This is a genomic window from Streptomyces sp. NPDC030991, from assembly GCF_055571235.1.
The window spans coordinates 1-222,437 of sequence record NZ_JBVIFR010000013.1 but is presented as its reverse complement, the minus strand read 5'-3'; the positions used below and the strand labels follow the sequence as shown (position 1 = coordinate 222,437).

General features: G+C 72.4%; 204 protein-coding genes, 3 pseudogenes and 1 riboswitch (1 of these 208 running past the window's edge). Of the genes and pseudogenes, 95 read left to right on the top strand and 112 right to left on the bottom strand.

What is annotated here, in order from left to right:
• Positions 1-1,096 carry the 5' portion of a sugar ABC transporter ATP-binding protein gene (locus tag ACZ45E_RS24845; RefSeq protein WP_468224120.1) on the bottom strand. Its footprint begins 416 nt before the window's first position, so 1,096 of the gene's 1,512 nt are visible here — the first part of the coding sequence; the start codon lies at positions 1,094-1,096; the stop codon falls past the left edge of the window.
• Positions 1,097-1,461: 365 nt separating this feature from the next.
• On the opposite strand from ACZ45E_RS24845, the gene rhaI reads away from it, so the two are divergent.
• From rhaI to ACZ45E_RS24810, 7 genes are all read left to right on the top strand, one after another.
• Positions 1,462-2,628 carry an L-rhamnose isomerase gene (gene rhaI, locus ACZ45E_RS24840; protein WP_468224118.1) on the top strand — a complete coding sequence of 389 codons (1,167 nt, stop codon included), beginning with the start codon at positions 1,462-1,464 and terminating at the stop codon, positions 2,626-2,628.
• Between the two features lie 52 nt (positions 2,629-2,680).
• A complete protein-coding gene (locus ACZ45E_RS24835; RefSeq protein ID WP_468224115.1) occupies positions 2,681-4,726 on the top strand; it encodes a bifunctional aldolase/short-chain dehydrogenase in 2,046 nt (681 codons plus the stop codon).
• A 196-nt stretch (positions 4,727-4,922) separates the two neighbouring features.
• Complete coding sequence (locus ACZ45E_RS24830) at positions 4,923-6,368, top strand: rhamnulokinase (RefSeq protein ID WP_468224112.1); 1,446 nt, start codon at positions 4,923-4,925, stop codon at positions 6,366-6,368.
• 73 nt (positions 6,369-6,441) lie between these two features.
• Entirely contained in the window at positions 6,442-7,215 is a 774-nt protein-coding gene (locus ACZ45E_RS24825; protein WP_468224109.1) for a (Fe-S)-binding protein, read from the top strand.
• Entirely contained in the window at positions 7,212-8,690 is a 1,479-nt protein-coding gene (locus ACZ45E_RS24820) for a LutB/LldF family L-lactate oxidation iron-sulfur protein (RefSeq protein ID WP_468224106.1), read from the top strand. Before ACZ45E_RS24825 ends, ACZ45E_RS24820 begins: the two co-directional genes overlap by 4 nt.
• Positions 8,687-9,343, top strand: a complete 657-nt coding sequence (locus ACZ45E_RS24815) for a LutC/YkgG family protein (protein WP_468224103.1) — start codon at positions 8,687-8,689, stop codon at positions 9,341-9,343. Before ACZ45E_RS24820 ends, ACZ45E_RS24815 begins: the two co-directional genes overlap by 4 nt.
• A gap of 22 nt (positions 9,344-9,365) precedes the next feature.
• Positions 9,366-10,529: an ABC transporter ATP-binding protein gene (locus ACZ45E_RS24810; RefSeq protein ID WP_468224100.1), complete on the top strand. Its 1,164-nt coding sequence runs from the start codon at positions 9,366-9,368 to the stop codon at positions 10,527-10,529.
• Positions 10,530-10,582: 53 nt separating this feature from the next.
• On the opposite strand, the gene ACZ45E_RS24805 is transcribed toward ACZ45E_RS24810, so the two are convergent.
• The 4 genes from ACZ45E_RS24805 to ACZ45E_RS24790 form a co-directional block, all read right to left on the bottom strand.
• A complete protein-coding gene (locus ACZ45E_RS24805; RefSeq protein ID WP_468224097.1) occupies positions 10,583-11,749 on the bottom strand; it encodes an NAD(P)/FAD-dependent oxidoreductase in 1,167 nt (388 codons plus the stop codon).
• Between the two features lie 80 nt (positions 11,750-11,829).
• Complete coding sequence (locus tag ACZ45E_RS24800) at positions 11,830-12,780, bottom strand: ABC transporter substrate-binding protein (protein ID WP_468224096.1); 951 nt, start codon at positions 12,778-12,780, stop codon at positions 11,830-11,832.
• On the bottom strand, positions 12,777-13,451 hold the full coding sequence (locus ACZ45E_RS24795; protein WP_468224093.1) for an ABC transporter permease: 675 nt from the start codon (positions 13,449-13,451) through the stop codon (positions 12,777-12,779). Before ACZ45E_RS24795 ends, ACZ45E_RS24800 begins: the two co-directional genes overlap by 4 nt.
• Positions 13,448-14,152: an ABC transporter permease gene (locus tag ACZ45E_RS24790; protein ID WP_468224090.1), complete on the bottom strand. Its 705-nt coding sequence runs from the start codon at positions 14,150-14,152 to the stop codon at positions 13,448-13,450. The genes ACZ45E_RS24795 and ACZ45E_RS24790 overlap by 4 nt, the downstream gene beginning before the upstream one ends.
• Before the next feature lie 117 nt (positions 14,153-14,269).
• On the opposite strand from ACZ45E_RS24790, the gene ACZ45E_RS24785 reads away from it, so the two are divergent.
• Positions 14,270-15,235 carry a pirin family protein gene (locus tag ACZ45E_RS24785; protein WP_468224089.1) on the top strand — a complete coding sequence of 322 codons (966 nt, stop codon included), beginning with the start codon at positions 14,270-14,272 and terminating at the stop codon, positions 15,233-15,235.
• A 341-nt stretch (positions 15,236-15,576) separates the two neighbouring features.
• The gene (locus tag ACZ45E_RS24780; protein ID WP_468224086.1) at positions 15,577-16,419 is read left to right on the top strand and encodes an SGNH/GDSL hydrolase family protein; all 843 of its coding nucleotides are present in this window, start codon (positions 15,577-15,579) and stop codon (positions 16,417-16,419) included.
• 133 nt (positions 16,420-16,552) lie between these two features.
• On the opposite strand, the gene ACZ45E_RS24775 is transcribed toward ACZ45E_RS24780, so the two are convergent.
• Entirely contained in the window at positions 16,553-18,214 is a 1,662-nt protein-coding gene (locus ACZ45E_RS24775) for an alpha-L-fucosidase (protein WP_468224083.1), read from the bottom strand.
• Positions 18,215-18,402: 188 nt separating this feature from the next.
• Positions 18,403-19,566, bottom strand: a complete 1,164-nt coding sequence (locus tag ACZ45E_RS24770) for a lectin (protein ID WP_468224080.1) — start codon at positions 19,564-19,566, stop codon at positions 18,403-18,405.
• Between the two features lie 788 nt (positions 19,567-20,354).
• Here ACZ45E_RS24770 and ACZ45E_RS24765 point away from each other — a divergent pair.
• A complete protein-coding gene (locus tag ACZ45E_RS24765; RefSeq protein WP_468224295.1) occupies positions 20,355-21,779 on the top strand; it encodes a glycoside hydrolase family 76 protein in 1,425 nt (474 codons plus the stop codon).
• A 69-nt stretch (positions 21,780-21,848) separates the two neighbouring features.
• On the opposite strand, the gene ACZ45E_RS24760 is transcribed toward ACZ45E_RS24765, so the two are convergent.
• The 3 genes from ACZ45E_RS24760 to ACZ45E_RS24750 all read right to left on the bottom strand — a co-directional run bounded on the left by ACZ45E_RS24760 (position 21,849) and on the right by ACZ45E_RS24750 (position 25,296).
• Positions 21,849-22,511 carry a histidine phosphatase family protein gene (locus ACZ45E_RS24760; protein ID WP_468224078.1) on the bottom strand — a complete coding sequence of 221 codons (663 nt, stop codon included), beginning with the start codon at positions 22,509-22,511 and terminating at the stop codon, positions 21,849-21,851.
• 65 nt (positions 22,512-22,576) lie between these two features.
• Entirely contained in the window at positions 22,577-23,695 is a 1,119-nt protein-coding gene (locus ACZ45E_RS24755) for a cobalamin B12-binding domain-containing protein (RefSeq protein ID WP_468224075.1), read from the bottom strand.
• 5 nt (positions 23,696-23,700) lie between these two features.
• Positions 23,701-25,296: a PP2C family protein-serine/threonine phosphatase gene (locus ACZ45E_RS24750; RefSeq protein WP_468224072.1), complete on the bottom strand. Its 1,596-nt coding sequence runs from the start codon at positions 25,294-25,296 to the stop codon at positions 23,701-23,703.
• 328 nt (positions 25,297-25,624) lie between these two features.
• On the opposite strand from ACZ45E_RS24750, the gene ACZ45E_RS24745 reads away from it, so the two are divergent.
• Positions 25,625-26,149, top strand: a complete 525-nt coding sequence (locus tag ACZ45E_RS24745) for a DUF6069 family protein (RefSeq protein WP_468224069.1) — start codon at positions 25,625-25,627, stop codon at positions 26,147-26,149.
• An 87-nt stretch (positions 26,150-26,236) separates the two neighbouring features.
• Here the strand turns inward: ACZ45E_RS24745 and ACZ45E_RS24740 are convergent, their stop codons facing one another.
• The 7 genes from ACZ45E_RS24740 to ACZ45E_RS24710 form a co-directional block, all read right to left on the bottom strand.
• Positions 26,237-30,121, bottom strand: a complete 3,885-nt coding sequence (locus tag ACZ45E_RS24740) for a glycoside hydrolase family 2 TIM barrel-domain containing protein (RefSeq protein WP_468224067.1) — start codon at positions 30,119-30,121, stop codon at positions 26,237-26,239.
• A 147-nt stretch (positions 30,122-30,268) separates the two neighbouring features.
• A complete protein-coding gene (locus tag ACZ45E_RS24735; RefSeq protein ID WP_468224066.1) occupies positions 30,269-30,922 on the bottom strand; it encodes a DUF6226 family protein in 654 nt (217 codons plus the stop codon).
• A 65-nt stretch (positions 30,923-30,987) separates the two neighbouring features.
• Positions 30,988-31,803, bottom strand: a complete 816-nt coding sequence (locus ACZ45E_RS24730) for a glycosyltransferase family 2 protein (RefSeq protein WP_468224064.1) — start codon at positions 31,801-31,803, stop codon at positions 30,988-30,990.
• The gene (locus ACZ45E_RS24725) at positions 31,788-32,801 is read right to left on the bottom strand and encodes a glycosyltransferase (RefSeq protein ID WP_468224062.1); all 1,014 of its coding nucleotides are present in this window, start codon (positions 32,799-32,801) and stop codon (positions 31,788-31,790) included. Before ACZ45E_RS24725 ends, ACZ45E_RS24730 begins: the two co-directional genes overlap by 16 nt.
• Positions 32,798-33,865, bottom strand: coding sequence for a glycosyltransferase family 4 protein (locus tag ACZ45E_RS24720; protein WP_468224060.1), 1,068 nt, complete (start codon positions 33,863-33,865; stop codon positions 32,798-32,800). Before ACZ45E_RS24720 ends, ACZ45E_RS24725 begins: the two co-directional genes overlap by 4 nt.
• Positions 33,862-34,956: a glycosyltransferase family protein gene (locus tag ACZ45E_RS24715; RefSeq protein WP_468224059.1), complete on the bottom strand. Its 1,095-nt coding sequence runs from the start codon at positions 34,954-34,956 to the stop codon at positions 33,862-33,864. Before ACZ45E_RS24715 ends, ACZ45E_RS24720 begins: the two co-directional genes overlap by 4 nt.
• 91 nt (positions 34,957-35,047) lie before the next feature.
• Positions 35,048-35,926, bottom strand: a complete 879-nt coding sequence (locus ACZ45E_RS24710) for a shikimate dehydrogenase (RefSeq protein ID WP_468224057.1) — start codon at positions 35,924-35,926, stop codon at positions 35,048-35,050.
• 382 nt (positions 35,927-36,308) lie between these two features.
• Between ACZ45E_RS24710 and ACZ45E_RS24705 the strand changes: the two genes are divergently transcribed.
• Positions 36,309-37,076 carry an IclR family transcriptional regulator gene (locus ACZ45E_RS24705; protein WP_468224054.1) on the top strand — a complete coding sequence of 256 codons (768 nt, stop codon included), beginning with the start codon at positions 36,309-36,311 and terminating at the stop codon, positions 37,074-37,076.
• 85 nt (positions 37,077-37,161) lie between these two features.
• Here ACZ45E_RS24705 and ACZ45E_RS24700 read toward each other — a convergent pair whose 3' ends face one another.
• The gene (locus ACZ45E_RS24700) at positions 37,162-37,851 is read right to left on the bottom strand and encodes a TetR/AcrR family transcriptional regulator (RefSeq protein WP_468224051.1); all 690 of its coding nucleotides are present in this window, start codon (positions 37,849-37,851) and stop codon (positions 37,162-37,164) included.
• A 101-nt stretch (positions 37,852-37,952) separates the two neighbouring features.
• Here ACZ45E_RS24700 and ACZ45E_RS24695 point away from each other — a divergent pair, with 101 nt between their 5' ends.
• Positions 37,953-38,516, top strand: coding sequence for an NAD(P)H-dependent oxidoreductase (locus ACZ45E_RS24695; RefSeq protein ID WP_468224049.1), 564 nt, complete (start codon positions 37,953-37,955; stop codon positions 38,514-38,516).
• 69 nt (positions 38,517-38,585) lie between these two features.
• Here the strand turns inward: ACZ45E_RS24695 and ACZ45E_RS24690 are convergent, their stop codons facing one another.
• From ACZ45E_RS24690 to ACZ45E_RS24635, 12 genes are all read right to left on the bottom strand, one after another.
• Positions 38,586-39,671 carry an LLM class flavin-dependent oxidoreductase gene (locus tag ACZ45E_RS24690; RefSeq protein WP_468224047.1) on the bottom strand — a complete coding sequence of 362 codons (1,086 nt, stop codon included), beginning with the start codon at positions 39,669-39,671 and terminating at the stop codon, positions 38,586-38,588.
• Positions 39,668-40,429 carry an ABC transporter ATP-binding protein gene (locus ACZ45E_RS24685; RefSeq protein WP_468224045.1) on the bottom strand — a complete coding sequence of 254 codons (762 nt, stop codon included), beginning with the start codon at positions 40,427-40,429 and terminating at the stop codon, positions 39,668-39,670. Before ACZ45E_RS24685 ends, ACZ45E_RS24690 begins: the two co-directional genes overlap by 4 nt.
• Positions 40,405-41,265 carry an ABC transporter permease gene (locus ACZ45E_RS24680; RefSeq protein ID WP_468224042.1) on the bottom strand — a complete coding sequence of 287 codons (861 nt, stop codon included), beginning with the start codon at positions 41,263-41,265 and terminating at the stop codon, positions 40,405-40,407. The genes ACZ45E_RS24685 and ACZ45E_RS24680 overlap by 25 nt, the downstream gene beginning before the upstream one ends.
• Positions 41,262-42,335: an ABC transporter substrate-binding protein gene (locus ACZ45E_RS24675; protein WP_468224040.1), complete on the bottom strand. Its 1,074-nt coding sequence runs from the start codon at positions 42,333-42,335 to the stop codon at positions 41,262-41,264. Before ACZ45E_RS24675 ends, ACZ45E_RS24680 begins: the two co-directional genes overlap by 4 nt.
• Positions 42,336-42,448: 113 nt before the next feature.
• On the bottom strand, positions 42,449-43,414 hold the full coding sequence (locus ACZ45E_RS24670; RefSeq protein WP_468224038.1) for a TauD/TfdA dioxygenase family protein: 966 nt from the start codon (positions 43,412-43,414) through the stop codon (positions 42,449-42,451).
• A gap of 252 nt (positions 43,415-43,666) precedes the next feature.
• On the bottom strand, positions 43,667-43,786 hold the full coding sequence (locus ACZ45E_RS24665; protein ID WP_468224036.1) for a putative leader peptide: 120 nt from the start codon (positions 43,784-43,786) through the stop codon (positions 43,667-43,669).
• A gap of 148 nt (positions 43,787-43,934) precedes the next feature.
• Positions 43,935-45,308 carry an NtaA/DmoA family FMN-dependent monooxygenase gene (locus tag ACZ45E_RS24660; RefSeq protein WP_468224033.1) on the bottom strand — a complete coding sequence of 458 codons (1,374 nt, stop codon included), beginning with the start codon at positions 45,306-45,308 and terminating at the stop codon, positions 43,935-43,937.
• Between the two features lie 21 nt (positions 45,309-45,329).
• Positions 45,330-46,544: an LLM class flavin-dependent oxidoreductase gene (locus ACZ45E_RS24655; protein WP_468224032.1), complete on the bottom strand. Its 1,215-nt coding sequence runs from the start codon at positions 46,542-46,544 to the stop codon at positions 45,330-45,332.
• 112 nt (positions 46,545-46,656) lie between these two features.
• Complete coding sequence (locus ACZ45E_RS24650; RefSeq protein ID WP_468224029.1) at positions 46,657-46,767, bottom strand: putative leader peptide; 111 nt, start codon at positions 46,765-46,767, stop codon at positions 46,657-46,659.
• A 159-nt stretch (positions 46,768-46,926) separates the two neighbouring features.
• A complete protein-coding gene (locus ACZ45E_RS24645) occupies positions 46,927-47,586 on the bottom strand; it encodes a YceI family protein (protein ID WP_468224028.1) in 660 nt (219 codons plus the stop codon).
• A gap of 156 nt (positions 47,587-47,742) precedes the next feature.
• Positions 47,743-48,924: an amidohydrolase family protein gene (locus tag ACZ45E_RS24640; RefSeq protein WP_468224026.1), complete on the bottom strand. Its 1,182-nt coding sequence runs from the start codon at positions 48,922-48,924 to the stop codon at positions 47,743-47,745.
• Between the two features lie 113 nt (positions 48,925-49,037).
• The gene (locus tag ACZ45E_RS24635) at positions 49,038-50,855 is read right to left on the bottom strand and encodes a flavin-containing monooxygenase (protein WP_468224023.1); all 1,818 of its coding nucleotides are present in this window, start codon (positions 50,853-50,855) and stop codon (positions 49,038-49,040) included.
• A 208-nt stretch (positions 50,856-51,063) separates the two neighbouring features.
• Between ACZ45E_RS24635 and ACZ45E_RS24630 the strand changes: the two genes are divergently transcribed.
• Positions 51,064-52,119, top strand: coding sequence for an SDR family NAD(P)-dependent oxidoreductase (locus tag ACZ45E_RS24630; RefSeq protein WP_468224021.1), 1,056 nt, complete (start codon positions 51,064-51,066; stop codon positions 52,117-52,119).
• A 112-nt stretch (positions 52,120-52,231) separates the two neighbouring features.
• Positions 52,232-53,272, top strand: a complete 1,041-nt coding sequence (locus ACZ45E_RS24625; RefSeq protein WP_468224018.1) for an SMP-30/gluconolactonase/LRE family protein — start codon at positions 52,232-52,234, stop codon at positions 53,270-53,272.
• 3 nt (positions 53,273-53,275) lie between these two features.
• Here the strand turns inward: ACZ45E_RS24625 and ACZ45E_RS24620 are convergent, their stop codons facing one another.
• Positions 53,276-53,896 carry a TetR family transcriptional regulator gene (locus ACZ45E_RS24620; RefSeq protein ID WP_468224016.1) on the bottom strand — a complete coding sequence of 207 codons (621 nt, stop codon included), beginning with the start codon at positions 53,894-53,896 and terminating at the stop codon, positions 53,276-53,278.
• Between the two features lie 155 nt (positions 53,897-54,051).
• Entirely contained in the window at positions 54,052-54,660 is a 609-nt protein-coding gene (locus tag ACZ45E_RS24615; RefSeq protein WP_468224014.1) for an acyl-CoA-like ligand-binding transcription factor, read from the bottom strand.
• Between the two features lie 81 nt (positions 54,661-54,741).
• Between ACZ45E_RS24615 and ACZ45E_RS24610 the strand changes: the two genes are divergently transcribed.
• A complete protein-coding gene (locus ACZ45E_RS24610) occupies positions 54,742-55,695 on the top strand; it encodes an oxidoreductase (RefSeq protein ID WP_468224012.1) in 954 nt (317 codons plus the stop codon).
• 19 nt (positions 55,696-55,714) lie between these two features.
• Here ACZ45E_RS24610 and ACZ45E_RS24605 read toward each other — a convergent pair whose 3' ends face one another.
• The gene (locus ACZ45E_RS24605) at positions 55,715-56,428 is read right to left on the bottom strand and encodes a class I SAM-dependent methyltransferase (protein WP_468224009.1); all 714 of its coding nucleotides are present in this window, start codon (positions 56,426-56,428) and stop codon (positions 55,715-55,717) included.
• 353 nt (positions 56,429-56,781) lie between these two features.
• Between ACZ45E_RS24605 and rho the strand changes: the two genes are divergently transcribed.
• From rho to ACZ45E_RS24570, 7 genes are all read left to right on the top strand, one after another.
• Positions 56,782-57,990 carry a transcription termination factor Rho gene (gene rho, locus ACZ45E_RS24600; RefSeq protein ID WP_468224008.1) on the top strand — a complete coding sequence of 403 codons (1,209 nt, stop codon included), beginning with the start codon at positions 56,782-56,784 and terminating at the stop codon, positions 57,988-57,990.
• Positions 57,991-58,019: 29 nt separating this feature from the next.
• Entirely contained in the window at positions 58,020-58,511 is a 492-nt protein-coding gene (locus ACZ45E_RS24595; RefSeq protein ID WP_468224005.1) for a GNAT family N-acetyltransferase, read from the top strand.
• A gap of 172 nt (positions 58,512-58,683) precedes the next feature.
• Positions 58,684-59,109: an inorganic diphosphatase gene (locus ACZ45E_RS24590; protein WP_468224292.1), complete on the top strand. Its 426-nt coding sequence runs from the start codon at positions 58,684-58,686 to the stop codon at positions 59,107-59,109.
• A 28-nt stretch (positions 59,110-59,137) separates the two neighbouring features.
• Positions 59,138-59,357: riboswitch (cobalamin riboswitch) on the top strand.
• A 32-nt stretch (positions 59,358-59,389) separates the two neighbouring features.
• The gene (gene nicT, locus ACZ45E_RS24585) at positions 59,390-60,511 is read left to right on the top strand and encodes a Nickel transporter NicT (RefSeq protein WP_468224003.1); all 1,122 of its coding nucleotides are present in this window, start codon (positions 59,390-59,392) and stop codon (positions 60,509-60,511) included.
• Between the two features lie 76 nt (positions 60,512-60,587).
• Positions 60,588-61,778, top strand: coding sequence for a CaiB/BaiF CoA transferase family protein (locus ACZ45E_RS24580; protein ID WP_468224000.1), 1,191 nt, complete (start codon positions 60,588-60,590; stop codon positions 61,776-61,778).
• A gap of 264 nt (positions 61,779-62,042) precedes the next feature.
• On the top strand, positions 62,043-63,251 hold the full coding sequence (locus tag ACZ45E_RS24575; RefSeq protein ID WP_468223999.1) for a hypothetical protein: 1,209 nt from the start codon (positions 62,043-62,045) through the stop codon (positions 63,249-63,251).
• A gap of 235 nt (positions 63,252-63,486) precedes the next feature.
• Complete coding sequence (locus ACZ45E_RS24570) at positions 63,487-64,206, top strand: dienelactone hydrolase family protein (protein WP_468223996.1); 720 nt, start codon at positions 63,487-63,489, stop codon at positions 64,204-64,206.
• A 55-nt stretch (positions 64,207-64,261) separates the two neighbouring features.
• Here the strand turns inward: ACZ45E_RS24570 and ACZ45E_RS24565 are convergent, their stop codons facing one another.
• The 8 genes from ACZ45E_RS24565 to ACZ45E_RS24530 form a co-directional block, all read right to left on the bottom strand.
• Positions 64,262-66,223, bottom strand: coding sequence for a M13 family metallopeptidase (locus ACZ45E_RS24565; RefSeq protein WP_468223994.1), 1,962 nt, complete (start codon positions 66,221-66,223; stop codon positions 64,262-64,264).
• A gap of 108 nt (positions 66,224-66,331) precedes the next feature.
• Positions 66,332-68,554, bottom strand: a complete 2,223-nt coding sequence (locus ACZ45E_RS24560; protein WP_468223992.1) for an NADP-dependent isocitrate dehydrogenase — start codon at positions 68,552-68,554, stop codon at positions 66,332-66,334.
• A 149-nt stretch (positions 68,555-68,703) separates the two neighbouring features.
• Positions 68,704-70,020, bottom strand: a complete 1,317-nt coding sequence (gene melA, locus ACZ45E_RS24555; RefSeq protein WP_468223989.1) for an alpha-galactosidase — start codon at positions 70,018-70,020, stop codon at positions 68,704-68,706.
• A gap of 63 nt (positions 70,021-70,083) precedes the next feature.
• Complete coding sequence (locus tag ACZ45E_RS24550) at positions 70,084-71,040, bottom strand: carbohydrate kinase family protein (RefSeq protein WP_468223986.1); 957 nt, start codon at positions 71,038-71,040, stop codon at positions 70,084-70,086.
• A 101-nt stretch (positions 71,041-71,141) separates the two neighbouring features.
• On the bottom strand, positions 71,142-71,999 hold the full coding sequence (locus ACZ45E_RS24545; RefSeq protein WP_468223983.1) for a carbohydrate ABC transporter permease: 858 nt from the start codon (positions 71,997-71,999) through the stop codon (positions 71,142-71,144).
• Complete coding sequence (locus ACZ45E_RS24540; RefSeq protein ID WP_468223980.1) at positions 71,996-73,039, bottom strand: carbohydrate ABC transporter permease; 1,044 nt, start codon at positions 73,037-73,039, stop codon at positions 71,996-71,998. Before ACZ45E_RS24540 ends, ACZ45E_RS24545 begins: the two co-directional genes overlap by 4 nt.
• Before the next feature lie 113 nt (positions 73,040-73,152).
• Entirely contained in the window at positions 73,153-74,481 is a 1,329-nt protein-coding gene (locus tag ACZ45E_RS24535; RefSeq protein ID WP_468223978.1) for an ABC transporter substrate-binding protein, read from the bottom strand.
• 129 nt (positions 74,482-74,610) lie between these two features.
• A complete protein-coding gene (locus tag ACZ45E_RS24530) occupies positions 74,611-75,426 on the bottom strand; it encodes an endo alpha-1,4 polygalactosaminidase (protein ID WP_468223977.1) in 816 nt (271 codons plus the stop codon).
• A gap of 343 nt (positions 75,427-75,769) precedes the next feature.
• Between ACZ45E_RS24530 and ACZ45E_RS24525 the strand changes: the two genes are divergently transcribed.
• Positions 75,770-77,158 (top strand): MFS transporter, encoded by a 1,389-nt coding sequence (locus tag ACZ45E_RS24525; protein WP_468223974.1) that lies wholly within the window; start codon positions 75,770-75,772, stop codon positions 77,156-77,158.
• A 53-nt stretch (positions 77,159-77,211) separates the two neighbouring features.
• On the opposite strand, the gene ACZ45E_RS24520 is transcribed toward ACZ45E_RS24525, so the two are convergent.
• The 6 genes from ACZ45E_RS24520 to ACZ45E_RS24495 all read right to left on the bottom strand — a co-directional run bounded on the left by ACZ45E_RS24520 (position 77,212) and on the right by ACZ45E_RS24495 (position 83,755).
• Positions 77,212-79,149, bottom strand: a complete 1,938-nt coding sequence (locus tag ACZ45E_RS24520) for a helix-turn-helix domain-containing protein (RefSeq protein WP_468223972.1) — start codon at positions 79,147-79,149, stop codon at positions 77,212-77,214.
• A gap of 21 nt (positions 79,150-79,170) precedes the next feature.
• Positions 79,171-79,959, bottom strand: a complete 789-nt coding sequence (locus ACZ45E_RS24515; RefSeq protein ID WP_468223969.1) for a 3-hydroxybutyrate dehydrogenase — start codon at positions 79,957-79,959, stop codon at positions 79,171-79,173.
• Positions 79,960-80,014: 55 nt separating this feature from the next.
• A complete protein-coding gene (locus ACZ45E_RS24510; protein ID WP_468223966.1) occupies positions 80,015-80,494 on the bottom strand; it encodes an NUDIX hydrolase in 480 nt (159 codons plus the stop codon).
• Between the two features lie 39 nt (positions 80,495-80,533).
• Positions 80,534-82,144, bottom strand: coding sequence for an apolipoprotein N-acyltransferase (gene lnt, locus ACZ45E_RS24505; RefSeq protein WP_468223964.1), 1,611 nt, complete (start codon positions 82,142-82,144; stop codon positions 80,534-80,536).
• A gap of 203 nt (positions 82,145-82,347) precedes the next feature.
• A complete protein-coding gene (locus tag ACZ45E_RS24500) occupies positions 82,348-82,908 on the bottom strand; it encodes a hypothetical protein (protein ID WP_468223962.1) in 561 nt (186 codons plus the stop codon).
• 76 nt (positions 82,909-82,984) lie between these two features.
• Entirely contained in the window at positions 82,985-83,755 is a 771-nt protein-coding gene (locus ACZ45E_RS24495; protein WP_468224290.1) for a glutamate racemase, read from the bottom strand.
• A 73-nt stretch (positions 83,756-83,828) separates the two neighbouring features.
• Between ACZ45E_RS24495 and ACZ45E_RS24490 the strand changes: the two genes are divergently transcribed.
• Complete coding sequence (locus ACZ45E_RS24490) at positions 83,829-85,004, top strand: glycosyltransferase (protein WP_468223959.1); 1,176 nt, start codon at positions 83,829-83,831, stop codon at positions 85,002-85,004.
• 18 nt (positions 85,005-85,022) lie between these two features.
• On the opposite strand, the gene ACZ45E_RS24485 is transcribed toward ACZ45E_RS24490, so the two are convergent.
• The gene (locus tag ACZ45E_RS24485; RefSeq protein ID WP_468224289.1) at positions 85,023-86,246 is read right to left on the bottom strand and encodes a TerD family protein; all 1,224 of its coding nucleotides are present in this window, start codon (positions 86,244-86,246) and stop codon (positions 85,023-85,025) included.
• A gap of 265 nt (positions 86,247-86,511) precedes the next feature.
• On the opposite strand from ACZ45E_RS24485, the gene ACZ45E_RS24480 reads away from it, so the two are divergent.
• The 4 genes from ACZ45E_RS24480 to ACZ45E_RS24465 all read left to right on the top strand — a co-directional run bounded on the left by ACZ45E_RS24480 (position 86,512) and on the right by ACZ45E_RS24465 (position 91,115).
• Positions 86,512-86,922, top strand: a complete 411-nt coding sequence (locus tag ACZ45E_RS24480; RefSeq protein WP_468223956.1) for a DUF6643 family protein — start codon at positions 86,512-86,514, stop codon at positions 86,920-86,922.
• Between the two features lie 59 nt (positions 86,923-86,981).
• A complete protein-coding gene (locus ACZ45E_RS24475; RefSeq protein WP_468223954.1) occupies positions 86,982-87,803 on the top strand; it encodes an MOSC domain-containing protein in 822 nt (273 codons plus the stop codon).
• A gap of 170 nt (positions 87,804-87,973) precedes the next feature.
• On the top strand, positions 87,974-88,579 hold the full coding sequence (locus ACZ45E_RS24470; RefSeq protein ID WP_468223952.1) for an Rv1733c family protein: 606 nt from the start codon (positions 87,974-87,976) through the stop codon (positions 88,577-88,579).
• 127 nt (positions 88,580-88,706) lie between these two features.
• Entirely contained in the window at positions 88,707-91,115 is a 2,409-nt protein-coding gene (locus ACZ45E_RS24465) for a right-handed parallel beta-helix repeat-containing protein (RefSeq protein WP_468223949.1), read from the top strand.
• Here ACZ45E_RS24465 and ACZ45E_RS24460 read toward each other — a convergent pair.
• Positions 91,085-93,439 carry a hypothetical protein gene (locus tag ACZ45E_RS24460; protein WP_468223947.1) on the bottom strand — a complete coding sequence of 785 codons (2,355 nt, stop codon included), beginning with the start codon at positions 93,437-93,439 and terminating at the stop codon, positions 91,085-91,087. The two genes, ACZ45E_RS24465 and ACZ45E_RS24460, sit on opposite strands and share 31 nt — an antisense overlap.
• Positions 93,440-93,647: 208 nt before the next feature.
• On the opposite strand from ACZ45E_RS24460, the gene ACZ45E_RS24455 reads away from it, so the two are divergent.
• Positions 93,648-94,475 (top strand): DeoR/GlpR family DNA-binding transcription regulator, encoded by an 828-nt coding sequence (locus ACZ45E_RS24455; protein WP_468223944.1) that lies wholly within the window; start codon positions 93,648-93,650, stop codon positions 94,473-94,475.
• Between the two features lie 89 nt (positions 94,476-94,564).
• Positions 94,565-95,044, top strand: coding sequence for an SRPBCC family protein (locus tag ACZ45E_RS24450; RefSeq protein WP_468223943.1), 480 nt, complete (start codon positions 94,565-94,567; stop codon positions 95,042-95,044).
• Between the two features lie 55 nt (positions 95,045-95,099).
• On the opposite strand, the gene cds1 is transcribed toward ACZ45E_RS24450, so the two are convergent.
• Positions 95,100-96,242 (bottom strand): L-cysteine desulfhydrase Cds1, encoded by a 1,143-nt coding sequence (gene cds1 / locus ACZ45E_RS24445; RefSeq protein ID WP_468224286.1) that lies wholly within the window; start codon positions 96,240-96,242, stop codon positions 95,100-95,102.
• A gap of 326 nt (positions 96,243-96,568) precedes the next feature.
• Here cds1 and ACZ45E_RS24440 point away from each other — a divergent pair, with 326 nt between their 5' ends.
• Both ACZ45E_RS24440 and ACZ45E_RS24435 read left to right on the top strand, forming a co-directional pair.
• A complete protein-coding gene (locus ACZ45E_RS24440; protein WP_468223941.1) occupies positions 96,569-96,883 on the top strand; it encodes a hypothetical protein in 315 nt (104 codons plus the stop codon).
• Positions 96,884-97,088: 205 nt separating this feature from the next.
• Positions 97,089-97,601, top strand: a complete 513-nt coding sequence (locus tag ACZ45E_RS24435) for an ATP-binding protein (protein ID WP_468223938.1) — start codon at positions 97,089-97,091, stop codon at positions 97,599-97,601.
• 73 nt (positions 97,602-97,674) lie between these two features.
• On the opposite strand, the pseudogene ACZ45E_RS24430 reads toward ACZ45E_RS24435, so the two are convergent.
• Positions 97,675-97,870 (bottom strand): annotated as a pseudogene (locus ACZ45E_RS24430) (ATP-binding cassette domain-containing protein); the annotation flags it as partial.
• Positions 97,867-98,151, bottom strand: coding sequence for an SHOCT domain-containing protein (locus tag ACZ45E_RS24425; protein WP_468224284.1), 285 nt, complete (start codon positions 98,149-98,151; stop codon positions 97,867-97,869). The gene ACZ45E_RS24425 and the pseudogene ACZ45E_RS24430, both read right to left, overlap by 4 nt.
• Before the next feature lie 194 nt (positions 98,152-98,345).
• Between ACZ45E_RS24425 and ACZ45E_RS24420 the strand changes: the two genes are divergently transcribed.
• From ACZ45E_RS24420 to ACZ45E_RS24400, 5 genes are all read left to right on the top strand, one after another.
• A complete protein-coding gene (locus ACZ45E_RS24420; RefSeq protein ID WP_468223936.1) occupies positions 98,346-98,942 on the top strand; it encodes a TetR/AcrR family transcriptional regulator in 597 nt (198 codons plus the stop codon).
• A gap of 10 nt (positions 98,943-98,952) precedes the next feature.
• Positions 98,953-99,354 (top strand): (R)-mandelonitrile lyase, encoded by a 402-nt coding sequence (locus ACZ45E_RS24415; RefSeq protein WP_468223933.1) that lies wholly within the window; start codon positions 98,953-98,955, stop codon positions 99,352-99,354.
• A gap of 14 nt (positions 99,355-99,368) precedes the next feature.
• Positions 99,369-99,953, top strand: a complete 585-nt coding sequence (locus ACZ45E_RS24410; protein ID WP_468223930.1) for a DUF4865 family protein — start codon at positions 99,369-99,371, stop codon at positions 99,951-99,953.
• Complete coding sequence (locus tag ACZ45E_RS24405) at positions 99,947-100,861, top strand: phosphotriesterase family protein (protein ID WP_468223928.1); 915 nt, start codon at positions 99,947-99,949, stop codon at positions 100,859-100,861. The genes ACZ45E_RS24410 and ACZ45E_RS24405 overlap by 7 nt, the downstream gene beginning before the upstream one ends.
• Positions 100,862-100,966: 105 nt before the next feature.
• Positions 100,967-101,227 (top strand): hypothetical protein, encoded by a 261-nt coding sequence (locus ACZ45E_RS24400; RefSeq protein WP_468223925.1) that lies wholly within the window; start codon positions 100,967-100,969, stop codon positions 101,225-101,227.
• 11 nt (positions 101,228-101,238) lie between these two features.
• On the opposite strand, the gene ACZ45E_RS24395 is transcribed toward ACZ45E_RS24400, so the two are convergent.
• From ACZ45E_RS24395 to ACZ45E_RS24380, 4 genes and pseudogenes are all read right to left on the bottom strand, one after another.
• Positions 101,239-102,495 carry an ROK family protein gene (locus tag ACZ45E_RS24395; protein ID WP_468223923.1) on the bottom strand — a complete coding sequence of 419 codons (1,257 nt, stop codon included), beginning with the start codon at positions 102,493-102,495 and terminating at the stop codon, positions 101,239-101,241.
• A gap of 81 nt (positions 102,496-102,576) precedes the next feature.
• Positions 102,577-103,160: pseudogene (locus ACZ45E_RS24390) on the bottom strand (alpha-ketoglutarate-dependent dioxygenase AlkB).
• 23 nt (positions 103,161-103,183) lie between these two features.
• Entirely contained in the window at positions 103,184-104,044 is an 861-nt protein-coding gene (locus ACZ45E_RS24385; protein ID WP_468223920.1) for a class II fructose-bisphosphate aldolase, read from the bottom strand.
• A 95-nt stretch (positions 104,045-104,139) separates the two neighbouring features.
• Complete coding sequence (locus ACZ45E_RS24380; RefSeq protein WP_468223917.1) at positions 104,140-105,024, bottom strand: SIS domain-containing protein; 885 nt, start codon at positions 105,022-105,024, stop codon at positions 104,140-104,142.
• Positions 105,025-105,177: 153 nt separating this feature from the next.
• Between ACZ45E_RS24380 and ACZ45E_RS24375 the strand changes: the two genes are divergently transcribed.
• From ACZ45E_RS24375 to ACZ45E_RS24365, 3 genes are all read left to right on the top strand, one after another.
• Complete coding sequence (locus ACZ45E_RS24375; RefSeq protein WP_468223915.1) at positions 105,178-105,957, top strand: DeoR/GlpR family DNA-binding transcription regulator; 780 nt, start codon at positions 105,178-105,180, stop codon at positions 105,955-105,957.
• Positions 105,958-106,032: 75 nt separating this feature from the next.
• A complete protein-coding gene (locus ACZ45E_RS24370) occupies positions 106,033-107,247 on the top strand; it encodes an MFS transporter (protein ID WP_468223912.1) in 1,215 nt (404 codons plus the stop codon).
• A 64-nt stretch (positions 107,248-107,311) separates the two neighbouring features.
• On the top strand, positions 107,312-108,049 hold the full coding sequence (locus tag ACZ45E_RS24365; protein WP_468223909.1) for a maleylpyruvate isomerase family mycothiol-dependent enzyme: 738 nt from the start codon (positions 107,312-107,314) through the stop codon (positions 108,047-108,049).
• A 30-nt stretch (positions 108,050-108,079) separates the two neighbouring features.
• On the opposite strand, the gene ACZ45E_RS24360 is transcribed toward ACZ45E_RS24365, so the two are convergent.
• Positions 108,080-108,490 (bottom strand): MarR family winged helix-turn-helix transcriptional regulator, encoded by a 411-nt coding sequence (locus ACZ45E_RS24360; RefSeq protein WP_468223907.1) that lies wholly within the window; start codon positions 108,488-108,490, stop codon positions 108,080-108,082.
• Positions 108,491-108,576: 86 nt separating this feature from the next.
• Here ACZ45E_RS24360 and ACZ45E_RS24355 point away from each other — a divergent pair, with 86 nt between their 5' ends.
• Positions 108,577-110,079, top strand: a complete 1,503-nt coding sequence (locus tag ACZ45E_RS24355; protein WP_468223905.1) for an MFS transporter — start codon at positions 108,577-108,579, stop codon at positions 110,077-110,079.
• Positions 110,080-110,083: 4 nt separating this feature from the next.
• On the opposite strand, the gene ACZ45E_RS24350 is transcribed toward ACZ45E_RS24355, so the two are convergent.
• The 3 genes from ACZ45E_RS24350 to ACZ45E_RS24340 form a co-directional block, all read right to left on the bottom strand.
• Positions 110,084-110,749: a response regulator gene (locus ACZ45E_RS24350; RefSeq protein ID WP_468223903.1), complete on the bottom strand. Its 666-nt coding sequence runs from the start codon at positions 110,747-110,749 to the stop codon at positions 110,084-110,086.
• Positions 110,746-112,023, bottom strand: coding sequence for a sensor histidine kinase (locus ACZ45E_RS24345; RefSeq protein WP_468223901.1), 1,278 nt, complete (start codon positions 112,021-112,023; stop codon positions 110,746-110,748). Before ACZ45E_RS24345 ends, ACZ45E_RS24350 begins: the two co-directional genes overlap by 4 nt.
• A gap of 280 nt (positions 112,024-112,303) precedes the next feature.
• Entirely contained in the window at positions 112,304-113,527 is a 1,224-nt protein-coding gene (locus tag ACZ45E_RS24340) for a geranylgeranyl reductase family protein (RefSeq protein WP_468223899.1), read from the bottom strand.
• A 133-nt stretch (positions 113,528-113,660) separates the two neighbouring features.
• Here ACZ45E_RS24340 and ACZ45E_RS24335 point away from each other — a divergent pair, with 133 nt between their 5' ends.
• Both ACZ45E_RS24335 and ACZ45E_RS24330 read left to right on the top strand, forming a co-directional pair.
• Positions 113,661-115,022: a M20/M25/M40 family metallo-hydrolase gene (locus ACZ45E_RS24335; RefSeq protein ID WP_468223897.1), complete on the top strand. Its 1,362-nt coding sequence runs from the start codon at positions 113,661-113,663 to the stop codon at positions 115,020-115,022.
• 74 nt (positions 115,023-115,096) lie between these two features.
• Positions 115,097-115,834, top strand: a complete 738-nt coding sequence (locus tag ACZ45E_RS24330; protein WP_468223895.1) for an MBL fold metallo-hydrolase — start codon at positions 115,097-115,099, stop codon at positions 115,832-115,834.
• Between the two features lie 64 nt (positions 115,835-115,898).
• On the opposite strand, the gene ACZ45E_RS24325 is transcribed toward ACZ45E_RS24330, so the two are convergent.
• Complete coding sequence (locus ACZ45E_RS24325) at positions 115,899-116,894, bottom strand: NUDIX hydrolase (protein ID WP_468223892.1); 996 nt, start codon at positions 116,892-116,894, stop codon at positions 115,899-115,901.
• Between the two features lie 171 nt (positions 116,895-117,065).
• Between ACZ45E_RS24325 and ACZ45E_RS24320 the strand changes: the two genes are divergently transcribed.
• Positions 117,066-117,242: a hypothetical protein gene (locus ACZ45E_RS24320; protein WP_468223890.1), complete on the top strand. Its 177-nt coding sequence runs from the start codon at positions 117,066-117,068 to the stop codon at positions 117,240-117,242.
• Positions 117,243-117,290: 48 nt separating this feature from the next.
• Here ACZ45E_RS24320 and ACZ45E_RS24315 read toward each other — a convergent pair whose 3' ends face one another.
• The gene (locus ACZ45E_RS24315; protein ID WP_468223888.1) at positions 117,291-117,722 is read right to left on the bottom strand and encodes an NUDIX hydrolase; all 432 of its coding nucleotides are present in this window, start codon (positions 117,720-117,722) and stop codon (positions 117,291-117,293) included.
• Between the two features lie 530 nt (positions 117,723-118,252).
• On the opposite strand from ACZ45E_RS24315, the gene ACZ45E_RS24310 reads away from it, so the two are divergent.
• Together ACZ45E_RS24310 and ACZ45E_RS24305 are read left to right on the top strand one after the other, a co-directional pair.
• Positions 118,253-118,678, top strand: a complete 426-nt coding sequence (locus tag ACZ45E_RS24310) for an STAS domain-containing protein (protein WP_468223885.1) — start codon at positions 118,253-118,255, stop codon at positions 118,676-118,678.
• A gap of 77 nt (positions 118,679-118,755) precedes the next feature.
• Entirely contained in the window at positions 118,756-118,941 is a 186-nt protein-coding gene (locus ACZ45E_RS24305; RefSeq protein ID WP_468223882.1) for a CsbD family protein, read from the top strand.
• Between the two features lie 418 nt (positions 118,942-119,359).
• On the opposite strand, the gene ACZ45E_RS24300 is transcribed toward ACZ45E_RS24305, so the two are convergent.
• Positions 119,360-120,322 (bottom strand): ROK family protein, encoded by a 963-nt coding sequence (locus ACZ45E_RS24300; protein ID WP_468223879.1) that lies wholly within the window; start codon positions 120,320-120,322, stop codon positions 119,360-119,362.
• A 218-nt stretch (positions 120,323-120,540) separates the two neighbouring features.
• On the opposite strand from ACZ45E_RS24300, the gene ACZ45E_RS24295 reads away from it, so the two are divergent.
• On the top strand, positions 120,541-121,578 hold the full coding sequence (locus ACZ45E_RS24295) for a LacI family DNA-binding transcriptional regulator (protein ID WP_468223876.1): 1,038 nt from the start codon (positions 120,541-120,543) through the stop codon (positions 121,576-121,578).
• A gap of 63 nt (positions 121,579-121,641) precedes the next feature.
• Here the strand turns inward: ACZ45E_RS24295 and ACZ45E_RS24290 are convergent, their stop codons facing one another.
• From ACZ45E_RS24290 to ACZ45E_RS24270, 5 genes are all read right to left on the bottom strand, one after another.
• Positions 121,642-122,940 carry a DUF6986 family protein gene (locus ACZ45E_RS24290; protein ID WP_468223874.1) on the bottom strand — a complete coding sequence of 433 codons (1,299 nt, stop codon included), beginning with the start codon at positions 122,938-122,940 and terminating at the stop codon, positions 121,642-121,644.
• Between the two features lie 171 nt (positions 122,941-123,111).
• Positions 123,112-124,074: an electron transfer flavoprotein subunit alpha/FixB family protein gene (locus ACZ45E_RS24285; RefSeq protein ID WP_468223871.1), complete on the bottom strand. Its 963-nt coding sequence runs from the start codon at positions 124,072-124,074 to the stop codon at positions 123,112-123,114.
• A gap of 61 nt (positions 124,075-124,135) precedes the next feature.
• The gene (locus tag ACZ45E_RS24280) at positions 124,136-124,924 is read right to left on the bottom strand and encodes an electron transfer flavoprotein subunit beta/FixA family protein (protein WP_468223869.1); all 789 of its coding nucleotides are present in this window, start codon (positions 124,922-124,924) and stop codon (positions 124,136-124,138) included.
• 239 nt (positions 124,925-125,163) lie between these two features.
• A complete protein-coding gene (locus tag ACZ45E_RS24275; protein WP_468223867.1) occupies positions 125,164-125,670 on the bottom strand; it encodes a flavin reductase family protein in 507 nt (168 codons plus the stop codon).
• A 223-nt stretch (positions 125,671-125,893) separates the two neighbouring features.
• Entirely contained in the window at positions 125,894-126,214 is a 321-nt protein-coding gene (locus tag ACZ45E_RS24270; protein WP_468223864.1) for a thioredoxin family protein, read from the bottom strand.
• A 238-nt stretch (positions 126,215-126,452) separates the two neighbouring features.
• Here ACZ45E_RS24270 and ACZ45E_RS24265 point away from each other — a divergent pair, with 238 nt between their 5' ends.
• A complete protein-coding gene (locus ACZ45E_RS24265) occupies positions 126,453-127,181 on the top strand; it encodes a lysophospholipid acyltransferase family protein (RefSeq protein WP_468223862.1) in 729 nt (242 codons plus the stop codon).
• Here the strand turns inward: ACZ45E_RS24265 and ACZ45E_RS24260 are convergent.
• From ACZ45E_RS24260 to ACZ45E_RS24235, 6 genes are all read right to left on the bottom strand, one after another.
• Positions 127,178-127,873, bottom strand: coding sequence for a B3/B4 domain-containing protein (locus ACZ45E_RS24260; protein WP_468223859.1), 696 nt, complete (start codon positions 127,871-127,873; stop codon positions 127,178-127,180). The genes ACZ45E_RS24265 and ACZ45E_RS24260 overlap by 4 nt on opposite strands.
• Positions 127,874-127,881: 8 nt before the next feature.
• Positions 127,882-128,481, bottom strand: a complete 600-nt coding sequence (locus ACZ45E_RS24255; protein WP_468223857.1) for a transglutaminase-like domain-containing protein — start codon at positions 128,479-128,481, stop codon at positions 127,882-127,884.
• Between the two features lie 86 nt (positions 128,482-128,567).
• Positions 128,568-129,638, bottom strand: coding sequence for a threonine aldolase family protein (locus ACZ45E_RS24250; protein ID WP_468223856.1), 1,071 nt, complete (start codon positions 129,636-129,638; stop codon positions 128,568-128,570).
• Positions 129,635-130,426, bottom strand: a complete 792-nt coding sequence (locus ACZ45E_RS24245; RefSeq protein WP_468223853.1) for an SDR family NAD(P)-dependent oxidoreductase — start codon at positions 130,424-130,426, stop codon at positions 129,635-129,637. The genes ACZ45E_RS24250 and ACZ45E_RS24245 overlap by 4 nt, the downstream gene beginning before the upstream one ends.
• Complete coding sequence (locus ACZ45E_RS24240; RefSeq protein WP_468223850.1) at positions 130,423-131,871, bottom strand: DUF6421 family protein; 1,449 nt, start codon at positions 131,869-131,871, stop codon at positions 130,423-130,425. Before ACZ45E_RS24240 ends, ACZ45E_RS24245 begins: the two co-directional genes overlap by 4 nt.
• A gap of 81 nt (positions 131,872-131,952) precedes the next feature.
• The gene (locus ACZ45E_RS24235; protein WP_468223848.1) at positions 131,953-132,978 is read right to left on the bottom strand and encodes an alpha/beta hydrolase; all 1,026 of its coding nucleotides are present in this window, start codon (positions 132,976-132,978) and stop codon (positions 131,953-131,955) included.
• A 192-nt stretch (positions 132,979-133,170) separates the two neighbouring features.
• Between ACZ45E_RS24235 and ACZ45E_RS24230 the strand changes: the two genes are divergently transcribed.
• A complete protein-coding gene (locus ACZ45E_RS24230) occupies positions 133,171-133,716 on the top strand; it encodes a heme-binding beta-barrel domain-containing protein (RefSeq protein ID WP_468223845.1) in 546 nt (181 codons plus the stop codon).
• Positions 133,717-133,874: 158 nt separating this feature from the next.
• The gene (locus ACZ45E_RS24225) at positions 133,875-134,558 is read left to right on the top strand and encodes a glycerophosphodiester phosphodiesterase (protein WP_468223842.1); all 684 of its coding nucleotides are present in this window, start codon (positions 133,875-133,877) and stop codon (positions 134,556-134,558) included.
• 3 nt (positions 134,559-134,561) lie between these two features.
• Here ACZ45E_RS24225 and ACZ45E_RS24220 read toward each other — a convergent pair whose 3' ends face one another.
• Positions 134,562-135,113 carry a GNAT family N-acetyltransferase gene (locus ACZ45E_RS24220; protein WP_468223839.1) on the bottom strand — a complete coding sequence of 184 codons (552 nt, stop codon included), beginning with the start codon at positions 135,111-135,113 and terminating at the stop codon, positions 134,562-134,564.
• A gap of 79 nt (positions 135,114-135,192) precedes the next feature.
• Here ACZ45E_RS24220 and ACZ45E_RS24215 point away from each other — a divergent pair, with 79 nt between their 5' ends.
• Complete coding sequence (locus ACZ45E_RS24215; protein ID WP_468223837.1) at positions 135,193-135,585, top strand: VOC family protein; 393 nt, start codon at positions 135,193-135,195, stop codon at positions 135,583-135,585.
• Between the two features lie 128 nt (positions 135,586-135,713).
• Entirely contained in the window at positions 135,714-137,126 is a 1,413-nt protein-coding gene (locus ACZ45E_RS24210; protein ID WP_468223835.1) for an NAD(P)/FAD-dependent oxidoreductase, read from the top strand.
• Positions 137,127-137,140: 14 nt separating this feature from the next.
• On the opposite strand, the gene ACZ45E_RS24205 is transcribed toward ACZ45E_RS24210, so the two are convergent.
• Both ACZ45E_RS24205 and ACZ45E_RS24200 read right to left on the bottom strand, forming a co-directional pair.
• Complete coding sequence (locus ACZ45E_RS24205; protein WP_468223832.1) at positions 137,141-137,680, bottom strand: MarR family winged helix-turn-helix transcriptional regulator; 540 nt, start codon at positions 137,678-137,680, stop codon at positions 137,141-137,143.
• 40 nt (positions 137,681-137,720) lie between these two features.
• On the bottom strand, positions 137,721-139,436 hold the full coding sequence (locus ACZ45E_RS24200; protein WP_468223830.1) for an FUSC family protein: 1,716 nt from the start codon (positions 139,434-139,436) through the stop codon (positions 137,721-137,723).
• A gap of 154 nt (positions 139,437-139,590) precedes the next feature.
• Between ACZ45E_RS24200 and ACZ45E_RS24195 the strand changes: the two genes are divergently transcribed.
• The 7 genes from ACZ45E_RS24195 to ACZ45E_RS24165 all read left to right on the top strand — a co-directional run bounded on the left by ACZ45E_RS24195 (position 139,591) and on the right by ACZ45E_RS24165 (position 143,628).
• Positions 139,591-140,151, top strand: coding sequence for a DUF5134 domain-containing protein (locus ACZ45E_RS24195; protein ID WP_468223828.1), 561 nt, complete (start codon positions 139,591-139,593; stop codon positions 140,149-140,151).
• Between the two features lie 118 nt (positions 140,152-140,269).
• On the top strand, positions 140,270-141,205 hold the full coding sequence (locus ACZ45E_RS24190) for a M56 family metallopeptidase (protein ID WP_468223827.1): 936 nt from the start codon (positions 140,270-140,272) through the stop codon (positions 141,203-141,205).
• Positions 141,206-141,239: 34 nt separating this feature from the next.
• On the top strand, positions 141,240-141,911 hold the full coding sequence (locus tag ACZ45E_RS24185) for a phosphatase PAP2 family protein (protein ID WP_468223825.1): 672 nt from the start codon (positions 141,240-141,242) through the stop codon (positions 141,909-141,911).
• Positions 141,912-141,944: 33 nt separating this feature from the next.
• Complete coding sequence (locus ACZ45E_RS24180; protein ID WP_468223822.1) at positions 141,945-142,649, top strand: HAD family hydrolase; 705 nt, start codon at positions 141,945-141,947, stop codon at positions 142,647-142,649.
• A gap of 39 nt (positions 142,650-142,688) precedes the next feature.
• Positions 142,689-142,838, top strand: coding sequence for a hypothetical protein (locus tag ACZ45E_RS24175; RefSeq protein ID WP_468223819.1), 150 nt, complete (start codon positions 142,689-142,691; stop codon positions 142,836-142,838).
• A 167-nt stretch (positions 142,839-143,005) separates the two neighbouring features.
• On the top strand, positions 143,006-143,368 hold the full coding sequence (locus tag ACZ45E_RS24170; RefSeq protein ID WP_468223818.1) for a hypothetical protein: 363 nt from the start codon (positions 143,006-143,008) through the stop codon (positions 143,366-143,368).
• A 74-nt stretch (positions 143,369-143,442) separates the two neighbouring features.
• Positions 143,443-143,628 carry a hypothetical protein gene (locus ACZ45E_RS24165; protein WP_468223816.1) on the top strand — a complete coding sequence of 62 codons (186 nt, stop codon included), beginning with the start codon at positions 143,443-143,445 and terminating at the stop codon, positions 143,626-143,628.
• A 54-nt stretch (positions 143,629-143,682) separates the two neighbouring features.
• Here ACZ45E_RS24165 and ACZ45E_RS24160 read toward each other — a convergent pair whose 3' ends face one another.
• Positions 143,683-144,876, bottom strand: a complete 1,194-nt coding sequence (locus tag ACZ45E_RS24160; protein ID WP_468223813.1) for a pentapeptide repeat-containing protein — start codon at positions 144,874-144,876, stop codon at positions 143,683-143,685.
• 322 nt (positions 144,877-145,198) lie between these two features.
• Here ACZ45E_RS24160 and ACZ45E_RS24155 point away from each other — a divergent pair, with 322 nt between their 5' ends.
• Positions 145,199-145,717: a hypothetical protein gene (locus ACZ45E_RS24155; RefSeq protein ID WP_468223812.1), complete on the top strand. Its 519-nt coding sequence runs from the start codon at positions 145,199-145,201 to the stop codon at positions 145,715-145,717.
• 382 nt (positions 145,718-146,099) lie between these two features.
• Positions 146,100-146,834, top strand: coding sequence for a TetR/AcrR family transcriptional regulator (locus tag ACZ45E_RS24150; protein ID WP_468223809.1), 735 nt, complete (start codon positions 146,100-146,102; stop codon positions 146,832-146,834).
• On the opposite strand, the gene ACZ45E_RS24145 is transcribed toward ACZ45E_RS24150, so the two are convergent.
• Complete coding sequence (locus ACZ45E_RS24145) at positions 146,822-148,357, bottom strand: LVIVD repeat-containing protein (RefSeq protein ID WP_468223807.1); 1,536 nt, start codon at positions 148,355-148,357, stop codon at positions 146,822-146,824. The genes ACZ45E_RS24150 and ACZ45E_RS24145 overlap by 13 nt on opposite strands.
• A 44-nt stretch (positions 148,358-148,401) precedes the next feature.
• Here ACZ45E_RS24145 and ACZ45E_RS24140 point away from each other — a divergent pair, with 44 nt between their 5' ends.
• From ACZ45E_RS24140 to ACZ45E_RS24130, 3 genes are all read left to right on the top strand, one after another.
• Positions 148,402-149,070, top strand: coding sequence for a DUF305 domain-containing protein (locus ACZ45E_RS24140; RefSeq protein ID WP_468223804.1), 669 nt, complete (start codon positions 148,402-148,404; stop codon positions 149,068-149,070).
• A 121-nt stretch (positions 149,071-149,191) separates the two neighbouring features.
• Positions 149,192-150,541: a ferredoxin--NADP reductase domain-containing protein gene (locus ACZ45E_RS24135; RefSeq protein ID WP_468223801.1), complete on the top strand. Its 1,350-nt coding sequence runs from the start codon at positions 149,192-149,194 to the stop codon at positions 150,539-150,541.
• Positions 150,542-150,649: 108 nt separating this feature from the next.
• Entirely contained in the window at positions 150,650-152,047 is a 1,398-nt protein-coding gene (locus ACZ45E_RS24130; protein ID WP_468223798.1) for a nucleobase:cation symporter-2 family protein, read from the top strand.
• Here ACZ45E_RS24130 and ACZ45E_RS24125 read toward each other — a convergent pair.
• Positions 151,955-152,341: an ArsR/SmtB family transcription factor gene (locus ACZ45E_RS24125; RefSeq protein ID WP_468223795.1), complete on the bottom strand. Its 387-nt coding sequence runs from the start codon at positions 152,339-152,341 to the stop codon at positions 151,955-151,957. The two genes, ACZ45E_RS24130 and ACZ45E_RS24125, sit on opposite strands and share 93 nt — an antisense overlap.
• Before the next feature lie 99 nt (positions 152,342-152,440).
• Between ACZ45E_RS24125 and ACZ45E_RS24120 the strand changes: the two genes are divergently transcribed.
• The gene (locus ACZ45E_RS24120; RefSeq protein ID WP_468223792.1) at positions 152,441-153,517 is read left to right on the top strand and encodes an NADH:flavin oxidoreductase/NADH oxidase; all 1,077 of its coding nucleotides are present in this window, start codon (positions 152,441-152,443) and stop codon (positions 153,515-153,517) included.
• Positions 153,518-153,862: 345 nt separating this feature from the next.
• On the opposite strand, the gene ACZ45E_RS24115 is transcribed toward ACZ45E_RS24120, so the two are convergent.
• Together ACZ45E_RS24115 and ACZ45E_RS24110 are read right to left on the bottom strand one after the other, a co-directional pair.
• Positions 153,863-154,141 (bottom strand): DUF7848 domain-containing protein, encoded by a 279-nt coding sequence (locus ACZ45E_RS24115; protein WP_468223791.1) that lies wholly within the window; start codon positions 154,139-154,141, stop codon positions 153,863-153,865.
• Positions 154,138-154,371, bottom strand: coding sequence for a hypothetical protein (locus ACZ45E_RS24110; protein ID WP_468223789.1), 234 nt, complete (start codon positions 154,369-154,371; stop codon positions 154,138-154,140). Before ACZ45E_RS24110 ends, ACZ45E_RS24115 begins: the two co-directional genes overlap by 4 nt.
• A gap of 145 nt (positions 154,372-154,516) precedes the next feature.
• Between ACZ45E_RS24110 and ACZ45E_RS24105 the strand changes: the two genes are divergently transcribed.
• Together ACZ45E_RS24105 and ACZ45E_RS24100 are read left to right on the top strand one after the other, a co-directional pair.
• Positions 154,517-155,257 carry an XRE family transcriptional regulator gene (locus ACZ45E_RS24105; RefSeq protein WP_468223786.1) on the top strand — a complete coding sequence of 247 codons (741 nt, stop codon included), beginning with the start codon at positions 154,517-154,519 and terminating at the stop codon, positions 155,255-155,257.
• Complete coding sequence (locus ACZ45E_RS24100) at positions 155,257-155,727, top strand: NUDIX domain-containing protein (protein ID WP_468223784.1); 471 nt, start codon at positions 155,257-155,259, stop codon at positions 155,725-155,727. Before ACZ45E_RS24105 ends, ACZ45E_RS24100 begins: the two co-directional genes overlap by 1 nt.
• Positions 155,728-155,847: 120 nt before the next feature.
• Here ACZ45E_RS24100 and ACZ45E_RS24095 read toward each other — a convergent pair whose 3' ends face one another.
• Together ACZ45E_RS24095 and ACZ45E_RS24090 are read right to left on the bottom strand one after the other, a co-directional pair.
• Entirely contained in the window at positions 155,848-156,270 is a 423-nt protein-coding gene (locus ACZ45E_RS24095; RefSeq protein WP_468223782.1) for a hypothetical protein, read from the bottom strand.
• 84 nt (positions 156,271-156,354) lie between these two features.
• Positions 156,355-156,519 carry a DUF6233 domain-containing protein gene (locus tag ACZ45E_RS24090; protein WP_468224281.1) on the bottom strand — a complete coding sequence of 55 codons (165 nt, stop codon included), beginning with the start codon at positions 156,517-156,519 and terminating at the stop codon, positions 156,355-156,357.
• Between the two features lie 232 nt (positions 156,520-156,751).
• On the opposite strand from ACZ45E_RS24090, the pseudogene ACZ45E_RS24085 reads away from it, so the two are divergent.
• Positions 156,752-157,198: pseudogene (locus ACZ45E_RS24085) on the top strand (oxidoreductase); the annotation flags it as partial.
• A gap of 52 nt (positions 157,199-157,250) precedes the next feature.
• Here the strand turns inward: ACZ45E_RS24085 and ACZ45E_RS24080 are convergent.
• From ACZ45E_RS24080 to vdcB, 3 genes are read right to left on the bottom strand one after another with little or no spacing between them, the layout of a single operon-like run.
• Positions 157,251-157,502: a non-oxidative hydroxyarylic acid decarboxylases subunit D gene (locus ACZ45E_RS24080; RefSeq protein WP_468223779.1), complete on the bottom strand. Its 252-nt coding sequence runs from the start codon at positions 157,500-157,502 to the stop codon at positions 157,251-157,253.
• Between the two features lie 31 nt (positions 157,503-157,533).
• On the bottom strand, positions 157,534-158,961 hold the full coding sequence (gene vdcC, locus ACZ45E_RS24075; RefSeq protein ID WP_468223777.1) for a non-oxidative vanillic acid decarboxylases subunit C: 1,428 nt from the start codon (positions 158,959-158,961) through the stop codon (positions 157,534-157,536).
• A 29-nt stretch (positions 158,962-158,990) separates the two neighbouring features.
• Positions 158,991-159,584: a non-oxidative vanillic acid decarboxylases subunit B gene (vdcB, locus tag ACZ45E_RS24070; protein ID WP_468223775.1), complete on the bottom strand. Its 594-nt coding sequence runs from the start codon at positions 159,582-159,584 to the stop codon at positions 158,991-158,993.
• 83 nt (positions 159,585-159,667) lie between these two features.
• Here vdcB and ACZ45E_RS24065 point away from each other — a divergent pair, with 83 nt between their 5' ends.
• Positions 159,668-160,570 (top strand): helix-turn-helix transcriptional regulator, encoded by a 903-nt coding sequence (locus ACZ45E_RS24065; protein ID WP_468223774.1) that lies wholly within the window; start codon positions 159,668-159,670, stop codon positions 160,568-160,570.
• Positions 160,571-160,579: 9 nt separating this feature from the next.
• Here the strand turns inward: ACZ45E_RS24065 and ACZ45E_RS24060 are convergent, their stop codons facing one another.
• Both ACZ45E_RS24060 and ACZ45E_RS24055 read right to left on the bottom strand, forming a co-directional pair.
• Positions 160,580-162,145, bottom strand: a complete 1,566-nt coding sequence (locus tag ACZ45E_RS24060; protein ID WP_468223771.1) for a M81 family metallopeptidase — start codon at positions 162,143-162,145, stop codon at positions 160,580-160,582.
• Positions 162,142-163,347 (bottom strand): ROK family protein, encoded by a 1,206-nt coding sequence (locus ACZ45E_RS24055; protein WP_468223768.1) that lies wholly within the window; start codon positions 163,345-163,347, stop codon positions 162,142-162,144. Before ACZ45E_RS24055 ends, ACZ45E_RS24060 begins: the two co-directional genes overlap by 4 nt.
• A 260-nt stretch (positions 163,348-163,607) precedes the next feature.
• On the opposite strand from ACZ45E_RS24055, the gene ACZ45E_RS24050 reads away from it, so the two are divergent.
• The 5 genes from ACZ45E_RS24050 (at position 163,608) to ACZ45E_RS24030 (ending at position 170,561) form a co-directional block, all read left to right on the top strand.
• The gene (locus ACZ45E_RS24050; protein WP_468223766.1) at positions 163,608-165,467 is read left to right on the top strand and encodes a peptide ABC transporter substrate-binding protein; all 1,860 of its coding nucleotides are present in this window, start codon (positions 163,608-163,610) and stop codon (positions 165,465-165,467) included.
• Positions 165,464-166,414: an ABC transporter permease gene (locus ACZ45E_RS24045; protein WP_468223764.1), complete on the top strand. Its 951-nt coding sequence runs from the start codon at positions 165,464-165,466 to the stop codon at positions 166,412-166,414. The genes ACZ45E_RS24050 and ACZ45E_RS24045 overlap by 4 nt, the downstream gene beginning before the upstream one ends.
• On the top strand, positions 166,411-167,331 hold the full coding sequence (locus tag ACZ45E_RS24040) for an ABC transporter permease (protein WP_468223761.1): 921 nt from the start codon (positions 166,411-166,413) through the stop codon (positions 167,329-167,331). Before ACZ45E_RS24045 ends, ACZ45E_RS24040 begins: the two co-directional genes overlap by 4 nt.
• A gap of 13 nt (positions 167,332-167,344) precedes the next feature.
• Entirely contained in the window at positions 167,345-169,381 is a 2,037-nt protein-coding gene (locus ACZ45E_RS24035) for an ABC transporter ATP-binding protein (RefSeq protein ID WP_468223759.1), read from the top strand.
• A gap of 91 nt (positions 169,382-169,472) precedes the next feature.
• The gene (locus ACZ45E_RS24030; protein ID WP_468223756.1) at positions 169,473-170,561 is read left to right on the top strand and encodes a WD40/YVTN/BNR-like repeat-containing protein; all 1,089 of its coding nucleotides are present in this window, start codon (positions 169,473-169,475) and stop codon (positions 170,559-170,561) included.
• Positions 170,562-170,581: 20 nt separating this feature from the next.
• On the opposite strand, the gene ACZ45E_RS24025 is transcribed toward ACZ45E_RS24030, so the two are convergent.
• The gene (locus tag ACZ45E_RS24025; protein ID WP_468223755.1) at positions 170,582-171,259 is read right to left on the bottom strand and encodes a uracil-DNA glycosylase; all 678 of its coding nucleotides are present in this window, start codon (positions 171,257-171,259) and stop codon (positions 170,582-170,584) included.
• Between the two features lie 151 nt (positions 171,260-171,410).
• On the opposite strand from ACZ45E_RS24025, the gene ACZ45E_RS24020 reads away from it, so the two are divergent.
• Together ACZ45E_RS24020 and ACZ45E_RS24015 are read left to right on the top strand one after the other, a co-directional pair.
• Positions 171,411-172,412, top strand: coding sequence for an N-acetylglucosamine kinase (locus ACZ45E_RS24020; protein WP_468223752.1), 1,002 nt, complete (start codon positions 171,411-171,413; stop codon positions 172,410-172,412).
• Positions 172,413-172,540: 128 nt separating this feature from the next.
• Complete coding sequence (locus ACZ45E_RS24015) at positions 172,541-173,476, top strand: sirohydrochlorin chelatase (RefSeq protein ID WP_468223751.1); 936 nt, start codon at positions 172,541-172,543, stop codon at positions 173,474-173,476.
• 278 nt (positions 173,477-173,754) lie between these two features.
• On the opposite strand, the gene ACZ45E_RS24010 is transcribed toward ACZ45E_RS24015, so the two are convergent.
• From ACZ45E_RS24010 to ACZ45E_RS24000, 3 genes are all read right to left on the bottom strand, one after another.
• On the bottom strand, positions 173,755-175,140 hold the full coding sequence (locus ACZ45E_RS24010; RefSeq protein ID WP_468223748.1) for a lactonase family protein: 1,386 nt from the start codon (positions 175,138-175,140) through the stop codon (positions 173,755-173,757).
• 159 nt (positions 175,141-175,299) lie between these two features.
• Entirely contained in the window at positions 175,300-176,799 is a 1,500-nt protein-coding gene (locus ACZ45E_RS24005) for an FUSC family protein (RefSeq protein WP_468223747.1), read from the bottom strand.
• A 509-nt stretch (positions 176,800-177,308) separates the two neighbouring features.
• Positions 177,309-178,175, bottom strand: a complete 867-nt coding sequence (locus ACZ45E_RS24000; RefSeq protein WP_468223744.1) for an NmrA family NAD(P)-binding protein — start codon at positions 178,173-178,175, stop codon at positions 177,309-177,311.
• Positions 178,176-178,301: 126 nt separating this feature from the next.
• On the opposite strand from ACZ45E_RS24000, the gene ACZ45E_RS23995 reads away from it, so the two are divergent.
• Both ACZ45E_RS23995 and ACZ45E_RS23990 read left to right on the top strand, forming a co-directional pair.
• Positions 178,302-179,009 carry a TetR/AcrR family transcriptional regulator gene (locus tag ACZ45E_RS23995; RefSeq protein ID WP_468223742.1) on the top strand — a complete coding sequence of 236 codons (708 nt, stop codon included), beginning with the start codon at positions 178,302-178,304 and terminating at the stop codon, positions 179,007-179,009.
• A 120-nt stretch (positions 179,010-179,129) separates the two neighbouring features.
• Positions 179,130-180,428: an SGNH/GDSL hydrolase family protein gene (locus ACZ45E_RS23990; protein ID WP_468223740.1), complete on the top strand. Its 1,299-nt coding sequence runs from the start codon at positions 179,130-179,132 to the stop codon at positions 180,426-180,428.
• A 60-nt stretch (positions 180,429-180,488) separates the two neighbouring features.
• On the opposite strand, the gene pulA is transcribed toward ACZ45E_RS23990, so the two are convergent.
• A complete protein-coding gene (pulA, locus tag ACZ45E_RS23985) occupies positions 180,489-185,804 on the bottom strand; it encodes a pullulanase-type alpha-1,6-glucosidase (protein WP_468223737.1) in 5,316 nt (1,771 codons plus the stop codon).
• Positions 185,805-186,067: 263 nt separating this feature from the next.
• On the opposite strand from pulA, the gene ACZ45E_RS23980 reads away from it, so the two are divergent.
• On the top strand, positions 186,068-188,140 hold the full coding sequence (locus ACZ45E_RS23980) for a carbohydrate-binding module family 20 domain-containing protein (RefSeq protein WP_468223736.1): 2,073 nt from the start codon (positions 186,068-186,070) through the stop codon (positions 188,138-188,140).
• Between the two features lie 52 nt (positions 188,141-188,192).
• Here ACZ45E_RS23980 and ACZ45E_RS23975 read toward each other — a convergent pair whose 3' ends face one another.
• The 4 genes from ACZ45E_RS23975 to ACZ45E_RS23960 all read right to left on the bottom strand — a co-directional run bounded on the left by ACZ45E_RS23975 (position 188,193) and on the right by ACZ45E_RS23960 (position 193,219).
• Complete coding sequence (locus tag ACZ45E_RS23975; protein WP_468223734.1) at positions 188,193-189,872, bottom strand: glycoside hydrolase family 13 protein; 1,680 nt, start codon at positions 189,870-189,872, stop codon at positions 188,193-188,195.
• A 53-nt stretch (positions 189,873-189,925) separates the two neighbouring features.
• Positions 189,926-190,846, bottom strand: coding sequence for a sugar ABC transporter permease (locus ACZ45E_RS23970; RefSeq protein ID WP_468223732.1), 921 nt, complete (start codon positions 190,844-190,846; stop codon positions 189,926-189,928).
• Positions 190,847-190,865: 19 nt separating this feature from the next.
• The gene (locus ACZ45E_RS23965) at positions 190,866-191,858 is read right to left on the bottom strand and encodes a carbohydrate ABC transporter permease (RefSeq protein WP_468223730.1); all 993 of its coding nucleotides are present in this window, start codon (positions 191,856-191,858) and stop codon (positions 190,866-190,868) included.
• 86 nt (positions 191,859-191,944) lie between these two features.
• Positions 191,945-193,219: an extracellular solute-binding protein gene (locus ACZ45E_RS23960; protein ID WP_468223728.1), complete on the bottom strand. Its 1,275-nt coding sequence runs from the start codon at positions 193,217-193,219 to the stop codon at positions 191,945-191,947.
• A 379-nt stretch (positions 193,220-193,598) separates the two neighbouring features.
• Here ACZ45E_RS23960 and ACZ45E_RS23955 point away from each other — a divergent pair, with 379 nt between their 5' ends.
• The 6 genes from ACZ45E_RS23955 to ACZ45E_RS23930 all read left to right on the top strand — a co-directional run bounded on the left by ACZ45E_RS23955 (position 193,599) and on the right by ACZ45E_RS23930 (position 200,479).
• Positions 193,599-194,633, top strand: a complete 1,035-nt coding sequence (locus ACZ45E_RS23955) for a LacI family DNA-binding transcriptional regulator (protein WP_468224278.1) — start codon at positions 193,599-193,601, stop codon at positions 194,631-194,633.
• 532 nt (positions 194,634-195,165) lie between these two features.
• Positions 195,166-196,353 carry a hypothetical protein gene (locus tag ACZ45E_RS23950; RefSeq protein ID WP_468223725.1) on the top strand — a complete coding sequence of 396 codons (1,188 nt, stop codon included), beginning with the start codon at positions 195,166-195,168 and terminating at the stop codon, positions 196,351-196,353.
• On the top strand, positions 196,350-198,557 hold the full coding sequence (locus tag ACZ45E_RS23945) for a tetratricopeptide repeat protein (RefSeq protein ID WP_468223723.1): 2,208 nt from the start codon (positions 196,350-196,352) through the stop codon (positions 198,555-198,557). Before ACZ45E_RS23950 ends, ACZ45E_RS23945 begins: the two co-directional genes overlap by 4 nt.
• The gene (locus tag ACZ45E_RS23940) at positions 198,554-199,087 is read left to right on the top strand and encodes a flavin reductase family protein (RefSeq protein WP_468223721.1); all 534 of its coding nucleotides are present in this window, start codon (positions 198,554-198,556) and stop codon (positions 199,085-199,087) included. The genes ACZ45E_RS23945 and ACZ45E_RS23940 overlap by 4 nt, the downstream gene beginning before the upstream one ends.
• Before the next feature lie 147 nt (positions 199,088-199,234).
• Positions 199,235-199,717, top strand: a complete 483-nt coding sequence (locus ACZ45E_RS23935; protein WP_468223718.1) for an Lrp/AsnC family transcriptional regulator — start codon at positions 199,235-199,237, stop codon at positions 199,715-199,717.
• A gap of 42 nt (positions 199,718-199,759) precedes the next feature.
• Positions 199,760-200,479 carry an HAD family hydrolase gene (locus tag ACZ45E_RS23930; protein ID WP_468223717.1) on the top strand — a complete coding sequence of 240 codons (720 nt, stop codon included), beginning with the start codon at positions 199,760-199,762 and terminating at the stop codon, positions 200,477-200,479.
• On the opposite strand, the gene ACZ45E_RS23925 is transcribed toward ACZ45E_RS23930, so the two are convergent.
• The gene (locus tag ACZ45E_RS23925) at positions 200,427-201,122 is read right to left on the bottom strand and encodes a TetR/AcrR family transcriptional regulator (RefSeq protein ID WP_468223714.1); all 696 of its coding nucleotides are present in this window, start codon (positions 201,120-201,122) and stop codon (positions 200,427-200,429) included. The genes ACZ45E_RS23930 and ACZ45E_RS23925 overlap by 53 nt on opposite strands.
• A gap of 39 nt (positions 201,123-201,161) precedes the next feature.
• On the opposite strand from ACZ45E_RS23925, the gene ACZ45E_RS23920 reads away from it, so the two are divergent.
• Both ACZ45E_RS23920 and ACZ45E_RS23915 read left to right on the top strand, forming a co-directional pair.
• Positions 201,162-204,329: a carboxyl transferase domain-containing protein gene (locus tag ACZ45E_RS23920; RefSeq protein WP_468223712.1), complete on the top strand. Its 3,168-nt coding sequence runs from the start codon at positions 201,162-201,164 to the stop codon at positions 204,327-204,329.
• Positions 204,330-204,359: 30 nt separating this feature from the next.
• Positions 204,360-205,361 carry a Ppx/GppA family phosphatase gene (locus ACZ45E_RS23915; protein ID WP_468223709.1) on the top strand — a complete coding sequence of 334 codons (1,002 nt, stop codon included), beginning with the start codon at positions 204,360-204,362 and terminating at the stop codon, positions 205,359-205,361.
• 12 nt (positions 205,362-205,373) lie between these two features.
• Here the strand turns inward: ACZ45E_RS23915 and ACZ45E_RS23910 are convergent, their stop codons facing one another.
• From ACZ45E_RS23910 to ACZ45E_RS23900, 3 genes are all read right to left on the bottom strand, one after another.
• Positions 205,374-206,435 carry an LLM class flavin-dependent oxidoreductase gene (locus ACZ45E_RS23910; RefSeq protein WP_468223707.1) on the bottom strand — a complete coding sequence of 354 codons (1,062 nt, stop codon included), beginning with the start codon at positions 206,433-206,435 and terminating at the stop codon, positions 205,374-205,376.
• Entirely contained in the window at positions 206,435-206,953 is a 519-nt protein-coding gene (locus tag ACZ45E_RS23905; protein WP_468224275.1) for an SRPBCC family protein, read from the bottom strand. Before ACZ45E_RS23905 ends, ACZ45E_RS23910 begins: the two co-directional genes overlap by 1 nt.
• 129 nt (positions 206,954-207,082) lie before the next feature.
• On the bottom strand, positions 207,083-207,580 hold the full coding sequence (locus tag ACZ45E_RS23900) for a winged helix-turn-helix transcriptional regulator (RefSeq protein WP_468223705.1): 498 nt from the start codon (positions 207,578-207,580) through the stop codon (positions 207,083-207,085).
• A 168-nt stretch (positions 207,581-207,748) separates the two neighbouring features.
• Here ACZ45E_RS23900 and ACZ45E_RS23895 point away from each other — a divergent pair, with 168 nt between their 5' ends.
• Both ACZ45E_RS23895 and ACZ45E_RS23890 read left to right on the top strand, forming a co-directional pair.
• Positions 207,749-208,606: an AAA family ATPase gene (locus tag ACZ45E_RS23895; RefSeq protein WP_468224273.1), complete on the top strand. Its 858-nt coding sequence runs from the start codon at positions 207,749-207,751 to the stop codon at positions 208,604-208,606.
• The gene (locus tag ACZ45E_RS23890; protein ID WP_468223703.1) at positions 208,603-209,955 is read left to right on the top strand and encodes a vWA domain-containing protein; all 1,353 of its coding nucleotides are present in this window, start codon (positions 208,603-208,605) and stop codon (positions 209,953-209,955) included. The genes ACZ45E_RS23895 and ACZ45E_RS23890 overlap by 4 nt, the downstream gene beginning before the upstream one ends.
• A gap of 46 nt (positions 209,956-210,001) precedes the next feature.
• Here the strand turns inward: ACZ45E_RS23890 and ACZ45E_RS23885 are convergent, their stop codons facing one another.
• A complete protein-coding gene (locus ACZ45E_RS23885; RefSeq protein WP_468223702.1) occupies positions 210,002-211,258 on the bottom strand; it encodes an amidohydrolase in 1,257 nt (418 codons plus the stop codon).
• A 243-nt stretch (positions 211,259-211,501) separates the two neighbouring features.
• On the opposite strand from ACZ45E_RS23885, the gene ACZ45E_RS23880 reads away from it, so the two are divergent.
• Positions 211,502-212,005: a response regulator gene (locus tag ACZ45E_RS23880; protein WP_468223699.1), complete on the top strand. Its 504-nt coding sequence runs from the start codon at positions 211,502-211,504 to the stop codon at positions 212,003-212,005.
• 181 nt (positions 212,006-212,186) lie between these two features.
• On the opposite strand, the gene ACZ45E_RS23875 is transcribed toward ACZ45E_RS23880, so the two are convergent.
• The 4 genes from ACZ45E_RS23875 to ACZ45E_RS23860 are packed head-to-tail and all read right to left on the bottom strand — an operon-like array spanning position 212,187 to position 216,967.
• A complete protein-coding gene (locus ACZ45E_RS23875) occupies positions 212,187-213,308 on the bottom strand; it encodes an XdhC family protein (RefSeq protein ID WP_468223697.1) in 1,122 nt (373 codons plus the stop codon).
• Positions 213,301-215,427 carry a xanthine dehydrogenase family protein molybdopterin-binding subunit gene (locus ACZ45E_RS23870; protein ID WP_468223695.1) on the bottom strand — a complete coding sequence of 709 codons (2,127 nt, stop codon included), beginning with the start codon at positions 215,425-215,427 and terminating at the stop codon, positions 213,301-213,303. The genes ACZ45E_RS23875 and ACZ45E_RS23870 overlap by 8 nt, the downstream gene beginning before the upstream one ends.
• Positions 215,424-216,416, bottom strand: a complete 993-nt coding sequence (locus ACZ45E_RS23865; RefSeq protein WP_468223692.1) for an FAD binding domain-containing protein — start codon at positions 216,414-216,416, stop codon at positions 215,424-215,426. The genes ACZ45E_RS23870 and ACZ45E_RS23865 overlap by 4 nt, the downstream gene beginning before the upstream one ends.
• Positions 216,413-216,967 carry a (2Fe-2S)-binding protein gene (locus ACZ45E_RS23860; RefSeq protein ID WP_468223691.1) on the bottom strand — a complete coding sequence of 185 codons (555 nt, stop codon included), beginning with the start codon at positions 216,965-216,967 and terminating at the stop codon, positions 216,413-216,415. Before ACZ45E_RS23860 ends, ACZ45E_RS23865 begins: the two co-directional genes overlap by 4 nt.
• A gap of 225 nt (positions 216,968-217,192) precedes the next feature.
• Between ACZ45E_RS23860 and ACZ45E_RS23855 the strand changes: the two genes are divergently transcribed.
• Entirely contained in the window at positions 217,193-217,786 is a 594-nt protein-coding gene (locus ACZ45E_RS23855) for a TetR/AcrR family transcriptional regulator (protein WP_468223688.1), read from the top strand.
• An 11-nt stretch (positions 217,787-217,797) separates the two neighbouring features.
• Here ACZ45E_RS23855 and ACZ45E_RS23850 read toward each other — a convergent pair whose 3' ends face one another.
• Positions 217,798-218,595 (bottom strand): LysR family substrate-binding domain-containing protein, encoded by a 798-nt coding sequence (locus ACZ45E_RS23850; protein WP_468223687.1) that lies wholly within the window; start codon positions 218,593-218,595, stop codon positions 217,798-217,800.
• A 58-nt stretch (positions 218,596-218,653) separates the two neighbouring features.
• Between ACZ45E_RS23850 and ACZ45E_RS23845 the strand changes: the two genes are divergently transcribed.
• Positions 218,654-219,061: a DUF5997 family protein gene (locus tag ACZ45E_RS23845; protein ID WP_468223685.1), complete on the top strand. Its 408-nt coding sequence runs from the start codon at positions 218,654-218,656 to the stop codon at positions 219,059-219,061.
• Here ACZ45E_RS23845 and ACZ45E_RS23840 read toward each other — a convergent pair.
• The 3 genes from ACZ45E_RS23840 to ACZ45E_RS23830 are packed head-to-tail and all read right to left on the bottom strand — an operon-like array spanning position 219,006 to position 221,025.
• Positions 219,006-220,277 (bottom strand): MFS transporter, encoded by a 1,272-nt coding sequence (locus ACZ45E_RS23840; RefSeq protein ID WP_468223682.1) that lies wholly within the window; start codon positions 220,275-220,277, stop codon positions 219,006-219,008. The two genes, ACZ45E_RS23845 and ACZ45E_RS23840, sit on opposite strands and share 56 nt — an antisense overlap.
• Positions 220,274-220,459 (bottom strand): hypothetical protein, encoded by a 186-nt coding sequence (locus ACZ45E_RS23835; protein ID WP_468223680.1) that lies wholly within the window; start codon positions 220,457-220,459, stop codon positions 220,274-220,276. Before ACZ45E_RS23835 ends, ACZ45E_RS23840 begins: the two co-directional genes overlap by 4 nt.
• Entirely contained in the window at positions 220,456-221,025 is a 570-nt protein-coding gene (locus ACZ45E_RS23830; protein WP_468223679.1) for a helix-turn-helix domain-containing protein, read from the bottom strand. The genes ACZ45E_RS23835 and ACZ45E_RS23830 overlap by 4 nt, the downstream gene beginning before the upstream one ends.
• Between ACZ45E_RS23830 and ACZ45E_RS23825 the strand changes: the two genes are divergently transcribed.
• Entirely contained in the window at positions 221,024-221,545 is a 522-nt protein-coding gene (locus ACZ45E_RS23825) for a GNAT family N-acetyltransferase (protein WP_468223677.1), read from the top strand. The two genes, ACZ45E_RS23830 and ACZ45E_RS23825, sit on opposite strands and share 2 nt — an antisense overlap.
• Before the next feature lie 75 nt (positions 221,546-221,620).
• On the opposite strand, the gene ACZ45E_RS23820 is transcribed toward ACZ45E_RS23825, so the two are convergent.
• Complete coding sequence (locus ACZ45E_RS23820) at positions 221,621-221,875, bottom strand: ANTAR domain-containing protein (protein ID WP_468224271.1); 255 nt, start codon at positions 221,873-221,875, stop codon at positions 221,621-221,623.
• Between the two features lie 246 nt (positions 221,876-222,121).
• Here ACZ45E_RS23820 and ACZ45E_RS23815 point away from each other — a divergent pair, with 246 nt between their 5' ends.
• Positions 222,122-222,346, top strand: a complete 225-nt coding sequence (locus ACZ45E_RS23815) for a hypothetical protein (RefSeq protein ID WP_468223674.1) — start codon at positions 222,122-222,124, stop codon at positions 222,344-222,346.
• The last annotated feature ends 91 nt before the right edge of the window (positions 222,347-222,437 follow it).

The following is a 222,437-nucleotide window of genomic DNA, read 5'->3' as shown; positions in this document are numbered from 1 at the left end:
AGGCGAAGCCGGTCAGGCCGATGTTGCGCTCGATGGACATGTCCATCACCAGGCCCTGGGCGCGGCGGTCCTCGGGGACGAGCGCGAGGCCCGCGTGCATCGCGAGGCTCGGGGCGCCCGGCTTGAGCTTCTGACCGAGCACCTCGACGTCGCCGCCGTCGAAGCGGTCGACGCCGAAGACGGCGCGGGCCACCTCGCTGCGGCCGGCCCCGACGAGTCCGGCGAGGCCGACGATCTCGCCGCGCCGCACCTCGAAGGAGACGTCGGTGAAGACGCCCTCGCGGGTCAGCCGGCGGACGCTGAGCGCCACTTCGCCGATCTCGGTGTCCTGCTTGGGGTAGAGCTCGTCGAGGTCGCGGCCGACCATGCGGCGCACGAGGTCGTCCTCGGTCAGTCCGTCGAGGGGTTCGCTGGCCACCCAGCCGCCGTCGCGCAGTGTGGTGACACGCTGGCAGAGTCCGAAGATCTCCTCCAGGCGGTGCGAGATGAACAGCACCGCGGCGCCCTGCTCGCGCAGCGTCCTGACGACGCCGAAGAGGCGCGCGACCTCGCTGCCGGTGAGCGCGGCGGTCGGCTCGTCCATGATCAGGACGCGGGCGTCGAAGGAGAGGGCCTTGGCGATCTCGACGAGCTGCTGGTCGGCGATGGACAGGCCACGCGCGGGCTGGTCCGGGTCGAGCGCGACGCCGAGCCGGGCGAAGAGTTCGGCGGTGGCCCGCTTGACGGCGCGGTGGTCGACGCGGCCGAGCGAGCGGCGCGGCTGGCGGCCCATGAAGATGTTCTCGGCGATCGACAGGTCGGGGAAGAGCGTGGGCTCCTGGTAGATGACGGCGACGCCGGCGTCCCGGGCGTCGGCGGGGCCGTGGAACTCCACCGGCCGGCCGTCGAGCAGGACCGTGCCGGTGTCGGGCCTGTGCACCCCGGCGAGGGCCTTGATCAGGGTCGACTTGCCCGCGCCGTTCTCGCCGGCGAGGGCGTGCGCCTCTCCGGCGTACAGGCGCAGGCTGACGCCGCGCAGGGCGCGCACCGCGCCGAAGGACTTGCTCACCCCCTCCAGCGCGAGTACCGGAGTGGTCTCCGGTTCAGGATGCGTCATTGCATGTCTCCGTGAGTGTGCAGGGGTGGGCCTGGCCGTGCCGAGCGCACGGGAGTGGCTGAGAGCGCCGGGTGGATCACCGGCGGTGAAATGTTTCAGTGAAGTTGCCCGGAAGCTAGCTCCGTCTCTCCTGGGAGGTCAAGAGGCAGGGGTGGAGCCGATTCACCGGGCTGCGGCGGATTGCCCCTTTCACCCACCCTTCCTCCGCCGTGAACTGCGAGGAAAGGACGAGGAAAACCGGACCGGAACCGGCAACAGCACGATTGCGTAACGCACTTGACCTCGCGCCGGACCCCTTGACGCCCCGATGGGCCCGGGTTAACTTCCCCAGCGAAGTGAATCGATTCACGCACTCAGAGGTGAACATGCCCGACATCGCTGCCGTGAAGGCCGCACTCGCCAACCAGCGGATCGAGACGCCGTCCTGGGGCTATGGCAACTCCGGCACCCGGTTCAAGGTGTTCGCCCAGGCCGGCGTGCCGCGCACGCCCCGGGAGAAGCTCGACGACGCGGCGAAGGTGCACGAGTTCACCGGCATCGCGCCCAAGGTGGCGCTGCACATCCCGTGGGACACCGTCGACGACTACGCCGCCCTCGCCGCCTACGCCAAAGAGCGCGGTGTCGAGCTCGGCACCGTCAACTCCAACACCTTCCAGGACGACGACTACAAGCTCGGCAGCGTCTGTCATCCGGATCCGAAGGTGCGCCGCAAGGCCGTCGGCCACCTGCTGGAGTGCGTCGACATCATGGACGCGACCGGGTCCAAGGACCTGAAGCTGTGGCTCGCCGACGGCACCAACTACCCCGGCCAGGACGACATCGTGGCCCGCCAGGACCGCCTCGCGGAGTCCCTCGCCGCCGTCTACGAGCGGCTCGGCGACGACCAGCGCCTCCTCCTGGAGTACAAGCTGTTCGAGCCCGCCTTCTACACGACGGACGTACCGGACTGGGGCACCTCGTACCTGCAGTGCCTGAAGCTGGGCGAGCGCGCCCAGGTCGTCGTGGACACCGGGCACCACGCGCCGGGCACCAACATCGAGTTCATCGTGGCGCTGCTGCTGCGCGAGGGGAAGCTCGGCGGCTTCGACTTCAACTCCCGCTTCTACGCGGACGACGACCTGATGGTGGGCTCCGCCGACCCCTTCCAGCTCTTCCGCATCCTGCACGAGGTCGCCAAGAACAAGGGCTTCGAGGCGGAGACGAACGTGGCCTTCATGCTCGACCAGTGCCACAACATCGAGGCGAAGATCCCGGCCGTCATCCGCTCCGTGATGAACGTGCAGGAGGCCACCGCCAAGGCCCTTCTGGTCGACCGCGACGCCCTGGCCGCGGCGCAGCGCGAGGGCGACGTCCTCACCGCCAACGCCGCCCTCATGGACGCCTACAACACGGACGTACGCCCGCTGCTGCGCGAACTGCGCGAGGAGCAGGGCCTGGGCCCCGACCCCGTCGCCGCCTACCACGCCAGCGGGTGGCAGGAGCGGATCGTGGCCGAGCGCGTGGGCGGCGAGCAGGCCGGCTGGGGGGCGTGACCGCACCCGTCCACCGCCTCGCCCGCTCACCGAACTCGTAAAGGAACTCGACATGGCCTCCGCCACCCCTCCCGAAGTCGCCGCGCTCCTGGAGCGCTCGAACCGCCTCGGCGCCGACCCCCGCAACACCAACTACGCAGGCGGCAACACCTCCGCCAAGGGCACCGCCACCGACCCGGTGACCGGCACGGACGTCGAGCTGATGTGGGTCAAGGGCTCCGGTGGCGACCTGGGCACCCTCACCGCCGCCGGGCTCGCCGCGCTGCGCCTGGACCGCCTGCGGGCGCTGACCGGCGTGTACCCGGGGGTGGAGCGCGAGGACGAGATGGTCGCCGCGTTCGACTACTGCCTGCACGGCAAGGGCGGCGCCGCGCCGTCCATCGACACCGCCATGCACGGCCTGGTGGACGCCGCCCACGTCGACCACCTCCACCCCGACTCCGGTATCGCCCTGGCCTGCGCCGCCGACGGCGAGAAGCTGACCGCCGAGTGCTTCGGCGACAAGGTGGCGTGGGTGCCGTGGCGGCGGCCCGGCTTCCAGCTCGGCCTGGACATCGCCGCCCTCAAGGCCGCCCACCCCGAGGCGATCGGCTGCGTCCTGGGCGGGCACGGCATCACCGCGTGGGGCGACACCGCCGAGGAGTGCGAGGCGAACTCGCTGTTCATCATCCGCACCGCGGAGACGTTCCTCGCCGAGCGCGGCAAGGCCGAACCGTTCGGTCCCGCCATCGAGGGCTACGCCGCCCTGGACGCGGCCGAGCGCCGGACCCGGGCCGCCGAACTCGCCCCCTTCGTGCGTGGGCTCGCCTCCGTCGACCGCCCCCAGGTCGGGCACTTCGACGACTCCGGGACCGTCCTCGACTTCCTGGCGAGCGCCGAGCATCCGCGTCTCGCCGCACTCGGCACGTCCTGCCCCGACCACTTCCTGCGCACCAAGGTGCGCCCGCTCGTCCTCGACCTGCCGCCGACCGCCGAACTCGACGCCGTCGTGGCCCGGTTGAAGGAACTGCACACCGAGTACCGCGAGGAGTACGCCGCCTATTACGCGCGCCACGCCACGCCCGACTCCCCCGCGATGCGCGGCGCGGACCCGGCGATCGTGCTCGTCCCCGGCGTCGGCATGTTCAGCTTCGGCAAGGACAAGCAGACGGCGCGGGTTGCGGGCGAGTTCTACCTCAACGCGATCAACGTGATGCGGGGCGCAGAGGCGGTCTCCACGTACGCGCCCATCGAGGAGTCCGAGAAGTTCCGCATCGAGTACTGGTCCCTCGAAGAGGCCAAGCTCCAGCGGATGCCGAAACCCAAGGCGCTGGCCACCCGGGTGGCCCTGGTGACGGGCGCGGGCAGCGGCATCGGCAAGGCCATCGCGCACCGGCTCGCCGCCGAGGGCGCGTGCGTCGTCGTCGCCGACCTCAACGCCGAGGGCGCCGCCGCGGTCGCCGAGGAACTGGGCGGTCCGGACAGGGCCGTCGCGGTCGAGGTGGACGTCACATCGGAGGAGCAGATCACCGAGGCGTTCAGGGCCGCGGTGCTCGCCTTCGGCGGCGTCGACCTGGTCGTCAACAACGCCGGCATCTCCATCTCCAAGCCGCTCCTGGAGACGACGGCCAGGGACTGGGACCTCCAGCACGCCATCATGGCCCGCGGCTCCTTCCTCGTCTCCCGCGAGGCGGCCCGCGTCATGCGGCAGCAGGACATGGGCGGCGACATCGTCTACATCGCCTCCAAGAACGCCGTCTTCGCCGGCCCGAACAATGTCGCCTACTCGGCCACCAAGGCCGACCAGGCGCATCAAGTGCGGCTGCTGGCAGCCGAGTTGGGTGCGGACGGCATCCGCGTCAACGGCGTCAACCCGGACGGTGTCGTACGCGGCTCCGGCATCTTCGCGGGCGGCTGGGGCGCACAGCGCGCGGCGACGTACGGCATCGAGGAGGAGAAGCTCGGCGAGTTCTACGCACAGCGGACCCTGCTCAAGCGCGAGGTGCTCCCCGAGCACGTGGCGAACGCGGTGTTCGCCCTGACCGGCGGCGAGCTGACCCACACGACGGGCCTGCACGTGCCGGTGGACGCGGGGGTGGCGGCGGCGTTCCTGCGGTGACCGGGGCGGGGCGGGACCTGCGTTCCCGCCCCCTCGCGCCGCCCACCCGGGCCGCGCGAGGGCCGCGCCCGTCCGAACGCGGCTCTCATCACCGCGCCCCGGGCCACCGGGGGGCGCGGGGAACTGCGCGAGCAAGCACGGCGCTCCCGCACCCGCGATCGATCCATCAACCGCAAACGGCGCGAAGGCGAACCCCATGTCCACCATCCCCTACGCCGCGATAGACCTGGGCGCCTCCAGCGGCCGGGTCATCACGGCCCAGGTCACCTCGACGAGCCTGACCCTCAGCGAAGCCCACCGCTTCCCCAACAGGCCCGTGCACGCCGGAGGCCACCTCCACTGGGACATCCTCGCCCTCTACGCGGGCATCCTGGACGGACTGCGCAAGGCGGGCCAGGTCCGCTCCGTCGGCATCGACAGCTGGGCCGTCGACCACGGCCTCCTCGACGCGGACGGCACCCTCCTCGGCAACCCGTTCCACTACCGCGACACCCGCACGGACCACATCGCGGAGAAGGTCTGGGCGAGCGTCCCCCCGGAGCAGCTGTACGCCGCGACGGGCCTCCAGTACGCCCCCTTCAACACCCTGTACCAGCTCGCCGCGGCCCGCGACACAGCCCAATTCCGGTCCGCACGGCGCCTGTTGCTCATCCCGGATCTGCTCACGTACTGGCTCACGGGTCAGCAGGGCACCGAGCTGACGAACGCCTCCACCACCCAGCTCATCGACCCGCGCACGGGCGACTGGGCCCGCGACGTCGCGGCCCGCACCGGCATCGACCTGGACCTCTTCGCCCCGCTCCGCCGCCCCGGCGACCGGGCCGGCGAGCTGCTCCCCCGCGTCCTGGACGAGACCGGCCTCACCGGGCCCGTCCCGGTGACGACCGTGGCCTCGCACGACACCGCCTCCGCCGTCGCCGCGGTACCGGCCACCGGCGGCGAGAACTTCGCGTACATCTGCACCGGCACCTGGTCCCTCGCGGGGCTCGAACTCGACGCGCCCGTCCTCACCGAGGAGAGCCGCGCCGCGAACTTCACCAATGAGCTCGGCGTCGACGGCACGATCCGCTACCTCCGCAACATCATGGGCCTGTGGCTGCTCCAGGAGTGCCAACGCGCCTGGGGCGAACCGGACTTGGCCGAGCTCCTGGACGCCGCCGCGCGGGCGACGGGGCTTCGCTCGGTCGTCGACGCGGGCGACCCGGCGTTCCTCGCCCCGGGCTCCATGCCGGAGCGCATCGCCGCCGCCTGCCGCGCCACCGGGCAGCCCGAACCCCGCACCCGCGCCGAACTCACCCGCTGCATCCTCGACTCGCTCGCCCTCGCCCACCGCAGGGCCGTCGCGGAGGCGGCGCGGCTGGCCGACCGGCCGGTCGACGTCGTGCACGTCGTCGGCGGCGGCGCCCGCAACGCCCTGCTCTGCCAATTGACAGCGGACGCCTGCGGGCTGCCGGTGGTGGCGGGCCCGGCGGAAGCCGCCGCGCTCGGCAACGTCCTCGTCCAGGCACGCGCCGACGGCGTCATCGGCGACCGGGCGGCGGTGCGCCGCCTCGTCGCCGGCACCCAGCCGCTGACGCGGTACGAGCCGCGCGGCGACGGCGCCGCGTGGGCGGCGGCAGAGGCCCGTGTCGCCGCCCCGTGACCCGGCACCGCCGACGACGTACCCTGCACCCGTCCGATGTCCGACCCGAACCTCTGTACCCGAAGGGGCCACGATGCGTGTCGCGCTCTTCCTCACCTGTGTCAACGACACGCTCTACCCGGACACCGGAAGGGCCGTGGTGAAACTCCTGACCAGACTGGGCGTGGAGGTGGACTTCCCGGCCGCCCAGACCTGCTGCGGGCAGGCCCACTACAACACGGGCTACCGGCACGAGGCCGAGCCGCTCGCCCGCCACTTCTCCGATGTCTTCGGCCCCGGCCTCGACTCGGGGGCGTACGACGCGGTCATCACTCCGTCCGGTTCGTGCGCGGCGATGGTGCGTGAGTTGTACCCACGGATGGGTGAGCGGGCCCGCGCGGAGGGCCGCGGCGACGGCCTCGCGACGACGCTCGCGCCCGTGGTCCCGAAGACGTACGAGCTGACCGAGTTCCTGGTCGACGTGTTGCGGGTGACCGACGTCGGCGCGTACTACCCGCACAAGGTGACGTACCACCCGACCTGCCACGGCCTGCGCTCGCTCGGCCTCGGCGACCGGCCCACCCAACTGCTCCGCGCGGTCAAGGGACTTGAGCTCCTTGAGCTGCCGGGCGCGCAGGAGTGCTGCGGCTTCGGCGGCACGTTCGCCGTGAAGAACTCCGATGTCTCGGCAGCCATGGGCGCCGACAAGGTCCGCAACGCCGAGTCGACCGGCGCGGACGTGCTGTGCGCCGCCGACAACTCGTGCCTCATGCACATCGGCGGCACGATGAGCCGGCTGCACACGGCGCTGCGGCCGGTCCACATCGCGGAGATCCTGGCGAGCACCGAAGAGGAGCCCCTGTCATGAGCGGCACGTATCTCGGCATGCCCGCCTTCCCGAAGGCCGCGCACGACGCCGTACGGAACACCACCCTGCGCGCCAACCTGAAGCACGCCACCCACACCATCCGCGACAAGCGGGCCCGCGCCGTCGCCGAGCTCGACGACTGGGGGGACCTGCGCGAGGCGGGCAAACAGATCAAGGACCACACGCTCCGCCATCTCGACCACTACCTGGTCGAGTTGGAGGAGTCCGTGACGGCCGCGGGGGGCACCGTCCACTGGGCCGCCGACGCCGAGGAGGCCAACCGGATCGTGACCCGGCTCGTGCGGGAGACGGGCGAGTCGGAGGTCGTCAAGGTCAAGTCGATGGCCACGCAGGAGATCGGTCTCAACGAAGCCCTCGAAGAGGCCGGGATCGCCGCGTACGAGACCGATCTCGCCGAGCTCATCGTGCAGCTCGGCAAGGACCGCCCCTCCCACATCCTCGTCCCGGCGATCCACCGCAACCGCGGCGAGATCCGTGCCATCTTCGAGAAGGAGATGGGCAGTTGGGGCCGTCCGGCTCCGGAGGGACTCACCGACACCCCCGCCGCACTCGCGGAGGCGGCCCGGCTGCACCTGCGCGAGAAGTTCCTGCGCGCCAAGGTCGGCGTCTCCGGCGCGAACTTCATGGTCGCCGAGACCGGCACCCTCGTCGTCGTCGAGTCCGAGGGCAACGGGCGGATGTGTCTGACGCTGCCCGAGACGCTGATCTCGGTCGTCGGCATCGAGAAGCTCGTGCCGACCTGGCGCGACCTGGAGGTCTTCCTCCAGACGCTGCCGCGCTCCTCCACGGCCGAGCGCATGAACCCGTACACGTCGACCTGGACCGGCACGACCGACTCCGACGGCCCGCGCGCCTTCCACCTGGTCCTGCTCGACAACGGCCGCACCGACACCCTCGCCGACGAGGTGGGCCGCCAGGCGCTGCGCTGCATCCGCTGCTCGGCGTGTCTGAACGTCTGCCCGGTCTACGAGCGGGCGGGCGGCCACGCCTACGGTTCGGTCTATCCCGGCCCGATCGGCGCCATCCTCAGCCCCCAGCTGCGGGGCACGGCGAGTGAGATCGACGCCTCGCTCCCCTACGCCTCCTCGCTCTGCGGTGCCTGTTACGAGGTGTGTCCGGTCGCCATCGACATCCCCGAGGTGCTGGTGCACCTGCGGGAGCGGGTCGTCCAGGGCGGCGAGGTGACCCGGCACGGCGCGAAGGTGACGCTGCGCCCCGCGAAGGGGCACGCGGCGGAACGGGCCGCGATGCGCGCCGCCCGTTGGGCGTTCACCCACCCGGGCGTGCTCGGCACCGGCCAGCGCCTCGCCTCCCGGACCCGCCGCTTCCATCCGCGGACGGTGCCGGGGCCCGGCCGCGCGTGGACGGAGACCCGGGACCTGCCGAAGGTGCCGGCGGAGCCGTTCCGCGACTGGTGGCAGCGGACCAACGGTGGAAAGGACGGGCAGAAGTGAGCAGCAGGGACGTGATCCTGGGCCGGGTGCGTCGGGCCCTCGGGGACCCGGCCGGGCCCCCGCCCACGTACGAGACGTACGAGAGGGAAGTGGCCCGGGGCTATCGGCGTGAGCACGGCTCCCGCACGACCGGGCAGACGGTCGAGCTGCTCGCCGAGAACCTGGCCGACTACCGGGCACGCGTGCACCGCGCCACGCGCGCCGAACTGAGCCGGACGCTCGCACGGCTGCTGGCCGAACGCGGCTCGCGGACGGTGCTCGTGCCCCCCAAGCTCCCGGCCCACTGGCTGTCCGAGGCCGGTCCGACCCGCGTCCACGACCGGGCGGCGGACACGCCCGCCGAACTCGACGCCGTCGACAGCGTCGTCACCGCCTGCGCGGTCGCGGTCGCCGAGACCGGCACGATCGTCCTCGACGGCTCGCCCGACCAGGGCCGTCGTCGTATCACCCTCGTGCCCGACCACCACATCTGCGTGGTCCGCGTCCCGGACCAGGTCGTCGCCTCGGTCCCGGCGGCGCTCGAACGGCTCGACCCCGCCCGTCCGCTCACCTGGATCTCGGGGCCGTCCGCGACCAGCGACATCGAACTCGACCGGGTCGAGGGGGTCCACGGGCCGCGCACCCTTGAGGTGATTCTGGTGAGCGAGGAGTAACGGGTGCGGTTAGCGTGAGCTCATGATCCGGTTCGATCAGGTCACCAAGCGGTACGCGGACGGCACGATGGCGGTCGACGGTCTCTCCTTCGAGGTCGCCGAGGGCGAACTGGTCACGCTCGTCGGCCCGTCCGGCTGCGGCAAGACCACGACGATGATGATGGTCAACCGGCTCATCGAGCCGACATCGGGCCGTATTTACGTCGACGGCGAGGACATCGCCACGGTCGACCCCGTCCGGCTGCGCCGCCGTATCGGCTACGTCATCCAGCAGGTCGGCCTCTTCCCGCACCGCACGGTCCTCGACAACACGGCGATCGTGCCCGCGCTGATCGGCTGGAAGAAGGCGAAGGCGCGGGCCCGCGCCGCGGAGCTGCTCGATCTGGTGGGCCTGGACCCGAAGACGTTCGGCGACCGCTATCCGCAGCAGCTCTCGGGCGGTCAGCGCCAGCGCGTCGGCGTGGCCCGGGCGCTGGCCGCGGACCCGCCGGTGCTGCTGATGGACGAGCCGTTCGGGGCCGTCGACCCGGTGGTGCGCGAGCAGTTGCAGGACGAGTTCCTGCGGATGCAGGCGGCGGTCCGCAAGACCGTGCTGCTGGTCACGCACGACATCGAGGAGGCGGTACGGCTCGGCGACCGGATCGCGGTGTACGGGCAGGGCCGCATCGAGCAGTACGACACGCCGGGCGCGGTCCTCGGCACGCCGGCGACGCCGTACGTCGCCGAGTTCGTCGGCGCGGACCGCGGCCTCAAGCGGCTGTCGGTGACCGAGATCGAGCCGGCCGATCTGGAACAGCCCTCGGTGGCCCGCCTCGACGAGTCCGCCGCGCAGGCCGCGGCCCGGATGCGGGGCGAGGCGGCGCGCTGGGCCGTGGTCCTGGACGCGGGGGGCGATCTGCACGGCTGGGTCGGCGTCGACGAGGCCACGCTGGCCGGACCGGACGGGCGGGTCGCCGATCTGGCGCACCGGATGAACGCGTGGGTGCCGGTCGGCGCCCCGCTCAAGCAGGCGTTCGGCGTGATGCTCCAGCACGACGCGGGGTGGGTGGCGGTCCTCGACGGCGCACGCTTCCTCGGCGTCCTCACCCCCGCCAAACTGCACGAGGCGCTGCGCCGCTCGGTCGACGCGGACGCGCAGGGGGTCGGTCGCGGCGAGGTGGAGTTCGACTCGGTGGCCGACGCCTGAGCACTCCTCCCCCGCGCTTGAGCCTCAGAGCCCAGGAGCCTCAGAGTCTCACCCTAAGGTTCACGTCGAGGCTGCGGCCGCCGACGGTCCATCGCACGCAGGTTCTCGTCCTGTACGTCGCCGGGGACGGCCCGGTCCGGCCGGTACGCGGCGAGTTCCGTGGCGGGCCGTCCGGTGGTGATCTCCCGCGCGGCGAGCCGGCCGAGGACCGGGGCGAGGGTGACCGCGCTGTGCGAGACGAGGTGGTACAGGCCGGGCGCCCCGGCCGCCGCGCCCACGAGGGGCAGCCCGTCGAAGGGCACCGGCCGTACGCCGATCCGGGCGTCCTCGATGCGGGTCCGCACCAGCCCCGGCAGGACGGCTCCGGCGCGTCGGTGCAGTTCCTGCGGGCCCCCGTCGACCACGTCGGCCCCGTCGAGCCGCGCGTCGACCTCCCAGGACAGGGCCAGCACGCCACCGCCCGGCGTGGGGCGCAGGTCGATACCCGGGGCGGCGACGATCGCGGTGAGCGGGGCCCCGGGCAGCGGATCGCTCTCGGTGACCAGGCCGGGGACCTGCCGCAGGGGCAGCCGTACCCCGGCGAAGGAGGCGATCCGGTCGGCCCGGGGGCCGGCGCAGTTCACGACCACGTCGGCGTTCCAGGAGCGGGGCCCCGCCATGACACCCGTGATGCGGTCGTCGGCCCGGGTCAGGCCGGTGACAGCGGTCTCGTAGTGCGTCTCGGCGCCGTGCCGCCGGGCCGCGTCGAGCAGGGTGTGCACGAAGTGCGGCGCGTCGAACCAGGCCGCGCTCTCGTACACCACGACCTCGTCGGCGGCGCAGGCGGCGGGGTCCACGGCCGGCGCCAGTTCGCGCAGCACGGACGGCGGGGCGAGGCGGCAGTCGTGGCCCCAGCCTCTGGCGCGCCGGGCCCGTTCGCGCAGCGCCCGCTGTTCCGCGTCGCCGTCGGCCCACTGCACGAGCGGCGCGGGGTGCCGCCAGGCCGGTCCGTCGAGCGCCTCGCACAACAGCCGGTGCTCCTCGGCGCCCTGACGGTTCAGGCGGTAGTACGCGTACGGGGTCTTCAGATGGGTCACGTCCGCGGAGAAGGTGGCCCCGGAGGTGCCGCCCGCGGGCCGCGCCTCCTCCTCCACGACGACGACCCGGACGCCTTCGCGGGCGAGGTGGTAGCTGACGCAGGCGCCGAGCACGCCCGCGCCGACGACGACGGCTGTGTCCATGGCGGTCCTGTTCGGCGGGTCCGGGAGAGGCGTTCCGCGTTCCCGCGATCCTGCCCCCGCACACCCGGGCGCGAGGCCCGCTAGTCCAGGAGTCCCTTGTCCTTCAGGTAGGTCCGGGTGACGTCCTCGGGCAGCCGTCGCCAGCTGTCGACCTGCTGGTTCATGGCGGCCAGGTCCTTGGTGGTCAGGACGGAGTTGAGGGCGCCGAGCGCTTCGGCGACCTTCTCGCTGCCGGCGCGCGACCGGTTGACGACGGGCACGATGTAGTCGGCGTTCTGCAGATGCTTGTCGTCGGTGAGCAGCACCAGGCCGAAGTCGGACAGCGTCGCGTCGGTGCTCGTGGTCAGCACCATCTGGGCCTGCCCGTTCTGTACGGCCTTCTTGGACTGGGTGGTGCCGACGCCCTTCGGGTCGACCCCGGTGACGTCGATCCCGTAGACCTTCTTCAACCCTGGTGCGCAGTAGGGGCGCTGGACGCATTCGTCGCCGGCCGCGAGCCGTACCCCGAGCCCGGCGGCGCCGAGGTCGCTGAGGGTGCTCAGCCGATGCCTGGTGGCGTACGAGCCGGTCACGGCGAAGGCGTTCTGGTCGACGGCCTTGCCGGGGTCGAGGATCGTCAGGCCGCGCGGCCGGGCGAGCGAGCGCAGGGCTTTCATGGTGGCGTCGAGGTCGGGTGAGCCGACGGGCGCCGCGTCGGCGCCGTTCGTCTTGGCGTTGAGCCAGTCGGCGAAGGTGGCCGCGTACTCCGGGACGACATCGATCTGGCCCGATTCCAGGGCGGGTTCGTACAGTTCGCGGTTGGCGACGGACAGGATCTCGGTCCGGTACCCGGCGTCCTTCAGCAGCAGCGCGTACATGGTGGCGAGCAGGTCGCTCTCGGTGAACCCGGCCGATCCGATGACCAGGTCCTTGCTGTCGCCGGGCAGCGCGGTCACCTCGCCCTGTGTCTCCAGGGAGGGCCCGGTGGCGCAGCCGGCGACGAGCAGTACGAGCCCGAGCACCGCCCCGAGCCGGCGTCGCGCCGCGCTCACCCCGCCCTCCCGCGTGCCCAGGCCGGCGCGAGCCGCTCGGCGATCTCGAACAGCGCCTCGACGACGAGCGCGAACACGGCGACGAGGACGGCGCCGGCGACGACCTGGGGGGTGCTGGCGAGGTTGAACCCGGCGGTGATGATGCGCCCGAGCCCGCCGCCGCCCGCCAGTGCCGCGATGGTGGCGGTGGCGACGAGTTGCACGGCGGCGATCCGCACCCCGTTGAAGATCATCGGCAGTGCGAGCGGGGCCTCCACCCGCAGCAGCATCTGCCGCCCGGTCATGCCCATCCCCCGCGCGGCCCGGACGACTTCCGGGTCGACGCCGCGCATGCCCACGTACGCGTTGGTGAGCAGCGGCGGCACGGCGAACAGGACGAGGGCGACGACGGTGGGCCCTTCGCCGTACTGTCCGAGCGGTGTGAGGAGCAGCAGGACGAGGACGGCGAAGGTGGGCACGGCCCGGCCCACGTTGGAGATGTTCACGGCGAGCGCCCCGCCCTTGCCCAGATGGCCGAGGACCAGGGCGGTGGGCAGGGCGATCAGGCAGCTGATGACGAGGCAGACGAGCGTGAGCACCAGGTGCTGGGTGAGGCGGTGCCAGATGCCGTCGTCGCCGGACCAGTGCGTGGCGTCGGCGAGCCACTCCCAGGCGTCGGTGAGGGTCTTCACGCGCGGCTCGCTCTCGTCCAGGGGGTGAGGAGCCGGCCCACGCCGAGCAGCACCAGGTCGGCGGCGACGGCGATGACGACGCAGAGCACGGAGGCGGTCAGCACCTGCGCCTTGAAGTACGTGTTCATCCCGGCGTAGATCAGGTTCCCGAGGCCCCCGTGGCCGACGATGGCGCCGACGGTCACCAGGGACACGGCCGACACCGTCGCGATGCGCAGGCCGGCCATGGCGGCGGGCAGGGCGAGGGGCAGTTCGACGGTGAGCAGCATCCGGATCGGCCCGTAGCCCATGCCCCGGGCGGCCTGCCGGGTCTCTTCGGGCACGGCCCGCAGCCCGGCGAGGATGTTCCGCACGAGCAGGGTCAGCGAGTACAGCACGAGACCGGCGACGACGAGCGTGGCGGAGAGCCCGTAGGCGGGCAGCAGCAGCGAGAACATGGCCAGGGACGGAATCGTGTAGAGCACGGTGGTCAGGGCGAGCACGGGGCCGGCGGCCCACCCCCACCGGCGGGCGACGACGGCCAGCGGCACGGCGATGACGACGGCGATCGCCACAGCGACGAGGGTGATCTGCAGATGCTGGGCGACGGCGTCGAGAAGGATGTGCCGACGCGTGCTCAGGTACGCGCCGCAGATCCAGTCGTTGCGGGCGAGGCAGTCGTCCGGCGGCGAGAGGGCGGGCGCGGCGGTCACGAGGGGCACGGGTCCATTCCAGTGGCCACGGCGAGTCGCGGCGCGCTGGGGTGACCCGTACGGGCGGTGGGGTGACTTCCCGCCGCGGCCCTGACGGGCCACGGTGGCGGGGTTAGGTTGTCCGGCATGAGCAATCTTGATCGCGCGCCGGTCCCCTCCGTGTGCGGCGGGCGCGGGTTCGTCGTCGCGGAACCGGTCCGTGAACTCCTCAGCCCGCGCCACGTCCGGCTCGGCGCCTCCACGGAGGTGCGCAGACTGCTGCCGAACCTGGGCCGCCGGATGGTCGGTGCCTGGGCGTTCGTCGACCACTACGGACCCGACGACATCGCGGACGAGCCGGGCATGCAGGTGCCGCCGCACCCGCACATGGGTCTGCAGACGGTGAGCTGGCTGCACGAAGGCGAGGTCCTGCACCGCGACTCGACCGGCAGCCATCAGTCGATCCGCCCCCGCGAACTGGGCCTGATGACGTCCGGTCGTGCGATCTCCCACTCCGAGGAGAGCCCGAGGTCCCACGCCCGCTTCCTGCACGGCGCCCAGCTCTGGGTGGCGCTCCCGGACGCCCACCGCCACACGGACCCGCTCTTCGAGCACCACGCCGAACTGCCCCGGGTGACGGCCCCCGGCCTGACCGCCACGGTCGTCCTGGGCACGCTGGACGGGGCGACGTCCCCCGGCACCACGTACACCCCGATCGTCGGCGCGGACCTGGCCCTGGCCCGCGGCGCCGACGTCCGCGTCCCTCTGGACCCCGACTTCGAGTACGCGGTCCTGTCGATGTCCGGCGCCGCCGAGGTCGACGGCGTGCCGCTGCTTCCCGACTCGATGCTCTACCTCGGCTGCGGCCGCACCGAACTCCCTCTGCGGGCGGAGTCGGACGCGGGCCTGATGCTCCTGGGCGGCGAGCCGTTCGAGGAGGAGCTGGTGATGTGGTGGAACTTCGTCGGGCGGTCGCAGGACGACATCCGCCAGGCCCGGGAGGACTGGATGACGGGGACGCGGTTCGGCGAGGTGAAGGGGTACGACGGTGCCCCGCTGCCCGCGCCCGAGCTTCCGCCCGTGCCGCTGAAGCCGCGGGGCCGGGTGCGGTGACCGCGCATGTCCGGCGCCACCGCTCCGGGCAGCGGCTCCTCCGGCACAGCCGGGCGGCCGACGAGGTGCGGCGAATGACGGCCGCGTGTTGCCCGGCGGTTCAAAAACCGCTGTCAACCATGTTGACCCCTGGGCGCCGAGGCCCCACATTTCCTATCGGTAGTACCAATCAGTAACTCCGTCTCCGGTCCTGCCCCCGCGCCGGTATGCACCGGCTTCCGCCCCCTCGCTGTCCGCTCGAGCCGCCTCATTCTCATGGAACCCGGCCGTGTCGCCGCGGCCGGGCCCCTCCTCCACACTCTGCTGAGAAGAGAGAGCACATGCCCACTGTTCACACTGTCATGACCGCATCAACATTGGCGGGGTTGCTGACCGTCGGATTCACCGGGCCCGCCGCCCACGCCGCGCCGTCGGTGGAGTACGTCGCGCTCGGCGACAGCTACAGCGCCGGCTCGGGGGTGCTGCCCATCGACACCAGCAACCTGCTGTGCCTGCGGTCCACGGCGAACTACCCGCACGTCCTCGCCTCCCGGACCGGCGCCCACCTCAAGGACGTGACCTGCGGAGCGGCCCAGACCAAGGACTTCACCGCGTCCCAGTACCCGGGGGTGGCGCCGCAGCTGGACGCGTTGAGCGCCGGCACCGATCTGGTGACGTTCACGATGGGGGGCAACGACAACAACACGTTCATCAACGCCCTGACGGCCTGCGGCACCGCCGGCATCCTGAGCGGCGGCAAGGGCAGCCCCTGCAAGGACAAGAACGGCAGCAGCTTCGAGGACCAGATCGAGGCGAACACCTACCCCGCGCTCAAGAAGGCCCTGCAGAACATCCGGGCCAAGTCCCCGGACGCCCGTGTCGCCGCCCTGGGCTACCCCTGGATCACGCCGCCCACCGCCGACGCGTCCTGCTTCGTGAAGCTGCCGATCGCCGCAGGCGACGTCCCCTATCTCCGCTCCATCCAGGCACGCCTCAACTCCGCCATCCAGCGCGCGGCCCAGGAGACCGGTGCCACCTACGTGGACTTCTCCGAGGCGTCCGAGGGGCACGACGCGTGCAAGCCGGCCGGCACCCGATGGATCGAGCCGCTGCTGTTCGGCCAGAACATCGTGCCCGTCCACCCCAACGCGCTGGGAGAGCGCCGCATGGCCGAGCGCACGATGAGCGTCCTCGGTCTCGGCTGACGCCGACCTGCGTCGACGGCCCGGGCAGTCCGGATCACCTTCGGCCGGGCTACCCCTGACAGGTGCGGCGGCGCCCCTGCCTTCCGCCGCGCCCGTCCGGCCGGCCGGCCGGCCGCGCTCCTGTTCGCCCGGCTCAGTCGCCCGCCCGGTGGAGCGTGGTCCGTCCCAGTCGGGGCTCCGCGCGGGAGGCGAGGACCTTGACGCGTACGCGCCTCGCGGTGACGGGCGCGGCGAGCGGCAGGGTCCGCTGGTACCCGATGGTCGTACCGGCGGCGATCCGCTGCCAGGCGCCGCCGATCTCGGCCTCCACGGCGAACTTCTCCACCCGCTGCCCGTGTTCGATGTCCTCGCGCACCGCGACCCGGTCGAAGGTCGTCGTCCCGTCGGCGTTCCTCGCGACCGGCCGGCCGTACACCTTCCGCACCCGCCGCCCGAACGCGGTCAGCTCGGCGACGTCCGCCGCGTCGATCGTCCCCGCCTTCGACGGCGGCACGTTGAGCAGCAGCGTCGTGTTGCGCCCGACGCTCTTCTCGTACAGGTCGAAGAGCTGGGCCGCCGTCTTCGGCCGCTGACCGGGGTGGTGGAACCAGCCGGGCCGGTTGGAGACGTCCGCCTCCGCGGGGAACCAGGACAGATGGGTCACACCGGCCTCGGTGAGCCGGGCCCGGGACCCGATGTCGGCGGCGGTCGGACCGTGCGGCAGCAACCATTCGCCGTGGTACGTCCACGGGTCGGCGGTCGTCGGCACCACACTCCACTCGGTCTCGCGGCCGACCCCGCTCTCGTTGCCGACCCAGCGCACACCGGTCGGGCCACCGAAGACCACGGTGTCCGGCGACAGCGCCTTGATCACCCGGAACCACTCGTCGAAGCGGTACTCCTGGGTGATCCCGGCGTCGGACCACGGGTTGGCGCCGTCCAGCCAGAACTCGTCCAGCGGCCCGTACTCGGTGAACAGCTCGTAGACCAGGTTCAGGTAGTAGGCGTCGTAGTCGTTGACCCGCACGGTGAACGTCGGCAGCTTCCCCGAGCGCACATCGTTGGCCCGGTCGTCGCCCTCCACGAGCGTGGGGATGGTGTGCTTCCTGACCGCGCTGCCGTTGCCGAACCGGCCGAGGCCGCCGGGGGAACGGTCACCGTCGGCGAGCGCGGTCAGCTCCACCGAGGTCAGCGTCCCGCCCTCGGCCTGCTTCTTCCGCAGCGACTCGATCCACGTGGCGTGCCAGGCGTGCGGCAGCTCGGAGCCGTCGGAGGGTGAGAGATAGATCCCTACGCGTAGCTTGTGGGCGCGCGCCGCATCCACGTACCTGCGCACGATGTTCGGCTGCCCCGGGCTCTTGAGGACCGAGTGCGGCGTGTAGCGGCTGGGGAAGAGCGTGAACCCGTCGTGGTGCTTGGCGGTGATCATCGCCAGCTCGGCGCCCATCGCCCTGTACGTGCGGATCCACTGGTCGGCGTCGACCTCGGACGGCGCGAACGTCGCCGCGTCCTCGGCGCCCGACCCCCACTCACGGTCGGTGAAGGTGTTCATCCCGAAGTGTGTGAACGCCGTGATCTCCCTCCGCTGCCACCCCGTCTGGCCCTTCCTGGGGACGACGTTCGCGGCCTTCGCGACGATCTGCGCCGGGGTGTCGTCCGCGGCGACCGGGATGATCGAGGCGGGACGGACGCGCATGCGTCCGGCGGCCGGTGCTGCCGTGGGCCCGGTGGTGGTGGCGTACGCGCCCGTGCTGCCGAGGGCGGCGATCACGGGGACGGCCCCCAGGGCGCCGAGGATCTGGCGGCGAGACGTCATTGTTCCCTCCTACGGGCACATTGCTCGGATCTCTTCGCTGAGCTCCGGGGAATCATGACCCAGGAACAGGCGATTGGACAGAGCTGCGGCCGTAGAGATCCTATGTATGCCCGTGATCGCCTGCGTGCCGTTCGCCGCGGTCGTGGGCGTGGGCGTGGGCGTCAGGACACTCGCACCTCAGCAGAGGCTCAGGCGGTGACCGGAAGAGTGGTCCACCGTTGGTTCGGGCCGCCGGTGCAGTCCCAGAGCACCACTTGGGTGCCGTCGGCCGTGGAGGAGGCCGGGTCGTCCAGGCAGCGGCCGGAGACGGGGTTGCGGTACCCGCCGTTGTACGCCTGCCAGACCTGGTTGGCGCCGCCGTTGCACTCCCAGACCTGGACCTTCGTGCCATTGGCCGTCCCCCGGCCCGCGGCGTCCAGGCACGCGCCGAGCACGCGCAGGGTGCCGTCCGAGCGCGCCGACCAGAGCTGCGCGCCGGTGCCGTTGCAGGACCAGATCTGGGCCGCCGTCCCGTTGGCGGAGCTGCCACCGTCGACGTCCAGGCACTTCCCGTCGATCCCGGATCGCACCGCGCCGCCGACCGCGACGGGCGGCGCGATCCAGCCCGCCGCGTCGGCGGCCCGCACGCCCGCGTCGAAGGCGTCGGCCATCTTGCTGAAGCCGTTGTCGTTCGGGTGGAGCGCGTCGGAGAGGTCGGCGGCCGTCAGGGCGCCCATGTCGACGAGCCGCACATGCTTGCCCCCGTCCGCCCTCGACCGGACGAGCTGCGCCAGCTTCTGGTTGAACTCCGGCCGGTACGCCTCCTCGGTCGCGCTGGTCGAGACGATCACGGTGCCGGCCAGGACGGTCGCGTCGGGCGCGGCCCGCAGGATCTGGTCGATCAGCGCGCCCATCCGGTCGGGCGCTGTCGGTACCTGATAGTTGCCGTTCAGGTCGTTGGTGCCGATCTCCAGCGTGACGACGTTGGGGCGGTACCGGGCCAGTACGGAGTCGGCGATGGAGGCGATCTGGTCGATGCGCCAGCCGGAGTGCCCCTCGTTGTCCGGATCGGACATGGGACCGTTGCGGCCGGACCCGACGAAGTCCGACGCGCGCCCCTGGGCGGCCAGCTTGTTCCACAAAAAGCCCCGATAGCTGTTGCCCGAGGCGCTTCCGACGCCCCAAGTGATCGAGTTCCCCAGCGGCATCAGACGCAGGGCGGCCGGGGCGGTGGCGGACGAGGGGCGGGCGGCGCTCGCGGCGGCGGGCGGGCCGGCGGTCGTGGCCGTGGCCGTGGCCGTCGCCGGCAGGGCGACGACGGCGGCCAGCGCGGTCAGCACCGACGCGACCAGGGCGGATCTGAGTCTCTTCATGATCGGTTCCTCACTGCTGGGGGACAGTGGCGCGGGGTGAGCAGACCGATGGCCGACGGGCGACATCGTTGTCGGCACGCAGGCGGATGGGGCTTGGACGCACGAACTGGGGCGGCACGGAACTCCCGCGTCGCGGGCGGCGTGCGGGGAGGCCAGGGCGGTGACGCGCGGTCGAGAGGGGAGCGCTCCCAGGAAGTTAGCCAGCTCCCCACCCGGCGTCAATGGGCCGCACAAGAGTCCCCAGAATCCCACAACTATCAGCCAACTCCGCTGCTGACGGCCCGAGTTGCGCACTCGCGGTGCGGCCGGGGGACGCCACGGACGTGTCACCCCCGGCCGACGAGCCGGTCACCAGGAGGACTTCGTCAAGCACCCCGCCCCTCGTCCCCGTCCCCGTCACCGTCACCGTCGACGGGAGCACCCACCTGGCGCCCAGCACCTCAGAAAGGCGACGAGCGCGGCCTCCTCCGCCCCGAGAGCTGAAGCGGCGCGGAGGCGGTGCCACGGGCCTCGGCGGACGGAACGGCGCGGCCCGCCGAGCCAGGACGAACAGGAAAGGCCGGGAGGGGCAGGGAGGGTTCAGCCCACCAGGAAGGGCCCAGCCAATACGCCGCTCCCGGCCTCAGCCCCCGGCCCCCGTCCGCCGAGGCCGCCCGATGCCGTCCGATGCGTTGACGTGGTCATGCAGCATCGCTACGTTCGGAGAGCGCTCTCCTTGAGCCGGCAGGGCACACCCCCCACCGAGATCAGACGCCTCAGGAGCCTCCCCCATGAAGCCGAAGAGCTGTATGCCAGCCGCCCTCCTCGCCGCCCTGACAACGTTGTCCACCTTCGTCGTCGGCGGAACGCCCGCGGTCGCCGCGCCGGCGGCCGTGTGCAACAAGTACTGCGACGCGCGCGATCCGGCGCTTGCTCCTCAGGACCGTGTCCCGGTCACCGCCACGGTCTCCTCGCGGACCGTCGCGCTGCACATCGACGACGCCGACGCGATGGGATGGGCCTCCATCGAGCACGGCGGCTCCGGTGACCAGGTGTGGCTCGACCGGTCCATGGACGGGGGCCGGACCTGGAGTTCGGGGAGTCGTCTGGGCGACACGGCGGTGCCTTCCGGCAGCACGGGATGGCGCAGCCAGATGTACAACGTCGACGAGTGGAACACCCGGGGTGTCGGAGCCCTGCGGGCCTGCGGGCAGCCGGTCGGCGGTGCCATCGCCTGCACGCCCTGGGCGCGGACCACCTGGAACGCGGGCAGTCGGAGCACCGCGGCGGCCACCGCGCTGATGATGTCGTACGACAGGAGCAGCAAGCTCTTCGGCGGCAACGGCTGGTGGACCGCCGCCAACGCCCTGACGGCGGTCATCGACAACAGCCGGATCAGCGGGATGGGCAGCTACACGTACACGATCGCCGAGATCTACGACAAGAACATCAACGCGCAGGGCGGGCAGTTCCGCAACGAGTACCTGGACGACACCGGGTGGTGGGGTCTGGCCTGGGTCGCCGCGTACGACCTGACCGGCGACCGCCGCTATCTCGACACCGCGCGGGCCGACGCGGACCATATGCAGGCCAACTGGAACAGCACCTGCGGCGGCGGCGTCCGGTGGAGCACGAACGGGAACTACAAGAACGCCATCACCAACGAACTCTTCCTGCAGCTCACTTCGGCCCTGCACAACCGCCTTCCCGGGGACACCGTCTACCTGGAGCGGGCGCGGAGTGAATGGAACTGGTTCCGGCAGAGCGGCATGATCAACGGCGACCGCCTGATCAACGACGGTCTCACCGACGGCTGCGCCAACAACGTGCAGCCCACCTGGACTTACAATCAGGGCGTCATTCTCGGCGCGTTGACCGAGTTCCACCGGGCCACCGGCGACGCCGCCCTCCTGAGCACCGCACGCGGTCTGGCGGACGCGTCCACCGTCCGGCTCCAGAGCGACGGCGTCCTGCGCGAACCCGGCGAGGGCGACACCTGCACGGGGGACGGCCCGAGTTTCAAGGGCGCCTACGTGCGCGGCCTCGGCGTCCTCAACCGCCGACTGTCCGACCACCCCTATGCCCCCGCGCTCACCCGTTGGGCGAACAGCGCCTACGACCACGATCGCAACCCGCTCGACCAGTACGGCCCGCACTGGAGCGGCGGCAACGGAACCACCGACTACGGCTGCCAGCAGAGCGCGCTCGACCTCCTCAACGCCGCCACCGGCTGACCGGGCGACCAGCTCGGCGGGCCGCAGGGGAGAGCGCGCCCGCCCGACGCCCCTGGGAAGCTGATCCGTTCAGCGCGTCGGAGCGGGCTCGCCTGCGGGGCCGCCGTCCTCGGGGGAGTCTCCCTCCGGGCCCATCGGGTGGCCCGCCCACAGCAGCGCCTGCCAGCCCTCGGCGGGTGAGCCCGTCAGGACGACGACGCCGGTGTTGTCCAGCGGGTGGCTCGACGCGTACGCCACGTCCACGTTGGCCGCCCGCGCGGCCACCCAGGTCCGGATGGCGGCGCCGTGGCTGACCATGGCCACGGTCCGCGCTCCCGTCGCGGCGGCCTCCGCGACGACCGAGTCGAAGCGGCCGAGCGCCTCCACGCCGTTCTCGCCGCCCGGCATGCGGCGCTCCACGTCGCCCCCGGACCAGGCGAAGGCGGTGTCGAGGTAGAGCGCGGCGGCCTCGGCGTCACCGCGCATCTCCAGGTCCCCGGCGACCAGCTCCCGGATGCCGTCCCGGACCTGGGCCTCAAGACCGGTCGCGGCGGCCAGCGGTGCGGCGGTCAGCTGGGTGCGCAGCAGCGTCGAGACGTACAGGGCGTCGATCCTCTCGCCCGCCAGCGCCCGGGGCAGCGCGGCCGCCTGGTCCTGGCCCAGCGGTGTCAGGCCCGGTCCTGGCGCCTGCGTGTCCAACAGGTGCTTGAGGTTGGACGGGGTCTGGCCGTGACGGATGAGCAGCAGGCGCATTCGGGGGGTACCTCCTCGGGACAGAACACGTCCTTCCACTGTCCCACCTGCCCGTACCTCCTCGGTCAGGTGGGTTGTGGCGGGCCGGGAGGAGTGCGCAGGAAGTGGCGGGCGCGGTGGAGGACACCGACCACGCGGGGGAAGTCCTTGAGCTGGTCCAGCAGCGATTCCAGGGCGGGGAGCAGGCACCGGGGCGGCACGCCGCGGGCTGCCAGGATGTCGGCGGTCCAGGTGAGGAACCGGGTGAAGAGGCCGGGGTCGTCGACGTAGAGGGCGGTGGCGAGGTGGCTGACGATGTGGTCGATGTCCTCGGCGGTGCGCTCCGCCTGGTAGGCGCTGTAGTGGCGCATCTGCGGAAAGTCCGCCTCGACGTCGACGAGGGTCTGCTTCACCAGGCGCGGCCTCGTCCGTCGGACCAGGGTGTACTCCTGGTCGTTCAGGTGCGGCAGGTCCAGGTCGGGCAGGCGGGCTACGCGCGGACCGGGTCGTGTCAGGCCCCGGTCGAGGAGGGCGGCCGCGCCCGGTGCGTCCTTCGCCCACTGGGCCCGCATCAGCCGGGCGTAGAGGCCCTGTGGACCGAACGCGGCGCCTCCGGCCAGTACCGGGACGCCGGCGCTCCGGCAGGCGCTGATCGCGAGGTGGGCGCCGGGCAGAAGAGTCGGGATCGACGAGGACAGCAGCACCGCGTGGGTGTGGACGCGGCGCAGGTGCGCGACCAGGTGTTCGGTGGGGACCTGCGCCCCGAGGTAGTCGACGCGCCAGCCGCGCAGGCGCAGGACCTCGCTGACCAGACGCGCGGGCAGAGCGTGCCATTCGCCGTCGACGCACGCCACCAGGATCCGCTCCCTCACCGTGTCGGCGGGAGCGGGCACGGTGGCGTCGGCGACGGCCGCGACGCACCGTTCGCTGATCGCCGTGGCGGCGTGCTCCTGCGCGACCGTGATGTCGTCGGCCGCCCAGGCCAGGCCCAGCCGTTCCTGGACCGGTGCGATCAGTTCCAGCAGGACCCGTTCCGCCGCGCCCCGCGTCCGCGCGGCGGCCGCGCCGGGTGTCTGCCGGGCCGCTGCCGCGTCGAGCACGCGGCGCACGAGGGCGACGGCGCGGATCTCGTCGCAGTCGATGAGTGCCTGCCACAGGTGCTCACGGGGGTCGTCGAAGGAGTACGCGTCCTCGCCACCGGTCATGTGGTTCACCTTCTCCGGGTCTCTGCTCGTTCAAAGACAGGCTCTGAGGGTTGTCGGGGGTCGTGCCGGGGCGCGCCGATCCCGAGGACGGCCATGTCGTCGCTGCGGCCCTCGCCCAGCCACTGGCCCGCGATCATCTGCACCCGTTCGGTGACCACCTCGGCCGGCATTCCGGCGCACTGGGCGAGCACGGTGCGCAGCCTGTCCTCGCCGAACATCGCGCTGCCCAGCGGCCCGCCGCGCGCTTCGGTGATCCCGTCGGAGTACAGCAGGCAGGTCTCCGTGGGCCGCAGGGTGACCTCGGTGGTGGTGAACTCCGGTTCCGCGAGCGCGCCGAGCAGCGTGCCGGATGCCGGGACCTCTTCGACCCGGCCGGTGGTGCGCACGATCAGGGGGGCGGGGTGGCCCGCGCTGGTGATCCGCAGCCGTGCCTCCGCGCCCTGACGCCTCGCGGTGACGAGGACCAGGGTGGCGAAGGGGGTCCGGTCCGCGGACAGCAGTGCCGTGTTGAGGAGGGTCAGCAGGTGGCCGTGGTCGGCGGCGAACGGCAGCAGTGCCCGCAGGGCCGTGCGGATCGTGCCGGTGACGACGGCGGCCTCCAGCCCTTTGCCGCACACGTCGCCCAGGACCGCGACGGTCTCGGCGTCCGGTGTCTGCGCGGGGTGGAGATCGTAGAAGTCGCCGCCGATGCGGTCGCCGGGTGCCGAGGCGCGGTAGCGGCCGGAGAAGTCGATGCCGTGCACCCGGCCCAGGGGTGGTGGCAGCAGTTCCCGGATCAGCACCTCGGTGACGTGCGCCTGGCGGGCGTGGGCCCGGGCGAGCGAGAGCGCGGCGCCCGCGCGTGCGGCGAAGAGCTCGGCGAAGGCCCGGTCGGCGGGGGTGAACGCGGCCGGGCGGCGGCGCAGCAGGATCAGGCACCCGGCCGACGCGCCGTGCCCCGGCAGCGGTACCACCAGGAGGGAGCCGATCCTGGTGGTGCCGTCCGCGCGCCCGCCGGGCATCGCCCAGCCCGGAAGCCGCTGCGGATCGGTCCATTCGGCGGCGGCGGTGGCCCCGGGCAGCCCCGCCAGCGCCTCGGCCACGCCCGGCACCTGGCCGGGGTCGAGGACGATCCGCTCCTGGGTCACCGGTTCGCCGCCGGTGCACCGGGTCACCGAGTAGGCGCGCCCGTCGTCCGCGGCGACCAGGACCGCCGCGTCGGCCAGGTGGCGTGCGGCCCGCTCCACGACCATCGCCTGGCACTGCTCGACGTCGAGGGCCGTCGGTAGTCCGCCCGACAGCTCCTCCAGCAGCGCGGCGCTCGTCCGCTCGTGCGTCAACTCCCCCGGGCCGCCGCCCGGTTCGCTGTCGTCCACCAGCCACCAGGACATCGCATCGTCCGTCGCCGGCCCGGCCAGCGCCCGCACCCGCCGTCCGCCGATCCGCCCGGCCGCCCACACCGGCGCCTCCTCCCCCGCACCGCCGCCGGCCCGTCGCCGGTGCGCCTCGGCCAGCCAGGAGGGCGCGGCGTCGCCGAACGCCGCACCGACCCGGACAGCCGTCAGCAACGACGCGGCCGGCTCGCTGTAGGACAGCACGGTGCCGCCCGTGTCCACCGTCACCACCGCGATCCGGGCGTCACGGAGCCGCGCTGCCAGACCTGCGCCACAAGAGTTCGTCGACTCCGGTAAGGAGACCATCGATCCGGGATCCGCGGTCACGGATCCCCCACCATCCCATCTACTCGAAGGCAGGCAGCACCACACTGACCGACGGCATATGACTTCTCGGCGAACTTCTCCATACCGCCGACAGACGCCACCGGCATGGTGCAGAATCCGCCGCTCACCCTGTCGGCGGAGCGCGAGGCGCGCTCAAGATCCTCACCGGGTACGGATGGCGGGCACGTCCGCTGTCATCCGCCCCCCGTTCTGTGAGGAGTGTCCGCACGTGGAGAACCCCGACGGACCGTACGGCCGCCCTGTCCCTCCGCACCACGACCCGTCGTACGCCGCGCCGACGTACTACTCCTCCGATCCCGTGCGGCCCGCGCCGAGCCCGCGGGCCGACGCCGGCCGGCTGTGGGCGGGCGGGGCCGTGACGGCGCTGGTCGCGGCCCTGACCGCCGCCGTCGCGCTGCTCTTCGTACGCGGTGTCCTCGGCATCCCCGTCTTCGCGCCGGAGGGCGACGGCGCCATGGGCAACGCCACCACGGGGGTACTCGCCGTCGGCGCGGCCGTCGCGGCCCTCATGGCGACGGCGCTGCTGCATCTTCTGATCCTGCTGACGCCGCAGCCGGGGCGCTTCTTCAGCTGGATCGTCGCCCTGGCCACGGCGGTCATGGTGCTGCTCCCGTTCACCACCGGCGCGGACCTGTGGCCGAAGATCGCGACGGCCGTGGTGTACCTCGTGATCGGCGCGACCATCGGCTCGCTGCTCTCCGCGGTGGGACGCAGCGCCTACCGCCGGGGCTGACCGGACGCGGGCGGTCGACGCGACGGTGGAGTGAGCCGCTCCGGTACGCGGCCCACTCCACCGGGTTCCTTCTGCGGAGGTGCGCGGCTACCGCACCGCTGTGGGCCGCCGCGTCAGCCGCCCCGCCTCCTCCACGTCGGTGATCAGCCGCAGCCGGTACGTGTACGCGTAGTCCCGGTCGGCGAGCAGTTTGTACGCGTCGTGCGTGTGCGCGCCCCAGCTGTTGTCGCCGCCGACGCCCATCTGCCGGTGGTTGACGCGCAGGACGACCTCGTCGCGCGGGGTGAGCTGGTAGTCGTGGCGGGCGCCGACGGAGAGGTCCTCCGGGGTGAAGTGCGAGGCGTTGACCTCCAGGAGCTCGTCACCCCACACGAGCAGGCCCCGCCCGCGCCGGTCGGTGAGCGCCGCCCAGCGCACGTCGGTCTTGTTGCCGTTCTCCTGCGGCCGGATGTAGGGGGTCCACTGGTCGGGCACGGTGGATGACCAACGCCCCACGTCCGTACCGTCGTTGCGGTCCCAGTGGTTCTCCTCGGGGCCGCGGCCGTAGTAGTGCAGCCGCGCGAGGGACGCGGGGAGGTGCAGGAGCGTGCCGACCTCGGGGAGGTAGGGAAGGGTCGAGGCGCCCGGGTGGAGAGTGTTGTCGACCTTGATCTCGCCGTTGCCGAAGACGGTGTACGTCGTGCTGTACGCCGACTCGGTGGTGGTCGGCAGCGTGCCCTTGACGGTGATCTCGACGGCGCGGCCGGCCAGTTCGCGCACCGTCACGCCCGTCACCCTGCGCCGCGCGCCCGCGTCCCGCCAGGTCTGGTTGCGGGTGTGCTGGCCGTTGCCGCGGTCGTTGTCGGTCGGGGCGCGCCAGAAGTTGGGGACCGCGCCCGAGAGGAGCAGCTTCGTGCCGCCCGCCTGGAACGTCGTGATGAGCCCGGTCGACTTGTCGACGGTGACCTCGAACCCCTTCCCGGTGACGCTGACGCCGGAGTCGCCGTCCTCGTACGAGAGCGCCGGGACGTCCGCGAGCGGTACGGGGACGACCTCGGGGCTGCCCGCGTCCAGGGGCAGTTGCACGCGCGCCACCTCGTAGCCCTCGTCCGCCCAGGGAGTGCGCTCCCTGGGCGTGAAGGAGAGCTGGAGGAAGTACTCGGCGCCGGGCGCGGGGTGGTCCGGCAGCTTCACCGGCAGGGTGATGTCCTTGCTGCTCAGCGGTGCGATGTCGAGCTGGGCGCGGGTGAGGCTGCCGCGCCGTTCGACCTGTCCGTCGACGGCCAGCTCCCATGTCCCGTGCCAGGCGCGGAGGTTGGTGAAGAGGTTCTCGTTGGTGAGGGTGATCTCGCCGGGGGCGCCGCCGCTCTTGCGTGTCGCGCCGATGGCCTGGTAGATCCGCTTGACCTCGGCCGCCTTTCCGGTGTGGCCGCGGTCGGGCAGGACGATGCCGTCGCCGCTGAAGGCGCCGTCGTTGGGGTTGTCGCCCCAGTCGCCGCCGTACGCGGGGAAGGTCTTGGCCCGGGCCTTCTTCGCCTCGTGTCCTGCCGTGCGCGCGTCGAACCAGAAGCGCACGCCGTCGCCGTCCGGGCCGCGGCCGCCGTCGGTCAGTTCATCGGCGGTCAGTGCGCGTGCGTAGACGCCGGCCCGCCGGATCGTGCCGCTGAACTCCCGTGTGGAGTTGTCGACTTCACCGCCGAGCGACAGCGATGCGGTGTTGCCGGACGGCTTGCGGGTGGTCGCCTTCGTCGCCTTCACCGCGCCGTCCACGTACAGGGTCAGCGTCCCGGCGTCCGCGTCGAAGACACCCGCGACGTGGTGCTCGCGGCCCGTCCAGCCGTCGTCCGGGGTGGCCCAGGACGCCGTGCTCCACTGGCCGTCGGAGTGGATGAAGAACTCCAGGGTCTTCCCGGACTGCTTGAGCGCGTACTGGGTGTCGCCCTTCGCCAGGATCGGCTGGTCGTAGCCGCGGTAGCGCGGGGTCACCCACGCCTCCAGGGTGAGCGAGCCCCGCAGGTCGAGCCGGTCGTCGCGGGCGAAGACGGTCGCCCCAGAGACACCCTTGTCGCGGCTGAACGTGCCCGAGGGGTTGATGACCTCGCCCTTCAGCGCCGCGGGGCCGGTCTCGGTCAGCAACTCCCTCCTCGGTGTGGGCCAGTCCAGCGCCTGGTCGACGAAGTCCCAGATCCAGCCGCCCTGCAGGACGTCGTGGCGGCGGACGACGTCCCAGTACTCCTTGAAGTTGCCGGTCGAGTTCCCCATCGAGTGGGCGTACTCCACCATCACGTACGGGCGGGTGTCGGTGGTGTCCTTCGCGCGGGCCTCGACTCTGCTCGGCGACTCGTACATCTTCGAGCGGATGTCGCTCACACCCGGCCGGTCGTCGCCCTCGTAGTGGATGACGCGGGTCGGGTCGTAGGCGTGGATCCAGTCGTACATGGCGCTGAAGGCGGAGCCGCCGCCGGCCTCGTTGCCGAGCGACCAGATGACGACGCAGGCGTGGTTCTTGTCGCGGTGGACCATGTTCTGCGCGCGGGCCACGCACACCGTGGTCCAGTCGGCGCGGCTGCCGGGATAGGAGCCGTTGATGCCGTGGGTCTCCAGGTTGGTCTCGTCGACGAGGTAGAGGCCGTACTCGTCGGCGAGTTCGAGCCAGAGCGGGTTGTTGGGGTAGTGCGAGGTGCGTACGGAGTTGATGTTCAGCTGCTTGATGATGCGGATGTCCTGGACCATGTCGGCGCGGCTGAGGGCCGAGCCGCGCTCCGGGTGCATCTCGTGGCGGTTGGTGCCGCGCAGGGAGACGGGCTGTCCGTTGATCCGCATGAGTCCGTCCTCGAGGGCGAACTCGCGCAGGCCGACGCGGTGCGAGAGCGTCTCGACGACCTTGCCCGCGGGGTCGCGGAGCCGGAGGACGGCGGTGTAGAGGTAGGGGTCCTCGGCGGACCAGAGGCGCGGCGCGGGGACGGACCTGGCGGCCTCGACCCTCACCTCGGATCCGGTGAGCGCGGCGGACCGTGTCAGCGGCCGGGCCCAGACGGCGTGGCCGGCGGCGTCGTAGAGCTGTGTCTCGACGGTGTACGTCGATCCGTCGGCGTCGCCCGCGTAGTCCCGCACGCTTGCCGTGACCGACAGCCGGGCCGAGGTGTGGCCGTCGCCGAGCGGCGTCTCTATCTTGAAGTCCCGCAGGTGGACCGTGGGCGTCGAGAAGAGATAGACGGAGCGGAAGATGCCGCTCAGGCGGATCATGTCCTGGTCCTGGAGCCAGTCGCCGTCCGAGTAGCGGTAGACCTCGACGGCTATCTGGTTGGTGCCGTCCTTCAGGTACGGGGTGATGTCGTACTCGGCGGGGGTGTACGAGTCCTCGTGGTATCCGGCCAACTGCCCGTTGACCCAGACGTAGTGGGCCGCCTTGACGCCCTCGAAGTGCAGGAAGGTCCGCCGCCCGGCCCAGCCCCTCGGCACGGTGAAGGTCCGCCGGTACTGGCCGACGGGGTTGTACCGGGTCGGCGCGGCGGGCGGCTGTGCCTCCTCGCCGTGCCCGTTCGGCCCCCACCAGGGGTAGGTGATGTTGACGTAGATCGGGACGTCGTGACCGTGCAGCTGCCAGGCCGACGGGACCGGGGTGGTCTCCCAGCCGGAGTCGTCGAGATCGGTGCGGTAGAAGTCGTCGAGCTTGTCGGCGGGCCGCTCCACGTAGGCGAACTTCCAGTCGCCGTCGAGGCTCTGCCGGTACGGGGACGCGGTGCGGTCGGCGGCGAGGGCCTGGCGCACGCTTCCGTACGGCATGAGGGTGGTGTGGGCGGGCTCGGTGCCGAGCCGGAAGAGGTCGATGTGCCCGTTCCACTCGTCACCGTCGGCGGCGACGCCCTTCGCGGTGGCGCCGAGGGCCCGGGCGGCGGGGAGCGCGGTGGGCAGCGCGAGCGCGCCGAGCACGGCCGCGCCCGCTTCCAGGAGGCGACGACGGCTTACGTACACGCGGTGCGGGTGCGGCATGACTGTGCCCTTCGTCAAGTGCAGGGATGTGCAACCGGTGAGGCCAGGAACGCCTGTTGAGTCGCGCCCACCCTAGAAAGAGAACACAACCGAGACAATATCGACGTCAGTTTCTGTTGCTTCCTGAGTGCTGCCGGATCCGGCGCCTCACCCCCAGGGCCGCCCGGCCACGACCTCGTACGGCGACCGGCCCGCCCGCGCCGCGGCGACCGCTTCCTCGATCGGCGCCCGCTCGTCGTCCCAGTTGCTCGCCGACCAGCTGTCCCCCGTGGCGACGATCTCCCGGCCCCGCCCCGCGCCGATGTGCACGAACGCGCCGGTGACCACGGCGCCGACGAGCTCGTCGACCACCTCGATCAGGTGCTCGGAGCCGTCGTCGCACGCGTCGCAGCCGCAGTCCGGCAGCGTCCCCAGCGATGTGGCGGGCTCCCCCGCGCCCACCAGGAGAACCGTCCGGGGCGCCCCCTCGATGGCGGCGAACCCGAACACCAGCGGTGCCGCGCCCGCGCGCACGGGGCGGAGCAGGACCGCGCTCCCTAGGGCCGTTTCGGTGGGCCTTCGCCACAGCGCCGCCGGGTCGACGGCCGGCTCCGGCGCCTCGGCGAGACCGAGCCCGCGCAGCGCCCGCGACCATGCCTCCGCGCGGGCGGCGAGGATGCGGTACTTCTCCGGCCGCGAGCACCGCGAGTACTCCTCGTCGCGTACGTCGCCGTCGGGGTGCGGGTCGGGCCAGGGCGGGGTGTCCGCACCGGTGACGGCGAACGCCTCGTCTACTGCCTCGCGGAGCGCGCTGTGATCCATGCCGGGGACTTTACGCACTTCACGGCGGGTCTCCCGAGTGCTTTACGGGCGGCCGGGTGCCGCGCTCAGGCCCGGTGCCAGACGTCCGAGCCGCCGTCGTACACCGCCAGGCCCCGTGCTTCGAACGCGCGCAGCCAGCCGTCCATCGGCCAGGTGCCCCAACGCCGTTTGAAGAGCGCCCCATTGCGGAGGATGTCGTCGAGGTGCTGGACCGGCGGGTGCCGCGTCGGGTGGTACTGGTGGTAGGCGGGGGCGCCGCCGACCCACCACAGATCGATCCCGCGGTCCGCCGCCGCGAGGGCGAAGTCGGTGTCCTCGCCCCCGTATCCGGTGTAGTCCTCGCAGAAGCCCCCGACCTCGTGCCAGGTGCGGGCGGTGAGGGCGAAGGACAGGGACCAGAAGAGGCGCGGGTCTCCCCCGCGCCGTACCTCGCCCGGCGCCGGGGCCGGGCGCGCGGGGTGCGCGGGCGCGAGGTCAGCCAGGGTGCCGAGCCGGTAGCCGGTGGCGGGCGGGGGCGGCAGGTAGGCGACGGTGCCGCACAGCAGCGCGCCGTCCTCGGCCGCGCGGGCGTAACCGTCGAGGAGCGTGGGGCCCGGTACGCAGTCCACGTCGAGGAAGACCAGGAGGTCCGCGCCGTCCGCGAGGGCGTGTGCGGCGCCTTCGTTGCGGGCGGCGGCCAGGGGCAGACGCCCCTCGGACAGCGGCACGGTGAGCACGCGCGCCCGGGGCTCGCGCCCGGCGACGAGCGGGGCGATGCCGGGGTCCGCCATGGCGACGACCACGTACTGGTCGGGGCCGCGCCCACCGGCGGCGAGACCGTCCTGCTGGAGCAGCAGGTGCTGGTGCCGGCCGGCCGCGAGGGTGATCACCGCGGTACGCACACGGCCTGCCCGGGTGCGTCGGCGGCCAGTTCGGTCAGCAGGCCCGCGGCGCGCGCGGCCCCGTCGCCGAAGGACCACCGGTCCCAGCGGTCCGGCCGGGCGGCCGTCTCCGCCAGGAGCGCGGGCCACTCCTGTGCGGCGGGCCAGGACGCGCGTACGGTCGCCAGGCCGGCCGCGCGCAACGCCCGCGCGGTGGCGTGCTGTTCACCGTGCGGCCGGTCCTGCGGGACGACCAGGGCGGGGGCCCCGGCGGCGGCGCACTCCGCGATCGCGTTCTGTCCGGCGTGGGTGACCACGACGCGGGCGCGGCAGAGCACGGGCCAGGGGTCGTCGTGCCAGGCACCCTCGTGGCCGCCCAGGACGGTCCAGGTCCAGCCGGGGGTGGCCCGTTCCGCCGCGCGCAGGTCGGCGGCGGTGAGCCCCGTGCCGCCCGCGCCGGACAGCACGGCCACCTCACCGGCCCCTGCGCCGCCGTGGGGCCGCGCGCGGGGGCGGCCGTCGTAGCGCGAGATGCTCCCGGTGTGCAGGGTCTTGTCGTACCAGGGGGCGGGCCAGCCGGGTTCCGGCAGGGAGTGCGGCCAGGGGGCGACGAGCGCGTCCGCGAGGTCGTAGCCGAGCCGGTGGGCGGCGTCGGACCGGTCGCCGCGCATGGCCATCACCACGACCGGGACGCCCATGAGCCGCGCCAGGACCGTGGCCTCCACCGACACGTCGGTCACGAACAGGGACGGCCGGTGCCGCCTGATCCACGCGGCGATGACCGCCATGCGTTCGCGGTGTCCCGGGTGGTGCCGCGGCACCCAGTGCAGCCGGCCGCGGGCCGTGGGGTCGACGGGCTCGTCCGTGCTGTCCGCCGGCAGGGCGACCCACGGTCCCGTCCACGTCCGCGGCCTGGGCAGGGACGACAGGAGGGTGACCGGCCCGTCCACGTGCCCGGCGACGCACTGGGCACGGTGCAGGTGACCGCGGCCCTGGTGGTGCACGTAGTAGCCGATCACCCGGACACCTCTTCGTAGAGGGCGGTGTAGGCGTCGGCCGTGCGGTCGAGCGCGCAGAACTGCTCCGCCCGCGCGCGGGCGTCCCCCCGGTCGAGTTTCATGACGCGCGGGATGAGTTCGGCGAGGGCCTGGACGTCATCCGGGGGCGCGAGCAGCCCGCAGTCGGGGGTGAGGATCTCGGCGAGGGCGCCCCGGTCGAAGCCGCAGACCGGGGTGGAGCAGGCCAGCGCCTCGGCGACGACCAGCCCGTACGGTTCGTCCCAGCTGGGCGTGACGAGGGCCGCCGCCGAGGTCTGCAGCAGTCGCACGAGGCTCTCGCGGTCGATGTGGCCGACGTACTCCGCGCCGTCCCCGAGCAGCGGCGCCACCTGTTCCTCGAAGTAGCGCCGGTCCGCGATCGGCCCGGCGAGCCGCAGCGGGACCCCGGCCGCGCGGGCGGCCCGGATCGCCAGGTGGGGACCCTTCTCGGGGACCATACGGCCCGACCAGACCAGGTCGCTGCCGCCGGGGCCCGGCCGCCAGAACCCGGTGTCGACCCCGTTGCGCACGACGTGCGCGGAGGGGATCAGAGGCTGCCAGGCGGACGCGGTGAACCGGCTGACGGCGGTGAAGGCCACCGGGACCGCGTCATGGGTCTGGACGGCGGACTCCAGCCAGGGGGTGGGCGGGGTGTGCAGGGTGGTGATCAGCGGGACGCGCAGGGCCGACGCCATCGCGACGGGGAGGTAGTGCAGGCTGTTGTTGTGCACGACGTCGAACCGTCGCTCGCCGTCCCGGGCCAGGTCCAGCATGAGCGCCAGGTAGGCGTGGTGCTCCTCCATCCACGCGGCGCCGGGCATGCTGGTGTCCGACCGGGCGGCGGCGCTCAGCACGACTTCGCGCACGGGCAGTTCACGGGCTCCCAGAGCCGGGTCGGAGCCGGGTGCCGCGAACAGTTCCACGTGGTGGCCGCGTCTGATGAGGGCGTGCGCCAGCCACCAGGTGTGGGCTTCGAGGCCGCCTGCGAAGGGTTCGCTGATCGGATGGCGCGCCGACGCGATGAGGGCCACGCGCAGGGTGCTCACCGCAGCACGTCCTCGTAGAGCGCGCGGTGGGCGGCCGCGATCTCCGCGCGTTCCCGTGCCCGTTGCTCCGCGCTCGCCTTCGGCGCCGGTCTCTCCGCGAACGCGGTGAGCACCGCCTTGCGGAGCGACTCCTCGTCCAGGCCGCCTCCCTGGGTGTGCCCGTAGGTGTGGCAGGGGCGCTGCTGGGCGTAGAAGCCGCAGTCCGGGGCGGCGACCGCGGTGCCGAGGTCGTGGCACGCCTCCAGCCAGCCCGAGTGGGTGCCGAAGACGTACGGCAGCACGGACAGGTCCAGGGACTCGAGGTACTCCCAGAGCCGGGCGTCGTCGAAGTAGTCGTGCACGGTGAGCGTGAGGCGGCCCTGTCCGGCGAGTTCACGCAGGGCGGCCATCAGCCGCGGGGCGTGCGCCGGGGAGCCGGGTTCGGCCACGTCGCGGTGGATGTTGACCTGGAGTTGCGCGTCCGGGAGTTCGGCGACCGTCTCGGCGAGCACGCGGACGACGGGGAGTACGGACATGTTGGCCCGCAGGCTCTTGGCGTGCACGCCCACCCGGAAGCCCTCGTGGGGTGGCCGGGGGCGGGCGGAGCGCGACAGTTCGACCACGTGGGGGTGGGGCAGGACCGTCGCCGTACGGTTCCAGCGGCGGTGCAGGACGTGGGCCGCGCCGGGGGTGAGCGTGAGCAGCCGGTCCGCGGCCGGGACGAGCACGTCGAGGGCGGCGTCGTGGACGGCGGGGTCCGGCTGGTGCGGGTTGCGCAGGTCGTGCACCGTGTAGACCAGCGGTCTGTCGTGCCGGCGCAGGGTGTCCACGAGCGCGGTCAGCTCGTCGGGGCTCTGCGCGTCGAACCCGAAGTGCAGGTGGAAGACGTCGAATTCCCGGTGGTTGGCGGTGACCCACTCCGGGTCGAGCATCACCGGCGGCCACCAGCGCTGCGAGGTGCTGGGGGCGCCGTTGGGACGCGGGTCGGGCAGCCGGGTGACGCCGTCGGGCTCCGGCGCGGAGCAGTGCCGTACATACACATGGCCCGCCGGTACCGAGGCGACCCGGATCTTCCGGGAGGGCGGTCCGGGCAGCGGCGGGTGTGCGCTCACGACAACTCCCAGCTCCTGGGCGCGGGTGGTACTGCCCCAGTCTGTGAGGTGCCGCGGAATCGTGCACTCCGGAAGGCTGCCGGTGGCGGCCTCAGGAGTGGGCGCTCACCTCCGCGGTGAGCTCCGCGAAGTCGGCCAGCATGTGGGAGACGCGCGGCTCCAGGCCGGTGACGAGGCGGAAGGTCTCCGCCGCCTGGTGGACGAGCATCCCCCCGCCGTGCAGGACGGGGCAGCCCAGAGCGCCGGCGGCGTGCAGGAGCGGGGAGCACAGCGGGTGGTAGGTGAGGTCGGCCACCCAGAGGCCGGGGTGCAGGGCCGCCTCCGGCAGCGGCAGCCGGGGATCGGGGTGGGCGCCGACGGGCGAGGCGTTGACCAGACCGTCGGCCACCGCGGTGAGGGCCGCGGCCTCCGACAGGGTGCGGGCCCGCGCCCGGTCGGGTCCGGCGGTCTCGTTGAGGAGTTTCGCCAGGTCGTGGGCGCGCTGGTGGAGCGGGTCGGCGATGGTCAGCCGCTCGACGCCGAGGTCGAGGAGTGCGTGGGCGACGGCCGCCCCGGCGCTCCCCGCCCCCAGTTGCACCACGTCGCCCAGGGGCGCGCCGGGCAGGCCGCGCGCGAAGGCGGCCGCGAAGCCCGCGAGGTCCGTGTTGTGGCCCACGGCCCTCCCGTCGGGCGTGAGGACCACGGTGTTGACGGCGCCGACCCGCACCGCCGACGCGGCCGGCTCGTCGAGGTGCGCGAACACGAGCCGCTGGTAGGGGTGGGTGATGTGCAGGCCGTCGAAGCCGAGCAGCCGGGCGGAGCGGAGCAGCCGGCCGACCGCGTCCGGCGCGTGCTGCGGCAGGTCCGCGTCGAGCAGTCGGTAGAGGCACCGCGCCCCGTGCCGACGGGCTTCCCGTTCGTGGAGCGCGGGGCCGAGGGAGTGCCCTGTGCCCGTTCCGACGAGCGCCAGGAGGTACGAGTTCTGGGTCACTGCGACTCCACACGGGCAGAAGGAAGGGCGACAGCGGCAATGTACGGACCAGTCCGTTATCTCTACCAGGGTGCGGAGGGGGCGGGAAGCCTTCGGCGCGGACTTCGCCCGGAGTTCCTCGCGGGCATCTGCTGTCGGCCGCCCGAGAGCGCGCCGCGAGGCGGTGGCGCACCTCGTCGAGCACACCTCGTCGAGCACGGGGAACAGGGCGTGGATCGCGTCGAGTTGCCGATGCCGGCCCCGGTGGTGGCGGGCGCGCGGCTGACGGAGCGCCGGAGGTGCAGAACCTCGATTTCCCGGCGGAGCGGTGCTGGTGGATGCTGTCGCAGCAGTGCCGTGCCCGCCGGGCGCGGCCGTCGGGCGAATTCACCGAGGAGAGAGCATGGACCTGGAACAAGGTCAGGGCGGAGTACGCAGCGTGCGCCGCGCTCTGGACATCCTGTCGCTGCTGACCGAGGACCGGCCCACCGTTCCGCTACGGGACATGGTCGAGGCCACCGGCCTGCCGAAGACCACCGTGGTGCGCCTGGTGCAGACGCTCGAACAGTACGGCCTGCTGTGGGCCACCCCCGGCGGTTACACGGCGGGGCCCGGCCTGTGGCGCTGGGCCCATCTGGCGCACACCAGCTGGGAGTTGCCGGCCGACACCCAGAAGCTGCTGCGCGAGCTGTCCGACCGGCGCGGCGAGACGGCCAACCTCATGATCCGGCGCGACATCCACCGTGTCTGTGTCGCCCAGCAGGAGAGCCCGCAACCGCTGCGGCACGTGGTGCGGGTCGGCGACGAACTGCCCCTGTGGGCGGGCGCGTCGTCGAAGGTGCTGCTCATCGGCGCCACCGACGGCCTGCTCCAACGTATCGCCGCCGCATCGCCGCACGGTGTGGCGCACGCCCAGCAGTTGCGGCTGTGGGCGGACGAGGCCACCGAGCACGGCTTCGCGGCCAGCCAGGGCGAGCGCGACATCGGCCTGACCGCCGTGGCCGTACCCATCCGCTCCCAGTCGGGCGTGGTGGTCGCCTCGCTCTCCCTCAGCGGCCCCAGCGCACGGATCCCCGCCCCGGCGATCGAGGAGTTCGCGCGGGACCTGCTGGAGGTCGCCGCGCGGATCGCCGCGCAGGGCTTCGCCCACCCGCTGGGGCCGCGCGCCTGACTGATCGGCGCCGCTCGCGGCGCCGATGAGGAGACGTACGGGCGGCCGGACGCGGACGCGCTCGCGCCCAGGCGCCCCGGGCGGCTCAGCGGGTCGGGCCGGTCCCGGTGACCCGGGCGACCAGGTCGAACCAGCCCGCCTCCAGCCGCTCCAGCGGCATGGAGCACCGCTTCGTCAGGTAGTGGATCAAGGCCGGGTCGAGGTAGCCCATCAGCGCCTGTGCCTGGAGCACGCAGTCGGCCTCCGGCACGAGCTCCCGCAGGAGGATCGTGACGTGGGTGACGAGCACGCGGTGCGAGGGGTGCGCGAGCCGCCGCTCCGGTTCCGGCTGGGCGGCCAGGTGCAGCTCCAGCTGCTCGGCCGACCGGCGCAGGACCGCGACCCCGAACGCGCGCAGCCGCTCGTCGGGCGGCGCGCCGGGCCCCAGCGGCGCAGGACCGCCGATCAGGTCGGCCTGCAACTGCTTCGTGGTGTGGTCAAGCAATGCGGTCAGCAGCCCGGCGCGGTCGCCGAAGCGGCGGAAGACGGTCCCCTTACCCACGGAGGCGGCGGCGGCCACGTCCTCCATGGTCACTCCCCCGGGGCCGTGCTCGGCGACCAGCCGTCCGGCGGCCTCCAGGAGCCGGGCGCGGTTGCGTGCGGCGTCCGCCCTGAGGCCGCTTCCGGCGTCGTCGTCCGGGGCGGAGCCGATCGTGAGCAGCCGCGGCTCGCCGACGGGGCCGGGCGAGGTCGGGAGGTGCGGCGGGCTGCTGGACATGAACACAGCGTAAAGCATCCCCGGCGGAACTGGACCGCGGTCCGCTTGGGGTGATAGACAGTTAAACGGACCCCGGTCCGGATCGTAAGAGAGCGATGACTCAGCACCCTGGAGCCCCCATGTCTGTCCGTATCCTTGCCCTCGTCGGCAGCCTGCGCGCCGGTTCGCACAACCGCCAGCTCGCCGAGGCGGCCGTCAAGCTGGCCCCGGAGGGCGCCGAGGTCGAGCTGTTCGAGGGCCTCGCCGACATCCCCTTCTACAACGAGGACATCGACGTGGAGGGCAGCGTCCCGGCCTCCGCGGAGAAGCTCCGCGCCGCCGTGCAGAGCGCCGACGCCTTCCTGTTCTTCACCCCCGAGTACAACGGCACCATCCCGGCCGTCCTGAAGAACGCCATCGACTGGCTCTCCCGCCCGTACGGCGCCGGTTCCTTCGCCGGGAAGCCCGTCGTCGTGGCCGGCACCGCCTTCGGCCAGTACGGCGGCGTGTGGGCGCAGGACGAGGTCCGCAAGTCCGTGGGCATCGCGGGCGGCAAGGTGCTGGAGGACGTGAAGCTCTCCATTCCCGGCTCCCTGACCCGCTTCGCCCAGACCCACCCCGCCGACGACACCGAGGTCGCCGCGCAGCTCACCGAGATCGTCTCGCGCCTGCACGGCCACGCGGGCGAGACCGTCGCCGCCTGACCTGCGCCGTATCCGGCCGCGCTGAGCGGCCCGGGCCCAGCAGGCCCGGGCCGCTCCGCGCGTCGCGCGTCAGTTCGCGGTGTCCGCACCGAACTCCCGCAGCCTCGGCAGCAGTTGGTCCCCGACGCGGCCCGTCTCCTCCCGGTACGGGGTGTCGCTCAGCACGAAGTGCGTGACGCCCAGCTTGCGGTAGCTCCGCAGCGCCGCGGCCACGTCGTCCGGCGAGCCGACGAGCCAGGTGGTCGCCGCTCCCCCGCCGCCGAACCTGCCGGGCGTGGTGTACAGGCAGGTGTCGAGCACTTCGCCGCGCTCCACGAGGTCGAGGAGGCGGCGCTGCCCCACCGCCGTCCTGCGGTTCCCCGCCCAGGCCGGCCCGCCGTCGTCCGCCGCCATCCTGGCGACCTTCTCCTCCGCCGCGCGCCACGCCTCCTCGGTGGTGTCGCGCACCACCGTGGTGATGCGGAGCCCGAACTCCAGCGGCTTGTGGCGACGGCCCACCTCGGCGCTCAACCGCCGCAGCCGGTCGACGCGTTCGGCGATGCCGTCGAGCGGCTCGCCCCAGAAGAGCTGCACGTCCGCCTCGGCCGCCGACACCCGTTCCGCGGCCGGTGACGCGCCGCCGAAGTAGAGCGTCGGATGGCTCCGCTCCTCGGTGACGAACGGGCGCGGCGCCACCGTCGAGCCGGTGACGCGGAAGTGGTCGCCCTCGAACGTGACCTGCTCCTCGGTCCACAGCCGCCGCACCAGATGCAGGAACTCCTGGGTACGGGCGTAGCGCAGGGCCGGGTCGACGTTGGTGTCGCCGTACGCGGCCGGGTTGTCCAGGCCGCTGACGATGTTGACCAGGACCCGGCCGCGGCTGAGCTGGTCGAGGGTGGCGGCCGCGCCCGCGAAGTGCGCGGGCTGCCAGTATCCGGGGCGCACCGCGATCAGCGGCTTGAACGTGGTGGTGCGCGCGGCCAGCGCCGTGGCGACGGTGAAGGTGTCCGGGCGGCCCCAGCCGGTGCCGAGCAGGGCGCCGCCCCAGCCGTGGGCCTCCGCCGTCAGCGCCAGCTCGGTGGAGTACTCGATCGAGCCCCATCCGGCGGTCGTGTCGTCGCCGCGGTGGCCCGGTTCGACGGTGTTGGGGATGTACCAGAGGAATTCCTGGCTCATCGGATCTCCTCCGGGTCGAGTTCCACGCCGAGGCGGGTGAGCAGGCGATCGCGCAGCCGCGCGTAGGCGGGGGTGCCGGGGCGGCGCCGTGCGGGGAGCTCCACCGGGACGGAGAACGTGATCCGCCCGGCTTCCAGGACGGCCACCCGGTCGGCCAGGGCGATGGCCTCGTCGACGTCGTGGGTGACGAGCAGGACGGCGGGGCGGTGGCGCTCGCACAGCTGCCGCAGCAGGGTGTGCATCCGGATCCGGGTGAGGGCGTCGAGCGCGCCGAACGGCTCGTCCGCGAGGAGGAGCCGGGGTTCGCGGACGAGGGAGCGGGCGAGCGAGACGCGCTGCTGTTCGCCGCCGGACAGCTCGACGGGCCAGGCCCGTTCGCGGCCTGCGAGGCCGACCTCGGCGAGCGCGGTGCGGCCGCGGTCGACGGCGTCCGGTCCGCCCAGGCCGAGGACGACGTTGTCCAGGACCCGCTTCCACGGCAGCAGCCGCGCGTCCTGGAAGACCACCGACACGTCGTCGGGCGCGGCCAGTCCACCGCTGCCGGGAACGTCGTGGTCCAGGCGGGCGAGCGCCCGCAGCAGGGTGCTCTTGCCGGAGCCGCTGCGGCCCAGGAGGGCCACGAACTCACCCGGGGCGATGCTCAGTTCGAGCCCGTCGAGGACGTCGCGGCCACCGAGGGTGCGGACCAGGTTCTCGATGCGGACCGTCGTACGGTCCGCCGTCTCGGTCGCGGTCAGCCCGCCAGCGTGCGTCGCCATGACAGGGTCCTCCTCTCCACGAGTCGTACCAGGGCGTCGGAGACGAGGCCGAGAAGTCCGTACACGACGAGGCCGACGATGATGACGTCGGTCTGGCCGTAGGTCCGCGCGAGCTCCATCATGTAGCCGATGCCGCTGGTCGCGTTGACCTGCTCGACGACGACCAGCGCCAGCCAGGCGGCGGTCACGCCGAAGCGCAGCCCCAGCAGGAACCCGGGCAGCGCCCCCGGCAGGACGACGTGGCGGACGAACTGGAGCCGGCTCAGCCGTACCGTCTCGGCGAGCTCGGCGTAGCGGTTGTCGATGGTGCGCAGCCCGTTATGGGTGTGGATGTAGATCGGGACGAAGACGCCGAGCGCGATCGTGATGACCTTCATCGTCTCGCCGATGCCGAACCAGAGGACGAGGAGCGGGATCAGCGCGAGCGACGGGATCGCCCTCTTGATCTGCACCGGTCCGTCGACGATCCCCTCGCCCAGCCGGCTCAGGCCGGCGACGAGGGCCAGCAGCAGCCCCGCGGCGGTGCCGAACACCAGCCCCAGCAGGGCGCGTTGGGCGGAGGTCGCGAAGTTGGACTGCAGCCTGCCGTCGGCGATGAGGTCGCCCGCGGTGTCGGCGATGGTCCAGGGCGCGGGCAGGCTGCGTGCGTCGATGAGTCCGGCGCCGGAGCCGGCCGCCCACACCGCGAGCAGCAGCAACGGGCCGAGCGCCCAGCCGTAGGGGACGGGGCGGCCCGGTCCCAGCTTCCTACGCCTTCGCGCGCGGGGGCCGGGGCGGGCGGACTCGCCGGTCGACGTCGCGGTCGCCGCCCGCTGTCCGAGAGCCGTGCTGCTCATGGCGTCTTCCTCTCACCGGCGACGGCGGCGGCGGCGACGCGCTCGTACCGGCGGTCGAAGAGGGTCGCCGCGTCGAACGTCTTGTGGTTCTGCTCCTTCGCCAGCAGGTCGACGGTCTGCTGCTGGCGCTTGATGGCGTCGGTCCAGTCGGCGGGGAAGACCGGATGGCCGGACCTCTTCACCAGGTAGGCGCCGTCCTCGGGGCTGAGCCCCTGGTCCTTGACGTAATATCCGTCGATCCATTGCCGCGGGTGTGCGTCGACCCAGAGCTGTGCCCGTGCCCAGAAGGTGATGAGTTCCCGGACGGCGGCGGATTTCTGGGCGTTGCCGACGGATTCGGTGAGGGCCCACAGGTGTCCCGGATCGTCCCGGAGCCCGTGCTTGACGGTCGTGCCGCCGTCCCTGCCGTACTTCGTCAGATAGCGCTTGACGTTGACGTCGGCGATGGGCGCGGCATCGACCTGGCGGTTGCCGAGAGCGGTGGGGTAGACGTCGCCGGTGCTGGCCAGTTCGACGAGGTGGACGTCCTTCTGGCTGAGGTGCGCCTTCTTCAGGATCCGCAGGACGAGCGCCCCCTGCGCCTGTCCCGGGCTGTAGGCGATCTTCTTGCCGCGCAGGTCCGCGAGGGTCTTGATGTGCGCGCCCGGTGCGATCCCCAGCTCGTAGATCGGGTCCGCGATCGGGTCCTCGCGGAACTTGGCCGCCACGAGTTTGGTGTCCAGGCCGGTCCAGTGCGCGTTGATCGACGGGATGTCGGCGGCCGAGCAGATGTCCAGCGCATGGGCGCGAAATGCCTCGGAGCATTGCGGACCGCCGCTGATGTTGGCCCACTCCACCTTGAACGGCACTTTGTCGATCTGGCCGGACAGCTCCAGAGCGACCTTGAGGTCGGGCGCTCCGACGGTGAGGGAGGTGTCGGCGGAGACTTCGGCCGGGATCTTCTTCGCAGCGACGTTCGCACTGGTCGCCGTGGGCTGCGCGTTGCTCACGCACGAGCTCAGCAGAAAGGACGCGGCGACGGCGGCCAGTGCGCCGGCGCGCAGCGATGGGTGGGCGGTACGAGGCTTCATTCGGGCCTTCACGGAAGAGGGGCGCACCCGCGCGCGGCCGGTGACGGCCGGGCGGCACGCGAAGGGGACGGAGCGGTCGGGCGCCGCGCGGCGCGGCGCCCGTGACGCGACGGTCAGGCGCTGACCACCACCCGGTGGTCGGCCGTGAACGGCTTGCCGGAGATCCGCTCGGACCGCCGTCCGTCCGGCCCGACCGGCACGTCCCCGATCAGCGTGACCCGGTGCAGGGTGCGCTCCACCTGGAGGTGGTCGAGGTCGTTCGGGGCGAGGTGGGCGGTGGCGCGGTTGTCCCAGAACGCCACGCTGCCCGGCTCCCAGCGGAACCGCACCGTGTACTCGGGCCGGGTGACCTGCTCGTACAGCAGGTTCAGCAGGGCGCGGCTCTCGCGCGGGGTCACGTCGAGGATGTGGCTGACGAAGCCGGGGGTCACGAAGAGCGCGCGCTCGCCGGTCTCCGGGTGGACGCGGACCACGGGGTGGTGGGCGACCAGCAGGTTGTCGTTGACCCGGCGGGCGTAACCGCTGTCACCCGTCGGCGCCTCGTCGCCGCCGTAGCGGTGCTCGGCGCGCAGCCCGTCGACGAAGGCGCGCACCGGTGCCGACAGTCCTTCGTACGCGGCGACGGTGTTGGTCCAGGTGGTGTCGCCGCCGTGCTCGGGGACCGTCTCCGCGCGCAGGATCGAGGCCGCGGGCGGGTTGACGGCGGGTGTCACGTCGGTGTGCCAGCCGCCGAAGTAGCTGTACTTGCGCCTGCTCCGCTGAGACTGGAGGCCGTCCTTGTAGCGCTGCTCGAACCGCTTGGGGTCGATGGTGAAGATCTCCGGGAACCCCTCGGGCGGGGCCTCGTCGTGCGGGTGGGCGTAGGTCAGCTCGCCGAACTGGCGGGCGAAGGCGATCTGTCCGGCGTGGTCGAGCCGTTGCGCGCGGAAGAAGACCACTTTCCAGCGCAGCAGGGCGTCCCGGACGGTCCGCACCTCCTCGGGCGTCTGCGGGCGGGAGAGGTCGGCGCCGATGATGTCGGCGCCGATGTGCCCGGCGACGGGCCGGACGGTGAGGGTGCTGGTGACGGGTGCGGACATGTGTGGTCTCCGGGTGTCATGGCAGGGGCGGCGCCGGAAAGGCGCAGGTGTGTGTGCGGACACATGTGTGTACGGGGTGCGGGCGCGCGGCGCCCGGCGACGGTGTGGGCCCGCGTCAGGAGCGGCCCGGGCCGACGGACCGGCCGGGTGGACGGGCGTGCCGCCGGGCCGACAGGCCGGCCCGGGTGGACGACTCGGCCCGGGCGTCCGGCGGGGCCGGGGCGGGCGGAGCGGACGGGCGGGCCCGAGGCGTCAGGCGCGACAGATGGCCGTGGCGACGCGGCGCAGGTCGATGTGGATGCGCGCGGCCAGATGTGCGTCACGGAGCGGAGCGAGGGTCGCGGGCGCGGCGACCGGCCGGCGGACCTGCATGGCGACTCCCCTCGCTCCGCGGCGGACCACTCCGCCGTCACTCCGTACGTTGCCTTGCCAACGATGATCGGGGCCATGGGCGCCCACCGTCAACAGCCTTGTGTTGCCGCCCTGTTGCAACCTTGTGCAGCCGGGTCTCGCGGGATCGTCACGACGGCGCCGGCTCGTCGTGGGCGTCGTCGGGGTGGGCGAGGCCGAGGTGGTGGCGCAGGGTGGGGCCCTCGTACTCGGTGCGGAAGACGCCTCGCTCCTGGAGCAGCGGGACGACCTGGTCGGCGAAGGCGTCGAGGCCGCCGGGGGTGATGTGCGGGACGAGGATGAAGCCGTCGCTGGCGTCGGCCTGGACGAGTGTGTCGATGGCGTCGGCGACCGTGGCCGGGGAGCCGACGAAGTTCTGCCGGTTGCCGGTGTGGATGACCAGGTCGCGGATGGACCAGTTGTTGGCGGCGGCGAGTTCGCGCCACTCGCGGGCGGTGGCCAGCGGGTCGCGGTACATCCGGACCTGGGCCCGGCCCTCGGCGATGTGGCGGTCGCTGACGTCCGGGTCGACGTCCGGGAGCGGCCCGTCCGGGTCGTATGCGGTCAGGTCGCGGTTCCAGACGAACTCGAGGTGTTTGATCGCGGTGGCTCCGCTGACCTGCCGGCGGCGCACGTCGCGGGCGAGCTCCTCGGCCTCGGCGTCGGTGTCGCCGAGCACGAAGGTCGCGGCGGGCAGGATCTTGAGCTGGTCGGGGGTGCGGCCGTAGGCGGCCAGTCGGCGTTTGACGTCCGCGTAGAAGACCTGGCCCTCCTCCAGGGTGGCGTACCGGCTGAAGATCGCGTCGGCGCTCGACGCGGCGAACTCGCGGCCCTCCTCGGAGTCTCCGGCCTGGAAGATCACGGGGCGGCCCTGCGGGGACCTCGGGACGTTGAACTGGCCGTGGATGTCGAAGTGCCGGCCGCTGTGGACGAAGGAGCCCGCCTTCGCGTCGCTCAGGAACGTGCCGGTGGCGGGGTCGGCGAGGATCTCGTCGCCGCGCCAGGAGTCGAAGAGTTCACCGGCCGTCGCCAGGAACTCCTTCGCCCTCGAATAACGCTCGTCCTGGGGCAGGAACCCGCCACGGCGGAAGTTCTCACCGGTGAAGGCGTCCCAGGAGGTGACGACGTTCCAGGCGGCGCGGCCGCCGGAGAGGTGGTCGAGACTGGCGAACTGACGGGCCACCTCGTAGGGCTCGTTGAAGGTGGAGTTGATGGTGCCGGTCAGTCCGAGGTGCTCGGTGACGGCGGCGAGCGCGGCCAGCACGGTGAAGGTGTCGGGACGGCCGACGACGTCCAAGTCGTATATCTTGCCGCCCTGTTCGCGAAGGCGCAGCCCTTCGGCGAGGAAGAGGAAGTCGAACTTGGCGCGTTCGGCGGTCCGCGCGAAGTGCGCGAACGAGCTGAACTCGATGTGGCTGCCGGCCTGCGGATCGCTCCACACGGTGGTGTTGTTGACGCCGGGGAAGTGGGCGGCCAGATGGATCTGCTTCAGGGGCTTGCTCATGTCGTACGTTCTCCGTCCGGCTCAGGCGGTCGCGGTGGCTGCGTAGCGGTTGGCGGGGCGGGCGAGCCCGAGGAGACCGCGCAGGGTGTCGGCCTCGTAGGCGCGACGGAAGGCGCCCCGGCGCTGGAGTTCGGGGACGAGGCCGCGGGTGATCGCCGGCAGGTCGTGGCCGAGCACGGCGGGCCGCAGCCGGAACCCGGTCAGCCCGCCCGCCTGCAACTCCTGGAGCAGGTCGGCGAGTTGGGAGGGCGAACCGGCGAAGACGCGCGCGTCGCTGGTGTACGGCGTTCCGGCGAGGCCGTCGAGCCGCTCGCGGCGTGCGTGCGCGGCGGCCGGGTCCTCGTCGAGCAGGACGACGAGGTCGCCGAAGACGTGCAGGGGCTCACCGGCGCGGCCCGCGATCTGCTGTTCGGCGCGGATCTCGTCGACGATCGCGCGGGCCTCGTCGGCGTCGTGCGGGGTGACGTAGCCGATGTCGCCCTGCCGGGCCACCAGCCGGTACGGGATGCTCTGGTGGGCGAGGGCGCTGACGACGGGCTGGCCCTGGGGTGGCCGGGGCGTGATCGAGGGGCCCTTGACGCTGAAGTGAGGCCCCTCGAAGTCGATGTAGTGCAGCTTGTCGCGGTCGACGAAGCGGCCGGTCGCCTCGTCCCGGATCTCCGCCCCGTCCTCCCAGCTGTCCCACAGACGGCGGACGACCTCCACGTAGTCGGCGGCCTCGTCGAAGAGGCCGGCCGCCAACTCCCATTCCTTGGGCAGCTGCCGGGGGTCGATGCGCGGGATCGTGCGGCGGCCGAAGTGGGCGGCCTCGTTCGGGCGGGCGGAGATCTGGACCCGCAGCCCGGCCCGTCCGGCGCTGACGTAGTCGAGGGTCGCGATGGCCTTGGAGAGGTGGAACGGCTCCGTGTGCGTGACCACCGCGGTCGGCACCAGGCCGATGTGCCGGGTGAGCGGCGCGATGCGGGCGGCGAGCAGGACGGCGTCGAGGCGGCCACGGACCTGGTCGGCGCGGCCGTCGAGCTCGAAGGGCTGGGAGGACTGCAGGCCGAGCCCGTCCTCGAAGGTGACGAAGTCGAGCAGCCCGCGCTCGGCCTCGCCGACCAGATCCGCCCAGTACGCGGCGGTGAACAGGTCGCGCGGCCGGGCCACCGGCTCGCGCCAGGAGGCCGGGTGCCAGCCGGTGCCGTCGAGGGCGACGGCGAGGTGCAGCGCGGGAGTAGTGGGGCGTGAGGACACAGCTGTGCCTTCCTGAGAGTCCGTACGAGACCGCGGCCCGGCGTGGAGCGAGCGCGGGACGCGGCGGCGAGAGCGCCATGGGACGAGGGGCCGGGACCCGCGGCGGGGTCGCTCAGGGGCGACAGAGCGCGGCGGCCACGCGTCGCAGGTCGATGTAGGGCCGGGAGTGGAGCCGGACACGGCGGCGGGGGTTCAGGGCGCGGGGGCACAGCGCGCGTCGCATGCCCCACCTCCGTCCGTCGTACCGGGACAATGACCATGTCTAGCAGGCGGATGAACGATAAATCGTTGCAGACGCATGAAATTCGTGGCGGCGGCGCTCATGGCGGCGCCCTCCGCCGACCGGTGGTCAGGGAGGGCGCCTGGCCGTGTCCTCGCGGTGCTACGAAAGCGGTGTGGCGCGGATCGCGGAGATGTCGAACTGGAGCCGGACCTTCTCGCTCACCATGGTGCCGCCCGCTTCGAGGCGCTGGTTGTAGACCAGGCCCCAGTCGGTGCGGTCGATGGTGGTGGTGCCGTCGAAGCCGGCCCGCTCGAAGCCGAACGGGTCCAGGACCGAGCCCAGGTAGTCGAGTTGCAGCTCGACGGGGCGGGTGACGCCGCGGATGGTCAGGTCGCCCGCCATGCGGAAGGTCTCGCCGCCCTCGTGGACCGTGGCGGTGCTGCGGAACACCATCTCCGGGTGGCGCTGCGCGTCGAAGAAGTCCTTGCCGACGAGGTGCGCGTCGCGCTGTTCCACCCCGGTGTCGACGCTGGCGACCCTGATGACGATCTCGGCCCTCGATTCGGCGGGCCGGGCGCCGTCGAAGTAGAGCGTGCTGTCGTAGTCGCCGAAGGCGCCGCGCACCGTCGTGACCATCGCGTGCCGTACGGAGAATCCGACGCGGCTGTGCGGCCGGTCGATGGTCCACTCGCCGGTCAGCGCGCGCAGCGCCGGGTCGAGCGCGACACCGGCGGCCGCGGCCGCCGGGAAGGGCGTACCGGGACCGGTAACGGGCGTCGGTTCGAGGGTCGCGGTCGGGCGACGGCTGAAGATACCCATGATGTCGTCGTCTCCTTCGAGTCTGATCACTCCGTGCTATCACGAGGTCCCGTAGCGAGATGGGGCCCTCGTCCGGGTTCCATGGAGCGGCCTGCAAAGAAGCACAGGATCAGCACGAATGTGAATGCACGACGGGTGGCCGGGCATCACGCACGGTCACGCGGGCATCAGATGCCTGCCCGCCGCGACCACGGTCGCGACGGAGCCGAGCGCACCGAGGTCGGTGAGCGGGTCCCCGTCGACCGCGAGCAGGTCCGCGCTGTAGCCGGGGGTGAGTTGGCCCGTTTCTTCGCCGACTCCCAGCGCGCGTGCGGCCTCCGTGGTGGCCATCGCGAGGACGCGGTCGTTGGGCAGGCCCAGGTGCGTGTAGAAGGCGAGGCTCGACGCCAGACCGTCGAAGCCCGCGCGCTGCACCCCCGCGTCGGTGCCCGCGATCAGCCGGGCCCCCGCCCGGGCCATCCGCCGTACGGCGTCGAACATGGCTTCGGCGCGTTCGGCGCCGAAGACCTGCGGCAGCATCCGCCAGTGCGGGCTGACCGCAGGGCACACGTGGATGCCCCGCTCGACGATCCGGGCGAGCACGTCCTCGCGGAGGTCGGTCCCGGTGGCCGTCAGCCAGGTGCAGTGCTCGATCGTGTCGACACCGGCGCCGACGGCGGCGGTGATGCCGTCGGTGCCGTGCGCGTGGGCGGCGACCGGCAGTCCGGCGCGGTGTGCCTCGTCGACGATCGCCGTCAGCTCGCCTTCGCCGAACTGGGTCTCCCAGCTGCGGGCGCCGCCCTCGGTGAGGCCGCCGCCGGTCTCCATCACCTTGATGACCCGGGCGCCCGCGTCGATGTTGCGCCGCACGAGCAGGCGCGCCTCCTCGGCGCCCGTGACCTCGCCGCCGAGGAACCAGCAGTGCCCGCCGGGCGGGGTCAGGGGCGTCCCCGCGGAGACGATCCGCGGGCCGGGTGTCTCCCCCGCGGCGACGGACGCGGCGAGGCGCAGGGCGAGTCCGCCGCGGTCACCGAGGTCGCGGACGGTGGTGACGCCGGCGTCGAGCAGTTGCCGGGCGCGGGCCTTCATCGCCGTGAACAGCGCCTCGTCGTCCTGCTGTCGCAGCGTGGCGACCGGGTCGGGGCCGCCGTCGAAACAGAGGTGCACGTGCGCGTCGAGAAGACCGGGCAGCAGGGTTCCGGCGGGGAAGGCGAGCCGGGGTTCGTCGGGCCGCGTGAGGCGCTGGACCTCCTCGCGCGGCCCGACACAGGCGATGACCCCCTCGCGGACGAGCACCGCCCCGTCGGGGAGCGGGTGTCGGTCGGGCCCGGCCAGGACGTGAGCGGCGGTCAGGAGCATCGGGGCTCTCTTTCGCTGGTGCGGCGGGCTGTCTCCCAAGGCGCCCGGCCGGGGTCCCGGGCCGGGCGGTCATGACGGAACGTACCGCCCGCACACGTGGCCCGTCGGCAGACCTACCGGACCGAGGGGGAGGTCTTGGCCCGAAGCACCTCGTCGAGGTTCTCCTCGCGCCAGCGGCGCAGCAGTTCGTGGAAGGCGACGGCGCCGTGCGGGTAGGCGAGGGGGCCGTTCGGGCGGCCGCGGCCCTCGGCGTTGTAGTAGCCGGGGGTGCATTCGGCGTGGAACCAGGCGTGGTCCGGGGCGCCTTGGGCGCAGACGCCGAGCCAGGCGTCCTCGGCCTCGGGCGTCGGCTCCAGGAGGGCGTTCCTCTCCCGCGCGGCGGCGATCAGGGCGGCCGCGTGCACGGCCTGCTCGTCCAGGATGTGCGTGAAGTTGACGCTGCTGGCGTTCTGCAGCGAGCCCATCTGGATCAGGTTCGGGAAGCCGTGGCTGGTGAAGCCGTGCAGGGAGCGCGGGCCCCGCCGCGCCCGTACGTCCAGGAGCCGCACGCCACCGCGGCCGGTCACGGGCAGCTTCCCCGAGGTGACGCCGGAGACGCCCACGGAGAACCCGGTGGCGAAGATCAGGCAGTCGACCTCGTACTCCACGGCGGCCACCACGACGCCGCGCTCCGTCATGCGCTCGATGCCGTGGGCGGAGGCGGTGTCCACGAGGGTGACGTTCTCCCGGTTGAACACGGGCAGGTAGAGGTCGGAGAAGGTGGGCCGCTTGCACGCGTAGCGGTACCAGGGCTGGAGGGCCGCGGCCGTGTCGGGGTCGGTGACCTCGGCGGCCACGCGCTCCCTGATCCGGTTCATGGTGGCGTGGTCGGCGGCCTCGTAGGCCTCCTCGAAGTCCGGTTCGCCGTCGCGGCGGAAGCTGGGCAGCAGCTTCTCCAGCAGGGCGGCCGACTCCGTCCAGCCGTCGGTGACGAGGTCCTCACCGGCCTCCTCCCCGGAGACGATCCGCAGGAAGTTCTCGCGGCGCTCGGCCGCCCAGCCCGGGCGTTCCGCCCCGACCTCCCGCGGTGTCATGCGCCGCTGACCCCGTACGTCCACGGCGGACGGGGTGCGCTGGAAGACGTACAGCCGCTCGGCGGCCGCGGCCAGTTCGGGGATGACCTGCACGCCGGTGGCGCCGGTGCCGACGACACCGACCCGCTTGCCCGCGAGGCCCGTCAGACCGCCCTCCGGGGTGCCGCCGGTGTACCCGTAGTCCCAGCGCGAGGTGTGGAAGGTGTGGCCCTTGAACTCCTCGATCCCGGGGATGCCGGGCAGCTTGGGCTCCGTCAGCGTGCCGGTGGCGGTGATGACGTGGGTGGCGCGGAACGCGTCGCCGCGGTCGGTGCCGACCAGCCACTGCTCGGCCGTCTCGTCCCAGGTCAGCGAGGTGACGGCGGTGGAGAACAGGGCGTCCTCGTACAGGCCCGCCTGCTCGGCGATGCGCACGGCGTGGCGGCGGATCTCCTCGCCGGGGGCGTACTTCCACTCCGGTACGTACCCGGTCTCGTCGAGCATCGGCAGGTAGATGTGCGACTCGATGTCGCAGTGGATGCCCGGATACCGGTTCCAGTACCAGGTGCCGCCGAAGTCACTGCCCTTGTCGACGACGCGCACCCGGTCCACGCCCTGCCCGCGCAGACGCGCGCCCGCCAGGATCCCGCCGAAGCCGCCCCCGACGACGGCGACGTCCACCGTGTCGCACAGCGGCTCGCGCTCCGCCTCGCCGTCGGCGTACGGGTCCGCGGCGAAGTAGCCGAACTCGGCGGTGGTGGACCGGTACTGGCGCGTGCCCTCGGGTCGCACGCGGCGCTCCCGCTCCGTGCGGTAGCGCTCGCGCAGCGCGGCCGTCTCCTGCGGGGTGGGCGGGTTGTCGCACGGCGGCAGGGTCATCGGGCGGGTTCCTCTCGTGGGGGGCCGGCACAGGCGCCGTACGGGGTGTGGGGCGGTGCCCGGTCCGGGCGTCCCGCACGGTCCAGGTACCGTAACCCAACAACCGGACACCGTTGTCCGGTAGTGGCGGGATCGCTCTCCCGGCGGCCCCGCGCACCCCCGCGCGCCGACGGACCGCGTCGGCACGACAGGACACGAAAGGCCCGCGATGTCGGATGTCACCCCTGCCTCCCCGCTGCGCGACTGGCTGGCGGAGCCCGCCGCAGGACAGATCCTGCGCGCCGTGCTGGCCGCCCGGGGCCAGAGCGAGGAGGCCCTCTCCCCCGCTCTCGGGCTGCCGTTGGAGCAGCTCGTGCGGATGTCGGGCGACGCGTTCCCGCCCGAGCTCGTGGCGGCCCTGGTGACCGCCGCCGAGACCGGCCTTGTCCCGGAGAACCTGCCCACGGCTCCCCCTGTGGCCGCCTCGGCGCGGGAACCGGGAGCCGGCATCGAGATCGGCGCTCCCGAACCGTGGACCGAGCGCGGCACGCCGGGCCGTTTCGACGGCCGGACCGTCGTTGTCACCGGCGCCGCCTCCGGCATCGGCCGGGCCGTCGCCGCCCGGATCGTGCGCGAAGGCGGCCGGGTGATCGCCGTCGACATCTCCGAGGGCGTCACGGCCCTCGCGGCCGACCTGGGCGAGGCCGTCGTCCCGGTCACCGCGGACATCACCGCCCCCGCGTCGGCGACGGCCGTCCTGACCGCGGCGGGCGGCCGCGTCGACGGCCTGGCGAACGTCGCGGGCGTGATGGACGACGACGCCGCCGTCCACGAGGTCGACGACGAGATCTGGCACCGTGTCATGCGCGTCAACGTCGACGGTCCCATGCGCCTGATGCGCGCCGTGCTGCCCGGCATGCTCGCCGCGGGCGGCGGCCGGATCGTCAACGTCGTCTCCGAGGCCGCCCTGCGCGGCTCGGCGGCCGGCGCCGCCTACACCGCCTCCAAGCACGCGCTCGTCGGCCTGACGAAGTCGTCGGCCTACCAGTACGCGGGCACGGGTGTACGCGTCAACGCCGTCGCCCCGGGCGCGGTCGCCACCGGCATACCGGTGCCCGCCCCCGCGCCGTACGGCTCGTCCCGTACCGCGAAGATGCGCGTCGCGATCCCGAGCCTGGCGACGGCCGAGGAACTGGCGGCCTCGATCACCTTCCTGCTCAGCGAGGACTCGGTGAACATCAATGGCGCGATCCTGCCGTCCGACGGCGGCTGGTCGGCCGCCTGAGCGCCGGCGGGCGTCCCCAGAACAGAACCCTGGCCCCCGGACCCGAACCCGTCTCCTGCACGCCGCCCGACGTCCGGTCCTCCCGGACGAACTGGAAGGAGCACTCCCGCGTATGACCACGAACCGCGCGCCCCGCACCCCGGCGGGTCTCGCCGCCGTAGGTGTTATGGCTGTTCTGGCACTGACCGCATGCGGCACCGAGTCCGCCGGCGCCCCGGCGAGCGGGCCTGCCACGGCCGGCGAGGGCAGAAGCATCCGCGCCACCCAGGTCGCCCACGTGAGCGACGTGCACGAGGCCACCGGCATGACCCTGCTGGAGGGCCCGGTCCTGGACGGGCACGGCGACCTGTCCCTCGTGGACGTCACCGCCCCGCCCGGCGAGCCCAAGGTCATCTCCGTCGACGTGGCCACCGGCAGGCACCGAGGCGTCTACACCGACAGGACCGGCGCCTACACCTCCGCGCAGATCAGCCCGTACGACGGCCGCATGTACCTGACCGACTTCGCCACGGGTTCCCTGGTCAGCATCGCGCGGGACGGCTCCGACCCGCGTACGTTCTTCTCCGGCGAGGTCGAAGGGGCGCGGATGACGCCGGACGACATCGCCTTCGACGACGACGGCAATCTGTACATCAGCGACGCGCACGGCACGGAGCCGGACGAGACCGACGGCCGGATCGTGCGCGTCGACCGCGGCGGGAAGAAGGCCACCGTCCTGGCCGACGGGCTCGCCCAGCCCAACGGCATCATGTTCGACCCCGCGCTGCGCGGCCTGTGGATCAGCGAGCTCGCCGAGGACACCATCTCCTACCTGCTGCTGGACGCCGGCCGGACCAAGGTGACCTCCCGGCACGAGGCGATCCACGTCGACGGTGGGCTGGCGCAGACCGACTCCCTCGCGGTGGACGCCGACGGCAACCTCTACCAGGCGCTGCATGGCCGGCCGGCCATGGCCGTCTACAGCAAGTACGGGGCGCGCCTGGCCACCGTCGAGGTGCCGGCCAGGGACGCCGACGGCCTGACGTCGGCCACCAATGTCGCGATCGCGCCGCGCCGCACGGCGGCGTACATGACCGTCAGCGGCCCCAATGGCGGGTACGTCTACGGGTTCACCGCCCTGGGCAAGGGCATCCGCCAGTCCAACGGCGGCTGACCCTTATCCGTCGACGGCCGCTGTCAGCGGCCGCAACGACCCCACCTCGACGCCGAGCAGCCGCCAGGCCCGCCGGGCGATGTGCTCCCGCTCCGCCGGGGTGGGGCCGGTCACGGCCCCGGAGACCATCGAGACGGCCAGCATCAGGTCGTCGGCCCCGAGCGGGTGACCGGGCGGCCTGCATCGGCCCAGGACGCTGTGGACGCGGCCGGCCAGGGCCCGGGCCTCCGCGCCGTCACCGCGCACCCGCAGCAGGTCGACGAAGGCCGTCGAACGCGTCATGTGCCACGTGACCACACCGAGAACGCTGCCGAGGCTCGCGCCGGGTTCGGCGGCGGCCGCCTCGATCTCCTGGACGTTCTCGTCCAGGACGGCGGAGGCCAGCGCGACCCGGTCGGCGAAGTGCCGGTAGAGACTGCCCTGCCCCACCCCCGCGCGGCGTGCGACGGCGGACAGCGGGGCGTCGAGACCCTGTTCGGCGAAGACCTCGCGGGCGGCGGCGATGAGGGCGGACCTGTTGCGGGCCGCGACCCGGCGCCCCTGGTTGGCCGGGCGGCCGCCCCCCGCGGCGTGCGCGCCGGGTTCGGCGGGCCGGGTTCGCTGGGGTTCGGCGGGGTTCGTCACCGGAGCAGCGTAGTACGGGTACCCGGCGACCCGGAGAAGCGGCTCGGGCGAGCGGCTCGGGCTCGGCCGGGCCTCCGGGTGGCGGGTGGCGGGTAGCGGCTCTCCGGGACCGACGGGCGTATCGCGCGGGCCGATGTCCCGCTCCCGCGCGAGTGCTACGCGGGCACGTCCAGGGGCCGGTCGAGGAGGGCGAACGCCCGGTCGAGGAGGGCGACCGGGTCCTGGGCCGCGTCGCTCGCGCTCCAGCGCTGCAGCACGACGTGGAAGGCGTTGAGCGCCGTGCCCGTGGCCAGGCGCGGGTAGAGGTCGGTCTCCGGGTCGAGGCCGAGGCGGGCCGCCAGTTCCTCGGCGAGGTCGTCGCGCCACTGGGCCTGACGCTCCAGGAAACGGGCGTGCAGGGCCGGGGTGCGCAGGATCAACTGGACCACACGCAGCGCTCGTTCGGAGTCGGCGGCGCAGGTGGTGACCGGCACCCGTACCGCGTGCAGCAGGGCGTCGGCCGGCGATTCGCCCGCGGGCCGCCCGGCGAGGGCGGCGCGCATGTCCGCGCCCATGTCGGCCAGGAACTGGACGACGACGTCCTCCTTGGACGCGAAGTAGCGGAAGAAGGTCCGCTTGGAGACTCCGGCGGCCGCGACGATCTCGTCGACGGTGACCGTGTCGAAGCCCTTGAGCGCGAGCAGCTGCAGAGCCGCCTCGGTCAGTTCGTCCGAGACGAGCTGCCGCTTGCGCTGGGCCAGGCTCAGCTGAGGTCGCGTAGTCACCCCCACACCCTACACCCCATGCCCTTGATGACACCTGGACGCATCTTGACACCGAGTGCCATCGAAGTCAGGCTGTGCCGCATGGATGAGCAGCTCACACATCAGCAGCGGCCCTGGAACGCCGACCGGATCCCGGACCAGTCGCGGCGCGTGGTCGTCGTGACGGGCGCGGGCAGCGGTCTCGGCCTCGCGAGCGCCCGAACTCTCGCCCGCCGGGGCGCGCGCGTGGTCCTGGCCGTACGCGACCCGGACAAGGGGCGCGCGGCCGCCGCGACGATCACCGCCGCGCAGCCGGACGCGCGGGTCGAGGTGCGCCGGCTCGACCTGGCCGACCTCGATTCGGTCGGCGCCTTCGCGGACGGGCTGCGCGCCGACCTCCCGCACGTCGACGTCCTGGTCAACAACGCCGGGGTGATGGCGCCGCCCCGCACCCTCAGCGCGCAGGGCCACGAGCTTCAGTTCGCGACGAACCACCTCGGGCACTTCGCGCTCACCGGGCTGCTGCTCGACCTGCTGGCGCAGGCCCCAGACCCCCGCGTGGTGACGGTGAGCTCGCTCGAACACCGCAAGGGCAGCGTCGACTTCGACGACCTGAGCGGTGAACGCCGCTATGCGCCGATGGAGTTCTACCGGCGGTCGAAGCTGGCCAACGCGCTCTTCGGGCTCGAACTGCACCGGCGGCTGGCCGCGGCCGGCTCCCCGCTGCGCAGTGTGCTCGCGCATCCCGGCTACAGCGCGACCGGTCTCCAGACGAACGGCACCGTCCGGGTGCCCCGCCTTCTCTTCGGCCATCTCGCGCGACCGCTGGCCCAGTCCGCGGACCGCGGCGCGCTGCCACAGCTGTACGCGGCGACCGAACCCGGCGTGCGGGGCGGGGAGTTCATCGGTCCTGACGGCCGCGGCGAGCTGCGCGGCGCGCCGACCCGGGTCGAGCCGGCGCCGGGCGCCCTCGACCACGCGGTGGCGCGGCGACTGTGGGAGGTGTCGCAGGAGCTGACCCAGGTGCGTTTTCCGCTGCCGGACCTCGCGCGCTGAGTTCCCGCGGGCCGGAGCGCTACGAGAGCCGGGTGGCCACGACGAGCCGGCAGCGCGGGCTGCCGTCGGGCCGCTCGCCCACCTCGGGCAGCGCGTGCAGCGTGACCTCGAACCCGGCCCGCTCCAACTCCCGCCGTACGTCGGCCAGTCGGAACGGCCGGTAGTACATGACGAAGGGGGGCCGCCAGACGGCGTTGCGCACGCGCATCACGCCGTCGAAGCCGAGCATCGCCCAGTAGCCGCGCGATCTCGGCGACGGGGGCGCCGGCAGCGGGAACGCGAACTGCCCGCCGGGGCGCAGCACGCGGCGCACCTGTCCGAACAGGTCCACATACTGCCCCGGCAGGAAGTGGCCGAACGCGCCGAAGCTCACCACCAGATCGAAGACGGGCCCGAAAGGCAGCGCGAGGGCGTCCCCGCGCACGTACGAGGCGCCCGGTCCGTCCCGGCGCGCGACGTCCAGCATGCCCGCGCTGAAGTCGACGCCGACGGTCCGGCCCGCGCACACCTGCCGCAGCACGCCGAGCCCCGCCCCGGTCCCGCAGCACAGGTCGAGCCCCGTCTCGTACGGGCCGAGTTCGCGCAGCGCCCGCGCGACCGGGTCGAGCAGGAGGCCGGGCGTGCGGAACGGCGTGCGGTCGAACTTCGGCGCGAGCAGGTCGTAGCCGCGCTCGACCGACGACAGCGCCTGGACGGCCAGTTCGCGGAGGGTGGGGCCCTGGGGTGTGAACATCGCGGATCAGCATAGGTCGGCGGGCCGCCGAAATCCGCCCTTGCCGCGCACCCGGGATCCGGTGGTACTGTCTGAGTGGCACTTGTGTACGCCCCTTCCGAGGCGCCGGTGTCGATTCCCTTCCTTCCGCACGTGAGCCCGCATCCCATCCGGTGCGTCGCAGTGTGCGTCATCCCTGGTCAGCGGGTTTCCGGCGGGTTCCGTCCCGCTCCGCGCTGCCAGTTTCCCTCCCGGCCACGGGCTGTTCGACCCGTCTCCACGGGGCGTGATGTTCCGCCCCGTCCTTCCGCCGGATCCCCACCCCCCTTTCTTCCCGCGAACCCACAGCGTCCGCGAAAGGACCGTGATCGACCATGACCAGCACCACTCTCGAAAAGCCCCGCACCACCGCGGAGAGGTCCGCCGCCGCTCCGGCGACACCCGGCGCCGCCCCGAGGACCGGCGGCGCAGCCGCGCCCAAGGTCCCCGTCCCGGCGGCCGGCGTCCTCGACATCGGCGCGAACGGGGCGGGCTCCCTGCGCGCCGGCGACCTTGCGCCGACCTCGCGCGACGTCCAGGTCTCCAGCGCCCTGATCCGCCGGCACGGCCTGCGCAAGGGCGACTTGGTGGCGGGAACCTGCGCCGGGCCCCACACGCTCACCCACATCGACACCGTCGGCGGGGTCGCCGTCGGCGCGGCGCGCGGCCGGCCCCGTTTCGCCGAACTCACCCCGCTCCACCCCGCCGCACGGCTGCGTCTGGAGAGCCCGGTGAGCGGCCTCGGGGGCCGTGTCGTCGACCTGTTCGCCCCGGTCGGCAAGGGCCAGCGCGGCCTGATCGTCGCCCCGCCGAAGACCGGCAAGACCGTGCTGCTGCAACAGATCGCCGCCGCCGTCGCCGTGAACCACCCCGAGGCCCATCTGATGGTGCTGCTCATCGACGAACGCCCCGAGGAGGTCACCGACATGCGGCGCTCCGTGCGCGGCGAGGTGTACGCCTCGACGTTCGACCAGCCCGCCAAGGCACACATCGCGCTCGCCGATCTCGCCGTCGAACGCGCCAAGCGCCTCGTCGAGCAGGGCCGCGACGTGGTGATCCTGCTCGACTCGCTCACCCGGCTGTGCCGCGCCCACAACAACGCCGCGGCAGGGGGCGGCCGGACCCTGTCCGGCGGCGTCGACGCCGCCGCCCTCCTCGGCCCGAAGCGCCTGTTCGGCGCGGCCCGCAACACGGAGGAGGCCGGCTCCCTGACGATCCTCGCCACCGCCCTCGTCGACACGGGCTCCCGCGCCGACGACTACTTCTTCGAGGAGCTCAAGGGCACCGGCAACATGGAGCTGCGCCTGGACCGCCTGCTCGCCGCCCGCCGCGTCCACCCGGCCGTCGACATCACCCCGTCCGGCACGCGGCGCGAGGAACTCCTGCTGTCCGCCGCCGAGTCGGCGGGCGTACGCGGTCTGCGCCGGGCCTTCCAGAACAGGGACGGCCAGTCCTCCTACGAGACACTGCTCGACACCCTGCGCCGCACCCCCGACAACGCGGCGTTCCTGCGCCAGGTCCACTCGACGCTCCCCACGAGCTGACGCCGCCCCGGATACGTGATACTCGCAGTATGACTCCGAGTGTTACGCGCCCCGGCGACGGTCCCGCCGTCACCCTGCGCCGGGCCACCGCGCGCGACGCCAAGCGCCTGACCCGGCTCGTGCGCGGCTCCCGCGCCTACGAGGGCCCCTACGCCGCGATGGTCGCGGGCTACCGCGTGGGGCCCGACTACATCGAGGCGCACCGGGTCTTCGTCGCGGCCGGCCGGGCCGACGACCGCGTGCTCGGCTTCTACTCCCTGGTCCTCGCCCCGCCGGAGCTGGACCTGATGTTCGTCGCGAACGACGCGCAGGGTCTGGGCATCGGGCGCCTGCTCGTCGCGCACATGCGCGAGGAGGCCGCCCGCGCGGGCCTCGACCACGTGCGCGTCGTCTCGCATCCGCCCGCCGAGGGCTTCTACCGCGGCATGGGCGCCCTGCGCACCGGCACCGCCGCCGCGTACCCGCCGGCCGTCGCCTGGGACCGCCCCGAACTCGTCTTCCCCATCTCCCCCACGCGCTGAGTAGCTCCGCCACGGTCACGGGGGTTCCGCCCGCGCCGCGCACGGCGCACACTCGGTGCATTCGAGCGGGCGGCAATGCGGCAAGGAGGCCACATTGGGCGGCAGCGAGACGCGCGGCGACGCGTTCGACGTGATCGTGGAGATCCCGCAGGGCTCCCGGAACAAGTACGAGATGGATCACGAGCTCGGGCGGATCCGGCTCGACCGGATGCTGTTCACCTCGACCCAGTACCCCGCGGACTACGGCTACGTCGACGGCACGCTCGGCGGCGACGGCGACCCGCTGGACGCGCTCGTGCTCACCGCCGACGCGACGTTCCCGGGCTGCACCATCGAGTGCCGGGCCATCGGCATGTTCGTGATGAGCGACGAGAAGGGCCCGGACGAGAAGGTCCTCTGCGTCCCCGCCCACGATCCGCGCCACGCCTCGATCCAGGACATCGAGGACATCCCCGAGTTCGACCGCCTGGAGATCACCCACTTCTTCGAGGTCTACAAGGACCTGGAGCCCGGCAAGTCGGTGGAGGGCTCCCACTGGGAGGGCCGGGACAAGGCCTACGAGGAGATCGAGCGGGCGCGCGGGCGCCGGCAACGGTAGCCGCCCGCGGCGCCCGGGGAGGCGTCGTCTATGGTGGGCGGGCCGTGGTGCTCGGGAAGACCGGTGACGGCCCGCAAGGGTCAAGTCCGGAGCGGCCCTCGCCACTGTGATCGGGTTCTCCGCCGCCCTCGGGCCGGCGGGGACCACGCCGCTCCACCGGGCCACTGGCTGTCGCGAGGCAGCTGGGAAGGCAGGAGCGGCGGGGCACGCCCGTAAGCCAGGAGACCGGCCGCGGCATCTCACGAAGTGATTCCACGAGGTGCTGGAGCGTGATCAAGGCATGACCCTGCCCGGGAACTCCCCTGCGCGGCCCACCGGCCCGCACCCCGAGCCCACCTTCCGCTGGCGCCGTGAGGACACCGTGCGCACAGCGGGTCTCATCACGGTGATCGCGGCGCTGCACGTCGTCGCGTTCGGCGTACTGTTCCTCCTCGTCGTCCCCCGGCACTACGAGGTCGGCGACAAGGCCTTCGGCATCGGCCTGGGCGTCACCGCGTACACGCTCGGCATGCGGCACGCCTTCGACGCCGACCACATCGCCGCGATCGACAACACCACCCGCAAACTGATGGCGGACGGCAAGCGCCCCGTCTCCGTGGGCTTCTGGTTCGCGCTCGGCCACTCCAGCGTGGTCGTCGCGATGGCCGCGCTGGTCGCGGGCGGCGCGGCCCTCGCCGGCATCCTCCTGAACGACGAGTCCCGCACCCACCAGATCCTCGGCGTCGTCGGCACCACTGTCTCGGGTACGTTCCTGTACCTCATCGCCGCCCTCAACCTCGTGGCCCTGCTGGGCATCCTGAAGGTCTTCCGGGCGATGCGCGAAGGCACGTACAGCGAACGGGAGCTCGAACAGCACCTGGACTCCCGGGGGTTCATGAACCGGATCCTCGGCCGCTTCACCCGGTCGATCACCCGGCCGGGGCAGATGTACCCGCTCGGCTTCCTCTTCGGCCTGGGCTTCGACACGGCGACCGAGGTGACCCTGATGGTGATGGCCGGCAGCGGCGCGGCGGCGGGTCTGCCCTGGTACGCGATCCTGTGCCTGCCGCTGCTGTTCGCCGCGGGCATGAGCCTGTTCGACACGCTCGACGGGACGTTCATGAACTTCGCGTACCAGTGGGCGTTCTCGAACCCGGTGCGCAAGGTGTTCTACAACCTCACCATCACCGGTCTCTCCATCGCGGTGGCGTTCTTCATCGGCACCATCGAGCTCGTCGGCGTCCTGCACGAGAAGCTCTCGCTGACCGACGCGGTGACCGGCTGGATAGCGGGCCTGGACCTGGACAACGTCGGCTATGTCATCGTCGGCCTGTTCGTGCTCGTGTGGGCGGCGGCGATCGCCTACTGGCGGCTCGCGCGGGTCGAACAGCGCTGGTCGGCGCGGGTCGCCGAGGGCGGTTGACCCTCCGCCGCGGGGCGTTGCGACGGCAGGACGGCACGATGGCACGACGAGACGGACCGAGCACGGAGGAACCCGTATGAGCACCGCCCCCCTGCCCCTCGCGGGCGTCACCGTCGTCAGCCTGGAACAGGCGGTGGCCGCGCCGTTCGCCACGCGCCAGCTGGCCGACCTGGGGGCGCGGGTGATCAAGGTCGAGCGGCCCGGCGACGGTGACTTCGCGCGCCGCTACGACGAGACCGTGCACGGCCAGTCCAGCCACTTCGTGTGGCTGAACCGCTCGAAGGAGTCGGTGACGCTCGACGTCAAGACGGACGGCGGGCGCGCGGCCCTGGAGCGGCTGCTCGCCGGGGCGGACGTCTTCGTGCAGAATCTGGCGCCCGGCGCAGCGGCCCGACTCGGCCTGACCGCACCGGAGTTGGCGGAGCGTCACCCGTCGTTGATCGTCTGTGACATCTCCGGTTACGGCAGCGACGGGCCGTGGTCCCACCGCAAGGCGTACGACCTGCTGGTGCAGTGCGAGACGGGTGTCGTGTCGGTGACGGGCGCGCCCGACGCGCCCGCCAAGGTCGGCATCGCGATCGCCGACATCGCGGCCGGCATGTACGCGTTCTCGGGCATCCTCACCGCCCTGTACGAGCGCCGGGACACGGGCGTCGCGCGCGCGGTGGAGGTGTCGCTGTTCGAGGCGCTCGCGGAGTGGATGGGTTACCCCGCGTACTACACCGCGTACTCGGGCCGCCAGCCGGAGCGGGTCGGCGCCGCGCACGCGACGATCGCGCCCTACGGTCCCTACGCGGCGGCGGACGGCGGCACGGTCCTGCTGGCCGTCCAGAACGAACGGGAGTGGGCCTCCTTCTGCGCCGGTTTCCTCGGCGACGCCGGGCTGGCCGAGGACCGGCGCTTCCACCGCAACTCGGCCCGGGTCGCGCACCGCGCCGAACTCGACGCGATCGTCACGGCGCGCTTCGCCGAACTCGACGCGGGGGAAGCGGTCGCCCTGCTGGAACAGGCCAAGGTCGCGAACGCCCGCCTCAACACCGTCACCGACTTCCTGGACCACCCGGTCCTGACCGGCCGCGACCGGTGGCGCGACGTCAGCACCCCGGGCGGCCCCGTCCGGGCGCTCGTCCCGCCGGCGACCCTGCGCGGCGTCCGCCCCCGGATGGACCCCGTCCCGGCGGTCGGGGAACACACGGAGGCGGTGCTGGAGGAGTTCGGCTACGACGCGACGGCGATCCGGGAACTGCGGGCGGCGGGGGCGTTCTGAGGGGCGCGAATGGGGCCGTTCGGCCCCTCACAAGGGTCACTCGGCCCGCTCCCGGCGAAGGCCCTCACTGAGATGCTGCTGCGCAGAGCCTCCCGTGCCCTCGCTCTCCCGCCGCGGCGCATGGTCGAGGCACCCGGGCCCGCCGCCCGCACGAGGGGGAGCTGCGGACGGCGGGCCCGGTGACGGGGCCACGCTCGGGGGCGGTGGAGGAGCGGTAGGGTGTCGCGTCAGCCGTCACGCGCCCGATCGCCCAGGAGTACGTACGTGTCCGTAGCCATCGACCCGTCCGAGGCAGCCGTCCCGTCCGGTGAGGACGCCGGGGACACGCCCGACAACTTCTGGCAGCCACCGGCCGCGGAGAGCGGGACCGAAGCCGCGGCCACGGCCGGGGCGGCGGAGAGCGGGACCGAGGCCCCGACCGATGTCGACGGCCCGGACGCCGGGGCCGCGGAGGACGACGGCGATGCGTCCCGGGAGGTACCGGAGTCCATCCTCCGCGACGCCCAGGAGTTCGGCGTCTACGCCCGCACCGGCGGCTGGACCTTCGCCCTGAAGGTGGCCCGCAGTGTGCGCCCCGGCGGTCAGCCCGCCGGCGAGACGGAGAAGGTCTCGGCGCGCAGGTTCGCCGAGCTCGCGGGCTGCTCGGCCGAGCGTGTCATGCGCTTCTACAAGGCGTGGGACAAGGCGGCCGACGACGGCGTGGTCCCCCAGTTCGAGGCTCTCGCGCCGGGCACCGACGTCGACCTGCCCGACGCCGACGTCTGGCTGTCGTACTACGTCTCCCGTTCCAGTGCCGGCTCGGTGCGCGGCCAGGCGATCACCGAGGCCGCCGAGGCCGAGGGCATCCGCCCGACCAAGGCCCTGGAGGTCGCGGAGAACCCGACGGCGCTGCGGGCGGCGATCCTCGCCGACCCGGGCACCGCGGAGGCGGCCCGCAAGGCGCTGATGGACCGCCTCGGCGAGGACCCGGCGCTCCGCTCGGGCCTGGCCCGAGACATCGTGCGCGCCGACGATCTGAAGAAGGCCGTCGCCGAGGAGTCCAAGACCGGCGACCGTCTCGAGTACGTACGCAAGATCGCCGAGGAGGGGCAGGTCAAGACACCTGCCGGGCAGAAGATCGAGGCACCGCAGCAGCTGCGCGAGGAGGCCGAGCGCCACCTCTCCCTGATCGACGAGCTCGACGAGGACGAGGAGGCGGGCGAGTGGGCCCGCGAGGCGTACGACTCCGTGCGCACGCTCGTCGCGGAGGCCGTCGAGGCGGACCCGGAGCTGCGGGTGCAGGAGCGGCGGGCGAAGTTCTACAGCAGTCTGCAGAAGGCCACGAAGGCGTTCGAGGAACTGACGTTCGACGACGTCCAGGAGATCGACGACATCTACGAGGACGACATGGTGCGCCGCCTCGAAGAGCTCCAGCAGGCGATCTCGGCCTGCCTCACGGCCCTCCAGACGGTCCAGGTCCAGCCGAAGGACTGACGCGACGCCCCGCCCGGCGGTTTCCCGGCGCCCGGTGCCTCCCCTCGTGGGGGCACCGGCGCCGTGTTGTGCGCGGGTGTCGCGTCCGTCACGTCCCACGTACCGCACAGGTGACCGCCGCCGCACTCCGGCCCGGGGCCGCCGTCCGCAGGGAGACGGCGGCCCCCTCGCATGTCCGGGCGCGAGCAGTGGCATCGTGGGACACGATCATCGAGCTCGGCTCAGGAGGCACTTCGTGGTGGACACCCCCGACACCCCCCGCTCAACCGGCCGTCCGGCCCATCAGAACGTGACGTTCGACAGCAACGGCACGCCCGCCCACGGCTATCTGGCGCTGCCGCCCTCGGGCAGCGGCCCCGGCGTCATCGTCATCCAGGAGTGGTGGGGTCTGACCGACCACATCGCCGATGTGACCGACCGTCTCGCCGCCGAGGGCTTCGTCGCGCTCGCGCCCGACCTGTACGGCGGAAACGTGGCGCACGATTCCGGCGAGGCGTTCCGCATGATGCAGGACCTGCCGGTGGACCGCGGCGTCGAACTGCTCTCCGGCGCGGTCGACCACCTGCTGTCGCTGCCGGAGGTCACCTCGGACTCCGTCGGCGCGGTCGGCTTCTGCATGGGCGGCGGCTTCGTCCTCTACCTGGCCGCCCAGGACCCCCGGGTCGGCGCGGCCGTCCCGTTCTACGGCGTCATCCAGGGCGAGCTGCCCGACTTCTCGCGGCTGAAGGCCCAGATCCTCGGCCACTACGGCGAGCGGGACGAGGCGATCCCGGTCGCCACCCTCGCGGGCCTGAGCAAGGCCATCGCGGAACAGGCGGGCGTCGAGGCGGACTTCCGCGTCTACCCGGCGGACCACGCCTTCTTCAACGACGGCCGCCCGGAGGTGTACGACCCGGAGTCATCGGCGAAGGCCTGGTCGGCGACGCTGGAGTTCTTGCGGACAACAGTCGAGTAGCCCCGAAACGGCGGGGCCGGACGGCGTCGACCGTCCGGCCCCGCCCCACATCAACTCACCAGATCCGCACCCGGTCGGCGGGGTCGAGCCACAGCCCGTCCCCCGCCTTCGTGGCGAACGCCTCGTGGAACTCGTCGAGGTTGCGCACGATGTTCGCGCGGAACTCCGGCGGCGAGTGCGGGTCGATCGTCAGGTACTGCTGCTCCTGCTCCTTGCGCCGCTTGGTGCGCCAGCAGTAGGACCAGTTCATGAACAGCCGCTGGGAGCCGGTGAGTTCGCCCTCGGTGGGCACCGGGGCGCCGTCCAGCGAGATCAGGTACGCGGTGTGGCCGATGGTCAGGCCGCCGAGGTCGCCGATGTTCTCGCCGACCGTGAGGGAGCCGTTGACCAGCTCGCCGGGCAGGTTGCGCGGCGAGAAGCCGTCGTACTGCTTGATGAGCGCCTTCGACTTGGCCTCGAAGGCGGCCTTGTCCTCGGCGGTCCACCAGTCGTTGAGGTTTCCCAGACCGTCGTACTGGGCGCCCTGGTCGTCGAAGCCGTGGCCGATCTCGTGGCCGATGACGGCGCCGATCCCGCCGTAGTTCTCCGCGGCGTCCGCGTCCGGCGAGAAGAACGGCTTCTGCAGGATGCCGGCCGGGAAGCAGATCTCGTTGGTGCCCGGGTTGTAGTACGCGTTGACGGTCTGCGGCAGCATGAACCACTCGTCGCGGTCGACCGGCGCGCCGATCTTGGCCATCTGCCGGTCGTGTTCGAAGGCGTCGGCGGCGCGCGCGTTGGCCAGCAGGTCGTCGCCGGTCACGGGCAGCGCCGAGTAGTCGCGGAAGGTGTCCGGGTAGCCGATCTTCGGGCGGAACGTGGCGAGCTTCTCGTACGCCCGCAGCTTCGTCTCCTCGGTCATCCAGTCCAGGGCGGCGATGGACTGCCGGTAGGCCGCCAGCAGGTTCGCGACCAGCTCGTCCATGAGCGCCTTGGACCTCGGCGGGAAGTGCCGGGCCACGTACTCCTTGCCGACGGCCTCGCCCATGGCGCCCTCGACGAACGCGACGGCGCGCTTCCAGCGGGCCCGCAGCTCGGGGGTGCCGTTGAGGGTGCGCCCGTAGAACTCGAAGTTGTTGCGCACGAACGCCGACGACAGGTACGGGGCGCTGCCGCGGACCACGCGCACCACCAGCCAGTCGCGCCACTGCTCGACGGGCGTCTCGGCCAGGACCGTGGACAGGTGCGCCAGATAGGACGGCTGGCGGACGCAGGACCGAGCCAGGGTCTCCTCGCCGCCGCCGAGGCCGGTGACGTAACCGTGCCAGTCGAACTCCGGTGCCAGCGCGGTGAGTTCGTCGAACGTCGTGAGGTTGTACGTCTTCTGCACGTCCCGTGTCGCGGCCCGCTCCCAGTGCCCTTCGGCGAGCCGGGTCTCCAGGGCGAGGACGGTGCGCGCGGCCTCGGCCGGGGCGGTGTGCTCGGCGAGCGTGAGCAGCTCGGTGAGGTACGCCTCGTACTTCTCGCGGGTCTCGGCGAACTTCTCACCGCGGTAGTACGACTCGTCGGGCAGGCCGAGACCGCCCTGGAGGATGTTGTAGAGGTAGCGGTCGGAGTCGCGGTCGTCGGAGTCGATGTACGAGCCGAACAGACCGGAGCCGCCGGTGCGCTCGAAGCGGCCGAGGAACGCCGCGAGCTGCCGCACGTCGCCGATGCCGGCCACCTCGTCGAGCAGCGGCCGCACCGGGTCCAGGCCCCGCGCCTCGACGGCGTCCTCGTCCATGAACGACGCGTAGAGGTCGGCGATCTTGCGGGCCTCGTCCGGGTCGAGGCCGGTGGTGCCGCCCGCCGCGATCTCCTGAATGATCTCCTTGACCTGCTGCTCGGCGACGTCGACGAGCTGCACGAAGGGGCCCCAGCTGGAGCGGTCGTCGGGGATCGGCTCGGTCGCCAGCCACCGGCCGTTCACATGGCCGAAGAGGTCGTCCTGCGGTCGGATCGCCGGGTCCATGCCCGGGCGTGCGTCATCCAGAGTGCTCATCGACGCAGCCTACCCAGGTCAGAGGGTGAGAAGCGCCCCGGATACGACACCGCCCCGGGCGGCGGGGAGCCGGCCGGGGCGGTGCTGTCGGTCCAGTGGATCAGCGGTTCACCGGGTGAGCGTGGCGAGGGCCTCGTTCAGCGTCTGCGACGGGCGCATGACGGCGGCGGCCTTCGCCGGGTCGGGCCGGAAGTAGCCACCGATGTCGGCCGGGCTGCCCTGGACGGCGAGCAGCTCGTCGAGGATCTTCTGCTCGTTCGCGGCGAGCGTCTCGGCGAACGCGGCGAAGGCCTTGCCGAGCTCCGCGTCGTCGGTCTGCTTGGCCAGCTCCTGGGCCCAGTACAGGGCGAGGAAGAAGTGGCTGCCGCGGTTGTCGATGCCGCCGACGCGCCGGGTCGGCGACTTGTCCTCGTTGAGGAAGGTGCCGGTGGCGCGGTCGAGGGTCTCGCCGAGGACCTTCGCGTGGGCGTTGCCCGTGGTGGTGGCGAGGTGCTCGAAGGAGACGGCCAGGGCGAGGAACTCACCGAGGGAGTCCCAGCGCAGGTAGTTCTCCTTGACCAGCTGCTGGACGTGCTTGGGGGCGGAGCCGCCGGCGCCCGTCTCGAAGAGGCCGCCGCCGTTCATCAGCGGGACGACCGAGAGCATCTTGGCGCTGGTGCCCAGCTCCAGGATGGGGAAGAGGTCGGTCAGGTAGTCGCGCAGCACGTTGCCGGTGACCGAGATGGTGTTCAGGCCCTGGCGGATGCGCTCGACGGAGAGCTTGGTGGCGTCCTCCGGGGAGAGGATCCGGATGTCCAGGCCCTCGGTGTCGAACTCCGCCAGGTACTGCTCGACCTTCTTGATCAGCTGGGCGTCGTGGGCGCGGCCCTCGTCCAGCCAGAACACGGCCGGGTCGCCGGTGGCGCGGGCGCGCGTGACGGCGAGCTTGACCCAGTCCTTGATCGGGGCGTCCTTGGTCTGGCAGGCGCGGAAGATGTCGCCCTCGGAGACGGCCTGCTCCAGGACGACGTCGCCGGCCTTGTTCACCAGGCGGACGGTGCCGGTGGTGGGGATCTCGAAGGTCTTGTCGTGGGAGCCGTACTCCTCGGCCTTCTGCGCCATGAGGCCGACGTTCGGCACGGAGCCCATGGTCGACGGGTCGAAGGCGCCGTTGGCGCGGCAGTCGTCGATGACGACCTGGTAGACGCCCGCGTAGGAGGAGTCCGGGATCACGGCGAGGGTGTCGGCCTCGCCGCCGTTCTTGTCCCACATGTGGCCGGAGGTGCGGATCATGGCCGGCATGGAGGCGTCGATGATGACGTCGGACGGCACGTGCAGGTTGGTGATGCCGCGGTCGGAGTCGACCATGGCCAGCTCCGGGCCCGCGGCCAGCTCGGCCTCGAAGGACGCCTTGATGTCGGCGCCGTTGGCCAGGGACTCCAGGCCCTTGTAGATGCCGCCCAGACCGTCGTTCGGGGTGAGACCGGCGGCAGCCAGGTCGGCGCCGAAGCGGGCGAAGGTCTCGGGGAAGAAGGCGCGCACGACGTGGCCGAAGATGATCGGGTCGGAGACCTTCATCATGGTGGCCTTCAGGTGCGCGGAGAAGAGGACGCCCTCTTCCTTGGCGCGAGCGACCTGAGCGGTCAGGAACTCGCGCAGCGCGGCGACCCGCAGCACGGAGGCGTCGACGACCTCACCGGCGAGGACCGGTACGGACTCGCGCAGCACGGTGGTGGTGCCGTTGTCGGCGACGAGCTCGATGCGCAGGGCGTCGGCCTCGGCGATGACGGCGGACTTCTCGGTCGAGCGGAAGTCGTTGACGCCCATGGTGGCGACGTTCGTCTTCGAGTCGGCGGACCAGGCGCCCATGCGGTGCGGGTGGGCCTTGGCGTAGTTCTTGACCGAGGCGGGGGCGCGGCGGTCGGAGTTGCCCTCACGCAGGACCGGGTTCACGGCGGAACCCTTGATCTTGTCGTAGCGGGCGCCGATCTCGCGCTCCTCGTCGGTCTTCGGCTCGTCCGGGTACGCGGGCAGCGCGTAGCCCTGCTCCTGCAGCTCGGCGATGGCCGCCTTCAGCTGCGGGATGGACGCCGAGATGTTCGGCAGCTTGATGATGTTGGCCTGCGGCGTCTTCGCCAGCTCACCGAGTTCCGCGAGGGCGTCGGGGATGCGCTGGCCCTCCTCCAGGTACTCCGGGAACACGGCGAGGATGCGGCCGGCCAGGGAGATGTCACGGGTCTCGACGCGCACACCGGCGGTGGACGCGTAGGCCTCGATCACCGGAAGGAAGGAGTACGTCGCGAGGGCCGGGGCCTCGTCAGTGTGCGTGTAAATAATGGTCGAGTCAGTCACCGGGGGCTCCGCTCCACGTCTTCCATCGTCGTCTTCAGTCTTGCGCATATTGCTCGACATCAAGATATCTCGTGTCCGGCCGGTCCTCGAAAGGGCCCCGCCCCCGGGATCGCGCCGAGGCCCTGGCCGGCGGCGACCGGCGGGCCGGGTCAGAGCAGGCCGGTGGCCCGCAGTGACGGCTGGAGCAGCTCGCCGTGGGCCAGCACCATGGCGTCGCACAGCTCCCAGATGCGTTCCACCGGCAGTGCGGCCGCGGTCGCCGGATCGACCATGGCGGCCTGCCGGATCGACCGCGGGTCGTCCTCGACGGCGGCCCTGACCACCAGGTCGTTCATGCTCAGATAGCCGCGGTTGAGCGCCGCGCACTGGGCGGGCAGCGCGCCGATCCTGGTCGGCTGCACGCCCGCCGCGTCGACCAGGCAGGGGACTTCGACGGTGCCGGTGGCCGGGAGGTTGTCGATCAGGCCGTGGTTGGGGACGTTGCCGTAGACGGTGCGCGGGGTGCCCGTGGTGATGCTGTGGATGATCTGGGGCGCGTACTCCATCGTGCCCTCGACGTCGAGCGGGGTCCCGGCGGCGAGCGCGTCGCGGGTCTTCTCGTACTGGGCGACGTTCTCGTCGACGATCCCGAGGTACGCGCCGACGGGCAGCCGCAGCCGCTCGATCTCGCTGTCGTGGTGGAGGTACCAGGGCACGTACTCGGCGGAGTGCTCGCTCGTCTCGGTCGGGTAGTAGCCGAGGCGCCGGTACATGTCGACGCGGACCCGGCGCCGCAGCTGCGGGTCGGAGGCGATCGCTGCGTCGAGCCGGGGGTAGAGGTCCTCACCGTCGTGCTCGAACCGCAGCAGCCACGCCTGGTGGTTGACCCCGGCGGCACGGTAGGTGACCTCTTCGTACGCCACGTCCAGCAGGTCGCAGAGGTCGCGCAGGGTCCAGTGGACGGAGTGGCACAGGCCCACGACGCGGGTCAGTCCGGTGGCGGCGGTGAGGTACTGGACGTTCATCGCCATGGGGTTGGTGTAGTTGAGCAGCCACGCGTCCGGGCACAGCTCCGCGATGTCCGCGCCCAGCGCCTTGAGCAGGGGGAAGGTGCGCAGCGCGCGGAAGATGCCGCCGACGCCGAGGGTGTCGCCGATGGTCTGGCGCACGCCGTGGCGGGCGGGTACGTCGAAGTCGGTACGGGTCGACTCCCCCATGCCGACCTGGACGATGTTGATGACGAAGTCGGCGCCGGCCAGCGCCTCCCGGCGGTCCAGGTGCGCGGTGACGCCGACGGAGGGGGTGGCCCCGGCGCGGTCGGCGAGGTGCCGGGCCGCGCCGACGGCGGTCTCCAACCGCTCCGGATCGATGTCGTGCAGGGCGATGTGCAGGTCACGGAGGTCGGGGAAGGCGAAGAGGTCCGTCAGGAGCCCCTGGGTGAAGACGACGCTTCCGGCGCCGATGAAGGCGATCTTCGTGCGGGTCATGAGAGGTTCTTTCCGTCGCGGGAGCTGCTTGCGGTGCTGTCGTGGAGCCTGCTGCGGGGGCTGTCAGGCGTCGGGGAGCGCGGCGAGCGCCTCGTCCCAGGTGGGCTGGGCGGGGGTGCCGCCGTACGCCCCGGTGGACAACGCCCCGCAGACCGAGCCGAGTTCGAGCGCGTCGGCGGTGGAGCGGCCGGCCAGCACGGCGGCGACGAACCCCGCGTCGAAGCTGTCCCCCGCGCCCACCGTGTCCAGCGGCTCGGCCGGGACGCCTTTGGTTCGCCGCGCTGTCCGGCCGTCGTGCAGGAGGGCGCCGTCCGCCCCGTCCTTCACGGCCACCAGCGGGCCGTGCAGGGCGAGGTGACGGGCCGCCGCGTCCAGGGGCGCGTCCTCGGGCAGGCCGGCCAGCGCGCGGGCCTCCCGGGCGTTGGGCAGCAGGAAGTCGGTCACGGCGAGGGCCGCCGCGAGTCCGCCGGGGCCGGTGGCGCCCCACGTCCCGGCCGGGTCGTCGTTGGTGTCCAGCGAGGTGGTGGCGCCCAGCTCACGCGCCGTGCGAAAGAGCGCGGGCAGCGCCTCGGCGAGCTTCGGCAGCAGGAAGTACGAGGCAGCGTGCACATGGCGGCTGTCACCGAGCAGCGATCCGGGCACGTCGTCGGGGCCCGTGGCGGCGAGAGCGCCGGGCGCGGTGAGGATCGTACGGTCGCCGTCGCCGCGGGTCACCACGACCGTCAGCGGGGTCGACAGGGCGCGGTCGACCTTCATGGCGCCGGTGTCGACGCCACGGGCGGCGAGCGCGGCGGTGACGAAGCGCCCCGCCTCGTCGTCCCCGACCCGGCCGGCGAAGGCCACCTTCAGGCCGAGGCGTGCGGCGCCGCACGCCATGATCGCGGCGGAGCCGCCCAGGGTCAGCAGACCGGTGTCGACGAGTTGTTCGCGCTGCCCGAAGGCGAGCGGCGCGTCGAGCGGTCCGAGGACGACGTCGGGGTTGGCGTCCCCGATGACCAGCAGGTCGAAGGTGTGCGGCATCCGGTTTCCCTGGGATCGAGGTCGCGAGCGAGGTACGGAGAAGGAAGAAGAGGGGGTGGAGAGGTGTGCGGGGTGGTCCGGTCTCATCGCCTGCTCGTCCCTTATCCCTTGAGCCCCGAGGAGGTGATGGACTGGACGAACGACTTCTGTGCGAGCAGGAAGGCGAGCAGCACCGGCAGCACGGTGATCACGTTGCCCGCCATGACCGCCGACCACTTCGTGTGGTGCAGTCCCTGGAAGGTCGTCAGGCCGAGTTGCAGGGTGTACTGCGTGTCGTGGTTGATGGCGATCAGCGGCCAGGTCAGGTCGTTCCAGGTGGTCAGGAAGGTCAGTACCGCCACCGTGCTCAGCGCGGGCCGCGACATCGGCAGCACGATGAGGAAGAGCACACGCAGCCGGGAACAGCCGTCCATCCAGGCGGCCTCCTCCAGCTCCCGGGGCAGCGACAGGAAGAACTGGCGCAGCAGGAAGACCGCGAACGGGGTGACCAGTGACGGCACGATGAGCGCGCCCAGGGTGTCGATCAGCCCGAGCCGCTTCATGACGAGGAAGGTCGGGACCATCGTGAGCTGGAACGGGATCGCCATCGTCGCCAGCATCAGCCCCATCAGCAGCCGGGACCCGGCGAACCGCATCCGGGCGAACGCGTAGCCGCCGAGGGAGCCGAGGACCAGGTTGGAGACGACCGCGACGGCCGAGACGATCAGCGAGTTGGCGAACCAGCGGGGGAACATCGCGTTGCCGAGGACGTACCGGTAACCGCCGAGGTCGATCCCGGAGGGCCACAGGGCGGGCGGGAAACGGTTGATCTCCGCGTCGGTCATCACGGAGCTGAGCAGCAGCCAGATCAGCGGGGTCGCGAAGACCAGCGCGAGCGGGGCGAGCAGCAGGTGCCAGGGGCTGAAGGGCAGCCGTGCCCGGCCTCCGGGTCGTGCGGCGGGCGGGGTGGTGACCGTCATGTGCCGGCTCCTTCCAGGGGCGCCCGGCCTGCCGAACGGCCCCGCGCCAGCCGCATCCCCACGGTGATCACGCCCAGCGCCAGTGCGAGGACGTAGGCCGCCGCCGCGCCGTAGCCGGCCGTGAAGTTCTTGAACGCCTGTTCCCAGATGAAGTAGACGATCACGGTGGTGGAGCCGAGCGGCCCGCCCTTGGTCGTCACGTACACCAGGTCGAAGACCTGAAGGGCGTTGATGGTCTGCCACACCAGCAGGAACACGGTGACCGGCGTCAGCGCGGGCAGTGTGACGTGCCGCAGCAGGTGCCGGCGTCCCGCGCCGTCCAGGCGTGCCGCCTCGATCAGGGACGGCTCCACGTCCTGGAGGGCGGCGAGGAAGACGACGATGCAGAAGCCGGTGCCGCTCCAGACCGAGATCGCCACCAGCACGAGAAGGGCCTGTCCCGGGTCGGAGAGGAAGCCCTGCGGGGAGACGCCGAGGTGGTGCAGTACGGAGTTGGCGACGCCGAACTCGGGGTCGAGGATGAAGGAGAACAGCACTCCCTGGGCCGCGGCCGAGATGACGAACGGCACGAAGAACAGGGTCCGGTAGAGCCCCACGCACCGGATGCGCCGGTTCAGCGCGAGGCCGAGGGCAAGCCCGAGACCGAGGGAGAGCGGCACGTACAGCGCCGTGTAGAGCAGGGTGTTCTCCACGGCCTCGCCGAAGTGCGGGTCCTGGCGGAGCGCCCGGTAGTTGTCGAGGCCGACCCAGCGGCTGGGGGTGACCAGATCGTCCGCCTGGAAGGAGAGCAGGAGGGACCAGCAGACGGGGACGACACTCAGCCCGAGGATGATCAGAACGGCGGGCGAGACGTAGGCCCAGGCGGTCGCGGTCTCGCCGCGGCGCAGCGGTGACCGGCCCGCCTTGCGGGGCCGGGTCCCGTCGCCGGGCCGGCCGGGGTCCTTCCCGCGGGCACGGCGGGCGCCGCCCTCGCGGGTGGGGCCGGGGCCAGGGCCGGGGTCGGGGTCGGGAAGCGTGAGCGGGGCGGGCAGTCGCGGCATGGCGGTCTCCTGTGCGCGGTGTACGCGGTGTGCGCGATGTGCGCGATGTGCGCGATGCGCGGTGTACGCGGTCCGCGCGGGGCTGTGGCTGTGGCTGGGCTGTCCGGACCCGGTCACCGGGGGACGAGGAGCGCGGCGTCGGCCTCCCGCGCGCACCGGCGCAGTGCCTCGTCGGGGCTGCTCCGGCCGAGGAGCACGGCGGAGATCGCCTGGCCGAGCGCCTGCGAGATCTGCGGATAGGCGGGGTGCACCGGGCGTACCCGGGCGGTCTCCAGCGCCCGGGTGAACACCGAGAGCCCCTCGGTCTCCGCGTCCCGCCGCCGCCAGGCCGGCAGCGCCGCGGTCGGCCGGCTCAGCGGCAGACTGCCCGCCTCGACGTCCCAGCGCACGTCCTGGGCGGGCCGCGTCAGCCACGTCACGAAGGTACGCGCGGCCCGCACTCTGGCCGGGCCGTTGTCGAACACGGTCCAGGTGTCGGGTCCCGAAATGGTCATGGGGCGACGGCTGTAGCTGGGCAGCGGGACGACGTGGTGGTCGATCCTCGCGTTCTCGATGTCGGGGAGCTGCCACGGCCCGGTGACGACCATGCCCATCCGTCCGGCGAGGAAGACCTGGTACATCTGCTCGCTGCCGGACCTCGGATCGATGTACACGCTCCGCGCACGCGCGAGCGTCTCCACCGTCTCCAGCGCCCGTACGCCCTCCTTCGCGAAGCCGATCGACCTGCCGTCGGGCGCGATGACCTCACCGCCCAGGTCCCACACCATCGGCCACAGCCGCCACACCGTGTCCTCGTCGCCCACTCCCGGCCAGCCGGTGCCGAAGACGGAGCGCCGCCGGTCGGTGAGGCGGGCGGCGGTGTCGGTGAACTCCCGCCAGGTCCAGCCGGGTTCGGGCAGGGGCAGGCTGGCGTCGCGGAAGAGCTTCTTGTTGCAGACGACGGCGAGCGAGTCCATCAGGGCGGGGATCGCCCGGACCCGGCCGTTGAGGGTGACGGCCTCGCGCGCCGGCTTCCAGAAGCCGTTCCACACGCCGGCGTCCGAGCGGAGCGTCTCGGTCAGGTCGACCACCGACGGGCTGCGCGCGACGCTGGCGAGGTCCGAGCCGAAGACGTACACGACGTCGGGGAAGGAGCCGGAGGCGAGCGCCGCGGTGATCTTCTGGAGCATCGCGTCGGAGAGGACACCGCCGCCCGCGTCGACGCGGATCCGGGGGTGGGTCCGGTTGAACTCCCGGACCAGCGCCTCGATCGCGGTCCGGGCGGTGTCGGTCTGGCCGTGCCACAGTTCGACCGTGACCCGGCCGTCGGGGCCGACGCCGTCCGACGCGTCCGCGCCGCAACCGGACAGTGCGGCCGACGCGGTGGCGCCGAGCGCGAGGCCGGTGCCCCGGCGCAGGACGCCGCGGCGGGACGGGTGGGACGGGCGCGGGTTCGCGGCCATGTGCACCTCCACGGAGGCGTGCGGAGCACGCCGTGCCGTATCGCCGGGGGCCTGGTTCGTCTCAGGCCGGAACGCCCTGTGCACCAGGGAGCGGGGCGCGCGGGCGCGCCGGACGGGGAGGGTGGCGCGTCAGCAGGTCCGGCGCAGATAGCCGCTGCTGCCGGCCGGAGAGACGTCCATGTCCCGGCGGACGATGGACAGTTCGTCCTTCCAGCCGTCGCAGGCGGTCTTGAGGCCCTTGGCGCTGTACTCGATGACGATCACGTCGGAGCCGAAGTGGTCGGTGTAGGAGTCGCACTCGTTCCACTCCCCGCACTCCTCCGCGATGGCGAAGTCGAGCCCGGTGGCGGTGCGGTACCCGGCGAGGTCGGAGGTGTTCTTCTGGGCGATCGCCAGGCCCTCGGCGTGCGCGTGGGCGGAGAGTTCGGTGATGTACGCCATGGCCGCGGAGGCGCCGAACCTGCCCTGGCTGCGCGAGTAGCTGTCGTAGTTGTCGGGCTCGACCGCCTGGAATCCCTTGGCCGCGCAGCCGTCGATCCAGCCGTTCACCTTGGCCGCGATGCGGGTGCGCTTGGCGGCCGTGCCCACGTCGAGGATGGCCTCGTTCCACTCCTCGTCGATGATGACGTCGCCCGCGGAGTCCCGCAGCAGGAGGTCCGCGTCCCACTCGTCCAGTTCGTCGGGCTGCACCTGGAAGGCGTTGACGTAACAGATGTTGTACAGGCCGGGGGCGGGTGAGGCCCCGCGGTCGCGGCTGACCACGGAGACTCCGGCGGGCGGGGTGTAGGCGCCGCCGATCTGGTAGTCGAACCCCGCGTGCGCCGGGGGGAGGGTCACGGCGGCGGCCGCGGGGGACGCGGTGAGGAGGGGGGCCGAGATCAGCGTCGCCGTGAGGGCCACGCCCGCGGCGCGGATCCGGCGGGTGCGGGAACGATTGCTGCTCACTGTCGAGCTCCAGTTGGGTGGCGGGTACGTCCCCGCCTCGGGCCCTGGAGTGACCCTGGCGACTGTGTCCGGGCTCGCGGGGCCGTGGGGGCCCTGGCGCTTACCGGCTAGGCGTACCTCTGACGCCGCGAGACCTGCTTCGCGTGCTCGGCCCCGGCGTTTCGAGGAGTAAATCGATCAGTCCTCTCCCTGTCAACAGAGCGGAACGCACGAGCCGTTCGGCGCCCGACCCGCCACAGTCGATGTGCAAAGTGTGGTGCCCCACCACATACGCCACTGACCTGCGTCTTCCTACCTTGTGGCAGCACGCAGACGTTTCCCTCCCCGCCTGGAAGTGGTGCACATGGCCTCCGCAGCAACCGCTCCGCCGACACCGGCCAGCCTCAAGCGCGTCGTCGCCGCGTCCCTCATCGGCACCACCATCGAGTGGTACGACTTCTTCCTGTACGGCTCCGCCGCCGCCCTGGTGTTCAACAAGCTGTTCTTCCCCGGCTCCGATCCGCTGGTCGGCACCCTGCTCTCCTTCCTGACCTACGCCGTCGGGTTCGCGGCCAGGCCGCTGGGGGCGCTCGTCTTCGGGCACTACGGCGACCGCCTCGGGCGCAAGAAGCTCCTGGTGCTCAGCCTGCTCATGATGGGCGGTGCCACCTTCGCGATCGGCCTGCTCCCCACCTACGCCACCATCGGCGCGGCGGCGCCCGTCCTGCTGACCGTGCTGCGTCTGGTCCAGGGCTTCGCGCTCGGCGGCGAGTGGGGCGGGGCGGTGCTGCTGGTCTCCGAGCACGGGGACGCCGCGCGCCGCGGCTTCTGGGCGTCGTGGCCGCAGACCGGGGCGCCCGCGGGTCAGCTCCTGGCGACCGGCGTGCTCTCGGCCCTCACCGCCCTGATCTCGGACGCGCAGTTCACCTCGTGGGGCTGGCGCATCCCGTTCCTGCTCTCCGGGGTGCTGGTCATGGTCGGCCTGTGGATTCGTCTCTCTGTCGATGAATCGCCGGTCTTCAAGAAGGCGCTGGCCCGGGCCGAGGCCCGCAAGGCGGAGCCGGGCGGGGCGGCCGAGAAGATGCCGCTCGTCGCGGTCCTGCGCCACCACTGGCGCGACGTCCTCGTCGCGATCGGTGCCCGCATGGCCGAGAACATCAGCTACTACGTGATCACGGCGTTCATCCTGGTGTACGCCACCACGTCGGCCGGCGTCTCCAAGCAGACCGCGCTGAACGCCGTACTCGTCGCGTCCGCCGTGCACTTCGCCGCCATCCCCCTCTGGGGCGCCCTGTCGGACCGGATCGGCCGGCGCCCGGTGTACCTGCTGGGCGCGGCGGGCATCGGGCTGTGGATGTTCCCGTTCTTCTCCCTCGTCGACACCGCGAGCTTCGGCAACCTGCTCCTCGCCGTCACCGTCGGCCTGGTGCTGCACGGCGCCATGTACGCCCCGCAGGCCGCCTTCTTCTCCGAGATGTTCGCGACGCGGATGCGCTACTCGGGCGCCTCCATCGGCGCCCAGTTCGCCTCGGTCGCGGCGGGCGCGCCCGCGCCGCTCATCGCGACGGCGCTGCTCGCGGAGTACGACAGCTCGGCGCCGATCGCGCTGTACGTGATCGCCGCCGCGCTCCTGACGCTGCTCGCCGTCGGCGTCGCGAAGGAGACCCGCCACCGCGACCTCGACGCCGTCGGGACGCGGGACGGCACGGGCGGGGCGGCTGCCGAGCCGCGCGCGGGGGCCCACAGCGTCTGACGCTCCCGCCCCGGAGCCGCGCCGCCCTCGTACGCGCCTCACGGCGGGCGGGGTCAGCGCGGGTCCGGGGCGGCCAGCCGGTGCAGCCGCAGGGCCAGTTGGATCTCCAGCGACCGCGCGGGCTCCTGCCAGTCGGGTCCGAGCAGCCGCCCGATCCGCTCCAGCCGCTGGGCGACGGTGTTCACGTGGACGTGCAGCGCGTCCTTGGTGCGGGCCGGGCTCGTGCCGCACGCGAAGTAGGCGTCGAGCGTCCGCACCAGATCGGTTCCCCTGCGCTCGTCGTACCTGACGACCTCGCCGATGGTCCGGGCGACGAACCCGCCGATGTCCCGGCTGTCGGCGAGCAGCAGCCCCAGGAAGCCGAAGTCCTCCGCGGCCGCGCCCTCACCCGCCCTGCCGAGCAGGCGCAGCGCGTCCAGACAGCGCCGGGCCTCTGCGTGGGCGGCGGCGGCGGTGTCGGCCCGGGCGAGGAGGTCCGTGACGGGGGCGGAGGCGCCCACGGTGACCGTCTCGTGGACCGCCGTGCGGAGCCGCTCGGCCACGTGCGCCGCGACGCCGGAGGCCGTGGCGCCTGCGCACAGCGGCAGCAGCAGGACCGTGCCGCCGTCGCGTGCGGCGGCCAGTCCGTGCCGGGTCGCCGCGAGATGGCCGGCCGCCGACCACAGGCGGCGGCGCGCGGCGGCCTCCTGCTCCGCGCCCGCGTCGGCCGTCTCCAGGCGGGCCGCGAGCACGACGTGGGTGGCGCCCAGATCGGCGTGGAGCCGCGCGGCCCTTTCCCGCAGCAGCCGCGGATCGCGGGCGCGGGCGTCGAGCAGGTCGTCCAACAGCTCGCCCCTGACCCGCTGTTCGGCCTCGGACGCGGAGCGCCTGGCCAGCAGCAGCAAGGAGGTGACCATGGCGGCGCGCTCCAGGGTGCGCTGGTCGACGGGGTCGAGACCCGGGTGACCACGCAGCACCAGAGCGCCCAGGAGCTCCCCGCCCGCGGCCACTGCCGCGACCCAGTCCTCCCCGCGGCGCACCGCGTGCCCCTCGGTGCGGGAGACCTCCACGGCCTCGCCGGGGGCGGCGTCCGCGTCGGTGAACTGCACGGTGCTGTCCAGTACTTGGGAGACGGCGGCGGCCACGTCGTGCACGCCGCCGCCGCGCAGGACCAGTTCGGCGAGCCGGTCGTGCACGTCGGAGGCGCGTTCGATGACGCCGCTGCGGTCGCGGATGATCTCGTTGGCCCGCTCCAGCTCGCCGAGCGCTTCCCGGGTCTCCGTGAGCAGGTTGGTGGTGTCGATGGCCGCGGCGGCGAGCGCCGCGAACGAGCCGAGCAGCGCGATCTGTTCACGTTCGAAGACCCGGGCGCGCCGGTCCGCGGCGAACAGCACGCCGATCACGTGCGGCCCCAGGCTGAGCGGCACCCCGAGGATGGCGACGAGGCCCTCGTCCTGGACGCCGGCGTCGATGGTGCGGGTGTGCTGGAAGCGCACGTCCTGCCCGTAGTCCGCGGTGACGTACGGGCGGGCGGTCTGCGCGACGAGGCCGCCGAGCCCCTCCCCCATCCCGAGGCGCAGCTGCTGGAAGCGGGCCGCGACGGAGCCCTCGGTCACCCGCATGCGGGTGTCGCCGCGGGCCGGGTCGTTGAGCGTCAGATACGCCACGTCGGTGCCGAGCAGTGATCGGGCGCGCTGGACGATGGCTTGCAGGACCGCGTCCAGGTCGCGCAGTCCGGCCAGGTCGTGGGCGGTCTCGAACAACGCGGACAGTTCGGCCTCGCGCCGCCGTCTGCCCTCCATCTCCTCCCGCACGCCGAGCGCGAGGCGTTTGGCGCCTTCCAGCTCCGCTATCCGCGTGGGCGTCGCGCCCTCGGCGCGGGCGAGGAGCACCGGCTGTTCGTAGGCGTCGGCGGAGGCGCCCCTGGCGAGCAGCTCCAGGAACGGGGCCTCGGCGTCGGCGGTGGTCACTGGCGCCGGGGCGGCTGCCGGGTGCGGTGGGTGCTGCTCCATGGCCAACAGGATCACCCGCGTTCAGTGAGCGGTCCAGCCGCCGTCGAGGGAGAGCGAGGTACCGGTCATGAACGCGGCCTGCGGCGTGCACAGATAGGCCACCGCCTCGGCGACCTCGTCCGGTTCGATGAGCCGTTTCAGCGCGCTGTCCCGCAGCAGCACCTCGCTCAGCACGCGTTCCGCGGAGAGTCCGTGCGCGGCGGCCTGGTCCGCGATCTGCCGCTCGACGAGCGGCGTACGCACGTAGCCCGGGCTGACGCAGTTCGAGGTGACGCCGTGCGGGGCGCCTTCCAGTGCGGCCGTCTTCGACAGCCCTTCGAGGCCGTGCTTCGCCGCGACGTACGCGGACTTGAACGCGGAGGCGCGCAGCCCGTGCACCGACGACACGTTCACGATGCGGCCCCAGCCCTGCTCGTACATGTGCGGCAGCGCGCCGCGGATCAGCCGGAACGGGGCCTCCAGCATCACCGTCAGGACGGTGTGGAAGACGTCGGGCGGGAACTCCTCGATGGGGCGCACCAGTTGGATCCCCGCGTTGTTCACGAGGACGTCGGCGCCGGCGGCCGCGGCCTCGGCGGCATCGAGGTCGGTGAGATCCAGGACGCAGGGTTCGACGCCCTCGCTCAGCCCGGCCAGCGCGTCGAGGCCCTCCCGGTCCCGGTCCACCGCTCTCACCTTGGCGCCCGCGGCGGCGAGCCGCAGGGCGCAGGCCCGGCCGATGCCGCCGGCGGCGCCGGTGACGAGTGCGGTGCGTCCGCCGAGGTCGAGCGGTGCGGCGGGGGGTGCGGCGAGAGGGGTGCGCGGGGTCATGCTCCGCACCCTAGGCAGCGCGCCGACGCCGCCCGATGTGGCCGGCACCCATACTTCAGTGGTCTCTCGTGGTCTCGAACCATGTCGGTCCTTCGGACTGCGCCTGCTTGATGCGCAGCAGCGCGTCCTCACCGAGCGGCGGCAGCGCGTCCAGCGCGAACCAGGCGACCTCCAGGGACTCCTCGTCGTTCACGCGCGCCTCCCCGCCGGTGGCCCGGCAGCGGAAGGTGATGTTCATGAACTGGCACTCGTCGCCGTTGGGATAGGTGATCTGCTCCGACGCCTGCACGAGGACGACACGTTCGGCGACGCACTCGACGCCGGTCTCCTCCTGCACCTCGCGCGTCGCGACGTCCGCGGGCTGTTCACCCGGCTCGGCGATCCCGGCGGGCAGCGCCCACTTGCCGGTGTCGCTGCGGCGCCCGAGGAGCAGCTGCCCCGCGTCGTCGAGGACGACGGCGGTGACGCCCGGCAGATAGAGCAGCTGGTGGCCGGCGCTGGCCCGGATCCTGCGGATGAACTCTGGAGTTGCCATACCCACGACCCTAACCGCGCGGTCTCACGGTCCGACAACTCAGCCGTTCGTGCGCCGCCCCCGCCGGGAGCGCGCGACGGCCCACGCCAGGCCGCCGACGCCGACCGCCACGAGGAGCGCCTCGGGCCAGGCGCCCGCGCGGGTGGCGAGCGTCCGGGAGGTGCGCCTGGGGACGTCGGCGATCAGGGTGTCGGCCTCGAACATGCCGGTGTGCTGAGCGACGGACCCGTCGGGCCTGATCACCGCGCTGATCCCGCTCGTGACCGGGACCATCACGGCCCGGCCGTGCTCGACGGCGCGTACCCGGTCCATGGCGAGCTGCTGGTAGGTCATCTGGCTGCGCTCGAACGTGGCGTTGTTGCTCGGTACGGAGAGGATCTGTGCGCCCGCGCGGACCTGATCGCGGACCACGTCGTCGAACGCCGCCTCGTAACAGGTCACGTTGCCGATCTTCGTGCCCGCCATGTCGAAGGTGACGGCCTTCTTGCCGGGCACGAACTCGCCGGCGCGGTCGACGTCCTTGCTGAAGATGCGGAAGAAGCTGCGGTACGGCATGTACTCGCCGAACGGTTGCAGGTGCCGCTTGTCGTAGGTCGCGCCCGGGCCCGTCGCGGGGTCCCAGAGGATCAGCCGGTTGCGCGCCGAGCCGTCCTCCGCGGTGACGACGGCGCCCACCGAGATCGGCGCGCCGACGGCCCGGGCGGCCCGGGTGATCTCGTCGTAGGCGTCCTGATTGACGTACGGGTCGATGTCGGAGGAGTTCTCCGGCCACAGGACGAGGTCGGGCCGCTTCGCCTCACCCGACTTGATCTTCGCCGCCAGCTTCATCGTCTCGCGTACGTGGTAGTCGAGCACGGCCCGGCGCTGGGCGTTGAAGTCGAGGCCCATGCGCGGCACGTTGCCCTGGATGAGCGCCACGCGCGCGGTGCCGTCCTGCGCGGCGTTCGACATGAACGGCATGACCGCGGCGCCGGCGACCACGGGCGCGACGGTGAGCACGGCCGCGGCGGCGACGGTGCGGTCGCGCAGCACGCGTGCACCCCCGCCGCCGGAGCGGCGGAGCGCGATGAGGCGCAGGGCGAGCGCGGCGAGGCCGAAGCCGCACAGCACCACGGCGAAGCCGAGCAGCGGTGTGCCGCCGAGCGAGGCGAGCGGCAGGAACACGCCGCTGGGCTGCCCGAAGGCGACCTTGCCCCAGGGGAAGCCACCGAACGGGAACCGGGCGCGCAGCGCCTCGTCCGCTGTCCAGACACCGGCCGCCCACAGCGGCCACAGCGGAAGCCGCGAGACGTACGCGATCCCGAGGCCGGCCAGCGACAGGATCAGCGCCTCGGCGACGGCGAGCGCGAGCCACGGCAGGGGCCCGACATCGACGCCGGTCCACGAGAGCAGCGGCACCAGGTAGGCCAGGCCGAACACGAGCCCGAGGCCGAATCCCGCCCGCATCCGCCGCCCGTGCACGGCGACCCCGAGGAGCCCGAACGACAGCGGCGCCAGCCACGGCAGCTCGCGCGGCGGAAAGCTCGCGTACAGCAGCAGTCCGGCGACCACCGCCAGGCCGACGGGCACGAGCCGTCGCAGGTGGGAGGGGAGAGCGGGCTGCGCGGCGGGCTCGTCCGAGGGGGCGACGGGAGGTGCGGTGGCGGTCACCCGGGGAGTGTACGGCGGGTCACTGTCCACGGGACATGCCGGTCGGGGGGCGACGGTGGGAGCGACGGGGTGGTCCGCGGTGACCGGGCCCGCACGGTCCGTCGGCGTGGACGCGGCGGGCCTCGGCGTCCCGGGCGGCTGTGCCGGGTGGTCCCTGATCATGGCGACCGCGCGAGGGCGCCGCGGACAGAACGAGCGAGGGGTCAGAGAAGGGGGCCGGCGGCCTTCTTGATGCGGTCACGGATGTGCCGCACGGCGCTCTCCGCGTCGTCCACGGTCACCGTGAACTTGCGGCCGTCGCCGAGGCTGAGCACCAGGCCCTCACCGCGGCGTACGACGACCGCCGTGCCGATCTCGGGGCGCCAGCGGTAGCCCCAGCCGCCCCACTGCCGGGGGGTGACGCTCGGCGCGAAGTCCGCGTCGACGACGTGGGCCAGGGGGATGCGGCGGCGCGGCAGGCCGACATGGCCGCAGCGCACCTCCAGATGGTCCTTGTCGACCTTCACCGCGACGTGGAGGAACGCGAGGGTGCCGAACAGGATCAGCAGCCCCGCTGCGATGAGGCCGACCACGGACATGGCCAGCGCGGCGATCCCCGTCGCCCAGGAGCTGACCACGGCCAGCTCGATGCCGAGGGCCAGGCAGGCGAAGCCGCCCAGGGCCAGCAGCCACTGCACGCGATTGCGTGCGCGACCGGTCCAGACATCGCTCGCGTGGGCGGAAGTGCGTCGCCCGGGGTGCTCTTCGGCGGCGTGTTCCCTCATGCACACGAGCCTACTCATGTTCCGCGGTGAAGGCACCGGGTCGCGGAGCGTAACCGCTCCCGATCACCGCCCCCGCTCAGCCGACATGGCTGACGGCCTGCAAGGAACGGCCTTCCGCGTACGTGAGCGCGGCCTGCGGGAGCGCCTCCGTGCGGCCGCTGAGGATCACCGTGAGTCCGCCCCGGGCGTCGGGCCGGGCCGGGGGCCGCTCGCCGATGCGGCGCAGCGCCTGCGCGGCGACGGCGCCCGCGCTGCCGTGGAGCACGAGCGGGGCGGCGCCGGGCCGCTGCACGGCGGCGCGGATACGCTCCGCGACCAGCTCGTAGTGGGTGCAGCCGAGGACGACGGCCTTGACGTCACGCGGGGTGAGGGCGGCGGCAGCGGCGATGGCCCGGTCGATACCGTCCTCGTCGGCCCACTGCACCGCGTCGGCGAGGCCAGGGCAGGGCACCTCGGCGACCTCGACGCCGCCCGCGAAGTCGCGGATCAGCCCGCGCTGGTACGGGCTGCCCGTGGTGGCGGGGGTGGCCCAGATGGCGATGGGGCCGCCTCCCGCCGCGGCCGGCTTGATCGCGGGGACGGTGCCGATGACGGGGATCGCCGGTTCGAGCCGGGCGCGCACGGCCGACAGGGCGTGCACGGAGGCGGTGTTGCAGGCGATGATCAGCGCGTCCGGCCGGTGCGCGGCGGCGGCCTCGCAGGCGGCGAGGGCACGCCGCTCGATGTCCTCGGAGGCGCGCGGACCCCACGGCATGCTGTCGGGGTCGGAGGAGAGCACGAGATCGGCGTCCGGTCGCAGGTTCCGTACCGCGACGGCGGCCGCGAGCAGTCCGATTCCCGAGTCCATCAGCGCGATCTTCACCCGGAAACCATAGACGATCGGCCCGACAAGGCCGTGCCGGTGGGGCAGACTGCGACGGATGGACGTCGTTGTGTGGATCACCGCGGTCTCGCTGGGCGCATGGCTGTGGCTACTGCTCTGCCAGGGGTTCTTCTGGCGCACGGACCTGCGGCTCCCGCCGCGCACGGACCCCGTCGACTGGCCGGACGTGTGCGTCGTCGTACCGGCCAGGGACGAGGCGGCGGTGCTGCCGGACAGCCTGCCGTCGCTGCTCGCGCAGGACTATCCCGGCCGCGCGGAGATCTTCCTCGTGGACGACGGCAGTTCGGACGGTACCGGCGAGGTGGCCCGGGCTCTGGCGCGGCGCCACGGCGGGCTGCCGCTGACGGTCACCTTCCCCGGCGAACCGCCGGCGGGCTGGACGGGGAAGTTGTGGGCGGTGCGGCACGGCATCGGCCTGGCACGCGCGCGTGAGCCTGAGTTCCTGCTGCTGACCGACGCGGACATCGCCCACGAGCCGGGGAGTCTGCGGGCCTTGGTCGCCTCCGCGCGGACGGGCGGCTTCGACCTGGTCTCGCAGATGGCGCGGCTGCGGGTGGCGAGCGGGTGGGAGCGGCTCGTCGTGCCCGCGTTCGTCTACTTCTTCGCGCAGCTCTATCCGTTCCGGCGCATCGCCGACAAGGGTTCGCGCACGGCCGCGGCGGCGGGCGGCTGTGTGCTGCTGCGCACGGCGGCGGCGGAGCGGGCGCGGATCCCGGACGCCATCCGACAGGCGGTGATCGACGACGTGTCGCTCGCGCGGGCCGTGAAGCGCTCGGGGGGCCACATCTGGCTGGGCCTCGCCGAGCACGTCGACAGTGTGCGGCCCTATCCGCGGCTGGCGGATCTGTGGCGGATGGTGTCGCGCAGCGCGTACGCGCAGTTGCGGCACAACCCGCTGGTGCTGCTCGGCACGGTCCTGGGCCTCGCGCTGGTCTATCTGGTGCCGCCCGTCGCCCTCTGCGCGGGGCTGGCCGCGCGCAGCGTGCCGACCGCGCTGCTCGGCGCGCTCGCGTGGGCCGTGATGACGGCGACGTACGGTCCGATGCTGCGCTACTACCGCCAGCCCCTGTGGCAGGCCCCGCTGCTGCCGTTCACCGCCTTCATGTACCTCCTCATGACGGTGGATTCCGCTGTGCAGCACTACAGGGGCCGGGGCGCGGCATGGAAGGGGCGGACGTACGCCCGTCCCGACGCCGCCCCGGAGCAGTCATGAACTCGCCGCCACGGGTGGCTACTTGCGGCCCGGGGTCCAGTCCATGCCCCACCCGTAGGCCTGGTCCACGGTGCGCTGCGGGCTGACGCCCCGCGCGGGGACGAGGTAACGGGCCTCGCGCCGGACGGTCAGGTCGCCGCCCTCCTGGGTGAGGAGGGCGAGCGCGCACACCGTGGAGGGCACCGTGCACTCGTCCAGGGAGAAGTCGATGGGCGCGCCGTTCGACGGTTGCAGGGTCACGGTCGCGTGCAGGTCGGCGAAGCTGCGCGCACCCTCGTAGATCGTCACGAAGAGGAGGATGCGGCGAAAGGCGTCCTTGTGGTCGAGGTTGATGCTGAGGTTCTCGCCGGTGGCGACGGTTCCGCTGCGATCGTCGCCGTCGAGGTGGATGTACGGGGGCTGGTGCAGCGCCCCGAAGGCGTTGCCCAGGGCCTGCACGACGCCTTTGCGTCCGTCGGCGAGTTCGAAGAGGGCGCACAGGTCGAGGTCGAGGTCGCGGTGGGTCGCGGTCGCCCGGCCGCGCTTGCTCCCCCAGCCGCTGAACTGTTTGCGGCTCTCCCAGTTGAGGTTGACGCGCACCGCGCCGGACGTGCCGCCCTGTTTGGCGAGGGACACGGTGGGCGCCGACTTGGTGAGCGTGACCTTGGTGAGGCGTACGGGCTCGGGCGCGGGCGGCGCCGTCGTGGGCGCCGGGGCCGCGGGGGCGGCCGGTGTCGCGCGCTGCGGCTCGTCCACGCTGATCCCGTAGTCGGTGGCGAGCCCTTCGAGGCCGCTGTCGTAGCCCTGGCCGATGGCGCGGAACTTCCAGACGCCCTGGCGCCGGTACAGCTCGCCCAGTACGAAGGCGGTCTCCACGGTCGCGTCGGCGCTGTCGAAGCGGGCGAGTTCGGTGCCCGCGGCGGCGTCGACGACGCGGATGTACAGGCCCCGCACCTGGCCGAAGGTGCCGCCGTCCGTGGACGCGGCGAGGACCACCCGCTCGATGTCCGCCTCCACGCGCGCGAGGTCGACGGAGAGAGTGTCCGTGACGGCATCGGCCGTACTGCTCTTGCCGTCGTGCCGCACCGCTCCGGAGGCGTGCGCGGGCTGGTTGTAGAACACGAAGTCCGCGTCGGAGCGCACCTTTCCGGAGACCAGGAGGAGCGCCGAGGCGTCGGCGTCGGGCACGCCGGGGCCGGAACGCCATCCCAATTCGACGCGCACCGCGGGAGCCGGCACCGCGACATTCGAACCTTTGGCCATTGTCATGTCCGCCCCCAAAGCTTGTCCCGGGATTCCCGGTCAACCTATTCCCCGGCCGGCGAAAGACCCCAGAGCCGCGCTCGAAGATCGTCCGCAACCCTCGGTAACCCGGCAGGAACTCGGCATTTACACGATCTCGACGCCCCACGACGACCGTTTTTGACAAGTTCGCTCACATTGAGGACGTGCCGTCACTGCCAACACGCAAAAGAACCCTCTTATCGGTCTACCCCAACGACCACATCGTGGGCTTAACTTATGTGCCATGACCTCCCCCCGCTCCACCTATGGCGGCGGTTACTACTCCGCGCCGTCCTTCCCGGACACTCCGATCTACGACTCCCTCGTCGCAGAACGGGGCACTCCCCAGATCGCCCCGATCCGGGTTCCCTCCGCGTACGACACCGGCAGCCAGCTGCCCGCCCTGCCCGCACTCCCCTCCGCGCCGTCGCAGCAGTACGGCTACCAGGGTCAGCAGCACGCCCCGATGCAGGCGGCCCCGACCGCGTACATCCCGCAGCAGGCCGCCGCACCGCGCGGCTACCCGGCGCCACAGGCCCAGCCGCAGCGTCCGGCCCCCGGTACCGGCTACGAGGCGATGCGCCCGGCCGCGCCCCGGCCCGCCCCGGCGCCGTACGAGGATCCGTACAACCGCCAGCAGTACCGCGGTTACTGAGCGGCGGATCCGCGCCGCCCGCACAGGGGGCTGTCAGTGCCTGCTGGCAGGATGGCCTCATGTCGCAACCTGTGCTGAGTTCGATCCACGTTCACCCACTGAAGGCGGTTCGGGGGCACGCACCGCGTGAGGCGGTCGTGGAACCGTGGGGGATCGCGGGCGACCGCCGTTGGGTGCTGGTCGACTCCGCACAGAAGATCGTCACGCAGCGCCAGTACCCGCGTCTGGCGTTGGCCGCCGCCGAGCAGGTGCCCGGCGGCGTCCGGCTGTCCGCGCCCGGCATGGACCCGCTCCGCGTCGAGGTGCCCGAGCCCGTCACCACGACCACGATCACGGTCTGGAAGGACAAGGTCGAGGCGGTCCTCGCCGCCCCCGCGGCCCACGCCTGGTGGAGCGCCTGTCTCGACGCGGACATACGCATGCTGCACCTCGACGACCCGGCGACCAGGCGCCCGCTCGTCCCCGAGTACGCCGTGCCCGGCGAGACGGTCAGCTTCGCCGACGCCTTTCCGCTGCTCGTGACGACTCTCTCCTCCCTCGACGCGCTGAACTCCCTGATCGCACAGGGCGACCACGCCGACGAGGGCCCCCTGCCGATGAACCGTTTCCGGCCGAATGTGGTCGTCTCCGGGACCTCCCCCTGGGCGGAGGACGACTGGTCGCGCATCGCCATCGGCGAGGTCCCCTTCCGCGTCACCAAGAAGTGCGGCCGCTGCGTGGTCACGACCACCGACCAGGAGACCGCGGAGCGTGGCAAGGAGCCGCTGCGCACGCTCGCCCGCCACCGCCGCTTCGGTGACCAGCTGTGTTTCGGCACGAACCTGGTGCCGGAGGCGCGCGGCACCGTGCGCGTGGGAGATCCGGTCACGGTGCTCGAATAACCGTCACCCGGTCGGGGAACCCGACGGCGCGGCAAGCTCGTTGGAGGACAATGGCAGTGTCGAAGTCATCGGCACTCGGGTCGAGCGGGGTGAGGTCGCTCTCTCCTGGCCCCGCCCGTGTGCGGACGCTGCCGTCCGGGTCGGGACGGGAGCGGAAGGGGGTGCAGCCCGTGCGAGCGATCACCGGGCTCTGGCGCTGGCGCCGCAATCCACTGCGCCGCGGGACGGACCTGGCGGAGGCCTGGGTCGCGCTGATCGCGCTGGTCCTCGTCGTGGTGGCCGCGCCGCTCGTCGGTGTCGCCGCGGGGTCCCTGTCCCGCGACGCCCTGTACCGCTCCGTCCAGGAGCAGCGCGACCGGCGGCACGAGGTCACGGCGACGGTCGTCAGGAAGGTGGCACAGCCGCCTCTCGACCCCGACCCGGAGACCTCCACCGCGCGGGACGCGCACAGCCGGGTCGTGGCGACCTGGACGGCGCCGGACGGCTCGGCCCACCGTGACCGGGTCGTCGCCGCGCTCACGTCCCCGCGCGCGGGCGACCGGTTCCCGCTGTGGACCGACGCCCAGGGCCATGTCGTGGGTCGCCCGCTCGACCGGGCGACCGCCACCACGCACGCGGTGCTCGCGGGGGTCGGCGCGGCCGTCGCCCTGACCGGCCTGGTGGAAGGCGCCCGGCGCCTCGTCGTCTGGCGCATGGTCCGTGGCCGGTACGCGCGCTGGGACCGCGCCTGGGACATCGCCGGTCCCGACTGGGGCAGGACGGGCACCGGCAGTTGAGAGGGTTGCGGCTGCGGTCAACCCCCGTGCTCCGCGCACGCTACGGTGGACCCACCTTTCGCAGGACACGCGCCGGGCAGGGCGCGGGGACGACGCGCGTACGACGAGGTGGGGGCAGATCAGCGCCATGGCACAGGGCACGGTCCAGGTGACGCACACCGGTACATCGCGGTGGCGGCGCCGCACGGGTGAGTACGCGTCGCTGGCCGCCGCCCTGGAGGCCGCCGCCGACGGAGACGTCCTGACCGTCGCCCCCGGCACGTACAGAGAGAACCTGGTGGTGCAGCGCGCGGTGACGCTGCGCGGCCCCGAGGGCTCCCCCGGCTCGGTGCGCATCGCGCCGGCCGACGGAGTACCGCTGACCGTGCGCGCCTCGGCGACGGTGCAGGACCTGCACATCGAGGGGCAGGACGCCGCGGCGCCCGCGCTGCTGGTCGAGGAAGGCGCCCCGGAGCTCGTCGACATACGCGTCGTCACCCGGTCCGCGTCGGGGATCGAGGTGCGCGGCGGCGCCCGGCCGACGGTCCGGCGCTGCACCGTCGACAATCCCGCGGGCATCGGGATCGCCGTACTGGACGGTGGAGGCGGCGTGTTCGAGGAGTGCGAGGTCGTCGCCGCGGGGCAGGCCGGGGTCGCCGTACGCGGTGGCGCGCACCCCCGTCTGGAGCGCTGCCGGGTGCACCACACCTCCGGTTCGGGCCTGTCGGCGACCGGCGAGCACAGCGGCCTTGAGGCCGTGGGCTGCGAGATCTACGAGGTCAAGGGCTCGGGCGTGCAGATCACCGGTCGGGCCGCGGCCCACCTCACCGACTGCGACGTGCACCGTACGACGGCGGACGGCGTCACGCTCGACACGGACGCGGTGCTCACGCTCGCGGACTGCCGCATCCACGACATCCCGGAGAACGCGATCGACCTGCGCTCCCGCTCCGTGCTCACCCTCACACGGTCCACGGTGCGGCAGTTCGGGCGCAACGGTCTGTCGGTGTGGGACCCGGGCACGCGCGTGGACGCCAACCAGTGCGAGATCTTCGACAGTACGGGCGACTACCCGGCGGTGTGGGTGAGCGACGGCGCGACCGCCGTACTCGACGCGTGCCGGGTCCACGACGTGCCGGACGCGCTGTTCGTGCTCGACCGCGGCTCGCGCGTCGACGTCGTCGACAGCGACCTGAGCCAGGTGCGCAACACCGCCGTGTCGGTGAGCGACGGGGCCACCGCGCAGCTGGACGACTGCCGTATCCGCGAGGCCGCGACCGGGGCCTGGTTCCGTGACCACGGCAGCGGCGGCACGCTCGCCAACTGCACGGTGGACGCGGTCCAGACCGGTGTCATCGTCACCAAGGGCGCCGATCCCACGATCGAGCGCTGCACGGTCACCTCGCCCGCGGAGGCGGGGTTCTACGTCTCCGCGGGCGGCCGGGGCAGCCTCACCGGCTGCCGCGTCACGGACAGCGGCGGCTACGGCTTCCATGTGATCGACGGCTGCCGCACGACCCTGAAGAAGTGCCGTACGGAACGGTGTGCGCGCGGAGGGTACGAGTTCGCCGAGGACGGCCCGCTCGTGGAGGAGTGCACCAGCGACGAGAGCGGCGGCGGCCGCTCCGGCTCCGCGGCGGCCGCTCCGGAGCCGGCCGCCCGGACCGCCACCCAGACGATCGGGCTGCTCGGCACCGTGCCGGACCAGCGGCCCACCGCGCCCGCGAGCGCGCCCCCGAAGCCCTCGCGCCCCTCCACGGACGTGCTGGGCGAACTCGACGCCCTGGTGGGCCTGGAGAGCGTCAAGCGGGAGGTGCGGGCGCTCACCGACATGATCGAGGTGGGGCGCAGGCGGCAGCAGGCCGGCCTCAAGGCGGCGTCCGTGCGGCGGCACCTGGTGTTCACCGGCTCCCCCGGTACCGGCAAGACGACCGTGGCGCGGCTGTACGGCGAGATCCTGGCCGGGCTGGGCGTCCTGGAGCAGGGGCATCTCGTCGAGGTGTCCCGCGTCGACCTGGTCGGCGAGCACATCGGGTCGACCGCGATCCGCACCCAGGAGGCCTTCCAGCGGGCGCACGGCGGTGTGCTGTTCATCGACGAGGCGTACGCGCTCTCCCCCGAGGACTCCGGGCGCGACTTCGGCCGTGAGGCGATCGACACCCTGGTGAAGCTCATGGAGGACCAGCGGGACTCCGTCGTCGTCATCGTCGCGGGGTACACCGCGGAGATGGAGCGGTTCCTGTCGGTCAACCCCGGTGTGGCGTCCCGCTTCTCACGGACCATCACCTTCTCCGACTACGTCCCCGACGAGCTGCTGCGCATCGTGGAGCAGCAGGCCGAGGAGCACGAGTACCGGCTCGCCGCCGGGACGCCGGAAGCGCTGCTCAAGTACTTCACGGCGCTCCCGAAGGGCCCGGTGTTCGGCAACGGGCGCACCGCGCGGCAGACGTTCGAGTCGATGGTGGAGCGGCACGCGGGGCGGGTCGCCCAGGTCGACGAGCCCAGTACCGACGAGCTCACGCTCCTCTACCCGGACGATCTGCCCGAGCTGCCCTGAGGCGTTTCCTCGGGCCGCGGCCGCGGAACGCCCGGCTTGAGGCGGGCCAGCAGGCGCTCCCGTTCCCGGGCGAAGACCGGGTCGGCCTGGTAGTCGCCGTGGCCCAGGATCGGTGCGGGCAGCGGGTGTTGCTCGGTGCGGCCGTAGGCGAGCGGGTCGAGCAGCGCGGGGTGGTCGACCTGGGGGCCGCACTCGCCGGGCAGGCCGATCGGGCCGCCGATGGGGTCGGTCCTGCGGTGCAGATTGCGCCAGCAGTCGACCTGCCGGTGCAGGGACGCCAGAGCGGCGGGTCCGAAGTGCGCCGGGAACCAGCGCCCGTAGAGGCGCTCCAGTGGTGATCCGTAGGTGAGCAGTCCGACGCGCTTGCGCACGGCAGGGTGCAGTTGCCAGGCGGCCGCGGCGGCGAGGACGCTGCCCTGGGAGTGGCCGGAGAGGATCAGCCGGCCGCCCGTCGCGCGCGTCCAGGTGGCCATGCGCCAGGTCAGGTCGGGGACGGCGCGCTCGGCGTAGCAGGGGGGCGCGAAGGGGTGCGCGGCACGCGGCCAGAAGGTGCCCACGTCCCAGAGGATGCCGATGGTCCGGCGGGCGGAGGGGTCCTTGTAGGCGCGCCGCCCCCAGGTGACGAACAGGAGGAAGCCGACGCCGATCAGCCAGGATCCGAGGGCCTGAGCGGTGTCCGCCGCGCCCTGGACGACGGAGTACGATCCCTCGGCCGCCGTCCCCGGCACCTCTTCGGTCGACCAGGCGCCGACCACGGCGAGGACGCCGAGGAGCAGCGTCACCGCGGAGACGACGCCGAGCATGAGGGGGGCCTGGTCGGTGAGGGCGGCCCGCGCGCGGGTGCCCGCGATGCGGTCCGTGCGGGCCGCGTCGGACGGCTCGGCGCGTTCGTCGGGCCGGCCGTCGAGGTGGTAGTCCAGCGGGACGCGGGCCCTCTCGCGCTTCTTGGCGCGCGCGGTGCGCACGGCGAGAGCGGCGCACAGGACGGCGAGGACGATCAGCAGCGGCGGGATCACGGACGCCTGCCAGGAGAGCAGGACCGGCGGCCCTTTGATGAGGCCGCTGGTGCCGTCGAGCCAGTCGGCGACGCGCTGCGCGATGCCGCCGGTCATGACGCCGCCGAGCGCGCAGGCGAGCATCGCGGTGGCCGGGCCGCCGAGGCCGCGCAGGGCGGTACGGCGGTCGGGGGCCCGGCCGTAGATCACCTTCGCGACGACGGCCAGGGCCACCACCAGGGCGCCCTCGGTCAGAACGATGGCGCCGAAGGTCGCGTCGCCGGGCAGCCGCCCGGACGAGTGCCAGCCGGGGCGGGACCAGCCCGCGTACACCATGCTCAGGGCGAGCAGGGCGAGCGACCCGTACGGCAGTGCGCGGACGAGCGCGCGGTCCAGGGTGATGTCCAGCGTGTTCTCGCTGCGGCCGCGGTGGGCGACGACGCCGATGACGAGGAGCCCCCCGGCGAGCAGGGCGCCGACGAGGGCCCATCCGAGGGCGTCGAGGAGCGGGGGGCCGCCGGGCCCGCGGTCGTGGCGGGCCGCGGACGTGCCGACGGCCGCGGCGACGGTGAGCAGCCCCGCCGCGCTGTGCGCCGCGCGCAGCCGGGCGACGAGGCGGCGCCCGTACCAGAAGCCGGGCCTGCCGAGGGCGGTGCTCGTCTCCCCGTCGTCGGGCTCGGGCTCGTGGGGCAGCGGGAGCTGGGACTCGTACGCGCTCCATGTGCGGTGCGAGAGGTACCAGAGCAGGGCGGTCAGCGCGGTGGGCGCGAGCGCGGCGAGTGCGAGGCGGCGGCCGGGCTGGCTCCACCAGCCGCCGGCGCCGTGCGCGTCCACGGAGAGGAAGCCGAGCCAGGCCCGCCGACTCCCGCACGCCGCCGTGCCCGCGCACTGCCAGGCCGTCAGGTCGAGCGCGACCTCGCACGCCGCGGCGACGAAGAGCACGGTGAGGGTGAGTCCCGTCAGGCGGACGAGCAGGCCGTAGAGGCGCACGACGCCGGATCTGCGGCGGGCGTCGGGGCGCATCCAGTGGGCGAGGTTGACGACCATGAAGGGCAGCAGCAGGAGCCACAGGGCCCGTGATCCGTTGCCCGAGGTGAGGTTGCACCACACGTACGCCTCGGGCACGGGCTTGCCGCGGTACTCCTCCGCCCTGCTCTCCGCGTCGACGTCCTCGGCCCGGCGGAAGACCGCGGCCGTCTCGTCGCCCGACACCCGCACCGTGCGCGGGTCGTCGAGCATCTCGTGGGGTGTGGTGCCCCCGACTCCGTGGACGAGCAGTTCCAGGGCGGTCTCGTCCGCCGTCGACGTCTCGTGGTGCTCGCGCGTCATGGTGTGTCCCCCGTTCCTGACCGCCCCCAGGATCCCGGCTCGGGACGCTCGCGCGCATCCCCCGTCACGGAATCTCCCCGATCGTTGCGGCACCGATGTGCTGGTCGTACGCGCGGGCGGTGGTCCGGCCGTCGGTGGCGCGTGCGAGGATGACGCGGCAGAGCAGACCGTGTGGCAGGCGGGATTGGGCGAAGGGATCCGACGGGACGTGAGCGAGAATCAGAACCTCCTCGCAGAGCAGCGCCGCGCCCTCATCCTCGACGAGGTCCGCCGCCGCGGTGGCGTCCGGGTCAATGAGCTGACCAGGAAGCTCGGCGTCTCCGACATGACGGTCCGCCGTGATCTCGACGCGCTGGCCCGCCAGGGCGTCCTGGAGAAGGTGCACGGCGGCGCCGTGCCGGTCGTCGAGGCGAGTACACACGAGCCGGGCTTCGAGGCGAAATCGGGCCTGGAGCTGACCGCCAAGGAGGACATCGCGCGCGCCGCCGCGACGCTGGCCGCGCCCGGCAGCGCCCTGGCCCTGTCCGGGGGGACGACGACGTACGCGCTGGCGCAGCAGTTGCTCGACGTGCCGGACCTGACGGTGGTCACCAACTCGGTGCGGGTGGCCGATGTGTTCCACGCGGCGCAGCGCAGTTCCGGCACCCGGCCGGGCGCGGCGACCGTGGTGTTGACCGGCGGGGTGCGCACGCCGTCCGACTCGTTGGTGGGGCCGGTCGCCGATCAGGCCATCGCGGCGCTCCACTTCGACGTGCTCTTTCTCGGGGTGCACGGGATAAGCGCGGAGGCGGGCCTGTCCACGCCGAACCTGGCGGAGGCGGAGACGAACCGGCGGCTCGTGCAGTCCGCGCGGCGTGTGGTGGTCGTGGCCGACCACACCAAGTGGGGGACGGTGGGCCTGAGTTCGTTCGCCTCCCTCGACCAGGTGGACACGCTGGTGACCGACGCGGGGCTGCCGGTCGAGGCGCGCGCCGAGGTCTGTGAGCATGTGCGGCTCGTCGTCGCCGGTGAGCCGGATTCCGGTACAGACATCTGACAGGGCGCTGGTTAGGGTGACCGCGTCCGGTCAACCAGTCTGTTCCGCTCGCCCGTCGGGGCGTCCTGTTTCTTGGGGGCTGAACGTTCATGGCACGCCACCTCCGGCCCGTCGGTCCGGACTTCGCCGAGACCGCTCCGCTGCGGCTCGTGTTCGCCCGCGAGGTATCGGCCTCGCCCGCGGCGGTCTACCGGGCGCTGGCCGAGGATGTCGCCGGGTGGCCCCAGTGGTTCTCGGCGGTGACGCTGGCGCGGCCGCTGGACGGCGGGGCGCGGCGGGAGGTCCGGCTCAGGGGCGGGACGCGGTTCCTGGAGACGGTCGTCGCCGCCGAGCCGGACGCGGTGTACGCGTACCGGGTCGACGAGACCAACGCGCCGGGGATGCGGGCCCTGTTGGAGGAGTGGCGGATCACGGCCGTGCCCGGTGGGGCCCGGGTGCAGTGGACCTTCGCGGCGGACGGTGCCGCGCCGCTGAGGTGGGGCCTGAAGGCGGGCCGGGCCGGGCTCGGGCGGGCGTTCCGGGACGCGGTGAGGGCGCTGGAGCGCCGTCTTGCCGCCGCCCCCGCGTGAGGGCGTCCTCACCCACCCCGTATACGTCCGGAGCCGGCGGGCCCGCGGCCTCGCGTCAGCCGGGCCACTTCCCCGTGGCCAGCAGCAGGTCGATCGTCCGCGCGTAGGGACGGATGTCCAGGCCCTGCCGCTCCAGCCACTCGTCCGAGTAGTACTTGTCGAGGTACCGGTCGCCCGGGTCGCACAGCAGCGTGACCACGCTGCCCTTGCGGCCGGTCGCCACCATCTCCGCGACGATCTTGAGCGCGCTCCACAGCCCGGTGCCCGTCGAGCCGCCCGCCTTGCGGCCGATCGACCGCTCCAGGGCGCGGACCGCCGCGACGCTCGCCGCGTCGGGCACCTTCATCATCCGGTCGATGGCGCCCGGCACGAAGCTCGGCTCCATGCGGGGGCGGCCGATGCCCTCGATGCGGGAGCCGCAGTCGCTGGTCGCGTCGGGGTTCTCCGTCGTCCAGCCCTCGAAGAAGCACGAGTTCTCGGGGTCGGCGACGCAGACGCGGGTGTCGTGCTGCATGTAGTGCACGTAGCGGGCGAGGGTCGCCGAGGTGCCGCCGGTGCCGGCCGTCGCGACGATCCAGGCTGGGCAGGGATAGCGCTCCAGCTCCATCTGCCGGTAGATCGACTCCGCGATGTTGTTGTTGCCGCGCCAGTCCGTCGCCCGCTCCGCGTACGTGAACTGGTCCATGTAGTGGCCGCCGGTGCGGGCGGCGAGGGCCGCGGCCTCCTCGTACATCGTTCTGGAGTCGTCGACGAAGTGACATCGGCCGCCGTGGAACTCGATCAGTCGACACTTCTCGGCGCTCGTCGTACGCGGCATCACCGCGATGAAGGGCACCCCGATCAGCTTCGCGAAGTACGCCTCCGAGACCGCTGTCGAACCGCTCGACGCCTCGATGACGGGGCGCTCCGGCCGGATCCAGCCGTTGCACAGCCCGTAGAGGAAGAGCGAGCGGGCGAGCCGGTGCTTGAGGCTGCCGGTGGGGTGGGTCGACTCGTCCTTCAGATACAGGTCGATGCCCCAGTGCTCGGGGAGCGGGAAGCGCAGCAGGTGCGTGTCGGCCGAGCGGTTGCTGTCGGCCTGCACCTTGCGGACGGCCTCTTTGAGCCACGTCCGGTATGCGGAGTCCGTGTGGTCGACGTCGAGCGTCGGCATCGGCTCGCCGGGCGTTCCCTCGTCCCGTGGACGGCCCTGCTGCATCATGCTCACCGCGCGGCTCCTTCGCGTCGTTCCGCGCGTCGGGCCGGGCGGAACTCCGTGCGAAGGGGTGCCGAGCGAACCGGTGCGGACCCGGTCGGAGATGACCGGACACCTCGATCATAGACACCTTCCACACCCTTCTCACCTGCATAAACATGTCTTTGAGGGGCTCAAAGGCGCGCCTGGTGGAGGTGGGGAGCGCCTGTGCGCGGGGCGCGCATTCCAGCTGCTCCCGCCGTGTCCGCCGCGTCCAGCCGGGCACTGGTGCTCCTGGCCAGGTGCGTGCAGACTGCACCGCACGGACGCACTCAAGGGGGCGAAAGGGCATGGCGGAGCCGGAGTTCACGGCGACGGGCGTGCGGATCGGGCGGCGGCTGCGCTCGCTGACGCGGGCCGGACAGATCCGGATCAGGGGCGGCAGGCTCGAACTGCTCACGAGTTACGGCAGCGAGATCGACAGCGCGCCTCTGCGTGAAGTCCGCGCGGGCAAGCCCTGGTTCGGCTCCGACGACCAGGCCACGGCGGAGGTGGAGGGCAGGCGGTATCTGCTGCGGCTCGGCGGCCAGAGCGCGGAGGCCGGACCGCCGGCGGCCCGCAGGTTCATCGAGGCCGTCCGCAGCGCCGCGGCGCGCACCACCTGACCGCTCCCGGCACTGTCCGTGATCGGCGCGGTTGCAGCACCGCACCCCCTGGGCCACGCTGGACACACATCACTACTCAGGGTTTACCGGCGATAACGCTGCGAACCAGCCCGCCGGACACGTAGCGGGCGGTCCTGCCACAGCGTGATCGTTCCGCTCGATCCGTTCTCGTCTTCTTCCGGACCTATTTCGGGGAGTCGCAGCCGTGATCAGCCAGCCGAGCAGGCATTGCACGGTGGAGCTCCAAGCCCTGCCGTCGCGGATCGGACAGGTCCGCAGAATCGTATCGGCGCAGTTGCGCCACTGGCATCTCGATCCGTTGGTGGAACTCGCGGAGCTCGGTGTCACCGAGTTGCTGACGAACGTCCACCGGCACGCCGAACCGGACAAGAGGTGCACCGTGGAGATCGAGCTGCTCGAGGAGCGGCTCACCCTTTCGGTGCACGACCACGATCCACGACTTCCCGTGGTGCGTGACATGGACTCGCTCGCGACCTGTGGGCGCGGTCTCGCGATGGTCGCCGCGGTCAGCGAGAGCTGGGGCGTGCGGCCGTACGGCGAGGACGGCAAGGTCGTCTGGTTCACCCTGCCCGCCCCCTCCCCCGCGGCGGCCCCGCCCTCACCCCCGGTCCACGGACCGACAGCCGCCCTGTCTCCCGACGCGCCCGAGCGGTACGTGTCGGAGCATGCTCCCGCCCGGTCGGCCGTCGCAGGCTGACCGGGCGGTGATGACCTGGGGCAGCGCTCCGCGCGTCACTCGGTGGCGATCGCCCGGAGCACGGGGCGAGGCCGAGCGTGTCGAGCCCGGCCGCGCAGTGCGTAGCGTGGACTTGCCGGAGCCGGAGGGGCCCATGAGCGCGGTGAACCGTCCCGCGCGGAAGTCGACGCTCACGCCGTCGAGGGCGCGGACGGCGGTGTCGCCGGCCCGTAGACCTTGACGGCGTTCTCGAAACGCGCCGCGGTCCGGGTGAGCGTCGAGGTGGTCATGCCGCACCGCCCTCGACGTGCCCGAACTCCTCGTTCAGGACGCTCAGCCGGCGCCAGTACTCGTCCTCGTCGATCTCCCCTGCCGCGAAGCGGCGGCCGAGCACGGCGATCGGCGCGTGCTCGTCGCCGCGCGGCCCGGGCCGCCAGGGCCCCCGTCGGCCGCGCCCGGCGGTGCGGCGCAGCAGGGTGACGACGCCGAGCACGGCGGCCGCCCAGATCAGTGGGAAGAGAAGGATCCACGGGCCGGGGCCGTCGGCGCCGAAGTGCGCGAGGGTCTGCATCTGACTCATCTCCCGGAAGGGTTCTGCGTGCGGTGGGTGATGAGTCGAGCGTCGCGCCGGGAGGGGGTCGCAGTCGTCGTACGGCCAGCGGCACCCGGCGTACCACCGTGGGAGTACGCGGCGGGGCGCGGGTCTGCTTCCACCCTCGCTCCTGCCGCACTTCTGCCGGACTCTTGCCGACTGTAACTACTGGTATGTACGGTGACGCCATGAGCACTCAGGAGCGACTGATCGAGACCACCCGTGAGCTCCTGTGGGAGCGCGGCTACGTCGGGACCAGCCCGAAGGCGATCCTGCGGCGCGCGGACGTCGGCCAGGGCAGCATGTACCACCACTTCACCGGCAAGCAGGATCTCGCACTGGCCGCGATCCGGCGCACCGGTGAGGAGATGCGCGCCACGGTCGACCGGCTGCTCGGCGCCGGGGAGTCGGCGTACGAGCGGGTCGAGGCGTACCTGCTGCGAGAGCGTGACGTCATGCGCGGCTGCCCCGTCGGGCGGCTCACGATGGACCCGGACGTGATCGCCAGCGAGGAGCTGCGCGCCCCCGTCGACGAGACCATCGCCCACGTGAAGGCCCGGCTCGCCGAGGTGCTCCAGGACGGCGTCGACCGGGGCGAGTTCGGGGCGCACCTGGTGCCGCGCGACATCGCGGCGACGATCGTGGCGACCGTGCAGGGCGGTTACGTCCTGGCGCGGGCCTCGGGCGACACCGACGCCTTCGACGCGGGCGTACGCGGCCTGCTCGCACTCCTCGCCCCGTCCGCCGCCCGCACCCCTTCGACCGACTGAGGACAGCACCGTGCACATCACGCGTACCCGCCCCGACACCCGGCAGGGACCGGCCGAGCACTTCACCGGCACGGTCTGGCTCGACGAGGTCGCGGCGCCCGAACCCCCGTCCCGGCTGCGGATGTTCAACGTCCACTTCGCCCCCGGCGCCCACACCGCCTGGCACACCCATCCGCACGGCCAGGTCCTGCACGTCCTTGAGGGCGAGGGGCGGGTGCAGCGGGAGGGTGGTGCCGTGGAGGTGATCCGGGCGGGCGACACCGTCTGGATCGAGCCGGACGAGTGGCACTGGCACGGCGCGGGGCCGCGCACCTTCATGACGCATCTGGCGGCCGTCGAGGCGGCGGCCGACGGAACCACCGCCCACTGGGGCGCGCACGTCGGCGACGACGCGGCCCGCCCGGCGCTCTGAGGAGGGGCGCGACCATGCACGCGATGCAGTACGAGATCACGCTCCCGGCCGACTACGACATGGGGATCGTCCGCGAGCGGGTGGCGACACGGCACGGGGCCACCGACACGTTCGAGGGGCTCGGCGTCAAGGCGTACCTGATGCGGGAGAGGGGCGTCGGCGGTTCACCGGTGAACGCGTACGCGCCGCTGTACCTGTGGCGTACCCCGCAGGGCATGAACGCGTTTCTGTGGGGCCCGGGGTTCCAGGGTCTCGCGGCCGACTTCGGGCGGCCCGTGGTCCAGCACTGGACGGGAGTGGCGTACGAGGAGGGCCGTCCCGGCGGAGGCCCTGCGCGGTCAGCGGTGCGACGGCGTACACCGGTCGAGGCGGGCGCCGATCTCCCGGAGCTGATCGCCCGGTCCGTGGCCGAGGTGGATCAACTCGCCGCGACGGGCGGGGCGTTGCTGGCAGCGGCGGCCGTGGACCCGCGCACCTGGGAGCTGTTGACCTTCTCCCTGTGGGACCACGACTCCCCCGGGGCGCCCGGCGACCTCTACCAGGTGCTGCACCTGTCGCAGCCCGAGCGTGACCTGCTGTCGCGCGGGAGGCAGTGGTGAGCGGGTTCGTCCGCACGGTCCAAGGCGATGTGTCTCCGGGGGAGTTGGGCGTGGTCGACGCCCACGATCACCTCTTCTTCCGCAGCCCCTTGCTGCCCGGGCAGGAGCTGGACGACGCGGACCTGGCCCGGCGGGAGCTGACGGCGTACGCGGCTGCCGGCGGTGGCACTGTCGTGCAGTGGACGCCGTACGGGCTCGGACGGCGGGCCGGGGAGCTGCCCGCACTGGCGGCGGCGACGGGTGTGCGCGTCGTGGCCGCGACGGGGATGCATCAAGCGGCCCACTACGCACCGGAGTTGCTCGCCTCCCGCGCGGACGACCTCGCCGAGGTGTTCGTGCGCGAGCTCACCGAAGGCATCGCGGGCAGCGGCGTACGGGCCGGGCTGATCAAGGTGGCCGGCGGGTTCCACGCGCTGGACGCGCACGCGCGGTGGACGATGCGGGCCGCCGCCGAGGCCCACCACGCGACCGGGGCGCCGATCGCCGTCCACCACGAGCTGGGTACGGGCGCACTCGACGTACTGGACCTGCTGTGCGGGGAGTTGGCGGTGCCGGCGCGGCGCGTGATCCTCGGCCACCTCAACCGTTCGCCCGACCTCGTGACCCAGCGGGAGGCCGCGCGGTCGGGGGCGTATCTCGCCTTCGACGGCCCCTCGCGGGCCAACCACGCCACGGACTGGCGCATGCCGGACGCGATGGCGGCGCTCGCCGAGGCCGGGCACGCGGACCGGCTGCTGCTCGGCGGCGACACCACGACGGCCGGGGCCCGGTCGGTGAGCGGCGGCCCCGGGATGCCGTATCTGCTGCGCCGGGTGCGGCCGCGGCTCGTGGCGGCGCTGGGCGAGGAGACGGTGGAGCGGGTGCTGGTGGGCAACCCCGCGGAGGCGTTCGCGGTGGAGTGGGCGTGAGGCGCCGGGGCGGCCCCGGAAGGCGGCCCCGGGCCCCCGCGGGTGCGGCACGCCTCTGGTATTGCACCGAGCGATGGCCTCGTCGGCGTCACCCTGAACCCGGCGATGGCGGTCCGGGTGCAGCGCAGGGCGAACGCGGGCGCGCTCGTGAACTCCGTGCACACCTCGTTCATCACGCTCGGCATCGTCCTGGCGACCTCGGTGGGCGGCGTCGCCATCGACGCGTACGGGCTGCGGGCGCCGCTCTGGCTCGGGCTGACGCTCGCCGCCCTCGGGATCGCCTCCCTGGTACCGGATCTGATGGAGCGCCGGAAGAGGACCGTCGCGGTGGCCGGGGAGCCCGAACGGGTCGCCGTCCAGGTTTGACGGCGCACAGGTCAGAGGTGCGCGAGCGCGCCCAGGGGGTCGTCGAGCACCGGCTGCCAGGCCAGCTCGGCGGCCCCGACCAGGCTGTTGTGGTCGAGCGTGCACGCCAGGATGGGCACGCCGCCGCTGCGCCCCCACAGGCTGCGGTCGGCCACCACCGCGCGCAGCCGCTCCGGGGCGGCGTCCAGCAGCGTGCGGTGCAGCCCGCCGAGGATGATCCGGTCCGGGTTGAGGATGTTGACCAGCCCGGCGAGGCCGAGGCCCAGGCGGTCGACGAGCGTCTCGACGGCCCTGCGCACCCCGAGGTCGTCCGGTGCCTCGCGCAGCAGCCCGTGGGCCTGCTCGAGGAGCGAGCCGTCGGAGTCCGGGGTGCGGCCCGCGGCGGTGAGGAAGGCCAGCGGGTCGGCCTCCACGTCCAGACAGCCGCGGCTGCCGCAGTGGCAGGGGCGGCCCTCGGGGTTGACCGTGAGGTGCCCGACCTCCAGCGCCAGCCCCGAACTGCCCGTGTGCAGACGGCCGTCGAGGACCAGGGCGCCGCCGACGCCGCGGTGGCCGGTGGCGACGCACAGCAGGTCGCGGGCGCCGCGTCCGGCGCCGTGCCGGTGCTCGGCGAGCGCGGCGAGGTTCACGTCGTTCGCGGCGAACGCCGGGACGCCCAGGACGGCCTCGCGCACGCAGTCGGCGAAGATCTGCCGTACCGGGGACCCGGCGGGCCACGCCAGGTGCAGCGGGTTGAGGGCGGTGCCCTCGGGCTCGGCGACGGCGGACGGCACGGCGAGCCCCGCGCCGACGCAGCGGAGCCCGGTGGACTCCAGGAGCCGGACGCCCGCCTCCACGACGGAGCGCAGCACGTCCGCCGGGTCGGGGTCGATGATCTCGCAGCCGGGGGTCGTGGCGACGATGCGGCCGCCGAGTCCGACGAGCGCCGCGCGGTACCCGTCGGCGTGCACCTGCGCGGCGAGGGCCACCGGCCCGTCCTCGGCGACCGAGAGGCGGTGCGAGGGGCGGCCCTGCGAGCCGGCCGCGGCGCTCGGCCGGGCGTCGATCCGGATGAGGCCGAGCGCTTCGAGTTCGGCCGCCACCGCACCCGCCGTGGCGCGGGTCACACCGAGTTCGGCGGTGAGGACGGCGCGGGTCGGCGCCCGCCCGGTGTGGACGAGTTCGAGCGCGGGACCCAGCGCGCTGCGCCCCCGCTCCAGGCGTGGTGGCCGCGCGGGCCCGCCGCCCGCCGTGTGCTCCCCGTCCCCGGAGGCCGCCCTGCCGCCCATCAGCAACTCCTCGCCCTGATCACGGTCAGGAATGGTAGCCGGTGAACGCGGGCCGCCCGGTCGGCGAAGACCCCCGGCTCCTCACAGGCCGCTGACGCGCAGGGTGACGTCGAGCCGTCCTGTCAGCCCCAGTTCCGGCGGGGCGGTCCCGGGCAGGGTGCGGGTCTCGGTGTTCCCGATGGGGAGTGCGTGCCGGGAGTCGGGGCGCGGACGGGGGTTCAAAGGCAGGCTCTCAGCGACACGACGGGCGCGGCCGACTTCTCGTCGCGGTCTTTGTGCGGGCCCATGCGGGCGTCGCCGTCGCAGTAGGTGACCAGCGCGATGCCGTACGTCTCCGGTGGAGCCCCGTCGCCGTACGCGGCGCGCACCGCGCGCCGGCCGAGGGCGGCCGGCTCCGGCGGCATCGCCTTCACCGGCTACCCGTCGCCGTCGACGGCGGTGCGCGCGTATCCGTACGGGTACCAGTGCAGGCCGAGCCCGAACTGGCGCACCGTCCGGCCGCCGCCGGGCAGCCGCACCTCGCGCACCCCGGCCGGCGGCCTCGCCCACGTCCGGCACGCCTCGACGAGCGCGCGCTGCTGCGCCGGGTCGAGCCAGTCCGGGACGTGGACGGCGCCGGGGGCGATCTCCTCGGGTTCGCGGGCGAAAAGGCCGGGTCCGGTCATGCCCCCCTCCTGCGCCCCGCGGCTCAGCCCCGCAGCACTGTGATCAGTTCGCCGACGGTCCGGGACATGGCCTCGCGCCCGACCGTCAAATACTTGCGGGAGTCGACGGCGTCGGGGTGCGCCGCGAGGAACTCCCGGATGGCGGCGGTCATCGCGATGTTCAGCGCCGTGCCGACGTTGACCTTGGCGATGCCGCCCCGCACGGCCGCCGCCAGCTCGTCGTCGGGCACCCCGGAGGAGCCGTGGAGCACGAGCGGTACGCCGAATTCGCGCAGGCCCTCGGCGAGCCGCTTGAGGAGGTCGTGGTCGAGGGTGGCGGTGCGGGTGGTCATGGCGTGCGAGGAGCCGACCGCGACGGCGAGGGCGTCCACCCCGGCATCGGTCACGAACGCGCGGGCCTCGCCCGGGTCCGTACGGGCGCCCGGCGCGTGCGCGTCGAGCGGCGCGGCCCCGTCCTTGCCGCCGACCTCGCCCAACTCGGCCTCCACCCAGAGGCCGTTGGCGTGCCCCCAGTCGGCGGCGGCGCGGGTGGCGGCGAGGTTCTCGTCGTAGGAGAGGCGCGCGGCGTCGTACATCACCGAGCTGAATCCGGCGTCGACGGCCTGCCGCAGCAGGTCGTCGCTCTGTACGTGGTCGAGGTGGAGGGCGACGTCGACGCGGGCCTGTTCGGCGATCGCCGCAGCGGCGCGGGCCAGCGGCAGGAGCCGGCCGTAGCGGTAGCGGACCGCGTTCTCGGAGATCTGCAGGATGACGGGCGCGTCCACGGCCTCGGCGCCGGCCACGACGGCCTCGACGTGTTCGAGCGTGATGACGTTGAAGGCGGCGACGGCACCGCGCCGGGCCGCGGCGGCACCGACGAGCGTCCCTGTTGCTGCGAGGGGCACTGCCCCTCCTTTCGAATGGCAGGGCGGAGCGGTCAGAGTCCGTCTTCGAACCCCCATCGTCCGCGGGGAGCGGGCGGGAGTCCGAGGACAGGCGCTCAGCCGGCGGTCAGGATCACCGAGCGCGTGAGGTGGCGGGGCTGGTCGGGGTCGAGGCCCTGGCGCGCGGCGACGGCGACGGCCAGTCGCTGGGCGCGGACGAGCTCGGCCAGCGGGTCGAGACGGCCCTCGACCCAGTGGGCGCCGGTCGCGGCGACCTGCTCGGCCAGGCCCTCGGGCGCCTCGCCGAACATCCACGTGGCGGTGCCGGCGGTGGTGACGCTGATGGGGCCGTGGCGGTACTCCATCGCCGGGTACGCCTCGGTCCACGACAGGGACGCCTCACGCATCTTCAGCGCGGCCTCGTTGGCCAGGCCGACGGTCCAGCCGCGGCCGAGGAAGGTGAACTGGCCGCATTCGGCGAGCCCTTCGGGCAGCGGCTCGCCGAGTGCGGTGCGCGCGTCGGCGACGGCCTGCTCGGTGTGGAGTCCGAGGTGGGCGCGGAGGAGGGTGAGCGCGGTGGTGGCGAAGCGGGTCTGCACCACGGACCGCTCGTCGGCGAAGTCGAGGACGACGAGGTCGTCGGCGGCCGTCCTGATGGGCGTGTCCGGGTCACCGGTGATCGCGGTCGTGCGGACCTTGCCCTTGAGGGCGGCCAGCAGTTCGAGTACCTCGGTGGTGGTGCCGGACCGGGTCAGTGCCACCACCCGGTCGTAGGCCCGCCCGGCCGGGAACTCCGACGCCGCGAACGCGTCCGTCTCGCCCTGCCCGGCCCCCTCCCGCAGCGCGGCCGCGGCCTGCGCCATGAACCAGGAGGTGCCGCAGCCGACGATCGCGACCCGCTCCCCCGGCGCCGGCAGCGCCGCCTCGTGCGCGGGGGCCAGTCCGGCGGCCCGCGTCCAGCACTCCGGCTGGCTGTTCAGCTCGTTCTCGACATGGCTCATGCCGTACCCACTCCCGGTCTGCCGTGCGCACGCAGACGCGCCGCGCGATGCTTGTTCGTGCAAGATATAGCTAGCTTTCAATCACTATCAAGCAATCGCGCGCAAACAGCTAGGGTCGGTCCGACTCAGCCGATCGACAATTGGAGGCCGCGGATGTCCCGCGACGCCCGCTGGAAGTCCCTCCTTGAGCTGCTCGTCGAGCGCGGCCGCCTCGACGTGGAGGAGGCGGCGGGCGAACTGGGCGTCTCCGCCGCGACGATCCGCCGCGACTTCGACCAGCTCGCGGAGCAGCAGATGCTGGTGCGCACCCGCGGCGGCGCCGTCGTGCACGGCGTCAGCTACGAACTCCCGCTGCGCTACAAGACCGCGCTCGGCGCCGCCGAGAAACAGCGCATCGCCAAGGCCGTCGCCGAACTCCTCACCCCCGGCGAGGCGGTGGGGCTCACCGGCGGCACGACGACCACGGAGGTCGCACGGGCGCTCGCCGTCCGCCCCGATCTCGCCTCGGGCACCCCGGCCCTGACCATCGTCACGAACGCCCTCAACATCGCCAACGAGCTGGCGGTGCGCCCTCAGTTCAAGATCGTGCTGACCGGCGGCGTCGCCCGTCCGCAGTCCTACGAGTTGATCGGGCCGCTCGCCGACGGCGTACTGGGCCAGGTCACGCTGGACACGGCGGTGCTCGGCGTCGTGGGCCTCGACGTCACGCACGGCGCCTCCGCGCACGACGAGGCGGAGGCGGCGATCAACCGGCTGCTGTGCGAACGGGCGGAGCGCGTCGTCGTCGCCGCGGACTCCAGCAAGCTGGGCCACCGGGCATTCGCGCGGATCTGCGACCTGGCGCAGGTGGACATCCTCGTCACGGACACCGCCGCCGACCAGGAGATGCTCGGCCGGTTCGAGGAGGCGGGGATCCAGGTCGTCGCGGTCTGAACGCCCCGCGGCGCAGCGGTTTCCGCCCGGCGAACCCCCTTGTCCCGGGCGGAGGGCGGCCCGTACCCTGACTTTGTGCCGCGATTGAACAAACTCGGGACCGTCAGCGCCGACGGACCGCCCCTCCCGCCCCCCTCCCTGACCCGACTGCGTACCGCCCTCACCGTCTTCTTCGCCCTCGACGGATTCGTCTTCGCGGGCTGGGTGGTACGCATCCCCGCGATCAAGGAGCAGACGGGGGCGTCGGCGAGCGCGCTCGGACTGGCGCTCCTCGGGGTGTCGGCGGGTGCCGTCATCACGATGATGCTGACGGGCCGGCTGTGCCGCCGGTTCGGCAGCCACACGGTGACGGTGGTCTGCGGGGTGCTGCTCCCGCTCACCGTCGCCCTGCCCCCGCTGACCCACTCGCCGCTCGCCCTCGGCCTCGTCCTGCTGGTCTTCGGGGCGGCGTACGGCGGGATCAACGTGGCGATGAACAGCGCCGCCGTCGATCTCGTCGCCGCGCTCGGCCGGCCGGTCATGCCGAGCTTCCACGCCGCGTTCAGCCTCGGCGGCATGGTCGGTTCGGGCCTGGGCGGCCTGGTCGCGGGGCACCTCTCCCCCACCCGGCATCTGCTGGCGATCACCGTGATCGGACTCGTGGTCACCGCGGCGACGGCCCCGACCCTGCTGCGCCGGACCCCGCCGCGCCCCGCGGCACCCGTCCGCGACGACGCGCCGCGCCACCTCGGCCGCGGGACCCGCGGCCTGGTCCTGGTCCTCGGGCTCATCGCCCTGTGCACGGCCTACGGGGAAGGGGCGCTCGCGGACTGGAGCGCGCTCCACCTGGAGCAGGACCTGCACGCCCACCCGGGCGTCGCGGCAGCCAGTTACTCCTGCTTCGCGCTGGCCATGACCATCGGCCGGCTCTCCGGCACGGCGCTGCTCGAACGGCTCGGCAGGACACGGACCGTGGTGTACGGCGGGGCGACCGGCGCGGCCGGGATGCTGCTCGGCTCGCTCGCGCCCTCGGTGTGGCTGACCCTGCTCGGCTTCGCCGTCACCGGGCTCGGCCTCGCGAACATCTTCCCCGTCGCGGTGGAGCGGGCCGGGGCGCTCGCGGGCCCGACCGGCGTCGCCGCGGCGTCGACCCTCGGCTACGGCGGCATGCTGCTGGGGCCGCCCGCGATCGGTTTCATGGCGGACTGGTTCTCACTGCCGACGGCCCTGACGAGCGTGGCGCTGCTGGCGGCGGTGGCGGCCACCATCGGCTTCACGACCCGCGGCACCGGCAAGCCTGCCACGCCCTGAATCCCGGCACCCGAATCCGCGAAACACGTACCGCCGGGCGCACTTCACCCAGCACACTCACCGCATGGAGATTGCCGAACACCTTCACGTTCTGGACACCGAGGGCCGCCGGCTCGCGGCGGCCGCCGAACTGGCGGGCGTCGACGCCAAAGTGCCGACCTGTCCCGGCTGGCAGATCCGCGACCTGCTGCGGCACACGGGCATGGTGCACCGCTGGGCCGCGGCGTTCGTCGCCGAGGAGCACCAGGCGTTCCACCCCGACGGGGGCTTGCCCGACCTCGACGAGGAGCCGCTGCTCGACTGGTTCCGGCAGGGGCACACGTATCTCGTCGAGACGCTGACGCAGGCGCCGCCCGACGTGCGGTGCTGGGCGTTCCTGCCGGCACCGTCGCCGCTCGCCTTCTGGGCGCGGCGGCAGGCGCACGAGACGACGGTGCACCGGGTCGACGCCCAGTCGGCGCTGACGACGGCGCCGGACCCGATCTCCGAGGACGTCGCGGTCGACGGGATCGAGGAGCTGCTGCTCGGACTGCACGCCCGGCAGAAGAGCCAGGTGCGGTCCGAGAGCCCCAGGGTGCTGCGGGTCCGCGCGACGGACGCGGACGCGCTGTGGACGGTCCGCATCTCCCAGGAGCCGCCGTCGGCCGAGCGGGGCGCGACGGGCGAGGCGGACTGCGAGCTGGCGGGGCCCGCCGCCCGCCTCTACCTCTCGCTGTGGAACCGGCTGCCGTTCCCGTCCCTGACGGGCGACGCGTCGGTGGCCGCGCTGTGGCGGGAGCGCTCCGCGATCACCTGGGGCTGAGCCACCGCCCCGGCCGCGAGCCGCGGGCCGTCAGACGCCGGGTTCCAGCATCCGGCTGAGGACGGCCCGCTGCAACGGCCGTACCTCGCCGTGCAGTTCGCGGCCCTTCGGGGTGAGGCAGACCCGCACCCCGCGCCGGTCCTCGCTGCACATGCCGCGCTCCACGAGTCCGTCCTTCTCCAGACGTCCGACGAGACGGGACAGGGCGCTCTGGCTCAGATGGACCTGCGCGGCGATCTCCTGCACCCGGAACCCGTCCGTGCCGTCCTCGGCAGCGCCCTCGGCGAGCACGTCGAGGACCTCGAAGTCGCTCGCGCCCAGGCCGTGTCGATGCAGCTCACGGTCGAGCTCGCACATCGTGCGCGCGTGCACCGCGAGGATGTCCCGCCATTGATCCACGAGGCCCGACGCGGCCCTCGCTCCCGACTTTCCTGCCGCCATGAGCGCACCGTAGCAGAGAAAACCTCTTTGTTGCATCAGCATTAAATGCACTTGCACTCAATGCATGTGCATGTACCGTGCTCCGCATGACTTCTCCGCTCACCACCGCTCCGTCCTCCTCCGAGGCGTCCCAGGAGCGCTGGTCCCCCCGCCTGTGGGGGACCCTCCTCGTGCTCTGCGCCGCGATGTTCCTCGACGCGCTCGACGTGTCGATGGTCGGCGTGGCCCTGCCCTCGATCGGCTCGGAACTGGATCTGTCGACCTCGACGCTGCAATGGGTCGTCAGCGGCTACATCCTCGGCTACGGCGGCCTGTTGCTGCTCGGCGGCCGCGCGGCCGACCTGCTGGGGCGGCGCCGCGTCTTCCTCGTCGCGCTCGGCGTCTTCGCGGTGGCCTCGCTGCTCGGCGGGCTCGTCGACTCGGGGCCGCTGCTCATCGCGAGCCGCTTCATCAAGGGCCTCAGCGCCGCGTTCACCGCGCCCGCCGGACTGTCGATCATCACGACGACGTTCGCCGAGGGCCCGGTCCGCAACCGCGCCCTGGCCATCTACACCACCTGCGCCGCCACCGGCTTCTCCATGGGGCTCGTCCTCTCCGGCCTGCTGACGGAGGCGAGCTGGCGCCTGACCATGCTGCTGCCCGCGCCGATCGCCGTCATCGCGCTGCTGCTCGGCCTCAAGCTGATCCCGCACAGCGCGAAGGAGGAGAACCACCGCGGCTATGACATCCCCGGCGCCGTCACCGGCACGCTCTCCATGCTGCTGCTGGTCTTCACCGTCGTGCAGGCGCCGGAGGCCGGCTGGGCCTCGCCCCGCACCCTGCTCTCCTTCCTCGCCGTCGCCGTGCTGCTCACCGTCTTCGTCCGCATCGAGCGACGCTCGCCCGGACCGTTGATCCGGCTCGGGGTACTGCGCTCCGGCTCACAGATCCGCGCCCAGATCGGCGCGATGACCTTCTTCGGCAGCTACGTCAGCTTCCAGTTCCTGGCGACCCTGTATCTCCAGACGCTGCTCGGCTGGTCGGCGCTGAGCATGGCCCTCGCGTTCCTGCCCGCCGGCGCCCTCGTGGCCCTCTCCTCCACCAAGGTCGGCTCCCTCGTGGACCGCTTCGGCACGCCCCGGGTCATCGCGGTGGGCTTCGCGCTCATGGTGCTCGGCTACGCCCTGTTCCTGCGCATCGACCTCGACCCGGTCTACGCGGTCGTCATCCTGCCGACCATGCTCCTGGTCGGCGCCGCCTGCGCCCTGGTCTTCCCGTCCCTCAACATCCAGGCCACGAACGGCGTCCACGACGACGAGCAGGGCATGGTCTCCGGCCTGCTCAACACCTCCGTACAGGTCGGCGGCGCGATCTTCCTCGCCGTGGTGACGGCCGTGATCACCGCCGATGCCCCCGAGGGCGCCTCGCCGCAGGCGGTCCTGGACAGCTTCCGGCCCGGTCTGATGGTGGTCACCGCGGTCGCCCTGGTGGGTCTGCTGGTGACGCTGACCGGTCTGCGCACGCGGCGCACGCGGGACTCCGTCGTCGTCGTGAAGACCGTGCGCCAGGAGGCGGCGGCCGCTGAGGAGCGGCTCGCGCTCCGCGACTGACGGGTCAGCCCAGCCAGCCGGGGCGCACCAGCCCCGACTCGTAGGCGAGGACGACGAGTTGGGCGCGGTCCCGGGCGCCCAGCTTGATCATCGTCCGGCTCACGTGGGTCTTGGCGGTGAGCGGGCTGACGACCAGGCGGCGGGCGATCTCCTCGTTGGAGAGGCCGATGCCGACGAGCGCCATCACCTCCCGTTCCCGCTCGGTCAGTCCGGACAGCGACGCGGCGGCCGCGGGCTCCTTGGAACGGGCCGCGAACTCGCCGATCAGCCGCCGGGTGACCCCCGGCGAGAGCAGCGCGTCACCGTGCACCACGGCCCGCACGGCGCGCAGCAGCTCCTCCGGCTCGGTGTCCTTGACGAGGAAGCCGGAGGCGCCGGACCTGATCGCCTCGAAGACGTACTCGTCGAGCTCGAAGGTGGTCAGCACGACCACCTTCACCGCCGCCAGGGCCGGGTCCTCACCGATCCGCCGGGTCGCGGCGAGCCCGTCGAGGAGCGGCATCCGGATGTCCATGAGGACGACGTCGGGCCGCAGTTCGCGCACCATGCGCACCGCTTCCGCGCCGTCGGCCGCCTCGCCCGTGACCTCGATGTCGTCCTGCGCGTCGAGCAGCGCCCTGAATCCGGCGCGGACGAGCGACTGGTCGTCGGCGAGCAGTACGCGGATCAACGGGGGGCCTCCGATGGCGAGGTCGGTGAGGGCGGGGGCGCGGCGGTGAGCGGAAGTTCGGCGACGACCCGGAATCCGCCGCCGGGGCGCGGGCCCGCCTCGATCGTGCCACCGAGGGCGGCGGCACGCTCGCGCATCCCGGCGAGTCCGTTGCCGCTGCCGCCGGCCTCGGCGTGGCTCGCGGGCCCGTCGTCGTCGACGGTGAGCGTCAACAGCCCCTGCGCGTCATGCACATGGACCCGCGCACGACGCGACTCGGAGTGCCGTACGACATTGGTGAGCGCCTCCTGCACGATCCGGAACGCGGCGAGGTCGGTGCCCGGCGGCAGCGTCGGCCGCTGCCCGTCCGCGCGGACGTCGACGGCGAGTCCGGCTCCCGCCGCCTGCTCGACGAGCTCCGGCAGCCGGTCGAGCCCGGGGGCGGGGGCCCGCGGCGCGTGCCCGGGCGCCCTGAGCGTGTCGAGGACCTGCCGCACCTCCCCGAGCGCCTCCTTGCTGGCGTCCTTGATGGTGGTCAGCGCGGTCCGCGCCTGCTCGGGGTCCGAGTCGAGCAGGGCGAGCCCGACGCCCGCCTGCACGTTGATCACGGAGATGGAGTGGGCGAGCACGTCGTGCAGTTCGCGGGCGATGCGCAGCCGCTCCTCGTCGGCCCGCCGCCGCGCGGCCTGCTCCCGCTCGGCGCGCGTCCGCTCCCACTGCTCGCGCCGCACCCGGGCGAGCTCGGCGACGGCCACGACGGCCAGCACCCATGCGGCGACGACCCCCTCCGCACCCCAGGAGCCGGGCCCGTCCGTGGACGGCGGCAGCTCCGCGTACAGCCAGTGCGCCACCAATAGATGGCCGAGCCAGAACAGCCCGACGGCACACCATGCCGCGCGCCGGTGCCCCGTGACGATCGCCGCGAAGCATCCCAGCGCCACCACGAGGAACACGGGGCCGTAGGGATAGCCGCCGCCGAGGTAGACCGCCGCACAGGCGGCCGCACCGAAGGCGACCGGTACCGGATACCGGTGCCGCCACAGCAACAGCAGGCAGCCGGCGAGCAGCAGCAGCCGCCCGTACGCGTCCAGGTCGGCGCGGCCGCTCTGCTGGCGCGCGGCGAAGTCCGAACCGAGCAGGACGAACAAGGTGACCACCGCCGTGGAGCGCCAGGGCAGCCGCCCGTCGTCGTCCGGGCCCCACCAGGCGCGCCCCCGCCCCGGCCCCTGCCGCAACCAGGGCGGTCCGCTCCACGCCCGCTCTGGGGCGCCGTCGCGCACCCGCTGCTCGTCCATGCCGCCACGCTAAGCCGCGCGGGCCGCGCGGGGCGTCAGCCGGACGAGGTGATCACCCGTACTCCCCGGGGAGTACGGTCCGCTCCCGCACCCGTAGGGAGTGCGTGCCGCGCGTCGGGGCGCGGACGGGGGTTCAACGACAGGCTCTGCGCCCCCTCACCTCACCAGCCCGACCCCGTGGGCGAGCCCCGCCGCGGCGTGGGCGAAGACGGCGGCACGGTCGCTGCGCCGCGTCGCTCCCGACCACCCCGTCTTCAGGCTCAGCCTCGAGAACTGACCGCTAGCGGTCCATCCGCGACAGCGCCCGCCCCGCCAGCGGATGCGTCCGCACCAGCTCGCCGAGGGACGACGATCCCCGGGTGATCCTCGCGAACGCGTTCCACGCGGGGCGGAAGCCGGTCAGCGCCGCGTGCAGCAGCCCCGGCTTGCGCTCGAAGACGGTCAGCATCCGCTTGCCGACGGCCATCTCGACGCCGAGCCCGGCCTTGATGGCGAACGCGTAGTTCAGTGCCTGGCGGCGGGCGTCCACCGCGTCGTGCGCCTCGGAGACCCGCACCGCCCACTCCCCCGCGAGCCGCCCGGAGCGCAGCGCGAACGAGATGCCCTCGCGGGTCCACGGTTCGAGCAGCCCCGCCGCGTCACCGCAGACCAGGACCCGGCCGCGGGAGAGCGGCGAGTCCTCGGCGCGGCAGCGCGTCAGATGGCCGGAGGAGACCGCGGGTTCGAACCCGGCGAGCCCGAGCCGCCCGATGAAGTCCTCCAAGTACCGCTTGGTGGCGGCGCCCTCACCGCGGGCGGAGATCACACCGACGGTCAGGGTGTCGTCCTTCGGGAAGACCCATCCGTAGCTGCCGGGCATCGGGCCCCAGTCGATGAGGACGCGGCCGCGCCAGTCGTCGGCGACCGACTGCGGGACGGGGATCTCCGCCTCCAGGCCGAGGTCGACCTGGTCGAGCTTGACCCCGACATGCGCTCCTATCCGGCCCGCGCTGCCGTCCGCGCCGACCACGGCCCGCGCCAGCACCGTCTCGCCGCCCTGGAGGACCACGGCGACCGTACGCCGGTCGGGTACCGCCGAGCCGTGCTGCTCGACGCGCGAGACCGTGACGCCCGTACGCAGTTCGGCGCCCGCCTTCTGCGCGTGCTCGACGAGCTGCGCGTCGAACTCGGGCCGGTTGATGAGCCCGAACAGCATGCTCCGGGAGCGCCGGGTGCGCGTGTACTTGCCGTTCAGCGAGAACGTCACCGCGTTGATGCGGTCCTTCAGCGGCAGCTCGAACCCGGGCGGCAGGGAGTCCCTCGACGGGCCGATGATGCCGCCGCCGCACGTCTTGTAGCGCGGCAGTTCCGCTTTCTCCAGGAGCAGGACCCTGCGCCCGGCGACCGCGGCCGCGTACGCGGCGGACGCCCCCGCGGGGCCGCCGCCCACGACGACGACGTCCCACACCTCCATGGTCCGCTCGTCGCCCATGTCGTTGCCGTCCGTCGAGTTCTCGCTGCTCACGATGGTCTACTGCTCCCGATCCAGCTGCCTGCCGCACGTTTCTCAGGCATCCTACGGCGGGCCGCCCCGTGACCCGCTGTGGGAGGATCATCGGCGCACCCCGCACACCACCGCACCCACGAGGAGCGTGCCCATGTCGCCGCATCCGATCGCCGAGACCGTCGCCTCCCTGCTGCCTCGGGCCAAGGCCGAGCTGGCCGAACTGGTGGCCTTCAAATCGGTGGCGGACTTCGCTCAGTACCCGAAGAGCGAGAGCGAGGGCGCGGCGAACTGGGTCGCGGGCGCGCTGCGCGCCGAAGGCTTCCAGGACGTGGCGCTGCTCGACACCCCGGACGGCACGCAGTCCGTCTACGGTTTCCTGCCGGGCCCCGCGGGCGCGCCGACGGTGCTGCTGTACGCGCACTACGACGTGCAGCCGCCGCTGGACGAGGAGGCGTGGGTGACGCCCCCGTTCGAGCTGACCGAGCGCGAGGACGGCCGCTGGTACGGCCGCGGCAGCGCCGACTGCAAGGGCGGTGTACTGCTGCACCTGCTGGCCGTCCGCGCGCTGCGGGCGAACGGCGGGGTCCCGGTCAACGTCAAGGTGATCGTCGAGGGTTCGGAGGAACAGGGCACCGGCGGCCTGGAGCGCTACGCCGAGCAGCATCCCGAGCTGCTCCGCGCCGACACGATCGTCATCGGCGACGCGGGCAACTTCCGCGTCGGCCTGCCCACCGCGACGGCCACCCTGCGCGGCATGACCCTGGTCCGCGTCCAGGTCGACACCCTTGAGGGCAATCTGCACTCGGGCCAGTTCGGCGGTGCGGCGCCCGACGCGCTGGCCGCCCTGGTGCGCGTACTGGACTCGCTGCGCGCCGAGGACGGCTCCACGACCGTCGACGGCCTGGAGCCGGCCGCGTCCTGGGACGGGCTGCAGTACGAGGAGGACGCGTTCCGCAAGGACGCGAAGGTGCTCGACGGGGTCGAGCTGATCGGTTCGGGGACGGTCGCCGACCGCATCTGGGCGCGGCCCGCCGTCACCGTGCTCGGCATCGACTGCCCGCCGGTGGTGGGTGCGACGCCGTCGGTGCAGGCCGGCGCCCGTGCGCTGATCAGCCTGCGCGTGCCGCCGGGCACGGACGCCGCCGAGGCGACGAAGCTCCTGACGGCGCACATCGAGGCCCACACCCCGTGGGGCGCCCGGGTGCGGGTCGAACAGGTCGGCCAGGGCCAGCCGTTCCGGGCGAACACCGCGAGCCCCGCGTACGCCGCGCTGGCGGACGCGATGGCGGAGGCGTACGACGGCCAGGACATGCAGTACGCGGGCCAGGGCGGCTCGATCCCGCTCTGCAACACGCTCGCCTCGCTCTACCCGGAGGCGGAGATCCTCCTCATCGGACTGAGCGAGCCGGAGGCGCAGATCCACGCGGTCAACGAGAGCGTCTCGCCGAAGGAGCTGGAGCGCCTGTCGGTGGCGGAGGCCCGCTTCCTGCAGAAGTACGCCGCCGCCAACTGACCAGCGGCCTCCGCCTCCTCTGCCGAGAGCCGAGGAGTACGCGGTCGTGTCCGTCGGCTTCGTACCGTCGCACCATGACGGCCTACGAACTGACGGACACGATCGACCTCACGCCGCGCCTGCGCCTCCTGCGCTTCCCCGTGGGGCAGGCCTACCTCTGGCGCGACGGCCCGGAGCTGACCCTGATCGACGCGGGCGCGGCGGGCGCCGCGCGGCCGATCGCCGACGCCGTACGCGAGTGGGGGCACGCCCCCGAGGACGTACGGCGGATCGTGCTCACGCACTTCCACGAGGATCACGCGGGCGGCGCCGGGGAGTTCGCGCGGCTGAGCGGGGCCGAGGTGTACGCGCATCGGCTCGACGCCCCGTTCGTGCGCGGCGAGGCGCCCGGGCCGGAGCCGGCCGTGGAGGACTGGGAGCGCCCGATCCACGCGCGGGCACTGGCCCAGCTGCCGCCCCGCCCCACACACCCCGTACTCCCCTCCTTCGTACGGGAGTTGGTGGACGGGGACGTGCTGGACATCGGGGGCGGGGCCCGGGTGGTGGGCGCTCCGGGCCATACCGACGGCTCGATCGCGCTGGAACTCCCCCTGCACGGCGTCCTGTTCACCGGCGACGCGGTGGCCGCCTCCCCCGCGGACGGACAGGTGATGCTCGGTGTCTTCAACCTGCACCGCGAGCAGGCTCTCGCCTCCTTCCGGCGGCTGGCCGCACTCGACAGCGACGTGGCGTGCTTCGGGCACGGGGACCCGGTGGTGGGCGGAGCGGCCGCGGTGTTGCGGACGGCGGTGGCGGCCTACGAACCCGGCTGACCCCAGCGGCAGTTCGAGGAGCCGGGTGCGGGGGCGGGGCGCGGCGACGCGAGCCGGGCACCGGTCAGCCGACGGGGATCCCGGCCTCCAGGTAGTGCACGCGGCCGCGTTCGCGAGCGCGGAGCGCCCAGCGCAACCGCTCGAAGCGGATAGGTGGCAGCAGGCCGGCCGCCTCGCTCTCGTCCACGAACCGCCAGCCCCTCAACTCCGGCCCGGGGAGCAGGACGTGGCGCGCGGCGTCACGTGTCAGGCGGCCGCCGTCGAAGAGCAGCCGCAGTCCGCCGTAGCGAGGCGGCACGGGCGGCTCCCAGTCGACGACCAACAGCCGTGGCACATCGGCGAGTTCGATACCGGTCTCCTCGGCGACCTCACGCATCCCGGCGCGGGCGGGCGCCTCGCCCCGCTCCACGACGCCGCCGGGGAACTCCCAGCCCGGCTTGTACGTGGGGTCGACGAGCAGCACGCGCCCCTCGTCGTCGAAGAGCAGCACGCCCGCGGCGACCGTCTCGGCGGTCGGCTCGGGGGTCTGCACGATGTCGCACTGCCCGGCGTCCCCGGCGCGCAGCGCGGCGGCGATCCGCACAGCGGTGTCGTACGGGGACAGCGCGCCGTTGTCGACGAGGTAGGCGTCGGCCGTCAGCCAGCCCCCGAGGGCGGCGCGGTACGGCTCGATGTCGGCGGGGGCCTCACCGCTGGGGTCACGCTCACGCAGGATCGTTTCCCCTGGAGCAAGGACCACATGGCACACAGGGATACGCCGGGCGGCGAGAGCACCGAAGATCTCATCCCGGTACTCCTGGCGCAACAACGCCATCGGCACCACCAGCACCCCGCCCAGTTCGGCGAGGAGAGCGGCCGCGGTGTCCACGACGAGCCGCCGCCAGATCGGCAGATCCTGGCGGTCGCTCACCTCCGCGAGCCGCTTGGGCGGCAGCAGCCGCTCCAGCTCGTCGTCGATCACGTCAGGGTCGAAGAGCGTGCAGTTCGGGATCAGATCGCTCAGTTCCCGTGCGGCAGCGGTCTTTCCCGCACGGGACGCACCGTTGACCCAGACGATCACGGTTCCCCCTCATCCATCGGCCTCCTGAGGCTTGCCCGCAACACCCCGCCCTGGAAACCAGCCGCAGTTGAGGGGCGGTTCGCCGGGCGCGAGGGGCGGAGAACACCCCGCGGACCCCCGCGGTTCACCCGCCGGAAGCACATTGTCAGTACCACCCGCTAGTCTCTTCACATGATCCCCACCGAGAGCCGTGCTTCCGTGCAGTCTGCCGACGAGCTGAACGAGCAGATCCGCGGCCTCATGGCGCGCACCGGGGGCCGGTTGAGCGAATCGCAGCGCCGGGAGTACGAGGTGCTGGTCGTGGAGTGGGCGGCCGCGGTGCGCGGAGAGATCGTGAAGGCGGCCTGACCCGCACGACGGCGCGGGACCTGCGGCACCGTCCGCTCCCATGACCCGTCAGACCCCTGCCGCCAGTCGCCGCAGCCCGTCCACCGCCGCCGGGGACAAGGCCGCTTCGTCGAGGCCGGCGAGCGGCACCCACTCCACCGCTTCCGTCGTCCCCTCCACCTCCACGACCTCGGGCGAGTCGCCCTTGAGCTCGACGACGTAGAACAGCGCGACCAAGTGCCAGTGCACACCGCCTCGTTGGACCGTGTACGCACGGCTGTCGACGAGCCGGGCCTCGACGAGTTCCAGGCCCGTCTCCTCACGGAGCTCCCGCTCCAGTGCCTGGACCGGCTGCTCGCCGTGGTCGATGCCGCCACCGGGCAGATGCCACAGGCCCGGCTCGAAGACGGGCGAGCTGTCCGCGAGCCGCCCCAGCAGGACGCGGCCCTCGCGCGATGCCAGTGCGTACGCGGAGACACGCGTCCGCGGCGTGACGTCCATCCTGCTCCCCTCCCCTGGGCGGCCACCCGAAGTGACCATGGCGGAGGCACTCTACGGGGCTCCCGCCCGCCGTCCAGGAGATCGCACGGCGGGCGGAAGCCCCGGAGCCGGGCCCGGAAGGCCGGGGCGCCCACCGCTGCCCGGCGGCGGGCCACCGGCCCATGTCCGGCCTCCCGGTGTTCCCGCTACGCAGTCAAGCGCAGCGGCGCGGGCGGCAGAAGCGTGTGCGAGGCCGCCGTCGCGGTACGCCGTTCACACCGGGTGTGCGGCGCGCACACGGCCCGTCGGCCGCCGCACGACCTTCTTTGTCGGCAGGCGGTTTACAAGTCAAGCACTTCACTCTCAATTCACCACATCAAGTGACGTGAGGCTGTCGGGAATCGTTACGCCACACCCTGGGAAGGAAAGTGCCGCTAGCGTGGCCGACCAGGCGCCCCAGTCCCCGGTGACCTCCCGATTCGTTCGCACGAAACATGTGGCAGCGCGCGCGGCTCCCCAGGAGCCGGACAAGTGCTCGGCCGGGGGGACCGATGCGACAGGGCAACAAACAGGACCATGCTCCCGATGACTTCGGTGGCTTCGACGACATCGTCGACGCGAGCGGCTCCGAGGGCTATGTGCACCCACCCGTGGTGCGCACCCTCGGCGACTGCGCCGTGATCGAACTCAGCGGCGAGATCGACCTTCTCGCCTTCCAGCGGATGGCTCCGCTGCTCGACACCGTGGCAGCGGGCCCCTACCGCGTCGTGGCGATAGACCTGACCGGCACCACCTTCTTCGACTGCTCCGGGCTCTCCCTCCTGGTGCGCGCCCACCGCAGAGCCGTCGGCCACGGCGGGCGGGTCACCGTGGTCTGCCGCCACCGGCTGACACTCCGCCTCATCGAGCTCTCGGACCTGACGGAGACACTGACGCCGGTGGGGACGCTGAGGGAAGCGCTTCGCCCGTCACCCTGAGCAACCTTTCGGGATGCGCTCGCCCCGAACCGCTCCTAGCGTGACAGGCGTCGTTACTCACCAACCGAGGAGCCGTCATGGGCGAGAGCGCGATGGACAAGGCCAAGGGCAAGGCCAAGGAGATGGCCGGCAAGGCCACCGGCAACGAGCGCATGAAGTCGGAGGGCAAGGTCGACCAGGCGAAGGGCGACGCCCGCAAGACCGCCGACAAGGCTCGTGGCAAGGCCGAGGGCGTGCGTGACTCGCTGACCGACGACAAGTAGTCCGTCGCCCGCGGTTCGTCACACCCAGCAACAGCTGCTGTACGTGCCCCCTCGCGACCGAGGGGGCACAAGCATGTCCGGGGGCACCGGTGCCGTCCGGCGCAGAGTCGTCGGAGCGACGGCCGCAGTCGTGCCGTCGCCCTGTTCAACGAGACAGGTTCGGCCCAGCCCATCGCGGCCACGGCGAAGGCAGACCTAGCCGCACTCACCCAACTCCGGTGCCCCGCACGCCCTTTCGGCCGACGTGACGGGGGATCAGGCGGTGCTGCTCGTCATCACCGACGGCGGCGACGGCATCGACCCCGGCCACGCGGACCGGGGTGAGGCGCAGTTGAACTGCCAAGCCGGGCTCCGGCCGAGGGCGGGCGAGACCCGCCCCGTACGCCCTCGTTCGGGCCGGACAGCGGCTGAGGAACCGTCAGACGGCTTGCGGATGCGCCTCGTCGAGGGCGGAGCCGAGCCGCAGGGCCGCGGCCGCCGCGCCCACGAGCCCCGCGTCGGTACCCGTCGACGCCGGGGCCACGGTGAGGCGCCGCACGAAGGAGAGCGTCGCGTAGTCGCGCAGCGCGCGGCGCAGCGGGGCGAAGAGGACGTCGCCGGCCTTGGCCACTCCCCCGCCGATCACCGCGATGTCGATCTCGACGAGCGTCGCGGTCGCCGCGATACCGGCCGCCAGGGCCTGCGCCGCCCGCTCGAAGGAGGCGACGGCCGCCCGGTCACCGGCGTGTGCGGCGCGGGCCACGGCGGCGGCGGACGCGTCACCGTCGGCCCCCGGGCGCCAGCCGTCGGCGAGGGCGCGGCGGGCGATGTTGGGCCCGCTGGCGATGCGCTCGACGCAGCCGCGCGCGCCGCACGGGCACGGGTCGCCGTCGAGGTCGACGCTGATGTGGCCGATGTGCCCGGCGTTTCCGGTGGGGCCGGGGTGGAGCTGCCCGCCCAGGATCAGGCCGCCGCCGACGCCGGTGGACACCACCATGCACAGCGCGTTGTCATGGCCGCGGGCCGCGCCCTGCCAGTGCTCGGCCGCCGTCATCGCCACGCCGTCGCCGACCAGCTCGACCGGCAGGCCGCCCGCGAGCTCCCGCACGCGCGAGACCAGCGGGAAGTCACGCCACCCGGGCACGTTGACCGGGCTGACCGTCCCCGCCGGCCGGTCCACCGGGCCCGCGCTGCCGATCCCGACGGCCCGGGTCCTCGGCCACAGCTCGGACACCGTCAGCTCGGCGAGGACCGCGTCCACCGCGCCCATCACCGTCTCACCGTCCTCCTGCGCGGGGGTCGGCCGCTGGGCCCGCGCCAGAATGCGGCCCCGGTCGTCCACCAGGGCGCCGGCGATCTTGGTGCCGCCGATGTCGAGCGCGGCGACGAGGTCCATGTGCATGAGTGTCAGATCCCCTGGGAAAAGGCAGGTCGGAGAAGCGAAGTCTAGGAAGTGATACGGAGCGGTGGACAGTCTCCCCCGAGCCTGACAACGTTGTCCAGGCCCTATGCTCGACGCCACACGCCCGTGCAGGATGATGAGCCCTGACGCATCGGGCCCGTCACCTCCCCCGGGTGGCCGGCTCTCCCGGCAGCGACGACAGGACAGGACAGCGCATAGTGGACCGTACCGCCCGCCGCACCGAGAACCGCTACGGCAATCGCCCGACCATGAAGGACGTCGCCGCGCGCGCCGGGGTGGGCCTGAAGACGGTCTCCCGGGTCGTCAACGGCGAGCCGGGCGTCACCCCGGACACGGAGCGCCGCGTACAGGAGGCGATCACCGCGCTCGGCTTCCGGCGCAACGACAGCGCGCGGGTCCTGCGCAAGGGACGTACGGCCAGCATCGGTCTCGTCCTGGAGGATCTGGCCGACCCGTTCTACGGTCCGCTCAGCCGCGCCGTGGAGGAGGTCGCCCGCGCGCACGGAGCGCTGCTCATCAACGGTTCAAGCGCCGAGGATCCCGACCGCGAGCAGGAGTTGGTGCTCGCACTCTGCGCGCGCCGCGTGGACGGCCTCGTCGTGATCCCGGCCGGTGACGACCACCGGTACCTGGAGCCGGAGATCGCGGCCGGGGTCGCGACCGTGTTCGTGGACCGGCCCGCCGGGCGGATCGACGCGGACGTGGTCCTCTCCGACAGCTTCGGCGGCGCGCGGGACGGCGTCGCGCATCTGGTCGCGGGCGGCCACCGGCGCGTCGGCTTCATCGGCGACCAGCCGCGCATCCACACCGCCGCCGAGCGCCTGCGCGGCTACCGGGCAGCGATGGAGGACGCCGGGATAGACGTCGACGAGCGGTGGATGTCGCTGGGCGTCACCGACCCCGAGCGGGTGCGGCGCGCCGCGGAGGAGATGCTGCGGGGGCCCGAGCCCGTCACGGCGATCTTCGCGGGCAACAACCGTGTGACGGTGACCGTGGTCCGGGTCCTGGCCGAGCTGGAGCGCAGCGTCGCCCTGGTCGGCTTCGACGACATCGAGCTGGGCGATCTGCTCCGGCCCGGGGTCACCGTGGTGGCGCAGGACGCGGCGCAGCTGGGCCGGACCGCGGCCGAGCGGCTGTTCCGGCAGCTCGACGGGGCGACGCTGCTGCCGGAGCGCATCGAGCTGCCGACGCGGTTGATCAAGCGCGGTTCGGGCGAGCTGCCGCCGGCGGGCTGACGGCACTGCCCCGATGCCGCGGGGCGCCGCCCCTTGGGGACGGACGCCCGCGGCGGCCTGCTTCTACTTGGCCGTCACCGTCAGGTCGCCGCGGCGCGGCCCCGCGTAGCCCTCCAGGTCGGCCCGGGTGAGGCCGCTGAGCCGGGCCACCTCGGCGACGTCGAGCGCGCCGCAGTCCAGGCCGCGCAGCAGGTACCCGGCGAGGGCCTTGGCGGTGGCGGGCTCGTCGGCGATGTCGCCGGTGGACTGGCTGGCGTAGGCGGACAGGCGCGCGGCGGCCTGCTCGAAACCCTCGCGGTAGAAGGCGAAGACGGCCGCGTAGCGCGTCGGGATGTGGCCGGGGTGCATGTCCCAGCCCTGGTAGTAGGCGCGGGCGAGGGCGCGGCGCGTGAGGCCGTAGTGCAGGCGCCAGGCGTCGTGGACCTTGGCGGTGGGGCCGACGGGCAGCACGTTGGTGGAACCGTCGGAGACGCGCACCCCCGTGCCGGCGGCGGCGACCTGCATGACGGCCTTCGCGTGGTCGGCGGCCGGGTGGTCGCTCGCCTGGTACGCGGCGGAGACACCGAGGCAGGCGCTGTAGTCGAACGTGCCGTAGTGCAGGCCCGTCGCGCGCCCCTCGGCGGCGCCGATCATGCGGGCGACGGCGGCGGTGCCGTCGGCGGCGAGGATGGACTGGCTGGTCTCGATCTGGATCTCGAAACCGAGCCGTCCCGCGTCGAGCCCGTGGCTCTTCTCGAACGCCTCCAGGAGCCGGACCATCGCCGTGACCTGCTCCGGGTACGTCACCTTCGGCAGCGTGAGGACGAGCCCGTCGGGCAGCCCGCCGTGCTCCATGAGGCCGGTGAGGAAGATGTCGAGGGTGCGGATGCCGCGGTCGCGGACCGGGGCCTCCATGCACTTCATGCGGATGCCCATGTACGGGGCCGCGGTGCGATTCGCGTACGCCTCGGAGATGACGCGCGCGGCGCGGGCGGCCGTCTCGTCCTCGTCGGCGTCGGAGGCGGGCCGGTAGCCGTCCTCGAAGTCGACGCGCAGGTCCTCGACGGGCTCGCGCTCCAGCTTCGCCCGTACGCGGCTGTACACAGGCTCGGCCAGGTCGTCGCCGAGTCCGAGCACCGCGGCGAACGAGGCGGCGTCCGGGGCGTGCTCGTCGAGCTGCGCGAGGGCCTGACCGCCCCAGGAGCGGAGGGTGCCCGCGTCGAAGGCGTCGCCGGGGACGTAGACGGTGTGGACCGGCTGGCGGGTACCCGGGTCTCCGGGGTATCGGCGGCCCAGCTCCGCGTCGACCGGGGCGAGCGAGGCGCTGATGGCCTCACTGACCGCGCCCGCGAGGCTCGTCGACACCTTCTCCTGCTGACCCATCCCTGCACCCTCCATACGCTCGATGTTTCCGCTGCACGGAATCAACAATCCGTATAGCGAAGTTAACCGGCGGGGTGATCCGCGTCAATGGCCCCCTGGCATGGTCCCGGTACGCGGACGGGGCCGCGCGGCGATGAACGCCACGCGGCCCCGTCGAGCGGGCGGAACCGGTCAGCCCTTGCGGGTCTTGACCTCTTCGGTGAGCTGGGGGACGACGTCGAAGAGGTCGCCGACGACGCCGTAGTCGACCAGGTCGAAGATCGGGGCCTCGGCGTCCTTGTTGACGGCCACGATCGTCTTCGAGGTCTGCATGCCGGCGCGGTGCTGGATCGCGCCGGAGATGCCGTTGGCGATGTACAGCTGCGGCGAGACGGCCTTGCCGGTCTGGCCGACCTGGTTGGAGTGCGGGTACCAGCCGGCGTCCACCGCGGCGCGCGAGGCACCGACGGCCGCACCGAGCGAGTCGGCGAGCGCCTCGATGATGGAGAAGTTGTCCGCGCCGTTGACGCCACGGCCACCGGAGACCACGATCGCGGCCTCGGTCAGGTCGGGGCGGCCGGTCGACTCGCGCGGGGTGCGCGAAGTGACCTTGGTGCCGGTGGCCTGCTCCGAGAAGGAGACGGTGAGCGCCTCGACCGCACCGGCGGCCGGGGCCGCCTCGACGGCGGTGGAGTTGGGCTTGACCGTGATGACCGGGGTGCCCTGCGAGATGCGGGACTTGGTGGTGAAGGAGGCGGCGAACACCGACTGGGTCGCGACCGGACCCTCGTCACCGGCCTCCAGGTCGACGGCGTCGGTGATGACACCGGACTTGATGCGCAGCGCCAGACGCGCGGCGATCTCCTTGCCCTCCGCGGAGGAGGGGATCAGGACGGCGGCCGGGGAGACGGCCTCGACGGCGGCCTGCAGGGCCTCCACCTTCGGTACGACGAGGTAGTCGGCGTACTCGGCGGCCTCGTGCGTGAGGACCTTGACGGCGCCGTGCTCGGCGAGCGCGGCGGCGGTGTCGCCCGCGCCGTTGCCGAGCGCGACGGCGACCGGCTCGCCGATGCGGCGGGCCAGGGTCAGCAGCTCGAGGGTGGGCTTGCGGACGGCGCCGTCCACGTGGTCGACGTAGACCAGAACTTCAGCCATGGGACTTCAATCTCCTGCAATCACAAAGAAGGTGGGGTGAACTTGCCGGAACGGCCGAGGCTCAGATGAACTTCTGGCCCGCGAGGAACTCGGCGAGCTGCTTGCCGCCCTCACCCTCGTCCTTCACGATCGTGCCCGCGGTGCGCGCCGGCCGCTCGGCGGCCGACTCGACCTTGGTCCAGGCACCCTCCAGGCCGACCTCCTCGGCCTCGATGTCGAGGTCGGAGAGGTCCCAGGACTCCACCGGCTTCTTCTTCGCCGCCATGATGCCCTTGAACGAGGGGTAACGCGCCTCACCGGACTGGTCGGTGACCGACACGACGGCCGGCAGCGCGGCCTCCAGCTGCTCGGACGCGGTGTCGCCGTCACGGCGGCCCTTGACGGTGCCGCCCTCGACCGAGACCTCGGACAGGAGCGTCACCTGCGGCACGCCCAGGCGGTCGGCGAGGAGCGCCGGGACGATGCCCATGGTGCCGTCGGTGGACGCCATGCCGGAGACGACAAGGTCAAAACCGGCCTTCTCGATCGCCTTGGCCAGCACCAGGGAGGTGCCGAGGGCGTCGGTGCCGTGCAGGTCGTCGTCCTCGACGTGGATCGCCTTGTCCGCGCCCATCGACAACGCCTTGCGCAGCGCGTCCTTCGCGTCCTCCGGACCCACCGTCAAAACGGTGATCTCCACGTCGTCGTCGGAGTTCTCCGAGATCTGCAGCGCCTGCTCCACCGCGTACTCGTCCAGCTCCGACAGCAGCCCGTCCACGTCATCGCGGTCGACGGTCAGGTCATCAGCGAAGTGCCGGTCGCCGGTGGCGTCGGGCACGTACTTCACGGTGACAACGATCCTCAAGCTCACGCCGGCTCTCCTACTGCAATCGTCTTTTACTGGGCGGCTTTGCTGCTGCGGCTGACAGCGCCTTCTAGCAGGCAGCATAGGCGCCCGTTGCGGACTCCTCCGGTCGGGGCGGCCCGCGCTCCGAACGAAATATTACTCGTCAGTACATCCAGTTCATGCCCACTGAGCAAGCGCTTTGAACTGTGACCTTGCCAACGCTGAGTAATCGCGCGGAGCAGGAACTTCCCCGGCGGGTGCCCTCAGTCACGCAGCCCGTTGAAACGGCCCTGGTGGTAGAGGAGCGGCCGGCCCGCGCCCGCCGGGTCCCCGCAGACCGCCTCCGCGAGCACGATCCGGTGGTCCCCCGCGGGTACCCGCGCGATGACCTTGCAGACCAGCCAGGCCAGCACGCCGTCCAGGACGGGAACGCCCTCGGGGCCCTCGAACCACCGGGTGGGGGCACCGAAGCGGTCGGCGCCGCTCCTGGCGAACGTGGCGGCGAGATCCGCCTGGTGCTCACCGAGTATGTGGACGCCGATGTGGTCGGCCTCGGCGACGGTGGGCCAGCTGGAGGCGCCCAGGCCGATCCCGAAGGAGATCACCGGGGGTTCGGCGGAGACCGAGGTGAGGGAGGTGGCGGTGAAGCCCACGGGCGCGGCGCCGGCCGCCGTGATCACCGCGACACCGGCGGCGTGCTGCCGGAAGACGGAGCGGAGCAGGTCGGGGGTGGCGGGCCGGGCAGTGCGCAGGTCGGGCGTGGCCGTCATGGAGTTGTCCTTCTGCCGGAGGGTTCGAGCGGGGTCCGTGGCTGCGTCAGGAGACGGGACAGCGCGCGCTCGAACAGCGGGCCAGGTCCACATGGACCCGCTGGAAAAGAAGGAGTTCCGAAGGCATACGGCCAGCCTGACGATACGTGGCGCGTGCAGTCAAGCGCGTTCCGTCATCTGGGAGATCCCTCACGAGTCTCCCTCCACCGAAGACGCCGCGGCGTCAGACCGCTTCACCGAGCGCGGCGATGACATCCGCCTTGCGCGGCTGTCCGGCGGCGCGGCGCACCTCGCGGCCGTCGGCGGCCAGGACGAGCACGGTCGGTGTCCGCTCGACGCCGCTGCGCCGGACGAGATCGAGCCGGGCCTCGGCGTCGATCTCGATGTGGGAGACGCCGGGGACCATGGCGGCGACCTCCGCGAGGACCCGCCGGGTGGCACGACAGGGAGCGCAGAACGCGCTGGAGAACTGCACGAGCGTGGCCCGCTCCCCCAGCTCCGCACCCAACTGTTCGGCATCGAACGTCACTTGTCCCACGGTCATCCTGCGCCTCCTCGGTCCGCCGCTTCCACTGCAGCGCCGGAACGTCCCGGCGCATTCCCGCTCACGTGACGAGGATCTCGCGCACGGCCGGAACCAGGACTGGTCACTCGGCCGTTCTTGGGGCACGATCTGCGCAAGCCGGAAAACCTACGGCTGCGTAACTTACCGCCGGGAGCCACCTCCTCCGGAATCCTCCGGAAGAAACTCCCCTCGGCACTCAGAAGGGTCCACCCCCTCCATGGCAGAGCTCGTCTACCGTCCGGTCATCAGCGCCGCGAAAACGATGTTCAAGGCGCTCGACCTGAAGATCGACTGCAAGGGCTCGGAGAACATTCCGCGTTCGGGCGGAGCCGTCCTGGTCAGCAACCACATCAGCTACCTGGACTTCATCTTCGACGGCCTCGCAGCCCTGCCCCAGAAGCGGCTGGTCCGCTTCATGGCGAAGGAATCGGTCTTCCGGCACAAGATCTCCGGCCCGCTGATGCGCAGCATGAAACACATCCCGGTGGACCGTACGCAGGGTGAGCACGCCTACGAGCACGCCCTCAGGTCGCTGCGTTCGGGCGAGATCATCGGCGTCTTCCCGGAGGCGACGATCTCCGAGTCCTTCACGCTGAAGAGTTTCAAGACAGGCGCCGTGCGCCTCGCGCAGGAGGCCGGGGTGCCGCTGATCCCCATGGCGCTGTGGGGCACCCAGCGCGTGTGGACCAAGGGCCGCCCGCGCAACTTCAAGCGGCAGCACATCCCGGTCACGATCCGGGTGGGCGAGGCCATGGAGGCGCCGCGCGACCAGTACGCCGGAGCGATCACGCGCCGGCTCCGGGACCGCGTGCAGGAGCTCCTCGAAGCGGCGCAGCGCGCCTATCCCGTACGCCCCAAGGGGCCGGACGACACGTGGTGGATGCCCGCGCACCTCGGCGGGACGGCCCCGACCCCCGAAGAGGTCAAGGCCGCCGAGGCCAACTAGCTATATGAACCCGCCGGGTGGACGGTGAGCCGCGCGCCGGGGCTGAACTTCTGCAGGAGTTCGGCCAGTTCGGCGCCGGCCGCCTCCAGGCCCGCGTGCCCGCCCATGCCCTCCAGCAGGAACAGGGCGTCGACGGAGGTGTCGGTGAGCCGGGTGCGGGTGCCCTGGCGCCAGTTCCAGCGGCGGCAGGTGACGCCCTCGTCGTCGCACCAGACGACCTCGCCCGCGTCCGGGTGTTCGACCACCTGCTCACCGGCGGCGACGGTCACGAAGTCCTCCGCGCCGGTGGCCCGGACGAGACGCATGCCGCCCTTGATGTGGCCGAGGTCCTCGCCGCCGACCGGGATCAGATGGGCGACGCTGACGGCGTTGTAGACGTCCACGAGCGTGTTGATCCGCGGCAGGCCGCCGTCGGCGAGGGCCCTCTTGGCGAGCGCCTCCGCGGAGTTGCGCGTGCGGTTGGGCTTGGCGCCAAAGGCCGTGTACGCCGCGCGCCAGGCCACCATGTGCGGGTCCTCGTGCGGGGCGCGCCCGTCGAGGCGCGCGGCCAGGCGGCGCGCGGCGTCGTCGAGGAGGGCCGACGTCTCCTGCGTGCTGGGCGTGTTGAGGAGTCCGTACGCCTCGACGGCGATGTGGTGGAAGTCAGGGGCGATCGCCCGGACGTCGTCGGAGACGGTGAGCTGGAGGGGCATGGTGTGCCTTACGGGTCGAGCGAGTCGGGGAGGTGCTCCCAGAGGTACGGGCGGTCCGGGGCGCTGCGCATGACGTCGAGCACCCTCGGATGCGGTACATCAAAGAGTACTGGATAGTCCACCTCATTGGACTCCACGTCGGGTATCCACGCCAGCCGCTCCCCGTCGAGCGAGAACTGCGCGTCGACACCCGGCTTGTTGCCACGCACGTCCTGCCGGTGCCAGGAACCGTGGAAACGTACGGCGAGCAGGCCGTGCAGGCACCAGCCCGTGCCCGCGTCATGCGTGAGCCGCTGGTAGCAGAGGGCCGTCGGGATGTCCTCGGCGCGCAGGAGTGCGGTCAGCGCGTGCGCCTTGGCGTGGCAGACCCCGGTGCGCCGGTCCAGGACGTCGGACGCCCGCCAGGTGACGCGCGGGTCCCCGGTGTCCGCCGAGTGCGGGATGGTGTCCCGGACGAACTCATAGGCGGCGCGGGCGTACGCGTAGGAGTCGGCGGCGTCCTTCGCGAGGCGGGACGCCGTCTCCCGGACCAGCGGATGGTCATGGTCGATGACGCCGTCCGCGGCCAGATAGGCCGACAGGTCGGGGTTCTGCTGGATCAGTCGCATGGCACGCGAGCATAGAAACGCGACCGGCCGCCGTCAATACATTTGCAGCCGATCGCATACCTATGCAGGCTCTGGCAGCCGGGCGACTACCGCGCCATCTCCTCCTTGAGCGCCGCGACGAACCCGTCGACGTCCTCCTCGCGGGTGTCGAAGGCGCACATCCACCGGACGTCCCCGGCGTTCTCGTCCCAGAAGTAGAACCGGTAGCGCTTCATCAGGCGCTCGGAGACATCGTGAGGGAGGCGGGCGAAGACGCCGTTGGCCTGCACGGGATGGAGGATCTCCACGCCGCCGACGGCGCGGACGCCCTCGGCGAGGCGCTGGGCCATCTCGTTGGCGTGGCGGGCGTTGCGCAGCCACAGGTCCTTGGCGAGCAGCGCCTCCAGCTGCACCGAGACGAACCGCATCTTCGAGGCGAGCTGCATGGAGAGCTTGCGCAGATGCTTCATGTGGCGGACGGCGTCGTGGTCGAGGACGACGACGGCCTCGCCGAACAGGGCGCCGTTCTTGGTGCCGCCGAGCGAGAGGATGTCGACCCCGGCCGCGTTCGTGAACGTACGCATCGGGACGTCGAGGGAGGCGGCCGCGTTGGCTATCCGCGAGCCGTCGAGGTGCACCCGCATGCCGCGCTCGTGCGCGTGGTCGCAGATCGCGCGGATCTCGTCGGGCGTGTAGAGCGTGCCCAGCTCGGTGGATTGCGTGATCGAGACGACCTGCGGCATCGCGCGGTGCTCGTCGTCCCAGCCGTACGCCTGCCGGTCGATGAGATCGGGGGTGAGCTTCCCGTCGGGGGTGGGAACGGTGAGCAGCTTCAGGCCGCCCATGCGCTCGGGGGCGCCGCCCTCGTCGACGTGGATGTGGGCGGACTCGGCGCAGATCACCGCGCCCCAGCGGTCGGTGACCGCCTGGAGCGCGACGACGTTGGCGCCCGTGCCGTTGAAGACCGGGAACGCCTCGGCGGCCGGGCCGAAATGGCTGCGGATGATCTGCTGGAGGTGGTCCGTGTAGTCGTCCTCGCCGTACGCGACCTGGTGCCCGCCGTTGGCCACGGCCAGCGCGGCCATGATCTCCGGGTGGGCGCCCGCGTAGTTGTCGCTGGCGAAACCCCGGATCGTGGGGTCGTGATGCCTGCGGGCATCGGTCCTGGGAGGATTCACGGCTTCTCTGTCAGCCACAGACGGGTCCCGTTCACTTCTGCGGCGGGCCTGCTCCAGACGCCGACGATGGCCTCGGCCAGCTCCTTGACGTCGGTGAAGCCCGCGAACTTCGCGTTGGGGCGTTCGGCGCGCATCGCGTCGTGCACCAGTGCCTTCACCACCAGGATCGCAGCCGCCTGCCGGGGTCCTGCGTCGCCCCCCGCCTTGCGGAAGGCGTCCCCGAGGGCGAGCGTCCACGCTTCGGCCGCGGCCTTGGAGGCGGCGTACGCGGCGTTGCCCGCCGTCGGCTTGCTCGCTCCCGCGGCGCTGATCAGCAGGTAGCGGCCGCGGTCGGAGCGGCCGAGCGGCTCCTGGAAGGCGAGCGAGGTGTGCTGCACCGTGCGGATCAGGAGCTTCTCCAGCAGGTCCCAGTCGGCGAGGTCGGTCTCGGCGAAGCTCGCGCCGCCGCGCCAGCCGCCCACGAGGTGGACCACGCCGTCGACCCGGCCGAAGTCCTTCTCGATGCGGGCGGCCCACGCGCGGGTGGCGTCGAGGTCGAGCAGGTCGACGGTGTCGCCGATGACCGTAGCGCCGCCGTGCGCGTAGCGCGCCTCGTCGACGGCCGCGGCGAGGCGCTCGGGGTCCGCGTCGGCGCCGACGACCGTGGCGCCCGCCTCGGCGAGCCGCTTCAGGGCGGCACGGCCGGCGGGCCCGGCGGCTCCGGCGACCGCGATCACGGCACCGTCCAGCGGGTTCGTGGTGGCATCGGTGTCGGTCATGGCAGTCGCCTCCTGTACGCGGTCGCTCATGCGGCGACCTTTCCCCGAGCGCTCGACTCCGCTCCAGCAGGGGAGTCCCCTATGGCGCCCGCCGCCGTGATGCCCTTGGTCGAGGCGATCACGTGCTTCAGCTTCTTGGACAGCGCCTCATAGAACATGCTGAGCGGAAACTCGTCCGGAAGCACGTCGTCCACGAGCTTGCGCGGCGGCAGGCTCACGTCCAGGGCGTCGGGGCCCTTGGCCCAGCGGGAGCCGGGGTGCGGGGCGAGGTAGGTCGACACGAGGTCGTACGCGGCGAACCAGTGCACCAGCTTCGGGCGGTCGATGCCGTCGCGGTACAGCGCCTCGATCTCGCCGCACAGCTGGTTCGTCACCTCGGGGGCGCGCTGCCAGTCGATGTGCAGCTTGTTGTCCGTCCAGCGCACGACGTCGTGCTTGTGCAGGTAGGCGAAGAGCAGCTGGCCGCCGAGACCGTCGTAGTTGCGTACGCGCTCGCCGGTGACGGGGAAGCGGAACATCCGGTCGAACAGCACGGCGTACTGGACGTCGCGACCCTGCGGGACGCCGTCGGCCTCCAGCTTCACGGCCTCCTTGAAGGCGGTGAGGTCGCAGCGCAGCTCCTCCAGGCCGTACATCCAGAACGGCTGGCGCTGCTTGATCATGAACGGGTCGAACGGCAGGTCGCCGTGGCTGTGCGTGCGGTCGTGGACCATGTCCCACAGTACGAACGCCTGCTGGCAGCGGTCCTGGTCGCCGACCATCTCGGCGATGTCCGCGGGCAGCTCGACGCCGAGGATGTCCACGGCCGCCTCGGTGACACGGCGGAACCGGGCCGCCTCGCGGTCGCAGAAGATGCCGCCCCAGGAGAAGCGCTCGGGGGCCTCGCGCACGGCGATCGTCTCGGGGAAGAGCACCGCCGAGTTCGTGTCGTAGCCCGAGGTGAAGTCCTCGAAGGTGATGCCGCAGAAGAGGGGGTTGTCGTAGCGCGTGGCCTCCAGCTCGGCCAGCCACTCGGGCCAGACCATGCGCAGCACGACGGCTTCCAGATTGCGGTCCGGGTTCCCGTTCTGCGTGTACATCGGGAAGAGCACCAGGTGCTGGAGGCCGTCCTGGCGCAGGGCCGCGGGCTGGAAGGCGAGCAGCGAGTCCAGGAAGTCCGGCACCCGGTAGCCGTCGTCGGCCCAGCGCCGCAGGTCGCGCAGGAGTGCCTGGTGGTAGGCGGCGTCGTGCGGCAGCAGCGGGGCGAGCTGCTCCACGGCGGCCATGACGCGGTCCAGGGCGAGATCGGCGGTGGCCCGCGCGGGGGCGCCCTCGGCGTCGAAGTCGATCGACCCGTCCTTCTGCTGCCAGGTCCTGATCTCCTCCACGCCGTCCTTGAGCACGGGCCACGCCGGGTGGTCCACCACCCTGTCGCCGACCGTCCGGGCCGGAGGAATGGTCCCCTCCATGCCCTCCTGCACAAGAATTTCCGTCATATCCCATCCTCCACGGGAGAACCTCGCGTCCGAACACCCTAGGCATGCAAGGTTCCCCAGTACAAGGGGATTCTCGGGAAATTATCCTGCGCAACCCCCCGCACCACCGCTATTTTTCCTGTCTGGCGCACTTGAAACGATGACCTCTGCCACATCGGCCCGGGCCCGCCGGGCGTCGCCGAGGAGTTCGGGGAAGCCGAAGAACCCGTGGAACATGCCCGGGAAATGGCTCTCGGTGACCGGGACACCGGCGCCGCGCAGGGCGCTCGCGTACGCGCGTCCCTCGTCGCACAGCGGGTCGCAGCCCGCCGTGACGACGTGCGCGGGCGGGAGCCCGGTGAGGTCCTCGGCGAGCAGCGGCGAGACCTGGGGGTGGGCGGGGTCGCCGTCGGGTCCCAGGTACTGGTCGCGGAACCAGCGGGAGTGCGCGGCGGTCAGGAAGTACCCGGCCGCGTTCGCCTCGAAGGAACCGGCCTTCTGCCGGGCGTCGGTCGCCGGGTAGACGAGGATCTGCCGGGCGATGCCCGGGCCGTCCCCGTCGCGGGCGAGGTGCGTGACGACGGCGGCGAGGTTCCCGCCGGCGCTGTCGCCCGCGACCGTCAACGCGCCCGCGTCGGCGCCGAGTTCGCGGGCATGGTCCGCGACCCAGCACACAGCGGCGTACGCGTCCTCGACGGCGGCAGGGAACGGTGACTCAGGAGCGAGCCGGTAGTCGACGGAGACCACGACCGCCCCGGCGTCGCGGCACAGACCGCGCGCGATGCCGTCGTGCGTGTCGAGACCGCAGATGGCCCAGCCGCCACCGTGGAAGAACACGACGACGGGCCGGGGCGCCGCCGGGTCCCCCGCGCCCGCCGGTTCCGGCTGGTAGATCCGTACGGGGATCGGGGGCGCCCCGGGCGGCCCCGGTATCTCCCGGTCCTCGACGGCCCCGACGACAGGCGCGGGGAACGGCGCGGCGGGAGCGGCCGCGAGGATCCGGCGGGCCTCGGCGGCGTCGGTGACGCTGCCGCCGAGATCGGGGAAGAAGGCGGCCATCGCGTCGACGAGGGGGCGGGCCTCGGGGTCGAGACGGTCGACGGCGCCGGACGTTTCGTCGGTGGACATGGGCGACTCCCTCGTTGGGTGGGCGCACGCGCGCGGGTGCTGCGGAGAGTGCACCTGAAGCGACGAACAGGGAAGAGCCGCACGCCGGGGAACCGCCGGGCACGGCGGCCGGCCCGGCGGCCCGGGAGAGCGGGCCCGGTCGAGCCCCTAGGCTGTGCCCTCCACCCCGTCCCCTGTCCGAGGAGCCCGCTCGTGTCCGAGCCCGTACCGGAGTACCCCTACCGCGACAGCGACCTGCCGGACGGAGCGCCCGCGCCGCACGAGCTGCTCGCGCCCGTGCTCGGGCTGCTGGGGCGCTGGCACGGCCGCGGGCGAGGTGGGTACCCCACGATCGACGGGGAGTTCGCCTACGCGCAGGAGGTCACCTTCCAGCACGACGGGCGTCCCTTCCTGCGGTACGAGGCCCGGGCCTGGCTGCTCGGCGCCGATGACGCGCCGCTGCGCCCGGCGGCGCGGGAGAGCGGCTGGTGGCGGCTGCGGCCGGACGGCGGCGTGGAGGCGTTGATCACCCAGCCCACCGGTATCGCGGAGATCGCGGTCGGTCGCGCCGCCGACGGCACGATCGACCTCACGACCGACGGTGTGGCGCTCACGCCGACGGCGAAGAAGGTCGAGGCGACCCGCCGCCGCTACACCCTCACCGACGCCGACACCCTGGCGTTCGAGCACGATCTCGCCGCGGTCGGACAGCCGTTGCAGCACCACTTGTCGGCGCGCCTGCGACGCGCGACCGCGTAGCCGCGCGCGTCAACTCCCCGCGGGCCCACGCCCGCCGGGAGGGGCGCCTCGCGCCGGAGCGGCCCCATCGCCGGGCCGGGCCGTTAGTCTCGGGAGCCTGTCGCGTGCGAGCCCCGTGCGCCGGCAGCCGAGCCGCCGTCGACGGAAGCGAGACCACCTTGAACTTCCTCACCATCGGGCATCGCGGAGCCATGGGTGTCGAGCCCGAGAACACCCTGCGTTCCTTCGTCGCCGCCGAGCGGGCGGGCCTCGATCTCATCGAACTCGATCTGCATCTGAGCAAGGACGGCGCCCTGGTCGTCATGCACGACGCCGACGTGGACCGCACCACGGACGGCAAGGGCCCGATCGCCGAGAAGACGCTCGCCGAGCTGCGCACGCTGGACGCGGGCCGCGGCGAGCGGGTGCCGGTCTTCGAGGAGGTCCTGGACACGGTGAGCGCCCCGCTCCAGGCGGAGATCAAGGACACGGCGGCGGCCCGGGCGCTCGCCGAGGTGCTGCTGCGCCGCGATCTGGTGCACCGGGTCGAGGTGATCTCGTTCCACGACGAGGCTGTGGCGGAGATCGCCCGGCTCGTGCCGGGGGTACGCACCGCGCTCGTCGCCAGCCGCTACGGCACGGACGTCGTCGAGCGGGCCCTGGCCGTCGGCGCCACGACCCTCGTCCTCAACATCCGGCGGCTGACGCAGGAGATCGTGGAGCACGCCCGCAAGGCCGACCTGCGGATCATCGGCTGGGTCGTGAATACCCAGGACGACCTGAGGCTCGTACGGGCGCTCGGCCTGGACGGGGCGACCACCGACTACCCGGAGATCAAACGGACCGGCCGCTTCACCGCGTAGGGCTCACACCAGCGGCTTGACCAGCAGTTCGAACTCCAGGTCCGCCCGCTGCGGGACGCCGAAGCGCTCGTCGCCGTACGGGAAGGGGCTCATCTTTCCCGTACGGCGGTAGCCGCGGCGCTCGTACCAGGCGATGAGCTCCTCCCGCACGGAGATCACGGTCATGTGCATCTCACGCGCGCCCCACGTCTCGCGCGCGGTGCGCTCCGCCTCGGTGATGATCACCTTGCCGAGGCCCGCGCCCTGGAGGGCGGGGCTGACGGCGAACATCCCGAAGTAGGCGTGGTCGCCGCGGTGCTCCAGCTGGCAGCAGGCGACGATCGAACCGTCCAGCTCCACGGTCAGCAGACGGCTGTCGGCGGCCTTGATCACATCGAGCACGCCCTGTGGATCGGTCCGCTGGCCTTCCAGGATGTCCGCCTCCGTGGTCCAGCCGGCCCGGCTGTCGTCGCCGCGGTAGGCCGACTCGACGAGCGCCACGAGCGCGTCGACATCGGCCTCGGTGGCGTCGCGGAAGCTCAGGTCATCGGTGGCGGAGGGCGGGGCGGCGGTCATGGGCGGGTCTCCGATCTCGTACGGGTCCTGGCCTGTCGGCGCCGTCGAGGTTAACCCGGTCGCACTACTGTGCATCGTCATGGTTCACGTACTGAGCAGCAGGGTCCTGATCAGGCCCGGCGACCCCGAGCGGTCGCGGGCGTTCTACGGCGAGGCACTGGGGCTCGCCGTGTACCGCGAGTTCGGGACGGGGCCCGAGCGGGGCACCGTGTACTTCCTGGGCGGCGGGTTCCTGGAGGTGTCGGGGCGGGCCGAACCGCCGGTGGAACCGGGGTCGCGGCTGTGGCTCCAGGTGGCGGACGTGCACGCGGCGCACGCGGAGCTGTCGGCGCGGGGCGTGCCGGTGCTGCGCGAGCCGCTGACCGAGCCGTGGGGGCTGGTGGAGATGTGGATCGCCGATCCGGACGGCACCCGGATCTGTGTGGTGGAGGTCCCCGAGGACCATCCGATCCGTTCCCGGCCGGGTCTTTGACGTGCGCCGACGCCGGACGCGTCGCAGGATGGCGCTGAGTCAGGGGATTCGGCGGCGCCGATCCGGATACATGACCGGGAACGCTCCTCGCCTGTCCGCACACTGTCCAGCCCAGGAGAGATCCGACCATGACCGCTCCCCGTACCTCGACCGTGCCCCGGATTCTGATCATCGGCGGTGGGTTCGCCGGGATGGAGTGCGCCCACAAGTTGGAGAAGGAGCTGAAGCCCGGCGAAGCGGTGCTGAAGCTCATCAGCCCGATGGACCATCAGCTGTATCTGCCGCTGCTGCCCCATGTGGCGTCCGGCGTGCTCACGCCCCAGTCGGTCGCGGTGCCGCTGCGCCGGATGCTGCGGCGCACGGCCATCATTCCCGGCGGCGCCATCGGCGTGGACCCGAAGGCCAAGGCCGTCGTCGTCCGGAAGATCAACGGTGAGACCACCGTCGAGCACTACGACCATCTGGTGCTGACGCCGGGCAGCGTCACCCGCCAGTTCGACATCCCCGGTATCGACGAGCACGCGGTCGGCGTCAAGACGCTCGCCGAGGCGGCCTGGATCCGGGATCACGTGATCTCGCAGCTGGATCTCGCGGCGGCCAGTTCGGACCCGGCCGAGCGGGAGGCGCGGCTGCAGTTCGTGGTGGTGGGCGGTGGCTACGCCGGTACGGAGACGGCGGCCTACCTCCAGCGTCTGACGACCTCGGCGGTGAAGCGCTACCCCGGGCTCGACCCCAGCGTGATCAAGTGGCATCTGATCGACGTGGCGCCGAAGCTGATGCCGGAGCTGGGCCCGAGGCTCGGCGACAAGGCCATGGCGATCCTCCAGCAGCGGGGTCTGCACGTCTCGCTCGGGGTGTCCGTGGCCAAGGTCACCGAGTCCACGGTGACCTTCACCGACGGGCGCGAGCTGCCCTGCCACACCCTGATCTGGACGGCGGGCGTCGCACCGAGCCCGCTCGTCGCGACCCTGGAGGCGGAGACGAACCGGGGCCGCCTCGTGGTCACCCCGGAGCTGACCGTGCCGGGCCTCGACGGGGTCTTCGCGCTCGGCGACGCCGCGGCGGTGCCCGACCTCGTCAAGGGCGGTGACGCGATCTGCCCGCCGACGGCGCAGCACGCGATGCGGCAGGGCTGGGCGGCGGCGCGCAATGTGCTCGCGGCGCTCCGCGGGACACCGATGACGCCGTACCGCCACAAGGACCTCGGGCTCGTCGTCGACCTCGGTGGCATCCAGGCGGTGTCGAAGCCGATGGGGGTGCAGCTCACCGGGCTGCCCGCGCAGATCGTGGCCCGCGGCTACCACCTGGGCGCGCTGCGGACCCTGACGGCGCGCTTCCGTACGGCGGCGAACTGGGGGCTGAACGCGCTCGCGGGCGACGACTTCGTGCGCACCGGCTTCCAGCGGAACCGGCCCGCCACGCTCAAGGACTTCGAGATGACGGACGCGTATCTGTCGCCGGAGGAGATCCACGCGGTGATGGCGTCGGAGGCGGCCGGGCGTTCGATGGCACCGGAGAAGCCGAACCTCCCGATCACCTGACGTGTGCGGCCCCGCTAGGCGCGGGGGCCGCCGAGGCGGCCTTCCAGCTGGGAGAGCAGCTCGCCGAGGAGGGCGCTCAGCTCGGTGTCGCGGCCGCCGTCGAGGCCCGCGAGCACTGTCGCCTCGTACGAGAGCTGGCGCGGCAGGACCTCGTCGACGAGGGCGCGTCCCTCCTCGGTGAGGCTCAGGTGCGACACCCGCCGGTCCCGGGTGTCGCCGCGCCGCGCCACCAGGCCCCGCTCCTGCAACTGCTTGAGCCGCTTCGTGACGGCCGCGCCCGACGAGAACGTCTCCCGCGCCAGATCGCCGGGGGTGAGCTCCCGTCCGGTGCGGCGCAACGTGCCGAGCAGATCGAACTCGGGGCGGGTCAGTCCGGCGTACCGCAGGGGCGCGTCCTCGGCCTGCTGGAGCAGTGCGGCGCACCGGTTGATGCGGCCGATGATCTCCATCGGACCGGTGTCGACGTCGGGGCGGACCGCCTGCCACTGCCGGACGACCGAGGACATGGTGTCGGGCGGCCTCGCCGCCGCCGCCGTCTCGTGCTGCGTGCTCATGCTGCCTGACCGGACCTTCCTCGACCGATGCCGCTATCCGCTATCCGCGGACGCCGCTGGGGCCGCCCGCCGTGCCACCAGTCTCCTCGACGGCGGCGACCGGCGCTGTGGCCGGGCCTGGCGCCTGCCCGCGGACCGTCGCCGCGAGCGTACGGTGTCCGCTCCGCTCGGCCGCGAGCACCCGCTCCTCGGGCAGCGCCCGCTGCCACCACTCCCCCGCCGCGGTGTCGGCGGCTGCGCGCAGTTCGACCAGGGCCGCGGCGAGCGAGCGCCGGGCCGTCTCCAGGGCGGCGGCTCCCGGCGCGGCCGGGGCGAGGGTGCGCTCGGCGGCCTCCCGGGCGGCGTCGACCCGGGTGAGGGCCTTCTCGATGTGGTCACCGGCGCGCCGGTTCGTCACGACGACCGCGGCGGCGACGCCGAGGACCGCGCCCACCAGGGTGTCCACGATCCGGTCGGTGATCAGCTCACCGGGCTCCTGGAACCGGGCGAACTCGGTGACGAGCAGCGCCATCGGCGTCACGCACAGGCTGCCGAGCCAGTAGTTGCGGGTGATGAGCGCCTCGGCCCCGAAGCTGAAGGCCATGCAGCAGAGCACCAGCGCGGCGGGGCCGAGGTGCGCGAGGGGGACGACGGCGGCGAAGACGAGGACCCCGGCGAGGTTGCCGACGACGCGCTGGACGCCCCTGTTCCAGGTCAGGGTCACGTTGGCCTGGTAGAGCGAGGCGGCGGTGACCAGCGCCCAGTAGGGCCGTCCGACGCCGAGGGCGAGCGAGACGTACCCGGCGAGCGCGCAGCCGACGACGGTGCGCAGGGCGACCGGGAGCAGCGGCGAGCCGGGGCCGAGCCGCTGCCACAACGACGGCGTCCCGCTCGCGAGTTCGGCCTCGACGCCGAGCAGTTCGTCGTCGGTCCCGGCGATCCGGGCGGGCCGGGGCACGGCTCCGGCGCCGCGCAGTCCCACGGCCCAGGCGCGCAGTTGTGCGGCGTCCGCGTCGTCCGGCGCCGCGATGGCCACCTCCGCCCGCACGACGAGCCGTTCCAGGGCGCGTCGCGCCTCGGTCCGCGCGCCGGTGGCGAGCAGGGACTGCCAGGCGGCGTGTACGGCTGCCGCGGCGGCGGCGCCGCGGGCGGGCGCGTGCCCGGGCCGCTCGGCGTAGGCGGCGGCCGCGTTCAGGGCGCGTGCGGTGGCGCGCCGCTCCGGGCCGTGGGGGCGCACGAGGACGGGGGCCATGCCGACGAGCCAGGCGACGGCGCCGGCCCCGGCGGTGAGCGCGAGATGTCCCGGCACCTGGCCCATGGTCTGCGGCGCGAACAGGGACGCGGAGCTGATGAACGTGAAGATCAGGTGTCCGGGCGGGCCGATCCGGGTGGCGTCGCACAGCGTCTTCTGCGCGGCGGCGAGCAGCGCGCCGATGAGCACGAGGACGGCCGCGGTCGAGGTGAGCGAGGTGGCGACGAGGGCGACGGCGACGCTCGCGAACATGCCGAGCACGACCCAGGCCAGGGCCCGGGCCCGGGCGGCGTACGGCAGGTTGTGCCCGTACAGGGCGCAGAAACTGCCGGCCATCGTGTACATCACCAGGTCGAGCCGGCCGAGGGCGAGCAGCGTCAGGTTCGGGATCGCGGCGGAGACGACGACGCTCGTGGCCGGTTTGAACCAGATGTCCGACGGCTTGTTCGGGCGCAGCACTCCCGCCAGGGGGAGGCGCCGGACGGTGGTGCTCGGGGACGGAGGGGCGGGAGGTGTACTGCTCATACCTAAAACCTTAGCAGGTGTTTTACTCGTAAAAGAATCACTTCCCCGGGGCGCCCCCGCGCGGCCGCGCGACTGCCAGTGCTCCCCTGCGCCGCCTTACGCCCCCGCATGCCGGGGCATCTCCACGAGAGCCGCAGGAATAGGGGGAACCGGGGTGCACGGACCGCAGTCGGCCGCCTGGCTGCTCGTCGCGCTGTGCGCGGCGACCGGCGCGTACTGCCTGCTGCGCATGCGCAGCACGGTGGAGGAACAACGCCGCACGGCGGGCGGCGAGGCGCTCATGGGGTTCGGGATGGCCGCGATGGCGGTGCCGGCCGCCGTCCTCACGCCGCCCCCCTGGGCCTGGCTGCTCTACGCGGCGGTCTTCGGTTCCGCCGCGCTGCGCGCCCTGTGGGCGGCCCGGCGCGGGGCGCACCATCTGCACCACCTGGTGGGCACGTTCGCCATGGCGTACATGGCGGTGGAGATGGCGGCGCGTCCGGCAGCCCACGCCCACCACGGCGGGGCGGGCACCCCGGCCCTCACCGGAGCGCTGCTCGCCTATTTCGGGGGGTACGTCCTGTGGTCCGGGGCGCGGCTCGTGCCCAGCGCGTCCACCGCGGCCGCGACCGGCGGCGGTCCCGTGCTCGCCGGCTGGGGCGACCGCCCGGAGCTGGCGCGGGCCTGCCGGCTCTCGATGGGGATCGGCACGCTGGCCATGCTGCTGACCATGTAGAGCGGGCGTCGCGGGCCCGGCCGCGACGATCGTCCCGGCCCGAACGAAACCGTGTCGTAGGTCACTTGGGGCGCCAGGTCATATCCCCGGCGCGGGCCGTCCTCATAGGCTGACGGCCATGACGGTCCCCGTGGCGCTGTTGCTGCTCGGCACCCTTCTCGCTGTCGTCGCCCCGCGCTTGCTCGCCCGCGCCGACTGGCCCGAGCGGGAGCCGATCGTCGCGCTGTGGGTGTGGCAGTGCGTGGTGGTGGGCATGCTGCTCTGCTGCGCCCTGTCGATGGCCTTGAGCGCCGCCTCGGCGTGGCAGGCGGTGCGCGGCCATCTGTTCGCGCCCGCTCCGCACGCGGTCGTGGACGCCTATGCGCTGCGCACCACCGGTCCGTGGGCGGCCACCGTCGCCGTGGCGCTCGCGCTCGGCGGGGTCTGGACGGCCGCCATGCTGGTGCGGGAGGTGCGCGGGGCGCGGGCCCGGCGCAGCCGACGGCGGACCGAACTCCTGGTCCGCGCCCCCCTGTTGCCCGGCGAGGAGCCCGGCCCCGACCGTCTCGTGGTGCTGGAGGGTGAGCGGCCCGACGCGTGGTGGCTGCCCGGGGCGACACCCCAACTGGTCATCACCACCGCCGCGTTGCGCCGCCTCAAGGGGCACCAGCTCGATGCGGTGCTCGCGCACGAGAGGGGGCACGCGCGCTGGCGGCACGACTGGCTGCTGCACTGTTCGGGGGCGCTCGCCGTCGGGTTCCCGCAGGTCAGGGTGTTCGCGGCGTTCCGGGACGAGATGCACCGGCTGGTCGAACTGGCCGCCGACGACGTGGCCTCGCGCCGGTTCGGCCGGCTCACCATCGCGCTGGCCCTGGTCGAACTCAACGAGGACCGCGGGGTGTTCGGGCCGTGCCCGACGCCGCACACGCACGTCCCGCAGCGGGTGCACCGGCTCCTCACGGCGCCGTCGCGGCTGACGCCCGCCCGTCGGCTGCGGCTGACCGCGGCGGCCGCGCTGGTCCCCCTGGCCCCGCTGCTCGTGACGTTCGTACCGGGACTGCGCGCGTTGGGATAGTGTGCGCGGCCCGTTTCGGGTGAGGATCTTCCCCATGTACCCGGCGCGACCCGACTCCCCGCCCCGGCCGCGCGCCCCGCTCGCGGCGGCGCTCGCGGCGGCCTGTGTCCTGCTGCTGATCCTCGTGGCGGTCCGCTGGGCGCCGCTGAGAGACCTGGACGCCCGCATCGTGCGGGCCCTGCACAGAGAAGCGGTCGCCGAGCCCGGCTTCACCCACGTCAACCGCGTCCTGTCGGACTGGGTGTGGGACCCGTGGGCGATGCGCGCCCTGTGCGCGGTGATCGTGGCGTTCGTCGTGTGGCGGCTCCGGGACCGGGTGCTCGGGGTGTGGCTGCTGGTGACCTGCGCGCTGGGCACGCTCGTCCAGCAGCTCCTCAAGGCGGCCGTCGACCGGCCCCGGCCGGTGTGGTCCGACCCGGTGGACTCGGCGCACTACGCGGCGTTCCCCTCGGGCCACGCGATGACGGCGACGGTCGTGTGCGGGCTCGCCCTGTGGCTGCTGCGCCGGTACGGGGCCGGGCCCGTCCTGTGGGGCGCGGCCCTGGCCGTCTCGGTGGTGTCGGTGCTCGGCGTGGGCCTGACCCGGTTGTGGCTCGGGGTGCACTGGCCGTCGGACGTGCTGGGCGGCTGGCTGCTGGGGGCGCTGACGGTGGCCCTGTCGACAGCGGCGTACGGGAGATGGCGGGGGCCCGACAGGCGCCCTTGACCGGCGACTTCACCGGCCCGCAGGATCGGACGCATGACGATCAAAGCGGTGCTCTTCGACTTCTCGGGGACGCTCTTTCGTATCGAGTCCACCGCGTCATGGCTGCGCGCGGTGCTCGACGAGTCCCGGCTGTCGCTGCCCGAGGCGGAGTTCACGCGCGCGGTACGGGCCCTGGACGAGGCCGGTGCGCTGCCCGGAGGCACGACGACGCCCGTCTCCGTCCCCGCGCACCTGACGGAGCTGATCGCCGTCCGCGACGTGGACGCCACCCGGCACCGGGCCGCGTACACGGGCCTGGCCCGCGAGGTCCCGCTCCCCGACGAGCGGCTCTACGACGCCCTGTACGACCGTCACATGCGGCCCGCGGCATGGCGCCCGTACCCGGACGCCCGCGACGTGCTGTCGGCGCTGCGCGAGCGGGGCGTCCCGGTGGCCGTCGTCAGCAACATCGGCTGGGACCCGCGCCCGATCTTCGTCGCGCACGGGCTCGACGCCTATGTCGACGCGTACGTCCTGTCGTACCGGCACGGCGTCACGAAACCGGACGCGCGTCTGTTCGCGGCGGCGTGCGAGGCGCTCGGCGTGGACCCGCGCCACACCCTGATGGTCGGCGACGACCGGCGGGCGGACGCCGGCGCGGCGGCGCTGGGCTGCGCGGTGCACTTCGTGGACCACCTCCCGGCGGACCAGCGTCCGGACGCTCTGCGCCCCGTGCTCGAACTGCTCGGGCCGCCGTGATCCAGCGGCCGGATCGGACGATTCCCCGCGGGCCGGTTGATGATCCGCAAGGACGGACACGGCAGGCCGGCGATGCCGACGGGCCGTTCCGCCGTCGAGCGGGACACGGTGGCCCGGATGATCCTCCCGGAGGCGTTCGGCCGGCCGCGGTCGGCGTTGCCGGAGTGGCTGGAGGTCCCGCGGGGCTGATCGCGGCGGGGGCGGGGTCTGTGGGCCTCGCTCCCGCTTCCGTGTGGCGAGGTGGTGTCTTCGCCTGTTCCGGCCAAGCGATCTCCTGAGGCGGCGAGACTGTGCCGCTCGGGTTCGTGGTGGCCTGTTGCACCTCTCGTTGCCTGTTCTTGCTTGGAGGTTCTCTCATGTCTGACCAGTACAGCAGCCCGGAGTCCATGGAGCCGCTGGTTCCCCGTCCGCCTGTGACGGTCGAGGCGCTTCGGGCGGCGGTGGAACGTCTGGATCTGGAGCAGACGGCGGTGTTCGACGAGGAGTTGGCTGCGTTCGAGGCGGAGTCTGTGGCCTCGGGTAGCGACGCGCCCACGTCGACGTTCCTGCGTAAGTGGGCGGTGTGGGTGGAGCGCACCCGGGTGCCCGCGACGGCGGCCCGGATCCGGGAGCTGGAGTCTGCGATGGGTGCGGCGAAGTCGGACGAGGAGGCGCGGGCAGTGGCGGTGGAGATGAGCGAGCTGCTGTACAAGGTCACGGCTGATCTGGCCTTGCCGTGAGCGGCTGAGGATTCGAGTACGACGGGCATGCCCGGTCGTCGTGGTCGGGCCTCACTACCGAACAGCGGCTGCATGTGGACGGGATCGCGGCACGCTTGGTTGCTGCGGCCGAGGTCAAGTACTCGGATGATCCGAAGTACGGCGATCCCGGCGTGAGTGGCTTGTTGCAGGTGGCGGAGACACCGTGGGTGGTGTCGTATCAGTTGCACCGTCCTCGGCGCCGCGTGTACATCGTGCAGATCGTCGGGCCGTCCAGCTGATGCACGTCAGTGCCCCATTGGCCCGGCGGAGGGCATCATCGCGCGTTAGCGGAGTCAGTTCGACTGAGTCTCTGTCTCCTCGGTCGTGGTGCCGGTTTCGTTCATCGCTCTGGCGACCTCCTCGTCATAGGTCTTCAGCCAGCTGGCGATGCCCGCGGGGAAGTTGGTGGTGGTGTCGTATCGGCTGCCGAGGACTTGGTCGTGGGCCAGCCCTCGCGTGTTGGCTAGCCATGCATGGTGGAGTTTGACGTCTTCCATGGTTGCTGAGGCGATCGTCGCTTTTGGGAGTACGGCCCATGCCAGGTTGGCGCCTGTCAGGTCGGCGTTTGTAAAATCTGCACGGTTGAGCGTGGTCTGAAAGAGGTCTGTTTCGTTGAGCACGGCGTCGCGAAATGAGGCGCGGACGAACGAGGACCCTCCGAATCTTGCCCCGGACAGGTCGGCTCCGTCGAAATCAATGAGGTCGAAACAAAGGCCGTGCAGGCGGTAGCCCCGTAGATCGGTTTGGGACAGGTTGAGTCGTCGGTAGTTGCCGAGCGGGTTTCTACCGAGCACGGTGAGCGCGGCATGGACGTCGAGTCGGCTGTCGGGGAAACCGACAGTGCCTTTTGCGGCGCGCAGGCGCACGAAGGCGGCGAGTACTTCGGCGATGGGCCATCGGTCGCGTTGGCTGTCGACCATGATGCGTCCGAGGCTGTAGAGGCCGCCAAGGCGTTGAGTGACGCTGTCCGAACCGAGAAGCTTGATGGCTTCGACGTAACGACCGGTGACTTGACCTTCCTGTGTCTCGCGGAGTGTCGTCTCGAACTGCTTCTGATTCTCGGCGAACTGCTTCTGGGCGTGCTCGAACTGGTCCCGCTCAAGGCGGTGTTTCTCCCGCGTGTAGTACAGGCCGGCTGCGGCGATGACGCCTGCGGTGAGGGCGACGAGGCCGGTACGGAAGCCAGTGATGACGACGCCGTCGGCCGAGTCGAGTTGCGTCGTGCGGATGTGGAGACCGTCGAACCACCAGGGTCCTTGCCAGAAGAGGAGGACGAAGACAGTGGCGCCAGCAATGCCGCCGACTGCTGTACGTATGGCCTGCCGGTTGGCCCGCTTGGTGCGTTCCTCGTCGGTCACTGGCGCGAGCTTGGCGCGCGCCCGATGCGTAAGCCAAAGGACCGCGGCGAGGGCGATGGCTGCGGCGATGAGTCCGGAGACAGGCAAGTACCGTGTCGTGGACTCGGCGGCGAGCGGCGCGGGGTTCATGCCCGGCATGATGTCCATCCACGGGCTGCGACACACCGGCAATGGCTCGGCTCAGAGCATGAGTTGAGGATGAGCGTCTCTGCCGCGATCGCAGATGCTGTGGTTACGCATGAGGGCGCGCTGTTGGCCCGTGGTGCGGTGCCGGGGGCTCCGCTGTGACAGTTTTGGTGGGGAAGGCCGACAAGGGCGAGGAGCCACTTGAGGCCACAAACTCGTGATCGTCCCACGATCGCCTGTCAGTCGATCTCGGGGCCCGGCGTCGCTGAGAGATCTTGTCTGCGGTACAACGGCTGGCAGGTGCACGAAGAGAACGGGGGTTCACATGGGGTTGCCGCCTGACCTGAAGGTCGTCTCGGAGAACATGATCCAGGCATCTATAGGGCTGGCAGACCCGAACGCCCGGCGCACCACCTTCAGCTTCGCGCCGCCCGTGGACGACGCAGGGGCCTGGAACCTTGAACTGGACGATTTCGCCGATCGCCTGATGCAGGGCTTCCCCGGGACCGAGACGGAACCCGTGGGTGGACTTGGCCCGCAGCAGGCCGACACTCTCTCCTTCGACCTGCCGCTCGGCGACGGTGCACGCATGGAGGGGCTGGTCACCCCCCCTCATCCGAGAGTGGGCAGCATCCTGGCTCTGGACGCCGCCGCGGACGAAGCTGCGGTCCTGGCGCGATGGCTGCGTGACAACTACGCCTCGGCGCCCGATCTTGTGAGCTTCACCAGCGAGCTCGCTCTCGAGATCGGGCTGACCACGTACTCGCGGATCCCTGCGGTAGGCGACGTTCAAGAGATTGCCGAGGTGCTGCAGGCACACATCGATGAGATGGACGCCTGGTAGATCCCAGTAACCGCGACAGCCCGTGACCCTTCACTTGTCGGGACGATCTCGACGATGAGGGGGAGGGTCTCGGCCCGCGGGCCGAGACCCTCCCCCTCCCAGATATCTCCCAGGCCCGCACCGCAAGGCCGGTCGCGATACCTGCAGGTCACCGAGGAAGTCAGGGCGGCGGAGCGGCGTACGCCCCCTCTCGCCAGCAGCCGGATCGGCCCCCGGGCAGCGCCGACACCGTCCGGAGGCCGACCCCTTGAGGCGGCCGTATCGGACGATCCCCCGCGTCGCCCGATACGGCCGGCCCACCCGCGCGCACCGCACCGGAAGGCCGGTGGCCGGGCCGCGTTGAGTATAGTTGGCTGGAAGCCAGTCAACGCAGGAGTCAAGGATGTCCCCCCGCAGCGCATCGGTCAATGAGGAGTTGCGCAGGCGTTCCCGCGAACGGCTCCTTCAGGCGACGCTCGAACTCGTCGGGGAGCGCGGGTACGACGCGACGACTCTTGGCGCCATCGCGGACCGGGCCGGCTCGGCACGGGGGCTGGTCTCGTACTACTTCCCCGGCAAGCGCCAGCTGTTGCAGTCCGCCGTGCACCGGCTGATGCACCGGACCCTCGAAGAGGCCCTGGAGTGCGAGCCGCGGACGCAGGACGGGGACGAGCGTCTCGCCCGGGCCGTCGACGCGATCCTGGGTCTCGCCCGCGACCAGCCGCTCCTCATGCGCACGCACATGGCGGGGATCCTCCAGGCCGAGGGGTTCGTGCAATGCCCCGAGCAGCAGCGGCTCGCCGCGCTGCTGCGCGACACAGTGCTGCGCCACGGCACGCTCGACGTCGACCGGGACTACCCGCTGCTGCGCGCCGTGCTGATGGGCGCGGTCTTCGCGATGCTCGTGCCGGGTGCGCCGATGCCGCTGGTGACGCTGCGCGCCGAGCTGTTCCGCCGCTACGGCCTGGAATGGGAGCGGGGCTTCCCGCCGGGTGACAGTGAGGACGCGTCACCGGGCGAGAGCCCCGCACATGACCGGCCGGCCGATTTCTCACGCTACTTCGAGCGGACGCGACCGGAGCGGCCGGATCAGCCCGAGCAGCCGGGTCAGTCAGGTCAGTCAGGTCAGTCGAAGTAGTCCGGCTGCGTCTGGACGTTCAGCTCGCCCACGTGGACCCGCTTGGCCGGATCCGTGCGCTTGTCGCTGAGCTTCAGGACGTCGAAGCCCTTCTGGATGTCGTTGGAGTAGATGTAGCCGTTGTAGTAGTACGCCGACCAGGAGCCGCCGACGACCAGCGCGTCGGTGGACACCGGGCCGCGTTCGAAGTAGCCGATCTCCTTGGGCGCGGCCGAGTTCGTGAAGTCCCAGACCGAGACGCCGCCCTGGTACCACGCCTGGACCATGAGGTCCTTGCCCTTGACGGGGATCAGCGAGCCGTTGTGCGCGACACAGTTCTCGGTGTCGGCCTGGTGGCGGGGGATCTTGAAGTAGCTGCGGAAGACGAGCTTGCGCTTGTCGCCCTTGCCGACGATGTCGTAGATGCCGTCCGCGCCGCGGTCGGGACCGATCTCGGCGTTGCAGGTGGCCGCGCCGCCGCCGCCGAGCTCGTCGGTGAAGACGACCTTGTTCGCCTTCTGGTTGAAGGTCGCCGAGTGCCAGAACGCGAAGTTCACGTTGTCCTGCACCTGGTCGATGATCTTCGGGTTCTCCGGGTCCTTGATGGAGAAGAGGATGCCGTCACCCATGCAGGCACCGGCGGCCAGGTCCTTGGAGGGCAGCACCGTGATGTCGTGGCAGCCCGTGGTCTTGGAGACGCCGGGGTTGGTGGGAGCGCCCGGGTTGCCGCCGCCGTCCGCGCCCGTACCGGGGAACAGGACGGGGAAGTTGACGACGGCCGCCTTCTGCGGGGCCTTGCGCGGCACCTTGATGACCGAGATGCCGTCGTGCGGCGGCCGGCAGTCGGGGAACGTCGCGCTCGGCGAGTACGAGGAGACGTAGACGTAGACGTTCTTCTTCTCCGGCACCAGCGTGTGGGTGTGCGAGCCGCACGCGGTCTCGACGGCGGCGACGTACTTCGGGTTCCGCTTGTCGCTGATGTCGAAGACCTTCATCCCCTCCCACGACGACTTCTCGGTCGCGGGCTGGGTGGTGGAGGCACAGGAGTTGTCGCTGCGGGAGCTGTCCGTGGACAGGAACAGCAGGTTCCCGGAGACCGAGATGTCGTTCTGCGAGCCCGGGCACAGGACCTGCGAGACGGTCCTGGGCGCCTTCGGGTTGCTGATGTCGTAGATGCGGAAACCGTCGTAGTTCCCGGCGAAGGCGTACCTGCCCTGGAACGCGAGGTCCGTGTTGAAGCCAGGGAGCGCGTCCTTGGGGATGTTGGTGAGGTGCTCGATGTTGCCGGAGTGGACGATCTCGTCCTGGCCGGGTATCTCACCGGCGGCGATGGCCGCCCGGGCCTCGGTCTCGGCGCTCTGCGACACGCTCTTGGGCGCCGCGGATCCGTCGCCCGGGTCGGGCGTGGCCGACACCGGTCCTGCGGCCAGGAGTGCGGCGAGGAGGCCGGCGGCGGCCGCCCCGACTCCCAGGCGTCTGCGGCGCGTTCGGGTGGAGTCCTGCAACAGGGTCACTGCTGTCTCCCTGACTGACGATGACGTCATTGATACGTGAACGGTTCACGGATCCCCCGAGTATCGTCTTCATCATGCACAGATCAACAGGTGGCAACGAACTCGTCATCAAAGTTGCTGTTCCCGCGCTGCTCGCGGCACTCGCGCTGGGGTTGACCGGGTGCGACTCGGGAGGGCCGGAACACACCGACTCGGCCGCGTCCGGCGGCCCTTCGGTGATCGCGCCGGGCAGGCCCGGGGAGGCCGCGGAGACCCTCTCGGCGCAGGACGCGCAGCGGCGCGGCGCGGACGACGGGCCCAATTCGGCCGACGTGCGCTACACGCACCTGATGATCCAGCATCACCAACAAGCGCTGGAGATGACCGAACTCGCCCCGGAACAAGCGGAGTCGGGGCAGCTCAAGCGCCTCGCCGAGCGGATCGCCGCCGCCCAGGGACCCGAGATCGACTCGATGCGCGGCTGGCTGAAGCAGCACGGGCGCGACGAGACCCCGGCCGGGCACGAGGGGCACGAGTCGATGCCGGGGATGGCGACGGCGGCGCAGCTGAAGACATTGCGGGCCGCGCGGGGCAAGGACTTCGACGCGTTGTTCCTGAAGCTGATGATCACCCACCACCAGGGGGCCGTGACGATGGCCACGGAGGTGAAGAGCGAGGGGAACGACGTGCAGGTGGAGGAGATGGCGGACGACGTGATCGCCCAGCAGACGACCGAGATCAGCCGGATGCGCGACATGCTCTGAGCGCGCCCGGCCCGGGCCGCGTGGGGGCACCCGGCGCCTCTCGTACCGGTCGGGGCCTCCCCGGTGACGTCCGTCGGTGTCATGCTGAGGAACAGCAGCGCACTCGCGGAAGGAGCCGCTTGTGCCGCACATCGCCGTCGTCGGATCGGGGCCCAGCGGGGTCTACACCGCCCAGAGTCTTGTGCAGCCGGGCGGGCTCGCGGGCGTCCGCGTCGACGTGCTCGACCGGTTGCCGTGCCCGTACGGCCTGGTGCGGTACGGGGTCGCGCCCGACCACGAGAAGATCAAGTCGTTGCAGGGCACGCTGCGGACGGTGCTGCAGGACGAGCGGGTCCGCTTCCTCGGCGGCGTCGAGGTCGGCCCCGCGCTGCCGCCCGCGTCGCTTCTCGAGCTGTACGACGCGGTCGTCTACTGCGTGGGCGCCGCGGCCGACCGGCGGCTCGACGTGCCGGGCGAGGACCTGCCCGGGAGCTGGTCGGCGACCGACTTCGTGGCCTGGTACAGCGCGCATCCGGACGCCCGCGACGACGGTTTCGTCCGGGGTGTGCGCTCGGCCGTCGCGATCGGCGTCGGGAACGTGGCGGTCGATGTGGTGCGCATGCTGGCCCGCGGCGCGGCCGAGCTGCTGCCCACCGACATGCCGCACGCGGCGCTCGGGGTGCTGGCCGCGAGTGAGGTGCGGGACGTGTACATGGTGGGGCGGCGCGGCCCGTCGCAGGCCCGCTTCACCACCAAGGAACTGCGCGAACTCGGCGCCCTGCCGGACACCGGGATCGTCGTGGAGGACGCCGAGCTGGCCCTGGACCCCGGTTACCGCGAGCCCGCCGCGCTGCCCGCCGCCGCCCGCCGGAACGTGGAGGTGCTGCGCGGCTGGGCGGGCCGCCCGGCCCTGGGCGCCGCCCGCCGGATCCATCTGCGGTTCTTCCTGCGGCCCGTCGAGATCGTCGGGGCGCGCGGCCGGGTCGCGGGGGTGCGTTTCGAGCGGACCCGGCCGGACGGGCTCGGGGGCGTGTGCGGGACGGGCACGTACGAGGAGATCGGGGCGGAGCTGGTGCTCCGCTCCGTGGGCTACCGCGGGGTGCCCGTTCAGGGGCTGCCGTTCGACCCGGTGCTCGGGACGGTGCCGCACGCGGCGGGGCGGGTGCTGCGCGGGGGCGTCGTCTCGCCCGGCGAGTACGTCGCGGGATGGATCAAGCGCGGCCCCACCGGGGTCATCGGCACGAACCGGCCGTGCGCCAAGGAGACGGTGGCGTCCCTGGTCGCCGACGCTCCCGCGCTCATGGGCGCGGAACCGGCGCGGGATCCGCTGGACGGGTTGCTCGCCGCCGGGGTGCGGCCCGTGGAATGGGACGGCTGGCGGGCGATCGAGCGGGCCGAGGCCGCGCTGGGGCGCTCGCTGGGCCGCGGATCCGTCAAGATCCATGACTGGCCGGGGCTGTTGAGCGCGGCGCGGGACGACCGGAGCGCCTGACACCTCCCGGCAACACCGGCGAAATCAACAAACCGTTTAAGCCGAATACGGTCTCGTGCTGCCGCCTCCCCACTCCGTCCTCGTGGCGTCCCCGGTCTTGGAGCACGTATGACACACCCGGTCGATCAGGCCCCGCCCACCCGTCAGCTGCTGGCGTTCGGGCTCCAGCACGTCCTCGCGATGTACGCCGGCGCGGTCGCCGTGCCGCTGATCGTGGGCGGTGCGATGAAGCTGCCGCCCGCCGATCTCGCCTATCTGATCACCGCCGATCTGCTGGTGTGCGGGATCGCGACGCTGATCCAGTGCGTGGGCGTGTGGCGGTTCGGTATCCGGCTGCCGATCGTGCAGGGCTGCACGTTCGCGGCCGTCTCGCCGATGGTGCTCATCGGCACCACGGGCGGCGGGCTGCCCGCGATCTACGGGGCGGTGATCGTCGCGGGGCTCGCGATGATGGTGCTCGCCCCGGTCTTCGGGCGGTTGCTGCGCTTCTTCCCGCCCCTGGTGACCGGCACCGTCATCCTGATCATCGGGGTGTCGCTGCTGCCGGTGGCGGGCAACTGGGTCGCGGGCGGCGCTGGCGCGAAGGACTTCGGGGAGCCGCGCAACATCGGCCTCGCCGCGCTCGTCCTGCTGGTGGTGCTGGCCGTGCAGCGGTTCGCGCCGCCCTTCCTGAGCCGGATCGCGGTGCTCGTCGGCATCGTCGTCGGCATGCTGGTGGCGATACCGGCCGGCTTCACCGACTTCGGCGGGGTCGGCGACGCGGAGTGGGTGGGCGTCAGCACACCGTTCCACTTCGGCGCACCGGAGTTCCATGGCGCGGCGATCGTCTCGATGCTGGTCGTCGCGCTGGTCTCCATGACGGAGACGACCGGTGACTTCATCGCGGTCGGCGAGATCACGGACCGGCCGGTGACGCCGCGCGCGCTCGGCGACGGGCTGCGCGCCGACGGCTTCTCGACGCTGCTGGGCGGCGTCTTCAACACCTTTCCCTACACGGCCTTCGCACAGAACGTCGGCCTGGTCGGCATGAGCCGGGTGCGCAGCCGCTGGGTCGTCGCCGCGGCCGGCGGCATGCTGGTCCTGCTCGGTCTGGTGCCCAAGCTCGGCGCGGTCGTCGCGGCCATCCCGGCGCCGGTGCTCGGCGGCGCCGGCCTGGTGATGTTCGGGACGATCGCGGCGAGCGGCCTCAGGACCCTCGCCCAGGTCGACTTCCGGGACAACCACAACCTGACCGTGGTGGCCGTGTCGGTCGCGGTCGGCGTGCTCCCGGTGGGTGTGCCGGAGGTGTACGCGCACTTCCCCGACTGGTTCCGGACGGTCATGGACAGCGGGATCAGCGCGGGGTGCGCCACCGCGATCGCGCTGAACCTTCTCTTCAACCACCTTCCCGGCAAGAAGGCGGACACGCCCGTCTCAGTCGCCGCTCCCGCCGCCACCGAGCCGGTCGGACTGCCGGGCGGCCGCGTCGAGCACGCTGTCGAGCAGCCCGGGAAACAGGGCGTCTAGATCGGCCCTGCGCAGCCCGTTCAGCTTCGTCGTCCCGCGGTAGACCTGCTCGATCACGCCGCTCTCGCGCAGCACCCGGAAGTGGTGCGTGGAGGTGGACTTGGTGACGGGCAGGTCGAAGTGCGAACAGGAGAGGCCCGGGGAGTCGGAGCCCTGGGCCCTCGCCATCTCGCGGACCACGGCCAGCCGCATCGGGTCGGACAACGCGTGCAGCACCGCTTCGAGGCGGATCTCCGCACGATCGGGGTGGGCGAGGGTGCGGCCGGCTGTGGTGGGCGCTGCGGCGGTCGTCATGGCGGTCATTGTACGAGAATTCTCGTAGTTTGACAGTTGCCGTACTACGAGGTCTATCGTACGAGGCAAGCATCCCCAGCCGTACGAATGGAGTCCGCCGTGAGCGCGCTGTTCGAGCCTTACACCCTGCGATCGCTGACTGTCCCGAACCGCGTCTGGATGCCGCCCATGTGCCAGTACAGCGCCGCCCCCGAGGGCCCGCTGACCGGCGCTCCCACGGACTGGCACTTCCAGCACTACGGCGCCCGGGCGGCCGGCGGCACCGGCCTGATCATCGTCGAGGCGACCGGCGTCAGCCCCGAGGGCCGGATCTCCCCGTACGACCTGGGGATCTGGAACGACGAGCAGGTGGACGCGTTCCGCCGGATCACCGACTTCGTCAAAAGTCAAGGCAGTATCCCGGGAATTCAGATCGCTCATGCTGGGCGCAAGGCTGCAACCGACCGCCCGTGGAAGGGTGGCGGGCCGGTCGGCACGGATGAGTTCGGGTGGACGCCGGTTGCGCCGAGCGCTGTCCCCTTCGCCGAAGGCCATCACGTCCCCCACGCCCTCACCGTCGTCGAGATCCGGGAAGTCGTCGAGCAGTTCGCGGATGCTGCCCGTCGGGCACTCGATGCAGGCTTCCAGGTGGCAGAGATTCACGGCGCTCACGGGTATCTGATCGGTCAGTTCCTCTCTCCTCACAGCAACCACCGTGACGACGAGTACGGCGGTTCCTTCGAGAACCGGATCCGCTTCGCACTGGAGGTTGTGGACGCCGTCCGGGAGGTGTGGCCGGCAAAACTGCCGCTCTTCTTCCGTATCTCCGCAACGGATTGGCTGGAGACAGGGGGATGGACTGGTGACGACACTGTCCGCCTGGCGACGATCCTCAAGGACCATGGCATTGACCTTGTCGACGTCTCCACCGGAGGCAACGCCGCGGGCGTGCGCATCCCCGTCGAGCCTGGCTACCAGGTTCCGTTTGCGGCCCGCCTGAAGAACGAGACTCCGATGCCGGCGGCGGCTGTCGGCCTGATCACGGAGCCCGCACAGGCTGCAAAGATTCTCGCCAATGGGGAGGCTGACGCCATTCTCCTCGGCCGCGAACTGCTGCGTGACCCGTACTGGGCCCGTCGTGCTGCTAAGGAACTGGGGGGCGCTGTGCACGTCCCCGAGCAGTACGGCCGTTCCTGAGTCACGACCATAGCCCCGCTCTCGTCCCCGCACAGGAGGAGACGAGAGCGGGGCTTCGGCCGCCGAAGCGGGCAGGGTGCCCAACGGGCGACGCTAGTACCCTGCCCGCCCCTTTCCGCGCCCCCGGCCTACAGGTTCCGGGGACGCGGGTCTAGGAGGGGTCCTCCCACCGGAGTTCCCCTAAGTCGAGCAGCCGGCCAAGGTGCCCCGTAGGGGAGTGCTTGGGGGCTCGTCCGCAATGCACCACTACGCCGGACACGTCGCGCCGGCAGATGGCCCAGAGGTTCGCAACGATCACCGGCGGGACCTGCTCCGTGGCGCCGCACACGGGGCGCTCCTCCCCCGTCACAGCTCCACCTCCGGTGGCTCCACCGCCACAACGTCTCCGTCTACCGGCGTCGCGCGCCACAGGGACGTCAGATTGAACCGATACCCGGTGTGGGACGGGTGCTTGGACACGTGCCCGAACGCCCACTCCTCCGGAGCGTCCGTCTCGATGTCCACGGTCCCTGACGTCTCCGCACACGTCGTACAGCTCACCGACACAGCGGGGCCCCGAGATTCTCCCGCGCTCGTGTCAGGGCCGATGTGCCAACGCACTTTGCGGATAATGGAGCGGGTCATCGCGTCTCCCTGTCAACGCTCGCCACTGGGACCTCCACAACGGCTGCACGAAGCTTCTCGTCCTCGTCAGCGGGGCGGAGGATGTCAGGGGCTGCGTCCCATTCCCTCCCGCCTCCCGGAGGCCGAAGCTGGACGTAGGGCCCTTCGCTGCCCATGACGCGGCCGAGTTTCCGTCTCGTCTTGTCGACGACGAGGTCCCCCGGGGCCAGATCCGCCCTCTGCAAGTCCATTCGTCCGCCCTTCGCGCGTCGCCAGTGACCCCATTCTTTGGTGGATCACCGGGACGCGGGAACTACGTACATTCCCCACTTCGGGACGTCCCGGAGGGTGTAGAACGTCCCTAGCGGCGTCCTGAACTGTGGGGTGAAACTGGCGATGCAGAACGAACGCCTACGGGCCGTCATGGCTGCTGGAGGGTGGACTCACGCCGGCCTAGCGAAGGTCGTTGACGTCGACCCGAAGAGCGTCGAACGATGGGTCAATCTTGGCCGCGTCCCCCGGCGAGCGACTGCGCTCAAAGCTGCTGAGAAGCTAGGGGAAGACGTGCACGCACTCTGGCCTTCACTCCGACAAGCACGTACCGCACGAGCCGTCAGTCCCGAACTCGTGGCCCTGTACGAACAGCGGGCAGACCTACCCGTGTCGGTGTTCATCGACCTCTTGGCGGTGGCACGCGAGCGCATAGACATCCTGGTCTATGCGGCTGTATTCCTGCACGAGGCGTACCCGCGTCTTAACAGCCTCTTACGGGAGAAGGCGTCGGAGGGATGCGCCGTGCGTATCGCTCTGGGGGACGCTGACTCAGAGAACGTCGCAGCGCGCGGGCGTGAGGAGAAGTATGGCCACGGCATCGAGTCGCGCTGTCGGCTGGCTTTCCTGCACTACCGTCCGTTGCTCGGAGTCTCCGGCATCGACCTACGGACGCACGGGACTACCCTCTACAACTCGCTCTACCGCGTAGACGACCAAATGTTGGTCAACGCCCATGTGTGGGGCATAAACGCGTATGCCGCGCCTGTCTGGCACCTGCGTCGGGCCGACGGTGGCCGCATGTTCCATGGGTACACGGAGAGCTTCGATGCCGTCTGGCAGGCGGCCAACCCTGTGGAGGCGTGATGGGCAGGACTGAGTACTACGACGATCCAACAGCCCCGGAACCTAACAGTCTTGTAGTTGCCGCCTCCGCGGTAGTCACGGACGATCAGGGCCGCATCCTCCTTCAGCGGCGGGCAGACTCCGGGAAGTGGGCGCTGCCGGGTGGAGGTATGGAACTGAGCGACAGCCTGCCCGGAACGGCAGTCCGGGAGGTCAAGGAAGAGACCGGCTTGGACGTCGAAGTGACGGGTCTGGTCGGTACGTACACCGACCCGCGGCACATCATCGCGTACAGCAATGGTGAGATCCGCCGACAGTTCAACGTGTGCTTTCGGGCCCGTCTAGTGGGCGGGAAGTTGGCCATCTCGGACGAGTCCCTCGATCTCCGCTGGGTCGCCCCGGACGACCTGGAGGCGTTGCCCATGCATGAGACGCAGCGGCTACGTCTCCAGCACTTCCTAGACGAACGAGTGCAGCCCTATTTGGGGTAGCCACGTGCGCGCTGCTCGGGTCGGTAACCCAAGCGCACGTACCCGGCGCCGGGACTGGCTTCCATGCTCTTAGGGGTGCAGTTGTGCCACGCGGAGGTCGCACTGGCGCGGTGTGCTGGGCTACACGCAGAGGGTTCCGACGTAGACGAACACGGTCGCTCCGAGCAACAGACCTAGTCCGATGAGCAAGTTTTCGAAGCAATCGAAGCGTTTGTTGATCGCTTCGCTGTTGCATTTCTTGCCCTTCTCCATCTCGCCAATCAACATCAGCAGATAGTCGCGGTAAGCCACCTTGTCTTTGAAAGCGTCCCGGCCCTTCATCATCTCTCCCGGGATGGACCAGGGCTCCAAGGGCCTTGCGATGTAGCCAGCAACCCCAAGCGTTGCCGCCAGAGCGACCACCGTGGGCACAAGGACCCATGGAGGCATGCTCCTGCCTCTTCCGTAAGTGACCGAGAAGGTGATCGACGTGGCGACGACTACCGATTGTAGGAGCTGCGTAGATCGAGTCCGTACTTCGGTCAGACTCTGGGTCTGCGTCATCTCAAGAATTTTCAAGTCACGAGTCTCACCTACACGCCATCTCATACCATTAACTTTCGGACCGTCCGGACGCCGACGCATCTTCTAGCTGTCCAGCATCCCAAGCCCGGTGTCCGTTCGGCACTGCGGGCACGGTTCAACCCCCTCTCGGAGCCCCTGGAGAGCTTGCCCCCGCGTGCGCTTCCGGCCGCTCCAGCACCCACCGACGTGGACGTACGTTGCCGCACGACCGGTGAGCCCTTGCTCCAGGAGCCAATCCGGAACCGGCGGACCGCGCCGCTCCTCCTCCGCGCTCAGCCTGGCACCGCTCCTCGTCCGCCTTCCAACGCCGGATCTGCTCCAGATGCTGGACCGCCACGCGCTCAGCGAAGGTCAGAAGCTCCAGGCGAGAGGGAGGGTGTTCAGTAGTACGCCACACAAAAAAGCCCCGCCGGATGATCCCGACGGGGCTCGTCTGTGATGCGCTGCGGAGCTCTTACCTCGGTTCGCCCTGGAGGTCGTCGACGCGGTGCGCGCGGTGTGGCCCGACGGGCTGCCCCTGTTCTTCCGTATCTCCGCGACCGACTGGCTGGAGGAGGGCGGCTGGACCGCGGACGACACCGTGCGCTTCGCCGCCGAGCTCCAGGCGCACGGCGTGGACCTGATCGACGTGTCGACCGGTGGCAACGCGGCGGGCGTACGCATCCCGGTCGGGCCCGGCTACCAGGTCCCGTTCGCGGCGCGGGTGCGCGGCGAGGCGGGTGTACCGGCCGCGGCCGTCGGTCTGATCACGGAGCCGCAGCAGGCCGAGAAGATCGTCGTGGACGGCGAGGCCGACGCGGTGCTGCTCGGCCGCGAGCTGCTGCGCGACCCGTCGTTCGCCCGCCACGCGGCGCGCGAGCTGGGCGCCGACGTGCACGTGCCGGACCAGTACCACCGCTCGGTCTGAACCATACGGATACGAAGGTGCCCCGGCGGGCCGGCCGGGGCACCTTCGTGTCTCAGCGCTCGGCGCCGGTGCGCAGCGGCGGGATCGCCGGTACCTCGATCGCGCCGTCGATGTCGTCCTGCGTCAGCTTGAAGAGGTCCGGGTAGGCGTCGCGGCGGGTGCGCCGGTCGGGCTCGGTGGTGCGCCAGGTGTAGAGGCAGCGCCCGCACTGGAGCACGTCCCAGACGCCGGGGACGGGCGAGGTGGCGAGCCGGCTGACCGCCTCGAAGGCGCAGCGGGGGCACTCAAGGTGCTGGTCGTTCACGGGAGTTGACCTTCCTGGGGGCGGTACGGATTCAGTGGCGGGCCGCGATGAGGCGTTGCAGGCGGGCGGCCCACTCGGCGGTCTCGGGCAGGTCCTTGGCCGGGGTGGAGAAGTTGCCGCGTACGTCGGGGGCGACCGGCGTCGTCGCGTCGATGATCATCTTGCTGGTGATGCCGGCGGGCTGGGCGGCGGGCGCCAGTTCGAGGACCGACAGGTTGGGGATGACCACGACGTCGTCCTTCGGGTTGACCTTCGCGGACATCGCCCACATGACCTGCGGCAGGTTGAAGGGGTCCACGTCCTCGTCGACGAGGATCACCTGGGAGACGTAGCCGAGTCCGTGCGGTGTCGTCATCGCGCGCATGCCGACGGCCTTGGCGAAGCCGCCGTACCGCTTGGCCGTGGAGATCACCACCATCAGCCCGTGGGTGTACATGGCGTTGACGGCCTGCACCTCGGGGAACTCCGCGCGCAGCTGCTTGAGCAGGGGTACGCAGGTGTTGGGGCCGACGAGGTAGTCGACCTCGGTCCACGGCATGCCGAGGTAGAGCGACTCGAAGACGGGGTTCGTGCGGTACGAGACGCGGTCGACGCGGATGACCGGCATGCGGCGGCCGCCCGAGTAATGACCGGTGAACTCGCCGAAGGGGCCCTCTATTTGACGCGTGCGGGACTCGATGACGCCCTCGATGACGACCTCGCTGCCCCAGGGCACGTCGAAGCCGGTGAGCGGCGCGGTGGCGATCGGTGCGGGGGCGCCGCGCAGCGCGCCGGCCATCTCGTACTCGCTCTGGTCGTACGCCATCGGCATCCCGGCGACGATCGCCATCACGGGGTCGTTGCCCAGGGTGATGGCGATGGGCAGGTCCTCGCCCACCTCCTCGGCCTTGCGCAGGTGCTGGGCCACGTCGTGCATGGGGACGGGCTGGAAGGCGAGGCGGTCGCGGCCGATGACCTGGATGCGGTACGTGCCGACGTTCTGCTTGCCGAAGTCGTCCGGGTTCTCGGGGTCGCGGGAGACGACGGCGGCCTTGTCGAGGTAGAAGCCGCCGTCGCCGTCGTTGAGGCGGAAGAGGGGCAGCACGGAGAAGAGGTCGACGTCCGCGCCCTCCTGGGTGTTCTCGCGCCAGGGGGCGTCCTCGCGGCGTTCGGGCGCGACGGGGAAGGCGTCCCAGCGGCGGGCGAACTCCTCGACCTGTTCCTTGACCGGGGTGTTGCGCGGCAGCCCGAGGGCGAGGGCGTGGTTGGCCCAGGAGCCGTGCACGTTCAGCGCGATGCGGGCGTCGGTGAAGCCCTTGACGTTGTCGAAGTAGAGGGCGGGCGCGTTCTCGCCAATGCGGCCCGTCGCGTTGGCGGCGGCCGCCAGATCCGGTTCGGGCAGCACCTCGTCGGTGATGCGCAGCAGTTGCCCCTCCTTCTCCAGGGTGGACAGGAAGCTGCGCAGATCGTCGTAGGCCATGGGTGAATTCCTTTGTGCGGTACGGGACTTCAGGCGGCGTCACGGGCAGCGGCGCGGGCGGCGCGCATGCCGGCCCAGCGCCGGGCGGCGGGCGCGGGCAGCTCGAACTGGTCGAGGATGCGGGCCGTGACGTGGTCGACGATGTCGTCGACGCTCCGCGGGTGGTTGTAGAAAGCGGGCATGGGCGGTACCAACTGCACGCCCATACGCGCCAGTTCGAGCATGTTCTGGAGGTGGATCTCACTGAGCGGGGTCTCCCGCGGGACGAGGACGAGCCTGCGGCGCTCCTTGAGGACGACGTCGGCGGCGCGCGCCACGAGCCCCTCGGCGTATCCGGTCCTGATGCCCGCGAGGGTCTTCATGGAGCACGGCACGATGACCATGCCGTCGGTGCGGAACGAGCCGGAGGAGATGGTGGCGCCCTGGTCGTCGGGGTGGTGCGTGACGTCCGCGAGCGCGGACACCTCGGCGACGGAGAGACCGGTCTCCAGCTCGATGGTGGTACGCGCCCAGCGGGAGAGCACCAGATGCGTCTCCACGTCCGGCAGCTCGCGCAGATTCTCCAGGAGCCGGACACCGAACGGCGCACCCGTCGCCCCTGTCATACCGACGACCAATCGCACGGGCCTCTCCTCACACGTCACTGACCTGTGCCTTCACGCTAGGCGGCAGGACAGGCCCGGTAGCGGTACGCTCGGGACTCGGCATGGGGAAAAACGGACAGGATGCCGGGGCCGTACCGGGCGCGGACGTCAGGGAGCTGGCGTACACGCCCAATGTCGGCGCGCCCGCCGGGGTCGAGGTGATGGAGCTCGCCGACCTGTACGAGCGGGCGCGGCGGCACGGGAACGACCCGTACGTGCCCTCGCGGCCCGCCTTCCACCAGTTGATCGGCGCCCGCGGCCGGCCGTTGCGGCTGTGGGTGGACTTCGTCGAGCAGGAGCTGCGGCCCGGGTCGTGGCTGTGGATCCGGCCGGGGCAGGTGCAGCGGTTCGATGCGGACCTGGCGACGGCGGACGGGGTGGTCGTGCTGTTCGAGGCGGGTTTCCTGCCGCCCGCGACCGTCTCTGCCGCGCACATGGATCCGCCGTACGAGCAGCGCCCGTTGGCGCCTCGGGGAGCAGACGCCGAGGCGGTGCCGCGGGCGCTCGGCCATCTGCGGTACGAGTACGGGGCGATGGCCTCGCTGCCGCTGACGGCGCACACCGAAGTGCTGCGGGCCCTGCTCTCCGTGCTGGTGGTGCGGTTGGCCGCCGTGCGCGATCCGGCGCCGGAGGCGGCGGAGGTGTCCGGCACGTTCCGCCGCTTCCACGCGGCCGTCGAGCGGGACCACGCGGTGACCCGGCGCGTCGAGGACTACGCGGCGGCGCTCGGTTACAGCCCGCGCACGCTGACCCGCGCGGCGCGCGCGGCGACGGGCCGCAGCGCCAAGCAGTACGTCGACGACCGGGTCCTGCTGGAGGCCAAGCGCCTGCTGTGGCACAGCGGTCTGCCGGCGCGGGAGGTGGCGGCCCGGCTCGGGTTCGCCGATCCGAGCGACTTCACCAAGTTCTTCCGGCTGCGGGCGGGCGAGACACCGGGCGCGTTCCGCGGGGGCGCCCGGAAGTGAGGGCAGGTCCTAGAGCAGCACCGGGGTGAGGTCGGGTCCGTCCCCGTTCTCGTACGCGTCCTCGTCGAAGGGGTAGAGCGGGCGCTCGACCCGGTGGTGGCCGAGGCGCGGCAGGTCCTGGTCGACGCCGCCGGGGGTGAGCGCGAGCAGCCAGTCGGCGGCCATGTCGTACAGCTCGGGCTCCAGGTAGCCGATCTTGACGACGACGAGGTCGTACGTGCGCGGGTCGATGCCGAGGCCGCCGTCGGCGGGGCCCAGGAAGTCGGCGAGCGTGTGGAAGGGCTTGCGGCGCTCGACGAGGATCACGGTGAGGCCGCCGACGCGGACGGCGGCCATGTCGACGCCGCGGTCGTAGGCGCCGCCCTCGGCGCGGTCCTTCTGGTCGGCGGCGCGCTGCAACGCCTCGACGGTGCCGGTGAGTTCGCAGGGTCCGCCGTGGTCGGCGTCGACCTTGCCGCCGACGGAGAGCGTCACCTCGGCGCCGACCCCGGCGGCGAAGCAGGCGGCGACGGCGGCCGGGTCGGTGATGCCCGGGTGGACGGCGGTGACCCGGCCGGTGCGGATCGCGTCGTGCGCGAGGAGCTTGGCCAGCATGTACGCGAGGTCGCCCGCGCCGCCCGCCGTCGGGTTGTCGCCGGAGTCACTGATGAGGAACGGCCGCCGATCGGAGGCGACGGCCTGCTCGATGCACTCCTCGGCGCTGCCGGTCGGTCCGACGAACACGAAGTCCTTGCGGGCGTCCCAGTAGCGGCGGGCCAGCGACTCGGCCTCGTGGGCGGCGAGTTCGGCGTCCTCGCCGGTGACGACGATGGCGGCCTTGCAGCGCGGCTCGTCGGCCCAGGCGTAGCCGACCCACATGGCGGCGTCGAGGATGCCGTCCTTCTTCTCGATCTCGGCGAGCGAGGCGTAGAGGGACCTGGCGGGTTCCAGACGGCTGCTGGTCTTCTCGCCGGGGAGCAGGACGGGGACCTGGACCCAGGCGCGGTGCGGGCGGACGCCCTCGCTCAGGCAGCGCACGAGGTTGCGGGCGGCGCGCTCGCGCGTCTCCCAGGCGTCCTCGTGCGGGGCGAGCCGGTGGGCGGTGAGCAGGTCGACCGGCTCGGCGAAGCGGCGGGAGACGTTGCCGTGCAGGTCCATGGCCGTGGAGATCATGGGCCGGCCGCCGTCCGGGGTGCCGACGTGGTCGAGGGCCGCGCGGACCGCTTCGGTCAGGTCGCCCTCGGCGTCGGTGAGGCCGATGACGCTCATGGCGCCGTGGATGTCGTAGACGAGTCCGTCGAGCGGGCCCGCTTCGCGTATGCGGGTGACCAGTTCGTTCTTCAGGGTCAGGTACGACTCGGCCTCCACCGGGCCGCCGGGCAGCGACGTCGCGTGCAGGAGCGGCACCCATTCGACGCGGTCCGCGAGGTCGCTGTCGGGCCGCGTCCACGTGTACCGGTCGAGGAGGTCCTGGCCGCGGGTCTGCCGGAAGTCGTCGGCGGTGGAGCGGTGCGGGCAGAACGTGGAGGACTCGATGCCGATGCCGCCGATACCGATGCGCAGGCGGCGGCTGGTTGCGGGGGTGGTGCCGGTCATGCGGGGGCGCTCTCTTCCTGAGGTGCGGGAGGTGCGAGTGGTGCGGAGGTGGCTGTCGAGAGGTTCTGGTGCAGCGCCGTCAGCCCCGCGCCGAGCAGCCCCGCGTCGGGGCCCGCGGTCGTCGTGGTGATCTCCAGGTCCGCGGTGGCGAGCGGCAGACAGCGCTCGTAGAGCACACCGCGGACGGCGGCGACGAGGGGCTCGGCGGTGGCGAGGACCCCGCCGAGGGCGACGGCCTGTGGGTTGAAGAAGTTCACGACGACCGACAGGACGGTGCCGATGTGGCGTCCCGCGGTGCGCACGAGGGTGGTGGCGAGGGGGTCACCGTCGGCGACGAGCTGGAGCAGTGCGCTGGTGTCCGCCACCTCGACGCCCTGCGCGGCGAGTTCGCGGATGAGGGCGGCGCCGCTGGCGACCGTCTCCAGGCAGCCGATGTTGCCGCAGCTGCACGGCCGCTCGCCCGCCGCCTCCACGCGTACGTGGCTGATGTCACCGGCGCTGCCGGTGGCGCCGTCGTGCGGCCGGCCCGCGACGACGATGCCGCTGCCGATGCCGCGGCCCGCCTTGACGACGACCATGTGGTCGAGGTCGGGCCGGGTCGTGCGGTGCTCGCCGACGGCCATCATCGTGGCGTCGTTGGCGACGGTGACGGGGATGCCGAGCCGCTCGGTGAGGACGTCACGCAGCGGGAAGCGGTGCCAGCCTGGCATGCGCGAAGGGCTCAGGACGCGTCCGTCGGCGGGGGCGACGGGCCCCGGGAAGGCCACGCCGAGCGCCCGCACGGTGCGCCCCGACTCGCGCTGCGCGGCGGCGAGCCGGGTCACCTGCGCGCAGAGCCAGTCGACGGCCGAGTCGGGACCCGCGGTGATGTCGTGCGGCAGGTCGACGGCGTCGTGGACGGAGCCGCCGAGGTCGACGGCGCCGAGCCGGGCGTGGTGGCTGCCGAGGTCCGCGGCGAGCGCGACGCCGCCCTGCGCCTTGACCCGCAGCAGCCGGGGCCGACGCCCGCCCCGAGAGGCGCCCTCGCCGGATTCGGTGAGCACGCCGGCCGTGACGAGTTCCTGCACGCGCAGCGACACCGTGGAGGGGGCGAGGCCCAACTCCCGTACGAGGTCGGCCCGGGAGGTGGCGGCGCCGGACGAGACGAGCCCGAGTATGTGCCGCGCCGAACCCGGCTCGCCGTCGTGCGCTGTGTCGGCCATGCCGCCCCCTGGTCACTTGCTTCCGTGCGTTCGGTCGCTCGGCTCGAAGTGCGGTTTCGCCGAGTTGGTTCGACGCCTTTGTTCGATGCCGGACCGAACAGTAACCATTCTCGAACCAAGTTGACCAGGGCTCCAGGGAGTTTGCCGTACTTTCCGAATGAACCTATTGACTTGATTCGAACGGTCGACTTAGCGTTCGGGCGCCGCTCCGTCGATCTGTGGCACGGAGCAGGCTCCTCTCCCCCTGGAGGCCCTTCGGCATGCGTTCCCTCAGGTCAACGGCGTCCGCCGCGCTCGCCCTCGCGGCGACGCTGGTGGCGCTCACCGGCTGCACGCACGAGGGCGGCCGGATCGCGATGGGCCCCACCGGCGGCACCCCCGCCGAGGGCGGCACGGCCACCATGGCACTGCCGCCCGCGGCCACGCCCAACTGGATCTTCCCGATCGGCGCGCCCGGCTACGGAGCCTCGTACAACTACGCCATCCAGACACTTCTGTACATGCCGGTCTATGACGCCGTGCAGGAGAAGGACGCACTGACCACGACCGGGCCGAGCACGCTCGGCCTGAAGCCGGTGTACAGCGACGGGAACACGACCGTCACCGTGCCGCTGCGCCACGGCGTCACATGGTCCGACGGGACGGCGGTGACCGCCCGCGACCTGGAGTTCTGGTTCAACCTCGTCAAGGCGAACAAAGCCGACTGGGGCAGCTACTCGGTCGGCACCATGCCTGACAACGTGAAGAAGTTCGAGGTCGTCGACGACCACACGGTCCGCCTCCACCTCGACCGCGCGTACAACCCGGACTGGTTCACGGCCAACCAGCTGTACCTGCTGCGCGCGCTGCCGCAGCACGCCTGGGACGCCACGAAGGACGGCGGGAGAGTGGGCGACTTCGACCGTACGACGAAGGGCGCCAAGGCCGTCTTCGCCCGGCTGACGCAGCATGCGAAGAGCCTGGGCTCGTACGGCAGCGATCCGCTGTGGAAGACGGTCAACGGGCCCTGGAAGCTGGCCGGCTGGCGGGACACCGGGCAGGTGACGATCGTCCCGAACGAGAAGTACACCGGGCCGAGGTCCGAGCGGCCGCACCTCGACAAGGTGGTCTTCAAGCCGTTCACCACCTCCGACTCCGAGTACAACGTGCTGCGCTCGGGCGGCGTCGACTACGGCTACATCCCCCCGTCGGTGATGGCGCAGAAGGAGAAGTTCGAGGGCAAGGGGTACCGCGTCGACCCATGGGAGGGCTGGGCGGCCACCTACATCGTCTACAACTTCAACTCCACGCACGCGGGCCCGGCGATGAGCCAACTCTACGTCCGGCAGGCGATGCAGCACCTCGTCGACCAGAACGCGATGAGCAAGGTCATCTGGCAGGGCAGCGCGACCCCGACCCTGGGCCCGGTGCCGGTCACGCCGAAGAGCCAGTACCTGTCGGAGAAGATGGCGCACAACCAGTACCCGTTCTCCGTCGCCAAGGCCAGGTCGCTGCTGTCCGCGCACGGCTGGCGGACCGAGGACGGTGTCGCGCGCTGCGTGCGCCCCGGCTCCGGTGACGACGAGTGCGGCGCGGGGATCGCGAAGAACGACCCGCTGGAGCTGACCCTGCTCTCGCAGTCCGGCTCGACCGAGACGACGAACATGATGCAGGAGCTCAAGTCCTCGCTCAGCAAGGCCGGTATCGACCTGACCGTGCGGCAGCAGCCCCTCAACTCCGTGCTCGGCAACTCCGTGCCCTGCAAGGCGAAGGACTCCGGCTGCGACTGGGACATGTCGTTCTTCGGCACCGCGGGCAGCTGGTACTACCCGCTCAACCCCAGCGGCGAACAGCTCTTCTCGACCGGCGCGTCCGCCAACTTCGGCAACTACAGCGACAAGAAGGCCGACCGGCTCATCCGGGCCGTGCAGTACGCGCCCGACATGACGGCCGTCCACGAGTACGGCGAGTACCTGGCCGAGCAGCTCCCGGTGATGTGGATGCCGAACCCCGCCTACCAGGTCTCCGTGCTCCGCAACGACCTGCGCGGCGTCGAACAGAACCCGACGGTCACGTTCGCGCCGCAGCACTGGTACTACGTCAAGAACTCCAAGAGCGTAAAGAAGGAGGCCGCGAAGTGACCGGCTTTCTGGTCAAGCGTTTCCTTCAGGCGCTCGTCGTCCTGTTCCTCGTCTCCCTCATCGTCTTCACCCTGCTGCATCTGCTGCCGGGCGGCCCGGCGCGCGCGATCCTCGGCCCGAAGGGCACGCCGCAGCAGATCGAGCACTTCGACCACCAGCAGGGCTACGACCGTTCGCTGCCGACGCAGTACTTCATGTACCTGAAGCGGCTGTTCACCGGTGACCTCGGCGACTCGTACAAGCTGAACTCGCCGGTCTTCGAGCTGCTGAAGCAGCGGCTGCCCAAGACGCTGCTCCTCACGGTCCTGTCGACCGTGCTCGCGGTCGTCATCGCGGTCCCGCTCGGCCTGCTCCAGGCGGTACGACGCGGCAAGGCGTCCGACTACGCCCTCACCGGCCTGGCCTTCCTGCTGTACGCGACGCCGGTGTTCTTCCTCGGCCTCATCATGATCATCGTCTTCGCGCAGGTACTGCCGATCTTCCCGGCGGAGGCGCCCCAGGGCGAGACGATCCGCCAACTCCTGGGTGACTTCACCGGGTTGGTCCTGCCGGTCGTGACGATGGCGTTCGGCATCGTCGCCATGTTCAGCCGCTACATGCGCTCGGCCGTCCTCGACAACCTCACCGAGGAGTACGTGCGCACGGCCATGGCCAAGGGCCAGTCGAACCGCCGGATCATGGTCAAGCACGTCCTGCGCAACGCCCTGATCCCGCTGGCGACCCTGCTCGGCCTGTATCTGCCGACCCTGTTCAGCGGCGCGCTCGTCGTCGAGTCGATGTTCAACTACCCGGGGATGGGGCTGCTGTTCTGGAACGCCGCGCAGGGCTCCGACTTCCCCGTGCTGCTCGGTGTGACCCTCGTCGTCGGCATCGCGACCGTCCTCGGCTCACTGCTCACCGACATCCTGTACGCCGTCCTCGACCCCCGGATCCGGAGCGTGGCATGAGTACGTCCTCTCTTTCGGGCGCCCCCGCCACACCCGGGACCTCCGACCCGGCGGAGGCCGCACAGGCCACCCCCTCCCTCGCCCGCCGCACCCTGCGCGTCTTCACCGGCAACAAGCTGGCCCTGGCCGGTGTCGTCCTGCTCGTGCTGCTGCTCGCCTTCTGCTACCTGGGCCCGCTGGCGCACTCCACCGAGCAGGTGCACACCGATCTCGCGCAGGCCAATCTGACGCCGGGCACCGCGGGCCACCTCCTCGGCACCACCGACCTCGGGTACGACATGCTCGGCCGGCTGATGATCGCCGGCCGGACCTCCCTCGAGATCGGCCTGGCGGCAGGGTTGCTGGCCACCCTCTTCGGGACCGTCTACGGGGCCGTCGCCGGGTACTTCGGCGGCTGGGTCGACGCCGCGATGATGCGCGTCACGGACGCGGCGCTCGCCATCCCCGCGATGTTCCTGCTCGTGGTCGTCGCCGCGATCATCACACCCAGCAAGGGCGTCCTCATCCTCATCATCGCGGGCGTCGCCTGGCTCTCCCCCGCCCGCCTGGTGCGCGGCGAGGCGCTGTCGCTGCGCAACCGGGAGTACGTACAGGCGATGCGGATGATGGGCGGGGGCGGCGCCCGCGCGGTCTTCAAGCACATCGTGCCCAACGCCATCGGCACGGTCATCGTCAACTGCACGTTCCAGATAGCCGACGCCATCCTCTACGTCAGCTACCTCGCCTTCCTCGGCCTGTCCATCCCGCCGCCGTCCGCCGACTGGGGCTCGATGCTCTCCGCCGGCATCACCTACACGCAGAACGGCTACTGGTGGCTGATCTTCCCGCCGGGCATCGCGATCGTCCTCGTCGTCGCCGCCTTCAACTTCATCGGCGACGGGCTGCGGGACGCGTTCGAAGTACGGCTGCGGAAGTAACGGAGACCCAAAGATGACCGAGCCCCTGCTCAGGATCGACGACCTGCGGGTCGACATCGCCACGCGCGAGCGCACCGTGCACGCCCTCGACGGCATCTCCCTCGACCTCGCGCCCGGCGAGGCGCTCGGCGTCGTCGGCGAGTCCGGCTGCGGCAAGACCATGACCGCGCTCAGCGTCCTCGGCCTGCTGCCGCCCGGCGGCACCGTGACCGGCGGCCGGATCCTCTTCGAAGGACACGACCTGGCCGCCGCGCCCGCGCCCGTCCTCCAGGACGTCCGCGGCAACACCATCGGCATGGTCTTCCAGGACCCGCTCACCTCCCTCAACCCGACCATGACGATCGGCGCGCAGGTCGCGGAGCCGCTCCTGCTGCACCGCGGTGTCAGCAGGAAGGAGGCGTGGGCGCGGGCCGAGGAGACACTGCGGCTCGTGGGTATGCCGCAGCCCGCCGAGCGGATGAAGGCGTACCCGCACCAGCTGTCCGGCGGCATGCGGCAGCGCGTCGCCATCGCCATGGCCCTGGTGTGCGAGCCGAAGCTGCTCATCGCGGACGAGCCGACGACCGCCCTCGACGTGACGACGCAGGCCCAGATCCTGGAACTCATCGACGACCTGCGCAGCCGGCTCGGCATGGCGATGATCCTGGTCACGCACGACCTCGGCGTCATCGCCAACCGCGTCGACCGGGTGGCCGTGATGTACGCGGGCAAGGTCGCCGAACTCTCCGACGTCCGGGACCTGTTCGCCCGGCCGCGGCACCGCTACACCGAGGCACTGTTCGCGGCGCTGCCCGAGCGCGCCGCCGACCACGACACCGAGCTGCACACGATCGCGGGCCTGCCGCCGAGCCTGACGGTGCGCCCGACCGGCTGCCGCTTCGCGCCGCGCTGTCTGTTCGCGACGGACGAGTGCCGGACGCGGGAGCCGGCCCTCGCCGATGACGAGGTGCGGGGCGCCGGGCACCGGTTCGCGTGCTTCCACCCGGTGCCCGCCGTACGGGAGGCGGCGCCGCCGGACGAGGTGGTGACGCCCGCCCCGCTCCCCGCGCAGGACGCCGCGCCCGGGGATGTTCTCCTCGAACTCTCCGGTCTCGTCAAGGAGTTCCCACTCAAGGGGGGCCCGTTCGCCCGCTCCAAGGGGACGGTCAGCGCGGTCGGCGGGGTGTCCCTGACCGTGCGCAGGGGCGAGACGTTCGGCATGGTCGGCGAGTCCGGCTGCGGCAAGACGACGCTCGGGCGGATCGTCGCGGGCCTGGAGGAGCCGACCGCCGGCGCCGTCCGCTTCGAGGGGCGCGACCGCGCGGAGCTCACGCGCGCCGAACGCCGGGCGCACCACAGGCGGGTACAGCTGATGTTCCAGGACTCGACGGCGGCCATGGACCCGCGTATGCGGGTCGGCGCGATCCTGCGCGAGCCGCTCGTCATCCAGGGCGTCGGCAACCGCGCGGAGCAGGAGAAGATGATCGGTGAACTGCTCGACGCGGTGGGTCTGCCGCGCGGCGCGGTGCACCGCTACCCGCACGAGTTCTCCGGTGGACAGCGCCAACGCCTGGGCCTGGCGCGGGCGTTGACGCTCTCCCCGGAGCTGGTGGTGGCGGACGAGCCGGTCTCCGCGCTCGATGTGTCGGTGCAGGCGCAGATCCTCAACCTGATGCGGGAGTTGCAGCGCGAGCGCGGCCTCACGTACCTCTTCATCTCGCACGACCTGGCCGTCGTCCGCTACCTCGCCGACACGGTCGGCGTCATGTACCTCGGCAAGCTGGTGGAGGTCGGCCCCGCCGAGCAGGTCTACGCCCGGCCGCTGCACCCCTACACGCGGGGGCTGCTCGACACCGTGAACGTCCCGGACCCGGAGGCCGTCGCCTCCGGTACGCCGCTGACGGGTGAGACCCCGTCGGCCGCGCGGCCCCCGTCGGGCTGCCGGTTCCGCACGCGGTGCCCGTCGGCCCAGGACCTCTGCGCGACGGTCGAGCCGCCCGTGTCGAGCCCCGGCGCACCCGGCCACCAGGTGGCGTGCCACTTCCCGCTGGGGGTCGCCGTGCCCGCCTGACCTGCGACACAGCCGTGCGCACGGCCATTGTCAGTGGCGGGGTGCAGACTGACCGATACCTGGAGACAACGACGTTTCGGAGGTGTTCGGCATGACCGGTGTACTGCTGGCGGTAGGCACGCGCAAAGGGCTGTTCCTGGGGCGCAGGCGCGAGGGCGCCGACTGGGAGTTCGACGAGAGTCCGTACTTCAACGCGCAGGCGGTCTACGCCGTCGCCCTCGACACCCGGACGGACACGCCACGGCTGCTCGTCGGCGGGGACAGCGCGCACTGGGGGCCGTCAGTGTTCCACTCGGACGACCTCGGGCGCACCTGGACCGAGCCGTCCTCGCCCGCCGTCAAGTTCCCCAAGGACACCGGGGCTTCACTGGAGCGGGTGTGGCAGCTGCACCCCTCGGCCGCCGAACCGGACGTGGTGTACGCGGGCACGGAACCGGCGGCGCTGTACCGCTCGGCGGACCGCGGCGAGACGTTCGAGCTGTGCCGCCCGCTGTGGGAGCACCCGACGCGCTCCCGCTGGGTGCCGGGCGGCGGCGGTGAGGGCCTGCACACGATCCTCACGGACGAGCGGGACCCGCGCGCCCTGACGGTGGCGGTGTCGACGGCCGGGGTGTTCCGCTCGGCGGACGGCGGCGAGAGCTGGGCCCCGTCGAACTCCGGGGTTTCCGCCGTGTTCCTGCCCGACCCCGACCCGGAGTTCGGACAGTGCGTGCACAAGGTGGCGCGGGACGCGGCCGACCCGGACCGGCTGTACCTGCAGAACCACTGGGGCGTGTACCGCAGTGACGACGCGGGCGCGAAGTGGACCGATATCGGGGCGGGGCTGCCGTCGACGTTCGGCTTCGCCGTGGCCGCGCACCCGCACCGCGGCGGCACGGCGTACGTCTTCCCGATCACCGCGGACTCGGACCGGGTGCCGGCCGACCGCCGCTGCCGGGTCTACCGCACTCAGGACGCCGGACAGAGCTGGGAGCCGCTCGGCAAGGGGTTGCCCCGGGGCGACCACTACGGCACGGTCCTGCGGGACGCGCTCTGCACCGACGACGCGGACCCGGCGGGCGTGTACTTCGGGAACCGGAACGGAGAGGTGTACGCGTCGGCCGACGACGGCGACAGCTGGCGGCAGGTGGCGTCCCACCTGCCGGACGTGCTGTGCGTGCGCGCGGCTGTCGTGGGGTGAGACCCGCGGACCGGGTGCCCCTAGGGCAGGCGCCAGTCCACCGGCTGCGCGCCGAGCCCTGTCAGCAGGTCGTTGGCCCTGCTGAAGGGGCGGGAGCCGAAGAAGCCCCGGTCCGCCGACATGGGCGAGGGGTGCGCGGACTCGATCGCGGGCAGGTCCCCGAGCAGGGGCCGCAGGTTGCGCGCGTCCCGCCCCCACAGGACCGAGACGAGCGGCCGTCCCCGGGCGACCAGCGCGCGGATCGCCTGCTCGGTGACCTCTTCCCAGCCCTTGCCGCGGTGGGCGCCCGGGGAGCGCGGCGACGTCGTCAGCGCCCTGTTGAGCAGCAGCACGCCCTGCCGCGTCCAGGGTGTGAGGTCGCCGTTGGACGGCCGGGGCAGGCCCAGGTCCGCGTGCATCTCCCGGAAGATGTTCTCCAGGCTGCCGGGCAGCGACCGCACGTCGGGCGAGACCGCGAAGCTCAGTCCGATCGCCATGCCCGGGGTGGGGTAGGGATCCTGGCCGACGATCAGCACCCGCACGTCGTCGAAGGGCTGCTGAAAAGCGCGCAGCACATGGGCCCCGGCGGGGAGATAGGTACGGCCGGCCGCGATCTCGGACCGCAGGAAGTCGCCCATGGTCGCGATGCGTTCGGCCACGGGCTCCAGGGCTTTCGCCCAGCCCGCTTCGACAAGTTCGTTCAAAGGTCGCGCTGCCACGACGCGTCACTCTACTGCCACACGAGGGCCCCGTCGCCGACGGGGAAGCCCGCCGTACGCGAGGGCAGTGCGCGGCGCTAGTCTTCCTCCTCGTCCGTTCGTCCCCGCGAAGGCGGGGCGGTCGAGGGCCGACGGGAAGAAGGGGATCCGGGTGCGTGCAGCGAACCGGTCGCGGGCCGCGGCGACCGTGGCCGGCCCCGAGCACTGGGTGCTCGGCGTCGACTCCGGCGGCTCGGGCCTGCGGGTCGCCCTCGCCCGTGTCGACGACCTGGACGGGGCCGCGACCACCGTGTCCCGCGAGCCGGTGCGCACCGTGGCGTCGGGCATCGACCCGGCCCATCTGCTGGAGCAACTGCTGCCGATGGCGCGGGGGTTGCTGACCTCGGCCGGAGCTCCGGCGCCCGCCGCCGTCGCCGTCGGCGCCGCCGGTATGGCGACCCTCGGGGACGGTCTGCGCGCCGAGCTGCCGGACGCGCTCAAGCGTGAACTGGGCGTCGTGCGGCTCGCGTTGGCCGGGGACGCCGTCACCGCGTACGCGGGCGCGCTCGGCCAGCGGCCCGGCGCGGTCGTCGCCGCGGGCACCGGCCTGATCGCCCTCGGCACCGACCTCGACACCTGGCGCCGGGCGGACGGCTGGGGGCATCTGCTCGGGGACAGCGGGGGCGGCGCGTGGATCGGCCGGGCCGGCCTCGACGCGGCGATGCGGGCCCACGACGGGCGCCGCGGCGCGAGCCCCGCCCTGCTGGCGCTGGCCGAGGAGCGGTTCGGGCCTGCGGGCGAACTGCCCGGCCGGATCTATCCGCGTACGGACCGGCCCGCCGCGCTGGCCTCGTTCGCGCCGGACGTGGGCCGCTGCGCCGCGCACGACCCGGTCGCCGCCGCGATCCTGCGCCAGGCCGCGCGGCACATCGCGGAGGCCGCGGCGGCGGTCCGCCCGGCGGGCGGCGGCGAGGTCGCCCTCACCGGTGGACTGTTCAGGATGGGTGAGCCGCTGCTCGCCCCGCTCCGCGCGGAGTTCGCCGACCAGCTCCCGGACGCCACCGTGACCAGCGCCGCCGGAGACCCGCTCCACGGCGCGCTGGTGATCGCCGGCGCCCTCGCGGCGGAGCGCCTCCGGCTGCCGCGGGAAGGGCGGCTGCTGTACGTCCCGTAGCTCCCGCGCACCCGCGCGGACCAGGACACTTGAAGCATCCGTAACTGAACGGACAATCACGGACGGATACCGCTCAGCTGCCCCCTGACCGAGCAACGGGGCCGGGCGAGCCAGTAGCATGCGGCGCCATGAGCTCCCCCAACGGGCCCGCTTCCGGCCTGCCTGTACGAATGCCGCGACCTCGACAGTCCGGACGCCACCGCCGTCCGGAACCCGTGGCCGCCCCCGAGGGCGCACCGGCCCTCGTGCTGGCCGTGCCCGGCGCGCCCAGCGCCGCGACGCGCATGCTCGCCGACGAGGTCGTGAGCATCGCCCGCTCCGAGCTCCCCGGTCTGGACGCGCGCGTCGGCTTCGTCGACGGGGAGAGCACCGACTTCCCGGTCTCCGCCGAGTTCCCCTCGCTGGCTTCCGTGCTCGCGTACGCCGCGAAGGAGCGCACGGCCCGCTACGAGCAGGCACTCGCCGCCGGGGTCACGGCCACCGCGCCCGAGGGTCCGGTCGCGGTCGTCGTACCGCTGCTCGCAGGACCGGACAGCGCGCTGCTGCGCCAGATCCGCCAGGGCATCGGGGACAGCCGGGTCGCGGCCGAGCTGACGGACGTCCTCGGCCCGCACCCGCTGCTCGCGGAGGGCCTGCACGTGCGGCTCTCCGAGGCCGGTCTGGCCCGCGCCGACCGTGCCCGGCTCTTCACCGTGGCGACGGCCGCGGACGGCATCATCCTGGCGTCGGTCGGCGGTGACGAGGCGGTGCAGGCCGCCGGGATCACCGGGATGCTCCTCGCCGCGCGGCTCGCCGTACCGGTGATCGCCGCGGCCCTGGACGAGGAGGGCGCCATCGCCGCGACCGCCGAGCAGCTGCGCGGCTCCGGCTCCCAGCAGTTGGCGCTCGCGCCGTACCTGGTCGGGCCCGAGCTGGACCCGAGCGTGTGGCAGGCGGCCGCCAAGGACGCGGGGTGCGCTGCCGCTGAGCCGCTCGGGGCGTATCCGGCGATGGGGAAGCTGGCGCTGGCCAAGTACACGGCGGCGTTGGGGATCACGCCCCAGCCGGTTGCCTCCGGCGGTTGAGCGGGACGACAGCGGGCCCGGGGCTTTTGCGCCCCGGGCCCTTTGTCGTTGCTGCCGCGCTGTGTTCTGCCCGGGGTGCCCTTCGCGGTGGCCGCGACCTGCTCGGGTTGCCCTTCGCCGTGACCGTGCGCTGCTCGGCTCGCCCTTCGGGCTCGATCGTCGCCCTTCGGGCTCGTCCTCAATCGCCGGACGGGCTTGTGGGGGTTCGCCTCGTCACACCGGCGGACTTGTCGTTTCCAATCACCGGACGGGCTTGGGGGGTTCGCCCGGCGTATTCGTCAGGCGAACACCACGCAGGACGCCGCCGGGACGCGGACCGAGGCGGATCTTGTCGGGGTGCCTGTTTCGGGGTCCAGGGTGAACCAGGTCACGTCGCCGGAACGTTCGTTCGCCGCGTAGAGGTGGTGGCCCGAGGGGTGGAGGGCCAGGTCGCGGGGCCAGCGGCCGCCGCAGGGGGTCGTCGAGCGCAGCGTGGGGTGTTCGCCGGACGCGTCCAGGGTGAAGTGGGAGACGACGTCCTCGCCACGGGTCGCCGTCCAGAGGAACCGGCCGTCCGGGGAGACGACGATCTCGGAGGGGTACGCGTCGCCGCGCGGTGCCTCGGCCAGGACCGCGAACTCCGTCAGCGGCTTGAGGATGCCGGTCGTGGCGTCCCACTCGCAGACCGTGAGGGTGGGGGCGAGTTCGTTGAGGACGTACGCGTGACTGCCTGACGGGTGGAAGACCAGGTGGCGGGGGCCCGAGCCGGGGCGCAGGGCGGTCTCGTGGTGCGGGGTGAGGCGGCCGTCGCTGAGGGCGCAGACGCGGACCGAGTCCGTGCCGAGGTCGACGCTGACCGCCCAGTTGCCGCTCGGGTCCGGCAGGATCTGGTGGGCGTGCGGGCCCTGCTGGCGCTGGGGGTGCGGGCCCGAGCCGGTGTGCCGCAGCACATCGCGGCCGGTCACGTCCGGGGTGCCGTCGGCGCGCAAGGGCAGCGCGGTGACGCTGCCTGAGCCGTAGTTGGCGGTGAGTACGTGGTGGTCGCCCCAGAGGGAGAGATGGGTGGGGCCGTCGCCGTCGACGGGGACGGGCTTGCCGACCGGGGTCACCGGCGTGGTGTCCGTGCGGAACGCGGTGACCGCCCCGTCCGCGATCTCGCTGACCGCGTACAGCAGGCCGCCCGAGACGGCGAGGTAGGAGGGGTCGGGAGTCGCGTCGGTGGCGGCGAGGAGAGTGAGCGAGCCGTCCGAGGCGTCGACCGCGGCGGTGACGATGCCTGGGCCGCCCGCCGCGGTGAACGATCCGATGTAGGCCCGCCCTGACTGGCTGCCGGTCACGGCTTCCCCTTTCGGCATGCGGGCCGGGTGCCCGTGCGCCGACGGTAGCAGCGGGTCCGGACCAGGTCGCGCCAGGGCGCGGGCCGCCGATCGTGCCGCGCCGCGGCTCGCTCTCTCGCCGTGGGCCCGTGCGTGGGCGTCGGAGTGGTGGACGTAGGACGGGGCGCTCTCGGTGGTGTCGTACGTGCGGTGGAAGACCGGGGTCGCGGGGCCGGAGGTCGGCGGCACGATCCATGGCCAGTCGGCGCCGGGCCACCTCGCCAAGGGCCACGCCGCCGGGCCTCGGGGGGCGGCGGCCAGCCGACCCTCCACATCCCGTGCTCCGCTTCCGCGCGGGTCGCCTCGCATGCCACACCCCCATCCCCCCCCCCGCCCGGGCCAGGGCGGACGCCCAGAGCGGGGCCGGTCGTCCACCCCAATGCGAGACGGCCGCCCGCCGGACCCGGCGGGCGGCCCGGTCGCGGGCGTACGGGGGCTGGGGAACCGCGCGGCGGCGCGCCGTCGCCGTTACGCCCCGAGGCTCGCGCGGCGGTCTCCGCGCAGTGGTACGGCGAGGTCGACGAGGGCCTGTTCCAGGGCGTGCAGGTGGGCCAGGACCGGTTCGGCCGCGGCCGGCCTTGGTGCCGGGTCGACGCCCCGGGTGTACGGGGCGGGAGCGGTGAGGGCCTCGACGGCGCTCTCCACGCGCCAGCAGGCAGCGGCGAGCCGCGCGTCGTGCGAGGCCTCCGGGTCGGCGGCGACGGAGGCGAGTCCGCGCACCTCGCGCGCGCAGTCGTCGAGCAGGGCGAGCACCTGCCGGGCCCGGCCCTTGCGGGCGAGCAGCGGGGTGAGCGGATGGACGAGCGGCGCGAGGGAGAGGCGTACGCGGCCGAGCAGGGTCTCCAGCTCCGCGACGCGGGGCGCGGGGTCGGCGGCGGTGTCCCCGGCGAGCCGGGCGGCGGCCTCCTCGGTGCAGGCGTGGACGCACCGCAGGGCGCGCTCGACCCAGGCGTCGGTGACGGAGTGCGTGGTCACCGGCAGGACGACGAGCACGGCGAGCACGGCGCCCAGCGCTCCGACGGCCGTCTCCGCCACCCGCAGGGCCAGCAGCGCGGGGTCGAGGACGCCGAGCAGCCCGTACAGCATGCTCGCCATGACGGTCACGGCCAGCATCATCCAGGTGTAGGAGACGGCGGCGGTGTAGAAGATCCCGAAGACGCTGACCGCGATCACCGCGGCGGCCGCGACCGGTTCGTCGTGCAGGGGTACGGCGACGAGGAAGCCCAGCACGATGCCGAGCAGGGTGCCGAGGAACCTGCGGAACCCGCGTACCAGCGTCTCGCCGCGCGAGGTGGTGTTCACGAAGATCCACCAGGTGGCGCCGACCGCCCAGTACCACCGCTGGTCGGAGAGCAACTGCCCGACGGCGAGCGCGAAACCGGCGCCCGCGGTCGCCTGCACGGCCTGCCGCGTCGTGATCCGCGCCAGCCCCCTCGCCGCAGCGGGCACGGGCCCGGCCGGGGGCGCCGCGCTCCGGCGTTCGTAGCACCATGCCCCGAACCGGACCACGGATGCGGTGGCGAGCGACATCAGCACCGCGGCGTACAGCTCGGGCAGCTGCCCCGGGGTGGTGTGCAGGAACTGCGCGGCGAAGTAGGTCATGAAGGCGAACACGCCGAGGGAGTGCCCGCGCGGCCCCCACCGCCGCGCGTACACACCGGCCCCCACGACGGCGAGGAACGCCAGGTCGCGGGCGAGGGGCGTGGCGTGCAGCAGGGCCGCGAGCGCCAGTACCGGCAGCCCGACGACCGGCAGCAGCGCCGTCGTCACCGCCTGCCCGCGGACCGTCGGATCGGCCACGGTGAACAGGGCGAGCAGTGCGGCCAGACCGCCGGTGACGGCCGCCTCCAGCGAGTGGCCGGCCGCTCCGCACACCGTCACGGCGAGGCCGATCCCGACCACCGCACGGCTCGCGAACCGCAGCCGCGCCCGCCCCGGATCCGGTGCCACGAACGCCCTCTTCACCACCGTGCCCCGCCCCTCTCCGCACACCAGGTGCCCCGCGACATGAGTAAGGCGCCACGGAGATCCGCAAGGATCCGCAGCGCCATCGACATGGGTATCTCAGCACCTGTGGGGCTGATGGTTCAACAGGGGCCGAAAGTCCTGGGCCATTGGCCCAGAAGTCGCGGGGTGGCGGCGGCCGCCAGAGGGCCAACGGACCATTTCGGGGTCCGCGTCAGGAGACGTGCGGTCCGCCGAGGCAGGTGCCCGCGCGGTCGAAGGGCCCGGCGTTGGCGGTGCGACCGTGCAGGCCGTTGATCTGGCCCGTCGGAGCTTCACCCGCGCGGATCGCCCAGGATGCCCGCTGTCTCGCGGGCGGCGGCGTCCGCCCGGATGCCGCCGCCGTCCTCGATCTGCACCTTGTAGCGGCGCGGCCGGGACCCCGAGCCGACCGTGGCCCCTTCGCCGCGCGCCGTGGTGAAGGGCCGGGGCCCATGACCGGCCGCCCCCGGGAGTTCCGTAGGCGGGTTCGATCAACGTGCCGCGGCGATCGCCGCCTTCAGGACGTCACTCATGGGTGTCGGGACGTGCCCCGTCAGGGATGCGAGTGCGGGGTCGACCGCCGCGAACTCCCCCTGGCGGCTCGCCTGGAACAGGCCGAGGAGCAGGTCGGCCTGGGCCGTGGGCACCCCGTGCGCGACGAGTCCGGCGTGGTACTCCTCGTCGGGTACGACGACCCGCTCGACGGGGCTTCCGGCGATGTCCGAGGCGAGCGCCGCGATGTCGGCGAGGTCGAGGGACTCGGCGCCGGTGAGCGCCGGGGTCGGGCCGTCGAAGCGGCCCTCGTCGGCGAGCACGAGCGCGGCGGCCTCCGCCAGGTCGGCGTGGGCGGTCCAGGAGACCGGCCCGTCCTGCGGGGCGATCAGCCGTCCGGTGCGGACGGCGTCGCCGAGCATCATGACGGCGGACGACGCGTAGAAGCCGTTGCGCAGGGCCGTGCAGGCGACACCCGCGTCCCGCAGCGCCTGCTCGGTGGCGGCGTGGTCGGGCATCGGCGCGAAGGGCGACGCCGGGTTCGCGCCCATGTGGCTCGTGTAGAGGACGCGGCGGGCGCCCGCGGCGACGGCTGCCGAGATCGCGGCGCGGTGCCCGGCGACCGCGCTCTCACCGGTGGAGTCGGTGGAGACGATCAGTACCTGCTCGGCTCCTTCGAAGGCGTGGGCCAGGGTGGCGGGTTCGGCGAAGTCGCCGCGCCGGACGCGTATACCGCGCTCGCGCAGGTCCTGGGCTTTGTCGGGGGTGCGGACGCTGACGCCGATCCGGTGGGCGGGGACCCGGTCGAGCAGCCGCTCGACGGTCTCCCGGCCGAGCTGACCGGTGGCTCCGGTGACGATGAGCATGACGCCTCCAGGCGTGGAAGGGGGAAGGGAGGTGGCGGGCGCGGCGAACCAAGTAGCGGCGCTAACGAGATTCACGCTAACACCGATACATTATCGGCGCTAACAGCGTCCTGTTACCGTTGCCGCATGAGCGTCGACGAAGTCACCGCCGAGGGCGGACCCCGCGAGCGGATCCTCGCGGCCACCACCGCACTGCTGGCCGAGGGCGGCGAGGAGGCCGTGTCGACGCGCGCGGTCGGCGCGGCGGCCGGGGTGCAGGCACCGACGATCTACCGGCTCTTCGGCGACAAACAGGGGTTGCTCGACGCGGCGGCGGCCGAGGGCTTCGCGGCGTACCTCAGCGACAAGACGGAGCTCGCGCCGACCGACGACCCCGTCGCGGACCTGCGCGCGGGCTGGGATCTGCACCTCGGCTTCGGACTGGCCAACCCGGCGCTGTACCTGCTCATGTTCGGCCGGCGACGGTCCGGCACCGTGCCGCCCCCGGCCGCCGTGACCGGCTTCGAGGTGCTCGCCACGCACATCCGCCGGATCGCCGAGGCGGGCCGGCTGCGGGTCACCGAGGAGCGGGCCGCACAGCTCGTGCACGCCGCGGGCAGCGGGACGACCGTCGCCCTGATCGGCCAGGACCCGCGGCGGCGCGACACCGGGCTGTCGGTCCTCGCACGCGAGGCGGTCATCGCGGCGATCACCACCGACGCACCGGCGGCGAAGGCGCCGGGCCCGGTCGGAGCGGCGGTCGCGCTGCGCGCCGCCCTGCCGGGGACGACAGCGCTGACCGAGGCGGAGCAGGCGCTGCTGCGCGAGTGGCTGGACCGGATCGCCCGGGCATAGCGGCTCCCGGCGGGCCCGCGCGCACCCTCCTGTCCCCCGAGGCCCCATTGACGGGTACCCGCCCCACCCGTACGTTCCGACGCGCCGTCACCCCTTCACCACCCGGAAGGAACGACACCCATGCGAAGACGCCTCTGGCCGCGCAGGCCGCTCGCCCTCCTGACGCTCCCCCTCGCCGCGCTGCTCGCCACCGTCGCCCTGCCGTCCACCGCCCAGGGCGCCGGCTCCGCTCCCGTCGGCACCTGGGCCGCCGCGCCGACCGGCGTTCCCGCCTCCGACACCACGGCGTACACCGACCGGACGCTGCGGCAGATCGTGCACACCAGCGTCGCCGGGCGCACGGTGCGCGTCCGGTTCACGAACGAGTTCGGCGACGCCCCCCTGGCCATCGGCGAGGCCCATGTCGCGCTCCGCCCCGCGGGTGGGCCCGCCACCGCCGTCGATCCGGCCACCGACCGGCTGCTGCGGTTCGCCGGCGCGTCCTCGACGACCCTCCCCGCTGGCGCGCGGCGCTGGAGCGACCCGGTCGCCCTGCCCACGCCCGCGGGCGGCTCGCTCGTGGTCAGCCTGTACCTGCCGCACCGCACGCCCGCCACGACCGTCCACTCCTCGGCGTTCCAGCACGGCTATGTCGCGGCGGGCAATGTCGCGGGCAAGCCCGACGTGACGCCGACCGCGACCATGACGAGCCGGTACTTCCTGTCGGGCGTGGCCGTCGACCGCCGGAAGGGCACGGCGGACTCGGCGCTGGTGACGTTCGGCGACTCCATCACCGACGGCTCGAACACGCGGGTCGACGCCGACCACCGCTGGCCCGATCTGCTCGCCGAGCGGTTGCGCGGGGACCGGCGCCTCGCCGGTACCGGTGTGCTGAACGCGGGGATCGGCGGCAACCGCCTGCTGCGCGACCCGCACCCGCCCGCCGGTTCACCCGCCGAGTCCTACGCGGCGTACTTCGGCGAGAGCGGCCTGAAGCGCTTCGACCGGGACGTGCTCGACCAGCCCGGCGCCCGCGCCGTCGTGGTGCTGCTCGGCGTCAACGACCTGGGGCACCCGGGCACCACCGCACCCGCGTCCGAGGAGGTGACGGCGGGTGAACTCATCGCCGGGTACCGGCAGTTGATCCACCGGGCACACGAGCGGGGTCTGCGGATCCTCGGGGCGACGATCCTCCCGTTCGAGGGCGACACCCTCGGTTTCTACACCCCCGAGCGGGAGGCGGTCCGGCAGGCCGTGAACCGCTGGATCCGCACGAGCGGCAGCTACGACGGGGTCGTGGACTTCGACGCGGCGCTGCGCGACCCGGGCCACCCCGGGCGGCTGCTCACCGCGTACGACAGCGGCGACGGACTGCACCCGAACGACGCGGGGATGGCCGCGATGGCCCGGGCGTTCCCGCTGCGCCTCCTGAAGTACTGAGAGCCTGCTCGGACACAGCGGTGCCCCCGCCCGCACGGACGAGGGCACCGCTGCACCCACTCACCTGCGCTCGAACACCGCCACCGTACGGGCGGGCACCTCGAACGTGCCCGAACCCGCCCTGTACGCAGCCGACTTGACGACCTCGTCCGAGCCGCCGGACTGCGTCGGATGCAGCCTGTATCCGGTCCCGGCGAGCGCCGCGACCGTCTGGCTCTGCCGCTGCGGCGTCGCGTTGAGGACGACCACGAGGTCACCGAGGCGCATGGTGATGACGCCCGGCGTCTCGCCCTTGCCGGACAGCGAAAAGGAGAGGGCCCGCTGGACGGCAGCGGCCGAGGCCAGGTGGAAGGCCGGCTCGGCCGTGCGGATCCGGAGGAGGTCCTGGTACGCGGCGGACGTACCGGTCACGGCCGCGCAGCCGGGCACCGGGACGGACGCCAACAGCGGCTTCGCGTACGGCCACTTCGCCTGGTTGTCGGCGGCCGGGGGCAGGCCGCGCCCGAACCCGTTGCCGGACCGGCAGCCCCAGTGGACGGCGTTGAACCAGTCGCCGCTGTCGAACGAGTTGCGGTCCAGGGACTTGGACCGCAACAGGTCGGTGCCCGCCTGCGACAGTGCGGGGCCCTGCGACAGCGCGGCCGTCGCCATGGCGAGGACCTGCATGCGCGAGCGGTCCGCCGTACTCGTCGTCGCCGGCAGCTTGTACGTCAAGGCGTCGTACAGGGACTCGTTGTCGTGTGCGTCGGCATAGGCGAGGGCGTCGCCGGGGGCCTCGGCGTATCCAGCGGGCGCGCCGTTGTAGTCGACGTCGGAACCCCGCACCTTCTTCCCGTCGCTGTCGGTGAACCCGTAGCCCGCGAGGTTGCCCGACAGGCCCACCTTGATGAGGTCCTGGTAGTGCAGGAGCCGGGCTTTTTGTTCGGCCGGTGTGCCGTTCGCCGCCGAGGAGTTGGGGTCGGTGTAGAGGCCTGAGGCGAAGCCCTGGACACCCGGGTCCTCGTCGAAGGGGGAGCCGCCGCGCACGGCGTCGCGTGCCCGGTCGGAGAAGGTGGCGATGCCGGTGCCCGCCATGTTCTTCTGCGTGGCCTGCTCGAAGCGGGCGTCGTTGGCGATCTCGCCGAAGTTCCAGCCCTCCCCGTAGAGGATGATCTTCTTTCCGTCGATGCCGTCCTCGGCGACGGTGAGCGCGTCGAGGGCCTTCCTGACCGCGAGGATGTTGGCCTTGGGGTGGTGGCCCATCAGGTCGAAGCGGAAGCCGTCGACCTTGTACTCCTTGGCCCAGGTGACGATCGAGTCCACGACGAGCTTGCCCATCATGGTGTTCTCGGGCGCGGTGTTGGCGCAACACGTGGAGTCGGCGACGGAGCCGTCCGCCAGGAGCCGCTGGTAGTAGCCCGGCACGATCCGGTCGAGCACGGACGTCTTCTCCTGGCCCGCCGCGGCCGTGTGGTTGTACACGACGTCCATGACGACGCGCAGCCCGTCCTCGTTGAGGGACTTGACCATCTGGCGGAACTCGACGATGCGCCGGGTGCCGTCCGGGTCGGAGGCGTACGAGCCCTCCGGGACCGTGTAGTGGTACGGGTCGTAGCCCCAGTTGTACGCGTCCTTGGCGGCGGCCTTCGTCACGCACTCCTGCTGCCGCTCGCTGTCGGCGGCGTACGACGTCAAGTCGCATTCGGGCGCGGCCTGTTCGGACTTCTTCTCGGGGATGGTGGCGATGTCGAAGGCGGGGAGCAGGTGCACGTACGAGGTGCCGGAGCCGGCCAGGTCGCGCAGGTGCTCGGAGCCGTCGCTGTTCTTGTCGGCGAAGGCGAGATAGGTGCCCCGGGCCTTGGCGGGGGTCGTCGTGTCCGCCACCGAGAAGTCGCGGATGTGCACTTCCTGGATCTGTGCGTCCTTCATGGCGACGGCCTTGGGCTTGGCAAGGCCCGACCAGCCCTTCGGAGCCAGGGACTTGTCGGCCAGGTCGGCGACGAGGCTGCGCTCCGAGTTCGCGGTGAGCGCCACCGAGTACGGGTCGGTGACCTTGTTCGTGACGAGTTTGCGGACGCTGGGCGCCCAGACGCTCACGGCGTAGCGGTACCGCTCGCCGCGCCAGGCCGCCGCGGAGCCGGTCACCGACCAGACGCCGCTCTTGGCGTCGCGGCGCATCGGCCGTTCCTTGCCGCCCAGTTCGAGGCGGACGGCGCGCGCGGTCGGCGCCCATACGGAGAGGGTGACCTTGCCGTTCTTGAACACCGGGCCCAGGGCGGCCTTCTCCGCGGCGCCCGCGTACACGTCGTCCAGGGCACCCGGGATCTGGACGCCGGTGGCGGCGAGCAGGGCTCCGTTCGCCGCGCGCTGGGTCGCGATCAGCTGCCCGCGCAGGGCATCGCGCACCCGGTCGCGGTCGCGGGGATCGACGGTGAACGCCGGATAGTCCTTCAGGTGCGGGTGCTTGGCCTTCTGCGCGTCGGTCAGCGTGCCGGGGTTCAGCCGCAGCCAGTGGCCCTCGCTGCTCAGCGCCCCGTCCTGGACGGTGATCCCGCCCTCGGGGGCGTAGACGAGCTGCTGGCTGGTGGCGGCGGTCGGCGTCACCAGCCAGACGACGGTGTCGGCGTCGATCCACTGCGCCTGCGATGTCGACAGATCGAGTTCGGCGCCGGAACCGACGGAGGGCAGCAGGTAGGCGGCGTCACCGGAGTTCAGCCACACCTCCTTGCCGTACGTGGCGAAGTCGAGGACGCGGTCGGTGGAGATGTCCTTCTCGTCGCCCTTGTGGAGGATGTAGTTCAGGGAGGTCGCGCCGTCGGCGAGCGGCACCTCGAAGATCAGGCCGTAGGCGTCCTCGCCGGTGGGCTCCAGCGGCTTCGACCAGTCGGTGGGGTTCGCGGCGCCGGTCCAGGTGTGCAGGCCCCAGCCGTCGTAGTCGCCGTCGGCGCGGTGGACGTGGACGACGGCCTTCTTCTCGTCCTGCGGCGGATAGACGCCGTCGGGCCTCGTCGTCGCCTGGTCGTCCTTGCCCTGCTCGACCCAGACCTCGCCGGTCCTCGCCAGGTCGACGGTGCGCTGCGGTCCGTCGGCGGCGTCGCCCTTCACCACGGTGTACGTCAGTGAGCTCGCGCCGTCCGGGACCTTCACCCAGGCGAAGGCACCGAAAGCGTCACGTCCGCTGAACTGACCCGTCGAGTCACCGGACTTGAGAGTCCAGTCGGCGTAGTCGCCGTCGGCGCGCTTGTAGTGGACGACCGCGTGGTCGCGGTCGACGGCCGTCGGCTTCTCGGGCGCGGGCGACCGCCCCGCCGTCGAGCCGGCGAGGGCGCTCGCGGTGTGTCCGGCACGGTCCACCACGACCGCCTTGTACCGCAGCGGGGTCCCGGCATCCACCGTGTCCGACAGGTGCTGGGTGATCCGGTACGGGGCGTGGTCGACGGAGCCCAGGGTGCGCCACGCACCGTTGCCGACCTGGGCGGCGAAGACCACACGGGCGGACGCGGTCGCGCCGGGGTCGGCGGAGAGCGTGACCGTGCCGGTGACGCCCGCGGCCGGGGCCTTCAGCGTCAGCGCAGGCTTGGCCGTCGGCCTGGGGAGCTTGTCGTCGGCGCGCAGGACGAGCGACGACAGGGCCGGGACGGTGACGGTGAGCCGCCCGCCGGATGCCTTGACCGCAGTCGAACCTCCGTACAGGGCACGGTACTTGGCGGACTCGACGGGCAGCTCGACCGTCTTCGGCCCGGTCGCGTTGTTGACCGCCACCACGTAGTCGCGGTCGGCGCCGGTGCGCGAGAAGGCGTACACGGAGTCCTTGGCGTACAGCTCCCGCTGGGTGCCGTCGGCGAGCGCCGGGTTGTTCTTGCGGAGCTTCGAGAGCGCGGCGATCGCCTTGAACAGCGGGTGCTCGGTGTCGTACGCGTCGTCGGCGTGGGTGCGGGCGGTGCCGAGTTCGTCGTCGTCGAGGTAGTCGGCGACCTTCGAGCCGAACATCGTCTGCCGGGCGTCCTTGTCGCCGCCGGGGCCGGTGAAGCCCTGCTCGTCGCCGTAGTAGACGACGGGGTTGCCGCGCGACAGGAACATCACCTCGTTGGCCAGCCGGTCGCGTTGCAGCAGCTCGGCGTCGGAGGCGGTCGGGTTGTCGGCTTTCAGAAAGCTGCCGATGCGGCCCATGTCGTGGTTGCCGAGGAACGTGACCTGCTCGTACGCGTTGGCCTTGTCGGTGGCGTACTTGTAGTCGTCCGCGAAGACCTTGGCCAGCTTGTCGGCCGGCGCACCCTGTGAGGCGTAGGCGCGGGCCGCGTCCTGGAACGGGAAGTCGAGCGTCGCGTCGAGGCGGCCGCGCGTCACGTACGGGGAGGTGACGTCGGTGTCGGCGGAGTACACCTCGCCGAACATGAAGAAGTCGTCGCGGCCGTGCCGGGCGGCGTACGCGTCGAGCGCGGTGGCCCACTGGGTCCAGAAGGCCAGGTCGACGTGTTTGGTCGTGTCGATGCGGAAGCCGTCGACGGCGAAGTCCCGCACCCACTTCTCGTAGATGTCCTCCATGCCCTTGACGACCTCGGGCCGCTCGGTCCACAGGTCGTCGAGGCCGGAGAAGTCGCCGTACGTGGTCGACTCGCCCTCCCACGTCGAGTCGCCGCGGTTGTGGTACATCGTCGGGTCGTTCAGCCAGTCCGGGACCATCTCGCCGGTGTTCTTCGGCGTGTACGGGAAGGAGTCCGCGTCGACTTTCTCGGTCACGCCCTTGCTGTCGTCGAAGGGGCGGCCCTCGGTGTCGAGGTACGGGTAGGCGCCCTTGGGGCGGTAGTTGTACGTCTTCTCGGTGTAGTCGACCGTATCGGCGGTGTGGTTCGTGATGACGTCGAAGAAGACCTTCATGCCCTTGCCGTGGGCCTTGGAGATGAGGGTCTTCAGGTCGGCGTTGCTGCCGAAGTGCGGGTCGACCTGTGTGAAGTCGGTGATCCAGTAGCCGTGGTAGCCGGCCGAGGCGTCCTTGCCCTCGCCCTGCACGGGCTGGTTCTTGAAGATCGGCGCCAGCCATATCGCGGTGGTGCCGAGCTCCTTGATGTAGTCGAGCCGCTTCGTCAGGCCCTTGAGGTCGCCGCCCTGGTAGAAGCCCTTGTCCGTGGGGTCGTAGCCGGTCGCGAGCCGGGAGCCGGTCAGGCCGCCCTTGTCGTTGGCGGTGTCACCGTTCGCGAAACGGTCGGGCAGGACGAAGTAGTACTGCTCGCGCGTCAGGTCGTGCCGGGCCGGCTCGGCGGCCAGCTTCGCGTCGGACGGCGGCGCGGGCGGCGCCGCGGCGCGGGCCGCGAGCGGCTGGGCCAACGTCAGGAGAAGCGCGGCCGCCGCGGTGTACGCGGCGACCCGTCTGCGCGGGGTGGAACGGCTGCGGCTCACGGCGGAACTCCTCGCGGAATCAGGGCTCTTGGAGGGCGTGGATCCGGGGCACGGGGCCATGTGCGTCCACGGCCCGGCGAGCGGCACCGGTCCGCCGCGTGACCGTATCGCTTGCAGGAACTTTGCTGCAAGAGTTCTGCAACCAACAGCAAGAACTTTCAACCAGGTTATTGACGCGGCCTTCGGGGCTCCCCCACGCTCTCGGTGCGCCGCCCGTCCCCTTACTCCCGGACGGGCTGGATCCCCACGCATTGGAGCCGCACATGCGCCCTACCCCCGCCCCACCCAGCAGGAAGAAGCACCGCACCGCCGCCGCTCTCGCCGTCGGAGCCCTGGCACTCGGCGGCGTCGTCACCCTGCCCGCGCAGACCGCGTCCGCCGCCGACGCGGGCGTCAAGAACGGCGACGTGATCGCCAACCTCTGGTCCTGGAACTGGACATCGGTCGCCAAGGAGTGCACCCAGGTCCTCGACCCGGCCGGCTACGGCGCCGTCCAGGTCGCCCCGCCCGAGGAGTCCCTCAAGCAGGCCAACTCCTTCTGGTGGGACGTCTACCAGCCGTACTCGTACAAGCTCGACAGCCGGTTCGGCAGTGCGGGCGACTTCAAGAGCATGATCGACACCTGTCACGCGGCGGGCATCGAGGTCTACACGGACGCCGTCATCAACCACACGGCCGCGCAGACCGGCACCGGCTACGCGGGCACCACGATCAGCAACAGGTACGACACCCCGGAGTACGACCCGGGCGACAGCGACGACTGTACGAAGACCATCTCCAACTGGTCGGACCAGCACGAGGTGCAGCACTGCGAACTGCTCGGGATGCCCGACCTCGACACCTCCGAGCCGGGGGTGCGCTCGAAGATCGTGGGCTTCCTCAACAAGCAGATCGACTTGGGCGTCGACGGCTTCCGCGTGGACGCCGCCAAGCACATCGAGACGGCCGACATGAACGCCGTCGTGGGGGCGCTGCACACCACGACGGCGGGCGACGCCCCGTACATCACCCAGGAGATCTACCCGGGCAACCCGCCCGCCCTGGGCGACTACTACCAGAACGGTGACGTCCTCGACTTCACGTACGCGGCCGCCATGAAGTCCCAGTTCGGCGACGGCGACATCGCCAACCTGGGCTCGTTCGGCAGCAGTTGGGGTCTGGCGAACGAGGCGAACTCCAACACCTTCGTCACCAACCACGACACCGAGCGCAACGGCTACTCGCTCAGTTACAAGGACGGCGCGACGGCGGTGCTCGCCAACGTCTTCCAGCTGGCTCGCGGATACGGCCGCCCGTCGGTCTACGCGGCGTGGAACTTCGGTCAGAGCGACGAGGCGCCGCCGAACAGCGGCGGCTTCGTCTCCGACACGAACTGCTCCTCCGGCTGGACCTGCCTGAACCGGGACACCGCCGTCTCCGGGATGATCGCGTGGCACAACGCGGTCGGGGGCGCCTCCGTGGCGAACTGGCAGTCCCCCGCCGCGAACGTGATCGGCTTCGGCCGGGGCAGCGGCGGCTTCGTCGCCCTGAACAACTCCTCGGCCGCGCACACCCACACGTACACGACGGGCCTCGCGGACGGCACGTACAAGAACGTCATCGACGGCGGCGCCACCTCGGTCACCGTCTCCGGCGGCAAGGCCGCGCTCACCGTCCCGGCGAAGGGCGCGGTCGCCTTCTACGACGGCGCGTACATATGCACCGTCAACTGCGGCGGCGACAACGGCGGTTCGGGCGGCGGCTCCACCGTCACCGCCTCCTTCAACGAGTACGCCCCGACGGCCTCCGGCAGCGATGTCTACGTCGTCGGCTCCGCGGCGTCGCTCGGCTCGTGGAACACGGCGAACGCGGTGAAGCTGTCCTCGGCCGGCTACCCGGTCTGGAAGAAGGACATCGCCGTACCCGCCGCGTCCTCGATCGAGTACAAGTACCTGAAGAAGGACGCTTCCGGGAACGTGACCTGGGAGTCGAACGCCAACCGGAAGCTGACGACCGGCACCTCCCCGACCACGGTGAACAACACCTGGAACGTGGCGGACGCGAGCGCCACCGACATCCGCTTCACCGCCGAGGCCACGACCACGGTGGGCACGAACGTGTACGTCGTCGGCTCGCTCCCCTCCCTCGGCTCCTGGAACCCGGCCGACGCGATCCCGCTGTCGTCGGCCGCGTACCCCTCCTGGGGCGGCTCGGTCATCGTCCCCAAGAGCACGACCTTCACGTACAAGTACCTGAAGAAGGACGCCTCGGGGAACGTGACCTGGGAGTCCGGGGCCGACCGGTCCTACACGACGGGCTCCGGCGCCGGATACACGGCGAGCGACACCTGGAAGTGACGCACGCGTGAAGAAGGGGGGCCGGTGCGCACCGGCCCCCCTTCTTCCTGCGTCAGCTGAGGTCAGCGCCTCGGGCCGTCTCCCACCACACAGTCGTGTCGGCGGGCAGTTCGACGGAGCCGTCCTCGGCCGTCACCGGGGTGGAGGAGAGCAGCACCCGGCCGGGGGCGTCCACACGGACGGGGCCCCCGGTCGTGTTGACCGTGCACGCGAACCCGGGCCGCTCGAAGAAGAGCACGCCCGCGGGGACGTCGTCGCGCCACGTCACCTCGGCGCCGGCGCCGAGACCCGGCTGGGCGCGGCGCAGGGCGAAGGCCGAGCGGTAGAGCTCCAGGGTCGAGTCCGGGTCGCCGGTCTGCGCCTCGACGCTGAGGGCGCCCCAGCCGTCGGGCTGCGGGAGCCAGCTGCCGCCGTCGCCGAAGCCGTACGAGGGCCCGTCCACGGTCCACGGGATCGGCACCCGGCAGCCGTCGCGGAAGCCGTCCTGGCCCTGGGCGCGGAAGAACGACGGGTCCTGGCGTGCCTCGTCGGGCAGGTCGGTGACGTCGGGCAGCCCGAGCTCCTCGCCCTGGTAGACGTAGGCGGAGCCGGGCAGCGCCAGCATGAGCAGCGTGGCGGCGCGGGCGCGGCGCAGGCCGAGCGCGCGGTCGCCCGGGGTGCGGATCTGGGTGCCGCCCGGCGGGTTGGCGTAGCGGGTGGCGTGCCGGGTGACGTCGTGGTTGGAGAGCACCCAGGTGGCGGGGGCGCCGACCGGCCGCATCGCGTCGAGGGAGCTGTCGATGATCTGGCGCAGCTCGGCGGCGTCCCAAGGGGCGCCCAGGTACTGGAAGTTGAACGCCTGGTGCAGTTCGTCGGGGCGGACGTAGTTGGCGGTGCGCTCGACGGTCGGGGTCCACGCCTCGGCGACGAACACCTTGTCGCCGTCGTACTCGTCGAGGATCGTGCGCCAGGAGCGGTAGATCTCGTGGACGCCGTCCTGGTCGAAGAAGGGCATGACGTCGTTGCCGAGCAGCTTCAGCTGGTCGTGCGCGCCGAGGTCCGGCAGCCCCTCGGCCTTGACGAGGCCGTGGGCGACGTCGATGCGGAAGCCGTCGACGCCCATGTCGAGCCAGAACCGCAGGATGGAGCGGAACTCGTCGGCGACGGCCGGGTGGTCCCAGTTGAAGTCGGGCTGCTCGGGCGCGAAGAGGTGCAGGTACCACTCGCCGTCGGGCAGCCGTGTCCAGGCGGGGCCGCCGAAGATGGACTCCCAGTCGTTGGGCGGGAGTTCGCCGTTCGCGCCCTTTCCGGGGCGGAAGTGGTAGCGGTCGCGCAGCGGCGATCCGGGGCCTTCGGCGACGGCGCGCTTGAACCACTCGTGCTGGTCGGAGGAGTGGTTCGGCACGAGGTCGACGATGACGCGCAGGTCCAGCCCGTGGGCGTCGCGGATCACGGCGTCGGCGTCGAGGAGCGTGCCGTACATGGGGTCGACGGCCCGGTAGTCGGCGACGTCGTAGCCGCCGTCGGCCTGCGGGGAGGCGTAGAACGGCGACAGCCACACCGCGTCGACGCCGAGGTCGCGCAGGTGGGGCAGGCGGCGGCGGACGCCTTCGAGGTCGCCGGTGCCGTCGCCGTCGCTGTCGGCGAAACTGCGCGGGTAGACCTGATAGATGACCGCGTCGCGCCACCAGTCGGTGGTCTCACGGGTCGTGGTGGCGAACGCCGGGGACTCGTCGGTGGAGTGCTGAGTCATGGTGTCCTTGCTGCGTAAAGGAGCCGGGCTACTGGTCGGTGTTCGGATGGGTCTCAGCCCTTGGTGCCGCCTGCCGTCAGGCCGGTGACCAGGTGCTTCTGGACAAGGTAGAAGAAGGCGGTGACGGGGACGGCGATCAACACCGCGGTGGCGGCCATGAGGTTCCACTGCGCGTCGTGCTCGCTGACGAAGCTCTGCAGGCCGACGGCGAAGGTGTACTTCGAGTCGTCGAGCAGGAAGGTGGAGGCGAACGCGACCTCGGCGAACGCGGTGATGAAGGCGTAGAACGCGGCGACCGCGATGCCGGGCTTGGCGAGCGGCAGGATCAGCCGCCAGAAGGTGCCGAACGGCGAGAGGCCGTCGATCCGGCCCGCCTCGTCGATGTCGACGGGCACCGTGTCGAAGTAGCCCTTCATCAGCCAGGTGCAATACGGCACGATCGTCGTGCAGTTGACCAGGATGAGGCCCACGTAGCTGTCGATGAGGCCGAGTTCGGAGAAGATCTCGTACATCGGCACGATCAGGACGGCGATGGGGAACGCCTGGGTGAGCAGCAGCACCCACATCAGCGGCCGGTAACCGGGGAAGCGCATCCGCGAGACGGCGTACCCCGTGGTCGCCGCGAACAGCACGCCGACGAGGGTGGTGCCGAGCGCGACGACCAGCGTCGACTTCATCCAGTCGAAGAAGCCGGTGTGCTGGAGCACGTACGCGTAGTTGTCGAACGTCGCCTTGCCCGCGATGCCGCCGGGGTGCAGGTAGTCGTCCTTGTCCGGCCCCATCGACAGGTAGACGAGCCACACGATGGGGAAGAGGGCGATGAGGCTCGCGACGGTGAGGACACCGTGCGACAGGGCGCTCGCCAGCGGGCCCCGCTCGCCGCGCCGGCGCACGCGGCCTGCCCCGGCCGGAGCCGCCGGCGGGGTGGAGCGCTGCGCGGGGACCTTCGGTGCGGAGGCGGTCGTGGTGCTCATGGTGGGGGCTCCTGCGGCGTCAGACGGCGAGCTGCTCATTGCGCTTCAACCAGCGGTAGTAGAAGGACGTGAAGACGGTGAGGATCGACAGGAGCAGCACGCCGTACGCGGCGGACTGCGCGAAGTCGCGCGGCTGCTGCCCGAAGCCGAGGCGGTAGGCCCAGGTCACGAGGATCTGCGCGTCGGGGGCGGTGTTGCCGAACAGCAGGAAGATGATCGCGAACTGGTTGAACGTCCAGATCACGCCGAGCAGGACGACCGTGGAGCTGACCGAGCGCAGGCCGGGCAGGGTGATGTGGCGGAACTGCTGCCAGGCGCTCGCGCCGTCCATCTCCGCGGCCTCGTACAGGGAGGCGTCGATGGACTGGAGACCGCCGAGGAGCGAGATCATCATGAACGGCACACCGCACCACGTGTTGACGAGGATCGCGGCGGCCTTCTGGAAGAAGGGGTCCTCCAGCCATGCGGGCTGGGGCAGGTGGAGCGAGCCGAGCGTCGCGTTGATGATCCCGGAGTCGGCGAGCATGATCCGCCACGCGAAGACGGTGACGAAGGTGGGCACCGCCCACGGGAGAATCAGCATCAGCCGGTAGAAGGTGCGTCCGCGCATCTTCTGGTTGAGCAGCAGGGCGAGGCCGAGCCCGATGCCGTAGTGCAGGGCGACACAGAGCGCCGTCCAGACGATGGTCCAGATGAAGTGCGACCAGAAGCGGTCGTAGGAGGCCGGGCCCCACAGGATGTCGGCGTAGTTGTCGAGGCCGACGAAGGTGTAGGTGGCGTCGATGTGGTTGACGCCGATGGTGCGGGCGGAGTTGAGGCTGTTGGCGTCGGTGAGCGTCAGATAGAGGCCCCGCAGCAGCGGGTAGCCGACGAGCACGCCGAGGACGACGACGACCGGGGCGATCATCACGTACGCGTACCAGTACGTGCGGTACGAGTCCTTCAGGCGCCGGAACGGTCCTGGGCGCGGCTCACGGCTTTTGGTGGCCGGTCGGTCGACGGCGATGGTCATGGCGGAGCACCTTCTGATCAGGTCGACGCCGGCCCGCGCCCTCCCCCTTCGGGGCGCGGACCGGCCGAACTACAAGGAGAGTGACGTCACTTGGCGAAGTCGGGCACGAGCTTGGCGAACGCGGTCCCCACGTTGCCCAGGCCCTTGTCGAGGGACTCCTTGCCGGTGGCGACCTTCGGCAGCTCCTGGTCCATCGGCGTCCACAGCGAGCTGTACTCAGGCAGCTCGGGGCGCGGCCGGGCGGCGGGCAGCACCTTCTGGTAGCCGGCGATGCCCGGGTCGGCGGTGACCTTCGCGGTGTACGCGTCCGCGCGCGTCGGCAGCGTCGAGTTCTTCAGGGCGATCTGCTCCTGCGTCTTCGCCGAGGTCATCCACTTCACGAACTTCAGCGACGCGCTCTGGTGGGCCTTGTCGGAGCCCGCGTAGACGGAGAGGTTGTGGCCGCCGGTCGGGGCACCCGCCTTGCCGGTCGAGCCGGCCGGGACGGTGGCGATGCCGAGGTTGGCCTTGTCCTTGAACGCCGCGCCCTTGTAGAAGTTCGTGATCTCCCACGGCCCCTGGATGATCGAGGCGACCTTGCCGTTGACGAACGCGTCCTGGATGTGGGCGTACGCGTCGGCGGTGGCGTCGGCCTTGTGCAGGCCCTTGCCGTCGAACAGGCCCTGCCAGGCGGTCAGGCCCTTCTTGGCCTCGGCGGAGGCGATGGTGATCTTCTTGCCCGAGGCGTCGACGGTGTCGGTGCCCTCGCCGAACAGGAACGGCTGGGCGTAGTAGCCGGCCGTGGAGCCCCAGTAGCCGTCGGCGCCGGTCTTCTCCTTGACCTTGGCGGCGGCCGACTTCAGCTCGGCCCAGGTGGTGGGCGCCTTCGTGACGCCCGCCTTCTCGAAGAGCGCCTTGTTGTAGACGAGCGCGAGGGTGTCGGTGACCAGCGGCACACCGTAGGTCTTGCCGTCGAACTGTGCCTGCTTGATCAGGCTCGCCTGGAACGTGTCCTGCTCCGCGAGGGCCTCGGTGCCGTCCAGCGGCAGCAGGTAGCTCTTCTTCGCGAACGCGGGGGTCCAGCCGACCTCGGCGCGCAGCACGTCCGGGGCGCCGCTGGCGCCGGCCGCGGTGTCGAACTTGTTCTGCGCCTGGTCGAAGGGGACGTTGACGTACTTGACCTTGACGTCGGGGTTGGCCTTCTCGAAGTCCTTGACCAACGCCTTGTACGTGGGCGCCTCGTTGGTGGCGTTCGACGTGTCCCACCACGTGATGGTGGTCGGGCCCGAGGCCTTGCCGCCGTCGTCGTCGCTTCCGCCACACGCCGTCGCCGCGAGTGCGAGGGACGCCACCACCGCGGTGGCCGCTATGCCACGCCGCATGAGATCTCCTAGAGGGTGAATGCCCGTGAGTGGGTGAGGAGAGGTCCCGTCCGCTCCTCCGGCCCACTTGCCGACCGCGCCGTCGCCGCCGCCGGGCGACGTGAACGTAACAGCGCGGCAAGCCCGGCGAAAGACCTTGCAGCAAAAATTTGCAGCCACCGTGGCGAGTTATCGCTTCGTGACCCACAAAGAACGGACGAATGTGGGGACTTATGACCGATTATTCACCGTTAGATCACCGTGCAAGGCTCTGCAAGCTCTTGCCACGGGGTGGCAGCGCGGGGATCATCAGGACCCTTGCCAGCAGGATGTCCCCTCAAGGAGTGCGATGACGCAGCTGCCCGCACAGGCTGCCCGGCGACCGGCCAAGGCCCCACCCGTGACCGCGCGCCTCGCCGACATCGCGGCACAGGCGGGCGTCAGCGAGGCCACGGTCAGCCGCGTCCTCAACGGCAAGCCGGGCGTCGCGTCGGCCACCCGCCAGTCGGTGCTCGCCGCCCTGGACGTGCTCGGCTACGAGCGGCCCGTGCGGCTGCGGCAGCGCAGCGAGGGCCTGGTCGGCCTGATCACCCCGGAGCTGGAGAACCCGATCTTCCCGGCCCTCGCCCAGACCATCGGGCAGGCGCTGACCCGCGAGGGCTACACACCGGTCCTGGCCACCCAGACCCCCGGCGGCTCCACCGAGGACGAGCTCACCGAGATGCTCGTCGACCGGGGCGTCACCGGCATCATCTACGTCTCCGGACTGCACGCCGACACCACCGCGGACCCCGAGCGCTACGAGCGGCTGCGCGCGCAGGGCGTGCCGTTCGTGCTCGTCGACGGGTTCTCGCCGAAGGTGCGGGCCCCCTTCATCTCGCCGGACGACCGGGCCGCGATGCAGCTGGCCGTCACGCACCTCGCCTCGCTGGGCCACAGCCGTATCGGCCTCGCGCTCGGCCCGAAGCGGTTCGTGCCGGTGCAGCGGAAGATCGAGGGCTTCGTGCGCTCGATGCAGGAGCGCCTCGGCCTCTCTCCTGGCGAGGTGGAGCGCGACCTCGTCCAGCACTCCCTCTACACCTTGGAGGGGGGTCAGGCCGCGGCGTCCGATCTGCTGGACCGCGGCTGTACGGCTGTCGTCTGCGCCAGCGACATGATGGCGCTCGGCGCGATCCGGGCGGCCCGCCAGCGCGGCCTGGAGGTCCCCGACGACATCTCGGTGGTCGGGTTCGACGACTCGCCGCTGATCGCCTTCACCGATCCGCCGCTGACCACGGTGCGCAAGCCCGTGCAGGCGATGGGCCGGGCGGCGGTCCGCGCGGTCCTGGAGGAGATCGGCGGCACACCCGCGCCGCACACCGAGTTCGTGTTCATGCCCGAACTGGTGGTGCGCGGCTCCACCGCGTCGGGGCCCGGCGTCACGGGCCGGCGCTGAGCGCCGGCGGCTGAACGCCACGGCCCTTCGATCCGTACGCTGCGGTACGTCCGGCCGAGGCCGGAACAACGGGGACCGTGCGGGAGGTACGGATGGTGCGCAGAGCGCTCCGCTGAGGCGGGCGGTACGGCTGTCGACGGCAGCCGTCCGCCCGCCTGATCATTTCTCACCTTTTCTCAGGTAGTTCCTGAATTTCTTTTTCCGTGCCCGGAGTGCCGCTTCGCGCTGCCCGAAAACAGCCGCACATACCCGCCGGAAAATAATTACCGGATGGTTCTGTTCCCCGTTGACAGGCCGGATTGCGGGCGCCAATGCTGGTTACCCAACAGCGATTCCGGAAATTCGCAGAACTCCAATGCCCCGGAAGGGGGAAATGCCATGAAGAAGATTTCCGTCCGCAAGGCCGGTCCGATCCGTCTGACCACCGCCTGCTACTACCTCTGCGGCGACGCCGCGTAATCCGCTCCGCCACCGGCCGGAGCCGGACCGCCTTCGGGGTCCGGCTCCGGCCTTCCTCAGGGAGGTGCGCCTGATGGGCGCGACCGTATCTCTGCACCGGCTCACCATGGTGGCCGAGGACGACGGCGTGATGGTCGGCCGGCCCGACACCGGCTCCTACGCGGTGTTCCCCGAAGAGGGCGCACAGGCCCTGCAGATGTTCGCCGACGGGGCGCCGGCCGAGGAGGTCACCGCCTGGTTCGAGCGCACCTACGGGTCACCCCTCGACCTGGACGACTTCCTGGAGACCCTTGCCGAGCTGGGTTTTCTGCGCACCGGCGACGCCGTCGTGGAGCAGCCGACGGTGCGCTGGCAGTGGTTCGCGCGGCTGCTGTTCTCCTGGCCCGCGTGGCTCGCCTACGGCGCCCTGGTGGCGGCAGCGGTGACCGCGATGGTGCGCGATCCCGGGCTGCGGCCCTCGTACCACCATGTGTTCTTCACGCACTACGTGTCGCTGATCCCGATCATCGTCTTCGCCGTCGCGATCCCCTGCATCGTCGTCCACGAGGCGTTCCACGCACTCGCCGGGCGCCGCCTCGGGCTCCCCTCGACGCTCGGACTCGGGCGCAGGCTCTACTACCTGGTCGCCGAGACCCGGCTCGACTCCCTGCTCAGTGTCGAGCGCCGGAAACGCTATCTTCCGTTCTGCGCGGGCATGCTGGCAGATGTCATCCTGATGTGCGGACTCACCCTTCTGTCGCTCGTTCTCGACGGGCACGGAATTCCGTCCTGGATTCACAAACTCTGCCTCGCTGTCGCCTTCACCTGTGTCCTGCGCCTCATCTGGCAATTCCTGTTCTATTTGGAAACGGACCTCTATTACGTGGTGACGACCGCGGCCCGCTGCACCGATCTTCAGAACGCCACGCGGTTCAGGCTGCGCACCGGGCTGCGGAAGGCGCTGCGCCGGAAGCCGCCCGTGCCGGACACCGCGTGGTCCGCGCGCGATCACGCCGTGGCGCGCTGGTACGCGCCGCTGCTCGTCGCCGGGTACGGGTTCTCGCTCGCCTCGCTCGCCTGGGCGGGGCTGCCGACCGCGCTGCATTTCTGGTCGACGGTCACCGGCCGGCTGAGCGGCGCGGACACCCCGTTCTGGGATCTGGTGGACGCGGCCGGTTTCATCGCCCTGTCCGGGCTTCAGCTCGGGCTGCTCGTCCACGTCACCCTGCGGGACCGGCGCGGCCGGTCCCGGACCACCGCACCGCAAGGAGCCCTGACATGACCGCTCACCCGACCCGTGTGTCGACCCGGCACTGGTGGCTGGATGCCGCCTCCGAGGTCACGGACGCCGGAGCACCTCCCCCGGCGCAGTGGCAGGTGCGCTGCCACCGCCGGTTACGCGGCCCGTTCACCGCCGCCCACTTCCTTCTGCACCAGGCCGTCCCCCAACTGGTCGCGCGGGACAGCCAGTTGGTGGCCGCCGCGCGCGCCGCCGAGGTGGAGGCGATCGCCCCGGAGCTGATGGCGATCGTGCCGACACCGCCGCAGACCCTCACCAACCTCGCCGGGGCCACGGAGCGCACCCGCTTCTATCCGGCGAGCCGGGCGCTGCGCATCGCCCACGGTGTCGCCGAACTCCTCATGGACTGGGCGCGCTCCGCCCACCCCGGCGGTCTGACGCTCGCCTTCCGCGGTCTGGACGACGCGGACCCCACGGACCGCGATCTCGTGGCCGTGCTGCTGCGGCGCTGCGACCCGGCCGTGCTGACCGTGGTCGTGGACGGCGCGGGGGCCGCCTCCGATCCGCTCGGCCGCGCCCTGACCGCACACACCCACCGGACGGCCCGTCTCCCCGTCGTCGACGCCGCGCTGTTGCCGGACACCGACCTCGCCCAGCTGTACATCGACATCGACGGCGCAGGGGAGGATCCCCGGCTGCGCCGCGCCTACGACGCGCTGCCCGCCGACGAGCGGGCGCGCCGGCACTCCGCGCGCGCCGCGCTGCTCGCCGGGCGGGACGAGCCGACGCTGCGACTCGCCGCGATCCCCTACCACCTGGAGCACGGCACCGATCCTGCCGGCGAGGGCGTCGCCGCGATCGTCGAGGCCGTCAACGCCTGCTTCGACAAGGGGTTCTACGAAGCGGTGATCGACCTCGCGCGACGCGGACGCGCCCTGCTCGACGACTCCGCGCCCTCCCGTACGTACTGGAACCTGACGCACAAGATCGGTGCCTGCCTCTGCTACCTGGGGCGCGGGGCCGACGCCTTCGCCTACTTCGAGCAGATGCGGCGCGGCTCCACCTCGCCCGACGTCCACATGGGCACCGCCTACCTCATGGCGATGCTGTACACCCGGTTCCTGCCCAAGGACGACCACGACGAGGACCGGGCGCTGGCCTGGGTGAACACGGCCATCTCCCTGGCCGACGTGCACCCCGACCCGCACAAGCGGGTGCTGGTGCGGGCGTTCATGCGCAACGCGCGCGCCCTGGTCGAACTGCACCGCGGCAACGTCGACGGCTCTCTCGCCCTGGTCGACGAGGCGATGGCGATCACCGACGCCGACTTCGGCCCGGACGAGCAACTCCTGCACCGCTCCGTCCTGTTGTACAACCGGGCCCAGGTGCGGGGCGCCCGGCGCGACCACGCCGCCTCGCTCGCCGACTACGACGAGGTGATCCGCCGCGACCCGGACTACGGGGACTACTACTTCGAGCGGGCCGCCCAGCACCGGGCCCTCGGTGAGCCCCGTGCGGCGCTCGCCGACTACGCGACGGCGATCCGGCTGACCCCGCCCTTCTACGAGGCACACTTCAACCGGGCGGACCTGCTGCGCGAGCTGGGCGACGACGCGGGCGCGCTGCGGGACCTCGACCATGCCCTCGACCTCGACCCGGACCATGTGGACTCGCTGGTGCACCGGGCCGATCTGCGGCTGGCCCGCGGCGACTTCGACAAGGCCCGCGCCGACATCGGGCACGGCCTCGCCCTGGCGCCCGCACACCCGCAACTCCTCGCCGCGCAAGGCGCGTTGTACTCGGAACTGGGCGACAGCGAGGCCGCGTACGACAGTTACTCGGCAGCTCTGCGGGCCGACGCGCGCTACGTGGCGGCCTGGGCCAACCGGGCCGTGCTCGCCTTCGAGGCGGGCCGGGCCGAAGACGCCGTCGACGACCTGGACGCCGCGCTCGCGCTCACCGACGACGCCGAGCTGCGGGCCAACCGGGCCGTGGCGCTGCAGTCCCTGGGCGAGCACCGGCGGGCCGTCGCCGACCTGGACCGCGCCGTCGCGGCCCTCGACCACGGCGCGGACCCGGAGCTGCTGTACCTCCGGGGTGTCAGCCGTTTCGCCCTGGACGACGAGAGCGGGGGCCTCGCGGACTGGCACGCACATTGCGCGGCGTACGGCTCCGCCGACGCGTCGCCGCACGCCGAGGAGGTGCGGGCCCGCGTGGCTGCCGCGCCGCGGGAGGGCGCCGCGTGAGCCGGACCGAAGCGACCTCCCGGCCGGCCCCCGCGGCGGCTGCCGAACCGGCCGAGCCCGACCTCGTACGGTCCGTTCTGCGCCGGCATGCCAAGGGCGTCGCCGTGGTCACGGTCGGCGGTGAGCCGCCCGCCGGGTTCTGTGTGACGTCCCTGGCCTCGCTCTCCCTCGATCCGCCGCTGATGTCGTTCACGGTCGGTCTGCGCTCGGCGTCCTGGAGCGCGGTGCGCGGCGCGGCCCGGGTGATGGTGCAGCTTCTCGCGGCGGGGCAGGAGGAGGTGGCGCGGACCTTCGCGGGCCCGCGCCCCGCCCGGTTCGGGGCGGCCACCTCCTGGCACCGGGACCCTCTGGGGCTGCCCGCGCTGGACGGGGTGCTGGCCCGGTTCGTCCTCGCTCCGGTCAGCTTCCGGCCGGTCGGCGACCACGCCCTGGTCATCGGGCTCGTGGTGCGGGCCGGACGGGTCACGGAGGCCGGCCCGCTGGTCCATCACGACGGTGATTTCGTCGGGCTGCCCGGGCCGCCGGGCTGACACGGCCGCACACAGGGCAACGGCCTCGGGGCGGAGCCGTCTGCCCTGCCCGGAGGAGACAACTGGCCCAGGGGTGGGCGCCACGACTGGGCCATTGGTACGGTCGGCCCCAGATCGAGGACCGAACCGAAAGGGACGCGCACCCCCATGGCCGTGGACCAGCTCGACACCCGCATCCTGCGGCTGCTCCTGGAGCAGCCGCGGACCAGCGTCCGTGAGTACGCCCGCATCCTCGGTGTCGCCCGCGGCACGCTCCAGGCGCGGCTCGACCGGCTCGAACGGGACGGTGTGATCACGAGCGTGGCGCCGTCCCTCTCCCCCGCCGCCCTCGGCCATCCGGTCCTCGCCTTCGTCCACATCGAGGTGACGCAGGGCCACCTCAGCGAGGTCGGGGACGCGCTCGCGCAGGTGCCCGAGATCATCGAGGCGCACTCCACCACCGGCGGCGGCGATCTGCTGGCCCGGGTGGCGGCGCGCGACGCCGGTCATCTGGAGGACGTGGTCCAGCAGCTCAACCGGCTGCCCGGCGTGGTCCGCACCCGCACCGAGGTCGCGCTGCGCGAGCGGGTCCCGCACCGGCTGCTGCCGCTGGTCGAGGCGATCGGGCGAGCGGCGGCGGAGCGCGGCTGAGCGGCGCGCGCCGTGGGCCCGCCGTCCTGCATGCTGGACGGCATGAACGCCTCGCACCACGACTCCCCGTACCGCTTCGGAGCCACGGCGGTCGTCTTCGACCTCGACGGCACTCTCGTCGACAGCGAGCCCAACTACTACCGGGCGTCGCTCGCCACCCTGGCCCGCTACGGCGTCACGGACTTCACCTGGGCCGACCACGAGACGTACGTCGGCATCTCGACGCTGGAGAGCGTCGGGATCTGGCGGCAGAAGTACGGCATCGACGCCCCGGCGCACGAGCTGCTCGACGACCTGAACGCCCGCTACCTGGATCTGGCCCGCGCCGACACCCACGTCTTCCCGCAGATGCGGCTGTTCGTGGAGCGGCTGCACACGGCGGGCGTACCGATGATCGTGGCGTCGGGTTCGTCGCCGGAGGCCATCGAGGCGATCCTGGGCGGCACCGGTCTCGGGGCGTGGCTGACGCGGTACGTGTCGGCGGACGAGGTCGAGCACGGCAAGCCGGCCCCCGACGTGTTCCTGGAGGCGGCCCGCCGCCTCGGCGCGGCCCCGGCGCACTGCGTGGTCCTGGAGGACGCGGCGCCGGGGGCCGTCGCGGCGCACGCGGCGGGCATGCGGTGCATCGCGCTGCCGTACGTCGCTGCGCAGGCGGACGACCCCGCGTTCACCACGGTCGACCTGCTGTTCAAGGGCGGCCAGGAGGAGTTCACGGCGCGGGCGGCGTGCGTGTGGCTGGAGCGCTCGGCGCCGTCCTCCTGAGCGGCCCGGAGCGTGCCGCGCCGACGCCGAGGAGGTGCAGGTACATGGCGGTGACGTCCCGTACCGCTCCGTCGTACGCCGCCGGCCGCCCGGCCACGAGCCGCGCGAACTCCACGCTCATGCCGCCGACGGCCCGGGCCAGCGTGAGCGGGTCGACGACGGGGCGGGCCCGCCCCTCCTCCGCGACGCGGCGCACATAGCGGGCCGCGCGCCGCACCGGCCGCTCCCGGATCTCCTCCCACAGCGCGCGCACCTCGTCATCGGTGCGGGCCTGCTGTTCGAGCAGGGCGAGCAGCGGGAGATGGCGGGCGTAGGCGGCGATGAACGCGGCGGTGGAGGCACCCGCGACCGCGGCCACGTCGTCGGGGTCGACGCCGGGTACTTCCTGTGCCGCGAGGAACGCGTCGCGTACGCGCGCCGCGAGGACCCGGAACACCTCCTCCTTCGACGCGAAGTACACGTAGAAGCCGGCCCGCGAGATCCGCGCCCGCGCGGTGATGTCGGCGATGGTCGTGGGCGCGTACCCGAGCCGCCCGAAGACCTCCTCCGCCGCGTCGAGCAGCCGCCCGCGCGCCGGTGCGCCGGTCCGGTCCCGGGCGGTGCGGGTCGCCCACTCCTGCCGCTCCTGCCGCTTGCGTGCCACAGCGCCAGAGTATTGACGTTGACGTCAGTGTCAATGAGCATGTCGACCCCGACCACGCACGTTCCGGAGGGGCTCATGGGGTCTGCCGCCGTACTCGTCGCCAATCGCGGGGAGATCGCCGTACGGGTGCTGCGCGCCGCCGCCGAGCTGGGGCTGCGGGCCGTGGCGGTGCACGAGCCGGGCGACGAGGCGCATGCCCGACTCGCCGACGAGGCGGTGCCGTTGGCGGCCGGCGGGTACCTCGACGCGGCGGCGCTCGTGGCCGCCGCGCGCCGGGCCGGGTGCGTGTATCTGCACCCTGGCTACGGTTTCCTCAGCGAGTCGGCGGCGCTCGCGCGGGCCTGCGCCGAGGCGGGAGTCGTCTTCGTCGGTCCGCCGCCCGAGGTGCTGGAGCTCTTCGGGGACAAGGCGCGGGCCCGCGCTCTCGCGGCCGGGGCGGGGGTGCCGGTGCTGGAGGGCACGGAGGGCGGAGCGAGCCTGGAGCAGGCGCGGGCGTTCCTCGCGGACGGCCCGGTGATGGTGAAGGCGCTGGGCGGGGGCGGCGGCCGCGGGATGCGGGTGGTGCGCACGTCCCCGGAGCTGGCGGAGGCGTGGGAGCGGTGCCGCTCGGAGGCCCGATCGGCCTTCGGGCGGGGGGACTTGTACGTGGAGCGGCTATGGGAGGGCGCCCGCCACATCGAGGTGCAGATCGTCGCCGACAGCCACGGCGGTGTCGGGCATCTGTGGGAGCGGGACTGCAGCGCGCAGCGCCGTCATCAGAAGCTGATCGAGATCGCTCCGGCGCCCGCGCTCGACCCGGCTCTGCGGGACCGGCTGCTCGACAGCGCGCTGCGACTGGCCCGGGCCGCGGGTCACCAGGGGCTCGGCACGGTCGAATTCCTGGTCAGGGGCGATGAGTTCGTGTTCATCGAGGCGAATCCGCGGCTCCAGGTGGAGCACACCGTGACGGAGGAGGTGACCGGCGTCGATCTGGTCGCGACGCAGCTGCGGATCGCGACCGGTGCGCGCCTCGCCGATCTCGGCCTGGCCGGCGAGCCGCCCGCGCCCCGTGGTTTCGCCGTGCAGGTGCGGGTGAACGCGGAGGTCACGGCGGTGGACGGGGAGGTGCGTCCCTCCGCCGGGCGGATCGTGCGGTTCGACGTCCCGACGGGCCCCGGCGTCCGCGTGGACACGGCGGCACGGACCGGTGCGGAGATCGGAACGCGCTACGACTCGCTGCTCGCCAAGGTCGTGGTCCATGCGCCGGGCGGCACCTTCGAGGCGGCGTGCGCGCGGGCGCGACGGGCGCTGGACGAATTCACGGTCGACGGCGTACACACGTCGATCGCCCTGCTGCGTACGGTACTTGACCACCCAGGGTTCACGGCGGGAGGCATCGACACCGGCTTCGTCGCGCGGCACATCGCCGAGAGCGCCCCGGCCGAACCCGTGAGGCCCGTCGCCGTCGCGGGCGCGGTGCCGGCCCCGATGAGCGGCACCGTGGTGGCGGTCGAGGTGACACCGGGCCGGGCGGTGGCCGCGGGCGCCGCGCTGGTGGTCCTCGAAGCCATGAAGATGGAGCACGTCGTGCGCGCCGAGCACGCCGGTGTCGTACGCGCGGTCGCCGCGGCGGTCGGGCAGACCGTCACGGAGGGGGCCGTCCTGGTCCTGCTCGACGTGACCGACGAGGGGCCCGCGCTGCAGGCCGCGGCCGTCGGCGCCGACCCGGACGCGGTGCGCGCCGATCTCGCGGAGTCGCGCGCCCGGCACGCGTTCGGGCTGGACGAGCACCGTCCCGAGGCGGTCGCCAAGCGGCACGCGGCCGGGCGCCGCACGGCCCGCGAGAACATCGAGGACCTCTGCGACCCGGGCTCGTTCACCGAGTTCGGGGCGCTCGCGGTGGCGGCGCAGCGGCAGCGCAGGCCGCTGGAGGAGCTGATCCGGACGACGCCCGCGGACGGCATGGTCACCGGCACCGGTCTGATCGGCGGCGCGCCGGTGGTCGCGATGTCGTACGACTACACCGTGCTCGCCGGGACGCAGGGCCTCAACAACCATCGCAAGACCGACCGGATGCTGCGCGTGGCGGACCGGCGCGGCCTGCCCGTCGTGCTGTTCGCGGAGGGCGGCGGCGGGCGGCCGGGCGACACGGACACCACGTCGGTCGCGGGCCTCAATGTCATGACGTTCCATCAGATGGCGCGTCTCAGCGGCCGGGTGCCCCTGGTCGGGATCGCGTCGGGCCGGTGCTTCGCGGGGAACGCGGCGCTGCTCGGCTGCTGCGACGTGGTCATCGCGACCCCCGAGGCGACCATCGGGATGGGTGGCCCCGCGATGATCGAGGGCGGCGGTCTCGGTGTCCACCGGCCGGAGGACATCGGCCCGCTCTCCGTGCAGGTGCCGAACGGGGTCGTCGATCTGCCCGTGGCCGACGAGGCGGCGGCGGTGCGGGCGGCCCGCGCGTACCTGTCCTACTTCCACGGCGCGCCGGCCGGCTGGGAGGCGCCGGACCAGCGGCTGCTGCGGCATGCGGTGCCGGAGAACCGGCGGCGCGCCTACGACGTCCGCGCCGCGGTCTCCGGGCTCGCCGACACGGACTCCGTACTCGAACTGCGCCGCGGCTTCGGCCCCGGCGTCATCACGTCCCTGGTCCGGATCGAGGGCCGCCCGATGGGGCTGATCGCGAACAACCCCGCGCATCTGGGCGGGGCCGTCGACCGGGACGGCGCCGACAAGGCCGCACGGTTCCTGCGCCTGTGCGAGGCGTTCGGGCTGCCGGTCGTATCGCTCTGCGACACTCCCGGGTTCATGGTCGGCCCGGAGGCCGAACGCACCGCCACGGTGCGGCAGTTCGCGGATCTCTTCGTCGCGGGCGCGCGGCTGACGGTGCCGCTGGTCTGCCTCGTGCTGCGCAAGGCGTACGGGCTCGGCGCGATGGCGATGATGGGCGGTTCGACGCGGGCGCCGCTCGCGACGGCGGCCTGGCCGAGCGGCGAGTTCGGCGGCATGGGACTGGAGGGCGCGGTCCGGCTCGGCTACCGGCGCGAGCTGGCGGCGATCGCCGATCCGGCCGAGCGGGAGCGGGCCTTCGAGGCGAGGGTCGCCGAACTGTACGCCCGGGGCAAGGCGGTGAACGCGGCGGCCGCTCTCGAGATCGACGCGGTCATCGACCCGGCGGAGTCCCGGAGTTGGATACTCGCCGCGATGGGCGCACCGGTCCGGCTTTGACCGGTGCGCCATCCGGGTACCCGAACGATCATGCGGATCAGTGTGATGGATGTCGGATCGAACACCGTGCGCCTGGCGGTCGCGGACGCGCGGGACGGCGCGCCCCTGCCGGTGCACACGGCCAAACGCAGACTGCGCCTCTCCGAAGAGGTGGGCGGCGACCGAAGACTCGGGCCGCGCGCCGTGGACCGGATCGTCGAGTCGGTCGGGGCCGCGTACCGGGAGGCCGAACGGTGGGGCAGCGAGGAGCCGTTCGCCTTCGCCACGGCGATCGTGCGCGACGCGCCCAACCGGGACGAGGTGCTGCGCGCGGTGGAGGAGGGCACGGGCGCGCGGCTGCGGGTACTGCCCGGTGAGGTGGAGGCGGAGCTGACGTTCCTCGCGGCGCGGCGCTGGATGGGCTGGCGGGCCGGGCCCCTCGGCGTCCTCGACATCGGGGGCGGCACGCTCGAAGTGGCTTTCGGGCGGGGCCGGTTGCCGGACTTCGCGATCTCGCTGCCGCTCGGGGCCCGGCGGCTGACCCGCGAGCATCTGCCCGGCATGGGCGTGCCCACGGAAGCGGCCCTCAAGGAGCTGCGCCGTCACGTCCGCCATCAGTTGCGGGACGTCGCGGCACGGGTCCGCTGGGAGGGCCCGGTCACGATGACCGCCACCTCCCGTACGTTCACGCAGCTGGCCCGGTTGTGCGGGGCGCCCGCCGGCCGGCACGGTCCGTTCGTCGACCGGGCGCTGACCCGCAAGGCGCTGCGCTCCGCCGTCGGGGAGCTGGCGGCGCTACCCGCCGCGCGCCGGGCCGAACTGCCCGGCATCTCGGCCCCTCGCGCCACTCAGTCCCTTGCCGGGGCGCTCGTCGGCCACACGGCGATGAAGCTGATGGACGTCCGCGAACTCACCATCTGCCCGTGGGCGATCCGTGAGGGCATCCTCCTGCGGCGCATCGAGGGCGACATGGACTGGTGGAGCGGGGAGCCCGACACCGTCACCCCGCGGCCCGCCCCCGGCGCCACGCTGCGGCTCGCGACGCCGCGCTGACGCCGGGGCCGCTCAGCCGGCGGCCGCCCGGTCCACGTCCCGTACGAGATCGATGGCCCGGCCGAGCGTCGCGAGCCGCTCGGCGAGGGTGTCGCCCGCCGGGTAGAGGCGGACGGTGTCGACCCCGGCGTCCCGCCACACCTTCAGGCGGGCCCGCACCATGGGCTCGGTGCCGATGAGCGTGGTCGCGAGGACCATGTCGTCGGTGACCAGTTCTGCGGCCCCGTCCCGGTCGCCGGACTGCCAGCGCTCCCGGACGGCGGCGGCCACCTCGGCCCAGCCCTGCCTGCTGTAGGCCTGGTTGTAGAAGTTGGTCGAGGCGGAGCCCATGCCGCCGAGGCTGAAGGCGAGTTCCTTCTTGCGGCTCGCGACGACGGCCCGCAGGGACTCCTCGTCCTCCGCGAAGTTCACCTCGGCGCCCTGGCAGACGTCGAGGTCGGCGCGGGTCCGGCCGGCCGCGGCGAGCCCGGCGTCGAGGTGGTCGAAGTAGGCCGCGCCGGCTCCTTCGGGCACGAAGCTGGTGCCGAGCCAGCCGTCGGCCACCTCGCCGGTCAGCCGGAGCATCTTCGGGGACAACGTGGCCAGGTAGACGGGGAGTTCGTGCTCCGCGCGCATCGAGAGCCGCATGGGCCTCGCGTCGCCGCCGGGCAGCGGAATCGTGAACTCCCCACCCTCGTAAGCCAGTTTGTCGCCCGCCACCGCCATCCGCACGATCTCCACCGTCTCCCGCATCCGCGCCAGCGGCCGGGCGAACGGCACCCCGTGCAGGCCCTCGATCACCTGGGGGCCGGACGGCCCGAGGCCGAGCAGGAAGCGGCCCTCGGAGAGGGTGGAGAGGGTGATCGCGGCGCGGGCGATGGCGACCGGTGTGCGGGTGGCGAGCTGGATGATGCCGGAGCCGAGCAGGATGCGTTCGGTGCGCGCCGCCAGGTAGCCGAGCGCGGACGGGGCTTCGGAGCCCCAGGCCTCGGCGACCCAGCAGATGTCCATGCCGAGCTTCTCGGCCTCGGTCACGAAGTCGACGCTCTCGCGCCAGTTGCCGCCGGAGGCCTCGATTGTCGTCGCGGTACGCATCAGAGCGCCGCCCCTTCGGCCAGCGCCTTCAGGGCGTCGAGGGTCCGGCCCATGTTCCGCTCGAACTCCCGGAGCCGCACGAAGACGATCTTCTGTTCCTTCTCCGGCATCCGGTCGATGGCGGGCGAGAGCCCGGAACGCCCGGGGCCGAGCCGCATCCACTGGGTCAGCTCCGTCGTCCCGTCCTCCAGCTCGTCGAGCGTGAACCGCCAGAGGGCGCTGGGGCGTTGCACGTCCGAGACCGCCCAGGCGAACACCCGGGGGGCGGCGCACTCCACGACGTACGACGTGGTCTCCCAGGAGCCGAACGCGTCGTGCCGGCTGCGGCCGACGAACCGCGCGCCCACCGCCGGGCCCGTCGCCTCCCCCACCCATCGGACCGACTGGAGCTCCTCGCTGAGGCGCGGCATCAGAGCGATGTCCGTCACCAGCTCCCACACGCGCGGCGGCGGCGCCCCGATCGTGCGCCGCACCTCGACGGTCGGGGTGTCCGCGTACCGCGCGCCCGTCCACTCCATCGTGGCCCACCTCTCTGTCACGACCCATACCAACAACCCACGAGCAGCCCGGAACAGCAGCTCTGACCACGAGAGTTTCGTAGATGGACTCACTACGTCAAGAGGGACGCCCGAGCGGGGCGGCCCGGGTCACCGGGAGAAGCGGTCGCGGATGTCGGGGCGCTCGGCGAGCCGCTTCGGGTAGCCGGGACCCGTCCGGGGCCGGGTGTCGTCGGCCGTCATCGGCTCCCCGCACCCGGCGCACACGACGGCGGCCTCGGCGCGGTGACCGCAGCGGTCGTGCTCGAAGACAACGGGCGGGCCCACCTCGCCGGAGAGCCAGCGGTTGCCCCACGCGTTCATGGCGGCGAGTACCCCGAAGAAGTCACGGCCCATCTCGGTGAGGACGTAGTCGTGGCGCACCGGCTCCGTCTGGTAGGCGCGCTTCTCCATCAGCCCCGCGTCGACGAGCCGGCGCAGCCGCTCGGCGAGGGTGGTGCGGGCGATGCCGAGCTCCTGCTGGAAGCCGTCGAAGCGGGTGATGCCGTAGAACGCCTCGCGCAGCACCAGCGGCGTCCACCAGTCCCCGAGGAGATCCATGGTGCGGGCGATGGAGCAGGGCCAGTCGGCAAAGGAAGTGCGCCTCATACCGTCAGGATACGGAGGGCGCGCAGGTGAGTTTCTGTACGAGACTCAGCAGACGGCCGCGTGGACCGGCGGGACGTGACGTTCGCCATGAACGGTACGGGCCGGTTGTGGCGGCGGCGGGAAGCTGATCAGCTGGAGAGCCCGCAACACATCGAGCTGGAGGCCCCGTTGTTCACTTCCGTGGACGATGTCACCGCACGCCTGGCCGGGACCGGCTATCTGGCCTCGCCCGCGGTCGCGACCACCGTGTTCCTGGCCGCCAGGCTCGGCAAGCCGCTGCTCGTGGAGGGCCCGGCGGGCGTCGGCAAGACCGAGCTCGCGAAGGCGGTCGCCGCGATCAGCGACGCGCGCCTCATCCGTCTCCAGTGCTACGAGGGCGTCGACGAGTCGCGCGCGCTGTACGAGTGGAACCACGCCAAGCAGTTGCTGCGCATCACCGCGGGCCGCGACGAGTCCTGGGACCAGACGCGCACCGACATCTTCGGCGAGGAGTTCCTGCTGGCGCGCCCGCTGTTGAGCGCGATCCGCGGCGACGACGCGAAGGTCCTGCTCATCGACGAGATGGACAAGGCGGACGTGGAGGTGGAGGGGCTGCTGCTCGAGGTGCTCTCCGACTTCCAGGTGACGGTTCCGGAGCTGGGCACGATCAGCGCCACGCGCCGGCCCTTCGTCGTGCTCACCTCGAACGCGAGCCGGGAGCTGTCGGAGGCGCTGCGCCGCCGCTGTCTCTTCCTGCACATCGGCTTCCCCGAGGAGGAGCTGGAGCGCCGGATCGTGGCCCTGAAGGTGCCCGAACTGGACACGGTGCTCGCCGACTCCCTGGTCCGGGTGGTGGGCGCGCTGCGCGCGATGGACCTGCGCAAGGTGCCGTCGGTGGCGGAGACGGTCGACTGGGCGCGCACCCTGCTCGCGCTCGGCGCGGACCGGCTGGACGAGGAGGTCGTACGGCAGTCCCTCGGTGTCGTCCTCAAGCACCAGGAGGACGTGCAGCGGGCCTCGGCCAAGCTCGATCTGGACGCGGTGTGAGCACGGAGTCGGTCACGGACCGGGTGACGTCCCTGGTCCGGGTGTTGCGCACGCACGGCATCCGGATCGGTACGGGTGAGAGCGTGGACGCGGCGCAGGCCGTGGCGGCGCTCGGCCTCGACCACCGCGAGCATCTGCGCGAGGGGCTCGCCGCGGCGCTCCTGCACGACCAGGGCCAGCGCGCCGTCTTCGACCCGGTCTTCGACCTGTACTTCCCGCGCGACGTCGGGGCGCCGGGCCTCGCGGACGGCGCGTTCGACCGGGATGAGCTGCGTGAGCGGCTCGCCGAGGCCCTGGCGGCGGGCGACCGGGCGGCCATGGCGCGGCTGGCCGCCGAGGCCGTGGACCGGCTCGGCGGGTACGACGCGGGCGGCTTCTCCTCGATGCAGACCCTCGACCGGCTCCGTCCGCAGACCCTGCTCGCCGGGATCATGGCGGGCATGCGGGGGTCCGGCGGCCGCTCCGGCGCGTTCACCGACCGCATCGAGGCCGATGAGATCCGGCGCCGTATCGAGGAGTTCCGCGAGCAGGTGCGCTCCGAGGCGCGGCGCCGCGTCGCCGAGCGGCGTGGCACGGACGAGATGGCCCGCCGTGTCCCGGTGCGGACCGCGGACCGCACCCCGTTCCTGTACGCGGGCAAGGACCAGCTGGCCGAACTGCGCAGGACCGTCCACCCGCTGGCCCGCAAACTGGCGACCCGTCTCGCGGCCCGTCGCCGGCGCGCGGCGCGCGGCCGTATCGACCTGCGGCGTACGCTGCGCGGCTCGCTCTCCACGGGCGGTGTGCCGATGCGTCCGGTGCTGCGCAGGCGCCGCCCGGCCCGGCCCGAACTCGTCCTGCTCTGCGACGTCTCGGGCTCCGTCGCCGGGTTCGCGAACTTCACGATGCTGCTGGTGCAGGCGCTGCACGACGAGTTCAGCAAGGTCCGCGTCTTCGCCTTCGTCAACAGGATCGACGAGGTCACCGAGCTCATTGCCCGCGGCACCGCCGACCCCGGGGGGCTCGGGGAGCGCATCACCACCGAGGCGGCGGTCACCGGCTGGCACGGCAGCAGCGACTACGGCACGGCCCTCGGCGAGTTCGTCGAACGCTACGAGGCCGCCGTCACCCCGCGCGCCTCGGTCTTCGTCCTGGGCGACGCCCGGAACAACCAGATGGACCCGAACGTCCCGGCGCTGCGCCGCATCGCCCGCTCGGCCCGCCGCGTCCACTGGCTCAACCCCGAGCCCCGTTCCCTGTGGGACACGGGCGACTCGGCGGCCGGCGCGTACGCGGAGGTCGTGGCGATGCACGAGTGCCGCACCGCACGCCAGCTGAGCGCGCTGGTGGGCCGGTTGCTGCCGGTCTAGGACCGCGCGACCGGGACCGTACGGCCGGGGCCGGGTCTGCGGGCCGTCACGCGGCGGGGCCGAGCCATGTCTGGGCGGCGACCACGAGCGCTTCGACACCCGTGCTCAGGGTCGGCTCGACGAGCGGCGCGAAGTGCGGCGAGTGGTTGCTCGGCAGAGAGTCGAGGCGGCCCTCCTGCAGCGCGGCGACCACCGTCTGCGTCTCCAGCCCGCCCCAGAACCAGAAGACCGTGGGCACGCCGAGGCTCTCGCCGAACACGCCGACGTCCTCGCTCGCGTTGACCTGCGGCATCTGCATGATGCGTTCCTGCCCGAAGTAGGCGGCGAACGCGGCCACCGTGGTGCGGGTGCTGTCGGGGTCGCTCACGAGGGCGGGCGCGCTGGAGTGCCACTCCAGGGTGGGCTCGGCGACCGCCTTGCTCGCCTGCGACTCCGCGCGCACGACGCGCTCCACGGCCGCGCGCACCAGCGTGCGGGTCTCCGGCGTGTACGAGCGGATGTTGATCCCGAGTTCGGCCGTGGCCGGGATGATGTTCTCCTTCGTGCCCGCCTGGAGGCGGCCGACGGTGACCACGGCCGTCTCGGCGGGCGGCACCTCCCGGCTGACGATGCCCTGCAGCCGGGTGACGACGTGCGAGGCCATCAGCACGGGGTCGACGGACGCCTCCGGGCGCGAGCCGTGGGCGCCGCGGCCGTGCAGGGTGACGTCGAGGGCGTCCGAGGCCGCCATGACCGGGCCGGTGCCGTAGCCGATGAAGCCGGCCGGCAGCGGGCCGACGTGCTGGCCCAGTACGATCTCCGGCTTCGGGAAGCGCTCGAAGAGACCGTCCTCGACCATGTCGCGGGCGCCGCGCACCCGCTCCTCGGCGGGCTGGAACACGACGAGCAGGGTCCCCGACCACTGCTCGCGCGCCCGGGCCAGCAGGGTGGCGGCGCCGCTCAGACAGGTGGCGTGCATGTCGTGCCCGCAGGCGTGCATGACCGGCACGTCACGGCCCTCGTGGTCGACGCCGCGGACCCGGCTCGCGTACGGCAGGCCCGTCCTCTCCTCGACGGGCAGCGCGTCGATGTCCGCGCGGAGCATGACGACGGGCCCGTCGCCGTTGCGCACCACGCCGACCACGCCGGTGCCGCCGACCCCTTCGGCCACCTCGTCGAACCCGGCGTCCCGCAGCCGCCGGGCGAGCAGCCCCGCCGTCCGCGTCTCCTGGAGCGAGAGTTCCGGGTGCTGGTGCAGGTCCCGGTAGAGGGCGGCCAGGTCGTCCTTCATGGCGGCCAGCCCCGCGGTCACCTTCTGTGTCATGCTCCAGCCTCCTCACGCGTCGATACGGGCACGCTACCGCCGTGATGATCATGTCGCCAGCGTCGCAAGGGGCCGTTGCGCACCGGGCCGGGGCCGACCGGCCCCTGTCGGGCCGTCACCGGGACCCCGCATCGTGACAGAGGAGCTCTTCCCGCTCCGCCCCCTCTGTCCCCCACGCACGGCGCGGCGAAGGGTCGGCCGCGGTCGCTCCCCGGCCGGGAGCGATCCACCAAGGACGGTGACATGCCGACGGAACTCACAGTTCTCCTCGTGGACAACCATGAGGAGACACTCTTCGCCCTGGAGAGCGCCCTGGCCCCGCTCGGCTGTCCCACCGAGCGGGCGCAGAGCGGCGAGGAGGCGCTCAAGATCGTACTGCGCGGCGGCATCGACCTGATCCTCCTGGACGTCATCATGCCGGGCATGACGGGGCTGGAGGTGGCCCTGCATCTGCACCGCCTCGACCAGACGTCGGACATCCCCGTGATCCTGCTGACCGGCTTGTTCCGCCATGCCCAACTCGCCGAAGAGGCTTATGGGTTGGGCGTGACGGACATCCTCACCAAGCCGGTCGACCCCTGGCTGCTGCGCCTCAAGGTCGCCGCGCATCTGCGCTCCCTGCGCCGCATCGGGGCCCTGGAGGCCGAACTCGCGGGGCAGGCGAAGGCCGCACGCGACGGCGCGACGGCGCAGGGCGGCGGAAGCGGACCCCGCACCCGCCGGCCGGGGCCCTCGCCGCGCCCTTGAGGCCCGTGGGTTCCGCGGCGGAGGTCTGGTGGCAACGCGGGTGGAACACCGCGTCCTACGGCGGCCGGCCGCTATCCGCCGATCACGGCGGCGGACTGCATCCAGCAGCGGAAGGCGGCCAACTTCGCGGGCCGGGCGCCCGGCCCGCGGGAGCGGTGACGTGCCCGGGGGGGGTGGTGCGCTACTCCCTGGGCCCTGCGTGGATCGGCCCCCGCGCCGTCGCCAGCGGCGTCCCGCTGCCGCCCCGCCGTACCGCGACGATCTCGGCGCCGATCGACACCGCCGTCTCCTCCGGCGTACGGCCGCCGAGGTCCAGGCCGATGGGTGAGCGCAGCCGGGCCAGTTCGTGCTCCGCCACCCCGGCCTCGCGCAGCCTGCCGAGCCGGTCCTCGTGCGTGCGGCGCGAGCCCATCGCGCCGACGTAGGCCACGGGCAGCCGGAGCGCCACTTCCAGCAGGGGCACGTCGAACTTGGCGTCGTGGGTGAGGACGCAGAGCACCGTCCGCTCGTCGGTGGCCGTGGCGCGCAGATAGCGGTCCGGCCACTCGACGACCACCTCGTCCGCCGCCGGGAAACGGGCCCGCGTCGCGAAGACGCCCCGCGCGTCGCAGAGCGTCACATGGAAGCCGAGGAGCTTGCCCACCCGGACCAGTGCGCCCGCGAAGTCCACCGCGCCGAACACGATCATCCGGGCGGGCGGCACGCTCGACTCGACGAAGAGGGTGACGTCGCCGCCGCACCGCGCCGAGCTCTCCGGCACCTCGCAGACACCGGTCCGCCCGAGGTCGAGCAGGGCGCGGGCCTGCGCGGCGAGCCCGGGGTCGTCGCCGGAGCCGAGCCCGCTCTCGTACGAGCCGTCGGGCCTGACCAGCAACAGGCCGCCGCCGCCCGCGAGTTCGCCGGGCCCGTCGAGGATCCGGGCGAGCGCCACCGCCTCGTCGTGGGCCGCCGCGGTGAGCGCCGCCGCCACGACGGTCCGGGACGGGGAGTCCGTACGGACCGGGACGACGTGCACCTCCACGGCGCCGCCGCAGGTCAGTCCGACCGCGAACGCGTCGTCGTCGCTGTAGCCGAACCGCTCCCGGCGCGGCGTCCCGTCCCGCAGGGCATCGACGCACAGTTCGTAGACCGCGCCCTCGACGCAGCCGCCCGAGACGGAGCCGATGACCTCCCCCGCGGAGTCGACGGCGAGGGCCGCGCCGGGCGGCCGGGGCGCGCTGCCGCTCACCGAGACGACGGTGGCGACAGCGAACTCCCGGCCCTGCGCGGCCCATTCGCTCAGCTCGGCGGCGAGATCAAGCATCCCGGTGCGCCTCGCCGAGCAGCACCCGGTCGGGCCGGATCGGCAGATCACGGTGGCGGACACCGGTCGCGTGCCACACCGCGTTGGCGATCGCGGCGGCCGTGCCCACGATGCCGATCTCGCCGATGCCCTTGATCCCGACGGGGTCGTCGGGGTCCGGGTCGTCGATCCAGTCCGCCTGGAGCTCCGGCACATCGGCGTGCGCGGCGACGTGGTAGCCCGCGAAGTCGGCGCCGACGTGGGAGCCGAACGCCTCGTCCCGCACGGCTTCCTCGTGCAGCGCCATGGAGATGCCCCAGGTCATGCCGCCGGTGAACTGGCTCCGGGCGGTGAGCGGGTTGATGATCCGGCCGGCCGCGAAGATGCCGAGGAGGCGCCGCACCCGTACCTCGCCGGTGGCCACGTCCACCGCGACCTCGGCGAACTGCGCCCCGAAGGAGTACCGCTCCTTCTCCGCGAGCGCGGCGATCAGCTCGGTGGTGTCCGTCCGGGCGGTGATCCCGTCCGCCGGGATGTCACCGGGGGCGAGCGGCAGGCGTTCGCGCAGGTCACGCGCGGCCGCCTGGACGGCCCAGCCCCAGGACCGGGTGCCCATCGAGCCGCCCGCGACCCAGGCGGGCCCGTAGTCGCTGTCGGCGATGCGGACCCGGACCCGGTCGGGCACCACGCCGAGGGCGTCGGCGGCGATGAGGGTGAGGGCGGTGCGCGCCCCGGTGCCGACGTCGGCCGCGGTGACCCGGACGGTGAAGGTGCCGTCGGGCTCGGCGGTCACGGACGCCGTGGTGGGCGCCACCCCCGAGGGGAACGTCGACGCGGCGGTGCCCGTGCCCAGCAGCCAGCGCCCTTCGCGGCGTACCCGCGGGCGCGGGTCGCGGTCCGCCCAGCCGAACCGGCGCGCGCCCTCCTCGAAGCAGCCGAGCAGATTGCGGCTGCTGAACGGCAGCCCCGACACCGGGCCCACCGTGGGTTCGTTGCGGGCGCGCAGCGCGATCGGGTCCACGCCGAGCCGCTCGGCGAGTTCGTCGAGCGCCGACTCCACGGCGAACGAGCCCGGCGCCTCGCCCGGCGCCCGCATCCAGGTCGGTGTCGCGACGTCCACGGGCACGACCCGATTGACGGTGTGGTGCGCGTCGGCCGCGTACATGCTGCGGCCGAACCCGGCGCCGCCCTCGACGAACTCCCGCAGGTTCGAGGTGAGGTTCTGGTGTTCGTGCGCGAAGGCGCGCAGCCGGCCGTCCGGGTCGGCGCCGAGCCGCACGCGCTGCGCGGTGGGGCTGCGGTAGCCGGTCGTCGCGAAGACCTGACGCCTCGTCAGCACTACGCGGACCGGCCGCTGCAACTGGGTGGCGGCCATCACGGCGGCCACGTGGTGCGCCCGCAGCCCCTTGGAGCCGAAGGCGCCGCCGACGTGCTCGGAGCGGACGTGGACGGCGGACAGGTCGAGGGAGAACAGGTTGGCGAGGTCGTCGGCGACCCACTTGCTGCCCTGGTTGGAGTCGAAGACCTCCAGGCGGCCGCCGTCCCAGCGCACGGTCACCGCGTGCGGCTCCATGGCGCCGTGGTGCTGCTCGGGCGTCGTGTAGGAGGCGTCCAACACCACGGCCGAAGCGGCGAGTTCGGCCTCCAGGTCGCCCTTGGTGACTTCGTTGTCCTGCGGTGTGTAGACGCCGGGCCGGCCGGCGTAGAAGGCGACGTCGTGCGGTTCCTCGTCGTACTCGACGACGAGCGCCTCCGCCGCCTCCCGCGCCTGCTCGGACGTCTCGGCGACGACGAGGGCGACGGGCCAGCCCGCGTGCGGCACCCGGTCGTTCTGGAAGACCTGGACGATCGGGTCCGGGCGGCCGAGCGCGCCGATGACGTCGTCGTTCACGCGCGGCGCGTTCTTGTGGTGCAGGACGGCCAGGACGCCGGGGAGGGCGAGGACCGCCTCCTCGTCGATCGCGCTGATGCGGCCGCGGGTCACGGTCGACAGCACCAGCCAGCCGTGGGCGAGTTCGGTGAAGGGGATCTCGGCGGCGTAGCGGGCCGCGCCGGTGACCTTGTCGCGGCCCTCGACACGGGGGTGCGCGACGCCGACCGCGTCCGGTTTCGCGGTGGTGGACGGGGTCTGTGTCGTCATCGGAGCGCCTCCTGCGTGAGTTCGGTGAGCTGCGCCACGACGAGGTTGCGCATCAGCGCCACCTTGTACGCGTTCCGCGGCAGCGGTTCGGCGGCGGCGAGTTCGGCGTCGGCCGCGGCCGCGAACGCCGTCTCGTCCGCGGGCGCGCCGATCAGCGCGCGCTCCGCGGCGCGGGCCCGCCACGGCCGGGAGGCGACCGCGCCGAACGCGAGGCGCACGTCGCGCACGACGCCGTCCCGGACGTCGAGGGCGGCGGCCACCGAACCGATGGCGAAGGCGTACGAGGCGCGCTCGCGGACCTTGCGGTAACGGGAGCGGGCGGCGACGGGTGCGGGCGGCAGGGTGACCCCGGTGATGAGCGCGCCCGCGGGCAGTGCGGTCTCCAGGTGCGGAGTGGAGCCGACGGGCCGGTAGAAGTCGGCGAGGGCCAACTCACCCTGACCGGCGGCGGTCTCGTACTGCACGACGGCGTCGAAGGCGGCAAGCGCCACGCCCATGTCGGACGGGTGCACGGCCACGCACGCCTCGCTCGCCCCGAGTATCGCGTGGTTGCGGTGCTCACCCGTGATCGCGGGGCAACCGCTGCCGGGCACCCGCTTGTTGCACGGCTTGCTGACATCGGTGAAGTAGCCGCAGCGGGTGCGCTGGAGCAGATTGCCGCCGACGGTGGCCATGTTGCGCAGCTGTCCGGACGCCCCGGCGAGCACGGCCTGGGTCAGCGCGGGGTAGCGGCTCCGCACGTCGGGGTGGGCGGCGAGGTCACTGTTGGTGACGGTGGCGCCGATGCGCAGTCCGCCGTCCTCGGTCGACTCGACCCGGTCCAGGGGCAGTTCGCGCACGTCGACCAGGTGGGCGGGGCGTTCCACCCCCGCCTTCATCAGGTCGACGAGGTTGGTGCCGCCGCCGAGGAAGCGCGCGCCGGGGTCGGCGCCGAGCACCGCCACGGCGCCCGGTACGTCGAGCGCCCTTTCGTAACCGAACTCCTTCACGCCACCGGCTCCTTCGTGCTCTGCGCGGCCTGGGTGACGGCCCGGACGATCGACCCGTACGCGCCGCAGCGGCACAGGTTCCCGCTCATGCGTTCCCTGATCTCCTCGGGGCTCAGGGGCGGCGGTCCCGCCTCGGGCCGCACGTCCTCGGTCGCGGCGCTCGGCCAGCCGGCCGCGTGCTCCTGGAGGACGCCGAGGGCCGAACAGATCTGGCCGGGGGTGCAGTAGCCGCACTGGAAGCCGTCGAGCTCGACGAACGCCTCCTGCAGCGGGTGGAGTTCGTCGCCGTCCGCGACGCCCTCGATGGTGGTGATCTCGCGGCCCTCGGCGGCGACGGCCAGTTGCAGGCACGACACGGCGCGGCGCCCGTCGACGAGCACCGTGCAGGCGCCGCACTGCCCCTGGTCGCAGCCCTTCTTCGTGCCGGTCAGATTGAGCCGCTCGCGCAGGGCGTCGAGCAGGGTGGTGCGGTGGTCGACGGGCAGGGTGTACTTCTCTCCGTTGACGTGCAGGGTGATCGAGCTGGACGTAGAGATGCCCGCTGGTGCCATGAGCAGCCTTCTTTCGCGTATCCGGTGCGAGGAGAATCAGCGCTGTACAAAGAGGACGGATGGGGGTTCGGCGTCGGAATCGGCCGCGGTCGCCGCTATGGTGGGTCGGAACGAAGCGGACACCTGTCCACTCTGTCGTCACGACCGTAGTGGACAACTGTCCGCCCAGCAAGGACCGTTCCGCGCCACGGGCGGCGCCGACCCGCCACGACCCGAGGAGGAGGCGTGCAGCATCCGAAGAAGCACCCGGCTCTGCGCTCCGACGCGCAGCGCAACCGCGAGCGCATCCTCGAGGTGGCCCTGACGGAGCTGACCCGCTCGGCGGACGCGCCGCTGAGCACCATCGCGCGCAAGGCGGGTGTCGGGCAGGGCACGTTCTACCGCAACTTCCCGAGCCGGGAGGCGCTCGTCCTGGAGGTGTACCGCTACGAGGTGCAGCAAGTCGCCGAGACGGCGGCCCAGTTGCTGTGCACCCGCCGTCCCGAGGTGGCGCTGCGCGAGTGGATGGACCGGCTCGCCCAGTACGCGATGGCCAAGGCGGGCCTCGCGGACGCGCTGCGCGAGGCGACGACGGCCCGCGGCGCCTTCAAGAGCCTCGCGCACGGCCCGCTGACCGAGGCGGTGACGCTGCTCCTGGCGGCGAACGCGAAGGCGGGCACGATCCGGCCCGGGGTCACCCCGGACGACTTCATGCTGGCCATCGCGGGCCTGTGGCTCGTCGACCCGCACAGCGACTGGCAGTCCCGCACGGGCCGCCTGCTGGATCTGGTGACGGACGGGCTGCGGGCCGGAGCGCCGGGGCCTCCGGCGCCGGGGTAGGGCTCGGCTCGCTACGACCGCTTGCGGGGCTTGCCGTGCTTACTGGGCTTGCCGGCCTTGCCGGACTGCTGCTTGCCGCCCTGCCGCCGGCCCGCCTGCCCGGCGCCGGACTTGGGGCGGCCCGCACTCCGTGCCGGCGCCTTCTTGACAGCGGGCTTCTTCTTGTCCTGCGGGGCCGGGTCCTGGCCGCGGCCCCGGGAGCTGTTCACCGTCCGGCCGCGCACGATCCCGATGAAGTCCTCGACCTGGTCGGTGGTCCGCTCCTCGGGCCAGGCCAGCGCCACGTCCGAACCGGGCGCGTCCGTGACGGGCCGGTAGGTGAGGTCCCTGCGGTGGTGCAGCCGGGCCAGCGACTGGGGCAAGACCAGCAGGCCCACGCCCGCGGCGACCAGTTCCACGGCGTCGGCCGTGGTGGCCGGGCGCTCGAACGCGGGCCGGCCGGGCGGGCGCTCCCAGTCCATGACGTCGTCGAGGGGGTGCTGCACGATCTCGTCGGCGAGATCGGCCAGGGTGACCTCCTCCACGGCGGAGATCACGTGGTCCTTCGGGACCAGTACGACGGTGGTCTCGGTGTAGAGCGGGATGGCGCTGAAGAACGTACGGTCCACGGGCAGGCGCACCAGTCCCGCGTCGGCGTCACCGCGCCGCAGTACGTCCGGCGCCTCGTCGGCGGCGACCGGGACCAGCGCGAGCGGAGTGCCGGGCAGCCGCTCGTTCCAGATCCGGACCCACTTGGCGGGGGTCGCTCCGGGAACGTACGCGAGCCGGAACGAAGGGGTCGCCGTGGGGGTGTCTTCCGTGCCTGTCACGCCACAAGGCTACCCGGCGTGGTCGGACCTCTCCCTCACGCTCGATACCCTTGACCTCATGAGTTCGCAATCCAACACCCAGACCATGAAGCCCGCCACGGCGGCGAAGAAGCTGGGTGTGTACCTCGAGGCCACGCCCGCCGAGTTCCGTGAGGGCGTCGTCTCGCGCGGTGAGCTGAGCGCGCTGCAGGCCGATCCGCCGCAGTGGCTGCTCGACCTGCGCGCGAACGGCCCGCACCCGCGTCCGGTGGTCGCCGAGAAGCTGGGCGTCTCCATCGCGGGCCTGGCCCGCGGCGGTGTCGCCGAGCCGCTCACCACGGAGCAGATCGACGCCCTCAAGGACGAGAACCCCGAGTGGCTCCAGAAGGAGCGGGCCACGCAGTCGGAGGTCCGCAAGGAGAACGTCCGCGTCAAGAAGCTCCACGCCGAGCAGGCGGAGAAGCGGGCGCGGCAGGACGAGGACTGAGCCACCCCGCACGACGACGGCCGGGGCGTCCGCGTCCCGGCCGTTTCGCGTCGTCCCCCGGGCCGTCGCTGTCGCGGCGCACCGCCAGCAGCCCGGCGACGAGCAGCGCGCCGAGCACCGCGCCGGACGCCGCGAGCCAGCCGCCGGACTCGATGAGGGGCGCGGCGAGCGCCGAGCCGACGACGCCCGCGAGGAAGTAGAGCAGCAGGTAGACGCCGCTGAGGCTGCCGCCGCGGCGGGGGTCGATGGCGAGGATGCGGGCCTGGTTCGCGGCCTGCGCGGTGAAACAGCCCGCGTCGACGAGGGCGAGGCCCGCCGCGGTGACCGCCGGGGTGTCCAGGCCGGTGCAGAGCAGCGCGGCCCCGGCGGCGGCCGCGCCCATGCTCGCGCAGATCACCACGCGCTGCCCGAACCGGTCGCCGAGGCGTCCGGCGACGGGCAGCGCGGCGAACCCGAGGGCGCCGGCCAGGCTGTAGAGGCCGATGTCGGCGGCGTCGAGCGCGTAGGGGGGCTGGGCGAGGCGCACAGTGAGCGCGACCCAGACCAGGCTGAACGCGAAGTACCACAGGCTGCCGGTGAGCACGGCCCGGCGCAGCGTGCGGTGGCGGCGCAGCAGTCCCGGCAGCGCCGTCAGCGTGGCGAGATAGCCGCCGGTGGGCGCGGGCCGCTCGCCCGGCAGCCGCAGCCACGCCCCGGCGGCGCACAGCAGGACGAGCCCGGCGAAGACGAGCAGCATGCCGCGCCAGCCGAGTGCGTCGGAGAGGGCGCCGCCGACGAGGCGGCTGAGCAGGATCCCCGCGGACATCCCGGCGGCGACGAGCGCGACGGCCGACCCGCGCCGCTCCGGTGGCACACCGCGGCCGGCGATGGTGGAGGACTGCGCGCTGACGCTCGCACCCGCGCCGATGATCACGTACGCGACGAGCAGCAGGCCGAGCCCGCCCGCCGCCGCGGCGAGCACGAGGCCGGTGGTGAGCAGGAGGAGCTGTCCCGTGACGAGGCGGCGGGGCGCCGCGCGGTCGGCGAGCGGCAGCAGGAAGGCGAAGCCGGCGATGCAGCCGGCGAGCGCGGCCGTGGTGACCAGGCCGATGGCCGCCGCGGAGGTGCCGGTGGAGCGGGCGACGTCGCCGAGGGCGGGCTGGACGGCGTAGTTGTTGGCGAGGGCGATCCCGGCGGTGCAGGCGAGCAGCCCGACGCCACCGCGGCGCAGGCTCATGACGCTCCCTCGCCCGGGAGGACGCGCTCGGCGAGGCGGCGCTCGGTGGGGCGGCGCTCGGTGGGGCGGCGCTCGGTGGGGCGGCACTCGGCGAGGTGGCACTCGGTGGGGCGGCGCTCGGCGAGGTGGCACTCGGTGGGGCGGCGCTCGGCGAGGTGGCCCGGAGGCATCGGGGCGTTCACGGTGCCTCCCCGCGCACCAGGACGACGGCGTAACGGCATTCCCGGTCCGTGGCGTTGACGAAGGCACACGGCGCGGGCCGCCCGAGTTCGACCGTGTCGCCCGCCTCCAGCTCGTGCACCGTCTCGCCCTCGTGGAAGGTGAGCCGGCCGTCGACGACCCAGATGAGCTGCCGGTGGAAGGCGAACGCGGCGGCGGGGTACGGCACGTGGGCCCCTGCGGGCAGCCGGATCTCGGCCATCTCGGCCGGGAACCCTGGCCCCGACAGCTGCCGCCGCTCGTAGCCGGTCTCCGGGTCGAGCCACCGCGGCGTCGCCTCCCCGCGCCGCACCCGCTCCGCGTCCGCCTCCGGGTCGAGGAGCGTGGCGACGCTCAGCCGGAACGCCGCCGACAGCTTGCCGAGGACCACGGCGGTGGGGTTGCTCTCGCCCCGCTCGATCCGGTTGATCATCGCGCGCGAGACCCCCGACGCCTCCGCCAGCTCCGAGAGCGTCCAGCGGCGCCGGTCCCGCTCGGCCCGGATGCGCGCGCCGATCCGCTCGACCAGGGGGTCTACGATGTTGGACATGAATCCACCATACGAGACGGGGATGCGGGCGGTGACCGTCCGCCCGGCACTTTCCCGGGACCTCGACGCGGTACTCGCCATCCGCAACCACGCCATCGAGCACGGGACGGCGCTGTGGACGGACACACCGCAGTCGCGTGACGAGGGCGCGACCTGGCTCGGCGCGCACCTTGCGCGGGGCTCCGCGTACGTGGCCGAACTCGGCGGCACCGTCGTCGGCTTCGGGGCCTACGGCCCGTGGAAGGAGTACTCGGGGTTCCGGCACACGGTCGAGAATTCGGTGTACGTGGCCGAGGGCCACCACGGCAACGGCATCGGCTCGACCCTGCTCGGCGCGCTCGTCACGTCCGCCCGGGCCGCGGGCCTGCACATCATGATCGCGGGGATCGAGGCGGGCAACGCGGCGTCGATCCGGCTCCACGAGCGGCACGGGTTCGAGCACGCGGGCACGGTGCGGGAGGTCGGCACGAAGTTCGGGCGCTGGCTCGATCTGACGCTGATGCGGTTGCAGCTGGACTGACGGGGTCGGGCCCGACCGGGACGGGTCAGGTCAGGACGGTCGGACCGGTCCGGGTCAGGACGGGTCGGCGCCGTCCTACCGCGCGCGTTCGAGCGCCGCGTCCAGGGCCCCGCGGGTCCGCGCGGCCAGTTCGCCGCCGTTCGCCCACCCCACGACCTGCTCCGCGACGGCGCGCAGCTTGGTGTTGGTGTGCTGCGAGACCTCTTTGAGGACGGCCCAGCCCTGTTTCGGATCCAGGCCGCCGAGCACCATGACGACCCCGATCGCCTGGTCGACGACGATGTGCGAGGCGATCGCCTGGTGCAGCTGCCGTACCTCCGCCTGCAGCATGGTGATGCTGTCGACCGATACGTCCTCGCTCACCGCGGCCCACCGCCTCTCCATGATTCCGACGTACCGTCCGACGATGCCGGGTCGCAGGTCAGCGCCGCCGCACCAGGAACGAACAATGACTCGGGCACCTGTCCACAAAACGAAATTCCCCGCCCTCGTTCCTCACCCGGCGTGACGGTGCACTGCCCGGGAGTCGTACGCTCGTCGGGGGCGAAGGAACGGAACGGACGAGGTGGAGGCGGTATGCGGACCTTGCACTTCGAGAGCAGCGACATCGGGGTGACCGAGGAGTTCCTCAGCCGCGCCTACGCGCGGGTGCGCATCGGCAACGGCACACCCGACTCCAGCCGGGCGCGGATCCGGCGCGACGCCATGCCCGGCGTGAGCGTCGACGAACTCGACCTCGACTTCGACATGAACTACGCGGTCACGCCCCTCGGCAAGATCTGTCTGTGCGTCGTGCACTAGGTGTAATGCCGCGGGAGGTTGTGGACGGGTGATGCAGGTCTCGGCTTAGGGATCTTGAACGGGTGAGGGCCTTCCGGGTTCGGTGTGGATT

What these genes read in the sequence shown, in the direction of transcription:
- rhaI (WP_468224118.1), top strand. Translation starts at nt 1,462, where the DNA reads ATGCCCGACATCGCTGCCGTGAAGGCCGCACTCGCCAACCAGCGGATC.
- ACZ45E_RS24835 (WP_468224115.1), top strand. Translation starts at nt 2,681, where the DNA reads ATGGCCTCCGCCACCCCTCCCGAAGTCGCCGCGCTCCTGGAGCGCTCG.
- ACZ45E_RS24830 (WP_468224112.1), top strand. Translation starts at nt 4,923, where the DNA reads ATGTCCACCATCCCCTACGCCGCGATAGACCTGGGCGCCTCCAGCGGC.
- ACZ45E_RS24825 (WP_468224109.1), top strand. Translation starts at nt 6,442, where the DNA reads ATGCGTGTCGCGCTCTTCCTCACCTGTGTCAACGACACGCTCTACCCG.
- ACZ45E_RS24820 (WP_468224106.1), top strand. Translation starts at nt 7,212, where the DNA reads ATGAGCGGCACGTATCTCGGCATGCCCGCCTTCCCGAAGGCCGCGCAC.
- ACZ45E_RS24810 (WP_468224100.1), top strand. Translation starts at nt 9,366, where the DNA reads ATGATCCGGTTCGATCAGGTCACCAAGCGGTACGCGGACGGCACGATG.
- ACZ45E_RS24805 (WP_468224097.1), bottom strand. Translation starts at nt 11,749, where the DNA reads ATGGACACAGCCGTCGTCGTCGGCGCGGGCGTGCTCGGCGCCTGCGTC.
- ACZ45E_RS24785 (WP_468224089.1), top strand. Translation starts at nt 14,270, where the DNA reads ATGAGCAATCTTGATCGCGCGCCGGTCCCCTCCGTGTGCGGCGGGCGC.
- ACZ45E_RS24780 (WP_468224086.1), top strand. Translation starts at nt 15,577, where the DNA reads ATGACCGCATCAACATTGGCGGGGTTGCTGACCGTCGGATTCACCGGG.
- ACZ45E_RS24775 (WP_468224083.1), bottom strand. Translation starts at nt 18,214, where the DNA reads ATGACGTCTCGCCGCCAGATCCTCGGCGCCCTGGGGGCCGTCCCCGTG.
- ACZ45E_RS24770 (WP_468224080.1), bottom strand. Translation starts at nt 19,566, where the DNA reads ATGAAGAGACTCAGATCCGCCCTGGTCGCGTCGGTGCTGACCGCGCTG.
- ACZ45E_RS24765 (WP_468224295.1), top strand. Translation starts at nt 20,355, where the DNA reads ATGCCAGCCGCCCTCCTCGCCGCCCTGACAACGTTGTCCACCTTCGTC.
- ACZ45E_RS24760 (WP_468224078.1), bottom strand. Translation starts at nt 22,511, where the DNA reads ATGCGCCTGCTGCTCATCCGTCACGGCCAGACCCCGTCCAACCTCAAG.
- ACZ45E_RS24755 (WP_468224075.1), bottom strand. Translation starts at nt 23,695, where the DNA reads ATGACCGGTGGCGAGGACGCGTACTCCTTCGACGACCCCCGTGAGCAC.
- ACZ45E_RS24740 (WP_468224067.1), bottom strand. Translation starts at nt 30,121, where the DNA reads ATGCCGCACCCGCACCGCGTGTACGTAAGCCGTCGTCGCCTCCTGGAA.
- ACZ45E_RS24735 (WP_468224066.1), bottom strand. Translation starts at nt 30,922, where the DNA reads ATGGATCACAGCGCGCTCCGCGAGGCAGTAGACGAGGCGTTCGCCGTC.
- ACZ45E_RS24705 (WP_468224054.1), top strand. Translation starts at nt 36,309, where the DNA reads ATGGACCTGGAACAAGGTCAGGGCGGAGTACGCAGCGTGCGCCGCGCT.
- ACZ45E_RS24700 (WP_468224051.1), bottom strand. Translation starts at nt 37,851, where the DNA reads ATGCTTTACGCTGTGTTCATGTCCAGCAGCCCGCCGCACCTCCCGACC.
- ACZ45E_RS24695 (WP_468224049.1), top strand. Translation starts at nt 37,953, where the DNA reads ATGTCTGTCCGTATCCTTGCCCTCGTCGGCAGCCTGCGCGCCGGTTCG.
- ACZ45E_RS24690 (WP_468224047.1), bottom strand. Translation starts at nt 39,671, where the DNA reads ATGAGCCAGGAATTCCTCTGGTACATCCCCAACACCGTCGAACCGGGC.
- ACZ45E_RS24685 (WP_468224045.1), bottom strand. Translation starts at nt 40,429, where the DNA reads ATGGCGACGCACGCTGGCGGGCTGACCGCGACCGAGACGGCGGACCGT.
- ACZ45E_RS24680 (WP_468224042.1), bottom strand. Translation starts at nt 41,265, where the DNA reads ATGAGCAGCACGGCTCTCGGACAGCGGGCGGCGACCGCGACGTCGACC.
- ACZ45E_RS24675 (WP_468224040.1), bottom strand. Translation starts at nt 42,335, where the DNA reads ATGAAGCCTCGTACCGCCCACCCATCGCTGCGCGCCGGCGCACTGGCC.
- ACZ45E_RS24670 (WP_468224038.1), bottom strand. Translation starts at nt 43,414, where the DNA reads ATGTCCGCACCCGTCACCAGCACCCTCACCGTCCGGCCCGTCGCCGGG.
- ACZ45E_RS24665 (WP_468224036.1), bottom strand. Translation starts at nt 43,786, where the DNA reads ATGCAGGTCCGCCGGCCGGTCGCCGCGCCCGCGACCCTCGCTCCGCTC.
- ACZ45E_RS24660 (WP_468224033.1), bottom strand. Translation starts at nt 45,308, where the DNA reads ATGAGCAAGCCCCTGAAGCAGATCCATCTGGCCGCCCACTTCCCCGGC.
- ACZ45E_RS24650 (WP_468224029.1), bottom strand. Translation starts at nt 46,767, where the DNA reads ATGCGACGCGCGCTGTGCCCCCGCGCCCTGAACCCCCGCCGCCGTGTC.
- ACZ45E_RS24645 (WP_468224028.1), bottom strand. Translation starts at nt 47,586, where the DNA reads ATGGGTATCTTCAGCCGTCGCCCGACCGCGACCCTCGAACCGACGCCC.
- ACZ45E_RS24640 (WP_468224026.1), bottom strand. Translation starts at nt 48,924, where the DNA reads ATGCTCCTGACCGCCGCTCACGTCCTGGCCGGGCCCGACCGACACCCG.
- ACZ45E_RS24635 (WP_468224023.1), bottom strand. Translation starts at nt 50,855, where the DNA reads ATGACCCTGCCGCCGTGCGACAACCCGCCCACCCCGCAGGAGACGGCC.
- ACZ45E_RS24630 (WP_468224021.1), top strand. Translation starts at nt 51,064, where the DNA reads ATGTCGGATGTCACCCCTGCCTCCCCGCTGCGCGACTGGCTGGCGGAG.
- ACZ45E_RS24625 (WP_468224018.1), top strand. Translation starts at nt 52,232, where the DNA reads ATGACCACGAACCGCGCGCCCCGCACCCCGGCGGGTCTCGCCGCCGTA.
- ACZ45E_RS24610 (WP_468224012.1), top strand. Translation starts at nt 54,742, where the DNA reads ATGGATGAGCAGCTCACACATCAGCAGCGGCCCTGGAACGCCGACCGG.
- ACZ45E_RS24605 (WP_468224009.1), bottom strand. Translation starts at nt 56,428, where the DNA reads ATGTTCACACCCCAGGGCCCCACCCTCCGCGAACTGGCCGTCCAGGCG.
- rho (WP_468224008.1), top strand. Translation starts at nt 56,782, where the DNA reads ATGACCAGCACCACTCTCGAAAAGCCCCGCACCACCGCGGAGAGGTCC.
- ACZ45E_RS24595 (WP_468224005.1), top strand. Translation starts at nt 58,020, where the DNA reads ATGACTCCGAGTGTTACGCGCCCCGGCGACGGTCCCGCCGTCACCCTG.
- ACZ45E_RS24590 (WP_468224292.1), top strand. Translation starts at nt 58,684, where the DNA reads ATGGATCACGAGCTCGGGCGGATCCGGCTCGACCGGATGCTGTTCACC.
- nicT (WP_468224003.1), top strand. Translation starts at nt 59,390, where the DNA reads ATGACCCTGCCCGGGAACTCCCCTGCGCGGCCCACCGGCCCGCACCCC.
- ACZ45E_RS24580 (WP_468224000.1), top strand. Translation starts at nt 60,588, where the DNA reads ATGAGCACCGCCCCCCTGCCCCTCGCGGGCGTCACCGTCGTCAGCCTG.
- ACZ45E_RS24565 (WP_468223994.1), bottom strand. Translation starts at nt 66,223, where the DNA reads ATGAGCACTCTGGATGACGCACGCCCGGGCATGGACCCGGCGATCCGA.
- melA (WP_468223989.1), bottom strand. Translation starts at nt 70,020, where the DNA reads ATGACCCGCACGAAGATCGCCTTCATCGGCGCCGGAAGCGTCGTCTTC.
- ACZ45E_RS24550 (WP_468223986.1), bottom strand. Translation starts at nt 71,040, where the DNA reads ATGCCGCACACCTTCGACCTGCTGGTCATCGGGGACGCCAACCCCGAC.
- ACZ45E_RS24545 (WP_468223983.1), bottom strand. Translation starts at nt 71,999, where the DNA reads ATGACGGTCACCACCCCGCCCGCCGCACGACCCGGAGGCCGGGCACGG.
- ACZ45E_RS24540 (WP_468223980.1), bottom strand. Translation starts at nt 73,039, where the DNA reads ATGCCGCGACTGCCCGCCCCGCTCACGCTTCCCGACCCCGACCCCGGC.
- ACZ45E_RS24535 (WP_468223978.1), bottom strand. Translation starts at nt 74,481, where the DNA reads ATGGCCGCGAACCCGCGCCCGTCCCACCCGTCCCGCCGCGGCGTCCTG.
- ACZ45E_RS24525 (WP_468223974.1), top strand. Translation starts at nt 75,770, where the DNA reads ATGGCCTCCGCAGCAACCGCTCCGCCGACACCGGCCAGCCTCAAGCGC.
- ACZ45E_RS24520 (WP_468223972.1), bottom strand. Translation starts at nt 79,149, where the DNA reads ATGGAGCAGCACCCACCGCACCCGGCAGCCGCCCCGGCGCCAGTGACC.
- ACZ45E_RS24515 (WP_468223969.1), bottom strand. Translation starts at nt 79,959, where the DNA reads ATGACCCCGCGCACCCCTCTCGCCGCACCCCCCGCCGCACCGCTCGAC.
- ACZ45E_RS24510 (WP_468223966.1), bottom strand. Translation starts at nt 80,494, where the DNA reads ATGGCAACTCCAGAGTTCATCCGCAGGATCCGGGCCAGCGCCGGCCAC.
- ACZ45E_RS24500 (WP_468223962.1), bottom strand. Translation starts at nt 82,908, where the DNA reads ATGAGGGAACACGCCGCCGAAGAGCACCCCGGGCGACGCACTTCCGCC.
- ACZ45E_RS24495 (WP_468224290.1), bottom strand. Translation starts at nt 83,755, where the DNA reads ATGGACTCGGGAATCGGACTGCTCGCGGCCGCCGTCGCGGTACGGAAC.
- ACZ45E_RS24490 (WP_468223959.1), top strand. Translation starts at nt 83,829, where the DNA reads ATGGACGTCGTTGTGTGGATCACCGCGGTCTCGCTGGGCGCATGGCTG.
- ACZ45E_RS24485 (WP_468224289.1), bottom strand. Translation starts at nt 86,246, where the DNA reads ATGGCCAAAGGTTCGAATGTCGCGGTGCCGGCTCCCGCGGTGCGCGTC.
- ACZ45E_RS24480 (WP_468223956.1), top strand. Translation starts at nt 86,512, where the DNA reads ATGACCTCCCCCCGCTCCACCTATGGCGGCGGTTACTACTCCGCGCCG.
- ACZ45E_RS24475 (WP_468223954.1), top strand. Translation starts at nt 86,982, where the DNA reads ATGTCGCAACCTGTGCTGAGTTCGATCCACGTTCACCCACTGAAGGCG.
- ACZ45E_RS24465 (WP_468223949.1), top strand. Translation starts at nt 88,707, where the DNA reads ATGGCACAGGGCACGGTCCAGGTGACGCACACCGGTACATCGCGGTGG.
- ACZ45E_RS24460 (WP_468223947.1), bottom strand. Translation starts at nt 93,439, where the DNA reads ATGACGCGCGAGCACCACGAGACGTCGACGGCGGACGAGACCGCCCTG.
- ACZ45E_RS24450 (WP_468223943.1), top strand. Translation starts at nt 94,565, where the DNA reads ATGGCACGCCACCTCCGGCCCGTCGGTCCGGACTTCGCCGAGACCGCT.
- cds1 (WP_468224286.1), bottom strand. Translation starts at nt 96,242, where the DNA reads ATGCAGCAGGGCCGTCCACGGGACGAGGGAACGCCCGGCGAGCCGATG.
- ACZ45E_RS24440 (WP_468223941.1), top strand. Translation starts at nt 96,569, where the DNA reads ATGGCGGAGCCGGAGTTCACGGCGACGGGCGTGCGGATCGGGCGGCGG.
- ACZ45E_RS24425 (WP_468224284.1), bottom strand. Translation starts at nt 98,151, where the DNA reads ATGCAGACCCTCGCGCACTTCGGCGCCGACGGCCCCGGCCCGTGGATC.
- ACZ45E_RS24420 (WP_468223936.1), top strand. Translation starts at nt 98,346, where the DNA reads ATGTACGGTGACGCCATGAGCACTCAGGAGCGACTGATCGAGACCACC.
- ACZ45E_RS24410 (WP_468223930.1), top strand. Translation starts at nt 99,369, where the DNA reads ATGCACGCGATGCAGTACGAGATCACGCTCCCGGCCGACTACGACATG.
- ACZ45E_RS24400 (WP_468223925.1), top strand. Translation starts at nt 100,967, where the DNA reads ATGGCGGTCCGGGTGCAGCGCAGGGCGAACGCGGGCGCGCTCGTGAAC.
- ACZ45E_RS24395 (WP_468223923.1), bottom strand. Translation starts at nt 102,495, where the DNA reads ATGGGCGGCAGGGCGGCCTCCGGGGACGGGGAGCACACGGCGGGCGGC.
- ACZ45E_RS24380 (WP_468223917.1), bottom strand. Translation starts at nt 105,024, where the DNA reads ATGAGCCATGTCGAGAACGAGCTGAACAGCCAGCCGGAGTGCTGGACG.
- ACZ45E_RS24375 (WP_468223915.1), top strand. Translation starts at nt 105,178, where the DNA reads ATGTCCCGCGACGCCCGCTGGAAGTCCCTCCTTGAGCTGCTCGTCGAG.
- ACZ45E_RS24365 (WP_468223909.1), top strand. Translation starts at nt 107,312, where the DNA reads ATGGAGATTGCCGAACACCTTCACGTTCTGGACACCGAGGGCCGCCGG.
- ACZ45E_RS24360 (WP_468223907.1), bottom strand. Translation starts at nt 108,490, where the DNA reads ATGGCGGCAGGAAAGTCGGGAGCGAGGGCCGCGTCGGGCCTCGTGGAT.
- ACZ45E_RS24355 (WP_468223905.1), top strand. Translation starts at nt 108,577, where the DNA reads ATGACTTCTCCGCTCACCACCGCTCCGTCCTCCTCCGAGGCGTCCCAG.
- ACZ45E_RS24345 (WP_468223901.1), bottom strand. Translation starts at nt 112,023, where the DNA reads ATGGACGAGCAGCGGGTGCGCGACGGCGCCCCAGAGCGGGCGTGGAGC.
- ACZ45E_RS24335 (WP_468223897.1), top strand. Translation starts at nt 113,661, where the DNA reads ATGTCGCCGCATCCGATCGCCGAGACCGTCGCCTCCCTGCTGCCTCGG.
- ACZ45E_RS24330 (WP_468223895.1), top strand. Translation starts at nt 115,097, where the DNA reads ATGACGGCCTACGAACTGACGGACACGATCGACCTCACGCCGCGCCTG.
- ACZ45E_RS24320 (WP_468223890.1), top strand. Translation starts at nt 117,066, where the DNA reads ATGATCCCCACCGAGAGCCGTGCTTCCGTGCAGTCTGCCGACGAGCTG.
- ACZ45E_RS24315 (WP_468223888.1), bottom strand. Translation starts at nt 117,722, where the DNA reads ATGGACGTCACGCCGCGGACGCGTGTCTCCGCGTACGCACTGGCATCG.
- ACZ45E_RS24310 (WP_468223885.1), top strand. Translation starts at nt 118,253, where the DNA reads ATGCGACAGGGCAACAAACAGGACCATGCTCCCGATGACTTCGGTGGC.
- ACZ45E_RS24305 (WP_468223882.1), top strand. Translation starts at nt 118,756, where the DNA reads ATGGGCGAGAGCGCGATGGACAAGGCCAAGGGCAAGGCCAAGGAGATG.
- ACZ45E_RS24300 (WP_468223879.1), bottom strand. Translation starts at nt 120,322, where the DNA reads ATGCACATGGACCTCGTCGCCGCGCTCGACATCGGCGGCACCAAGATC.
- ACZ45E_RS24290 (WP_468223874.1), bottom strand. Translation starts at nt 122,940, where the DNA reads ATGGGTCAGCAGGAGAAGGTGTCGACGAGCCTCGCGGGCGCGGTCAGT.
- ACZ45E_RS24285 (WP_468223871.1), bottom strand. Translation starts at nt 124,074, where the DNA reads ATGGCTGAAGTTCTGGTCTACGTCGACCACGTGGACGGCGCCGTCCGC.
- ACZ45E_RS24275 (WP_468223867.1), bottom strand. Translation starts at nt 125,670, where the DNA reads ATGACGGCCACGCCCGACCTGCGCACTGCCCGGCCCGCCACCCCCGAC.
- ACZ45E_RS24270 (WP_468223864.1), bottom strand. Translation starts at nt 126,214, where the DNA reads ATGACCGTGGGACAAGTGACGTTCGATGCCGAACAGTTGGGTGCGGAG.
- ACZ45E_RS24265 (WP_468223862.1), top strand. Translation starts at nt 126,453, where the DNA reads ATGGCAGAGCTCGTCTACCGTCCGGTCATCAGCGCCGCGAAAACGATG.
- ACZ45E_RS24260 (WP_468223859.1), bottom strand. Translation starts at nt 127,873, where the DNA reads ATGCCCCTCCAGCTCACCGTCTCCGACGACGTCCGGGCGATCGCCCCT.
- ACZ45E_RS24255 (WP_468223857.1), bottom strand. Translation starts at nt 128,481, where the DNA reads ATGCGACTGATCCAGCAGAACCCCGACCTGTCGGCCTATCTGGCCGCG.
- ACZ45E_RS24245 (WP_468223853.1), bottom strand. Translation starts at nt 130,426, where the DNA reads ATGAGCGACCGCGTACAGGAGGCGACTGCCATGACCGACACCGATGCC.
- ACZ45E_RS24240 (WP_468223850.1), bottom strand. Translation starts at nt 131,871, where the DNA reads ATGACGGAAATTCTTGTGCAGGAGGGCATGGAGGGGACCATTCCTCCG.
- ACZ45E_RS24235 (WP_468223848.1), bottom strand. Translation starts at nt 132,978, where the DNA reads ATGTCCACCGACGAAACGTCCGGCGCCGTCGACCGTCTCGACCCCGAG.
- ACZ45E_RS24220 (WP_468223839.1), bottom strand. Translation starts at nt 135,113, where the DNA reads ATGACCGCCGCCCCGCCCTCCGCCACCGATGACCTGAGCTTCCGCGAC.
- ACZ45E_RS24215 (WP_468223837.1), top strand. Translation starts at nt 135,193, where the DNA reads ATGGTTCACGTACTGAGCAGCAGGGTCCTGATCAGGCCCGGCGACCCC.
- ACZ45E_RS24210 (WP_468223835.1), top strand. Translation starts at nt 135,714, where the DNA reads ATGACCGCTCCCCGTACCTCGACCGTGCCCCGGATTCTGATCATCGGC.
- ACZ45E_RS24205 (WP_468223832.1), bottom strand. Translation starts at nt 137,680, where the DNA reads ATGAGCACGCAGCACGAGACGGCGGCGGCGGCGAGGCCGCCCGACACC.
- ACZ45E_RS24200 (WP_468223830.1), bottom strand. Translation starts at nt 139,436, where the DNA reads ATGAGCAGTACACCTCCCGCCCCTCCGTCCCCGAGCACCACCGTCCGG.
- ACZ45E_RS24190 (WP_468223827.1), top strand. Translation starts at nt 140,270, where the DNA reads ATGACGGTCCCCGTGGCGCTGTTGCTGCTCGGCACCCTTCTCGCTGTC.
- ACZ45E_RS24185 (WP_468223825.1), top strand. Translation starts at nt 141,240, where the DNA reads ATGTACCCGGCGCGACCCGACTCCCCGCCCCGGCCGCGCGCCCCGCTC.
- ACZ45E_RS24180 (WP_468223822.1), top strand. Translation starts at nt 141,945, where the DNA reads ATGACGATCAAAGCGGTGCTCTTCGACTTCTCGGGGACGCTCTTTCGT.
- ACZ45E_RS24175 (WP_468223819.1), top strand. Translation starts at nt 142,689, where the DNA reads ATGATCCGCAAGGACGGACACGGCAGGCCGGCGATGCCGACGGGCCGT.
- ACZ45E_RS24170 (WP_468223818.1), top strand. Translation starts at nt 143,006, where the DNA reads ATGTCTGACCAGTACAGCAGCCCGGAGTCCATGGAGCCGCTGGTTCCC.
- ACZ45E_RS24160 (WP_468223813.1), bottom strand. Translation starts at nt 144,876, where the DNA reads ATGAACCCCGCGCCGCTCGCCGCCGAGTCCACGACACGGTACTTGCCT.
- ACZ45E_RS24155 (WP_468223812.1), top strand. Translation starts at nt 145,199, where the DNA reads ATGGGGTTGCCGCCTGACCTGAAGGTCGTCTCGGAGAACATGATCCAG.
- ACZ45E_RS24150 (WP_468223809.1), top strand. Translation starts at nt 146,100, where the DNA reads ATGTCCCCCCGCAGCGCATCGGTCAATGAGGAGTTGCGCAGGCGTTCC.
- ACZ45E_RS24145 (WP_468223807.1), bottom strand. Translation starts at nt 148,357, where the DNA reads ATGACGTCATCGTCAGTCAGGGAGACAGCAGTGACCCTGTTGCAGGAC.
- ACZ45E_RS24140 (WP_468223804.1), top strand. Translation starts at nt 148,402, where the DNA reads ATGCACAGATCAACAGGTGGCAACGAACTCGTCATCAAAGTTGCTGTT.
- ACZ45E_RS24130 (WP_468223798.1), top strand. Translation starts at nt 150,650, where the DNA reads ATGACACACCCGGTCGATCAGGCCCCGCCCACCCGTCAGCTGCTGGCG.
- ACZ45E_RS24125 (WP_468223795.1), bottom strand. Translation starts at nt 152,341, where the DNA reads ATGACGACCGCCGCAGCGCCCACCACAGCCGGCCGCACCCTCGCCCAC.
- ACZ45E_RS24115 (WP_468223791.1), bottom strand. Translation starts at nt 154,141, where the DNA reads ATGACCCGCTCCATTATCCGCAAAGTGCGTTGGCACATCGGCCCTGAC.
- ACZ45E_RS24110 (WP_468223789.1), bottom strand. Translation starts at nt 154,371, where the DNA reads ATGGACTTGCAGAGGGCGGATCTGGCCCCGGGGGACCTCGTCGTCGAC.
- ACZ45E_RS24105 (WP_468223786.1), top strand. Translation starts at nt 154,517, where the DNA reads ATGCAGAACGAACGCCTACGGGCCGTCATGGCTGCTGGAGGGTGGACT.
- ACZ45E_RS24100 (WP_468223784.1), top strand. Translation starts at nt 155,257, where the DNA reads ATGGGCAGGACTGAGTACTACGACGATCCAACAGCCCCGGAACCTAAC.
- ACZ45E_RS24095 (WP_468223782.1), bottom strand. Translation starts at nt 156,270, where the DNA reads ATGACGCAGACCCAGAGTCTGACCGAAGTACGGACTCGATCTACGCAG.
- vdcC (WP_468223777.1), bottom strand. Translation starts at nt 158,961, where the DNA reads ATGGCCTACGACGATCTGCGCAGCTTCCTGTCCACCCTGGAGAAGGAG.
- ACZ45E_RS24065 (WP_468223774.1), top strand. Translation starts at nt 159,668, where the DNA reads ATGGGGAAAAACGGACAGGATGCCGGGGCCGTACCGGGCGCGGACGTC.
- ACZ45E_RS24060 (WP_468223771.1), bottom strand. Translation starts at nt 162,145, where the DNA reads ATGACCGGCACCACCCCCGCAACCAGCCGCCGCCTGCGCATCGGTATC.
- ACZ45E_RS24055 (WP_468223768.1), bottom strand. Translation starts at nt 163,347, where the DNA reads ATGGCCGACACAGCGCACGACGGCGAGCCGGGTTCGGCGCGGCACATA.
- ACZ45E_RS24050 (WP_468223766.1), top strand. Translation starts at nt 163,608, where the DNA reads ATGCGTTCCCTCAGGTCAACGGCGTCCGCCGCGCTCGCCCTCGCGGCG.
- ACZ45E_RS24040 (WP_468223761.1), top strand. Translation starts at nt 166,411, where the DNA reads ATGAGTACGTCCTCTCTTTCGGGCGCCCCCGCCACACCCGGGACCTCC.
- ACZ45E_RS24035 (WP_468223759.1), top strand. Translation starts at nt 167,345, where the DNA reads ATGACCGAGCCCCTGCTCAGGATCGACGACCTGCGGGTCGACATCGCC.
- ACZ45E_RS24030 (WP_468223756.1), top strand. Translation starts at nt 169,473, where the DNA reads ATGACCGGTGTACTGCTGGCGGTAGGCACGCGCAAAGGGCTGTTCCTG.
- ACZ45E_RS24015 (WP_468223751.1), top strand. Translation starts at nt 172,541, where the DNA reads ATGAGCTCCCCCAACGGGCCCGCTTCCGGCCTGCCTGTACGAATGCCG.
- ACZ45E_RS24010 (WP_468223748.1), bottom strand. Translation starts at nt 175,140, where the DNA reads ATGCGAGGCGACCCGCGCGGAAGCGGAGCACGGGATGTGGAGGGTCGG.
- ACZ45E_RS24000 (WP_468223744.1), bottom strand. Translation starts at nt 178,175, where the DNA reads ATGCTCATCGTCACCGGAGCCACCGGTCAGCTCGGCCGGGAGACCGTC.
- ACZ45E_RS23995 (WP_468223742.1), top strand. Translation starts at nt 178,302, where the DNA reads ATGAGCGTCGACGAAGTCACCGCCGAGGGCGGACCCCGCGAGCGGATC.
- ACZ45E_RS23990 (WP_468223740.1), top strand. Translation starts at nt 179,130, where the DNA reads ATGCGAAGACGCCTCTGGCCGCGCAGGCCGCTCGCCCTCCTGACGCTC.
- ACZ45E_RS23980 (WP_468223736.1), top strand. Translation starts at nt 186,068, where the DNA reads ATGCGCCCTACCCCCGCCCCACCCAGCAGGAAGAAGCACCGCACCGCC.
- ACZ45E_RS23975 (WP_468223734.1), bottom strand. Translation starts at nt 189,872, where the DNA reads ATGACTCAGCACTCCACCGACGAGTCCCCGGCGTTCGCCACCACGACC.
- ACZ45E_RS23970 (WP_468223732.1), bottom strand. Translation starts at nt 190,846, where the DNA reads ATGAGCACCACGACCGCCTCCGCACCGAAGGTCCCCGCGCAGCGCTCC.
- ACZ45E_RS23965 (WP_468223730.1), bottom strand. Translation starts at nt 191,858, where the DNA reads ATGACCATCGCCGTCGACCGACCGGCCACCAAAAGCCGTGAGCCGCGC.
- ACZ45E_RS23960 (WP_468223728.1), bottom strand. Translation starts at nt 193,219, where the DNA reads ATGCGGCGTGGCATAGCGGCCACCGCGGTGGTGGCGTCCCTCGCACTC.
- ACZ45E_RS23950 (WP_468223725.1), top strand. Translation starts at nt 195,166, where the DNA reads ATGGGCGCGACCGTATCTCTGCACCGGCTCACCATGGTGGCCGAGGAC.
- ACZ45E_RS23945 (WP_468223723.1), top strand. Translation starts at nt 196,350, where the DNA reads ATGACCGCTCACCCGACCCGTGTGTCGACCCGGCACTGGTGGCTGGAT.
- ACZ45E_RS23935 (WP_468223718.1), top strand. Translation starts at nt 199,235, where the DNA reads ATGGCCGTGGACCAGCTCGACACCCGCATCCTGCGGCTGCTCCTGGAG.
- ACZ45E_RS23930 (WP_468223717.1), top strand. Translation starts at nt 199,760, where the DNA reads ATGAACGCCTCGCACCACGACTCCCCGTACCGCTTCGGAGCCACGGCG.
- ACZ45E_RS23920 (WP_468223712.1), top strand. Translation starts at nt 201,162, where the DNA reads ATGTCGACCCCGACCACGCACGTTCCGGAGGGGCTCATGGGGTCTGCC.
- ACZ45E_RS23915 (WP_468223709.1), top strand. Translation starts at nt 204,360, where the DNA reads ATGCGGATCAGTGTGATGGATGTCGGATCGAACACCGTGCGCCTGGCG.
- ACZ45E_RS23910 (WP_468223707.1), bottom strand. Translation starts at nt 206,435, where the DNA reads ATGCGTACCGCGACGACAATCGAGGCCTCCGGCGGCAACTGGCGCGAG.
- ACZ45E_RS23905 (WP_468224275.1), bottom strand. Translation starts at nt 206,953, where the DNA reads ATGGAGTGGACGGGCGCGCGGTACGCGGACACCCCGACCGTCGAGGTG.
- ACZ45E_RS23900 (WP_468223705.1), bottom strand. Translation starts at nt 207,580, where the DNA reads ATGAGGCGCACTTCCTTTGCCGACTGGCCCTGCTCCATCGCCCGCACC.
- ACZ45E_RS23885 (WP_468223702.1), bottom strand. Translation starts at nt 211,258, where the DNA reads ATGACACAGAAGGTGACCGCGGGGCTGGCCGCCATGAAGGACGACCTG.
- ACZ45E_RS23880 (WP_468223699.1), top strand. Translation starts at nt 211,502, where the DNA reads ATGCCGACGGAACTCACAGTTCTCCTCGTGGACAACCATGAGGAGACA.
- ACZ45E_RS23875 (WP_468223697.1), bottom strand. Translation starts at nt 213,308, where the DNA reads ATGCTTGATCTCGCCGCCGAGCTGAGCGAATGGGCCGCGCAGGGCCGG.
- ACZ45E_RS23870 (WP_468223695.1), bottom strand. Translation starts at nt 215,427, where the DNA reads ATGACGACACAGACCCCGTCCACCACCGCGAAACCGGACGCGGTCGGC.
- ACZ45E_RS23860 (WP_468223691.1), bottom strand. Translation starts at nt 216,967, where the DNA reads ATGGCACCAGCGGGCATCTCTACGTCCAGCTCGATCACCCTGCACGTC.
- ACZ45E_RS23845 (WP_468223685.1), top strand. Translation starts at nt 218,654, where the DNA reads ATGAGTTCGCAATCCAACACCCAGACCATGAAGCCCGCCACGGCGGCG.
- ACZ45E_RS23840 (WP_468223682.1), bottom strand. Translation starts at nt 220,277, where the DNA reads ATGAGCCTGCGCCGCGGTGGCGTCGGGCTGCTCGCCTGCACCGCCGGG.
- ACZ45E_RS23825 (WP_468223677.1), top strand. Translation starts at nt 221,024, where the DNA reads ATGAATCCACCATACGAGACGGGGATGCGGGCGGTGACCGTCCGCCCG.
- ACZ45E_RS23830 (WP_468223679.1), bottom strand. Translation starts at nt 221,025, where the DNA reads ATGTCCAACATCGTAGACCCCCTGGTCGAGCGGATCGGCGCGCGCATC.
- ACZ45E_RS23820 (WP_468224271.1), bottom strand. Translation starts at nt 221,875, where the DNA reads ATGCTGCAGGCGGAGGTACGGCAGCTGCACCAGGCGATCGCCTCGCAC.
- ACZ45E_RS23815 (WP_468223674.1), top strand. Translation starts at nt 222,122, where the DNA reads ATGCGGACCTTGCACTTCGAGAGCAGCGACATCGGGGTGACCGAGGAG.